The following is a 230,686-nucleotide window of genomic DNA, read 5'->3' as shown; positions in this document are numbered from 1 at the left end:
CAACACAGTGAGACATGTTGTGAATGAGACGGAAGAAATGCTCACTAAAGTGGATCAAATTGAACGAATCATTCAATATGGCAATCGTTTTAGAAGCCAAAATCATATTCTTTCAGAACAACTAAAAGAGGCAGAGCGAAGATTTTATGCGTACGATTATAATGGTTCATTTGATGTAGCAGCAGCAGCTGTTGAAAAAGCATCACCTGGAGCCGTTCAGAAGCTATTAGCTCAGCACGAAAAAGAATATCAGCATCAATAAAAAAGCTGAAGTCCATTGATAGGACTTCAGCTTTTTTTGTATTATGATGCCTGTTTCTGGCGTTCTTCTGAAGTAGAAGAAGTGAAAAGTGAGATCACGAACCCAATGGCGACCCCAAGTATCGCAGGGACAAGCCAGCCAATGCCAAGGTCATAAAAAGGCAGCACTGTTTGGAAAATGTCTTTTACTGGACCGATTGGAAGCTTTGCTGCTGCTAAGCCGTCAAATAAGCTGATGCACCCTGTTAAAATTAACGAGAGGACATATACTGGTCTTCTATGTCCAAGCCATTTATCAGCAAGTGATAGAACGATGATCACAATCGCCAGCGGATAAATCGCTGTTAAGACTGGAACAGAGAAAGCAACAATATGAGCAAGTCCAAAGTTAGAAATGATGAAACTAAATAATGTAACAAGTGTCACGACCATTTTATAAGAAAGTTTAGGAAGTAACTTTGAGAAATACTCTCCGCATGATGTGACAAGACCGATACTTGTTGTTAAACAAGCGACTGTGATGGCAGCACCTAACACAATATTTCCTAGACTGCCGAAAAGGAACTGAGAAGACTGAGCTAAGATTTTGCTTCCATCTCCAACGAATCCAATGGCATGTGTACTAGAAGCGCCTAGATACGCAAGCGACAGGTAAACGAAGGTTAATCCAGCAGCTGCAATCAAACCCGCTTTGATACAAGCAGAAGCCAGTGCCTTTTTGCTTGTCACACCGCGTCCTTTAATCGCGTTGATGACAACAATTCCAAATACAATAGAAGCAAGAGCATCCATCGTTTTATAGCCCTCTAAAAATCCTTTGAAAAACGATCCGTTGCTATAAGATACATCTGGTGTACCAATCACGCCCATCGGCGTCAAAATGGCTTTTACAATGATAATAAAAATAATCGTAAATTTAATCGGTGTTAAAATTTTACCTACACGATCCACGATTTTCGTTGGATTTAAAGCAAGGTAATACGTAATACCAAAAAAGACGAGTGTAAATAAAAGCAGAGACAGCCAAGCTGGTACGCTTGATAAAAATGGTAATGCGCCAATCTCATACGAAACCGTTCCTGTACGCGGAATAGCGAAAAGCGGTCCAATGGATAAATATAAAATGACGGTGAATGCTGTTCCAAACACTGGGTGAGCCTTATCTGCAAGTCCTTTTGCATCACGCCCTGTTAAAGCAATTGCAATAATCCCGAGTAGAGGTAAACCGACACCTGTTAATAAAAATCCGCCCATTGCTTTCCATACATTTGTTCCGGCATATTGCCCAAGCTCTGGTGGATAAATCATATTTCCGGCGCCGAAGAATAAAGCAAATAACATAAAACCTATAATAATCGTATCTTTCGTCGACAATGTTGCCTTCATTGAATATAAAGCCTCCAATATTATGTTGAAATATTCTGTTAATTAGCTGCTAAAACGGTTCTTCATTAACATTCACTAATTATAAAGGATGTACGCCTGATGTCAACATGTGTTTTCATACAAAAGTCATGAATTTTTCTATTTTAGTATATGAAGAACATAAAAAAACATCCCTTTCTCTTATGGAAAGGGATGTTTTTAGTTTTGATGCTTGATTAAGCAGGCTGTTTAGGTGGACTCGTAAACAAAGAAATAAGAAGACCAATAATGGCTCCAAGTACGGCAGGGATGGCCCAGCCGATCCCAAGTTTGTATAAAGGAACAGTAGCTTCTAAAATTTTATTTAATCCGCCAAGAGGAATCTTCGCTGCCACTAACCCGTCGATTACGGCAAAGATACCTGTAAAAATGAGTGAAGCGATATAAATAATCCGTCTTCCGTTGATCCAGCGATCAAGAAAAGATAAGAGAATGATCACGATGGCTAACGGATAAATCGCAACAAGAACCGGAACAGAGAGCGAAATAATTTGTGCCAGTCCAAGGTTTGCTACAACTGTACTGAATAAAGATACAACTAAAACAACTGTACGATAAGAAAAGCGTGGAAATAGTGAAGAGAAATATTCCCCGCAGGATGAAACCAGTCCAATACTTGTGGTCAAACATGCAAATAAAATCGCAGCCCCTAGCACAATATTACCAGCAGAACCAAATAAAAAGTTCGCCGCAAGCGAAAGGAGTTTTCCGCCTTCATTTGCCCCGACCATGCCTGTAGCCTCAGGACTTGACGCTCCGACATAAGCGAGTGATATGTACACAAGAGCTAGTCCAGCAGCTGCGACAAGCCCAGCTTTAATACAGGCTGCGGCAATCGATTTACGATCTGTCATACCGCGCTCTTTCACAGCCGTGACAACGACAATTCCGAAAACGATCGAAGCAAGAGCATCCATCGTTTTGTAGCCTTCTAAAAAGCCGGTAAACAGCGGGCTTCCTTCATAGGTTGGATGCGGACTGCCAATTCCACCCATTGGTGTCGCGATCGCTTTGATCACAATTAAAGCAATGACAGCGAGTAAAATTGGTGTTAAAATTTTACCGATTCGGTCAACGAGTTTCGATGGATTTAAAGCAAGAGCATAAGTAATGCCGAAAAAAGCAATCGAAAACAAGAATAATGGAATCCATGATTCAGACTGCGCTTCAGTCAGAAACGGCGCCAGCCCAATTTCATAAGAAACCGTTCCAGTACGTGGGATCGCAAAGAAAGGCCCAATGGATAAATATAAAATGACGGTGAAAATGGTACCGAATGTTGGATGAGCTTTGTCAGCAAGCCCTTTTGCACCAGTTCCTGTCAGGGCAACGGCGATGACACCTAAGAGCGGAAGTCCAACTCCTGTCAGTAAAAATCCACCGATCGCAAGCCATACGTTTTCACCTGCGTACTGTCCAAGTACAGGAGGGAATATCATATTGCCTGCGCCGAAAAAGAGTGCAAACAACATTAAGCCGATGGCTAATGTGTCTGTTTGACTTAACTTATTATTCATAAGGTTATCCCCCTATTATTTTATTTTTCCGCCATGTTTAAATATTCTGTCAATTTAGGAAAAAATATGACAATGGCACTATGCATGATATAGTGAATTGATGAGGTTGTCAATATACCGCTTTATATTGAAATAAAAGGAATTCGGATCATATTAGTTAAACGCAAGAGGATAAGGAGTTTCGCCATGATGTATCTTGATAATAGTGCAACCACAAAACCGTACCCTGAGGTTTTACAAGTATATCAGCAAGTGAGTGAACGTTATTTTGGAAATCCATCTTCGCTTCATCAGCTCGGAATTGATGCAAGCCGGCTGTTAAATGAAACGAGAAAACAAATGCTTCACTACACGGGCTTGAAACAATATAAGATTATTTTTACTTCTGGTGCAACAGAAGCGAATAACATTGCCATTAAAGGGGCAGCACTTGCCAAAATGAACCGGGGCAAGCATATTGTGACCACAGAAATAGAGCATCCTTCTGTTATTGAATCGTTTGAACAGCTGAAGGCGTTATTTGGCTTTGACATCTCCTATATTCAAGTAAATGAGCATGGCCATGCAGATATGACTCATTTAAAAGAAGTGCTTCGCCCTGATACAGTGCTTGTCAGCATGATGCACGTCAATAACGAAACCGGTGCCATCCAGCCAATTGAAGAAGCTGCTGGCATTATTCGCGAGCATGCCGAAAACGCACTTTTTCATGTCGACGGGGTGCAGGGAATGTGCAAGGTGGCACTCAATAAACAGCTGGATGTAGACATTTTGACAATGTCAGGCCATAAAATTCATGGTTTAAAAGGCACTGGAGCACTCTTTTTAAAGAAAGATGTCACTCTCGCCCCTTTCATTACTGGGGGAGAGCAGGAATTAGGGCTTCGTTCAGGTACTGAAAACCCTGCTGGAGCTGTCAGCTTAGCAAAAGCCATGAAACAATCATTTGAACAGCTTGACAAGTATCATGATGAGATGCTGAACTTAAAAACGCAGCTGCAAAAACAGCTTGGAGACATAGAAGGTATTGTGATGAACACACCGCAGGCGCTAAGTGCGCCGCACATTGTGAATTTTTCAGTGCCGGGTATTCAAATTGAGGTCCTCCTCCATATGCTTGAAAAAGAAGGCATATATGTTTCTACAACCTCTGCCTGCTCAGCTAAGAAAAAAGAGCCAAGCCGTGTCCTGCTGGCAATGGGAAAACCAGAGGAAGTAGCCAAAAGCAGTATGAGAATCAGCTTAACGTATGGACAAGGACCAGAGCTAACGCCGCAAATCATCACATCGATCGCACAAAGTGTGAAAAAATTAAAAGGAATGAGATAACAGCATGAAATATGATCATATTTTAGTCCGTTTTGGTGAGATCTCAACAAAAGGGAAGAATAGAAAGAAATTTATTGAAAAACTAAGACAGCACATTCGATTCGTCTTAAAGGATTTTGAAGCATTAAAGGTTGCATCTGATAGAGACCGCATCACGATTATGCTGAACGGAGAAGACCCTGAACCAATTTCAGAACAGCTCAAAAGTGTATTTGGCATTCAGAGTTTTAGTCTTGCGGTTAAATGTGAGACGAATCTAGATGCGATTAAAGAAGCGGCACTAACAGCGGTACAGGAAGTGTATGAACAAGGAAATACATTTAAAGTCTCAACGAAACGCTCTTATAAACAATTTGAACTTGATTCAAATGAAATGAACCGTGAAATTGGCGGACATGTTCTAAGGAATACGGAAAACTTAACGGTCAATGTGAAACAGCCGGATGTGCATTTACGCATAGAAATCAGAGAGAACGCAACGTACATTACATTTAAAGATGTTAAAGGTGCAGGCGGCCTGCCGGTCGGTTCTAGCGGAAGAGCGATGCTCATGCTTTCCGGCGGCTTTGACAGCCCGGTTGCCGGCTATCAAGCAATGAAACGCGGAATTGAAATTGAAGCTGTGCATTTCTTTAGTCCGCCGTATACAAGTGAACGTGCCAAACAAAAGGTCATTGATCTTGCAGAATGCCTGGCAGCATATGGAGGCGAAGTGAAGCTTCACATCGTACCTTTTACAAAAATTCAAGAGCTGATTCATAAACAAGTACCTGAAAACTATACGATGACATCAACAAGAAGAATGATGCTGAAAATAGCTGACAAAATAAGAGAAAAGCGCGATGCCCTTGCGATTATTACCGGAGAAAGCCTTGGTCAAGTGGCAAGTCAGACACTTGAAAGCATGTATGCCATTAACCATGTGACCAATACACCAATCATCCGCCCGCTCATTGCTGTCGATAAAAATGACATTATTGATGAAGCGAGAAGAATTGGCACATACGATACAAGCATTCAGCCTTTCGAGGATTGCTGTACGATCTTTACGCCGCCGTCCCCTAAAACAAAACCAAAGCTTGAGAAGGTAGAACGCTACGAAAGCTTTGCTGATTTCGAGCCGATGCTGGACGAGGCAGTAGAGCAAATTGAAACAATTATTGTGACAAATGAAAAGAAAGCGGCAGACGAATTCGCTGATTTATTCTAAAACGAAAATTTCATAATAATTACCATAAAATCAATGGCATGAAGTCATGTGTTTCTACACATTCTATATTCACAAGGAGGTGAGAACACATGGCTCAACAAAACAGACAAAGCAGTTCTAACCAATTACTAGTACCAGGCGCTGCACAAGCTATCGACCAAATGAAGTACGAAATCGCTTCTGAATTTGGTGTAAACCTTGGTGCAGAAACTACATCTCGCGCTAACGGATCAGTTGGTGGAGAAATCACTAAGCGTCTTGTATCTTACGCTCAACAACATATGGGTGGCGGATCTTTCTAAGACACACAATTTAAAAGCTATGGCTTATGAGCGGGATCCTTCCCGCTCTTTTCTTTTTGTACATATAAATAGTTAGAATATTTTTAAAAAAGAAGACGGATGAAAAAAATTATGGCATAATACTAGGAGTAGGTCCTAATTCAAGCATTTTTCAGTTATGAGTGTTAGAATAGGTAAATTGAAACATGTTTCGTTTCATAAGAAAGAGGCTAAAAGGAGCTGTACCATGAAAAGAGAAGACTTAATTGCACCAGAACAATATAACTTAGTCAGCGAGATTGAAGCGTTCAGTCATGACAAGGAGAAAATGGCCCTGCACTGGCAGGACGGCAATGGCCACGAAGCGCATGTGACGTATGCAGCATTAGTGGAAGAGGCAAATAAAATTGGACATGTTTTATTAAAAGCAGGCTTCAAAAAAGGCGATAAAATCATTGTGATGGTGCCGCGCATGCTCGAGGCATACAGCATTTATTTAGCGATTTTGAAAACAGGAATGGTCGTGATTCCTTGTTCAGAAATGCTGCGTGCAAAAGATATAGATTATCGAATTGAACATGCAGAAGCAAAGGGAGCGATCGTTTACTCTTCATTCATTCAATCGTTCGACGGAACCAAACAGCCAAACGATTTTAAAACATTCTCAATCGGTGAAAACGATCATGGCTGGAGAAACATTCTAGCGCAAAAAGAAGAGCAATCAAACGAACTTGAATTGGCAGATACAAAGCGCACAGACATGGCGTTTTTATCCTACACATCAGGTACAACAGGGAACCCAAAAGGGGTTGTTCATACACACGGATGGGCGTATGCACATTTACGCACAGCTGCAAAAGCATGGCTCTCCATTAGTGAAGGAGATAAAGTATGGGCAACAGCAGGACCAGGCTGGCAAAAATGGGTGTGGAGCCCCCTCTTATCTGTGTTAGGAAGTGGAGCAGAAGGCTTTGTGTATGGAGGGAAATTCAATCCAAATACATACTTAGAGCTGCTTCAAAAAAATGAAATCAATGTCCTATGCTGTACACCGACAGAATATCGCTTTATGGCAAAAGTAGATGATTTAAGTCAGTACGAGCTGCCAAAGCTGCATAGTGCTGTTTCTGCGGGAGAGCCGCTGAACCGTGAAGTCATTGATACATTCAAAAAGCATTTCGATATAGAAGTACGAGACGGCTATGGCCAAACTGAAAGCACACTGCTCGTAGGGGTGCTAAAAGGAATGGACATCAAGCCAGGCAGTATGGGAAAACCAACCCCTGGCAACGAAGTAGATATCATTGATGAGGATGGAAACGTCTGCGCACCTGGAGAAATTGGTGACATTGCGGTCCATCTTGAAACGCCGGCTTTATTTAAGGAATACTATAAAGACGAAGAGCGTACAAAGGCGCAGCGCCGCGGAAATTACTTTATTACGGGTGACCGCGCGAAAAAAGACGAAGATGGGTACTTCTGGTTTGAAAGCCGCAGAGATGACATCATTGTCAGCTCAGGCTATACAATTGGACCGTTTGAAGTAGAGGATGCGCTGATCAAGCATCCAGCAGTGAAGGAATGTGCAGTTGTGGCAAGCCCGGATGAAATCAGAGGATCAATCGTGAAGGCATACGTCGTCCTTCGTGATGGAACTGTGCAAAGTGATGAATTGATCAAAGAGCTGCAAACACATGTGAAAAACACAACAGCACCATACAAATACCCAAGAGAAATCGAATTCATTGACGAACTGCCAAAAACACCGTCAGCGAAAATTCGCCGTGTAGAGCTGAGAGAAAGAGAGCTTGCACGAAAAAATAAATAATGAATAAATGAGAAGCGTTTGGATGGAAGCATCCAGCGCTTTTTTTGTACGGAAAATGAAATTTATTGAAAGCAGGCAGGGTGCTTTATGTTAAAATATGTAGGAATTTCTGAAAAAGGAGAATGTTAGTAGATGTCCATTGCGATCATTCATGGAATTGTACTTGCCTTTGGTCTCATTTTACCTTTGGGCGCACAAAATGTATTTGTATTTCAACAAGGAGCGCTGCAGCCTCGATTATATCGAGCATTGCCTGTCGTCATCACGGCTGCTCTTTGTGACACACTTTTAATTGCTTTAGCTGTCATAGGTGTTTCTGTTGTGGTGTTTACCATTCCAGTGCTGCAAATCGGTCTTTATATCATTGGTTTCTGTTTTTTAGTTTATATGGGATGGTCTGTATGGAACACAAGCTCATCAGCAGGGGATCAAGAGAAGCAGAAATTAATGCCTGCAAGAAAACAAATTTTATTTGCTTGTTCAGTTTCTCTTTTAAATCCCCACGCGATTCTCGATACGATTGGTGTCATTGGTACGAATTCGCTGCAATATAGCGGAGCAGAAAAGCTGGCGTTTACACTTGCCTGTATCATCGTGTCCTGGTTATGGTTTATGGGGCTCGCCCTTTTAGGGAAGATGTTAGGAAAGTTAGATACAAACGGCAAATGGATGAACCGTATTAATAAGGCTTCAGCGGTCATGATCTGGCTGGTTGCGTTATACATTGCGTATCAATTGATTGTGTAAAGATACATAGAGAATTAAACAAAGAAGCGTTTGGACGTAATGATCCAGCGCTTTTTTGTGTATCGGACAGACTTTCCAGCCAGTGTCAGCATGATCTTAAGAGGTAAATCAGATGCAATTGCCTAGAGGAAATGATAAAGAGTAGGATTTATGCTACATTATCACCAGTGGGTTTTATTGGTAATTAAGTGCATTACATTATTTTCCTTTAATGGTTATAATCTTTATTAAATTTACTAAAGGAGGCTATATGATGAAGATAAGAAAAATGTTTTGTATGTTATTGTTCATATCACTTTTATTTGGACAATATCCTTTGGGAAACGCTGTTACCGTAAAGGAGGACGAGCCTTTTAAAAAGATACAAAATGATAAAGCAGCAGAAAAACTCATAAAAAAGGCAAAAAAAAGCTCTCAATTTTTAGAGGCAAAAGAATTAGCCCAAAAGAAAGGATATCTATTAAATGGAGAAAGTGCAGCAGTTCATTTGAAAGCTGCTAAAACGGATGTTGTCTATTTTTATCTGAAAAAACAGAAGTCAGATAATCAGCTGCTTAACAATGTTTCCTTCATTTCTGTTTCACTGAGTCAAATAAAAGCTCACTATATTCAACTTGCGGAATACGATGAGAAAGGGAATTTGCACTCATATTTCTTTCAAAATGGAAAATTGAAAAATAAGTTCCTTATCAACCAAAAAGGGGAGTTTTTAAAAGGATCTTTTACCTATGGTGAAAATGGTGCAAAGCAAGATATGATGGAATTAAATAAAAAAATTGTCCAAATAGATGATTCAGAAATCCAAACGAGTTTTAATTGGAACAAGTTTTGGAACTGCTTAAAAAAGCAAAGCGGCCCGAATGAATCTCTTCCGTTACGTTCAATGGTTCTAGGAGCGTGTTATTATATTTGTTTTACGGGACCTGCTAGCTGTATTGCATGCGCAGTGATTAATGGAGGTATATCTGCAGGATTGGCCGGTTATTGTGTGAAAAAAGTTTGGTGAATAGGGGGTTTTTAGAATGGCTCATAAAGAACAGCGTAAAGAAGTAGTTCTAGCTGTTTTAGATACGTTAACATTTGGTATACCAGTGTTGCTATGGAATTTATATAAGAATACAAATACAACATTGAAATTCATGATCCCGATCATTCCGATTGTTGGTTTCATAACATATTTTTTAGCATCCCTTCATTAATAAGATAAAAATCCTTAGCATGAGCGTAACGCTCATGCTTTTTTCATTAGGTCATTTTTTGAAAATCGTTTGATTTAATAGGCGGAAAGCTTGTACGATATCATCCATTTGTTCTATATCCGAGGGAGATAGGCTGTCTATTAGCATCTTTTCGATATGCTGGAAGGCTTCGTTCATACGGGTACGGCCTTTGTCAGAAAGCATAATGACATGCTTTCGTTTGTCATCACGGTCTTCTTCTCTATCAATGAATTGTTTTTCGTGCAGTTTTTTCAGTTCTCTGCTGACATTTGGAAGAGACATATGCTGGCAGTCTGCGATTTCACTAGGAGTAAGCGGTTCGCTGACCGCTAGCTGCTCTAGAATCAAATATTGTAAGGTTGTTAACTCTGGTGGTTTGACTTTTCTCATCAGGTCATGTTTTAACTCTGAAAAAGTAGAAGCAAATGTGACGAATTCCTTAAAGAAATGTGGATGTTGCATGTTGATCACCTCCTACGTAACATATCAAATTTATTATCAAAAAACAATTATCATTTGACAACTAAATAAGTAAGGTGTATTCCTTTGTTATCAAATGATAACTAAAGAAAAAAACATGAATGTACTCAATTATTTATACTCATCCTCATCACAATAGTTTAAATGGTGCTTTTTTAAAAGAAATTGTTAGAGGCAGTGAAGAAAATCCAATCGTTCAAGAAGTGAAAATCATCGATTTATATCAAGAAAAATTTAATCCTGTGCTTGTTTTTAATGAAGAGAAAAAAAGACGTGATATGCATAAAGACCCTGACATTCGGGTGTATCAGGATAAGATCAAGTGGGCGGACAAAATCGTGTTCGTTTATCCCATTTGGTGGGGGCGGCCGCCAGCTATGCTGCTTGGCTTTATTGATCGCATGTTTGCTGCGAATTTCGCCTATCGTCAAACAGGCGGGCTGCTTCCAGAAGGACTGTTAAAAGGGAAAAGCGCCGTTTGTGTATCGACGATGCAAGGACCAGCCAACTATCCTTTGTTCTTTTTACAAAATGCGCACAAGATGTTAATGAAACGTGCTCTCTTACAATATGTCGGAATCAAATCTGTGAAATTCTCTGAGTTTGGGATGATGGAAAGTGCAAAAGGGAGACATGACATCAAATTAAAACGCACATACAACTATTTCAGAAACATCAGCTGTTAACATATTGGGATAAGTCACTTTTCTTCTAATTTGATCCTGTTATGTTTTAAAATGACATTGAAGCGGGGTCACTCATCCTCGTCATTTGAAAAGGGGGATATGGATGAAGAAAACATTGTTTAAAGATGCAGCTCTTTTAACACTGGATCCATCTTTAGGTTTTCTTGAAAAGGGAGATTTATTAATTGAAGGGAAACATATTTTAGAAGTTGGACCTTCAATTGAAGTAAGCGATGCTGACATTGTTGATGCATCTGATATGGTCATCATGCCAGGTCTTGTAGATACACATCGGCATGTGTGGCAGTCTGTCATCCGGGGCATAGGAACAGATTGGTCTTTGCAGACATATTTGAGCAAAATCTATTATGGCAACTATGGAGCGATGAGACGCCCATCCGACGATCGAATCGCCAATTATTTAGGGGCATTAGAGGCTTTAGATGCAGGTGTGACCACGTTTTTAGACTGGACGATGATCAATTCAATGGATCATACAGAAGAGCTCATTGAAGGATTAAAAGATGCGGGCATACGAGCTGTTTTTGCTTTTGGGTCCTCTGGAGATGCTGAATATTGGGATAGAGAGAGTACGCTCACCAATATGGAGGACGCAGCACGTGTGAAAAAAGCGCATTTTCAATCATCAAATCAGCTTTTAACAATGGGACTTGCGATTCGTGGACCAGAGTTTTCTTCATGGGAGACGTCGGTATTTGAAATTGAAACAGCCCGGTCTCTAGATGCTCTATGCAGTATGCACATCGGCTTTGGGAATTGGGGAGCGGAGGATCGATCGATTGAGCGGCTTCATAAAGCAGGGTTACTCGGACCGGATTTGAACATGGTGCATATTAATGCAATTGATGCGGATCAAATGAAGATGCTGGCAGACAGCGGAAGCTCCATATCCATTACCCCTGAAATTGAAATGATGATGGGTCACGGTTATCCTGTCACAGGACTTGCGATTGCACAAGGTGTTCTTCCAACGCTCGGTGTAGACGTAGTGACAGCGACAGGAGGAGATTTGTTTGCCCAAATGAAATTCGGACTTCAAGCAGAGCGCGCGATCCAAAATCAATCGTTGTTAATGGATGGGATCATGCCGGGGCCTGAACTTGGGCTGTCTGCTCATCAAATGCTTGAGGCTGCGACGATCAATGGCGCTCGTGCATTACAGCTCGATCATAAAATTGGGTCGCTTACACCTGGGAAAGAAGCTGATTTCATCCTAATCGACCGGACAAGCATGAATCTTCTGCCGATGACAGATCCGGCTGGCGCGGTTGTCCAAACGGCACACCCTTCAAATGTTGATTCTGTTTATGTGGCTGGAAAAGCCGTGAAACAAAACGGAAAGCTTGTCGGTGTGAATCTAGAAGAGGTCAAACGAAAAGCTTATGCAGCAAGAGACCATATTTTATCACACAAGTTTGAATCAACACCTTCGTAAATAAAATAACCCCATAGGCGATGCCTATGGGGAATTGATTACAAGGATTCTTTAATGACCTTTTTATAATATTGGACAGACAGGAATCCGAAGACAGAATAGAGGGCAGTGTAAATCGACATGACGATAAGCATTGGAGTCCACAATTCTCCACCGAACAAAAACCAGCCTGATTGTACAGCAAAGTAGCTGTGCAGCAATCCGATGATGAGCGGAATCCCAAAGTTAAACAGCTGTTTAAGCCGGATGCCTTTTAATAGATCCTTCTCAGTAAAACCAAGCTTACGCAAGATTGTGTAGGAGCTTTGTTCCTCTTCACTTTCATTCATTTGTTTAAAGTATAAAATACAGCCTGATGTCACAAGGAAGCTGAGACCTAAAAATCCGACCACAAACATCATTAGTCCTATTGTCTGCTTTTGCTGCTGAGCTGAAGCTAATTGAGACATGCTTTTGTCACTTAGTTTTAAAGATGTAAACACGCTATTTGCTTGTTCAAGATTTTTATCATCTTTTATATTAACTGCGTTATATTGGCTATTCTCAAGCTGCAGCTTTGGATCTTTCTGCTTGTCGAGCTCCTCAAAAACATTTTGACTCACGACGGCAACAGGCAGACCGCCAAAAGTGAAGTTGTAAGAAATGAGATAATCTTTCTTCATATCCATGACTTTCAAATCAACAGGCTCCTTGATGAGAAGCTTCACATCGCCTGAGCTTTGAATCGGCATGAATTTCTTTAATAGATCACTGTAGCCGCTTAAAATCACTTCGCTTTTTTCCACATGAATATTTGGTGCGTTTTTCTCACTGATCACAGGCAGTGTCAATACGCCTGGATCATTATTCATATTTTTCAACTCTGAATCCATGATTTTTTTCGCATCAAATTTTGCTTGAATCACTTTGACCTGCTTTTGATCATAAGCAATATGTTTGTCAGAAAGTGCACGAGTGAAGGTTGCTGCTTCTTTTTCTGAGCCCATGACGAAATGAGCTGGAATTTGCTGCTCAGCGGTTTTTTCTGCTGAGTAATAGGAAATGTAGCTAAGGGCCAGCAAACCGATGGCAAGTGCAGATACGGTTGTAATGATCGTTAAAAGCAGTGCATTTGATTTTAGCCGGAACATAATGGATGACAAAGATAACACTTCGTGAATGGCGAGATAGCCATTTTTTCTTTTACGTACGATATTGGCTATGAAAGAAACAGAGCCTTTGTAAAAAAGAAAGGTACCGATGATGACAGAGGCTAGAATATAAATCATGGCTAAAAGTAACTCAAGCATCGACGTATATGACCCGGTAAAAAGCTTAGAAGAAATATAATAGCCTGAGCTGATCAAGACAATACCGAAAACCCCAATGATGATTTCAAACACAGAGATCTTTTTCACACGCTGTTCTGTCGAAGATGTTGTTCTAAACAAAGATAAAATGGTCTGTCTATTAATAAACCATCTATTTCTTAACATGATTAATCCATAGATGATGAAAAAGACGATAAGTGTCTGTAAAAGGGCCATGCCTGAAAAGTGCAGGTTGGCGATGGCGCTGACGCCGGTTACTTTAAATAGCACCATCAGCATGAGTTTTGAACCGATAAATCCAGCTATGATGCCAACACCCATGGAGAATACGTATAGAATAAAATTTTCTGCATTAAGCAGTTTGGCAATTTTTTGTTTCGTCATGCCAATGAGCTGAAGGAGGCCTATTTCTCTCCCTCTGCGTTTAATAAAAATGCTGTTCGCATATAACAGGAAGATCCCAACAATGGCAATGAGTAGTACAGAAGCGGCTTTGATCGCCGCACCGCCCTTAATGGAGCCTTTTACATCATCAAGTGCTGGTGAGTACTGCAAGGTGACAAAGGAAAAATAGAGCGCGACACTAAACACGAGAGCAAACACATATAAATAGTAATTCTTCAAATTTTTCTTCAGGTTACGGAAGATGAGCTGATTAATGTTCATGCTTCACACCGCCTAAGACACCTTGCGTTTTCATAATATCCTCGAAAAACATTTTTCTTTCTAAAGCGCCTTTATTCAACTGTGTATAAATCTGTCCATCCTTGATAAAAATGACGCGGCTTGAATAGCTGGCTGCGACAGGATCATGTGTCACCATCACAATGGTCGCTTTTCGTTTACGATTGAAATCTTGCAGCTTGTTGAGCAGGTCAGATGCAGATTTGGAATCAAGTGCCCCTGTAGGTTCATCAGCGAAAATAAGACTTGGTTCATGAATGAAGGCACGAACCGCCGATGTCCGCTGCTTTTGTCCACCAGAGAGTTCATTCGGGTATTTGTCTCTTAGTTCATAAATCCCCATGTCTTCTGCGAGCTGCTGAAAACGTTCAAAAGCTTCTTTTTTTGGTGTTTTGGAGATGGATAAAGGCAAAAGAATATTTTCTTTGACCGTGAGTGTATCAAGTAAATTATAATCTTGAAAAACAAAGCCAAGCTGCTTTTTTCTAAATTCCGCAAGCTGCTGATCCTTCATTTGCGTCATCTCAGCATCTGCAATACGAATGGATCCGCTGGACACATGATCGATAGAGGACAATACGTTCAGAAGGGTTGTTTTCCCCGAGCCTGATGGCCCCATAATACTGACAAATTCCCCGGCTTCAATGGTCAAATCAATGCCGCTCAGCACCTCTTGTTTGTTGAATTTATTTCCATAGCTTTTATAAATTTTGCGAGCTTCTAAAATGTTCATTTGCTGAACCCCTTTTTCTTTTAATTGATATCTCTAGTATAAAAAGAAGCCTGCTAGACGTCCTTCGATTTGGCGAACAAAATAGACGAGCATGTGACATTGTTGTCACATGCCTGTTTTTTAAACAAATTGTATGTATACCAGTTTCTTATCAGGATAAGTTTTCTTTCCCCATTTATTTTATCTGTTTTTTACTCTTATGTATCAATCTTCTCTGATTTTTCATGTCATGATGTTGTTTGGAAGCTTTACATGGTCATTTTATTCATGTATGATATGCATATTGAATATATGCATAGTAAATCTATGTATTGGAGGTAACTAAGAATGAAAGTGAGTAAAGAGCTTCTAAAGGGAAGTACAGCTACCCTTATATTAAGCTTATTAAATGAAAGACCAATGTATGGATATGAAATGATTAAAGAATTGGAGGCGAAGTCGGAAGGGGTTTTCAGTTTTAAAGAAGGGACAATCTATCCTATTTTGCACAATTTGGAGACGAAAGAATTCATTATCTCTTACTGGGGCGAAGGGAGTGGCAACCGGAAAAGAAAGTATTACAAAATCAATGAACAAGGGAAAGCATTGATGCAGGAAAAGAAAGAAGAATGGAACGTATTCAAACATGCAGTCGAAGGCGTTTTGAACGGAGAGAAAATCGCATGGGATTAGATAAAAAGTTCGAGAAGTATGTCAAAAGTGTATGTAAACGAATTAAAAATAAAGATGTTCATTCGAGTGTAAAGCTTGAACTGATGGATCATCTATACACACTAAAAGAGGAAGCGATGAATGCTGGGAAGTCTGAAGAAGAGGCGGTAGATCAAGCGTTGAACCAAATTGGTGATGCGGAAATCCTCGGAACGCAGCTTCATGAAACACATAAAACCCAAATCGATTTTAAAATGATTCTTCTAGTATTAGCCACTTGTTCTTGCGGGCTGCTTGTGATGTACTTTTTGCAGTTTCATTCAGAATTTACAAATTTTCAAAACATGAATATTTTTTATAAGAGTCTTGCCTTTTATCTAGTTGGTCTAGTACTTATGTTTGGTTTGTTTTCATTCGATTATCGGCGCTTATTGAAATACTCTTGGCATTTATACATTGGGACACTCGGAATGCTTATTTTTTCGATGATGTTCGGGGCAAGAATGAACGGTGTTCTTTTTTTAAGAATAAGTGATGCATCTATTAATTTGACTGAGATTATGCCTTTTCTTCTAGCTATTTCTTTAGCAGGTATCTTTCACAATTGGAGTTGGGAGAATGGGTTCAAAGCTTGGCTTGGGTTAGGGATGATGGCTTTACCAATTATTTTAATCAGTACGATTGGTTTTCTTCCTGCGACCGTTATCTGTCTGGTCATGTGCTTAACCGTGATGTATGTGTCTAGCGCAAGTTTATGGCAAATCATTATGCTGACAGCAGCAGGCATTTTATATCTGATGGTTGAATTATTTTCTCTTTTTCAAGCAGATGGGCACCTTTCCTTTTATAGAATTCATGAATTCAGCTCAAACGGGCTTCAGATCACCCCTTATGCCATGTCTGAAGTTCACACGGATTGGATGTTTACATATATCATTTATTCATTTGGCTGGTTGGCAGGACTGATTGCGCTCCTGTTGTTTGTCATCTTTATTTACAGAGTATTTCATACAGCAAAACGAGTGAAAATGGCTTATGGCAAAATGGTCATGACAGGTTTAGCCGCTGTGTTTGCAGCAAAATGTCTCTTAAGCATTTTCACAAACTTTGGTTTTCTGCCTTTACCTGGAGTGTCTATGCCTTTCATGAGTTATGGAGGTTCACATATTCTTCTAGAAATGATGGCTGTTGGGCTGATCTTAAGTATTTATAGACGGAGACAGATGGGAGATGTTTTTCGCCAAGAAGCGGGAAGTATTTCCTAAGTAAGCCACCTCAATCTCTTCGCGCAAGTTTTGACAGCCGCGAAGAGATTGTGATTGCTTTTCACATGCTCGCAATATGAACAAAATCATTCTTTTTCGGAAAGATGAAGGTGAAGGTTGTACCTTCATCTATCGTGGAGTTGACCTCGATCGTCATATGAAGAGCGTCTGCTCCTTTTTTCGTTAAATAGAGCCCCATTCCCGTTGAGGCGGTGTCATTGTGATGTCTTGTTGAGGTAAAGCCTTTTTCAAAAATACGAGAGATGTCTCTTGGATCAATTCCTCTGCCTTGATCTGTAATCGTCAGCATGACTTTTTCATCTATTTGCTTGCTTTCAATGACAATATCGGAAGAATGGCTGTATTTGACTGCATTTGTGAGTACCTGTCTGATCATAAAGGATAACCATTTTATATCACTTAATACGGTACGTTCCTCCAGCGTCAGCTCAAAGCCGATTCCTTTTTGCATACACCAGGATTGGAGCGCTTTGATTTCTTTCGCTATGATGCTTTGCAGGTCCAGCTTTTCAATGAATAAATCATTTTCGATATGACGTACTCTGCTTTGGTGCAGCTGGGCATCAAGTAATAAATGGATTCTGAGCCACTCATACGTCATATTTGATTTCAGCGGCTGATCTGTTAAGCGGTCAATCATTAAGCGCATCGCTGTAAGCGGTGTTTTGACCTCATGTATCCAAGAGAGCAATTCATCTTTTTCTTCTTCAAGAGCGATTTTCTGCTCTGCTGCCATCCGCCGGTAGCGTGCAATTTGCTCTGACGTCGCATCATGGATGAGCTGCTCAAATGGGGAAGAGGGGGTTAGCCGCATTTGATGTTCAATGTCATCATCCCATTCTTTGAGCCTCTCATAATAAGCCGTTTCTTTTCGATATCGAAAAAAGAGAAAGACAATCATGAGAAAGGTAGACAATAGAACAATATAAAAAAGAGAAGCGATTGGAATGGTCGTATCCAAATAAGCAACAAACAGAATGAGGAGCTGCAAACTAAGAAAGAAAAGAATCCAGCTTCTTCGTTCTTTTAAAAATGCTTGCAGCATCATTGATCATCCTTTTCCTTTGCAAGATAGCCTTGACCCACTTTTGTCTCAATGAAGGCGCCAAGGGAGATCTCGTCTAGTTTTTTTCTGAGGCGGTTGACGTTTACAGTCAGTGTATTATCACTGACAAACCGTTCATCCTCCCACAATGCTTGAATGAGTGATTCACGGCTGACGATATGATTTTTATGCTGAATCAATTCCTTGAGAATAAATAACTCATTTTTCGTTAATTCAACCTCACCGTGATCATTTGTTACGGTGTTTTTTTCTAGGTCAATCGTAGCGCCGCACCATACCTTTAGGCTGGCCGGTTCTGCATTATAATCATGCACACGGCGAAGAACAGCACTAATTTTGGCAATGAGTACGTCAAAGTGGAAGGGCTTTTGCACAAAATCATCGGCTCCGAGCTGCATCGACATGACCATATCAGCAGGGTGGTCTCTTGAGGAGAGGAAGATGATCGGAACATTTGAATGATGCCGAATCATCCGGCACCAGTGAAAGCCATCGTATTTTGGCAGCTGTATATCAATAATGACGAGATCAGGCTGGACAGACGTGAATTCCTGCAGCACCTGATGAAAATCTTGAATCCCATAGACATCATAGGACCAGTTGACTAGACGTTCTTTGATTTCTTGGAAGAGGGTTGTATCATCTTCAATCAGTAGAATCTTAAACAAAATCAGCACCACACTTTTTGTATTCACTTGTTGTCATTGTAGCGGAAAAAAGTCCCTGCCGCTAGAAGCAGACAAGAAAAAAGCAAGGGAAGAGGTCCCTTGCTTCAGCTTATTTACCTAAAAAGTGCTTTTTAAAGAATGATAGTTGGAATTCAAGTGTGAGTGGGTCATTAAAATAGAATTCCTCTGCATTGGCTTCATACACACGATGTTTTTTGACAGCCGGGATGGACTTGTAAATTTCACTGTTTTGATAGGAATTGTCCATTTCGCTGTTTTTACTAATGATCATATAGTCTCCTGCAAATTCAGGGATGACCTCCTGTGAAACTGCGTAGTAGCCGGCTTTTAATGCTTTTTCTTTCACTTTCTCAGGCATTTTCAGTTTCATGGCTTGATAAAGAATTTCTGTTCCGCGGCCCCATGCATCTCCAAAGACGTAAAGATCTTTTGTGCCACTTTCAAAGACAGAAACGGTTGCATCTTCGCCGATTTTTGCTTTGATTTCTTTTCCAGCTTCAGCTGCGCGTTTTTTGAAATCTTTAACCCAAGCTTTTGCTTCTTTTTCTTTGTTTAATACTTTTCCAATTTCAATGTGCTGCTGAAGGTAATCAACTTTGTTATACGTAAATAAAACGGTTGGTGCGATTTTTTTGAGCTTTTCTACATTTTTAGTATTGCTTAAGCCAATGATGACGTCAGGCTTTAGCTTCATGATTTTTTCTATATTGGCATCCGATACTTCTTCCACACCTTTTAATTCCTTTTGGAAGCGCGGATTCTTTTTTGACCAGGAGTCAACGCCGACAAGGTTCACACCAAGTGACATGACATTACCTGTGTAAGAGCCGAGAACAACGACACGTTTTGGATGCGCTGGCAGCTTCACAGGACCATTTTCTGATTGATATGTAATTTTGTCTGATGATGTGGATTGATTTCCTTTATTTGAGGAAGAGGTGCTGCTATTGCCACATGCGCTCAATACAAGTACAAAGATGAGCATCAGAGGGAACAATATTTTCTTCATGAATGTAGACTCCTTTGAAATCGGCACATAAGCCGGATATTGGTGGTATTAGTGATAATGATAATTATTATCACTTGGATATCATATCATAGAACTGTGGGCTGTTGTCAATGACATTTTGATAGCTGGTGATAAAAAATAAAGAGGGGATTTTCGATAAAAAAAAGATCAAGGCAGCATGTGTCCTGATCTTTTTTCTATTTAAACCAGCCTTTTTCTTTTGATCGTGTAATGGCTTCGATGCGGTTTTTCACTTCCAGCTTATCTAAAATAATGGAAATGTAGTTCCGGACAGTGCCGCTTTTAATGCTCAGTTCTTTTGCAATTTCTTTTGTGTTTTTACCATCTGCGACGAGTTCAAGAACCGATTTCTCCCGCTCCGTTAAAGGGTTTTCGTCACTATATAAGTCTTCCATCAATTCAGGTGCGTACACCTTTTTCCCTTTCATCACACTGCGAATGGCACTTGCCAGCTCCTCGCTTGGGCTGTCTTTCAGCATGTAGCCGCTGACGCCAGCTTTTAGCGCCCTTTGGAAATAACCGGAGCGGGCAAAGGTCGTTAAAATGATGATTTTCACATCTGATCCTTTAAGCTCTTCTGCTGCATCAAGTCCGGATTTTCCCGGCATTTCAATATCCATTAAGCAAATATCAACAGGGTGTGTTTTGGCAAAATCGATGGCATCTTGGCCGTTCGTACCTTTCCCAACAACCGTCATATCGTCTTCTAAATCGAGAAGTGAACCGAGTGCACCAAGCAGCATTTGCTGATCTTCTGCGATAAAGATGTTGATCATTTCATCCCCTCCTTTTCTTTTGCTGCTGAATCATTTGGAATGCTCATAATGAGCTTTGTCCCGTCTTTTGTTTCAATACGCAGGCGGCCATTTGCAAATTCCAATCTTTCTCTTATTCCTAAAAGGCCGTGACCCTTCGTTTGAGAGGGCGGATAGTCGCCTTTAAATGTTCCGTCGTCCTCAACGGTGATGATGGCTTCCTTTGATTTTTGGTGAATGGTGATTTTACAAACAGTCGCGTCACTATGTTTGACGACATTTGTCACCGCCTCTTTGATGCACATGCTCACAATGTTTTCGTTCAGAAGTGAGATGTGTTTCGGTGCTTCCTTTTCATCATAGATCAACTCAATGCCAGCTGCATCGAGAATTTGCTCGATGTTCGACATTTCCTCTTTGATTCGGATCCCCTTCATGGAGGAAACAATCTTCCGTACTTCATTGAGAGACGTTCTGGCGGTCTGCTGGACGCTTTTGAGTTCGGCACGGGCCTGTTCAGGGTCTTTATACACGAGTTTACGGGCAAGATCACTTTTTAACCCGATCAAAGAAAGCTTTTGTCCAAGGGTGTCATGCAGGTCGCGTGCAATGCGCTGCCTTTCTTCAAGCTTCACAAGATCAGCAATCCGTTCATTGGCATATTCTAATTTCTCCTCAAGCCGTTCACGTTCCTTCCTGCTCCGAATGCTGAGAGGAAGAAGAATGGCACTAATCAGGGTGATCACGACAAAAGGAATTTGTGTGAGAAACCAGCCCTTTTTTAAGATCAAACTAAAGTTCACCGCTATAGCAGCGCTCCCTAGATGAATATAGTATAAGATATAAAAAGGTACTTTTCTTTTAATATGCCCATTGAAATAGGCGATGCAAAAAGCGAAATAAATATAGCTGTAGAGCATCACATAACCAGTTGAAATACCGATCAATAAAAGACCGAAGACATATAAAGACCAGCCTTTTGCGACAAAGGCAAAACGATACACAGCGAAAAAGACGACGTTCAAAATAATGCCGATCACAATACCTAAAGTCGAAGGTGTTTTAAAGATAAAATAGAAGGGCAGGATGAAAAAAATGGCCCATATATAGGGAGAAATCCCATGCAATTTTTGAATTTTAAACTGTTTTTTCATCCGTGTGCCACCTTTTCCGTTTTCGTTCTTTTTCCTTACTTTATCAAATTCAACTTATGGTTGCATCCTGTAAATGACAACAAGCTCCTTCTAGTGTAAGAAAGAGCTTGCACCAATTATGCATTTTTCTTTAGAATGTCTCCTTTAATGACAGGTGCGGGCATCTTCTTAGATTGCCGTGCTTCTTTAAAGGTAACGAATGCTTTCGTTTCTTCATCCCAAAGTCTAAATTTCATTGATTCAATACTTGTTTTTAAAGTGATGGTTGGAACATTTTGAAGCGGCTCACTATGATCATGTGCATGCTCCAAGTGATAATTCGGTACCCTCGGACTTAAATGATGGACATGGTGATAACCGATATTGCCTGTTAACCACTGAAGAAGCTTTGGCAATTTGTAAAAAGAACTGCCTTCTACCGCTGCCTGCACATAATTCCAATGTTCATCTGCTTCAAAGTAAGAATCCTCAAACGTATGCTGAACATAAAACAGCCATACACCGATTGATCCTGAGATCAGGAAGATTGGACCTTGGACAAGCAGGAACTCCTGCCAGCCAAAAAGAAGACACGTTGCAGCTGCTAGCGCAATGATGCTCACGTTTGTGAAATACGTGTTCCAGCGCTCTTTTTTACGTGCATTTTTGACGTTGAAACGGTTTTTTAAGAGAAAGACAAAGATCGGACCTAAAATAAACATCACAAAAGGGTTACGGTAAAATCTGTAGCGAAATTTTGTCCATGCTGATGCTTCTTGATATTCTTTGACTGTCAGGAGCCAAATGTCGCCAGTACCTCGTTTGTCTAAATTACTACTTGTGGCATGGTGAATTGAATGATCTCTTTGCCATTGAAGATAAGGGAAAAGGGTGAGTACGCCCGTTAAAAAACCGAACAGGTGATTCAGCGGCTTCTGTTTGAAAAAGGATTGATGGCAGCAGTCGTGAAAAATAATAAAGACACGTACTAAAAAACCAGCTGCAATAACCGCAAAAAAGAGGGTTAAAAGGTAGGAGATGTTCAGGCTATAATAGGCAAGAAACCAAAGCCCCAAAAATGGAATGAATGTATTAAAGAGTTGAATGATACTTTTTTTTGAATCAGCACCAGAGAATTGGCCAACTTGTTTTCTTAAAGAGGCTTGCTGCTGTGTGTTTGTTGAAGTCGTCATGAACGTTCAAGTCCTTTCCGTTTCTTTCTTCTTCAAAGTATAGAAGGAAAGGTGTCATACTCATAGTAGCACCCATCATGTATTCAATATGACATTTGTCATGTTTGACCTCAAAAAGGCTGATGGGATCACGGTTTTGAGTTTATTTCTCATCAATAAAAAAAGTAAAGGCGCTGGGCCTTTACTTTTTATGAACGAGCTTCATGTACTTTTAACTGCTTGCCTTTAATGGTTGTGTGGCGCATAGCATTCAGCACAAGAGGGCCTTTGCCGTTTAAAATATCGACATATGTTTTTGTGTCTTGAATCGTAATAATCCCAATGTCATCGAATGCAACGCCTTCTATTTTGGCAATGGTCCCAACGAAATCAACAGCCCGCAGTTTCTTTTTCTTTCCGCCGTTAAAATAAAGCTTCATAATATCCTTCTCAACGCCTGCCTGTTTATTTTCCTTTTGAATAGGCGTTTCAATCTTTTCTTCAAAGCTTTCTACATGCTTTTCTGCTTCTTCCTTTGTCGGATAAGGCTGAGTTTGAAAATCTATGCCGGCATCCTGCTTTAATTCATCAATAAGCGGCTTTGCATTCTTTGTCATAAACGCAATCGTTTTCCCGCTTTTCCCCGCTCTGCCTGTTCTGCCAGTCCGGTGAATATAGCGCTCTTTTTCATAAGGAAGATCATAATGAATGACATGCGTCATATCACTGACATCAATTCCCCTGGCTGCTATATCTGTTGCGATCAGATAACGGAATTCACCTTTTTTAAATTCATCCATCACATCAAAGCGGTCTTCCTGTCTCATGCCGCCATGAATTTTGTCACAGGGCACATCCCATTCGTCCAGCTTCAGCGTGAGTTCATTCACCCGGTCTTGTGTATTACAGAAAATAATGCAGCTATCTGGATTTTCAATGACGATCGTACGCTGAAGAAGGGAGAATTTCGATTCTTCTTCTGTTTCAATCACGGTGTGAGTGATTTGCTGTACAGACGTTTCTTCACGTGCGATCTCAATGACTTTGGGTGATTGTAAAAACTGTTCGCTCAATTTCTTCATGTCATCAGACATTGTCGCTGAAAACAGCATCGACATGCGCTTTGGCGGCAGATACTGAATAATAGAAGAGACTTGATCGATAAATCCCATGTTCAGCATTTCATCCGCTTCATCTAACACGAAAAATTTGAGATTTTCTAAAGAAAGGGTGCCTTTCTCAAGGTGATCCAAAATGCGGCCTGGTGTCCCGCACACAATATGGTTTTTCTGTGAAAGCTCTACTTTCTGCGCTTGAAAAGGGGCTTTTCCATAAATGGCTGCGGCTTTGATTCGTTTGAATCGCCCGAGGCTTGTGAGGTCTTGTTTGACCTGCATGGCGAGCTCTCGTGTTGGAACGAGGATGAGGGCTTGAGGTTTATTTTCAGCCCAATCAACCATTTCACAAATCGGCAGACCATAGGCTGCAGTCTTGCCGCTCCCAGTCTGAGATTTGACGATTAAATCCTGCTTTGAAAAAGCAATTGATAATGTCTCGTGCTGAACAGGTGTTGGTGTATGGAAGTGAAGCGCTTCTAACGCTTGTTTCAATTCATCACTTAATGGATATTGATCAAAATGTTGTAATGTCATCGTGTTCTCCTTTTCGTACATTCATACTTGTGACATCATACCATAACCATGACCGTGAATGAAAAGACATAGAAAAAAGCCCCGTAAAGGAGCTTTCAGCGTGCGGACAAATTCTCAAAGGAATCTGCGTTTTACTTTTTCCCAGTAAGAGTTGTCTTTTAATTTCACCGTTTTAATGACTTTTCCTGAAAGGCCAATGTCAATTTGTTTGACGTGTTTTGTGCCGAGTGCTTCGTTATCAAGCCCGATAATTGGATGATCGTTTCCATCCTGCACTACCTTCAGCGTCAGCTTGCGGTCACTGCTCAAGATGAAAGGAGCGCCTAATGTACGGTAAGAGTTGTTATTCAGCGATGCAAGTTCTGTGACCTGCATACAAGGAAGCATCGGATCAACCACGGCGCCGCTCACGGATTTATTGTAGGCCGTTGAGCCAGTCGGAGTGGAAATAATCATGCCGTCGCCTCTAAAAGTTTCAAAGTGGAAATCATCTATATACACATCGATCACAAATGTTTTAATAATGCTGGAGCGGATTGACAGTTCATTTAAGCAATGGAACTGGTTTGTGCTGTCAACGCTTACATCGATGATCGGATATTTTCTCACTTCAAGCTGTTCAGTATTCATGGCATCAATCATTTTATCAAAATGCTCTAACGAGAAATCGCAGTATAGGTGCGTATTCTCTGATTTTGATACCCCTACATACAAGCAGTCATCCCGGAATTTTGTTTTACGTACTGCTTGAAGAAATGTGCCATCCCCGCCAATAGAAGCAATAATGTGGGCATCCTCTGCACGCTTGACGACGTGAAAGCCTTGATCAGTAGCGAGCTTCTCGAGAGAAGAAATGTGTCCATCCAATTCATGATCTTTTTTGTAAAAGAAAAATACATTGCGACGATTGTCTGTCATTGACGTTCTCCCCTTTGCTGTCAAAAATAATTTTCAATGATAAAGGGCTTACATGAAAACCCTTGCTCACATTTTACACTTTTTTCATATGAAAGTAAAAATTTTAGAAAGAACCATCTGAAGATCGGATTGCTTTATGAGAAATGAGTCGATGTGAGTGATTTGAAATGGCTGAATCCTGAGCATAATTGAATAGCCGTTTTCTCATGAAAGAATGGTTTAGGTGTTTCGTTGCGGTGAAGATCTAGCCTATTAGGTGCAGGGAGAGGATAAAAAAGCCAATTTTTCGTCATGCGCATGTCTAAGTAGACGATGTAAAGTTGATCGTTATTTAAGAGAGGTGCTATCATATGCCTACATGAAATGTAAAAAAACCACAATTCCTGTGAAACATTTCGTGTGGGCATTCGTATGAATGAAGTGAGATAAAAAGGAGGAGAAAAAGATGAATGCGAAAAGATGGGTAGCACTAATTATTGCACTTGGTGTTTTCGGATTTTCAATTGTAATTAGTGTCACGATGGCCTTGTTCGATAGCTTCAATGACAATAAAATGAGCTATCAATTCGGGGATGAAATAGAAGAGAAGGTACTAGAGAATGGCAGCGGTGCAGGCAAGATTGCTGTTCTTGAGATTAATGGAACCATTCAAGATAATGGCGGCGCATCGAGCCTATTAGGCGGAGAAGGTTATGATCATCGTGCATTCCTCAAAGAACTAGATAAAGCGAAAGAGGATGCTTCTGTAAAAGGTGTACTTCTGCGCGTAAACTCTCCTGGCGGCGGTGTCTATGAAAGTGCTGAAATACATAAAAAATTAGAAGAAGTGAAAAAAGCGAAGAAGCCGATTTACGTATCTATGGGATCCATGGCAGCTTCAGGCGGCTACTACGTGTCAACTCCAGCGAAGAAAATCTTTGCTTCACCTGAAACATTAACAGGATCGTTAGGTGTCATCATGCAAAGCTTGAATTATTCAAAGCTCGCAGATAATCTGGGTATTAAATATGAAACGATTAAGAGCGGGAAATTCAAAGATATCATGTCTCCAAACCGTGATATGACAAAAGATGAGCGCAACATCATGCAAAGCATGGTCGACAACTCTTATGAAGGATTTGTCAAAGTGATCTCTGAAGGACGCGGCATGTCAAAACAGGAAGTCAAGAAAATTGCTGACGGCCGGGTATATGACGGGACACAAGCAAAATCGAACGGATTAGTCGATGAGCTTGGGTATTATGAAGATGCATTAAAAGCGATGAAGAAAAATGAAAAAGGCTTAAAAGGAGCAACAGTGGTCAGCTATTCTCAAAGCTTTGGCTGGAACTCTCTTTTCAACATGAGTGCAAGCAAGCTCTTTAAAAGCGAAATTGATTTTCTGAATTTAAAAGAAACACTGGCTGGCTCAAATGGGTCTAAACCGATGTATCTCTATTCAAAATAAAGGAGGGATCATAGATGGATTCTACATTCGATGAAGTAAGCGAAAGCCGCAGCCAAGAGGAAGAATCGAAGCCGGCCTTTGTGAAGCGCGCTTCAATTGAAGCACAGGCGTTTGCAGGTTTTTGGATTAGATTTTGGGCATTTATTCTTGATTGGCTCGTCGTCTGGGGTGTAAACCATTTGACGGTTTCTCCAATCTTTAGTCTGTTTGGCTGGTCCAAAGGAGGGGGATGGTTTTCTCCATTTTCCGTCACAACGACGATTGTATTCCTCCTTTATTTCGCCATCATGACGAAAATCTTTCAACAAACACTTGGCAAGATGGTGTTTGGGATTAAAGTGGTCTCACTTCAGCCTGAGAAGAAGCTGGCATGGGATGTTATTTTCTTTAGAGAGATTGTGGGACGCTACATTAATACGATCTTTATTCTCTATGCTATCGTTGGGTTCTCACCGAAAAAGCAAGGGGTTCATGATTACTTTGCCGATACGGTGGTCGTCCATGAACATTTATATGAAAAAACAGAATCAAACGTATAATCAGAGGGAGTTTGGCCGTAACGGTCAAACTCTTTTTTGTTGATTGGGTATAAAATCCAGAATGAGAGCCATAATCGTAGGGGAAGCATCATTTGTTATGGAGGAAGTGAGCACAGTGCTTTACGTTTGGATCGCAGCGTTTTTGTTTCTTGTGATCTTGTTGATTTTCATGAAAGTAACCATTTCGCTGGACTATTCGCATACAAACGACAATGACCACATTGCACTGAAGGTCATCACCTTATATGGATTGGTCAGACTCAAAAAAGAGATTCCGATGGTGAGGGTCAATCCAGAAGACCAAACGATTGATATTCGTGAAAAGAAAATGAAGAGCGCCAAAACGCCTGATCACGAAAAAGAATCGATGCATAAAAAAGTAGGAAAACGTGATATGAAGCAGATCCTTCATCAAATGGAGCGCATCACAAAAGAGATTGTCGATTTAAACCGGATCATGCGCAAGTTCTTCATCCACGTAAAGATTGACTCGTTTCACTGGTCGACATGGATCGGCTTTCAAGACGCCGCTTTAACAGGTGTAGCAGCCGGCGGTGTATGGTCAGTTAAAGGAGCACTGCTTGCCTTTATGCAGGAGCATCTCACCTTTAAGCATAAACCGATATATGAAGTCATTCCGGCCTTTCAGCACAATGTGTCACAGACTCAGTTTACATGTATAGCTTATTTCCGTATTGGACATGCTATGCTTGCAGCCATTCGTTTACTTGTCCATTGGTTAAAAGGAAGAAAGGCGAGAAAAAGTGCCTCTCTTCAAGCAACGAAGAATGAATCATCTGTTTAAGGAGGAACCCGAAAATGGCAGATCATCCAATCCAAGGTCTCATGAAGACAGCGATGGAAAACTTAAAAGAAATGATAGATGTGAATACAATCATCGGCGATCCAGTCGAAACCCCTGACGGCAGTGTCATTCTCACTGTGTCAAAGGTTGGTTTTGGATTTGCAGCCGGCGGCAGTGAATTTAACGGGAACCAAAAGAAAGAAAAGCGTTCTGATGAACAGGAACGAAAAGAACCGAGACTCCCATTTGGCGGCGGAAGCGGCGGCGGGGTGTCGATTACACCAATCGCCTTCTTAATTGTAGGAACAAACGGAGTTCGAATGCTTCATTTGGATGAACACACACATCTGCTCGATAAAATATTGGATTCTGCTCCTCAAGCAATTGAACGTCTTCAGCACATGTTTAAGAAGGATGAGCGGGAGCACCGTCACAAAGAACGAAAACTAGATGACATAGACCTTTAAAAAGTTAGCTGCGCTGCAGTTAACTTTTTTTGCAAAATGGACGATTAGGCTTTGCAGTTTTTTGCTTTCTCTACTATGATAGAACCATACATTTGAAAAGGGAGGAATTGTTTTGGCATCGATCACATTTAAAGGAAGTCCTGTCACGCTTGTAGGAAATGAAGTAAAAGTAGGCGAGCAGGCTCCTGATTTTACGGTATTAACGAACTCACTTGGAGAAGTTTCACTTTCTGATTTAGCAGGAAAAGTGACGATCATCTCAGTGATTCCTTCTATTGATACAGGTGTGTGTGACGCACAAACAAGACGTTTCAATGAAGAGGCAGCGGGTTTAGGTCCTGTCAATATTTATACGATTAGTGCAGACCTTCCATTTGCACAAGCACGCTGGTGCGGAGCAAACGGAATTGAAAATGTCGAAACATTATCTGATCACAGAGATATGTCATTTGGTGAAGCATTCGGAGTGTATATGAAAGAATTGCGTTTATTGGCGCGCGCAGTCTTCGTATTAGACCCTAACGGAAAAGTGGTTTACACTGAATACGTAAGTGAAGCAACGAATCACCCAAATTATGAAAAAGCCATTGAAGCTGCAAAATCACTGTTATAAAAGCAGCATCGACAAGAGCTCCGGCTTCATCCTGGGGCTCTTTTCAATGAGAACATATAGCTTTTAACAAAGCGAGGAGAGAAAAGCATTGCAGAAAGATCAAGTAAGTACGATTTTTGAACTGCTCGATACAGCTTCTATTCGATTAAAAAAGGAACAGAGCATTTCTTATATTGAAGCATTGGCAGAAGCAGGAGAAGCCTTTTTCCAAGCAAATGATCGAAACGGTTTATTAAAGGATTTAATAGAGAAAGCAGATTTTGCTTCTTATGATCATGAGCAGATTCGTAAAGCGTTTCAGCTCGCCGTATTGAAAGGTCAAAAGGATATTTCTCATCCAAATCGCCAGATGACACCAGATACGATTGGACTGTTTGTCAGCTATTTGGTGAACAAATTTTTAGATGGTCAAAAAGAGCTTGTAGTCTTTGATCCAGCAGCGGGAACAGGAAACTTACTTCTTGCAGTTTTAAATAATCTCACTGCAGAAACAAAACGCGGCTTTGCGTCTGAAATTGATGATGTGCTCATTAAAATTGCTTGGGCGCAGGCGAATTTAGAGGAGAAAGAAGTTGAGCTTTTCCACCAGGACAGTCTTGAGCCGCTTCTGATCTCACCGGCAGATGTCACTGTATGCAGTCTCCCAGTCGGCTATTATCCAAATGATGAGCGTGCAGCAGACTTTGAATTAAAGGCAAAAGAAGGACATGCTTTTGCCCATTATTTATTCATTGAACAAAGCCTTCGCTACACAAAAGAAGGCGGCTTCCTATTCTTCATCATTCCAAACGATTTGTTTGAAGGAAAAGAGAGCGTACAATTAAAGGATTTCATCAAAGATCATGCGTATATGAATGCGTTAATTCAGCTGCCAGTGTCCATGTTTAAGGATAAAAAACACGCCAAAAGCTTATTTGTGATGCAAAAGAAAAAAGAAGGGCTGGAAGCACCAAAACGAATGCTGTTTGCCAATCTTCCATCTTTCTCACAGAAGGAAGCAATGGTCGGTGTGATGAGAAAACTAGACCAGTGGTTTATAGAAGAAAAAGAAACGAAAGAATAGCCAGAGTGATTTCTGGCTATTTTACTATTCAGAAAATAACGACTTATTGATGTAAGCGATAACAGTTTGAAGGTGCACTTGAAATGCAAAGTTTTCAATGTTTAAATGAAAAAGTCAGATATTTTTCGGACTTATCGTTAAACTATAAAAGACCCGTCAAACAGGTTGAATATAGCACCGGAAAAAACGTGAAACCTTATATAACAACTGAGTAAAAGGAGCGACAGTAATGTCCAAAATTATTGCAATCAACGCAGGAAGCTCATCTCTTAAATTCCAATTGTTCGACATGCCAGAAGAAACCGTTTTAACAAAAGGGCTTGTTGAAAGAATCGGAATGGACAACAGTATCTTCACGATTTCTGTAGATGGAGAAAAGAAAACAGAAGTGACAGATATTCCAGATCACGCAGTAGCGGTCAAAATGCTGCTTGAAAAACTAACTGAATTTCACATCATCAAAGACTTTAATGAAATTGATGGCGTAGGACACCGCGTTGTTCACGGCGGAGAGAAATTCAGCGATTCTGTTCTTTTAACTGATGAAGTGATCAATGACATTGATCAGCTTTCAGAGCTTGCACCACTTCACAACCCTGCAAACGTTGTAGGAATCAAAGCATTCAAACAAATTCTGCCTGACGTACCAGCGGTTGCTGTGTTCGATACAGCATTCCACCAAACTATGCCAGAGCAGTCTTACCTATACAGCCTTCCGTACGACTACTACAAAAACTTTGGTATTCGTAAATACGGATTCCACGGGACAAGCCACAAGTTCGTTACAGAGCGTGCAGCAGAGCTATTAGGCCGTCCACTAGAAGAGCTTCGTCTGATTTCTTGCCACCTTGGAAATGGTGCGAGTATCGCAGCAGTTGAAGGCGGAAAATCAATCGATACATCTATGGGCTTTACACCACTTGCTGGTGTTGCAATGGGTACACGTTCTGGTAACATTGACCCTGCCCTTATTCCATTTATTATGGAAAAAACAGGACATACTGCTGAAGAAGTGCTTTCTACTTTGAATAAGAAGAGTGGTCTTTTAGGTGTGTCTGGTCTGTCAAGTGACCTTCGTGATATCGAAGAAGCAACAGAAGAAGGAAACGACCGTGCAGAAGTTGCTCTTGATATTTTTGCGAGCCGTATTCATAAATACATCGGCTCTTATGCAGCTAGAATGAATGGCGTAGATGCGATCATCTTCACAGCTGGAATCGGTGAAAACAGTTCAGAAGTAAGAGCACGTGTACTTCGTGGTCTAGAATTCATGGGCGTTTACTGGGATCCATCCCTAAACAACATGAGAGGCGAAGAAGCATTCATCAGCTACCCGCACTCACCTGTAAAAGTAATCGTCATCCCAACAAACGAAGAAGTAATGATTGCAAGAGACGTTATGCGTTTAGCGTAATCAAGTTTGAGAAGCTCTTTTCCAATAAGGAAAAGAGCTTTTTTCTGTTAAAAGCAGCATGCTATAATGTTGTCCAATATGAAGCAAAAGGGAGCGGTGCGAAAGATGAGCGTGACAGAACATAAACGTGAGGCGAAAGAAAGGCTTTATGTGAAAGTCATTACGGTCAGTGATACAAGAACGAAAGATACAGATAAAAGCGGCCGTCTGATGATTGATTTGCTCAAAGAACAGGGACATCTTGTTCTTGCATACGATATTGTAAAAGATGATATAGGATCGATTCAAGACGCTGTGCTGGAGGGAACAAGCGAACCGAAAATAGATGCCGTCTTGTTAAATGGCGGCACAGGAATTGCTGCAAGGGATGTGACCATTGAAGCAATCACCCCTCTTTTTTCCAAGGAACTGCCTGGCTTTGGCGAAATCTTCCGCATGCTCAGTTATACAGAAGACATAGGTTCAGCTGCTATTTTATCCAGGGCAACGGCAGGGGTCGTCAATCAAAAGGCTGTCTTTGCCACGCCGGGATCTACCGGAGCCGTTCGTTTAGCCATGACCAAACTCGTGATTCCAGAGCTTCCTCATGTCTTACGAGAGCTTGAAAAGGATCAAAAATAGCCCAAAATGACTCTGCCAAGAAAATTTGGCAGAGTTTTTTTCATAAAGGGGTTGAAAAAACAATTTTTCCTTGTTACAGTGTATACATACTAAATGCATGTTTATAAATTAAAACTTATTTTTATGCAAAAACATTCACAGAATCAAAACAAGCGAGAGGAGCTTTTCAATCATGTCACAAAATAAAAAAGTCGTATTAGCATATTCCGGAGGTCTTGATACCTCTGTTGCAGTTAAATGGTTACAAGAGCAAGGATACGAAGTCGTTGCTTGCTGCTTGGACGTAGGTGAAGGAAAAGATTTAGCATTCGTTCAACAAAAAGCACTTCAAGTCGGAGCTGTTCAATCATACATGATTGACGCAAAAGAAGAATTTGCTGAAGAGTTTGCGCTCACTGCATTACAAGCACACACAATGTATGAAGGAAAATATCCACTAGTATCTGCACTATCCCGCCCGCTTATTGCAAAAAAATTAGTGGAAGTGGCAGAAAAAGAAAATGCAGTAGCAGTTGCTCATGGATGTACTGGAAAAGGGAACGACCAAGTTCGTTTCGAAGTATCCATTAAAGCATTGAATCCAGACCTAGAAGTTCTTGCACCAGTGCGTGAATGGAAATGGTCTCGTGATGAAGAAATCGATTATGCACAAAAACACGGTATTCCAATTCCGATTAACTTAGACAGCCCATATTCAATCGACCAAAACCTTTGGGGCAGAAGTAACGAATGTGGCATTTTAGAAGATCCTTGGGCTGCGCCGCCAGAGGGTGCATACGATCTGACAAATCCACTTGAAAAAACGCCTGACACACCTGAAATCATTGAGATCACGTTTGAAAAAGGAAAACCGACTGCGATTGATGGTATCCAATATTCATTATCTGATCTCATCCTTCATTTAAATGAAGTCGCTGGTCAGCATGGTGTAGGCAGAATCGATCACGTTGAAAACCGTCTTGTTGGCATCAAATCCCGTGAAGTGTACGAGTGCCCAGGTGCTGTCACACTTCTTAAAGCACATAAAGAGCTTGAAGACTTAACGCTTGTCAAGGAAGTGGCACACTTTAAACCAATCGTTGAACAAAAAATGGCTGAATTAATATACAACGGCTTATGGTTCTCACCGCTTAAAGAAGCACTAGATGCATTCTTACAAGAAACACAGCAGAACGTAACGGGTGTTGTACGTGTGAAACTATTTAAAGGTCATGCCATTGTAGAAGGACGTAAATCACCATATTCACTTTATGATGAAAATCTAGCAACTTATACAAAAGCAGACGAATTCGATCATGATGCAGCTGTAGGATTTATTAACCTTTGGGGCTTACCGACAAAAGTAAACAGCATCGTGAATAAAAAGGAGCAGGTTAAAGCATGAAAAAGCTTTGGGGAGGCCGATTTCAAAAAACACCAGAAAAATGGGTCGATGAGTTTGGCGCGTCCATTCATTTCGACAAACAATTAGTCAAAGAAGATTTGACCGGCTCCCTTGCTCATGCAAGTATGCTGAATAAATGCGGTATCCTCGGCGATGAGGAGGCCGCTGCCATCAAAGACGGACTAAATACGCTCATGAAAAAGGCAGAGGCGGATGAACTGGAATTCTCAGTCGATTATGAAGACATTCATTTAAACCTTGAAAAAATGCTCATTGATGAGATTGGTCCGCTTGGCGGCAAATTGCACACAGCGAGAAGCCGGAATGATCAGGTTGCAACCGATATGCACTTATATTTGAATAACCAAGTCGAGCATATTATTGAGCTGATCTCTTCCTTTCAAACGGTGCTTGTAGAAAAGGCAGAACAGCACGTTGAAACAATTTTTCCAGGATATACGCACCTGCAGCGTGCACAGCCTATTTCGTTTGCCCATCATATGCTCGCCTATTTTTGGATGCTTGAGCGTGACAAAGCGCGCTTTCAAGATTCATTGAAGCGAATTAACGTGTCTCCACTTGGATGCGGAGCGTTAGCAGGAACGACATTCCCGATTGATCGTGAATATACAGCAGAGCAGCTTGGCTTTGACCACATTTACGAAAACAGCCTCGATGGTGTGAGTGACCGGGACTTCATTTTAGAGTTTTTATCTAATAGCAGCCTTGTGATGATGCATCTCTCACGTTTTTGTGAGGAAATCATTTTATGGTGCTCGCAAGAATTCAAATTCATTGAACTCGATGACACGTATGCAACAGGCAGCAGCATGATGCCGCAGAAGAAAAACCCGGATATGGCTGAATTAATCCGCGGGAAAACAGGCCGCGTGTATGGCAATCTGATGGGGCTTCTCACGATTATGAAAGGCTTGCCGCTTACGTATAACAAAGACCTGCAAGAAGATAAAGAAGGCATGTTTGATACAGTGAAAACCATCGCTGGCAGCCTGCAAATTTTCACAGGCATGATTCAAACGATGACAGTGAACGAAGATGTCATGAAAAAGGCAACAAAAGAAGATTTCTCAAACGCAACAGAAGTGGCAGACTACCTTGCGAAAAAAGGCATGCCATTCCGTGAAGCACACGAAATCGTTGGCAAGCTTGTGTATACATGTATTCAAAAAGGCATCTATCTAAGTGATCTTCCTTTTGAAACATTTACAGAAGCAAGCGAACTTTTTGAACAAGACATTTACACAGTTCTTGACCCATATGTTGCTGTTGAAAAAAGAACAAGTGCAGGCGGAACTGGATTCAAACAAATTCAGCTCGCTTTAGAAAAAGCAAAAGCCTGCCTGGCATAACTTATCAAAACCATTCGTTTATACGGATGGTTTTTTTGTCATGGAAAAAGGAGATTGATGATCATTGGAGAAATGAAAGCATACCTGCGTCAAGCAGAAGAGGGAGTGACAGCAGATCATGAAGAAAACGCTTGAGGCTTTGTTTCATCAACCAATCGTATCAGTGAAAACGTTAGGAGAACAATATGACGGACGGGTTAATGATGTGTGGCTGATCTCCTTACAAGATAAAACGGAATATGTAGTCAAATCTCCTAAAACTGCAAGAGAAGAAAGTGAATTTGTGTTTGGGATCAAGATGATCTATGGAGTAGATGACCGTACTGTACAAGAGCATATCGATCAAATCAATCAAAAGTTGTCTCATATGAATTCTTCCTTTCATATTCCAGAAGTTGTTCGTAAAGTGAAGAAGGTAGGGAGACATTTTTATGTAATGGAAAAAGTAGAAGGAACAACTTGTACATCTTTTGAGGGACGTTCATCAGACTTTTATAAGGATTATGGGAGGAAACTAGCACAACTTCATTCATATCGTATTGACTTTTTTGGTGCAGTCTACGGAGCTGAAAAGAAGCATTTGAGAGAATTCCATGCTGTGTTAAAAAAGGCTGTATCCAAACTCATAGACCGCTATTACGCTGATCAGCCTGAATTTCACTGTTATGCAGAAATTGTGCTGCAAAAGATCGAAAAGCTAAGGACGCCTGATTCAGCCAGTCTTATTTTAATTGATTTAGATCCGTCTCAATATATTGAAAATGATGATCAAGTGACGAGTTTAGTTGATACAGAATATGTCGTATATGGACCAGCTGCGTTTGATTTTATTGCATTGGAATACCTTTTGACGAAAGAAGCTGCCCGCAATGTTCAATTGGGTTATGAAAAGATTTGCCCGCTTCCTCGCGATCTTCATGAGGTGAGAGAATGCTATCGTTTTGTTTCGCTGCTGCTCGATATCCATGGCTCTTGGGATTTGAAAAAGTGGATGAATCACCCTATACTGTTTGACTCATATCGATAAAGGGTTCATAAGTGCGCCAGATGCCGGTTTATAGTAAAGTAAAGATAACAAAAGAAACACGTGAACTTGCAACCTTTGCTTTAGGAGGAGATTGTGTGCGACACGCATTAATAACAGCGGGTTCTAAAGGACTTGGCCGGAAAGTCACCGAGTCTTTACTGAATATGGGGTATTCTGTGACAGTGAATTATCGAAGTGATGATGAAGCTGTCCGGCAGATGAAAGAAGAACTACAGCAGTACGAAGATAAGCTTCAATTTGTCCAAGGTGATGTGACAAAAAAAGAAGATTTAAAAAACATGGTAGAGCTGGCAGCAGAGCGATTTGGGCGGATTGATGCCCTGATTAACAATGCTGGCCCTTATATTTTTGAACGAAAAAAACTGGCGGATTATTCTGAGGATGAATGGTATCAAATGATGGAAGGCAACCTATCAGCAGTATTCCATTTGTTCCGAATGGTCATCCCAATGATGAGAAAACAAGGCTTTGGCCGCATTATCACTTATGGCTTCCAAGGTGCAGACCATGCGCCAGGCTGGATGCACAGATCAGCCTTTGGAGCGGCAAAAGTGGGCCTTGCGTCATTGACGAAAACCATTGCGATTGAAGAAGCCGAAAATGGTATCACGGCCAATATGGTGTGTCCAGGCAAAATCGTTGGAGACATGAAAGAATCGACAATAGAGGAAGCCCGTCAAATCAAAGACGATGAAACGCCGATAGGCAGGTCTGGCACTGGAGAGGATATAGGACGTATCATCTCATTTCTATGCGATGACCGTTCAGATCTTATTACAGGGACCGTCATTGAAGCAACAGGTGGTCTTAACGTGATTCACAGGCATTAAGTTTTTCAGCTTTTTATAGAGGGAATAAATGATATGAGATCAAAAATTGAAAGGTGGATATACTCACATGAAAGCTACATATCATGGACATTCAGTTGTACACATTGAAACAAACGGATACCATATTTGGATTGATCCATTTTTAAATGGAAATAAGCACACAGAGATCAAACCGCAAGATGTGAAAGCGAATGTCATTTTACTGACACATGGACATGGAGATCACATCGGCGACACCATTGAAATTGCTAAGAACAATGATGCACTTGTTGTCGCGCCTTTCGAACTTGCCACGTATTTAAGCTGGCAAGGGGTGAAAACGCACCCGCTTTCTATTGGAGGCGGCCGTGAGTTTGAATTTGGTAAAGTGAAGCTCACGCAAGCGTTCCATGGTTCAGCTGTCATTGATGAAGAGGCACAGACGATTACGTATACAGGGATGCCATCAGGTATTTTATTTACCGCAGAGGGCAAAACCATTTATCATGCTGGAGACACTGCACTCTTTTCAGATATGAAGCTGATTGGTGAACTGAATCATATTGAGCTCGCATTCCTTCCAATTGGTGATAACTTCACGATGGGACCGGAGGATGCAAGAATCGCAGCAGAATGGCTGCGGGCAAAACAGGTCGTTCCGATTCACTACAGCACATTCCCGCCAATTGAACAGGATCCGCATGCATTTGCAGACAGCCTGCATGGCGGCGTCGGTCATGTGTTAAACAGCGGGGAATCAATCGAGATTTAATCCTCATATGAATAAAGCTGGCACACAAATGCCGGCTTTTTTTATTTGCCTTCATCTGCTGAAAGAAAAGACAAATTGCTATTAAAAGCCTCCTGCCCTTATAATGAAACATAGATGAAAACGCTGAAAACAAAAAGGGTGAACGGGATTGGCGACAAAGCATGAGCAAATTTTATCGTATATTGATTCATTAGATGTCGGGGAGAAAATCTCTGTCCGGCGCATAGCGAAAGAAATGAAAGTGAGTGAAGGCACCGCTTACCGGGCCATCAAAGATGCTGAAAATAAAGGATTCGTCAGTACCATTGAACGAGTCGGCACCATTCGAATTGAACAAAAGAAAAAAGAAAATATTGAAAAACTGACATATGCAGAAGTGGTCAATGTCATTGATGGCCAGGTCCTTGGAGGACGCGCCGGATTACATAAAACGTTAAACAAATTTGTCATTGGAGCGATGGAGCTGGACGCAATGATGCGCTATACGGCTGCTGGCAACCTGCTCATCGTCGGAAACCGAATCAATGCCCACAGACAGGCATTAGAGGCAGGGGCGGCTGTGCTGGTCACAGGCGGATTCTCAACAGATGATGAAATCATTCAGCTCGCAGATGAGCTGGAGCTGCCGATTTTATCGACAAGCTACGATACATTTACCGTAGCGGCCCTCATTAACAGAGCCATTTATGACCAATTAATTAAAAAAGAAATTGTGCTTGTAGAAGATATTTTAACGCCGATTGAACGCACCGTGTATTTATCACCAGAGGATAAGCTTGAAAAATGGTATGAAAAGAATTATGAAACTGGCCACGGCCGTTTCCCGGTCGCAGATGATCAAATGAAGATTCACGGAATCCTCACCTCAAAGGATATTGCGGGGCATGACCGCTCCACACCGATTGAAAAAGTGATGACGAAAAATCCACTGACGGTCATTGGCAAAACATCTGTCGCCTCAGCTGCACAAATGATGGTGTGGGAAGGCATTGAGGTGCTGCCAGTTGTGGATGATCATGCGAAGCTGATCGGTATGATCAGCCGTCAGGATGTGCTCAAGGCGCTCCAAATGATTCAAAAGCAGCCGCAGGTCGGAGAAAAGCTGGATGATGTTGTCTCAAGAGGGTTTAAAGAAACCGATACAGAGAAACCAAAAGCGGATGCGGTTTATCAATACGAGGTTACCCCGCAAATGACGAATCAGCTTGGAAACATTTCATATGGGGTGTTCACACAAATTTTAATCGAATCTGCCAACCGCTTCTTAAAATCTCATAAAAAGGGCGAACTGATCGTCGAGAGTCTCTCTGTCTATTTCTTAAAACCGGTCCAAATGGAATCCACAATCCAGATTAAGCCGAATATTTTAGAAGTAGGGCGCAAGTTTGGAAAGCTGGAAGTGGAGGTTTATCACCAATCGAATATCGTAGGCAAAGCGATGCTGATGGTGCAGCTGATGGAGAGGGGATAATGATAAAAAGGGCGAACTTATGTCGCCCCTTTCCTTATTACGCGTGATCTTTTTCGCCTTCCTTTAAGAAGAGCGGAAGGTAATGCTTGTAGGCTTTATACCCAGCCCACGTACTGCCGATACCGACGGCAACAAAAATAAATCCGATGACAAATGCGAGTGACGAGCGGTTTAAAAATAATTGATTCACACCGAAGAGCAGGACAAAGCAGCCAAGTGCCATACTGGATTTCGCCGACCAGAATTTTTTCTCGACTGGCCGGTTCGTACGGACATTTTTTGCTTTGTAGTATAAATAAAACATGGCAGAACAAATAATAAACACAATCAAAACAAGCATGTGCCAAGCCTCCATTGTAAGTGGTTACAACCCTATTTTAAACGTAAATAGGCTTGCTTACTAGAATAAATTGTCTATTCCTCACTTTTCCGTCACGATAGATTATGATTTAATAATAAAAAGAGTATCGCATGAGAAGGAGTTTTTATGAAAAAAGAACTGATTAGAACCATATCATTATATGACACCATCATCATCCATAGACATGTAAGACCAGATCCTGATGCGTATGGATCGCAGTGCGGCCTTACGGAAATCTTGCGTGCCACCTATCCAGAAAAAAATATTTATGCGACAGGAACGCCTGAGCCATCCCTTTCATTTTTATATGAACTCGATGAGGTACCAGACGACGTGTATAAAGGGGCCCTTGTCATTGTCTGTGATACGGCCAATCAAGCAAGAATCGATGATCAGCGCTATTTAATGGGCGATAAGCTGATGAAAATCGACCATCATCCAAATGAAGATCCTTATGGTGATTTGCTTTGGGTGGATACAGAGGCAAGCTCTGTGAGCGAGATGATTTATGAATTGTACTTAGAGGGGAAAGAAGAAGGATATCAGCTGAATACAAAGGCGGCTGAATTGATCTATGCCGGCATTGTAGGAGACACAGGCCGCTTCCTTTTCCCAAACACAACGAAAAAGACACTCAAATATGCAGGTGAACTCATCGAATATCCATTTTCATCTTCAGATCTTTTCAATCAATTGTATGAGACAGATTTGAATGTCGTGAAATTAAATGGTTATATTTTTCAACATATTTCTTTGTCAGAGAACGGGGTTGCATCTGTTTTCATTAAGCGTGAAATTTTGGAATCGTTCCAAACAACAGCGCAGCAAGCCTCACAGCTTGTTGGGACACTAGGAAATATTGCAGGCATTAAGGCATGGGTCTTTTTTGTGGAAGAAAACGATCAGATTCGTGTTAGATTCCGCTCTAAAGGCGTCGTCATTAACACCATTGCGAAAAAATATCATGGCGGCGGCCACCCGCTTGCAGCCGGTGCGTCCATTTATGATTGGGCAGTAGCAGATGAGATTTTGCGTGATTTAGAGGAAGTATGTAAATCATCATCATAAGAGAGGAGGGATACTTAAGTCCCTTCTCTCTTTTTTGTCATGGAGAAAAGGGTTACTTGCATACAGGGATAAACCAGCAGCCGATGTCTGTTGAATCTTCATAGGCTTGGAGATTTTGATGCTTTAATTCTTTTTTAATTAAATGAGCCATCATTTCTGTCTCAGCATAGGCGCACATGCCGTCTTTGATCCGGCTTGCTTTGTCTCGTGCCATTTGACGATAGCTGTAAACCTCCATTGTCCTCACCTCTTTCTATTTAAGATTTCGTTCTACTTTTAGTGTATAAAAATGAAGCATGAAAAGCGATCTTTGAGGGCAGAAATTCATAAAAATTCCACAACCTCCTTATTCAGCAAATGAAATACGTACTTCAAGTGAAAGCTTCGTATAAATTGTCAGCTCTGTCACTTTCGCGCGATATGCCTTTTCCCGAATGGTATATTCTTTATTTTCCACTGTCCGTTTTAGTAATTCCTTTGTTTTATAGACACTTTCAATATCCTTTGTAATGACTTCTGAGATATCCTCCTTGACCTGATCTTCAAACTTTAGCGTATCTGGCTCTGGGATTTTATACTGCTCACGATTCACGAGATGAACATCTACGCTTTGAATCAGCAGCCGCTTCTTATTATCCTCATTTAACTTATGCAAATCTTCCCGATAGAGTGTGATTTGTTCTTTCAGACTGTCCATATGATGCTGCTGGCTTCTCAGCAGTGTCACTTGCTTTTCCTGAAAGGTTCCGTATGTAAAGAGAAAAATGAGCCAGCTTACAATCGCACCAAACATCATTCCTGCAAAAAAACGCTGCCAGCCTGGGCGTTTATACAGCTCCGGCACCCTCATGATGACACATGCTCCTGGGTGAGCCACGTAATAATGAGATACCCCGTTTGTGCACCGCCCATGGCAGAGATAATTAATAAAATCTGCTTGAAAATATCACGCGTGTTTCCTTCGAAAATGCCTCGTTCAAAGCTATAAACAGCATCAAATGTTCCACCGATAGCGGCGACAAGCGCCCAAATCTTTAAACGGTTGGCAAGACTAGTAATAATGGATAAAGGCGGCTGACCAGATAAATACGCACCAACACCGCCTATGATAGCACCACCCAAAATGACCCCAAGGGCGATAAAATAACAGCTGATAAAATTCGGAATAAAAGCTTCCTTCACATCCATTTTGTCCACCTCACTCTATTCAATATATGGCGTGTGCTGGACAAGTATGAACGGTCAGAAAAGAAAGAACATTTGTTTCTCATCGCATCGCGTTTTATAATGAAAGAATGACTTTAGACGAAAGGAGTGGATTAAGCATGTCTTATGTTCATCTTCAGGTCCACAGTGGATACAGCTTGTTAAGCAGTGCAGCTAAAGTAAAGGAGCTTGTGCTGAAAGCAAAAGAACTTGGCTGCAAGGCGCTTGCTCTTACCGATGACCATGTGATGTATGGCACGGTTGAATTTTATAAGGAATGTAAAAAACATGGCATCAAGCCGGTTATCGGTTTAACAGCTTCTGTCTTCATAGATGAACAAGAGACAGAGGCTTATCCCTTGGTACTCCTTGCAAAAAACAATGAAGGCTATCAAAACCTGATCAAAATCAGCAGTGTGCTGAAATCAAAATCAAAAGCCGGATTGAAAGAGAAATGGCTCAAAAGCTATCACCGCGGGCTCATTGCCATCACACCAGGCGCATCTGGGTATATTGAAACGCTTTTGCAGCATGATCAGTTAGAAGAAGCGCGTGAAGCCGCCAAACAATTGAAGCATATATTCGGCGAGGGACATGTGTATATCGCACTTCAGCCATTTCAGCAGGACGAATCGCTCGCCGGCAAACTGCGGGACGTCTCACAAAGTACGGACATTCCTCTTGTTGCGACGGGTGATGTTCACTATATCAATCGAGAAGACAAAATGGCTTATACGTGCTTAAAGGCGATTAAAGCAGGTAAGCAGCTTTCAGAGATAGAGGAAGACCGAGGAGAAAAGCATTTCAAATCCTTTGATGAAATGTTTGAATGGTATAGAGATGATCGAGAGCTGCTGACAAGAACGGTGGAGATTGCAGACCGCTGTGAAGTCGATTTAAATCTTGGGCAGACAAAACTTCCATCCTATCCAACTCCTGATCAATCAACAGCAGATCAGTTTTTACACAGAGTGTGCGCAGAAGGGATGAAGCAAAGAAAGATTGCTTCAAATGACATGTATGTTAAAAGGCTTGAATATGAGCTGAGCATTATCCAAAAAATGAATTTCAGTGATTATTTTCTCATTGTGTGGGATTTTATGAAGTATGCGCATGACAAAGGGATTGTCACAGGCCCTGGACGGGGATCAGCAGCGGGTTCACTTGTTGCTTATGTTCTGTTTATTACGGATGTCGATCCGATCCGTCACGGTCTTTTATTTGAGCGTTTCTTAAATCCAGAGCGGATCAGTATGCCAGATATAGATATTGATTTCCCCGATACGAGAAGAGATGAAATCATTTCTTATGTAAAAGACAAATACGGAGACATGCATGTGGCGCAAATTGTCACGTTTGGAACACTTGCAGCAAAAGCTGCTTTAAGGGATGTTGGACGTGTGATGGGAATTGATTCAAAAGCAGCGGACCGTCTTGCCAAGCTGATTCCATCAAAGCCAGGAACGACGCTGAAAGAAGCGGTGACTGCATCTTCTGAATTAAAAACGATGCTTCAGCAATCCGAAGAGCTTCGAAAGGTCTTCCAAACTGCTTTAAAAGTAGAAGGCTTGCCAAGACACACCTCTACACATGCAGCTGGCGTTGTGCTGAGCGAAGAGCCGCTGACAGAGGTCGTTCCGATTCAAGACGGCCATGAAGGTGTGTATTTAACGCAGTACGCCATGAATTATTTAGAAGACCTTGGACTTTTAAAGATGGATTTCTTAGGGCTCAGAAACTTAACATTAATTGAATCCATTAAAAACCAGATTGAAAGACAGGAAAACGTCCACATTAACTTTAGTGACATTTCATACGAGGATCAGAAAACGTTTGAATTGTTATCCGCCGGAGATACAACTGGAATATTCCAGCTTGAATCACAGGGAATGCGACAGGTGCTGAGACGCCTGAAGCCGTCTAGTTTAGAAGACATCGTGGCGGTCAATGCCCTCTATCGTCCAGGTCCAATGGAAAATATCCCGCTTTTTATCGACCGAAAGCATGGCAGAGTCAAGGTCTCCTATCCTCATCCTGATTTGTATGACATATTAAAGGATACATATGGGGTCATCGTCTATCAAGAGCAAATCATGCTGATTGCAGCGAAGATGGCTGGTTTTCAGCTGGGCGAGGCAGATCTATTAAGAAGAGCTGTTTCGAAGAAGGATAAAAAGGTCCTTGATGAAGAGCGAAGCCATTTTGTTGAAGGATGCCTAAAAAAGGAGTATCCTGTTAACATTGCAAATGACGTTTATGACTTAATCGTCAAATTTGCAAACTATGGTTTTAATAGAAGCCATGCTGTTGCATATAGCATGATTGGCTTTCAGCTTGCTTATTTAAAAGCGCATTATCCGTTATATTTTATGTGCGGTCTTTTAACGAGTGTAATTGGAAATGAAGACAAAGTTGCTCAATATTTCTATGAGGCGAAGGAAAAAGGGATATCTGTGTTGAAGCCTTCTATTAATAAGAGTGAGTTTCCATTTACGGTTGAAAAAGGGGAGATCCGCTACAGCTTAAGAGCGATCAAAAATGTCGGAGTGTCAGCTGTAAAGGATATATACAGAGCAAGACAGGAAAAGCCGTTTGAAGATTTATTTGATTTTTGCGCAAGAGTATCACCAAAGAGTGTCAACCGAAAAACGATTGAAGCGCTCATTTTTTCAGGGGCGATGGATGAATTTTATCCCAATCGTGCTTCGTTATTAGCATCGATAGATATTGCGTTAGACCACGTGTCATTTTTAAATCCAGAGGATCAGCTGGACTTTCTTGGGGATACAACCTTCTCCATTAAGCCAAAATATGCGGAGATAGAAGAAATGCCGCTTGTTGACCTCCTGCAATTTGAAAAAGAGGCACTCGGGTTATATTTATCAAATCATCCAGTACAAGCGTACCGAGACCGCTTAAGAGAGAATGGTGCAGTGGAAATCATAAGACTTTCTTCCTATATAAAGCGTAAAATCTCAATGGGTGGTCTTTTGACAAAAGTGAAATCGATTCGGACAAAAAATGGACAATCGATGGCATTTGTTACATTTGGGGATGAAACGGGAGAAATGGAAGGCGTTGTCTTTCCAGAGCAATTTAGAAAGCTGTCCCCCTTACTTGAGGAGGGCACCATGCTTTATGTTGAAGGCAGAGTAGAGGTCAGAAATGACAGCAGTCAAATCATCGTGCAAGAAGCTGCTTTGCTGGAAGAGATGGACGCAAAAAGAAAAGAGTCTGTCTACATTCGGGTCAAAGAAGAGAATCATACGCAGGAGCTGCTAGAGCAAGTAAAACGAGTCCTCTCGATGCACAGCGGAGAAGCAGATGTCTATTTGTATTATGAGAAGCAAAAAAAGACGATGAGACTTCCAGATGCATACAAAGTTCATGCAAATCATGCTGTGATTTTCCAGTTAAAAGAGCTGCTCGGTGAACAAAACGTTGTGATTAAATGATGACAAATCGCCTGAATATGTTTTACAAATTCACCTATTGTGTTATCATTTTAAAGATTCTGTGTATTTAAAACTGCCAGTATGTGCTTATCAACTTAGCAAATCATTAAATCATTTTCCACTTGAAGGAGTGTTCATCACATGTCATTAAGAGAAGAAGCATTACATATGCACAAAGAGAATCAAGGCAAACTCGAATCAAAATCAAAAGTACAAGTGAAAAATGCGAAAGACTTGAGCTTGGCTTATTCACCTGGTGTTGCAGAACCATGTAAAGATATTTATGACGACACAAGCAAAGTGTATGATTATACAATGAAAGGCAATATGGTCGCTGTTGTCACAGACGGAAGCGCTGTTTTAGGGCTTGGAAATATTGGTGCAGAAGCATCTCTTCCAGTAATGGAAGGGAAAGCTGTATTATTCAAAAGTTTTGCAGGCGTGGATGCTTTCCCAATCGCGCTTGCAACGAACGATGTTGACAAAATCGTTGAAACAGTGAAGCTTCTTGAGCCGACTTTTGGCGGTGTGAACCTTGAAGATATTGCAGCACCTAACTGCTTTATCATCGAAGAGCGCTTGAAAAAAGAGACAAACATTCCAGTTTTCCACGATGATCAGCACGGAACAGCCATTGTGACAGTAGCAGGACTTGTGAATGCACTGAAGCTATCTGGAAAATCCATGTCTTCAATCAAAGTAGTGGCAAACGGCGCCGGGGCAGCAGGAATTGCGATTATCAAACTTCTTTATCATTTCGGTGTACGTGATATCATTATGTGTGATACGAAAGGTGCTATTTACGAAGGCCGCCCGAACGGTATGAATGCAGTGAAAAACGAAGTAGCTAAATTCACGAACCAAGACCGCAAAGAAGGTTCATTAGAAGAAGTCATTGAAGGTGCAGACGTCTTTATCGGGGTTTCTGTAGCAGGCGCTTTAACAAAAGAAATGGTTGGAAAAATGGCAAAAGATCCTGTCATCTTTGCTATGGCTAATCCAAATCCAGAGATCATGCCAGAAGATGCACATGCAGCAGGTGCAAGTGTTGTAGGAACTGGCCGTTCTGACTTCCCGAACCAAGTGAACAACGTACTGGCATTCCCAGGAATTTTCCGCGGAGCATTAGATGTACGTGCGACTCACATTAACGAAGAAATGAAAATCGCAGCTGTTGAAGCGATTGCGTCTCTTGTTTCAGATGAAGAATTGTCAGCTGAATATGTCATCCCTGCACCATTTGATGCACGCGTAGCACCAGCGGTAGCAAAAGCGGTGGCAAAAGCAGCAATGGAAACTGGCGTTGCAAGAATCAAGGTCGACCCAGAAGCTGTCGCTGAAAAAACAAGAAAATTAACGATTATCGGCGAATAATCAACTGGAAAAGTGTGCACGTTCTTTCTGAAACTGGAGGAAAAACGTGCACCATTTCCTCTCTTATGCGAAAAATTTTTCATCCGGAATGAGATTTTTTTGTAGACGTTCACAATTCAAACATATCAACTGCTCAGCGCCCCAAACACATACTCATTTCTCATCAATTCCCCACTGAAAAAATTGAATGAAGGATGACAGCGTTTGACAAAAAAAGTACAATAGTTTCGGTACAGTTATGACATGTCCTATAATAGTGGATGTGCGTGTAAAGAAAAAACCCTTCAAAAAGGGAGGTAGTCATTTGTCAATCAAGAATATTTTCAGTAAAAAGAAAAAATATGCATCTGTACCCTCTGAACAGGCAAGTCAAGATGTGCCTGAAGGCATCATGACCAAATGTCCGCAATGTAAAAAAATAATGCTCACCAAAGAACTAGATAAAAATTTACGTGTTTGTATGAATTGCGGCAGACATTTGCAAATGAATGCAAAACAGCGTATTGAAAGCCTTGTAGATGAAGGCACATTTGAAGAATTTAACGGGCACCTCATTTCAGCAAACCCGCTCGGTTTCCCAGGCTACGAAGAAAAGCTTGAGAAAGACAGAGAAAAGACATCTTTGAATGAAGCCATTGTCACAGGTAAAGGTGAAATTGAAGGCCAAAGTGCTGTGATTGCTGTCATGGATGCCACGTTCCGTATGGGCAGCATGGGATCCGTTGTTGGTGAAAAGATCACGCTGGCTATCGAGAAAGCAAAAGCGGACAAGGTGCCTTTTATTATCTTTACTGCATCTGGCGGAGCGAGAATGCAAGAGGGAATTCTTAGTCTCATGCAGATGGCAAAAACAAGTTCAGCATTAAAACTGTTCAGCGAGGATCAAGGTTTGATTATCTCTGTGATGACGAACCCAACAACTGGCGGTGTATCAGCTAGTTTTGCGTCTCTCGGTGATTACAATTTTGCAGAACCTGGTGCTTTAATTGGTTTTGCAGGACGAAGAATCATTGAACAAACGATTCGTGAAGACCTGCCAGAGGACTTCCAGACGGCTGAATTTTTAATGAAGCATGGACAGCTTGATGCTGTCATCCATCGTGCAGAAATGAAAGAAACACTAGGCCGAATCTTAGCACTACACAGCACAGGAGGTGAACGAGAGTGGCTGGAGAACTAGAATTTGAAAAACCTGTCATTGAACTTCGAGCGAAAATTGATGAACTGAAAAAGTTCACACAAAACTCAGAAATGGATTTAAGTGCAGAAATTGAGCGCCTTGAAACACGTCTGAGCAAGCTTGAAGCAGACATTTATACAAATTTAAAGCCGTGGGACAGAGTGCAGATTGCTCGGCATGCGATGCGCCCAACAACTCTCGATTACATTCAAGAGCTGTTTGACAACTTTTTCGAATGTCACGGTGACCGTTTTTATGGTGATGATGAAGCGATCGTTGGAGGAATTGCCACGTTTAAAGGGCTTCCTGTCACTGTTATTGGCCATCAGCGCGGTAAAGATACAAAAGAAAACTTGCGCCGTAATTTCGGAATGCCTCATCCAGAAGGCTATCGTAAAGCGCTGCGCTTGATGAAACAAGCAGATAAATTTAATCGCCCGATCATTTGCTTTATTGATACAAAAGGAGCTTATCCTGGTAAAGCAGCTGAAGAGCGCGGACAAAGTGAAGCAATTGCGAAAAACCTATTCGAAATGGCAGGACTTCGTGTACCAGTTGTCTGTATTGTCATTGGAGAAGGCGGAAGCGGCGGCGCACTAGGCTTAGGCGTAGGAAACCACCTATTCATGCTAGAAAACTCAACGTATTCAGTGATTTCACCTGAAGGTGCAGCAGCGCTGCTCTGGAAGGACTCATCACTTGCGAAAAAAGCTGCAGAATCAATGAAAATTACCGCTCCAGACCTAAAAGAATTAGATATTATAGATGATGTTATTAAAGAAGTGCAAGGTGGAGCACATCGAGACGTGAAACTACAAGCAGCTTACATGGAAAAAACATTAAAACAGTCACTTACATCTTTGCTCAAACTAACACCTGAAGAACTAGTCGAACAAAGATATGAAAAATATAAAGCAATCGGGAAAGTATCGATTGAAAATCAATATATTGGGGTAAACTAAATAAACGTACAGCCATTTTGGCTGGCGTTTATTTTTTTTCATCTTTTTTCATGAAAACCGACTTCATGTAAGCGCTATTTGAAAATAATTTTCTTTTGTTTTCATAAAATTTGAAACGTCTGAAAACCTTGATATGATAAGGTTTATAGCACCTCCCTTCACAGATTTCAGAGAGATTTGCTTTCATGACGTTCTTAACTTTTGTTTAAAAACGGTTTATTTAATTGTATAATAAGTACGGTTTTAGAAATTCGTATTGAAAACATCCAAATTTGCTCATGATTGTTTTCAAGCAGTGGAAATGGTATGTTTAATTCATATATGGTCTCTGAGGTGAAAAAGATGAAGCGTATAGGAGTTTTAACAAGCGGTGGGGATTCCCCAGGAATGAATGCAGCTGTGCGCGCAGTTGTAAGGAAAGCAATTTACCATAATGTTGAAGTTTACGGTATTTATAATGGATACTCAGGTCTAATTAACGGTAAAATTGAGAAACTCGAAATAGGTTCAGTAGGCGATATCATTCATCGTGGAGGAACAAAACTTTACACGGCAAGATGTCCTGAATTCAAGACAGTTGAAGGTCGTGAAAAAGGAATTGAAAACTTAAAAAAATTCGGTATTGAAGGACTTGTAGTCATTGGTGGAGACGGGTCATTTATGGGAGCGAAGAAATTAACAGAGCTCGGTTTTCCATGTGTAGGTGTTCCAGGCACGATTGACAACGATATTCCAGGTACTGATTTCACTATTGGCTTTGATACAGCACTGAATACTGTCATTGATGCCATTGATAAAATTCGTGATACAGCCACATCTCATGAACGTACATACGTAGTGGAAGTAATGGGAAGACATGCTGGTGATATTGCCCTTTGGTCAGGTCTTGCGGGCGGAGCCGAATCTATTTTGATTCCTGAAGCAGACTATGACATGGACGAAATTATTGCTAGGTTAAGAAGAGGTCACGAACGCGGCAAGAAGCATAGTATCATCATCGTTGCAGAAGGCGTAGGCAGCGGTGTTGAATTTGGTAAGCGGATTGAAGAGGAGACAAGCCTTGAAACACGTGTATCTGTCTTAGGGCATATTCAGCGCGGAGGTTCTCCGAGTGCGTTTGACCGTGTACTGGCAAGCCGTTTAGGAGCATATGCAGTCGAGCTTCTTCTTGAAGGACAAGGCGGACGCTGTGTAGGCATTCAAAGCAATGAACTCGTTCATCACGATATTTTAGAAATCTTAGATAAAAAACATACAGTCGATAAAAATATGTACCGACTTTCACAAGAGCTCTCTATATAAAACGAGAAGACCTTAGGAGGAACAGTAATGAGAAAGACAAAAATCGTTTGTACAATCGGTCCAGCAAGTGAAAGCATTGAAAAGCTGACTGAATTGATTGAAGCAGGAATGAATGTAGCCAGACTCAACTTCTCCCATGGAGATTTTGAAGAGCATGGTGCACGCATTGAAAACATACGTAAAGCAGGTAAAACATTAGGCAAGGACATTGCGATCCTTCTAGATACAAAAGGTCCAGAGATCCGTACACGTACAGTTGAAAACGGCTCAATTGAGCTAGTCGCTGGTGCTGATCTTATCGTGAGTATGGAAGACATTGTTGGAAATACGGAAAAAATTAGTGTGACATACGAAGATTTAATTCATGATGTAGAAGTAGGCTCAACGATTCTATTAGATGATGGTCTGATTGGTTTAGAAGTAAAAGAAATTAACAAGGACCGCAAAGAAATCGTCACTAAAGTCATGAATACAGGCACGCTCAAAAACAAAAAAGGCGTCAACATACCTGGCGTCAGTGTGAACCTGCCAGGTATTACAGAAAAGGATGCCAATGATATCCTGTTTGGAATTGAACAAGGCGTCGATTTCATCGCAGCTTCTTTTGTGAGACGAGCTTCTGATGTTCTTGAAATTCGTGAGCTTCTTGAAAAGAACAATGCGACTGATATTCAAATCATCCCTAAGATTGAAAACCAAGAGGGTGTTGATAACATCGACGAGATCCTTGAGGTATCTGACGGTTTAATGGTTGCGCGTGGAGATCTTGGTGTAGAGATCCCGGCAGAAGAAGTACCGCTTGTTCAAAAAATGCTGATCAAAAAATGCAATCGTTTAGGCAAGCCTGTCATCACAGCGACTCAAATGCTGGACAGCATGCAGCGTAACCCACGTCCTACCCGTGCGGAAGCAAGTGACGTGGCAAATGCTATTTTTGACGGCACAGATGCGATTATGCTTTCTGGTGAAACAGCAGCAGGAACATATCCAGTAGAAGCCGTACAAACAATGCATAACATTGCATCACGTTCAGAAGAAGCACTAAACTATAAAGCCATTCTTTCTCGCAGAAGCGAAGAAGTAGAAGTCAGCATTACAGACGCGATTGGTCAATCTGTTGCACATACAGCAATGAAGCTTGATGTAGCAGCCATTGTGACACCGACAGAAAGCGGACACACAGCAAGAATGATTTCAAAATATAGACCAAAAGCACCAATCGTAGCAGTTACTGCAAACGAATCAGTGGCGAGAAAGCTTTCACTCGTATTCGGTGTATTTGCAAAGAGCGGATCAAAAACGACGTCTACTGATGAAATGCTTGAGAATGCAGTAGAAAAGTCAATTGAAACAGGCTATGTAAGACACGGCGATTTAATCGTGATTACAGCAGGTGTGCCAGTTGGTGAAACAGGTACGACGAACTTAATGAAAGTATATGTTGTCGGTGACATCATTGCGAAAGGTCAAGGTATTGGCCGTAAATCTGCATTTGGACCGGTTGTCATTGCACAAAGCGGAAAAGAAGCAGAAGAAAAAATGTACGATGGTGCGATCCTGGTTGCAAACTGCACAGATCGTGATATGATGGGAGCTTTAGAAAAAGCATCTGCCCTTATCACAGAAGAAGGCGGTTTAACAAGCCATGCAGCAGTTGTTGGACTAAGCCTCGGCATTCCAGTGATTGTTGGTCTTGACAGCGCAACGACACTATTAAAAGAAGGCGAAGAGATTACAGTAGATCCAGCACGCGGAGCGATCTACAAAGGCCGTGCAAGCGTCCTTTAAATCATACTAGAGGGGAGTTGTCTGACTCCTCTCTTTTTTTATGTTACACTAAAAAAAGTAAACAGCTTTCGATGAAAGATACCCCATGAGGTGATATGGTTGAAGAAATATTTTCTACTATTATTAATTCTGTTCCCTGCGGTGGAAATTAGTTTATTTTTAATCTCAAGTAAAATCATTGGCATTTTGCCAACCATGCTGCTCATCGTGCTGACAAGTGCCTTAGGTGCTTATTTTGCAAGAAAACAAGGTATAGAAGCCTTCCAAAAAGTGCAGCGAGATTTACAATATGGCAAGATGCCAGGGGGAGCGATTGTCGATGGTTTTTGTATTCTAATCGGCGGTCTGCTGCTGCTCATTCCAGGCTTCTTATCGGATCTCATTGGGGCTTTGCTGCTCATTCCGGTGACGAGAAAGGGAATCAAGCCGCTCTTTGAACGCTGGCTTAGAAACATGTCTAATCGCAACCGCTACACGATCATTCGTTAAAGAGACCTTCAGCTGAAGGTCTCTTTTATTTTTGCATTCCATACCGAATGTACTCATAAATATCTCTGAAAACTCCTGCATTACGGAATGCCTGCCACACGACAAGGGCAGCAGGGCCAATCACAAGTCCTAGAAAACCAAACCATTTTAACCCGACAAATAGCGCCACAAGCGTTGCTAAAGGATTAAGTCCGATGGATTTGCTTAAGACTTTTGGCTCTGATATTTGTCTTTGAATGAGGACGACAATATACAAAATGCCCAGTCCAATGGCGAGGGAAAGATTTCCTGTCATAGCAGAATAAATGATCCACGGTAGAAAAACAGTGCCGCTCCCGATATATGGAAGTAAATCGACGAGCCCGATACATAGAGCGATGACGAAGGCATGCTTGACCTTTAAAATGATGAGTCCAATCAATACAATACCAATCGTCATGGCAACAAGCAGAAGCTGAGCCTTCATAAAGCCGGTAATGGCTTTTTTGATTTCAGATAAAATAGCGCGTGTATGCTGCATCCATTTTGCGGGAAAGATACGTGAGCCATATGTTTTTAACGTAAACCAATCTTTCGTGATAAAAAAAGTCGCCAGAGCAGAAAATAACAGTGTGGCTGCTGCATCAGGCAAAAGACCTAAAAAAGCCGGAATAAGCTCGAATGTTTTTGAAAGAAAAGACCCGATTTTTGCGGCCGCTTCATCACCAAGTGCTTGAATTTGTCCCAAAATCGATTCCTTTTGACCTGCTTGAAGCGTATTAAATTGGGCCGTCACATCATGATATAAAGGCAGAATCTTGTCTGTGAAAAATTGCTCTACAATCCCAATCATTTGATCAAGATGACGGGGCAGCACCTTTGCCAAATAAGCACTTCCTGAAATGATTTCCGCAACTAGAAGCGTCATTAAGCCGGCGGCTGCGACTAAAAAGAGCAAGAGCACAATGACCACAACAAATCCTCTTGGCATCCCGGTGATCTCTTCGATTTTGCAGACGGCAGGATGAATTAAACAAGACACGATAAGGGCGATCCAAAAAGGATATAAAAACGGAAAAGACTGATATAAAAAGACAACCGCAAAAACAGCAATGCTGATCATCATCAAACTTCGAAGAAAAATGGCCACATAGGCGTGATTCACACAATCCCCTCCAAAAAACAAGCATGTCCGATACTTCATTTTATTCAAAAAGATTAGTAATATGAAAAGGTCGCAATAAAAAGAAAGAAAGGAGCGGCGTATGTTTACTCAAGCAAATTTGTTTTTGGTTCTTTTACTCGTTATTGCACTTATTGCAAAAAACAATTCGTTAATTGTAGCAGTCTCTGTGCTGATCGCGATTAAGCTGATTGGCCTGGATCAAAAAATTTTCCCGGTTCTCCAATCTAAAGGCATTAATTGGGGGGTCACCGTTATTACCATTGCAGTTCTGGTCCCGATTGCAACAGGTGACATTGGATTTAAGCAGCTTGGAGAAGCGATGAAATCTTCCTATGCTTGGATAGCTCTTGGAGCGGGTATATTAGTAGCATTAATTGCAAAAAACGGGATTGTGCTACTCGAAAATGATCCGCATATTACGGCAGCGCTTGTGTTCGGTACCATTTTGGCAGTCAGCTTATTTAAAGGTGTGGCAGTTGGACCGCTTATCGGGGCTGGAATTGCTTATTTGGCGATGCAGGCTGTGAAATTTTTCAGCGGGTGAAAAGAGAGTGGTTCCTGCCACTTTCTTTTTTAAATTTTTTCTTGCGTGAGCTTTTGCAAAAAAACATAATTAAATATATTAAAAGAAGCAAAATCCCTTTATTCCATGCCTGATATGGGAGACTGGAAAAAAAAATATCAAAAAAAATTATAGTTAAACATTTAACAAATGTCTGATTATTGTTTATAATGGGAATAGGCTTAATTTTGAACTCATTGATCACACAAGAGATATGAGGCTAAAAGCGCTCTAACCGTATAGGTAAATGTAAGCATTTTCTTTTCTGAGCCTGCTATCTTATCCGGATTGGATAGCGCTTTCAAAAAGTGAGAATTCTGCAACGAAGGGGAATCTTTTTAAAAAGGGGAGATTGAACATGACAGCAACAAGAGGTCTTGAAGGTATCGTGGCAACAACTTCATCCGTAAGCTCAATTATTGATGATACTCTTACTTATGTAGGGTACAATATCGATGATTTAACTGAAAAAGCTACATTCGAAGAAATTGTCTACCTGTTATGGCACTTAAAGCTGCCGAATGAGCAGGAGCTGAGTGATTTAAAACAGCAGCTCAATGAAAATGCTCAGATTCCGCAAGAAATCATTGAGCATTTTAAATCTTATTCGCTTGATGGGGTTCATCCAATGTCTGCGATTCGTACAGCAGTATCTTTACTAGGTTTACTTGATGACGAATCAGAGATTATGGACAAAGAAGCGAATTACAGAAAGGCGATTCGCTTACAGGCGAAAATTTCTGGACTAGTCGCTGCGTTTTCACGCATCCGCAAAGGGCTTGAGCCTGTACAGCCAAAAGAAGAATACAGCTATGCTGCAAACTTCTTGTATATGCTAAATGGCGAAGAGCCGTCACCAGTAGAAATTGAAGCCATTGATAAGGCACTTATTCTCCATGCGGATCATGAATTAAACGCATCGACATTTACAGCACGTGTATGTGTTGCTACACTATCAGATATCTACTCTGGTGTGACAGCGGCTATCGGTGCGCTGAAGGGACCGCTTCATGGCGGCGCTAATGAAGGCGTGATGAAGATGCTTTCAGAAATTGGCGAAGTTGAAAACGTAGATTCCTATATTCATGGTAAGCTAGAGAAGAAAGAAAAAATTATGGGCTTTGGCCACCGTGTATACCGTCAAGGTGACCCGCGTGCAAAGCATCTAAAAGAAATGAGCCAGCGTTTAACAAACCTCACTGGCGAGCCGAAATGGTATGAAATGTCTGTTCGCGCAGAGGAAATCGTGACATCAGAGAAAAATCTTCCACCAAATGTTGATTTTTATTCTGCATCTGTATATCACAGTCTTGGGATTGATCATGACTTGTTTACACCAATTTTCGTGATCAGCCGATTCTCTGGATGGATTGCTCACATTCTAGAGCAATATGACAACAACCGTCTTATCCGTCCAAGAGCTGACTACATTGGACCTGATCTTCAAACCTTTGTTCCGATCAGTGAAAGAGACTAATGTTTATAGAATAAGCGGGGGCTGATTTCAAAAGGCCAATCAGCCTCCATATCAACAAAAAAACGAATCACGTGAAAAACTTCTTTGTTTGCAGACATCAAGCCAAGAAGTTTCAAATATTCACTACATAACCTGGGAGGTAATATCATTGTCACAAGGCGAAAAAATTACAGTTACTGGCGGCGTATTGAATGTACCAAATAATCCAATTATCCCGTTTATTGAAGGGGACGGAATCGGTCCTGACATTTGGAAAGCAGCATCAAGAGTACTTGAAGCAGCTGTAGAAAAAGCATATAAAGGTGAAAAGCAAATCACTTGGAAAGAAGTATATGCAGGTGAGAAAGCTTACAATAAAACTGGAGAGTGGCTTCCTGAGCAAACGCTTGAAGACATTCGTGAATACTTAATTGCGATTAAAGGACCACTAACAACACCAATTGGCGGAGGAATCCGTTCATTAAACGTGGCACTTAGACAAGAGCTTGATTTATTTACATGCTTACGTCCTGTTCGCTGGTTCAAAGGGGTACCTTCTCCTGTGAAACGTCCAGAAGACACAGATATGGTGATCTTCCGTGAGAACACAGAAGATATCTATGCTGGTATCGAGTATGCAAAAGGTTCAGACGAAGTGAAGAAGTTAATTGACTTCTTGAAAAACGAATTAGGTGTGAATAAAATCCGTTTCCCAGAAACGTCAGGTATCGGAATCAAGCCAGTTTCTGAAGAGGGAACATCCCGTCTTGTCAGAGCGGCTATCCAATATGCAATTGACCAAGGCCGTAAATCTGTGACGCTTGTTCACAAAGGAAACATCATGAAATTTACAGAAGGTGCCTTCAAAAACTGGGGCTACGAAGTGGCTGAAAAAGAGTTTGGCGACAAAGTCTTTACATGGGCACAATATGATCGTATTGTAGAACAAGATGGAAAAGATGCGGCAAACAAAGCGCAAAGTGAAGCAGAAGCTGCTGGCAAAATCATTGTCAAAGACAGCATTGCAGATATTTTCCTTCAACAAATCCTAACTCGTCCAGCTGAGTTCGATGTTGTGGCTACAATGAACTTAAATGGAGATTACATCTCTGATGCACTTGCAGCACAAGTTGGTGGAATTGGTATCGCACCAGGTGCAAACATCAACTACGAAACAGGACACGCTATTTTTGAAGCGACTCACGGAACAGCACCAAAATATGCTGGTCTTGATAAAGTGAATCCATCTTCTGTTCTTCTATCAGGCGTGCTTTTACTTGAGCACCTTGGCTGGCAGGAAGCAGCTGATCTAGTGATTCAATCTGTTGAAAAAACAATTGCATCTAAAGTCGTCACATACGATTTTGCTAGATTAATGGATGGCGCAACAGAAGTGAAATGTTCTGAGTTTGCTGACGAGCTCATCAAAAACTTGTCTTGATTCTTAAACTTTAAAGTTAAAGGGGAAAAAGGAAATGGCAAACAAGCGTAAAAAAGTATCTGTCATCGGAGCAGGTTTTACAGGAGCAACTACAGCATTTCTAACGGCTCAAAAAGAATTAGCGGATGTCGTATTAGTTGATATCCCGCAGCTTGAGAACCCAACAAAAGGGAAAGCTCTTGATATGCTGGAAGCAAGCCCTGTTCAAGGCTTCGATGCGAACATTACAGGCACTTCTAACTACGAAGATACAGCCGGTTCTGATGTCGTGGTCATTACGGCAGGAATTGCAAGAAAGCCGGGAATGAGCCGTGACGATCTCGTGTCAACAAATGAAAAAATCATGCGCAGCGTGACACGCGAAATCGTTAAATATTCTCCAGAAGCCATTATTGTTGTGTTAACAAACCCTGTTGATGCAATGACATATGCCGTTTATAAAGAATCAGGATTACCAAAAGAAAAAGTCATTGGACAATCGGGCATTCTTGATACAGCACGCTTCCGTACGTTTGTTGCTCAAGAATTAAACCTATCTGTCAAAGATGTGACGGGCTTTGTGCTTGGTGGACATGGCGATGACATGGTTCCGCTTGTTCGTTACTCTTACGCAGGCGGTATCCCGCTAGAAACATTGATTCCAAAAGATCGTATTGATGCGATTGTTGAAAGAACAAGAAAAGGCGGCGGCGAAATCGTAAACCTATTAGGTAACGGTAGTGCCTATTATGCACCTGCTGCTTCACTAGTAGAAATGGTTGAGGCGATTCTAAAAGATCAGCGCCGCGTGATCCCAACGATTGCATACCTTGAAGGTGAATATGGCTACGAAGGCATTTACCTTGGTGTACCAACAATCGTAGGTGGAAACGGCCTTGAGCAGATCATTGAGCTTGAGCTGACAGAAGAAGAAAGAAGTCAGCTTGACCGTTCTGTTGAATCTGTTAAGAACGTCATGAAAGTATTGTCTTAATATGAAAAAAAGAAGGCTTCTCTTATGAGGGGCCTTCTTTTTGTTTACAAAACAAATCTTATCGAAATTTTAAATTGTCCTCTTGTTAAGCTTTCGTTAAAATGAAAGAGAAAGCATGACTTCTCGCTTTTCACATAAGATACAAAAAAACGGATGCAGGGGAAATCACTAATTGGAGGCACAACATGAATAAAAAAATATTAGTTGTGGATGATGAAGAATCAATTGTAACACTTCTAAGCTATAACCTTGAAAGGGCGGGCTATGATGTCGTCACAGCAAGAGATGGGGAAGAAGCGCTTGAAAAAGCAGCAAGTGAACAGCCTGATCTCATTGTATTAGATTTAATGCTTCCGAAAATGGACGGTATTGAAGTGTGCAAACAACTGAGAATTCAAAAAATGATGTTCCCTATTTTAATGTTGACAGCAAAGGACGATGAATTTGATAAGGTGCTCGGTCTTGAACTTGGAGCCGATGATTACATGACAAAGCCATTCAGTCCTAGAGAAGTGGGTGCTCGTGTAAAAGCCATCTTGAGAAGAGCGCAGCAATCTCAGCCTGTCCTCGCGCAAGAGGAGAAGGAAGAGGTCATTGCAGACCAAATCAAAATTGGTGAACTGCGCATTTTACCAGAACACTACGAAGTCTACTTCCAAGAAGAACGCCTAGAGCTTACGCCGAAGGAATTTGAACTGCTGCTTTATTTGGCCAAGCATAAAGGACGTGTCCTCACACGTGATCTGCTGCTAAGTGCCGTTTGGAATTATGACTTTGCAGGTGACACTCGTATTGTGGATGTACATATCAGCCACTTGCGGGACAAAATTGAAAAGAATACGAAAAAACCAACATACATTAAAACCATTCGCGGCTTAGGCTACAAATTGGAGGAGCCAAAGCCAAATGAGTAAAATTCGAACCCGCCTGTTTTCGGGACTTATTTTTCTCCTTTTTATTGTGTTTGTTGCACTTGGCCTTTTTTTGGATCACATGTTCCATGTTTTTTATGAAACTAAATTAACGGAACGAATGGAAAATGAATCGAGCTTTCTCCTTTCTTCCATGGATGGTGATGATCTGCAGGCGAAGCAGAACAAGGAGATCCTCAATCAGGCAAAGCAGCATCTCGATATGAATGCGTCAATTGTGGACCTGAAGGGGAATATCATACATACAACAGGTCAAGCGGAGCAAAGGGGCATCATTCAAAACACACTGAACAATGAACGCCTTCAAACAAAAGGAGTGGTCATTGAGGATGAAAAGGATGCGCTGTTTCATTATGCAGTCCCTATCCTGAAACAAAACGAATCGGCAGGCTATTTATTTCTCCATGCGTCATTCCAGCCTTTAAATGAAATTGACGGCCAGCTTTGGCTCGCATTAGCCGTTTGTCTTGGAACGGCGATTATTATTATCGTTTTCTTTGGATACCGCATGTCGATGAAATATGTAAAACCGATAGATTATGCCACAAAGGTAGCCAAACAGCTGGAACGAGGGAACTATGATACCAATCATTATGAAGAGCTCATCATTGAAACAAGTGAGCTTAATACATCAATGAAGCGCCTGGCAGAAAGCCTTCAAGAAATGACAAGCACTGGGGAGATGCAGCGAGACCGTCTGCAAACAGTCATTGAAAACATCGGAGCAGGGATTATTTTGATTGATAAGATGGGGTATATTAACCTAGTCAATCGAACTTTCCGCAAGCAGTTTAAGGTGCAAAAGCATATTTACATGCACAAGCTGTATCATGAAGCATTTACACATGAAGAAATTATTGAGCTGATTGACGAAATTTTCATGACAGAAACGAAGGTGCGGAAGTTTTTACGCCTGGCCGTTGACATTGAACGGCGCTACTTCCAGGTGGATGGTGTTCCCATTTTAAGTACAGACGATGAATGGAAAGGAATAGTCCTTGTGTTTCATGACGTGACAGAAACAAAGCAGCTGGAGCAGATGCGAAAAGATTTTGTCGCCAATGTGTCTCACGAATTAAAGACACCGATTACGTCGATTAAAGGATTCTCCGAAACTCTTCTTGATGGAGCGATTGATGACAAAGAAGCGCTGACACAATTCCTTTCCATCATTCTAAAAGAGAGTGTCCGTCTCGAAACACTCATTCAAGATTTACTCGATCTTTCCAAAATCGAGCAGCAGCATTTCAAACTGAATATTCAAGACGCCAATGCGACAGAAATCATTCAAGAGATTGAAGTCCTTTTAAAACAAAAGGCTGCAGAAAAAGGCATTCAACTACAAGTGCGTATCCCGAAAGAGCCTGTCTATGTGATGGCAGATCCGCTGAGGTTAAAACAAATCTTCCTCAATCTCGTGAACAATGCCCTTACCTATACACCAGAGGGAGGGAGTGTCACCATTTCGGCAAGACCGCGGAAAGGCGCCTATGAATTTGATGTAGCAGATACAGGAATCGGCATGAAGAAAAGCGAGATTCCAAGAATATTTGAGAGATTTTATCGAATTGATAAAGATAGAAGTAGAAATTCAGGCGGTACAGGACTTGGTCTTGCCATCGTCAAACACCTTGTGGAGGCGCATGAAGGGACGATTTCGGTCCATAGCAAACAAGGTAAAGGAACGACTTTTACAGTGAGCCTGAAATCAAAATAGGGAAAAAAGGAAAGTCGCGTTAAAATTTACATGATCTTTACAATGGATTCATGTTTAGTTAAACAATCATTGGTAGGATGAATAGGAACCCCTTCATCCAAGGAGCCAATTTTGTAAGGACGAAAACACTTGTTGTTTTCGTCCCTTTTTTTATGCAGGTTCGACTATTTTCTTTTCAAAATAAACTTTGATAAAATGATGATACAATGTGTGAAAGAGACGGCTGAAATGGCTCAGCCGATGGAGGATTAAAACATGACAGACAAAAAGAAATTAGTACTAGTGGATGGAAACAGTCTCGCATATCGAGCCTTTTTTGCTTTGCCGCTATTATCAAATGATAAAGGCGTCCATACAAATGCCATTTATGGCTTTGCGATGATCTTAATGAAGATGCTCGAGGACGAGAAGCCAACCCATATGCTTGTCGCATTTGATGCGGGAAAAACAACGTTCCGCCACGAGACATTTAAAGAATATAAAGGCGGAAGACAAAAAACGCCGCCAGAGCTATCAGAACAAATGCCGTTCATCCGTGAGTTATTAGATGCCTATCAGGTGAAAAGGTACGAGCTTCCTCAATACGAGGCAGACGATATTATCGGGACATTGGCTGTGGAGGCAGAAAAAGACGGCTTTGAAGTCAAAATTTTCTCAGGAGATAAGGACTTAACGCAGCTCTCAACAGACCATACGACGGTGGCAATTACGAAAAAAGGCATTACAGAAGTAGAATATTACACACCGGCTCATATTGAAGAGAAATATGGCCTGCGCCCAGATCAAATCATCGATATGAAAGGTTTGATGGGAGATTCCTCAGATAATATCCCAGGGGTGCCGGGTGTAGGCGAAAAAACAGCGATTAAATTGTTAAAGCAGTTTGAAACGGTTGAAAACCTGCTTGAACATATTGACGAAGTCAGCGGTAAAAAACTCAAAGAAAAGCTTGAAGAATATAAAGAGCAAGCGGTGATGAGTAAAAAACTCGCAACGATTCTTGTAGAAGCGCCAATTGATGTATCAAGCAAGGATCTCGCATATGAAGGTCCTCATATGGATCAAGTGATCTCTCTTTATAAAGAACTAGGCTTTCAAACGCTGCTAGAGCGTCTAGGAGAAGCACCAGAAACAGGTGAACAGGTCGAAGTAGAAGCATTAGAAGTGAAAAAAATGACCGAAGTAACGGATGAGATGCTGACAGATCAAGCTGCTCTTGTGGTAGAGCAGCTTGGAGATAATTATCATGAAGCAGATTTGATTGGTTTTGCGATCCATAATGAAAATGGTGCGTTTTTTATCACGAAAGAAGATGCGCTTCAATCAGACGCATTTAAACAATGGGTACAGGATGAAACGAAGAAGAAATGGGTCTTTGATTCAAAAAGAGCAGTTGTCGCCCTCAGATGGCATGATGTCGATCTAAAAGGTGTCGATAACGATGTCCTGCTCGCTTCCTATGTCGTCAACCCTCAGAAATCGTATGAGGACGTCGCAAGTGTGGCGAAGGAATATGGTCTTAACATCGCTCTTTCTGATGAAAAAGTGTACGGAAAAGGAGCAAAGCAGGCGATTCCACCTGAAGATGAACTGAAGGAACATCTTGGACGAAAAGCAGCGGCGATCTCTGCTCTGCATGATTTAACACTTGAAGCGTTAGAAAAAAATGATCAGCATGAACTATATGAAGACTTAGAGCTGCCGCTTGCCCTCATCCTAGGTGAAATGGAATCCCTTGGGGTAAAGGTAGATATTGAGCGCCTAGAGAAGATGGGTGAAGAGTTAACGAAAAAGCTGAAAGAATATGAAGAAACCATTCACCGCTTAGCAGGTGAAACATTTAACATCAATTCTCCTAAACAGCTTGGCGTGATTCTTTTTGAAAAATTAGGACTGCCGATTATTAAAAAGACAAAGACGGGCTACTCGACATCTGCGGATGTTCTTGAAAAGCTTGAAGATAAGCACGAGATCATTCGGTCCATTCTGCATTACCGCCAAATTGGAAAGCTCCAATCGACCTATGTGGAAGGCTTAATGAAAGTAACGCGCAAGGATACCCATAAAGTGCATACACGATTTAATCAAGCGCTCACGCAAACAGGAAGACTAAGCTCAACAGACCCAAACCTGCAAAACATCCCAATTCGTTTAGAAGAAGGACGAAAGATTCGACAAGCATTCGTTCCATCAAAAGAAGGCTGGCTCATGTTTGCTGCTGACTATTCACAAATTGAGCTGCGTGTACTCGCTCATATTTCTCAGGATGAGAATTTGATCGAAGCGTTTACGCAAGATATGGATATTCACACGAAGACAGCGATGGACGTGTTCCATGTCTCAGAAGAAGAAGTGACTTCCTCTATGAGAAGACAAGCCAAGGCTGTCAACTTCGGTATTGTATATGGGATCAGTGATTATGGGTTATCTCAAAACCTTGGGATCACAAGAAAAGAAGCAGCTGCCTTTATCGAACGCTATTTAACAAGCTTTAAAGGCGTGAAAACCTATATGGAAGAGATCGTGCAGGAAGCGAAACAAAAAGGATATGTCACGACGCTTCTCAAACGCAGACGGTATATCCCGGATATCACAAGCCGTAATTTTAATATCAAAAGCTTTGCCGAACGAACAGCCATGAACACACCGATCCAAGGAAGTGCAGCTGATATTATTAAAAAGGCCATGATTGATATGGCGCGTAAATTAAAAGAAGAAAACTTGCAGGCAAATCTTTTATTACAGGTGCACGATGAATTGATTTTCGAAGCGCCGAAAGAAGAAATTGCCATACTCGAAAAAATTGTTCCTGAAGTCATGGAAAATGCACTTCAGCTAGATGTGCCGCTAAAAGTTGATTTTGCTTCAGGGCCATCTTGGTACGACGCAAAATAATAGAGAGAGAAAAAGGAGCGAGGAGCATGCCGGAATTACCAGAAGTTGAAACCGTCCGGCGCACACTCAAGCGGTTAGTCGAAGGAAAGACGATTGAAACGGTCAATATCAAATGGCCAAATATCATCAAACGTCCTGGGGAGCCAGAAGAGTTCGCAAGAAGGATGGTAGGAGAAACGATACAAACCATTGAAAGAAGAGGAAAGTTCCTGCTCTTTCATTTAGACCACTACGTAATGGTCTCCCATTTAAGGATGGAAGGGAAATACCGTGTACATGAAGCGCATGAGCCATACGATAAACATGTACACGTCGTCTTTACGTTTACAGACGGTACTGAGCTTCGGTATCATGATGTGCGTAAATTTGGCACGATGCATTTATTTCATCCGGGTGAAGAAGAAAAGGAACTCCCGCTCTCGCAGTTGGGGTATGAGCCTTTTGATGATCAATTCACTCCGGAATATTTATGGGAGCAATTGAAAAAAACTTCCCGTGTGGTCAAAACAGCGCTGCTTGATCAAAAGATTGTCGTGGGACTAGGTAATATTTATGTAGATGAGGTTTTGTTTAAAGCAGGCATTCATCCAGAAACAAAAGCGAATCAGCTCAGCCTTGATTCGTGCAAAGTGCTTCACAGGCATATTATCGATACACTTCAAGTAGCGGTAGATGCAGGAGGAAGCACGATTCGCTCATATATCAATTCACAAGGTGATATTGGCACATTTCAGCTGCAGCTTCTTGTGTATGACCGGCGGGGAGAGCCTTGTCAAACATGCGGAAGCATCATTGAGAAAACAGTAGTCGGAGGGCGCGGCACTCATTTTTGTGTGACCTGCCAAAAGCGTCCTCAATAAAAATCAGCCATCAGCATGCTTCCTTTTTGCTGTGCATACGATAAAAAACATTCATTTTTCAGCAAGGTGTAGACTGACACACAGCCCACCTGCTCTTCATATAGTGAAGAAGAGTCTAAGGACGCCTAGAGACTCTTGATCATCGTTGCATGAACAGAAAGGAAGAGTTCAGGTATGATTTCGATTTCGCTCCTGTTTTTAGCTATTGCAGTCAGCATTGACAGCTTTTCTGTAGGATTTACGTATGGACTTCGTAAAATGAAGATTCCATTTAAAGCGATTGTCATTATTGCGTGCTGTTCAGGGATTGTGCTGCTCATTTCCATGCTGATTGGCAGCCTGCTGACGACATTCCTCCCTGTCTCAGTGACAGATAAACTTGGTGGAGGCATTTTAATCGCCATTGGACTTTGGGTCCTTTATCAATTTTACAAACCAGCGAAAGAGCGTGATTTGCTCCTTCATGAAAAGACATTGCTCAATGTGGAAGTGCAATCGCTTGGTCTTGTCATTCAAATTTTGCGAAAGCCGACAAGTGCAGATATTGACCGTTCTGGGACGATCAATGGAATAGAAGCGGTGCTTCTTGGGATTGCTTTATCCATTGATGCATTTGGCGCAGGGATTGGCGCTGCGATTCTAGGCTTTTCTCCAATTGTCATGAGTATCACTGTGGCCGTGATGAGCTCACTCTTTGTGTGTATCGGGCTCCGTGCCGGTCATTACTTGGCCAATTGGCGCTGGATCGATAAACTTGCATGCTTACCAGGGCTTCTGCTCATTTTAATTGGGGTGTGGAAGCTGTAAAGGAGGAAATCAATTGACGCTTGTCATTGGATTAACAGGCGGGATTGCTAGTGGAAAAAGCACCGTCTCGCAAATGATAAAAGAGCAGGGCATCCGGGTCGTGGACGCAGATGTCATTGCAAAAGAAGCAGTTGCCAAAGGAACACCAGCTCTTCAACAAATCGTTCAAACCTTTGGTGAGGATGTTCTCCTGCCAAATGGGGAGCTGAACCGGCAGCAGCTTGGAGCCGTCATTTTTTCTGATGAAGAGAAAAGAAAGCAGCTGAATGCCATTGTTCATCCTGAAGTGAGAAAAGAAATGCTCAAACAGAGAGATGAAGGGGTTAGTCAGAAGGAAACCTTCGTTGTCCTCGATATCCCGCTTTTATTTGAAAGTCAGCTTGAAAGTCTCGTCGACCGCATCATTGTGGTGTATACAACGCCCGAATTGCAGCTGTCGCGGCTCATGAATCGAAATGACCTCAGCGAGGAAGAAGCGCTGAATCGTATTCACTCTCAGCAGCCTCTTGAGGAGAAATGTAAAAAAGCAGACCGCGTGATAGAGAACACACAAGATCTCGCGTTTATTAGAAAGCAATTGCAGAACATATTAAATGAATGGGAACATACAGATAAGTAAGAGTACATACACGTACTCTTCTTTTTTTATGCTTTATTCTGATTTCCTTTGAAAAGAACAGCCCTTTTTAGAAAATATACGTTTATATACTGGCAATTACATTCTAATGTGATATACTAATTTCATAAATAAATTTATTGAGTATAACACATAATAGAGGAGTGACCTGTTCATGAAGGTAAAAGCAGCGATCAATGGGTTTGGCAGAATTGGACGCATGGTCTTCAGAAAAGCAATGCTTGATGATCAAATTCAAATTGTAGCGGTGAACGCAAGCTATCCTGCCGAAACGCTAGCACATTTAATTAAATATGACACAAATCATGGACGTTACGAATGTGATGTGACAGCAGAAGATGACGCCTTGATTGTGAATGGCAAAAGAGTTCTTTTGCTTAATAATAGAGACCCGAAGCAGCTTCCATGGGGAGAGCTTGGGATTGATATCGTCATTGAAGCAACAGGTAAATTTAATTCAAAAGAACAAGCGATGGGCCATATAGATGCCGGAGCGAAAAAAGTCGTTCTAACAGCTCCAGGTAAAAATGAAGACATTACGATTGTGATGGGTGTCAATGAGGATGATCTTGATCCTGAAAAGCACGTCATTATTTCAAACGCATCTTGTACAACAAACTGTTTAGCACCAGTTGTGAAACTGTTAGATGATGAATTTGGCATCGACAATGGTTTAATGACAACGGTTCATGCTTATACAAATGATCAAAAAAATATCGATAATCCGCATAAGGATCTGCGCCGGGCAAGAGCATGTGCTCAGTCCATTATTCCAACTACGACGGGTGCCGCTAAAGCGCTTTCTTTAGTGCTTCCGCACATGAAAGGGAAATTACACGGACTTGCACTCCGCGTACCAGTTTCCAATGTGTCGATGGTTGATCTTGTCGTTGACTTGAAAAAAGATGTCACAGCAGAAGAAGTCAATGCAGCCTTCTCGAATGCATCTAAAACATCTCTTGCCGGTATTTTAGATTACACAGATGAGCCGCTTGTCTCTACGGACTTTAACACAAATCCTTATTCAGCAGTCGTTGATGGACTGACAACGATGGTAATGGAAGGGAGAAAAGTGAAAGTTCTTGCATGGTATGACAATGAATGGGGTTATTCATGCCGAGTGGTTGACCTTGTAAAGTTTGTCGGCGCACAGATGAAAGAGCTGTCTGCTGTTTGAAATGAAGAAGACGATCGTCCCTTTTCAAGAAATGAGAGAAAATCCCACTAAAAACACAGCTTGCAAAATGGGTCTAAACAAAGTATACTATTTTTCGTGAACTTCTTGTTCGCAGACTCATTCGGGTATACTTAAAGGGTTAGGACCTCTTAGGACTAACTTTCCCCCGTGGTATATGTCCGGTCCGGCTGCTTAGAACTTCACTCTTTCATTCTTGTTTAAAGGGGGGTCCATGATGGAAACAATCGGACGTCACGTTATCTCCGAGCTATGGGGATGCGACTGTGATAAACTGAACGACATGGATTTTATTGAAAAAACGTTTGTAAATGCAGCTTTGAAATCAGGAGCTGAGGTAAGAGAGGTTGCTTTTCACAAATTTGCACCTCAAGGAGTAAGTGGAGTTGTCATTATTTCTGAATCTCATCTGACAATTCACAGCTTTCCTGAACATGGTTATGCGAGCATAGATGTTTATACTTGCGGTGACCTAGATCCGAATATTGCAGCAGATCATATCGGAGATGAATTAGGTGCTGAAACAAGAGAAAACATCGAAATTCCTCGAGGCATGGGACCTGTACAAGTAAAACAGGCACAAGCCAAAGCACTGTAAACATAAAAAAGATTGCAATGGGAGCTGGCCAAAAGCATTGAATGCCTTTGTGTTATGCTCCTTTTTATATTTTTTTTGATAAAAAATCCAACATTCCCCAGCTTGCCTATACTTTTGTTCTAGGAAAACAAAGGTTTTTTTTATAAAATAAAGAAAGAGGCATTATGGCAAAGGGGATACGTGTATGACTTTAAGACAAAAGTTTAAACGGTTCATGTCAAACCATACAGAAACATCTGACGAGCATCCAGTGTCAGAACTGAAAAGCCATTACTACAAATCGACGAATACACAAGTTTTTCAAGCGGTGGAAACCATTCTTTCCCGAAGCGATTCTTATCAAGTGACATCTGTTTCAGCAGAACGAGGTGAAATCAGCGCAAACATACGATTGCCGAAAAAAGCCTTTCTCGTGGCGACTGTCATTTCAATTCGTCCTTTTGAAACAGCTGTCGATTTTAATGTAACAACAGAAACGGCCCTGCCAACAGATTTCGGCTATAGTCAAAAGACCGTTCTGTCCCTTTATGATGAACTAGACAAACAACTTCCAAGAATAGATCGGAGCTGATGAAATGAAATGTCCCACATGTCAGCACCTTGGCACAAGGGTGCTTGATTCAAGACCAGTAGATGAAGGGAAATCCATCCGTCGTAGAAGAGAGTGCGAAAGCTGCCAATATCGCTTTACGACGTTTGAAAAATTAGAAGAATTACCGCTGATTGTGGTGAAAAAAGAAGGGATTCGAGAAGAATTCAGCCGCGAAAAAATGCTGAGAGGACTCATCAAAGCGTGTGAAAAGCGTCCTGTCGCTTTAAAGCAGCTGGAGGATGTCTGCTTTAATATTGAAAAAGAACTGCGCAATCAAGGCATGTCAGAGGTGAAAAGCGAGCTTGTAGGTGAAATGGTCATGGACGAGCTGGCGAAAATTGATGAAGTGTCTTACGTCAGGTTTGCCTCGGTTTACCGGCAGTTTAAAGACATTAATGTCTTTATTGATGAATTAAAAGACCTATTAAAGAAAGAACGCTAAAAAGAGCTGGAGATTCTTCATGCTCTTTTTCCTGCGTAAAGCGTAAAACGCAAAAAGAGTGTACAATGGAAACAATCGCAATTCATGGGGAGGATCAGCATATGACAGAGCATTGGAAGGAAGTGCTAGCCGTCGATCCGTATGTCGTCAAAAGCGCTTCATTGCTCGGTGACATCGATAGACAGCTCATCACTCTTTTATATCAGCCGCTTATTGGCATGTCCGCTTTCAGCTTATACATGACGCTGTGGGGAGAGCTGGAACAAAATCGTATGTGGGGGAAACCTGCACCTCATCGGCAGCTCATGGTCATGCTGCAAACGAATTTAAATGATATTTTTGAGGAACGTTTAAAGCTTGAAGCGATCGGCTTACTCCGCACATATGAACAGGAAACGGAAGAAGGCAGACTGTTTACATATGAGCTTGTACCGCCGCTAAGACCAGATGAATTTTTCCAAGATGGTATGCTGAATGTCCTGCTGTACCATCGTGTAGAGAAAGCAAAATATATGCAGCTTCGCGACTATTTCTCTTATCCGGGTGTTCCTGCAGAAGCAAAGAATATTTCACGGTCGTTTGAAGAAGTGTTTCACGTATTGCAGCCAGGCGAGCGCAAGATGACAGAAGAAATTCATCAGGCGTCATCGCTTGATCAAGGCTATGAATATGTGACCGTTGGATCGAGTCAGCCGGCACCGCTCTCGGACGAATCCTTTGATTTCGATCTATTATTAGCCGGTATGTCTGACATGATGATTCCAAGAAAGGCTTTGACAAAGCAGGTAAAAGAAACAATTAAGAAGTTAGCTGTTGTATACGGCATCACCCCGCTTCAAATGCAAAATATTGTAGCAGGTGCATGCGGTTCGGATCAAATGATCTCAACAGAAGAGCTGAGAAAAGCAGCAAGAGACTGGTACCAAATTGAATACAGAGGCGAACAGCCAAAGCTGATTGATCAAAAACAGCCAAGACACTTGCGCCAAGATGCTTCAAAGACGCAGGCGGCAGATACTCCAGATGCAAAATTGATTGAAAAGCTGGATCATATTTCGCCTAGGGAGCTGCTAAAAGACATGGCAGATGGCATTGAGCCAACATATGCCGACTTAAGAATTGTCGAAGATATCATGCTCGAGCAGCAGCTAGAGCCAGGTGTCATGAATGTTCTCATCTACTATACATTACTCAAAACAGATATGAAGCTGTCGAAAGCATATATGCAAAAAATCGCTTCTCATTGGGTGAGAAAGAAAATCAAAACCGTTGCTGCGGCCATGAAAATTGCAAAAGAAGAGAACAGACAAATGACAGAGTGGGCGCAGCAGAAAAAGCAGCGCAGCCCATATGGTTCAGGAAAAGTCGTCCGGGAAGAGAAACTGCCTGACTGGATGAAAGAAACCGAAACAAAAGAACAGCCGGCAAAAGAGCAAACGGACAATCTGTCTACAGAAGACCTTGAACGAGAAAAAGAAAAACTGTTAGATCAGTTTAAAAATATGAAAAAGTACAATGCACATTAAGGTGAGGTGAGTTGGGATGAAACCGATCGGTCGTTCATTTGAACAGCTAAAAGGACGAGTAGATTTTCGCGTGAGATACAATCAGATTAAAGAAAGTGTGTTGTCTGATGAAGATGTGAAGGCATTTTTACAGAAGCATCAAGAAGAGATACATGAAGACATGATCAATCGCAGCTTGAACCGGCTCTTTGAATATGTGCAGCAGTCTAAGGGCTGCTCTTACTGCTTAGATGACGAAAACGTCAATGCCATTTTAGATGGGTATCACCCGAAGCTTGTGATCAAAGGTCAGAGTATTGATATTGAATATTCCCCTTGCCTGGTCAAGCTGCGGCTCGATAGACAGAAAAAACAGCAAGAGCTGATGAAAAGCATGTATATTCCGCAAAATGTCCTTCAAGCGACGTTCGCTGATCTGAACGTTGTGGGAAGACAAGAGGTCATTCAAAAAGTAGGTCAATTCCTCCAAAGCTATGATGAGACTGGAAAAGGAAAAGGCTTGTATTTACACGGAAAGTTTGGAGTAGGAAAAACGTATATACTAGCAGCTATTGCGCAGCAGCTAGCGGAAAAAGAATACCCATCTCTCCTTGTTTACGTGCCTGAATTTGTGAGAGAGTTAAAAAATTCATTAGCCGATCATACGCTAGAAGAAAAGCTGAATATGGTCAAGTCCACCCCTATTTTAATGCTTGATGATATTGGGGCAGAATCGATGACAAGCTGGGTGCGGGATGAACTGCTCGGTACGATCTTACAATACCGTATGGCAGAGCAGCTGCCGACGTTTTTCTCTTCTAATTTCTCCCCAAATGAGCTGAAGCATCACTTTACGTACTCGCAGCGGGGGGAAAAAGAAGAGGTCAAAGCCGCTCGTTTAATGGAACGGATTCTCTATTTAGCAGAGCCTGTCTTGCTCGAAGGAGAAAACCGCCGTCATTTATAAAAGCGTATGTCACCTGAAGGAGGAGCAAATGAAATGAACAAAAGAAAATGGCTGCTTTTTCTTGTGATTGGCATTCTTGCTGCTGCGCTGTGGTGGCTGAATAAACAGCATCTTCAGCTGGCGCCGAAAGATGTGAAGAATTGGGTGCTTCAATTTGGAATGCTGGCTCCCTTTGTTTTTCTTTTCTTATCTCTTTTCCGCCCGTTTGTTCTCGTCCCTATTACGGTCTTTTCGCTTGCAGCAGGTTTGGCATTCGGCAGTGTCCTTGGGACGATTTATGCCCTTATTGGAGCTACAGCCGGGGCAACAGGTTCCTTCATGATTGCTTCAACCTTTCGAGCAAAAAAGAAGGAAACGGAATCAAACAGCCGGAAGCTGAAAGCGGTGACGTCCCGTATTCAGGAGCATGGATTTCTTTATATTTTGTTATTGCGTATTGCACCGATTCATTTTGATTTTGTCAGCTATGCGGCAGCCGCTTCACGTACAAATTATCGTGCATTTGTGGCAGCCACCTTTTTAGGCTTAATACCGGGTACAATTGCGTTAAATGTTCTCGGCTCAAGCTTTGTCAGCGGCAATTATGCCGCCTTAGCGGTTGTTTGTTTGATTTATTTGATCTTTATTTCCGTTCCACTCATTTTAAAAAGAAAGATGCCTGATTTATTTTAGGCGTCTATTTTTTATGTTCTCCCCATATATATGTAACAGATGTCGTTAGGGGGGACAAACATGCTTGAAATAATCTTTGAAGATGAATATGATACCGCCGCTTTTTTACATCTTGCTGAACACTTAGACAGTCGGCATCACATGTCAATTCAACAAGGGAAAGACCGGCTTCTCATAGAGGCGAAGGAATCAGAAGAAGCACTTGAGCACATTGTGCGGCCATTATTGGTTCACTTTTTTTTGGAATGCAAAGAAAATGAGCGCATGCGCAGCATTCTTGAAAACACGTATTTATTTAAAGATCCTGAAGAGCAGCACCAAATTCTTTCCATCGCTCACAGTATCATGAACGGGGACTTAGATGATATTCCCGGCATTCAGCAAGACCCGTCAAGAGAAGCCCTTTTAAAAAAGGAGCTTGAAGCGATTTCTTTACAGCAAGGTGTTTTTTCAATTGGTTCATTTATGACATTTAGGCTGTCAGAGTATGACCGAAGGCTGAAGAACTATGTTGAAGTGTCCATTGAAGAATACAAAATGGAGCAAGAGTATCAAAACTTCATTCAATCGCTTCGAGACTATGTGATGGCAAGAGAGCCTAGGCTCGAAAAAGTACATGTTGTGCATCAGGACCGCCTGGTGATTTGGGAATTTCGCTACGCTTCTGAGCGTGATCAAAAACAATACATAGACAGACAGTTTGTAAGAGAGCATCCAATGTATATTGATTCGCAGCTGATTGCACCGCTTGTCTCCATTGCACCGCAAAAAATTGACCTGTTTACAAATGATACAGGTCACTCGATGGTGCAAACCATTCAAAATATTTTTCAAGAAAGGGTCGAGGTGCTCCCGTCTCATTCATTCCAAGAGCAGAATGTTCAATTTGTACATGACCATTTCGAAAAGAAAAGTGAAAAGCTTTCTTGATTTTCACGAAAAAACGTTTTATAATACGGTGTAACTTCATACAGAGACCGTATTGATAAGGACATGAACAAATGAACACCCGCTTAAAGAGAGGGAAGCCGCGGCTGAAAGCTTCCTAGCAGAGGACCATTTGCTTTACCACCTTTGAACATCAGCTGTGAACATTTTAGTAATGGCTGACGGGAATTCCCGTTATCGAAACACAAGCCGTATTTGCTTATGAAAAAGCAAGCTGCAAGTACGGGAAAAAGGGTGGAACCACGATTCCGTTTATTCAACCTCGTCCCTTTCCAGGGGGCGGGGTTTTTATATTGCCAAAAAAAGGAGTGACCAGAGATGTCAGAACAAATTCAACTTACATTTCCAGATGGAGCAGTCAAGGAGTTTGACAAAACAGCTACAACAGAAGACATCGCGGCATCAATTAGCCCGGGCCTAAAGAAAAAAGCACTTGCCGGTAAATTGAACGGTAAAGAAATAGATCTGCGTACGCCGCTATTAGAAAGTGGAACAATCGAGATCATCACAGATAAAAGTGAAGAAGCACTCGATATTATGCGCCACAGCACAGCACATTTGCTAGCACAAGCGATCAAACGCCTTTATGGAAAAGAGCATCACGTTCAGTTTGGCGTAGGTCCTGTCATCGAAAATGGTTTCTACTACGATGTGGACATTGATGTTGCCATCACACCTGAAGACTTACCAAAGATTGAAAAAGAAATGAAGAAAATCATTAACAGCAATCTGCCAATTGAGCGAATTGAAGTATCAAGAGAAGAAGCGAAAAAACGCTTTGAAGCGATTGGTGATGAATTGAAGCTTGAACTGTTAGAGGCGATTCCAGAAGGTGAAGCTGTGACGATTTATGAGCAGGGGGAATTCTTTGACCTCTGCCGCGGGATTCACTTGCCGTCTACAGGGAAAATCAAAGAATTTAAACTGTTAAGCCTTGCCGGTGCATACTGGAGAGGCGACAGTAACAACCAAATGCTTCAACGTATTTACGGAACAGCTTTCTTCAGCAAAGAAGATTTAAATGAGCACTTACGTCTGCTGGAAGAAGCGAAAGAACGCGATCACCGTAAGCTTGGAAAAGAGCTGAAACTGTTTGCGAATTCCCAAAAGGTTGGTCAAGGACTTCCGCTTTGGCTGCCAAAAGGCGCTACAATCCGCCGCGTCATTGAGCGTTACATTGTCGATAAAGAAGTGCGTCTTGGCTATGAACATGTGTACACACCAGTTCTTGCAAGTGTTGAATTGTATAAAACATCAGGACACTGGGCGCATTATCAAGAAGACATGTTCCCAGTAATGGAAATGGACAACGAAGATCTTGTTCTTCGTCCGATGAACTGTCCGCACCATATGATGATTTACAAAAACGAGCCGCACAGCTATCGCGAATTGCCAATTCGTATTGCAGAGCTTGGTACAATGCACCGCTATGAAATGTCAGGTGCCTTATCCGGCCTTCAGCGTGTTCGCGGTATGACATTAAACGATGCACACATCTTTGTTCGTCCAGATCAAATCAAAGACGAGTTCATCCGTACAGTTCGCTTAATTGAAGAAGTGTATCAAGACTTTGGCTTGAATGACTACACATTCCGCTTATCTTACCGTGATCCGGAAGATACTGAGAAGTATTTCGATGACGATGCGATGTGGAATAAAGCACAATCGATGCTGAAGGATGCAATGGACGAGCTTGGTCACGACTACTATGAAGCAGAAGGCGAAGCGGCATTTTATGGGCCGAAGCTTGATGTACAAGTAAAGACAGCTCTTGGAAAAGAAGAGACATTATCCACTGTACAGCTTGATTTCTTACTTCCAGAACGCTTTGATCTCACATATATCGGAGAAGATGGAAAGCACCATCGTCCAGTCGTGATTCATAGAGGCGTTGTTTCTACAATGGAACGTTTCGTTGCCTTCTTAATTGAAGAATACAAAGGAGCCCTTCCAACATGGCTGGCACCTGTACAATTCCAAGTCATCCCAGTTTCACCGTCTGTTCATTTAGACTATGCGAAAAAAGTACAAGAACGTTTGCAGCTTGAAGGCCTTCGTGTAGAGCTTGACAGCCGCGATGAAAAAATTGGGTACAAAATTAGAGAAGCGCAAATGCAAAAGATTCCGTACATGCTTGTCGTCGGAGATCAAGAAGCAGAAAATGGCGCTGTCAATGTAAGAAAGTACGGGGAACAAGATTCAGAAACAATGGATCTTGAAGCCTTTGTGAAACATGCAGTAGCAGAAGCAAAGAAATAATAAGCACAGCCAGTGATTCTCTTTAGGTCACTGGCTTTTTTCTTTTTGGAAAACACCTCCACTAGTGATCCAATTCCTAAAAAGAGACGTTTAGATAGTACAAAAGTAAGGGTAAGTATGTACTATTGGTTCGAGACAAATTGGGGGAATGAAAGCGATGATGCAAACAACAAACAATTTATCGTCACATGTATTGGAGCAATCAGCTGTTCTTCGTGCATTAGAGCACTCGCTGGCAATGATTGAATTTAATGTGACAGGTGAAGTTCTATGGGTGAACGATATTTTTGCAAAAGCCATGGGATATTCTAAAGAAGAGATGATCGGTCTTCAACATAGACAGCTCTGTCCTCCGCATATTACAGAACACACGAGCTATCACATGTTTTGGAAGCGTTTGAGAGAAGGTCAAGTTTTTCAAGAAAAAGTGCAGCGGATCACGAAAAACGGCAGCAGCTTATGGCTTGAAGCGACATATTCACCTGTTCGAGATGAAGAAGGAACTGTAGCAGGTGTTGTGAAAGTGGCGACAGATATTACGGAGAGAGAACATACAATGAAGCAAGTCGTAGAAGACTTAAAGGAGATGTCTGCAAAATTAATGGAACGAGCAGAAGTTGGCATTCAGCATAGTCAAAGTGTCAATGCCTCCTTTGATCATATAGCAAACGAAACCGATCAAAATATGAGCTTGCTAAAAGGATTAACCGAGCAGGTAGAGTCCATCAGCTTCATTGCTGCAAGCATTAACAGCATTTCTTCACAAACCCAGCTGCTCGCCTTAAATGCGGCAATAGAAGCGGCACATGCGGGTTCCTATGGAAATGGCTTTAGTGTAGTGGCAGCAGAAATTCGAAAGCTAGCGACAAATTCAAAAGAAGCGATCGTCAAGGTAGATCAATACGTGAAGGCGATCCATGCAGAAGTAGAGAAAGTCAGCAGCGGAACAAGCCGGGCAAAGACAACCGTGTTTACTAACCGGGATCTTGTAAAGCAGGCAAGTGAGGAATTCATCATTGTAGGAGAAGCAGCACGCGGCTTAGACCGGCAAGCGCAAAGTCTAGCGGCAATCATATAGCTCTAAGACTACAAAAACACCCAATCTCGTCGTCAGGAGAAGGGTGTTTTTTGTTCTATTTTAATATATCAAACAATTCATGTAAGTCTTTGATTTCATAATCAGGCGTCACATCTGTTTCGTTTTTCTTGCCATGGCGATTGATCCAAACGGTTTGGATGCCAGCGCGAGATGCGCCGAGAATATCTGTTTTCGGATTATCTCCAACCATGATCACTTCGTCTTTTGTTAAGTTTAACAGCTGAAGGCAGTGCTCAAAGATACCCGGATCAGGTTTGCCTTTCCCGTAGTCTCCTGAAATCACAATTTCGTTAAAATAAGGGGCAAGCTCAGGAACACCTGCCAGTTTTTCCTTTTGAAGGCTAGGATCTCCGTTTGTTAAAAGGAGCAATTCGTAGCTGCCTTTCAGGCGGTTTAAAACAGGGTATGTTTCTTCATAGACATATGGGCGTTTTCTGCGCTCTGCTGCAAAGAAATCAGCCAAATATTGTCCAAATGCCTCATCTTCAATTCCCGCTGTCTTTAAGCCATTGGTCCAAGCGTTTTTGCGATACTCAGGTGCAAGGGCGTTCAGCTTTTGAAAGCCTTCGCTAATCGGTTCACTAAAATTCGACCACAGTCCTTCGAAAGGATTAATGCCGATCATGACAGTATAATCATATGTTTCATAGGAAGAGTACAGCTTTCTTGCTTCTTCACGTACAATCTGTTCAAACGATTCTGGATCAAGTCCATATTTTTTTTCCGCTTCCCGGCAAGTTTCCTGAAAAGTTGTGTGAATGCTTTTTTCATCCCAAAGCAAAGTATCATCTAAATCGAAAAATACGGCTTTCATGATCTTCTCCCTTGTTATGTATGTGTTACCTTCAATTGCAAGTGACAGGCTCATGTTCATTTTACAATAGAAGAAGAGGGCAATAAAGAAAAGATTTGAGAGATATTTGATCATTGACCGCACATGATAGAATAGAAAGACAGTAGATATGACATACATCATTTGAGGTGGCCGGTTTGCTTCATTTAATTATCATGATGATCGAGCGTGTGGGGATCATCGTTATTTTAGGATTTGTGCTTGCCCATGTGAAGGGCTTTCGCAATCTATTGCTACATAATCAAGGGTTTCGGAAAAAGGCAATTCTTGTCTTCATTTTTGCTTCTTTTAGTATTATCAGCAATTACACAGGAATTGAAATTCAGCAGCAAATTGTCATGAATCATGAGTTTTCTTATCACCTTGGCTCGTCAAGCTCTATCGCCAATACGAGAATTATGGGGATCGAAATGGGTGGTTTAATCGGGGGGCCGTTTGTAGGGATTGGCGCAGGGCTTTTAGCTGGAGTTCATCGCTATTCCTTAGGAGGAAGCACCGCGCTCAGCTGTGCGATTTCTTCCATTTTAGCGGGTGTCATTGCAGGCTATGTCGGCAGCAGGTTTAAGCGGAGGAATCGAATGGTGACACCTCGCCAAGCAGCTCTTTTTGGTGTGGCGATGGAATCATTGCAGATGATCATTATCCTTCTGTTTGCAAGGCCATTTGCGGATGCATGGGGGCTTGTCAGTATCATCGCCCTGCCGATGGTCTTTGTGAATGGAATCGGCAGCTTTATCTTTTTATCTATTTTACAGTCAGTCATTCGGCAAGAAGAGCAGGCAAAGGCGATGCAGACACATCGTGTATTTTCGATCGCCGATCAAACACTGCCTTTTTTCCGCCAAGGGTTAAATGAACAGTCATGTAAAAGTGTGGCGGAGATCATTCATCGGTTGACTGAAACAGATGCAGTCTCCTTAACAGACACAGAAAAGATTTTAGCGCATGTCGGAGATGGAACAGATCATCATATTCCATCTAAGAGCCTGATTACAGGGCTGTCCAAACAAGTCTTGATGAGCGGCAAAATTATGAAGGCACATTCGAAGGGCGAGATCAATTGTTCAGTTGCCCATTGCCCTCTTGAAGCGGCAATCGTGCTGCCGCTCACTTCTAACGGTCAAACGATTGGAACGTTAAAAATGTATTTCAATTCTCCGGTCGGATTAAGCAGGGTGGAAGAGGAGCTTGCAGAAGGTTTGGCGATGCTGTTTTCCACACAGCTTGAGCTGGGGGAGGCGGAAACTCAAAGCCGCCTCTTAAAAGATGCAGAGATCAAAGCACTTCAAGCACAAGTGAACCCGCACTTTTTATTTAACGCTATTAATACCATCTCTGTTTTATGCAGAACCAATGTGGAGATGGCAAGGAAGCTGCTGCTTCAGCTAAGTATTTATTTCCGTTCAAATATGCAAGGCGCCCGCCAGCTGCTGATTCCAATGCAGAAGGAGATTCAGCATGTGGAGGCATATTTATCACTCGAACAAGCAAGGTTTCCAAATAGATACCATGTGACCTTTCAAATCGAAAAGGAGCTGGAGCAGGTGATGATTCCGCCCTTTGTGCTTCAGGTGCTTGTTGAAAACGCAGTGAGACATGCTTTTCCTAAACATCAAAAGAATTGTGAAGTCATCGTATCTGCTTTGATGAAAGATGGGCATGTTTATATGAAAGTGACAGATAATGGACAAGGGATCGATGATGACAAGATGGCTCAGCTATTAAAAGCGCCTGTCGAATCACTAGAAGGAACAGGGACAGCCCTTTTTAATTTAGATCAGCGGTTAAGAGGGATTTTTGGCAGACAAGCCGCTTTATCCATTCATAGTGACAAAGGCACTGACATCTCATTTCGCATTCCGATGGACTATGTAAAAAAGGATGATTCTCGTTGATGAAAGTATTAATCGTAGATGATGAAGTGTTAGCAAGAGATGAATTAAAATACTTATTACGAAGAACGAAAGAGGATGTTCAAATAGAGGAAGCAGAAAATATAGAATCTGCTTTTGACCGGATGGTCGATCATAAGCCGGATCTGCTCTTTTTAGACATTGATTTATCTGGTGAGAACGGATTTGATATTGCCAAAAGGCTCAACCGGATGTCTGATCCGCCAGCGGTTGTATTTGCGACAGCCTTTGATCAATATGCGCTGAAGGCGTTTGAGGTAAGTGCCCTTGATTACTTAACAAAACCATTTGATGAAGAGCGGCTGCTCCAGACCATTCAAAAGTTTAAAAAGTGGAAATCTGTTGAGACGCAAGAGCACCAGCTGTCAGATGAGAAAGCGCCCCGCCAGCAAAAATTAGCCATCTCAGTCGATGACTCAATTGTGATCCTGCAAGTTGAAGAGATCATGTATGTTGGACTCAGCGAGGGGAAAAAGGTCGTGAAAACAAAGGATCACATGTATGAGGTCACAGAACCGCTTGTGGTCATTGAAAAGAAACTTCCTGAGGCTTACTTTATGAGGGTTCATCGCAGCTATATCGTGAATACCTCTCATATGAAAGAAGTACAGCCGTGGTTTAATTCGACGTATAATCTGCATATGACAGACGGGTCGATCATTCCTGTCAGCCGCACATATGCCAAAGAATTAAAGAAGTCACTCCTGCTAGAGTAGGAGGGCTTTTTTTGTTTGTATTTCAATACTCGTTTTTTGCATTTCAGTCATTGAATCCAGCGAGTTTTATTGTAAACGCTTCATTCGTTTATTTCATGCCTTATACTGAGGGCAGTCGAAGAAAGAGGTGAAGCGGCATGAGTGCCACGAAAGTATATGGATTTCTATCTCAAGCATTTATTTTTGCAACCGTAATGTTTGTTTCTAATCTCATTTCAATGTATTTACCGATTCCGATGCCCGCATCCGTCATTGGTTTGGTTCTATTATTTGTTTTGTTAACAACGAAAATCGTTAAACTGGAGCAGGTGGAGCAATTAGGTACATCATTGACAGGACTCATTAGCTTTCTATTTGTTCCCTCTGGAATCTCAGTCATTCAATCACTAGGTGTCATGCAAGAAGTAGGTGTGCAAGTAGTCGGCGTCATTATCATTGCAACCATTATGCTACTTGCAGCGACAGGGCTGTTTTCGCAGCTTCTCATGCAATTATCAGAAAGACCGCAGAAACGTAAAGAGACAAAGGAGAGTAAATCTGCTCCTTCTCATTCAAATAAACCAGCTTCAAGTACGCATTAAAGGAGAGATGCAAAATGGGTACAAGTACGATGAGCCCTTATTTTGGCATAGTCGTCTCATTGGTCGCTTTTGGAATAGGGACATTCTTATTTAAAAAATCAAAAGGTTTCTTCTTGTTCACCCCGCTGTTTGTGGCGATGGTACTGGGCATTTTATTTTTGAAAGTTGGCGGTTTTTCCTACGCAGATTATAATGAGGGCGGCAAGATTATCAAATTTTTCTTAGAGCCTGCCACGATTGCTTTCGCTATCCCGCTTTATAAGCAGAGAGCCTTGCTTAAAAAATATTGGTGGCAAATTTTATCCGCTATTTTTGTAGGTTCACTTTGTTCCATTACGATCGTATATCTCGTAGCGAAAGGGATTCATTTAGATGCGGCTGTGATGAAAAGCATGCTTCCACAAGCAGCGACAACAGCGATTGCTCTTCCGATTGCAAAGGATATTGGCGGAATCGCAGATATCACAGCCTTTGCGGTCATATTTAACGCAGTCATTGTCTATGCACTAGGTGCCTTCTTCTTAAAATTATTTCGCATTAAAAACCCAGTGGCAAAAGGTCTTGCACTTGGTACATCAGGACATGCGCTTGGGGTTTCTGTTGGAATTGAGATGGGAGAAGTAGAAGCAGCGATGGCAAGTATCGCCGTTGTGGTCGTAGGAGTTGTGACCGTTATCGTTATCCCAATCTTTATGCAGTTGATTCTTTGATGGCGTCATTGTGTGAAAAAGTCTTGCCCAATTCGTCTCATCATGTTAAACTGAAAAAGTTGTTTCAAGAGTTCGGTTACTTGACGGACGAATGAAAATTGTGTAGAATAATTAACGAATTGAATAGATATCACAAGCAGAAGCACCCGCTTCTCACCTGATTGACACATGTTTGTAGTTGACAGGTTGACCGTACATTTATTTTTTCATGCAAATGTTCGCAGTGTGGGTGTTTTATATGCCCACACTTTTTGTTTGCCTGTAAAACATACAACGAAATGGTCAAATGAATTGTGAACTCAATTCAAAATCTCATGGAGGTGGCTCACTATTAGCAAAGATCAATTAGTTAATGAAGGTATTCGTGCGCGTGAAGTTCGTTTGATCGGACAAAATGGCGATCAGCTTGGGATTAAAACCCGCCAGGAAGCTCTGGAAATTGCTACGAAAGCCAATCTTGACCTTGTGTTAGTTGCTGCAAATGCAAAACCACCTGTTTGCCGAATCATGGACTATGGTAAGTTCCGATTCGAACAGCAGAAGAAGGAAAAAGAGGCACGTAAGAATCAAAAAATCATTAGCTTAAAAGAAGTTCGGTTGAGCCCGACAATCGATGAACATGATTTTAACACGAAGCTCCGTAATGCTATCAAATTCCTTGAAAAGGGAGATAAAGTGAAAGCTTCTATCCGCTTTAAAGGCCGTGCGATTACGCATAAAGAAATCGGACAGCGCGTGTTAGACCGTTTCTCTGAAGCTTGCGCTGAAGTAGCAACAGTAGAAACAAAACCTAAGATGGACGGACGCAGCATGTTCCTCATGCTTGCACCAAAAGTCGAAAAGTAAAGTAACAGAGGGAGGAAACATCCAATGCCAAAAATGAAAACTCACCGCGGATCTGCTAAACGTTTCAAAAAAACAGGTTCTGGTAAACTTAAACGTTCTCATGCGTACACAAGTCACTTGTTCGCTAACAAATCTACAAAGCAAAAACGTAAATTGCGTAAGAGTGCAATCGTAAGTGCTGGAGATTTCAAACGTATCAAACAACAACTTGCAAACATTAAGTAATTTGGAATAGGAATCATAGGAGGGAATTACAATGCCAAGAGTAAAAGGCGGAACTGTGTCGCGTCAGCGTCGTAAAAAGGTTCTTAAATTAGCAAAAGGTTATTTCGGTTCAAAACATAGATTATACAAAGTAGCAAACCAACAGGTGATGAAATCTGGAAACTACGCTTTCCGTGACCGTCGTCAGAAAAAACGTGACTTCCGTAAACTATGGATCACTCGTATCAACGCTGCAGCTCGTATGAACGGTCTTTCTTACAGCCGTTTAATGCATGGCTTAAAGCTTTCTGGTATCGAAGTAAACCGCAAAATGCTTGCTGACCTTGCTGTGAATGACCTAAATGCATTCAATCAGCTTGCTGATGCTGCAAAAGCACAACTAGACAAGTAAGTTCTATAAAAGATCATTCCTTCGAGGGGTGATCTTTTTTTCTCTTCATGTGAGGTGAAATGAATGAATATGGCTTTGATCCTGCTGCTTATTTTGGTGAATGGCTATGGCTTTTTTCTCATGGGTGAAGACAAACGCCGGGCCAAAGCACATAAATGGAGAATTTCAGAGGCGCATTTATGGAGTGCTGCGGTTCTTTTTGGCGCTGCCGGGTCGTATCTAGGAATGCAGTATTTCCGGCATAAAACAAAGCATCCTGCCTTTCAAATCGGCATGCCTTTATTAATTATTTTGCAGTTGATCCTATTGGGATATATCCAAGTTATTTGAAAAAGGAGCAGACGCCATTAGGACGGCGTGTCTGCTCCTTTTTTTTGTTTGATTTTTTTTATGGGCTGATCCCAATCAATTTTTGTTTGAGGATAACGCTCGATAATGTTTTCCTCCAGTTTTTCAAAGTCTTCTAATGTAAATTCACTCAGCTTCTCAGGTGACTCCGTCCAAACGTAAATGGAGTGGACAAACAGAGGATGATCCTTAGAAGGAACATGCTTCTCCCCTTCAAACAAGACACCTTTATAGACGAAATTAAAATTTTTGCGCGCATTTTGCTGTTCGTCCATAAAATAAAAGCCTTCTTTTAATTGTGCTTGTTTCAGCTTTCTTCTCGGATTTGAGAAGAATTTTACCGCCATGTAGAAGATGTAGACAAGCAGTGCAACAAGAGCTAGTCTCATGAGGATTACAAACATGACAGGATGCACCTCCAATACCGTTATCTGATGTACTACGAATGAAAACGCCAAAAGGTTTCAACTTTTTTTTAAAAAATATTTCGTAAAACGAAAAAATATTCATAAAAAGATCGTATTGAACGAAAGAGGTTTTGTATAATAAGAATGCACCATGAAGATAAAGGAGGATAAATGGAATGACAAAGCTCGATCAAACATTAACTATGCTGAAAGACCTAACGGATGCAAAAGGGATTCCAGGAAATGAACGTGATGTCAAAAAAGTCATGCAGACATACATAGAATCATATGCAGATGAAGTCTCTACAGACCGCCTTGGCAGCTTGATCGCTAAAAAGGAAGGAAACGCTAACGGACCTAAAATTATGCTCGCTGGTCACTTAGATGAAGTAGGATTCATGGTGACAAAAATTGATGACAAAGGCTACATTCGTTTTCAAACAGTCGGCGGCTGGTGGTCACAGGTCATGCTCGCCCAGCGTGTCACCATTGTGACGAAAAAGGGAGAGATCACAGGGGTAATTGGTTCAAAGCCACCACACGTCTTGTCACCTGAAGCTCGTAAAAAGTCAATTGAGATTACGGATATGTTTATTGATATTGGGGCGTCAAGCAAAGAACAGGCAATGGAGTGGGGCGTGCTGCCTGGAGATCAAATCGTTCCTTACTTTGAGTTTACAGTCATGAATGATGAAAAAATGCTCCTTGCAAAAGCATGGGACAACCGCATTGGCTGTGCAGTCGCCATTGATGTCATGAAAAATTTGCACAATGCTCAGCATGAGAATATTGCTTACAGCGTCGCAACTGTCCAAGAGGAAGTAGGCCTGCGCGGAGCTAAAACAGCAGCGGCTACGATTCAGCCTGATATTGGATTTGCCATTGATGTAGGTGTAGCAGGAGATACACCGGGCATCACTGAGAAAGAAGCAACTAGCAAACTTGGCAAAGGCCCAACGATTGTTGTATTTGATGCTTCAATGGTCTCTCATAAAGGACTTCGTGATTTTGTTGTCCAAACAGCTGATGAACTGAACATTCCTTATCAATATGACTCAATGCCTGGCGGCGGGACAGATGCTGGCGGTATTCATTTAACAGGCCATGGTGTTCCATCACTATCTATCGGAATTCCGAGCAGATATATTCATACCCATGCCGCAATGATTCACCGAGATGATTATGAAAATGCAGTGAAGCTTTTAACAGAAGTGATCAAAAGACTTGATCAAAAAACCGTTGAACAGATTACGTACGGTTCTTAAGTAAGAAAGCCTTTCCTCAGTACAGGGGAAAGGCTTTTTTATTGAATTTCCCAGGAAATGAACGGTGTGTTCAAAGTGAGTCGAAAGAACTATTTTTGGTAAAAGAAGAGAATGTTTCCTAGTGAATAAGGCACGTGTGATCGAGCGTTTATTTTTGTAAGATGAAAGCAATAAAAAGGACAGAGCCATAGAATGCCCTGTCAAAAGAGAGTTTATGGAAGTAGGTGAAGCTATCTTAAGAATAAACATATTATTCTTATTTGTCAACTTGGTTTTAAAAGAAAGAAAAATCAATCAATTTATGTTATATTTGTAACAAATTGTTTATACAAAGGGGATGGTTAAATGAATGCGGTTACAATTGTAATAGGATCTATGTGCATTTTAGCGATTGCCTATCGTCTTTATGGCACATTTATGATGGTCAAGGTATTAAAGGTCACAGATGATCATCCTACACCGGCTCACACGCTAGAGGACGGGAAAGATTATGTGCCGACAAATAAATGGGTCACATTTGGGCATCACTTTGCTGCCATTGCAGCTGCTGGTCCGTTAGTGGGTCCGATTTTAGCCGCTCAATTTGGGTATTTACCTGGTCTCCTTTGGCTTTTAATTGGAGCAGTCATAGGCGGAGCTGTACATGATCTAGTCGTCTTATTTGCATCGATGCGAAAAAAGGGGAAATCATTATCAGAGGTAGCGAAGGAAGAGCTGGGACCTGTTGCCGGGTTTTGTACAGGGCTTGCGATGCTGTTTATTATTACAATCACAATGGCAGGTTTGTCTATGGTTGTGCTTCATGCTTTAGAACGTAACCCTTGGGGGACATTTGCAGTTGGAATCACGATTCCGATTGCGATGGGGGTTGGTCTGTATTATAAAAAAACAGGCAATTTAAAGCTGGCGACATCTGCGGGATTTATTTTGCTGATGTTTGGGGTATTCCTTGGTCCAAATATTCAAGGAACGGCACTAGGTGATTTTTTAACACTTGATACAAATACGCTTGCTCTTGCCCTGCCAATCTATGCCTTTTTTGCTGCGGCTCTGCCAGTTTGGCTGCTGCTTGCACCGAGGGACTATTTAAGTAGTTTTATGAAAATTGGTGTATTCATTGCGCTGATTGCTGGTATCTTTGTCGTGAATCCGTCCATTCAATTCCCCGCGTTTACAGAGTTTGTGAATGGAGGAGGACCTGTATTAGCTGGTCCTGTCTGGCCATTTATTTCGATTACCATTGCTTGCGGTGCCATTTCTGGTTTCCACGCATTTGTTGGTTCAGGGACAACACCTAAGATGCTGGACCGATGGAGTGATATGAAGCCTGTTGCGTTTGGCGCAATGCTTGTGGAATGCTTAGTTGGGATTATGGCTTTAATTGCGGCTACTGCTCTGCATCCAGGAGATTATTTTGCGATAAACAGTACACCAGAAGTGTTCCGCACACTCGGTATGAGTGTCGAAAACCTTCCGCAGCTGAGTAAGGAAATCGGCCTTGACTTAGAAGGAAGAACGGGTGGTGCCGTAACATTAGCGGTAGGGATGGCGTATATCTTTACGGGGATTCCGTTCTTTAGTCATTTGGCTTCTTACTTCTTCCAGTTCGTCATTATGTTTGAGGCTGTCTTTATTTTAACTGCTATTGATGCGGGGACACGTGTGGCACGCTATTTGATTCAAGACTTCTTAGGTGAAGCATATAAACCGCTTAAACGAACTGACTGGATACCTGGTTCGGTGTTTGCAAGTGCGCTTGCTTGTTTTATGTGGGGATACTTACTTTACTCAGGGGACATCGGGTCTATTTGGGCGCTGTTTGGGGTTTCAAATCAGTTAATGGCCTCGGTTGGGTTGATCATCGGGGCAACCGTTGTATTAAAAATTGCAGATAAAAGACGATATATGCTGACTTGTTTAATTCCGCTTGCTTACTTATATGTGACGGTGAATTATGCAGGCTATTGGATGGTAGCAAATGTATATCTCAATCCTGAAGCATCCGGTTACAGCGTGCTGAATGCGGTACTGTCGATCATCATGCTGATCTTAGGTTTTGTGATTATTGTGTTTGCGATAAAAAAATGGGTCGAAATCTGGCGTGATCCAGCGCTTCGAATGGAAACGCCTATCACTGGCTAAATGAAAAAGGCCGGTTTGCTTATATAAGCAAACCGGCTTCTTTTATTGCTGCTGCTGAGGCTTTAAGCCTTGCTCTAATGTTTCAAGGATCTCATTTTTCTCGTTTTCTGATGCTTCTTGCCATAGCACTTCGAACAACACGCCAAGGCCTGGCAGCATTTTTTCCTCGCCGCTTTGAATAGCATCTAAAATCGTATGTTCAAGCTGTTCTTGATTATGGCCAGTAATGTTTTGAATGACTGCGCCTCTTAAATTAAAATCCATTGCCCACACTCCTTTTTTGATGGTAATAGCCCTATTCTGTCTCAAAGACAGGTTTATTATGTAGGGTGCATGAGATATAATAAATTCATGATAATTAAAGGAGTTAACGTCGCTTGAAATATATAGAATCAGCTAAAAACACAAACATTAAACAGTGGAAGAAGCTCCATACGAAAAAAGAACGAACGAAAACGGGGCTGTTTCTCGTTGAGGGAATACATTTAGTCGAAGAAGCATTAAAGAGCGGGATCGTGAAGGAATTAATGGTCACCTCGCCCGATATGCTTCCTTCTCATATCCAGCCTGACATTGAGCTTTATGAACTGAGCGAAGAGGCCTTTTCTGCCATGACAGAAACGGAAACGCCTCAGCACATTGCCGCAGTCTGTACAGTTCCTGTTTTTGAAGAAAAGAAGGTTGAACGAATTCTTCTATTAGACGCAGTGCAGGACCCGGGGAATTTAGGCACACTCATTCGAACAGCAGATGCCGCTGGTCTTGATGCTGTGATCTTAGGAGAAGGAACAGTTGATGCGTTTAACGGAAAAACGCTCCGTTCGGCACAAGGGTCTCATTTTCACCTGCCTATCTTAAAGCAAACTCTTCAACAGGCGATCACCGAACTGAAAGAACGAGGCATACCTGTATACGGGAGTGCCTTAAAAGATGCGAAAGAGTATAGAAGCGTAACGGCAGAAGGTCCGTTTGCATTAATTGTTGGAAATGAGGGAGCAGGTATTGATCCAGCGATTCTGCAAATGACAGATCAAAATTTATATGTGCCAATGTATGGGCAGGCAGAATCATTAAATGTCGCTGTTGCAGCAGCTGTTCTTGTCTATCATTTGCGCGGATAGTGTTGCATCAAGTGCTCATTTTCACTATAATGAAACTAATATTTTAAAAACCATGATAGAGGAAGATTGTTTCAAGAAGCGGCCTTTTAGGGAGAATGCATCGTAGACTGAAAGTGCATTTAAGGAATGCTGAAACAGGAATTCACCTCTGGAGTTGTCACCGGGACCGCAGGCTTTGCGTAAAGGTGAACCGGATTCGTTTGATTCCGTTATGTCAATGAAGCTTATTCGCACATGCATTTGTGCTTAACAAGGGTGGTACCGCGACCACAACTCGTCCCTTCTTTTATGGAGGAACGGGTTTTTTTATTGTCTTCAAACGATCAAACAGCCGTTTATCCGAGCGGTTTTGTATATCAAAAGGAGGATTACACTCATGCAAGAAACGTTAAAACAGCTTGAAACAGAGGCGATAGCGAAGGTTGAAGCAGCTAGCTCGCTCAAAGAGGTCAATGACATTCGTGTTCAATACTTAGGGAAAAAAGGACCGATTACAGAAGTACTTCGCGGAATGGGCAAGCTCTCCGCAGAAGAAAGACCGAAAATGGGTGCACTTGCTAACGAAGTAAGAGAGCAGATTGCTGGTGCCATTGCTGAAAAAAATGAACAGCTGGAAAAAGAAGAAGTGAAGAAAAAACTTGCGTCTCAAACGATCGATGTTACTTTACCGGCAAGTCCAATCAAAATGGGAGCAAGACATCCATTAACGATTGTTGTCGAAGATATTGAAGATTTATTTATTGGCATGGGCTATACCGTTGAGGAAGGTCCTGAGGTAGAAACGGATTATTATAACTTTGAAGCGCTGAATCTTCCAAAGGAGCATCCGGCACGTGATATGCAGGACAGCTTCTATATTACCGAAGATACACTGATGAGAACACAAACATCACCAGTACAAGCACGTACACTTGAGAAATATAAAGGACAAGGTCCTGTGAAGATCATCTGTCCTGGGAAAGTATATAGACGTGACAGTGATGACGCGACTCATTCACATCAATTTATGCAAATTGAAGGGCTTGTCGTCGATCACAATATTAGCATGAGTGATTTAAAAGGAACACTGGAGACAGTCGCAAGAAAAATGTTTGGTGAAGATCGTGAAATTAGACTGCGTCCAAGCTTTTTCCCATTCACAGAACCATCTGTCGAAGTCGATGTGTCTTGCTTTAAATGCGGCGGGAAGGGCTGCTCTGTATGTAAAGGAACAGGCTGGATTGAGATTTTAGGTGCAGGAATGGTTCATCCGAATGTCCTGAAAATGAGCGGGTTTGATCCAGAAACTTACCAAGGCTTTGCTTTTGGAATGGGTGTGGAACGGATCGCGATGCTGAAATACGGCATTGATGATATTCGCCATTTCTACACAAATGACATTAGATTCACAAAGCAATTCAAGCAGGACTAAGAGGAGGAAATCAACATGTTTGTTTCATATAAATGGTTAGAAGACTATGTCGATTTAGAAGGCATCAAGCCGGCTGAATTAGCAGAAAAAATCACAAGAAGCGGAATTGAAGTGGAAGCCGTTGAATATAAAGGCGAAGGCATCAAAGGAGTTGTCGTTGGACACGTCATTGAACGTGAACAGCATCCGAATGCAGATAAATTAAACAAATGTCTTGTTGATATCGGCGAAGAAGCACCAGTGCAAATTATTTGCGGGGCTCCGAATGTGGAGAAAGGACAGTATGTGGCCGTCGCAACGGTGGGCGCAGTCCTTCCTGGCAACTTTAAAATTAAAAAAGCAAAACTGCGCGGTGAAGAGTCTCATGGCATGATTTGTTCTCTGCAAGAATTAGGCGTAGAGAGCAAGCTCGTACCAAAAGAATATGCAGAAGGCATCTTTGTTTTCCCGAACGACGTGAAACCAGGAGATGATGCCCTTCAAGCACTTCAATTAGATGATGCGGTGCTTGAGCTTGGCTTAACACCAAACCGTGCCGATGCCCTGAATATGCTAGGTGTCGCTTATGAGGTTGCGGCCATTTTAGGAAGAGACATCAAGCTTCCTGATACAGCACATGACACTTCTTCCGAAAAAGCAGCAGACTATATTTCTGTTAAAATTGAGGATCAAGAAGCGAATCCACTTTATGCAGCAAAGATCATTAAAAATGTAAAGGTTGGACCAGCACCGCTTTGGATGCAAACAAGATTGATGAATGCAGGCATTCGTCCAATTAACAACGTTGTGGATATTACAAACTTTGTACTGCTTGAATACGGCCAGCCGCTTCATGCCTTTGATTATGACCGCTTTGGTTCAAAGCAGGTGGTCGTTCGTAAAGCGTCTGACAGCGAAATCATTCAAACACTCGATGAGCAAGAGCGTACATTGTCATCAAAGCACCTTGTCATCACGAATGGAACGAAAGCACACGCGGTAGCAGGCGTCATGGGCGGCTTTGAATCAGAGGTACGGGATGAGACGACGACGATTCTTTTAGAAGCGGCATATTTCAACGGTCAAACAGTCCGTCAAGCATCTAGAGACTTAGGGCTTCGCAGTGAATCAAGCACACGATTTGAAAAAGGCCTCGATCCGCAGCGTACGAAACCGGCAGCAGAAAGAGCAGCTCAATTGATCAGCATGTATGCAGGCGGTGAAGTGCTAAGCGGTACAGTTGAGGAAAATCACCTTGAAGCAAGTATGAATGTCATCCACGTATCAACTGAGCGTGTGAACAAGGTGCTTGGAATGAGCATTTCAAAAGAAGATATGATTCAGATTTTCAACAAACTAGGATTCACAGTGGGCGAATCAAATGATGTTCTTGTCGTAACAGTTCCTTCCCGCAGAATGGATATTACGATTGAAGAAGACCTCATTGAAGAAGTGGCAAGATTATATGGATACGATAATATTCCATCTACACTGCCTAGGACAGCTGGCACCGTTGGCGGCCTCACGCCATACCAAGTGAAGCGCAGAAAGGTGAGACGTTTCTTAGAGGGGGCAGGACTTTCTCAAGCGATTACGTATTCATTGACGAATCAGCATAAGTCCACAGCTTTTGCACTGCATCCAGCCTATGAAACGAGACTTTCTCTGCCAATGAGTGAGGAACGCAGTGTGCTGAGACAAAGTCTTCTGCCAAACTTACTTGATTCTGTTGCATATAACTTGGCAAGACAAGCTGACTCATTTGGATTTTATGAAACGGGCTCTGTTTTTTTAGCAGAAGCTGAAGGGGCAAAACCAGTGGAAAAAGAACATGTCGCTGGTGCGCTGACAGGCTTATGGCATAAAAATCTTTGGCAGGGCGAGAAAAAAGCCGTCGATTTTTATGTAGCGAAAGGAATTGCTGAAGGATTGTTCGAAAAGCTTGGTGTGTCAGACCAAATCACTTATGTTCAAGCAGAGCGTGATGGTCTTCACCCAGGGCGAACTGCAGATGTTCACTTAAATGGTCAAGTCATTGGCTTTGTTGCCGCACTGCATCCAGTCGTTGAAAAGGAATTGGATTTAAAAGAAACGTATGTCTTCGAGTTTGATTTAACAGATGTAATGACATCTGAAACGAAGGATATGAAATATACAGCGATCCCGAGATTCCCTGCTGTGACAAGAGACATCGCACTTGTTGTCGATCAGCATATCTCAAGCGGACAGCTGGAGCGTGTCATCTATGAAGCAGGCGGTCATCTACTCACAGACCTATCTGTATTTGATGTGTACGAAGGGGAACATATGGAAGAAGGCAAAAAATCTGTTGCATTCTCTCTTCAATATTTAAATCCTGAACAAACGTTGACCGAGGAAGAAGTCACAGCTGTTCATACAAAAGTTTTGAAAGCACTAGAAGATACGTATCAAGCCGTCTTACGCGGTTAAAGGAAAAAAAGCTAGGACCTCATGGGCTCTAGCTTTTTTTATAGCATTTTTTTCGCTTTTTGTGTGTTGGCAAAATGCAGCTTTGTAAATTGACGTAAAGCATCTTCACCGTGCAGCTTGATGAGCTTGGCGGCGGCCTTGTCTACATGAGGACCGGCTCCTTTTGGGATGTCAAAGCCTGCAGCCTGTGATAATTTGTCCATTTCAATTAAAAAGGCGTACCTTGCGATAATGGAAGCTGCAGCGACTGACAAATGGATGCCTTCTGCTTTTGTACTAAAATACGTCCGCTCCCGGATGATTTTTTTCCCGGCAAGATGCTTGAAATAAATCCCTGGTTCTGCAAATTGGTCAATCAAAATGGCTTCAGGCTGCTGTCCGTCCAGTTTTTCTAGCACAGAGGTGATGACTTGGTTATGAAGCAGTGCCTTCATTTTTCCTTGACTCATGCCCTTTTCCTGCATCGTATTGTACTTTTCATTTCGGAGAACGAGAAGGCTGAACGGAATGGTTTTGATGAGATCCTTGGCAATGTTGATAATTTGCGGGTCCTTTAGCCCTTTTGAGTCTTTTACGCCAAGCTCTTTCATTAAAGCAAGCTGGCTGGCATCAACATAGGCCGCACAGACTGTGATCGGTCCGAAATAATCACCTGTACCTACTTCATCTGAACCGATGACCGACATGGAAGCAATGCCGGGCGGCGGACTGTATTTTGTAACAGCAGGTGATTTTTGACTTTTCGTATCAGCTGCTTGCAAGTGGCTGAATTGACTGGCTTCAGCTTCTGCCTTTTGTCCTTGAAACAATACTTTTCCAGATCGATAGGCTGTAATCGTACAGCCAGGGACTTTTGCTTGAAAGAGGGCGCCTGGTGGCAAATTGTCTGTTAAATGCTGCGCATACGCGCTCTTCATTTTTTTAAGGTCTTCTGATGTTGCTTTTAAAACGGATTGGGGCACAGTGGATAACTCCTTTTTACCTTGATATCATTGATTTCTAAAGTGTACCATAACAGGGAAGGGCTCGTCTTTCCATTCAATGTCTAAACATGTTATGATAGAGACTAGGATTCTCGTGGAATGGAGGAGAAACGTTGTCTGACGGCGGTAAAACGAAAACAACAGTTGAGATTTACGGACAGTCCTATACGATCATCGGACAAGAAACGAAGATGCATATGCGACATGTTGCGTCAATTGTTGATGATAAAATGAGAGAAATAAATGAAAAAAATCCATACCTTGATATAAACAAATTAGCTGTACTGACAGCAGTCAATGTCGTCCACGACTACTTGAAATTAAAAGAGCAATACGAAAAATTAGAGATTCAGCTAAAAGAAAAGGAATGAAATTACCGTGATCGATATCATCATTTTGTTTTTGCTTCTTATGGGAACGCTTGTCGGTCTAAAGCGCGGGTTTATTCTTCAATTTATTAAATTGATCAGCTTTGTTGTTTCTATCTTAGTGGCTTCTATGTTTTATCAGTCACTTGCACCACAGCTTACGTGGATTCCGGCACCTAATTTTAGCGGCGGTCAACCGCAGCTCGCTTTCTTTAGCGGGAATCTAGAAACAGCTTATTATAATACCATTGCGTTTATCATTCTGTTTATCTTGACTAAAATCCTGCTCGCCATCATTGGCGGATTGCTCACAACCATTGCAAGTATACCTGTGATTAAACAGGTGAACAAACTGCTTGGCGGTGTTTTAGGATTTTTTGAAACCTATTTATTTGTGTTTATTCTATTGTTTGTGGCTGCACTACTTCCAGTAGATGCGCTGCAAACAATGATGAGCAAATCAATGTTAGCAGATGTGATCGTAAACAACACCCCTTACCTGTCCGGTCTTGTCAAAGACCTATGGTCGACGTATGGAGTTTAAAAACTTCTCCTTTTCTGGAGAAGTTTTTTCTCATTACATGACAGAAAGTTGTAGGATGAAGGGAAAGTTTGTATATTTATATAGGAAGATGCCAAAGCGGCTGGAGGATGAGAGATGAATAAAAAAGATATTATCAAACTTCTTGAAACAATTGCAGTATATATGGAACTAAAAGGAGATAATCCTTTTAAAATTTCTGCCTTTCGTAAAGCAGCAGCGGCACTGGAACAAGACGACCGCAGCCTTTCTCAAATAGATGATTTATTAGCATTACCCGGCATTGGAAAAGGAACCTTTGCTGTGATCACAGAGTATATCGAAAAAGGACAATCAGAAACACTCGAACAATTAAAAAAGGAAGTGCCTGAAGGGCTTGTCCCGCTCTTAAAATTGCAAGGGCTTGGCGGGAAGAAGATTGCGAAGCTTTACCAAGAGCTTGGCGTCCATGATGCACAGTCATTAAAAGAAGCATGCGAAGCGGAAAAAGTACAAGCGCTTGCAGGCTTCGGTAAAAAAACCGAAGAAAAGATACTCGCCGCTCTTGAGGAGGCTGGAAAACAGCCAGAACGACTGCCAATTGGCTTTGCATTAGATGTGGCAGAGCGGATTGATCATGCGCTTGAACAGATGAAGGGGATTCTTCGTTTTTCTAGAGCTGGCAGTTTAAGACGTGCACGAGAAACTGTCAAAGATTTAGATTATATCATTGCGACCAGCGATCCTGAACAAGTCAGAGAGCAGCTCGTTGCACTTGATGATGTCAAAGACGTCATCGCAAGCGGTGATACGAAGGTATCTGTCATTCTTGCCCTTGATTTTGAGATCAGTGTAGACTTCCGGCTTGTGACAACAGACCAATTTGCAACAACGCTGCACCATTTCACTGGCTCAAAAGATCACAATATTCGCATGCGACAGCTGGCGAAGGAACGCGGAGAGCGTATTAGTGAATATGGTGTGGAAACAATTGAAACTGGAGAAGTCAAAACGTTTGAAGACGAGGCCGCTTTTTATGCGCATTTTCAACTTCCGCTCATTCCGCCAGAAATTCGTGAAACCGGAGCGGAGATTGATACGTATAAAGAAAGTATGCAATTTGTAGAGTTAAAAGATATCAAAGGCGACCTTCATATGCACTCAACATGGAGTGACGGCGCATTTTCTATTCGCGAAATGGCAGAGGCATGTATCGCAAAAGGCTATGAATACATGGCGATTACAGACCACTCGCATTATTTAAAAGTAGCAAACGGTTTAACAAAAGAACGTTTACGTCTGCAAGCAAAAGAAATTGACAAGCTGAATCAAGAATTCGAGCATTTTCACATTTTCAAAGGGGTCGAAATGGATATTCTCCCGGATGGATCATTAGATTATGATGATGACTTTTTAGCAGACATGGATTTTGTCATTGCGTCTATCCACTCGAGCTTTTCTCAGCCGGAAGAAGTCATTATGGAGCGCCTTGAAAATGCCCTGCGGAATCAGCATGTGGATTTAATTGCACATCCAACAGGCCGTTTGATCGGCAGACGGGACGGCTATGCCTTAAATATAGATCAGCTCATAGAGCTTGCGAAGAAAACGGGAACTGCACTAGAGCTCAACAGCAACCCGTCAAGACTGGATTTAAAAACAGAGCATTTAATGAAAGCAAACGAAGCAGGTGTGAACATCATGATCAATACAGATGCGCACAATATCGCCATGCTGGATCATATGGAAGTTGGTGTAACAGCTGCAAGAAAAGGCTGGACACCAAAAGCAAATGTCGTGAATACTTTTTCTCTAAACGAGATCAAAAAGTTTTTAACGCGTGACAGGTAGTCGTTAGGAGGCTGGACCATGCTGCAACAAAAAGTGTTAGCATCATTAGAATTTCATAAAGTAAAAGAAAAAGTCATGTCCTATACCGCATCCTCATTAGGAAAAGAAAGAGCGCAGGATTTAACGCCGCTGACGGATATAGAAACCATTCAGCATTTGCTGGAAGAGGTAGCAGAAGCACAGGATGTCATCCGCTTAAAGGGATCGGCGCCATTTGGCGGGCTGACGGATATTAGACGCGGGGTCAAACGGGCAGAAATCGGCAGTACATTAAGCCCATCTGAGCTCATGGAAATTGCAGCGCTGTTATACACTGCGAAAAATATGAAGCACTTTCTCACGTCCCTGTATGAAGATGGTGTAGACATACCTCGCCTTCATACATATGCAGAGACGCTGATATTACTGCCTGAAGTCAGAAAAGAAATCGAAAGCTGTATTGGTGATAATGGAGAAGTGCTTGATCACGCAACTCCGGCGCTACGAACAATACGTACGCAATTACGTTCATTAGAATCAAAAGTTCGAGATAAATTAGAATCCATGATTCGCTCACAATCTGCTTCAAAAATGCTGTCAGACACGATTGTCACCATTCGTAATGATCGGTTTGTGATTCCGGTAAAGCAGGAGTACCGCTCGAATTACGGCGGAATTGTTCACGATCAATCATCATCTGGGGCAACCCTTTTTATTGAGCCGCAAGTGGTCGTGGATTTAAATAACACCTTGCAGCAAACCCGTTTAAAAGAAAAACAAGAGGTCGAAAAGATCCTCCAAATGCTGACAGCGAGCGTGTCAGAACACATTGAAGAACTGCTTCACAATGTAAAGGAGCTTCAGACGTTAGATTTTATTTTTGCTAAAGCCAAATATGCAAAGGCTGAAAAAGCCACAAAGCCTGCTGTGAACGATCAAGGGGAGATTTATTTAAAGCGGGCAAGACATCCTCTATTGCCTAGGGATCAGGTTGTGGCAAATGACATTGAGCTCGGCAAAGATTTTTCAACCATCGTTATTACTGGCCCAAATACAGGGGGTAAGACAGTTACCTTGAAAACGCTTGGTCTTCTTACGCTGATGACGCAGGCAGGCCTTCATATTCCAGTTGAAGAAGGCTCGGAAGTGGCTGTATTCGACCAAGTCTTTGCTGATATTGGAGATGAACAATCTATTGAGCAAAGCTTGAGTACGTTCTCATCTCATATGGTCAATATTGTAGATATCTTAAAGAATTTGACATCTAACTCACTCGTGTTATTTGATGAATTAGGGGCAGGAACAGACCCTGCAGAAGGTGCCGCGCTGGCCATGAGTATCTTAGATGAAGTGCATCAAACAAATGCACGCGTCATCGCAACGACCCATTATCCTGAGCTGAAGGCTTACGGATATAACCGGGAAGGTGTCACAAATGCGAGCGTGGAGTTTGACATTGAAACCTTATCACCAACGTACCGCTTGCTCATCGGTGTGCCCGGACGAAGTAATGCATTTGAAATTTCTAAACGTCTTGGGTTGCCAGATCACCTCATTGACCGTGCAAAAGCGGATATGCATGCCGAGCATAATGAAGTAGACCAAATGATTGCTTCATTAGAAGACAGCAAGAAACAAGCAGAAGAAGAGCTGCATGAGACAGAAGTCTATAGAAAAGAAGCAGAAAAGCTTCATAAAGAATTGCAGAGACAAATTCTTGAATGGAATGAGCAAAAGGACAAACTGCTTGAAGAAGCTGAAAAAAAAGCGGCAGAAAAAATTGAACAAGCCTCAAAAGAAGCAGAAGACATCATTCAAGAGCTTCGTTCGATAAAAAATGAGCATCGATCATTTAAAGAACATGAACTCATCGATGCGAGAAAGCGTCTTGAAGAAGCAGTCCCTGAGTTTGACCGGAAGAAAAAGCCAGAGCCGGTGAAAAAAGCAGCAAGACAGCTAAAATCAGGCGACGAAGTGAAAGTGCTCACCTTCGGGCAAAAAGGAACGCTGCTTGAACAAACAGGTGACAAAGAATGGAGTGTCCAAATGGGCATTCTGAAAATGAAAGTAAAAGAAAAAGACATGGAATTTATCAAATCAGCACCTGAATTTAAGCAGGAGAAAGCCATTACGGCAGTCAAAGGAAAAGACTATCATGTATCGCTTGAGCTTGACTTAAGGGGAGAGCGTTATGAAAATGCTTTAAGCAGAGTCGAGAAATATTTAGATGATGCTGTCTTAGCTGGTTATCCGCGTGTGTCAATCATTCACGGAAAAGGAACTGGCGCCCTTAGAAAAGGGGTTCAGGAATTACTGAAACAGCACCGAAGTGTGAAAAATGCTCGTTTTGGGGAACAAGGCGAGGGAGGATCAGGCGTTACCATCGTCGAATTAAAGTAAAAAGGAGAAAACGCATGAAAGCCTTTTGGGAAAATGAACTTGTGGAAATTGCCGCCTATTACAGCGTGGCCGTCCTATGTCTTGTCTTATTTCTAACCATTTTTGAACTCGTTACCTCCTATAAAAACTGGGAAGAGATCCAGCGGGGGAACTTAGCTGTTGCCATGGCAACAGGCGGAAAGATTTTTGGGATTGCGAATGTGTTTCAGCATTCTATCGCACAGCACAATTCCCTTCTGCAAATGATTGGATGGGGCGTATACGGCTTTGTGATGCTGCTTGTCAGCTATTTCATTTTTGAATTTTTAACACCACGATTTAAAGTAGACAAAGAAATTGAGAATGATAATAGAGCGGTCGGGTTTATTTCACTCATTATTTCAGTTGGGCTGTCTTATGTAGTAGCAGCCGGCATTTAAGGAGACGACATGGAAAAGCTAGCAAAAGTATTAATCGTAGTTGCCTGCACTTTTGCGGTCATTGGTGCCGTTTACATGTTCCTGTGAAATGAAGAAGACAAAGTGAGAAAGCTGTCAGGGATTCCTTGGCAGCTTTTATCTCACCAGAAGGCGGTGAATCACATGAAGCAAATTCTGCAAAAAGACGAACTCATAAAGCGAATTGATACTTGTCTCCAAATGACTTCCCTGCCAAGAGACATATACGAACCGTATATTGCACGTCCATTTCAAACGACTGGATTTTTTGATGATTTGAGCCCTTATATTCAAATCGATCCGAGTGGCTATATTCTTATTCAATATGAACGAGGAATCCAAATGCTGCATAAAAGAACAAAAGCGGCGGATGAAGTCATTTACTGGATTTTAGAAGACACAATCTTTCTTACAGTCTACATAGATATGATGAGGCAGTATCAAGTCGACAACATCCAGACGCATTTACCTAATGACCCGAGTATCCATCAACAGATCGTGGAGAGAGTAAATGAGTCATTTCGTGCAATCGGTGGATTATATGAACAGTGGCATCATGAAGGAAAAAGAGCATCGATCGAAACACCGGCAAAGAAGTAAAGATGCCATGGAACCAAGCTCTATTTGAAAAAAGAAAACTGCCTTAAGGAAAAGTTTGCTATAATAAAATAGTACGAAAGTTCAGGAAGGAGGGTTTTTATGCAGTCAGATAAACGTTGGCTTCTGCATTACCCGAATCAAATTCCCCACGAACTCACCATTCCAAATGAGACGTTACAATCTTACTTATTCAGCTCCGCAGAGGCTGCACCTGAGCATACAGCCATTCATTTTCTAGGAAAAAACATCACCTATGAACAGCTCCAGGAAGAAGCATTGAAACTAGCTGGTTACCTGATGAAAATTGGCGTGAAAAAAGGCGACAGAGTAGCAATCATGCTGCCAAATTGTCCTCAATCTGTCATTTCTTATTATGCTGTTTTAATTGCAGGCGGCATCGTTGTTCAAACGAACCCGCTTTATACGGAGAAAGAACTGGCATATCAAATGGAGGACAGCGGCTCAAAAGTGCTGATTACACTGGATTTATTGTATCCAAAGGCCTATAAAATGAAAGCGCTGACAAGTATGGAGCACTTGATCATCACCAAACTGCAGGATTATTTACCATTTCCGAAAAACATTCTGTTTCCTATCGTCCAAAAAAGAAAAAATAAAATGGTCATCCAAGTAGAGAAAAGCGAGACCATTCATCACTTCTCACAAATTATGAAAGAATCGTCAGAAGAACAGATTCCGGCGCTTGCCTTTGAACCGAAAGAGGATGTCGCTGTTTTGCAATATACAGGCGGAACGACTGGTTTACCAAAAGGGGTCATGCTGACGCATGAAAATATTTTAGCGAATACTGAAATGTGCGCTTCTTGGATGTATAAAACGACAAGAGGAAAAGAACGAATCCTTGGCATCATTCCGTTTTTTCATGTATACGGAATGACGACCGTATTAAACCTTGCTGTGAAAGAAGGGCATTCAATGATTCTCCTTCCGCGATTTGACGCAGCTGATACCCTCAAAACGATTGAAAAACAGAAACCGACACTCTTTCCAGGTGCACCCACCATGTATATTGCCTTGCTGCATCATCCGAACATTGAAAAGTATGATCTGTCGTCCATCACTGCATGTTTAAGCGGCTCGGCGGCTCTTCCTGTTGAAGTCAAACAGAGCTTTGAGAAATTAACAGGAGGGCGTTTAGTTGAGGGGTATGGTCTTTCAGAAACTTCGCCAGTGACCCATTCTAACTTTTTATGGGGAGCGAACAAAACAGGCAGCATTGGCTGTCCGTGGCCTGGGACAGACGCAGGCATTTATTGCGAGGAAACGGGTGGCCTTAAAGAGCCGTATGAGCACGGAGAAATTATCGTCAAAGGGCCGCAAATTATGAAAGGCTATTGGAATCAGCCAGAGGAGACAGCAGCTGTATTAAGGGACGGATGGTTTTTCACTGGAGATATTGGGTATATGGATGAGGACGGTTTTTTCTATATCGTTGACCGGAAAAAAGATGTCATTATTGCGAGCGGTTATAATATTTACCCAAGAGAGGTCGAAGAAGCCCTTTATGAGCATGAGCTTGTACAAGAAGCCGTTGTCGCAGGCATACCAGATCCTTATAGAGGAGAAACAGTAAAAGCGTTTGTTGTGCCGAAAAAGGATGCTTATTTAACAGAGGATGAACTCGATCGCTTTGTCAGAACGAGAATTGCTTCATTTAAAGTACCGCGCGTGTATGAATTTAAAGAATCACTGCCTAAAACGGCTGTCGGAAAAATTTTGCGCAGAGTATTAATTGAAGAAGAAAAAAGAAAGCAAGCTTCATCATCTGAGACACCTGTCGATCAATTGAAGAAATAACGACCTTCATCATCCGGTCGAGCGGCCGGATGATTTGAATGATGACAGTCTGCTCTGGTATGATAAAGGTTGAAAAGAAAGAAGAAGATCTCTTGACAAATCACCCGTTTCTTTTTAACATAAAGTTATGAATGAATGCTCATTCAATTTAGAAAGGGACGAAGCACATTGAAGCAGAAAAGACCGAAGTACATGCAAATTATTGATGCAGCAGTTGTGGTGATTGCGGAGAACGGCTATCATCAATCACAAGTTTCAAAGATTGCGAAACAAGCAGGGGTGGCAGACGGAACCATTTATCTTTATTTCAAAAACAAAGAGGATATTCTCATCTCATTGTTCAAAGAAAAAATGGGACAATTCATCGAACGGATGGAAACAGATATCCAAAAGAAGCCATCTGCCAAAGAAAAGCTTCTACTGTTGATTGAGGAGCATTTTCGCATGCTGGCGCAAAATCATCATTTGGCTCTTGTGACACAGCTTGAACTCAGGCAGTCAAACCTTGAGCTGCGGCAAAAAATCAATGAGGTGCTAAAAGGGTATTTAAATATGCTCGAGTCGATTTTAACAGAAGGAAAGAAAACAGGAGAATTTAGACAAAATTTAGATGTCCGCTTAGCGAGACAAATGGTATTTGGGACGATTGATGAAACCGCAACAACATGGGTTATGAATGATCAAAAGTATGATCTGCCTGCACTCGCAGAAAATGTACATGATCTGCTGTTAAACGGAATACATCAATCCTAAAGACAATGTGAAAAAGGATGATTGACATGGAAAAAATACTCAGCTTACATCATGAAGGACAGACAGCGCTCATCACGATTCAGAACCCGCCTGCAAATGCCTTATCCTCTCAGCTGCTCACTGAGCTTAATGACATGTTCGATGAGCTCGAACAGAATGAAGAAGTAAGAGCGATTGTGATCCACGGGGAAGGCAGATTCTTCTCAGCAGGTGCTGATATTAAAGAATTTACGACTTTACAGGAAGAGTCTGATTATGCAAGCCTCGCTGATAGAGGACAGCAAGTCTTTGAACGGATTGAACAGTGTCCAAAGCCAGTCATTGCCTCGATTCACGGAGCAGCATTAGGCGGAGGCCTTGAGCTTGCCATGTCTTGTGATATCCGAATCGCAACAAAAGATGCGAAGCTTGGACTGCCAGAACTAAATCTTGGCATTATTCCAGGATTCGGCGGCACGCAGCGCCTCCCGCGCTACGTTGGTTCTGCTAAAGCACTTGAAATGATGGGAACAGCTGAACCGATTACAGGTGAAGAAGCATTTACGTGCGGCCTTGTTACAAAGCTGGCAGAAACAGAGGAAGAAGCGCTCGAAGCGGCCAAAACACTTGCGGGGAAATTTGCGGCAAAAAGCCCTAAATCACTTGAATATGTGCTTGATTTATTGAACGCAACAAAACTGTATTCATATGACGGCGGAATGAAACTGGAAGCCAAAAAATTTGGTGAGGTTTTCCAATCAAATGACGCCAAAGAAGGCATTCAGGCCTTTATCGAAAAGCGCAAACCGAACTTTAAAGGGGAATAAAGGATAAGTACGACACAAGGGGGAGAAATAAATGAATATATTTGTTTTGATGAAGCGTACGTTTGACACGGAAGAGAAAATTTCGATTCAGTCTGGTGCAATTCAAGAAGATGGAGCAGAGTTCATTATTAATCCTTATGACGAGTATGCCATTGAAGAAGCCATTCAGCTTCGCGATGAGCACGGGGGAGAAGTGACCGTTGTGACAGTTGGCGGTGAGGATGCAGAGAAACAGCTGAGAACAGCGCTTGCTATGGGCTGTGACAGGGCCGTCTTATTAAATGTGGAGGATGACTTAGAAGAGTGGGACCAATATTCTGCTTCTACCATTCTTTATCACTATTTAAAAGACAAAGAGGCTTCCTTGATCTTAGCAGGGAATGTAGCAATTGACGGCGGCTCTGGACAGGTAGCCCCGCGTCTTGCTGAATTACTCGGTTTTTCATATGTGACTACGATAACAAGTATCCAAATTGACGGCGGCTCTGTATCGATTGAACGAGATGCAGAGGGGGATGTGGAAGTCATTTCTGCCGAACTCCCGCTTGTCGTCACAGCTCAGCAAGGACTCAATGAGCCTCGCTATCCATCATTACCAGGCATTATGAAGGCAAAGAAAAAGCCTTTAGAAGAATTGGAACTTGATGATTTAGATTTAGATGAAGACGATGTACCATATAAAATCAAAACAATTGAACGTTTCTTACCGGAGAAAAAAGAGGGTGGCAAGGTGCTGAGCGGCGAGCTTCAGGATCAAGTCAAAGAACTGACAGATCTACTCAGAAATGAAGCAAAAGTCATCTAAACATCCACTTTACGATATCACGAGAACAAGGAGGAGCTTGAAGATGAGTAAAAAAGTTGTTGTACTTGGAGAAAGTCGTGACGGTAAATTAAGAAATGTGACATTTGAAGCCATTGCTGCCGCTCACAAAGTGGCAGAGGGCGGCGAGGTCATTGGCGTGTTAATAGGGGATGACGTCAAAGGCCTAGCAGATGAACTGCTTTACTATGGAGCGGATCATGTCATGATTGTGGAGCATCCGCACCTTTCATATTATACGTCAGATGGTTTTGCGCAGGCGCTTCAAGCCATATTAGATCAGGTTGATCCAGATGCTGTGCTCTTTGGCCATACATCTATCGGAAAAGACTTGTCGCCGAAAATAGCCGCACGTCTCCAGACTGGCTTGATTTCAGATGCGATTGATGTAAGCGTTACCGGTGAACATCTTGTTTTCACTAGACCGATTTACTCTGGAAAAGCCTTCGAAAAAGTCATTTCGACAGACCGTCTGCTTCTAGCAACCATCCGGCCAAATAACGTGGCACCACTTGAGCGGGATACGTCACGAGGCGGAGAAGTCACACCAGTTTCTGTCGACATTCAAAACCTTCGGACGATCGTGAAGGAAGTCATTAAAAAAACGTCAGAAGGTGTAGATTTATCCGAAGCAAAGGTCATTGTTGCTGGAGGGCGCGGGGTTAAGAGCAAGGAAGGCTTTGAACCGCTGAATGAACTCGCTGAGACGCTGGGGGCAGCAGTCGGAGCTTCGCGCGGAGCCTGTGACGCTGATTATTGTGATTATGCTTTGCAAATTGGTCAAACGGGAAAAGTCGTCACACCTGATCTTTATATTGCATGCGGGATATCAGGAGCGATTCAGCATTTAGCGGGAATGTCTAACAGTAAAGTCATTGTGGCAATCAACAAAGACCCAGAAGCGGAAATCTTCAAAATCGCCGATTATGGAATTGTTGGTGACTTGTTTGAAGTGGTCCCGCTTTTGAATGAAGAGTTAAAAAAGATGAATATCCACTCGTAACGCTCATACACTCAGAATGCCTAGGTATTCTGGGTTTTTTTGTATGTGATCAAGAAGAAAAGGAGCGGTTGACAAGTGAAGGGGACAGTAAAAGTCAATGACGTGATTGGACGCATTTCTAAACACATTTATGGGCATTTTCAGGAGCATTTAGGAAGAGGAATTTATGACGGGATTTGGGTAGGAAAAGACTCAGAGATTGATCATATTGAAGGGATTCGTACCGATGTACTGAAGGCCCTTCAAGCATTACATATTCCGGTGCTGAGATGGCCGGGGGGCTGCTTCGCAGACGAGTATCACTGGGCAAATGGTGTAGGTGAGCTGAGTGAACGAAAGCCAATGGTCAACACCCATTGGGGTGGTACGGTTGAATCCAATGCATTTGGTACGCATGAATTTATGGCATTGTGTGAGCTGCTTGAATGTGAACCTTACATTTGCGGCAATGTGGGAAGCGGGTCTGTTCAAGAATTAGCCGATTGGGTCGAATACATGACATTTCCAAAAGGGACACCTATGTCAGACTGGCGCATTCAAAATGGAAAACAAGAGCCTTGGAAGCTGACCTATGTTGGTGTAGGCAATGAAAGCTGGGGCTGCGGCGGGAATATGACGCCTGAATACTATGCAGATTTATATAAACGCTATCAGACGTACGTAAGAGAGTTTGCAGGACAGCGTATTTACAAAATCGCCTGCGGCGCGAACTCTAATGACGTGAATTGGACGAAGGTATTGATGGAGCGGGCCGCACCGTGGATGGATGGGCTCAGTTTACATTATTACACCGTACCGGGTACATGGGAGAAGAAAGGATCAGCGACTGAATTCGATGAGGATGAATGGTTTATCACGCTGAAAAAGGCCTATGAGATGGAACGGCTTGTCGAAGACCATGGAGAAATCATGGATCGTTATGACCCAGACAAGCGAATCGGGATGATTATTGATGAATGGGGGACATGGTATGACCCAGAGCCAGGGACAAATCCTGGGTTTTTATATCAGCAAAACACACTAAGAGACGCCCTTGTGGCCGCACTCCATTTTCATATTTTTCATCGCCATTGCGAGCGGATTCATATGGCAAATATTGCTCAGACGGTCAATGTGCTGCAAGCGATGGTATTAACAAAGGATGAAAAGATGCTTCTGACACCTACGTATCATGTATTTCACATGTTTCAAGTGCATCAAGAGGAAGAAGCGCTTGAAGTGGAGTTCGTTTCACAGCCGTATGAGCGAAGAGGTGAAAAAATTCCTCAGGTCAGTGTGTCCGCCTCGCGTTCATCAGGTAAGATGCATATTAGCTACTGTCACTTGAATCCGCATGAACAAACAGAGATATCCCTTGCCATTGCAGGGATTGAAGAACAAACGAAAGTCACTGGACGTGTACTGACGGCTGATCGCATGAATGCCCATAATACATTCGATGATCCTCATTCTGTTCAGCCAAAAGACTTTCAGCAAATGGCTGTAAAGTCCGGCGAATTAACGGTGGAGCTGCCGCCAATGTCAGTGGTCATGATAACTGTGGACCTCGCTTAATTGCATATTTCGATGTTTGATGAGAAGAATGTTGGGGCATCATACATTGTAAATGAAGCGGAAAGGGTGTCATGTCATATGCTTAGAACCATTCTTATGATCATCGGTGCGATTGTTGTTATTGGTGCGATTATACGGTTTGTTTTTTAATTCATTTCCTAAAAAATGATTCGTAAGCATTTCATTCGCAAGTCACATTGGTAGATGCTATACTAAAAAGCATAATTTACATTGGAGGAATGAATAATGGCAATCGTAAAAGCTACTGACGCAACATTTTCACAAGAAACTGCAGAAGGTGTTGTTCTTGCAGACTTTTGGGCACCATGGTGTGGACCTTGTAAAATGATTGCTCCAGTTCTTGAAGAACTTGATCAAGAAATGGGCGACAAAATGAAAATTGTAAAAATTGATGTAGACGATAACCAAGAAACTGCTGGTAAATACGGCGTTATGAGTATCCCAACACTTCTTGTTTTAAAAGACGGTGAAGTTGTAGAAACTTCTGTTGGTTTCAAACCAAAAGAAGCACTTGCTGAGCTTGTCAACAAACATCTATAAACCGATCTATGTCCAAGCGGCATAATCATTGAAGCGGTTCTCGTAAAGACGAGAGCCGCTTTTCTTTCAACATGGTATAAAACAAATGTTCGTGATACACTAGAAGGAGTGAAAGAGGAAAACAAGGACGGATGAAAATATGAACAAACTAATCAAAGAAAAGCTGTCAGTCCTGCCGGATCAACCAGGCTGTTACTTAATGAAAGATAGACAAAATACGATCATTTATGTGGGAAAGGCAAAGGTTTTAAAAAATAGGGTGCGCTCTTATTTCACTGGATCACATGACGCCAAAACGCAGCGGCTTGTCAGTGAAATTGAAGACTTTGAATACATTGTCACCTCTTCTAATATCGAGGCGCTCATTTTAGAGCTGAATTTAATCAAAAAATATGACCCGAAATACAATGTTATGCTCAAGGATGACAAGACGTATCCATTTATAAAAATTACGAATGAACGCCATCCTAAGCTGATCGTCACCCGCAATGTAAAAAAGGACAAAGGGAAATATTTCGGTCCATACCCAAACGTACAAGCAGCTCGAGAAACGAAAAAGCTGCTCGACCGCTTATATCCACTGAGAAAATGCGCCACCCTTCCTGACCGCGTCTGTCTTTATTATCACCTTGGACAATGTCTTGCGCCATGTGTGTATGACATTTCCGAAGAAACGAATAAGCAGCTCGTGGATGAAATCACAAGGTTTCTAAACGGAGGACATCAGCAAATCAAAAAAGAACTCACCGAAAAGATGCAGGAAGCTGCTGAAAATTTAGAGTTTGAACGGGCAAAGGAACTAAGAGACCAAATCGCATATATCGACTCAACGATGGAAAAACAGAAAATGACGATGAGTGATTTATCAGATCGAGATGTCTTCGCCTATGCCTATGATAAAGGCTGGATGTGTGTCCAAGTTTTCTTCATCAGACAGGGGAAATTGATTGAACGTGATGTCAGCCTGTTTCCAATGTATCAGGACCCTGAGGAAGAGTTCCTCACGTTTATGGGGCAATTTTATGAAAAGAACAACCATTTTCTGCCGAAGGAAATTTTGGTGCCTGACAGTGTCGATCAAGAGATGATTGAGCAATTGCTTGAGACGAACGTTCACCAGCCGAAAAAAGGAAAGAAAAAGGATTTACTTTTACTTGCCCATCAAAATGCCAAAATCGCCTTAAAAGAAAAATTTTCGCTCATTGAGCGTGATGAAGAGCGGACAATTGGTGCGGTGAAACAGCTCGGGGATGCGCTTAATATTTATATGCCATACAGAATCGAGGCATTTGATAACTCAAATATTCAAGGGGCAGATCCGGTTTCTGCCATGGTCGTCTTTCAGGACGGAAAACCCTATAAAAAGGAATACCGAAAATACAAAATTAAAACCGTCTCAGGGCCAGATGACTATGCATCCATGCGTGAAGTCATTAGAAGACGATATACCCGCGTGTTAAAGGATGAACTGCCGCTGCCAGATTTAATTTTAATTGACGGAGGAAAAGGACAGATCAACGCAGCCATCGATGTGCTTGAAAATGAATTGAATTTGTCTGTCCCAGTCGCAGGTCTTGTAAAAGATGAAAAACACCGGACATCGAATCTCATGATGGGAGATACACTTGAAATTGTTGCGCTGGAGCGGAATAGCCAGGCTTTTTACTTATTGCAGCGCATTCAAGATGAAGTGCACCGGTTCGCCATTAGCTTTCACCGGCAGCTGCGCGGAAAAAATGCATTCCAGTCTATTTTAGACGATGTACCAGGTATCGGAGAGAAGCGTAAAAAGCAGCTCCTCAAACATTTTGGCTCTGTGAAAAAGATGAAAGATGCCTCTATCCAAGACTTTCAGGAGGCTGGCATTCCGAAACAGACGGCTGAACTTTTAATGGAAGCATTAAAAAAATAGATTGTACTTTTACCAAAAGTCTGTTAAGATGTGACTAATTTAATAAATGAACGTGTTGTTTGTTGAAGATAGAGGTGCGAACTTCAAGAGTAAGCCTTCGGAGATCGATGGGATCTAAGAAGAGGGCTGAAAGGGGAGCGTCGCCGAAGTGAATAAAATCCACTCATTTTATTCGCTGGCTGTACATTGAAGAAATGTAGGGCTGTCAAGAATTCATTTCTTGGAGGGCTATCTCATTGTTTGCATCGTTTAATGATGATTTTAAAGCAATGGGAGATTTGTTCTCTCATTGCTTTTTTATTTGCAGTGAGCGGACAGTCTCCAAAGCTGCCTCTTCTCTCACACGTGAACTTTTGAAAAAGGGTGGTAGACATGGGACTAATTGTACAAAAATTTGGTGGAACTTCCGTTGGGTCGGCAGAAAAAATTCGCAATGCCGCAGAGAGAGTGATCGCTGAACGCGAGGCAGGACATGATGTGGTTGTGGTTGTATCAGCGATGGGCAAATCAACGGATGTTCTAGTAGACTTAGCGAAAGAACTCACAGACGATCCAAGCAAAAGAGAGATGGATATGCTGCTCGCAACTGGTGAGCAGGTGACCATTTCATTATTAGCGATGGCGCTCCAAAGAAGAGGTTATGATGCCATTTCCTTTACAGGCTGGCAGGCTGGTATGAAAACAGAGCATGTACACGGAAATGCAAGAATTGTGGACATTGATGAATTAAGAATAAAAAAGGAATTAAGTGCGGGGAAAGTTGTTGTTGTGGCAGGCTTCCAAGGAATTGCAGATGACTTACATATCACAACTCTTGGCCGCGGCGGATCAGATACAACAGCTGTGGCACTGGCTGCCGCACTAAAAGCTGATAAATGTGATATTTACACAGATGTACCAGGCGTGTTTACAACCGATCCGCGTTATGTACCATCTGCGCGGAAACTTGCAGGCATTTCATACGATGAGATGCTTGAGCTGGCTAATTTAGGAGCTGGCGTTCTGCATCCAAGAGCTGTTGAATTTGCGAAAAATTATCAAGTCCCGCTAGAAGTCCGTTCTAGTATTGAAAATGAATCGGGTACGTTAATTGAGGAGGAATCATCCATGGAACAAAATTTAGTCGTCAGAGGCATTGCATTTGAAGATCAGATTACACGTGTGACTGTGTGCGGGCTTTCAAGCGGTTTAACAACATTATCGACCATTTTTACGACGCTTGCGAAACAGAATATCAATGTTGATATCATCATTCAGTCTGTCACAAGCACCAATCAGACGTCGATCTCTTTTTCTGTCAAAACGGATGATTTGTCCAAAACAGTTGAAGTATTAGAAGAATATAAAGGGGCGCTTGGCTACGAGCAGATTGAGACAGAAAGCAAATTAGCGAAAGTATCCATCGTGGGATCCGGGATGGTCTCAAACCCAGGCGTAGCTGCTGAAATGTTTGCTGTGTTAGCGCAAAAAGACATTCAAGTGAAAATGGTCAGTACGTCTGAAATCAAAGTCTCAACAGTGGTCGGCCGTGATGATATGGTCAAAGCGGTTGAAGCGCTGCATGATGCGTTTGATTTATCAAAGGTGAGCGCCGCTGCTCATTCTTAAAAAGGTAAAGAGGTGCTCTCATGAAAGAGGGTCGCCTCTTTTTTCTATATGGAATCGGCTGAAACGGGCGTAAACCCATTCATTAAGTATGCTATGATAGATGTAGACATATAAAAAAGGCGTGACCTGAAGTCCGCGCCTTTTATCAAGAGTATTAGCTAGGGTCTCTTAAATCCCATTTAACGGTTAAAATGACTTTCTCAGCACGCTTTTTCACTTGTTCATAGGATTCAGCCACGTGCTCATTCAGAAGCTGAATTTGTTCAGCAATAAAACCCGCTTCCATCTGAAAGCATGGCTCCTTTTGATAGGTGAGTCGATTTGATACTAGTGGACCTTCGAGCTCAAACTCAATTTCCTGTTTTTTCGAATGGACCATTGTGAGAGTCCCCCATCCGGCATCATGGAAAAATTCGGGGATCTTCTCCCATGACTCTTGAGGAAATTTACGAGCAAGCAGTTTACCCGCAAAATACATCATAGATGAATGGTCCTGACCAAGAATATCAGGCAGCAGAACTTCGCGTATCAGCTCGTAGGCAAATCCATTGACTTCAATTTCTTTTAGCTGTTCTAAGTTAGATTCAAATTTATTCATTGTACGGCTCCCCTCTTTCAACAATTTATTATAGCTTATGTGGGCATATGATGACAGAGTTTTCCCTGAAGTCTAAGAAATTCTTATTGTAGTAAAACGAATTTTGATTTAAAACTTTTAAATTTCGGAAAATTTTAATTTATGTACGCGGTTTCTTGACGCTTTTTTGACATAGGAGTAAAATGAAATTGTCAATAAATTTGAATAAAGTGCTTACAATTGAAAGAAGCGGGGGTAAGACAATTTTCAAGCAATTGCACTTTTTTTACTAGGGGGTAAAGTAATGTCGGGGAACAAAGAATTTTTTTATCGGAGATTGCATTCTTTGCTTGGCGTCATTCCGGTCGGTCTATTTTTAATACAGCACTTAGTGGTTAACCACTTTGCGACGAATGGACCTGAGGCGTTTAACAAAGCTGCACACTTTATGGAACAGCTTCCTTTCAGATATGCACTTGAGCTGTTCGTGATTTTCTTACCACTGATCTATCATGCTGTTTATGGGGTGTACATAGCCTTTACGGCACAAAACAACACGTCTCGCTTCAGTTACTTAAGAAACTGGCTGTTCAGACTGCAAAGGATTTCAGGTATTATCACATTGATTTTTGTCTCTTGGCACGTATGGGAAACACGAATTCAAGCTCAGCTTGGAGCTGAAGTCAACTATGACATGATGGCGAATATTTTAAGCTCTCCATTTATGCTAGGCTTCTATATTGTCGGCGTTTTATCTACTATTTTCCACTTTGCTAATGGCTTGTGGTCATTTGCTGTCAGCTGGGGAATTACTGTTTCACCACGCTCACAACGAATCTCCACATATGTGACATTAGGTATATTTATAGCGCTTTCATATGTAGGGCTAAGAGCAATTTTCGCTTTTGTTTAAGAGGAAATAGATTAGTAGAAGAGGGAGAGGGGCTACAATGAGTAATTCTAGCATCATCGTTGTCGGAGGCGGCTTAGCTGGTCTCATGGCAACTATTAAAGCAGCAGAAGCGGGAACAGCTGTTCAACTATTTTCAATCGTACCTGTGAAACGTTCGCATTCTGTATGTGCACAGGGCGGAATCAACGGAGCGGTTAATACAAAAGGTGAAGGGGATTCACCTTATGAGCATTTTGATGACACGGTATACGGCGGAGATTTCTTAGCCAACCAGCCGCCAGTAAAGGCAATGTGTGAAGCAGCGCCGTCCATTATCCATTTACTTGATCGTATGGGTGTTATGTTTAATAGAACACCAGAGGGATTATTGGACTTCCGCCGTTTCGGGGGAACACAGCACCACCGTACAGCGTTTGCTGGAGCTACAACAGGCCAGCAGCTATTATACGCACTGGATGAGCAGGTTCGCCGCTATGAAGTAGCAGGACTTGTCACGAAATATGAAGGCTGGGAATTCCTTGGCGCTGTTTTAGATGACGAGGAAGTATGCCGCGGGATTGTCGCGCAGAACTTGACGACAATGGAAATTGAATCCTTCCGTTCAGATGCAGTCATCATGGCAACAGGCGGTCCTGGAATCGTGTTCGGTAAATCAACGAACTCCATGATTAACACTGGATCTGCTGCGTCCATCGTCTATCAGCAAGGTGCGCATTATGCAAATGGAGAATTCATTCAAATTCACCCGACAGCGATCCCAGGAGATGACAAGCTTCGTCTCATGAGTGAATCGGCTCGTGGTGAAGGCGGACGTGTTTGGACGTATAAAGACGGGAAGCCTTGGTACTTCCTTGAAGAAAAATACCCAGCATACGGGAACCTTGTACCGCGTGACATTGCAACGCGTGAAATCTTTGACGTATGTGTCGAGCAAAAGCTTGGCATCAACGGAGAGAACATGGTATATCTCGATCTTTCTCACAAAGATCCAAAAGAGCTTGATATTAAGCTTGGCGGAATCATTGAAATCTATGAAAAATTCATGGGTGACGACCCGCGTAAGCTGCCGATGAAAATCTTCCCAGCTGTTCATTACTCAATGGGCGGATTATGGGTCGATTATGATCAAATGACGAATATCAAAGGTCTATTCGCTGCCGGAGAATGTGATTACTCAATGCACGGCGGAAACAGACTTGGTGCAAACTCACTTCTTTCTGCGATTTACGGCGGAATGGTCGCTGGACCAAATGCGGTGAAGTACATTAGCGGTCTTGAAAAATCTGCGGAAGACCTTTCTTCTGCACTATTTGACAGTGCCGTGAAGAAAGAGCAGGAGAAATGGGACAACATCCTCAGCATGGACGGAACAGAAAATGCGTACGTGCTTCATAAAGAGCTTGGAGAATGGATGACGGATAACGTGACAGTGGTTCGTTACAATGACAAACTCTTAAAAACAGATCAGAAGATCGAAGAACTAATGGAGCGCTACAAGAAGATCAACATCAATGATACCGCATCATGGAGCAACCAAGGCGCTGCCTTCACGCGTCAGCTTGACAACATGCTTCAGCTAGCAAGAGTCATTACGATCGGGGCTTATAACCGGAATGAAAGCCGAGGCGCACACTATAAACCGGAATTCCCAGAAAGAAACGATGAAGAATTCCTTAAAACAACGATGGCTACGTTCAAAGGGAAAAATCAAAAGCCTGCATTCCACTATGAGGACGTCGATGTATCGTTAATTGCACCTCGTAAACGAGATTACTCGAAGAAAAAGGTGGAGAAATAAGATGAGTGAAAAAAACACAATTCAATTCATTATCACACGTCAGGATACAGCAGATGGAAAGCCTTATGATGAGGAATTCGAAATCCCTTACCGCCCAAATATGAACGTCATTTCCGCACTCATGGAAATTAGACGTAACCCGGTCAATAAACAAGGTGAAAAAACAACGGCGATCAACTGGGACATGAACTGTCTTGAAGAGGTGTGCGGAGCTTGTTCCATGGTCATTAATGGAAAACCGCGTCAGTCATGTACAGCCTTGATTGACCAGTTAGATCAGCCGATCCGTCTTCAGCCGATGAAGACATTCCCGGTCGTGAGAGACTTGCAGGTTGATAGAAGCCGCATGTTCAACTCCTTGAAAAAAGTGAAAGCATGGGTGCCGATCGATGGCACATATGATCTTGGACCTGGACCAAGAATGCCTGAGAAAAAACGTCAATGGGCGTACGAGCTTTCTAAATGTATGACATGTGGTGTCTGCCTTGAAGCTTGTCCAAACGTGAATGATAAGTCTTCCTTTATGGGCCCTGCACCGCTTTCGCAAGTTCGTCTATTTAACGCACATCCGACAGGTGCGATGAATAAGTCAGACCGTCTAGAAGAAATTATGGGAGACGGCGGTCTTGCGAACTGCGGGAACTCTCAAAACTGTGTGCAGGCTTGTCCGAAAGGAATCCCGCTGACAACGTCAATTGCAGCACTTAACCGAGATACAACATTACAAGCTTTCCGTAACTTCTTCGGAAGCGATCACGCAGAATAACATCACATTCAGTCCTCTTTGCCAATCATGATGAGTGTTTACAAGAGGCTGGATGGAACACAAAATAAACGCCTCTTCCAATATGGGAGAGGCGTTTATTGATGAATAAGGAGATGATGAAGTGAGACTTCCATCATATATTGAGGAACCATTTGAAGAATGGAGAGCATCCTTTCGATTTTATGTCGAAACGACTGTCCGTTTTTCAGAAACGGATATGTTTGGCCATATGAACAATGTCACCCCTTTTGTATATTTTGAAGAAGCACGGATTGCCTTTTTTCAAAAAACGGGAATTGTTGATAAACGAATGAAACGAGTGAAAGAGACGATTACAGTCGTGGCAAACCTGCAATGTGATTACATCAAACAGGTGGAGATAGGGGAGCGGCTTCGTGTGTATGTAAAGCCAGAAAAAGTCGGATCAAGCTCACTCATCCTTCATTATTTAGGAGAAAACGAGCAGCAGGAACCATGCTTTACCGGCTCAGTCACCATGGTGCAAATTAATAAAGAAACAGGCGCACCTGTCCCATTTACAGAGGAAGAAAAAGAGACATTTCAAGCTCAACGAAATAAATAACATAGAGCCCTCATCATCGTGTAAGCTTCATTTTGTTATAATAAAAGGATCATATCAAGAAGAAACAAAAGGAGAACACATGAAGATTTTTCAATATGACACCATTGATAGTACAAATAATGAAGCAAAAAGGCTTATGCAAAAAGGAGAAAAACCTTCATTTGCTGTCTATGCACATCAGCAGACAGAAGGAAGAGGCAGGCTAGGCAGACCGTGGGAAACGCCTGCAGGGAATGTCGCTGTGACCATGACAGTTTTGCCGCCAGAAGAACTCTCCACCCAGTCAACGATCGCTCCGCTGACGGCACTAGCGATCTACGATGTACTCAAACCTCTCATCAGGGCTGAGGATCAGCTGGCGATCAAATGGCCAAATGATATTCTCATCAATGAAGCAAAGGTATCAGGCACATTGATTGAAGCGGACCGTACCGCCATTTATATCGGGGTTGGCATCAATGTGAAGACAAAGCCAGAGCATGTTCCGTACAAAACCATTTGCCTATCAGAGCTTACAGAGGTAAAAGCCGATCAGCTTGTGAAGGAACTTGCCGCCGCTTTTGAAAAATATCATACACGCTGGAAGAATGAAGGGTTTGAAGCACTCACTTCCCTCTATAACAAACGGTTATATCGTCTTCATAAACCGCTGCGGATCTCGTTAGACCGTGAAAAACAAACATGGGAAGAGGGCATTTGCTGCGGAGTCAACCGCTACGGTCATCTCCAGCTCAAAGATGAGAAAGGGCAGATAAAAGCTCATTCTGCCGGAGATATCGATGCACCGCTTCAGCGCGTAGACAAACCCTCGCATTCGTTGTCAGGACTGTGTTCCAGTGCTCACGAATGTCATATTCGCTCCGCTCCGGTTAGGGCTGCAAAGGTTTTCTATCACGCTGAAAAGAAGACAAAGGGCTAAAATCAAGATCATTTTAGCCCTTTGTCAACAATCTGAGCAGACGATATTCTCGTCTGCTTTAAGCTTCTCTTTTAATATGAGGCTGAATCACATAGTCTTGTTTTGTGAAAACAACTCCGTCTAGAATTTCTCTTGCGGTTCGAATGACTTTGACTCTGTTTTGAGAGATGTCAATTTCCGTTTGCATAATCCCGGCAGGATGCCCAATACGAAGGGTGTCATCTTGACCTTGGAACAGCTGAGAAGGAAGCGTTTCATCCAGGAAACAGCTGGCTGTCACGCAGACAGAGCCGGTAATGGCAAGTGCTTGGTGCGGTCTTTGCATTGATAGCATACGAACGATGATGTCCATATCTTCTGCTCGTCTCAAGATTCCATTTGTATCTACATAATCAGCAGGCTTGCTGATGAGCGCAAGCTTTGGAACAGCTGGAGACTGTAATGTGGCCATTTCTTTTGGTGCAAAATGACACATTTCAGCAGCAAGGGAACGAATTTCTTCTAAATCATCCAGTAATTCGTCTGTAAACTCTTCAGGCAATTCAGTTCCTTTTAATTGAATATCTTTCGCGCGAATAAAGGCAATTGGGTTTGCAATGTCAACGATCGAGATTGGAATCTCGCCAAACTTTGTTTGAATCGTATCAATTTTGTTTCCAGTTGGAAAGGTTTTACCTGTGACAGCGCCTTCAGGTTTCTCAAAGGATAAATAAATGGGAGAACCAGTTCCTTTTACGCCTGGAATTTCTGCCTGTCCTTCAAATTTTACTTCTCCATTTTCGACCTCGACCTCTGCCGTAATGACTTTATTTGTATTGGTATTGAGGATACGTACAGTCGTAATGGGCTCAACAGCTTGAACAAGTCCTTTAATGATCGCATACGGCCCAACGGCTGATGAGATGTTCCCGCAGTTTCCTTTAAAGTCGACATATCTCTCATTAATGCTGACTTGTGCAAATGTATAGTTCACATCCACATCCGGGCGTGTGGCTTTATCGATGATCGCCACTTTGCTTGTTAAAGAATTACCGCCGCCGATTCCATCGACCTGCAGCCGGTCAGGGCTGCCCATAATGTCTAATAGAAATGCTTCGAGCTCATCGTGTTCATATGGTGCATTGTTCGCGTGAATGAATACCCCTTTGCTTGTACCGCCTCGCATGATTGTGATTGGAACTTTTCTCATTACTCTCACCCTCAATTTTTAATAAACTGTTTATCTAACCAAAATGGTAAAGTATAATAAGAAATAAGTTAAATACATTATTTTAAGAGAAATCAATAAAATTATTTTATAATTAGTAAAAAAGGAGGACAAACAATGGATGAAAAAGATTGGCGGTTTTTAAAGGTACTTTATGAAGAAAAGAACATCACAAAAGCGGCAGAAAAATTATTTGTCTCTCAGCCTGCCCTAAGCTATCGTTTGAAACAGCTTGAAGAGGAGTTTGATATGAAGCTTTTCTTTAAAAGAAAACGAGGAATTGAATTTACATCAGAGGGCGAATACTTGGCTAAATATGCAAATGACATGCTCAAACAGCTGCAGCAAACAAAAGATGGCATGCTCAATATGCAAAAAAAGGTCAAAGGGACGATCCGGTTAGGGGTCTCAAGTAACTTTGCCCAGTATAAACTGCCAGAAATATTAAAAGAATTTTCTAAGCAGTATCCACATGTTCAATTTATGGTCAACACAGGCTGGAGCACAAAGGTAATGGATTTATTAGGAACATCAAGTGTGCATTTAGGGATTTTAAGAGGCGATTATGACTGGAATGGAGAGCGTTTTTTGCTCGATAAAGAGCGTCTTTGCATCATTTCAAAATCAGAAATCCAGCTAAAGGATCTCCCGAATCTGCCGCTCATTGACTATCATACAGACAGTTCATTGAAACGGCTGATTAACAGATGGTGGCAGGAAACTTTCACAATGCCTCCGCTTGTCACGATGGAGACAGACCGTCAGGATACATCAAAAGAGATGGTGAAGCATGGTTTAGGCTATGCCATTGTCCCAGAAATTTGCCTCAGACCAAGTGATGAGTTATTTGTAAAAGGTCTTTCGTATAAAGATGGACAGCCTGTTTTAAGAGATACATGGCTCATGTACCAGCCAGACTCACTTCATTTGTCTGTTGTGAAAGCGTTCATTGAGTTTTTAAGAAATCAGCAAGGTTGATTATAAAAGGAATTTATTGAATATACGAAAAAATCGATATTTTCATTATAAAAAAAGCTATTATATCCTTGAAATAGAAAGCGCTAACATATAGATCGCAAGTGCAAGGGGGCGCTTGCAGATCATGTAAAGAAGAGGATGGAGGGATATAAAGTGCTAGCTATTTTAGGGATCTTGATGGTCTTGACATTTACATTTCTCATTATGACTAAACGTATGCATCCGGTGGTGGCTCTAACCGTTGTACCTATCATATTTGCATTGATCGGTGGCTTTAACAAAGGATTAGGGGACATGATGCTTGATGGACTGAAAACTGTTGCACCATCAGCTGCTTTATTGTTATTTGCGATTTTATTCTTCGGTGTCATGCTGGATGCTGGATTGTTTGATCCTCTGATTAAACTCATTCTACGTATTGTAAAAGGTGATCCTGTCAAAATTGCTTTTGGGGTAGCGATTTTGTCTATGCTTGTTGCATTAGATGGTGACGGAACAACAACGTATATGATTACCGTATCAGCTATGCTGCCACTTTTCTTAAGAATTGGGATGAACCCATTAATTTTAGGAACAATTTCATTATTATCATTAGGAATTATGAGCGGAATGACGCCATGGGGCGGTCCGGCTACTCGTGCTATCGCGGCGCTTGGATTAGATGCAGGCGAATTTTTCATTCCATTACTCCCAACGATGGTTGGAGGCGGTCTTTTTATACTTTTTACTGCTTACGTACTTGGAAAAAAAGAAAGAAAACGGATTGGGATTGCAGAGATTCAGTACAAAGAAGAGCCGTCCATTTCTCCTGAATTGGCTGCGTCAATTGAGGATGGAGTAGCCGATATCAAAAGGCCGAATCTGATTTGGATTAACTTCTTCCTTACAATTGCTGTCATGGTCACACTAGTCCTGGATATCATCCCAATTCCTGTACTCTTCTTAATTGGATTTGTCATCGCTCTCATGATTAACTATCCAAAGGTTGAAGATCAGCGCGAGCGAATTTTATCGCATGCAGGAAATGCATTAACGGTTATCACACTTGTATTTGCAGCAGGAATTTTCACAGGGATCTTCTCAGGAACAAAGATGGTTGAGGCCATTGCCAATTTGGTCATTTACATGATTCCTGATTCCTACAGCTCATTTTTCCCGCTGATTGTTGCTTTGACGAGTATGCCATTTACATTTATTCTTTCAAATGATGCTTACTATTTCGGGGTGCTGCCGATCTTGGCTGAAGCCGGCGCAGCTTACGGGATTGATCCGGTGGAGATTGCACGTGCTTCTATCATAGGACAGCCTGTCCACTTACTGAGCCCACTTGTCGCTTCAACACTGCTGCTTGTCAGTATGCTGAACAAAGATATTGGTGATTTGCAAAAATATGCACTGCTATGGACCGTGTTAACTGCCCTTTTTACAACACTTATTGCATTGTTAACAGGCGCCATTTCAATCTTTTAAATACCACGCAAAAAAAGGACGATGTCTCGGGGAGGAGACTCGTCCTTTTTTGCGTGGATGAAAGCGTAGAAATTGGACGCTGATATGCGGGATTTCTTGATTTTAACGTCACCTACCTCAGGCACCCGGCATATGATATCTCGACTATACAGAATCCCATTCTATAGAGACTAGAGCTCTCACCTTAGCAAGGAGGGTTACAATACTTGAAGGAGAAAGAGTTTCAATCCAAGCCGCTATTAACCAAAAGAGAAAGAGAAGTATTCGAATTGCTCGTCCAAGATAAAACAACAAAAGAAATTGCAAGCGAGCTTTTTATTAGCGAAAAGACTGTTCGAAATCATATTTCGAATGCCATGCAAAAGCTAGGAGTCAAAGGCCGTTCACAGGCTGTAGTCGAGCTTCTGCGTATGGGTGAGCTAGAGCTCTAAAGTCAGCCGGTTTTCCTTCCATATCGGGAAGGAACCGGTTATTTCTATATGGTTTCCATGAGTCTCTTCTTGCATTTTCTTTGAAAAACGAGGAAAATAGACATGTACGTTTTAATCAAAGTGAGATGCTATAGTGAGGTATCAATAAAATGGAAACGAATGAATCAGGCCATGTTGCAGAGATTGAAAAATCATTACGCCACATTGCCGCAATTATTAAGCAAAAAGGCAGAGAAATCCTGAATCAATATACGATTACACCTCCACAATTCATCGGGCTTCAGTGGCTTTATGAATTCGGAGATATGACAATAGGTGAGCTGTCACAAAAGATGTACTTGGCTTGCAGCACAACCACTGATTTAATTGATAGAATGGAAAAAAGTGAACTTGTCGAACGGGTGAAAGATCCATCTGACCGCCGCGTGGTTCGCATTCATTTATTGCCTGAAGGCGAGCGGATCATTCAAGAAGTGATTGCTAAACGCCAAGAATACGTCAGTGAACTTCTAGGGGCTTTCTCAGAAGAAGAAGCCATCGTTTTCAACCAATCCTTAACGAAACTACAGCAGCAAATGAAAAGAAAATGAGGCGATTTTGTTGGATCAACCAATCGGCGTCATTGATTCCGGCGTCGGCGGTTTAACCGTTGCAAAGGAAATCATGAGACAACTGCCAAAAGAAAAAATCATTTATGTAGGCGATACAAAACGATGTCCATATGGCCCGCGGAAAGAAGAAGAAGTTCTTCAATATACGTGGGAAATGGCACACTACTTACTAAAACACCACCATATTAAAATGCTCGTCATTGCATGCAACACAGCAACGGCGATCGCACTGGATGAAATTAAAGCAACGCTTGATATTCCGGTCATTGGCGTCATTCAGCCTGGTGCCCGTACAGCGATCAAGGTGACAAACAACCAGCATATTGGCGTTATTGGCACTATCAATACGATCAAAAGCGAGGCATACAAAGAAGCGCTGCTGTCACTAAAAGCAGGTCTAACGGTTCAAAGTCTGGCGTGTCCGCTCCTTGTCCCATTTGTGGAAAGCGGTACGTTTTTAGATCAGACAGCAGAGGCAGTGGTGAAAGATTCCCTTGAACCGATGAAAGAAACAGGAATTGACACTCTTATTCTTGGCTGCACACACTATCCGATTTTAAAAGAGCCGATTCAGCGCTTTATGGGCAGTGATGTCAGCATTATTTCATCAGGAGATGAGACAGCGAGAGAAGCAAGTACGATTCTTTCATATAAAGGGCTGTTAAATACCTCTAAAGAAACGCCTGTCCATACATTTTACACAACAGGGCAGCAGCAAAATTTTCAAAACATCGCTCGTGACTGGTTTGGCTACCTGCCAGGGAAGGTCGAAACCGTGTCACTTGAACACATCTACCAGCAATAACCCGCTTCTATTTGAAGTGGGTTATTTTTTTATGAAAAGGGTCTAATCCTCTGGGGGAGCTCGTATACATAGTAGTACAAACTACTAGAGGAGGGTGAAGTATGCTGAAAAAAGGATCTACAGCAGCTGTTACGTGTATCGCGTCAGCCATGCTTTTGTCAGGATGCGGATTGTTTCAAACAGACCAAGCGAAAACAGAGATTGATCCACCACAAAACGTCACATATGTGAAAGAAAATAAAGAAGATAAACAAACAGCCAAAGAAGGAAAAGAAGAGAAGCAGGCAGATACGGTCATGAGAGAATTATATTTAATTGATAAAAACGGGTATGTCGTATCTCAATCCATTCCACTGCCGAAAAATGAAGGAAGTGCCAAACAAACCCTTGAATATCTCGTGGACGGGGGACCTATTTCTAACTTAATGCCGAATGGCTTCAGAGCAGTGCTGCCAGCGGATACGCGCGTATCTGTCGATATTAAAGACGGAACGGCGGTTGTCGATTTTTCAAATGAATTTAAAAACTATAAAAAAGAAGACGAGCAGCGCATTTTGCAATCTGTCACTTGGACGTTAACTCAGTTTGATTCCATAGCCAAAGTCAAATTGAAGATGAATGGACATGAACTAAAAGAAATGCCAGTGAACGGTACACCTATCTCAGATGATTTAAGCAGAGAAGACGGTATTAATATCCAGCACGAGGCTGCTGCTGATATGACAGCGACAAAGCCAGTGACGGTTTACTATTTAGCTGAATCTGATGAACAGACGTACTACGTTCCGGTGACCAAAAGAGCGCCAAAAGACGAGGATGATCCGATTACAGCAGCAATTGATGAGCTCGTCTCTGGACCAAGCAAAAAAAGCCATCTGCTTACAGACTTTGATCAAGATGTGAAGCTGAATGATGTACCAAAAGTAAAAGATGGCCATGTGACACTTGATTTCAACGAATCTATTTTTGGCAGTGCGGATGAAAAGAAAAAGGTTATTTCACAAAAAGTTCTTGATAGCATTGTGCTCACATTAACCGAGCTGCCGGACGTCAAAAGCGTATCTGTCAAGGTGAACGGCAAGGCTGAGCTTGTGAACGAAAAAGGAGCAGAGCTCACAAAGCCGGTTTCACGACCAGAACAAGTGAATACAGGTAGTTTTTAACGTCACACATTGATATAATGGAGAAAAAGAGGCATGCATATTCGCTGCCTCTTTTTTATTCCAAGCGATTAGAACGAGCTGAGGTTGTCAAAGTTAGTAGGAGAACCCCGCTGGCACTCGCGAGGAATGTATATCGTAACGGAGGTAAAACATGAGATTAGATGAAAGACAATATGACGAATTGAGAAAAATTGAAATAGAGGCAGGCTACATCACGCATCCAGAAGGCTCTGTCTTAATCTCAGCGGGAAATACGAAGGTGATTTGTAACGCATCGATCGAAGACCGCGTACCTCCTTTTTTAAGAGGAGAAGGAAAAGGCTGGATTACAGCAGAATATAGCATGCTTCCAAGAGCAACTGCACAAAGAACGATAAGAGAATCATCTAAAGGAAAAGTCACAGGACGTACCATGGAGATTCAGCGTTTAATTGGACGAGCACTCCGCGCAGTCGTTGACTTAGAAAAGCTTGGCGAACGCACCATTTGGATTGATTGTGATGTTATTCAAGCAGACGGCGGCACACGCACAGCATCCATCACAGGTGCTTTTGTTGCCATGACACTTGCGATTCAAAAGCTGCGAGCTGAAGGAGTCATCAAAGAAAACCCGATTACTGATTATTTAGCGGCGATATCCGTCGGAATTGATTCTCAGCAAGGTCTTCTGTTAGATTTAAACTATGAAGAAGATTCTTCTGCTGAAGTAGATATGAATGTCATCATGACAGGCGCTGGTCGCTTTGTTGAACTTCAAGGAACAGGCGAAGAAGCGACATTCTCAAGAGAACAGCTAAACGGACTGCTTGATTTAGCCGAAAAGGGCATCAAAGAATTAATCGAAAAGCAAAAAGCAGTAACAGGAGAAGTCATCGAATAAAGAGAAGGGTTTGATCAGGATGAAAACAGCCATCATTGCAACGCACAATGCGGGCAAAGCGAAAGAATTCAAAGCCATTCTTGAGCCAAAAGGATTCACGGTCAAAACACTAGCAGACATTGGCTTTACTGAAGAAATTGAAGAAACAGGACAAACCTTCGAAGAAAATGCCATCATCAAAGCGGAGGCCATTCAAGCCAAAGCAGGTGAAATGGTCATTGCAGACGATTCCGGTCTGTCGATTGATTATCTGGGCGGAAAACCTGGCGTGTATTCAGCGAGATACGCAGGTGAGCATAAAGACGATGCGGAGAATGTGGAAAAAGTGCTGAGCGAACTTCAAGGCATTGAAAAAGAAGACCGCACAGCCAGATTCAGATGTGCCCTTGCTGTCAGCATACCGGGAAAAGAAACAAAGACGGTAGAAGGATCAGTAGAAGGCTTCATCGCAGAAAAACCAATCGGCGAAAATGGCTTCGGATACGACCCAATTTTCATCGTCAAAGACAAAGACCAGACGATGGCCGAATTATCACCAGAGGAGAAAAACAAGATCAGCCATCGAGCGGTCGCGCTTCAAAAGCTTTCATCACTGCTAGACGCAAATGAATAAGGGGGAATGAAGCCATGAAGATACTCATCATTAGTGACAGTCATGGACTCACAGACGAACTTCAAACCATTGCCAAACGGCATGCGGCTGAAGTTGACATGATGATTCACTGCGGAGATTCAGAACTCGAAACGAACCACCCAGCACTCGAAGGATACAAAGTCGTCAAAGGAAATTGTGACTTTATGGGCGATTTTGAAGAAGAGCTCCTGCTCCCACTTGATGGAGGCGGAAAACTATTTCTCACTCACGGACATCTGCATGGCATCAAACAATCCTTGCTTCAAGTCTACTACCGTGCAGAAGAGCTGGGCGCAGACATTATCTGCTTTGGCCACTCGCACATTCCAGGCAGTGAACTGCTAAGAGGAAAACTCCTCATTAACCCAGGCAGCGTGCACTTGCCAAGAGTGCGAAAAGAGCGCAGCTATGCTATACTGACACTAGATGGAAGCGAAGCAATCGTACAGTTTTTCACGGACGAAGGTCAGGCCATACAAGACCTAGAAAACACTGTCACATTGGAAGGTATTTCATAAGGGTGCAGCATTTGCCCCTTATGAAAAAACTTTCGAAAAACCGTTGACTTTAAAGAACAATAGTAATATAATAAATCTTGTCGCTGAGGTAATACACCGCAGCACACTACATAACAACATGTCCCAGTAGCTCAGCAGGATAGAGCAACGGCCTTCTAAGCCGTCGGTCGGGAGTTCGAATCTCTCCTGGGACGTATAATAAATCGGGTGCTAAAGCCCGTCAAATCAACCTCTTATATCGTTTAGTGAAACGGTCAGTATAACGGTCATGTAAGAAATTACACCGTATATCGACTTACTAACGGTATAGGAGGTTTTTTAGTATGACCAAAAGAAATAAGCGATTCAATATATAAACCAACAGTTGAAGAATAAAAGGCATAGTTTAGTGCGATAACGTGAAAAAATAATCAGACATATAATAATGTTACTCGATAAGAATAATCTATAGCGTGTTATATACTTAAGTGTTATCTAAGGAAAGATATCACTACACGGTTGCCTTCGATTAGTAAATGCGTTTCAAAAAGGACATATAACAATCATTCTTTTGAATCTAAAAAAATTAGGCTTTTACATATAGGTATTAGTCTAAACAAGCAGGAAAATTAACCATATATATATTTATACAAATGGTCTTTTTATCAATGAGGAGGAGATATAAGTGAATAATAATTACGACTCTTATAGGCAGCAAGGAATGCGTGTATTTCAACACTATCAACCAGCTGGAGCGGGAACTGAATGGATTAATAAGAATGTTGATATTCTGATGAACAATGGTACATGTTTTGGTAATGTACGCTTTATAAGTGTAGACATGATTGCTTCTCCAGCAGGTCTACCAGCTACACCTAATGACTTCCTTTGGACATTTGACCAATATCCTCCAGGTGGTGGTGCTCCAATTAGAAGAAGAGTTAGTCCTATAGATGTTGCTCAAATTAATCAACCCGGAACGTTATGTCAAACTAGTGGAGGACATGGTGGAGGACACGGTGGAGGACATGGTGGAGGACACGGTGGAGGACATGGTGGAGGACACGGTGGAGGACATGGTGGAGGACACGGTGGAGGACATGGTGGAGCACATGGCGGCTGGTATGGTGGCTGGTAAGCTAGATAACACGGTGAAGTTTAATTAAATTCAACAAAAAGACTATCAAATAGATAGTCTTTTTTATATCTTTAAGTATATTAATTGGGGGGAGTTAGATTAAGAGGAAAATTTCGTGAGCTTTATTTTGATAAAGATGACGAAAAAATATGGAAAGAATCAATTGTTGTTTTAGATAAAAATGTTGAAGATGAATCTGATTTAATTGTTGCTCATAAGATATTAGATTTTTAGGCAAATACCAAAAATAATTAAAGAGAAGGGACCAATATAACTAAGATAGAACCTATACCCAATGTAGACATAACTTTTATCATGTCTTTTCTCAAAATAAACACCCCCACTTCCACCTGTTTTTAATTATATATAATCTATAAAGATGATTGGCAAATTTCATTTAATTATTTTATGAATCATTAAGTTTGCTTAAATCCTTAAAGTTTGGAGCTTTCACAAACAGACAGGGAGCTGCATAAACGACAGCTCCCAAGATGAGAGTTAATTTTTCTTTTTTCTGTAGTCTTTTAATAAGCTTGAAACCACTATAGTGCCGGGTAAAGTAATTAATAACATTTTGGGTGGCGTGCTTTTCTGTGACAATTAATGACATCCTAATTGATCCATTAAATAGGTATTTTAGATAGGTATTTTAGCTGATTTTAACATATGGAAATTTCACGAACAACATAAGGGGGATAGCAATCTACTTTAAGAGTTGACAAACGAAACTTGCTGATTTAATGGGGATTATTTCAATTAAACCTTTTATGTAATAAAATGTATATGATTTATACAAAGGGGTGAGATGGCGGTGAATCATTTTTTAACGGCAATCGTAGTGGCTATCATTGTGGGGATCATTGTATATGTTGCAGATGATCGTTTAAGCATGTGTCCGTTAATGCTGATTTTAGCAGTTACGATCTATATCGTAAGCAGGATTAGCGAAGTATTAATTAAGAGATACTCAAAAGAAAATAGTTAATAACACAGCCCTTCATTGGAAGGGCGTTTTTTAATTAACATTCCCTTTATTTTTACTAATGAAAAAGACATTGCAAAGGGGGGAAATATTAAAAGACAGAAGATGCATTCTCCAATTAAAAAATTAAAGTGTATAGTAGAAAGAGAAGATGAATCTAGTATTAAGTAGGAACTTGCATGATCAAATGGACAGATAGAAAGTGATTTCAGGGGATCAGTTCTCTGGTTATGGAGTTGATACTGGAAATGGATGTTTTATACATGATCATACTTTGAAATTTATCCTTAGTAAATGGACAGATTAAATGGTGGAAAAGTACATAATCCCAAACGTCCCAGAAAAACAATGAAAGGAATGGTCACTTGTACAACATCAATCCAAAACACCTACTTTATGAAAATGGAGAGACAACAAGTAGCCAAGAAGGTGATTAATTATTTGCTAAACAGCTAGGCCATATCGAGATCACGAGCGGTCATATCGTTGCCTGTGATCCTTTTGTTTCTGAAGGAGACCAATCGTTTACGAGGAAGGTTGCTCTAGGGAAATATCCTATTTTACTTGTGGTTAAGCGGTTGAAAAGCAGAGACGAACGCGTAGCCTATGCAATGATCAAGTTTACGAACGTACAAGCATTAGAATGGGGGCTTGCCACAAGAGCAGGTCAGGAACTTAAACATATGAAAGAAGACGAATTCTTCGGTTACGGTGTAAATACGGGTATGGGCTGTTGTATGGATGCGAAGGCGGCTTTATATTTACAAGCTTATGAGGATAAGCTGTATAAAGAGGACAATGATTTTTATCTTTACGAGGAATTTGAAGAAGCGCTTGCGCAACGGGATGTACCCAAGCTTTTGGAGGCTAGATGAAAACGGAGAACCAGCTTGCCTTGTGACGGATTTTTTTATCATGCAATGACAAGAAACCCATGAAATCATGGGTTCTTTTATTTCTCTAGTCAACCTAAATCAAGGTGCCACCAATTCAACTTTCATTCTATCAGGATCTTCAAAATAAACAGCGTAATGTTTATCGCCGCCTGCGAAGGGGTGTGTATCGGTATAAAGAATTTTAACACCCATGCTTTTTAACTTTTCAGTCATATCATCTACTTGCTGCCGGGAACTGGCATGAAAAGCCAGGTGGTTTAGACCTGCCCTGCGTCTATGATAGGGTATGTCCATAAATCGTTCCTCCGTTTGTACGAAAACGATATAAGTTTCTCCCAATTTCCAACTTCGACCGCTTTCCCAGGTTTGATACGGCTCGTAGCCTAACTCCTCTAAAAACCACCCCCAAAAAATAATCGAATTCTTTAAATTCAAAACATTTAGTTCAATATGATGAATAAGTCCTTTTGACAATAGAAGAACCCCCATTTAGAAGATTAATTATTATATGACTTAATGTAACTTAATTCAGATGAATATGGAACTCTATTTAATGGTTTAACTGTTAATGAATACATCTAAAGAAGAATATGCTGCTTCTCGACAGGTTTCAGCAATTTTAAGGCAAATTTAAGATCGGATTTCATTTCAAATTTATTAAATCTTTGTTACAATAAGACAGCTTTGCTCAAAAGAGACGTTCCAAGGTTCGACATTTTTTTAGTATTTCTTAAAAATTTTATGGTTTGATATGAAACTCTTTGATTGAGTCATGCGTCTCTATAAGTGTCAAAAGAAAAGAGGTTATCAATATGCTATTCAAAAAGCTATCAGAAAATAAGTCTGTAAAATGGATAGGATATACAAGCTTTTACTTACTTATTTTGCTATTATTGTTCTTTATTTACGGATTCCACACAGCAAATACGGGATCATTCATTTACAACGATTTTTAATTGGAGATTAAATTATGAAACTATTACAAACGATTCATGAATACCAGCAAACGAAACCAACACAGCCAGCATTTGTTTCTCAACATGCGTCGATCACATATGATGAGCTTTGGCATTTATCAGACCAAATGGCTGGTGCGATCGATGCAGTCGCAGCTGGCAGTGAACCTGTCATTGTATACGGTCATATGGAGCCAGAGATGCTGATTTCTTTCTTAGGCAGTGTGAAATCAGGCAGACCATATATTCCGGTCGATATCTCAATACCTGTCGAGCGCATCGTCTCTATCATTGAAAGCTCAAAAGCCAGTCTATTGATATGTGCAAATGAGCAGAATGTATTAGATGTAGAAGAGCACATTGAAGTGAAGAGTGCGGCATCACTTTTAGCACTTGAAAAAGAAGCACCGCCATCCACGCAGTGGGTTCAACAAGATGATGTTTTTTACATTATTTATACGTCTGGCAGTACTGGAAAACCGAAGGGCGTTCAGGTAACAGCCAATAATTTAGAAAGCTTTACAGACTGGATGTGCCGTGACTTCCCAATTGGTGAGGGAAGCACATTCTTAAATCAAGCACCATTTTCTTTTGACTTATCAGTGATGGATCTCTATCCAGCGCTTCAATCAGGCGGCACGCTTTACTGTTTAGTAAAAGATCTCGTCAACAAGCCAAAGGATATGTTTGCAGCACTTGGTCAATCTGACGTTGAAGTGTGGACATCAACACCTTCTTTTGTGCAAATGTGCTTAATGGACCCTTCCTTTACAGGGGAGCTTTTACCTGAGCTGAAAGTTTTCTTGTTCTGCGGTGAGGCGCTTCCTGTAGCTGTAGCAAGTGCACTTCTGGAGCGTTTTCCAAAGGCGCAGGTCTTTAATACGTATGGTCCAACTGAAGCAACTGTTGCAATCACATCGATTGAAGTCACGCAGGAGATTCTTGATCAGCACGATTCTTTACCAGTAGGCTATGCCAAACCTGATACAGACATCGTCATTTTAGATGAAGAAGGCAAGACACTTCCTGATGGTGAAAAAGGAGAAATTGTCATCGTGGGGCCAAGCGTCACGAGTGGCTATTTAGGTGAACAAGCCTTGACAGATAAAGTGTTCCTTGAATACGAAGGACGTCCTGCTTACCGTACAGGTGACGCAGGTGTGGCGCAAGATGGTTTAATTACGTGCCATGGCCGTCTCGACTATCAAATTAAGCTTCATGGATACCGGATGGAGCTTGAAGAAATTGAATATCATGTAAGCGAGACAACCTATGTCAATGCTTGTGTGATTGTGCCATTCCAGCCAAACGGTCATGTTGAGTACTTGATAGCAGCGATTGTTCCAGCAGCTCATTCATTTGAAAAAGAGTATCAGCTGACAAGCGCGATTAAGAAAGAAATGGCGGATTCACTGCCAGCGTACATGATCCCAAGAAAGTTTGTCTATCTTGAGCAGCTGTACATGACGCCAAACGGGAAGGTTGACCGTAAGAGAATCGCGAAAGAGGTTCTTCTATGATTCCGTTTAGTTCCTTCTTTTTCTTCATTCTAATTGGTATTCTTCTTTTGCCGACGATCATTCTTGGTCTTCGCGGCAAAAGAATGCAGGGCTACAACATGTTTGCAACGGTTGTGGCGCTGGCACTTATTTTCTCAAAGGATGCCCATGGCGCGCTGCTGCTCTTCTTGTTCACGGTGTGGCAAGTCTTCATCATCCGCCTGTACCTTGCATACAGGTTAAAGGCGAATCAGGCATCTGTTTTCTATGCAGCAGTGGTGGCATCTATTTTGCCGCTTGTACTGTCAAAGATTTTACCGTTCTTTTTAACTCATCAGCCGCACCAGCCGCCGCCAATGAACTGGCTGAGCTTTTTGGGGATCTCGTACTTAACATTTAAAGGTGTTCAGTTAATTATTGAGACAAGAGACGGCTTGATTAAGAAGAAAATTCCGATTCACCGTTTGGTCTATTTCATTGTCTTTTTCCCGACGATTTCATCAGGTCCGATTGACCGTTACCGCCGGTTTGAAAAGGATATGGATACGCCGCCTGAAAAGGAAGCATACAGTGATCTTCTATATGCCGGTATTCATAAAATTTTCATTGGCTTCTTATATAAGTTCATTATTGGTTATCTGATTCACACATATATTCTGATGAATATTCATCATATTAGCAGCAGTCACTTTGTTCAGCAGTTAACGTATATGTATGCTTACAGCATGTATTTGTTCTTTGACTTTGCTGGATATACAATGTTTGCTGTAGGTGTGAGTTATATTATGGGCATTAAGTCGCCAGAGAACTTTAATAAACCGTTTATCAGCCGAAACATTAAAGACTTCTGGAATCGCTGGCATATGTCCCTGTCCTTCTGGTTCAGAGACTACGTGTTTATGAGATTTGTGTTCTTTATGACTAAAAAGAAGTGGATCAAGAACCGAATGGCTGTATCAAATATTGGGTACTTTGTCCTCTTTCTATTGATGGGTGCTTGGCATGGCCTTGCCCTTCAATATATTATTTACGGACTATATCATGCAGTTGTCATGTCCGGTTACAATTTATTTGAGAAATGGAATAAAAAGCACAAGTGGTGGCCGGATAATAAGGTCACAATGATTGTGTCAATCATTATTACATTCCATGTGATTTGTTTCGGATTTTATATTTTTTCAGGAAAACCATTTCATCATTAATGATTAAGGGAGTAGAAAATTATGGAATTTAAAAATCAAGTATACGGTATTATTGCAGAGGTTTGTCAGGACGACGTTGTGAAAGAAAATCCAGAGATTGCGATTTTTGAAGAAGGTCTTCTTGATTCATTTGGTACAGTAGAACTGCTTATGGCAATTGAAAGTCAACTCGGAATCACTGTTCCGATTACAGAATTCGATCGTGATGTGTGGGATACGCCGAATCATATTGCTGAGCAGCTGGCAGAGATGAAGTAATGAAAAAGCGTTTTTTTGGGCCGCTTATTTTAGCGGCTGTTCTATTCATTGGTGTTCTTCTTGTACCAAATGCATGGCTCTCACACCTGATCCCAAAAGACAAATTACAAAAGTCAGCCACAGAATTAGATCCAGGGATGTTCCAAGGGCTCTATTTACAAGATGAAATGCTAAAAGATCCAACTTATTTGCCGATCTATGGATCTTCTGAACTATCACGTTTTGATCCATATCACCCTTCGAATTTCTTTCATGAGAATCCTCAAGGGTTTACACCTTATCTTATTGGAAAAGGTGGATCGCAATCATTAATTCATGCGATGAACTTCGCAGCGCATATGGATGAATTAAAAGGGAAGAAGCTTGTATTTATCGTGTCCCCGCAGTGGTTTGTGAAATGGGGATCTGACGAGAATCACTTTGCACCTAACTATTCAGCGCTTCAAGCACTTAATCTCGCCTATAATAAAGAAATTGACCCAACTGTGAAAAAAGAACTGATTAAAAGAATCATGAAGTTTAAAGCAGTCAAAAACGACATGGTGATTACAGAGCTTTTTAAAGCAGAGCTATCTGGGAACAAGTTCGCTTATGGCGCGATTTCTCCTATTGCGAAAATGTACTATGGCATGCTTCAAAAGAAAGACATGTACTATACGATTGGATCGGGGCATGAGCGCAAGCTTCAACCGTCTCCTTCAGTCAAAGGAAAAACATGGGCTGAGCTTGAAAAAGAAGCGAGCATTTTTGGTGCGAAAAGAGCAGGGGACAACCCGTTTTATATTAATCAAAAACTGTTTGACCACAAGCTGAAACCGATCATGAAAAAGATGAAGGATTCCCGTGAAGGTCATTCTTATGCGGAATCACCAGAATACAAAGATTTTCAAATCATGCTTGATATTTTAAAACAGGCAGGGGCAAAGCCTTTGTTTGTAACGATTCCTGTCAACGGAAAGTGGTATGACTACACCGGTTTTCCGAAAGAAGGCCGTACAGGTTATTATGAAAAAATCAATCGTCAAATTCGAGATAATGGGTATGAAGTCGCTGATTTGACTAAGCATGAGTACGATCCTTATTTCTTTAAAGATACGATTCATGTGTCTTATAAAGGATGGGTGTACATCGATAAGGCAATTGAAAAGTTTTACAAAGAGCAGTAGAATGCAGCAGCTTTCTGCTGCTTTTTGTTTGTCGAATCGGCGGATATCTTGTATAACTAAGGGTAAAGGGCTATGCTGTAGATGGAGGCGATATGATGAATCGTTCTGAGAAAAAAGAACTATTAAAGCGTTCGAAGAAGCATTTTAATGATCATGCCTTTTGGGAAAAGTTAAAAAAGACGGCACAAAAAGCTGGTGTCTCTCTTGTCTATGCTTTGCTATTGCTTTACTATACATTGCAAAAACCCGAAGTGCCGGTCAAAGCAAAGACCTTGATTATTGGAGCACTCGGCTACTTTATCCTTCCACTTGATCTCATTCCGGATACATTGGTTGGTGTCGGCTATACAGATGATTTAGGAGCCATTACATTTGCTTTGCTTCAAGTAGCAATGTACATTGATGATGATGTGAAAGGGAAAGCAAAAGACAGGCTGTCAAAATGGTTCGGCGAAAAAACCGATACGTCTTTGATTGATCAAAAGCTTGAGGATGGCGGTATGCCGTCTGTATAAAGAAAAGCCTCCGTTATTGGAGGCTTTTTTCTTTACCCTAAAAATTTCACGCAAACTGGATGAGGGACGGTAATGTCTGATTGTAAGACAGTGAGTCGTCCTGTTTCTTTGTCGCGTTTGTATAACACAAGATTGCTAGATTCTTGGTTTGAACCGACGAGGAATTCTTCTGTTGGATCAAGCACAAAATCTCTAGGCCAGTTTCCTTCAGAAGAAGCAATCTCGACAAGGCTTAATTGGCCGTCAGCGTCTGTTTTAAAAATCGCAATGCTGTCATGACCGCGATTTCCTGCATAAACAAATTGTCCGTCTGAAGAGACATGAATGGCACTTCCTTGATTGTTCTCCGTAAAATCGCTTGGAATGGTCGCGATTGTTTGGATCTCTTCAAAATGACCATCTTCAAAGTAACGAAGCACAATGACCTCTGAGCTTAGCTCTGTCATGACATATGCCACAGGTTTCGTTGGGTGGAATGTGATATGACGAGGTCCGCTGCCTGGCTTTGTTTCAAATGTATGAGCAAGCTCAAGTTTGCCGTCTTCTTTCTTATACGTATAAATTCCATCTGTTCCAAGGTCAACAGCCACTGCAAATTGTTCATCTGGCGTGAGACCCATAAAGTGAGTGTGCGGTTTTTCCTGACGATCTTCGTTAGGGCCAGTTCCTTCATGCTGCGCCTGTGAGAGCGTGCGGATCACTGAGCCGTTTTCAGCATCGATTTCATACATCTCTGCTGTCCCTTTATGATAGTTCGCTGTATACGCCGTTTTCGTTTGACTGTCCACGCTGACGTGGCAAGGAGAAGCTCCATCGGCAAGCTCTTGGTTGATGAAGTGAAGTCTGCCTGTTGTTGAATCAATTTGATACGCAGCAAGGCCGCCCTGTGATCCTTTTTTCACAACAGCATAAACAAACTTTTGATCCTCTGACACGGTTAAATATGTAGGATTTTCAAGCTCAGCAGCGACTTCTACTTGCTCAATCTGCTGCTTGTCCGTATTTAATGTAAACGTATAAACACCTTTACTGTCTCCCTTTGTATACGTACCGATATAACCTCTGATGTTAGCCATGTATTGCCCTCCTTCTATTAGATGCTCTCATTCTATCATAAATTCATAGGAAAACGCTTTAGAAAGGCATGCCAAAAGAAAAACAAAGCCAAAGAAATCTCACAATATTCATCAAAAATGTTGTGAAAAAATATCACAAAAGTTTTCTCAAAAGAAAACCGTTCATGTAAAGTAAATAAATTGAAGAAAAAATACAAAAAATTTTAAGTTTTTTCATTCCTTGTCTAGCAAAGGTGTAAGCGTATACATTTAATTTTGATTAGTCTAAATTGTCTAATAATTTTAAAAATGCTGTTGACACTGTATGGAAAGCGGCGTAAGATGGGTTCAACAAAAGCTAAACAAACACGCAGTGCAAGCGAGAGACACTTCAATATAAAGTGTCTGAAAATTCAACTACTTTTTGTTTGAAAGAGAGGGTGCTCACTGAAAATGGAAGACCAAAAGGAACAGTGGATCTTTTTAAACGATGAACTCGTGAAAAAAGAGGATGCGAAAATTTCAGTTTACGATCATGGCTTCTTATATGGCGACGGTGTTTTCGAAGGGATTCGCGTGTATAACGGAAATATCTTTCGAATGAAAGAACATTTAGACCGCCTGTATGATTCCGCTAGATCTATTATGCTGAACATTCCATATTCACTTGAGGAACTCACGGAAAAAATGATTCATACAGTTGAAAGGAACGGCTTAAAGGATGCCTATATCCGCCTTGTCGTCTCAAGAGGAGCAGGTGATCTTGGATTAGATCCTAACAACTGCGGGAGAGCCAATACAGTGATCATTGTAGAGCCGCTGGCCATTTTTCCAAAGCACCTATATGAAACGGGTATTGATATTGTGACGGTTCCAACAAGACGAAATCGTCCAGATGTCCTTAGCCCAAAAGTGAAATCATTAAATTATTTAAATAACATTCTTGTCCGAATCGAAGCCCATATGGCCGGTGTGAGTGAAGCGCTGATGCTCAACGATCAAGGGTACGTGGCGGAAGGTTCTGCAGACAACGTGTTTATTTATAAAAAAGGCAAGCTTTATACACCGCCAGGTTATATCGGCGCACTTGAAGGCATCACAAGAAATGCCATCATGGAGATTGCAGAAGACTTAGGCTACGAAGTGAAAGAAGAACCATTCACAAGACATGATGTGTATACAGCTGAAGAAGTATTTCTAACAGGAACCGCAGCCGAAGTCATCGCCGTTGTAAAAGTTGACGGCCGTACAATCGGTGAAGGAAAACCTGGGTTCCACACAAACAAACTTCTTGAACAATTCCGTAAGCGAGTAGTTGAAGAGGGAGAAAAAGTCGTTTTTGCAGATGAAAACATTCATGCAAGTTAAATAGATATCGATAAACGTTGAAGAGGACTAGTAGCTTTAGAGTCAGTATCTACAGAGAGCCGGTGCTAGCTGGAAACCGGTGTTACTTTCTAAAGTGAACTCACCTCTGAGTGTCTGCTTGAAATGATAGTAGGGCAGACCGAGTGACATTGCTCACTCGTTACCAAAATGGACGAAAGATGTCCATGAGACGGCAGCAGGATTGCCGTGAACAAGGGTGGTACCGCGAAAAACAAAGCTTTTTCGCCCCTTTGACCTAGTGAAAAGTAGTGTCATTGTGGGGTGAGAAGGCTTTTTTATATGGTCTCATATCTCTATCTTGAATGGAAAAGGGTGAAAGGACTTGACTGAAGCAAGACAAAGAGGAGGAAATCAAATGGGGACAAATGTACAAATGGAGACGGAAAAATCAAAAGCACCACAAACGATGAACGGTGCACTCATGTTAATTGAAGCACTCAAAAGAGAAAAAGTAGAAGTCATTTTCGGCTATCCGGGCGGAGCAGTTTTGCCAATCTACGATAAAATTTACGATTCTGGTTTATTTCATGTCCTGCCAAGACATGAGCAGGGAGCGATTCACGCAGCAGAAGGCTACGCAAGAGTATCTGGTAAACCGGGTGTGGTCATTGCCACATCAGGGCCGGGAGCGACAAACCTTGTGACAGGAATTGCAGATGCGATGATTGATTCACTTCCCCTTGTTGTATTCACAGGGCAGGTGGCAACGTCAGTCATTGGATCGGATGCATTCCAAGAAGCAGATGTACTCGGCATCACAATGCCAATTACAAAGCACAGCTACCAGGTAAGGAATCCAGAGGAATTACCGGGTGTCATTAAAGAGGCATTCCATATCGCAACAACAGGCAGACCTGGTCCAGTCTTAATTGATATTCCAAAAGATGTCGCAGGCATTGAAGGAACCTTTGAATATGATCAGCCAATTGATTTACCTGGTTATCAGCCAAAAGTAGAGCCGAACTATTTGCAAATTCGCAAATTAGTAGAAGCTGTCAGCAGAGCGAAAAAACCAGTCATTCTAGCAGGAGCCGGCGTACTTCATGGCAAAGCATCTGAAGAATTAAGACAGTATGTAGAGCAGCAGCAAATCCCAGTCGCTCATACACTGCTTGGACTTGGCGGATTCCCGGCAAAGCACCCTCTTTTCCTAGGGATGGCTGGTATGCATGGCACATATGCAGCGAACATGGCTCTTCATCAATGTGATTTGCTCATTTCAATCGGAGCAAGATTTGATGACAGGGTAACAGGCAACCTCAATCATTTTGCGAAACATGCGAAGGTCGCTCATATTGACATCGACCCAGCGGAAATCGGCAAGAACATTCATACCCATATCCCGGTTGTTGGAGACAGTAAGCTCGTTCTTGAAGAACTGATCAAGCAAGACGGGAAGCAAGGGGAATCAGACGAATGGAAAAATCAATTAGATCAGTGGAAGGAAGAATATCCACTCTGGTACGTTGAAAATGAAGCAGAAGGCTTTAAGCCTCAAAAGCTGATTGAATACATTCATCAATTCACAAAAGGTGAAGCCATTGTCGCAACTGATGTCGGACAGCATCAAATGTGGGCGGCACAGTTCTATCCATTTGAAAATGCAGATAAGTGGGTCACATCTGGAGGTCTTGGCACAATGGGCTTCGGATTACCAGCAGCCATCGGCGCTCAGCTGGCTGATCAAGAGGCAACTGTTGTGGCAATTTTAGGAGACGGAGGTTTCCAAATGACCCTGCAAGAACTTGCCGTTATCCGTGAGCTGAACCTTCCAGTCAAAGTGATTGTACTCAATAATCACAGCCTTGGAATGGTAAGACAATGGCAAGAAATTTTCTACGAAGAACGCTACTCACATTCTAAATTTTCAGAGCAGCCAGACTTCGTCAAATTATCTGAAGCTTATGGCATTAAAGGAATCAGAATCTCATCAGACGAAGAGGCGAAAGAAAAGCTTGAAGAAGCCTTAACCTCTAGAGAGCCTGTTTTCATCGATGTCAATGTAGCGCGAGATGAAAAAGTATTCCCGATGGTAGCACCGGGGAAAGGACTTCATGAGATGGTGGGGGTGAAACCTTGAAAAGAATTATTGTGTTGACTGTATTAAATCGATCAGGCGTACTGAACAGAATCACAGGCCTCTTTACTAAAAGACACTACAACATTGAAAGCATTACGGTCGGCCATTCTGAGATTCAAGATGTATCACGCATCACGTTCGTCGTCCATGTAGACCAGGAGAAAGACATCGAGCAGCTGACAAAACAGCTGAACAAGCAAATCGATGTGCTGAAAGTAACAGACATTACAAACCAATCAATCGTTCAGCGAGAGCTGGCTTTGATAAAAGTCGTATCTGCACCAGCATCTAGAATGGAGATCACAGGGGTCATTGAACCGTTTAGAGCTTCTATTGTAGATGTGAGCAGAGAGAGTGTCGTCATTCAGGTGACAGGTGAGTCTTCAAAAATTGAAGCACTCATTGAATTACTTAAGCCATACGGCATTAAAGAAGTCGCCAGAACTGGCACTACGGCCTTTGCGAGAGATAATCAGCAAAAGCCGCAAACAAATAAAACAATTTCAATTGTCTAAACAAAAGGAGAGAGTCAAATGGTAAAAGTATATTATAACGGTGATATTCAAGAAAACGTATTAAATGGTCAAAAGGTAGCAATCATTGGTTACGGTTCACAAGGTCATGCACATGCATTGAACTTAAAAGAAAGTGGCGTAGATGTGATCGTCGGCGTAAGAAAAGGCGGATCTTATACAAAAGCACAAGAAGACGGTCATCAAGTATTCACAGTAAAAGAAGCAGCGGCACAAGCAGACGTCGTGATGGTACTACTTCCAGATGAGCAGCAAAAGAAAGTATATGATGAAGAAATCAAAGATCAATTAGAAGCTGGCAACTCACTTGTATTCGCACACGGATTCAACGTTCACTTCCATCAAATTGTTCCTCCAAGTGACGTAGACGTGTATCTTGTAGCTCCAAAAGGACCAGGACATCTTGTGAGAAGAACATATGAGCAAGGCGCTGGTGTACCTGCCCTATTTGCTATCTATCAAGATGTATCTGGCCAAGCGAAAGACAAAGCACTTGCTTATGCGAAAGCGATCGGCGGAGCAAGAGCGGGCGTTCTTGAAACAACATTTAAAGAAGAAACAGAAACGGATCTATTCGGTGAGCAGGCAGTTCTTTGTGGAGGCCTTACTTCACTAGTAAAGGCAGGATTCGAAACGTTAACAGAAGCTGGTTATCAGCCAGAGCTTGCATACTTCGAGTGTCTGCATGAACTAAAATTGATCGTTGACCTTATGTATGAAGAAGGATTAGAAGGCATGAGATATTCAATCTCTGATACAGCACAATGGGGTGACTTCGTATCAGGACCACGCGTTGTAGACGCAAAGGTAAAAGAATCAATGAAAGCTGTTTTGACTGATATCCAAAACGGAACATTTGCAAAAGAATGGATTGTTGAAAACCAAGTGAATCGTCCACGTTTCAATGCGATCAATGCAAATGAAAATGAGCACCAAATTGAAATCGTTGGTAGAAAGCTTCGTGAAATGATGCCTTTCGTTAAACAAGGAAAGAAAAAGGAAGCGGTGAGCGTCGGTGCGGAAAATTAATTTTTTTGACACAACACTTCGGGATGGAGAGCAATCACCAGGAGTGAATTTAAATGCACAAGAAAAGCTAATCATTGCAAAGCAGCTTGAGCGCCTTGGGGTTAATATCATTGAAGCGGGATTTCCCGCTTCATCCCGAGGGGATTTCTTAGGCGTACAAGAAATTGCAAGAACGATTAAAAACTGTTCTGTTGCTGGTCTTGCACGATGTGTGAAAGGTGACATTGATGCTGCATGGGAAGCATTAAAAGATGGAGTGGAGCCAAGGCTTCATGTCTTTATTGCCACTTCTGACATTCACCTGAAGCATAAACTCAAGAAAACACGTGAAGAAGTCGTAGAACAGGCTGTCGCAATGGTGAAATATGCGAAAGAACGTTTTCCAGTTGTCCAATGGTCAGCAGAAGATGCGTGCCGTACAGATCTTGCTTTCTTGGCAGAAATTGTAGAAAAGGTCATTGACGCTGGGGCGAGTGTCATTAACTTGCCAGATACAGTTGGATACCTAGCGCCAAAAGAGTACGGGAATATCTTTAAATATATGAAGGAACACGTTCCAAATATCGACCGCGTCAACTTGTCCGCTCACTGTCACGATGATTTAGGAATGGCTGTAGCAAACTCACTTGCTGCCATTGAAAATGGAGCAGATCAAATTGAAACAGCTGTCAACGGAATTGGCGAGCGCGCTGGAAATGCCGCGTTAGAAGAAATTGCAGTAGCTCTTCATATTCGAAAAGACTTTTACCAGGTCGAATCAACGATTCAATTGAATGAAATTAAGCGTACAAGTGATGTAGTGAGCAAATACTCAGGAATGATTGTGCCGCGTAATAAAGCAGTCGTTGGAAACAACGCATTTGCACATGAATCAGGTATTCACCAAGATGGTTTCCTCAAAGAAAAAACAACCTATGAAATTATTTCTCCAGAGCTTGTCGGCGTGACAACAGATGTGCTTGTCCTTGGAAAACACTCCGGAAGACACGCGTTTAAAGACCGCATGAAAACACTAGGCTTTAAACTAACGGAAGACGAAATCAATAAATTCTTTGAGACTTTTAAGAACTTGACAGAGAAGAAGAAAGAAATTACAGATGATGACTTGATCTCTATTATATTAGAAGAAAAAGTAGCAGACCGAAAAATCGGCTACGAGTTTGAAAGTCTGCAAGTGCACTATGGAACAGAACAAATGCCAACAGCAACAGTTTCTCTGAAAAACCAAGAAACGCAGGAAGTCATTCAAGAAGCAGCTACAGGTGCAGGCAGTGTAGAAGCTGTGTACAACACGCTTGAGCGCTGTATGGAAGAAAGAATTCATTTGCTGGACTACCGCATTCAATCAAATGGAAAAGGCAGAGATGCACTAGCTGAAGTATATGTCACTGTTTCAATAGAAGGAAAAGAAACAGCAGGACGCGGTGTAGCGCAAGATGTACTTGAAGCATCAGCAAAAGCTTACGTCAATGCAGTGAACAGACATTTAATCTTCAAATCAAATCTGATTGAAATTGAGAAACATCACGCGATCTCATAGGAAAGGAGGAAGGTTCTCATGAAAAAGAAAATTGCACTTTTGCCCGGCGATGGAATCGGACCGGAAGTCGTGACATCTGCGGTCGCTGTCCTTCAAGAGACGGCGGCGCAATTTAAGCACGAATTTGAATTCGAAACTGCGCTCATTGGCGGTATCGCAATAGATGAAAAAAACAACCCGCTTCCAAAGGAAACAGTAGATGTATGCAAAAACGCTGATGCGATTTTATTAGGAGCAGTCGGCGGACCAAAGTGGGATCAAAACCCGCCAGAGCTCCGTCCAGAAAAAGGCCTGCTCGCCATTCGTAAACAGCTGGACTTATTTGCCAACATCCGCCCTGTAAAGGTGTTCGATAGCTTAAGCGAGGCATCTCCGTTAAAACAAGATCATATTAACGGAGTTGATTTCGTCATCGTTCGTGAATTAACAGGCGGTCTCTATTTTGGTGAACCAAGCGAACGCTATACGGATAATGAAGGAAAAGAAGCTGCCGTTGATACGCTCATTTATACAAAGGAAGAAATTGTCCGCGTATTAAAAGAAGCATTCGACATGGCCTTAACAAGACGGAAAAAAGTGACGTCTGTGGATAAAGCGAATGTCCTTGCTTCTAGTAAACTATGGCGGGATGCAGTAGAAGAAGTTGCTGCTCAATATCCAGACGTTGAATTTGAGCATATGCTCGTCGATAATGCTGCCATGCAGCTGATTTACAAGCCCGCTCAATTTGATGTTATTGTGACAGAGAATATGTTCGGTGACATTTTAAGCGATGAAGCTTCGATGATTACTGGATCACTCGGCATGCTGCCATCTGCTAGTTTATCAAGCACAGGCCTTCATTTATATGAGCCAATTCATGGTTCAGCACCCGATATTGCGGGGCAAAACGTTGCAAACCCTCTGGCAACTATTTTATCAGCAGCAAGCTTGCTTAGAACATCCTTTTCATTAGAAGAAGAAGCGGCTGCAATAGAAGAAGCTGTCGAAGCTGTTCTTGCCTCTGGCAAACGAACAAAAGATTTAGCAGCAAAAGAGGGAACTTATCAAACGACTGAAGAAATCACTAATGCGGTTGTAGACGCACTCAAGCAGCGCGTGCAAACCATTGTGTAAATAGAATCTTGTGGAATTAGGTAGAGGGAGGAAAAGGGTTATGCCTCGAACAATCATCGAAAAAATATGGGATCAGCATGTAGTCAAAAGCGGCGAGGGAAAACCAGACCTTTTATATATTGATCTGCACTTGGTGCATGAAGTGACATCACCTCAAGCATTTGAAGGATTAAGACAAAAAGGGCGCAAGGTGAGAAGACCTCAAAACACGTTTGCGACGATGGATCATAACATCCCAACTGTGAATCGATTTGTGATCAAAGATGAGATTGCTAAAAAGCAAGTGAGTGCCTTAGAGCGCAACTGTGCGGAATTTGGCGTTCGTCTTGCTGACCTTCACAGTGTTGACCAAGGAATCGTCCATGTCGTTGGACCTGAGCTTGGATTGACACTTCCGGGGAAAACAATCGTTTGTGGAGATAGTCATACATCAACTCACGGCGCGTTTGGTGCACTTGCCTTTGGGATCGGTACTAGTGAGGTTGAACATGTACTTTCTACACAAACACTTTGGCAGCAGCGTCCGAAAACGCTAGAAATTAGAGTAGACGGAAAGCTTCAAAAAGGGGTAACCGCCAAAGATGTCATTTTAGCCGTCATTGGTGCGCACGGCGTGAAGTTCGGCTCAGGTTATGTCATTGAATACACTGGGGAAGTATTCAGAAACATGACGATGGATGAGCGGATGACCGTTTGTAATATGTCAATTGAAGCAGGCGCAAGAGCAGGATTGATTGCACCTGATGAAGTCACCTTCGAATACTGCCGCGGCCGCAAATATGCACCGCAGGGTGAAGACTTCGAAGCAGCTATTAAAGAATGGGAAGAACTTAGAACAGATCCAGGTGCAACCTACGATAAAACCATTGTGTTAGATGGAAATGAGATTTCACCAATGGTTACGTGGGGAATTAACCCAGGAATGGTACTGCCTGTGGATGCATCAATCCCAGGACCTGAGGACTTTGCACAAGAAGATGATCAAAAAGAAGCAATTCGTGCTTACGAATACATGGGTGTCCACCCGCATCAGCGTATAGAAGATATTACGATTGAGCATGTCTTTATCGGCTCATGTACGAACTCAAGAATGACTGATTTACGTCAAGCTGCTTCTATGATTGAAGGACAAAAAGTAGCAGATCATGTCAGAGCGATTGTGGTGCCTGGCTCACAAAGTGTCAAATTGCAAGCAGAAAAAGAAGGTCTTCATGAAATCTTCCTTGAAGCAGGATTTGAATGGAGAGAATCAGGCTGCAGTATGTGCCTTAGTATGAATAACGATGTGGTACCGGAGGGCGAACGCTGCGCGTCCACATCAAACCGTAACTTTGAAGGGCGTCAAGGGAAGGGTGCGAGAACGCATCTTGTCAGCCCTGCAATGGCTGCAATGGCTGCGATACATGGCCGCTTTGTCGATGTCAGGAAGTTTAATCAAGAGAAAACAGTCGTGTAAGGAGTTGTCATAGATGGAGCCTTTAGTCACTCATAAAGGAAAAGCCGCTGTGCTTAACAGAATCAATGTAGATACAGATCAAATTATACCGAAGCAATTTTTAAAAAGAATCGAACGAACAGGATATGGCCGCTTTGCCTTTTTCGACTGGCGTTATTTAGCCGATGGCAGCCCAAATCCCGAATTCGAACTAAATCAGCCGATCTATGAAGGAGCATCCATTTTGATCGCAGGGGAGAACTTTGGCTGCGGATCATCTAGGGAACATGCTCCTTGGGCGCTTGATGATTATGGCTTTAAAATTGTCATCGCACCATCATTTGCAGATATATTTCATCAAAACTGCTTCAAAAATGGGATGCTTCCGATTCGCCTTGATTATGATGTGTGGAAAACCTTCGCTGCGTCATATGAGAACAAAGGGTATGAGATGACGGTTGATCTTGAAAAACAGCAGATAGAAGATCACGAAGGGAATATCACCCCTTTTCAAGTCGACCCTCACTGGAGAGAAATGCTCCTAAATGGTTATGATGAGATTTCATTAACATTACTTCTAGAAGATGACATTCAAGCATTTGAAGAAAAGCGCAGCAGCTGGCTGCGCGCTTAAGCAACGAGAAGCTGTCCGCCCGAGGTGTGACGGCTTCTTTTTTGCATGAAAACCTCTCGTTACTTGTGTTTACTAATCTTCGTTGGTAAACTGATAAAAAAATATGCGCCCGAAAGGAACGTAAGCATGAAGCATGACAAGAAGAAAGATAATGTCATTTTGTTTCCTGGTCTGAAAGAAAGACTGATTGAAAAAGGAATGGCAGCATTAAAAGATAAACAGTATCAAGAGGCGCTTCACTTGTTTTCAGAAGCTAAATCGTACGATGACGATGAAGAATCCGATATTCACCTTGGAATGGCCATTTGTTTTCTGGAGCTGGGTGAGCTACAGGATGCAAAGCGTGTTTGTGAAAAAATGCTGCATGAAGGATATGGCCACTATTTCACTGTGCTCCAAGTGTATATGACGATCCTCATTCAGCTGAAAGAATATGAAGAAGTCAAACAGACAATTGAGGCTGTGCTCGAAGAAAACCATCTTCCGGCAGAAAGTGCGGAGCATTTTTACAAGCTGCTCGAATTTAGCAGAAAAATGATCGAATCACCTGAAGAGATTTTAGATGAAGATGAGGACGCCGGAAGTGAGGTCAACATAGATGATATGCTGAAGCGTCCGGAAGAACAGGTCCAGTTCATTCATTCATTGAAAGACCGGAATATTACACCGCATATGGGTCTATTAAATACCATCTTACAAAATCCTGATGGGAACCCTTTGGTCAAATCAATGATCCTGCAGCTTCTGGCAGAGCATGATGTGGCAAAACCGGTTCATGTGACAAAATTCGGTGATTCTTTAACCCTTATTCCTTCTGAGGCTGTAAAGCCAGAGCAGATGCCGCTTCTTCAGCAAGTCCTTCGTATGCTTGATGACACGCTTGGCAATGAGAATCCGACCCTTTACCAAGCCGTGGAAGAGTTATGGCGCCGGCACTTATTTGTGCTGTATCCATTTCTTCCTAAATACACAGATCCGAGTCTTTGGGCAGCGGCACTTCATAAAGTCGGCTATGAAATGCATGGGATTGAGATTGAACTCGAAGAATTGCATCTATTGTATGAATTTAACGAACGAGAGCTGAGAGAAGCTTGCACAATGCTGAAAGATATTGAAGAAATTTCTTATTTGTAATTTGTCGATTTAGTTGAAAGACGGACTTGTTATGTTATAATATAATGGTTGTATTTGTGCATATATAGTGCAGTTGTCAGATTCCAACGGTTGAAAGACGATATGTATAATCAAGTCAAATGTTGTATACATAATGCAAGCTTCTTAGCGGGGTGCGTGGTTTTTTGATTGGACGAAGTCTTTATGATGCTTTAGAATGGAGCAACGCACAATCTGAATAGATTTTTGGAGGGAAACACACATGTCAGTAAAATGGGAAAAACAAGAAGGTAACGAAGGCGTACTAACTGTAGAAGTTGACGCTGAAACATTTAACAAAGCACTTGATGATGCATTTAAGAAAGTGGTTAAGCAAGTATCGATCCCTGGATTCCGTAAAGGGAAAGTACCACGTGGTCTTTTCGAGCAGCGTTTTGGTGTAGAATCTCTTTATCAAGATGCATTAGATATTCTTCTTCCGGTTGAATATCCAAAAGCAATCGACGAAGCTGGTATCGAGCCAGTTGACCGCCCTGAAATCGATGTTGAGAAAATCGAAAAAGGCGAAAACTTAATCTTCACTGCAAAAGTAACAGTGAAGCCTGAAGTAAAACTTGGTGACTACAAAGGTCTTAACGTAGAAAAAGACGACACAGCTGTTACTGATGAAGATGTACAAGAAGAGCTTAAAGGCATGCAAAACCGTCAAGCTGAGCTTGTTGTCAAAGAAGAAGGCGCAATCGAAAACGGCGATACAGTTGTTCTTGATTTCGAAGGATTCGTTGATGGAGAAGCATTCGAAGGCGGAAAAGCTGAGAACTACTCTCTTGAAGTAGGTTCTGGTTCATTCATCCCTGGTTTCGAAGAGCAATTAGTTGGACTTGAAGCTGGCGCTGAAAAAGACGTAGAAGTTACATTCCCAGAAGAATACCATGCTGAAGACCTTGCAGGTAAACCAGCTGTATTTAAAGTGAAAATTCATGAAATCAAAGCAAAAGAACTTCCAGCACTTGACGATGAGTTCGCTAAAGATGTTGATGAAGAAGTAGAAACGCTTGCTGAGTTAACTGAAAAAACGAAGAAACGTCTTGAAGAAGCAAAAGAAAACGAAGCAGAAGGAAAACTTCGTGAAGAGCTAGTTGCGAAAGCTTCTGAAAATGCGGAAGTTGACATCCCACAAGCGATGGTTGACACTGAGCTAGACCGCATGATGAAAGAATTCGAACAACGTCTTCAAATGCAAGGAATGAACCTTGAGCTTTACTTCCAATTCTCTGGACAAGATGAAGATGCGCTGAAAGAGCAAATGAAAGAAGATGCTGCTAAACGCGTAAAATCTAACCTAACACTTGAAGCAATTGCTGCTGCAGAAAACTTACAAGTGTCTGACGAAGAAGTGGAAGAAGAACTTTCAAAAATGGCTGAAGCATACAACATGCCAATTGAAAATATCAAACAAGCGATCGGATCTACTGAAGCAATGAAAGAAGATCTAAAAGTTCGTAAAGCAATTGATTTTCTTGTAGAAAACCGTTAATATGGTGCATAATAATAAAACAGGGCGCGAGTGACTCGTGCCTTGTTTTGTACAATTTTTGACTTATCATCGCTTCTTTTGGAAACGATAGTGTAAGTCGCATCTTTCTGTCATACATATCTCAATGTGCAGTGTTAGAAACACATCGTTACCGTCTTTTAGGAAAGTATGGTAAAATGCATACATACTGGACCCAGAAAGGTAGCTGACTGTTAGCTACAGGCAAGTGAAGAAGAATAAGGGGTGAAAGAATGTTTAAATTCAACGAGGAAAAAGGTCAATTAAAATGCTCGTTTTGCGGAAAAACGCAAGATCAAGTGCGTAAACTGGTCGCAGGACCTGGCGTATATATATGTGATGAATGTATCGAGCTTTGCACGGAAATAGTTGAAGAAGAGCTCGGCACAGAGGAAGAAGTTGAATTCAAGGATGTTCCGAAGCCTCATGAAATTCGGGAGATTCTTGATGAATATGTCATCGGACAAGACAATGCGAAAAAATCCTTAGCTGTAGCGGTGTATAACCACTACAAACGGATCAATTCCAACAGCAAGATTGATGATGTTGAGCTTTCGAAAAGTAATATTTCTATGATTGGACCAACAGGAAGCGGTAAAACATTACTTGCTCAAACACTTGCACGTATTTTAAATGTTCCATTTGCGATCGCAGATGCAACATCATTAACTGAAGCAGGGTATGTTGGTGAAGATGTAGAGAATATTTTACTAAAGCTGATCCAGGCAGCGGATTATGATGTAGAAAAAGCGGAAAAAGGCATTATCTACATCGATGAGATCGATAAAGTAGCAAGAAAATCAGAAAACCCTTCTATCACTCGTGATGTATCTGGGGAAGGTGTACAGCAAGCCCTTTTAAAAATTCTTGAAGGAACAGTCGCTAGTGTACCGCCTCAAGGTGGTCGTAAGCACCCACATCAAGAATTCATTCAAATTGATACGACGAACATCCTCTTCATTTGTGGAGGAGCCTTTGACGGGATTGAGCAAATCATCAAACGCCGCTTAGGTCAAAAAGTGATTGGATTCGGTGCGGAAAATAAAGTCGAAGATCTTGAAAAAGAAGTCCTTCTATCTAAAGTACTGCCAGAAGACTTGCTTCGCTTCGGTTTAATTCCAGAATTCATCGGTCGTCTACCGGTTATTGCAAGCCTAGAGCCGTTAGATGAAAAAGCACTTGTAGAAATCTTGACGAAGCCTAAAAATGCGCTTGTTAAGCAATATACAAAAATGCTTGAGCTTGACGATGTAGAGCTTGAATTTGAAGAAGATGCTCTTAGCGAAATTGCGAAAAAGGCAATTGAGCGTAAAACAGGAGCTCGTGGTCTTCGCTCAATCATTGAAGGCATCATGCTTGATGTCATGTTTGACCTTCCATCTCGTGATGATATTGAAAAATGTGTCATCACTGGTGCAACGGTTGCTGATGGTGAGCCGCCGCGTCTTGTGTTAAAGGATGGCACAGTCGTTAATAAAGATACAAAAACATCTGCATAAGAGAAGTTATCACTCCTGAATCATTTTGATTCAGGAGTTTTTTATTTATCGTGGAAGACGTGTTTATTCCGTCCAGCTCTAGGAAATACTAGCAGACAGAAACCAATACATAAGATAGATGAAGGAGGGAGCACCGATTGAGCTGGACAGGAATCGTATTATTCATACAGCTGTTCTTTGGTATCGTCATCGGGCTGTACTTTTGGAACTTACTGCGAAATCAGCGCACACAAAAGGTGACAATAGACAAAGAATCAAAGAAAGAAATGGAAGCACTCAGAAAGATGCGGTCAATCAAGCTGAGTGAGCCTTTATCAGAGAGAGTCCGGCCAAAAGGATTTCAAGATATTGTAGGGCAGGAAGACGGCATTCGTGCTCTAAAAGCAGCGCTGTGCGGACCGAATCCTCAGCATGTCATTGTTTACGGACCCCCGGGGGTTGGAAAAACAGCCGCTGCCCGTCTTGTTATGGAAGAAGCGAAACGTCATGCTGATTCACCGTTTAAGAAAGATGCGGTATTTGTGGAGCTCGATGCCACAACCGCAAGATTCGATGAACGTGGCATTGCAGACCCACTCATTGGCTCCGTGCATGACCCGATTTACCAAGGGGCGGGAGCGATGGGACAGGCAGGTATTCCGCAGCCAAAACAAGGAGCCGTTACGCATGCTCATGGCGGGGTTCTGTTTATCGATGAAATTGGCGAACTGCATCCGATCCAAATGAACAAAATGCTGAAAGTTCTTGAAGATCGGAAAGTATTTTTAGACAGTGCTTACTATAGTGAGGAAAACACCCAAATTCCGAATCACATTCATGATATTTTTCAAAATGGGCTTCCGGCTGATTTTCGATTGATTGGTGCTACGACAAGAACACCTGAAGAAATTCCACCAGCGATTCGATCAAGGTGCTTAGAAATTTTCTTTAAGGACCTTGACCAGCATGAATTGAAAATAGTCGCTGCTAAAGCTGTCCAAAAAATACAAAAGGAATTAAGTGATGAAGGGCTGAACCTGTTAACCTCATATGTGAAAAACGGCCGTGAAGCAGTCAATATGGTGCAGATCGCCGCTGGAATGGCCGTCACGGAAAACCGAAAAGATATCACGATTGCCGATGTCGAGTGGGTCATTCATTCAAGCCAGCTGACACCAAGATATGAACAAAAAGTACCGGAAAAGCCAAAAGTGGGGGTAGTGAATGGTCTCGCTGTCTATGGACCAAACAGCGGAGCCTTGCTCGAGATTGAAGTGAATATATGTAGGGCGCTTGAAAAAGGCAGTATCAATATTACAGGCATTGCAGAAGAAGAAAGCATTGGCAGCCAGTCTAAATCCATTAGACGAAAAAGTATGGCCAAAGGGTCTGTTGAAAATGTATTAACAGTGCTGAGAAACTTAGGGATACGGACAAATGAATATGACATCCATATTAATTTCCCAGGCGGTGCCCCTATTGATGGACCGTCTGCTGGGATTGCCATGGCGGCGGCGATTTTCTCTGCCATTCATCAAATCCCGATTGATCATCTGACAGCAATGACAGGTGAAATCGGATTGCAGGGTCAGGTGAAGCCGATCGGCGGTGTGATACCGAAGATTAAGGCGGCGAAACAAGCTGGTGCCACAACCGTGATTATTCCTTATGACAACCAGCAGTCGATCTTAAAAGAGATTGAAGGCGTCACCATTGTGCCTGTGAAGCACTTCCAAGAGGTGCTGGATCACTGTTTGGTCAACCCGCCAGACGAGAAGAAAGATGGACTAGAAGAGGAAATGAAAAGAAAATCTGTTTAATCCCCATCACATATGGGGATTTTTTAGTGAAATAGATCTTTTTTTCTTTTTCAAGATAAAAAGAAAGGGTATACTACGGTAAGATCATCATTTCTTAAGTCTTTTACATTGTACAAGACTGAAACAGGTATATTATAATGATTCATACTAGTGACGGAGGTGTCAATCAACATGGCAGATGAAATCAAAAAGAATGTTCCGCTCCTCCCATTGCGAGGCTTGCTTGTTTATCCAACAATGGTCTTGCATTTGGACGTTGGACGCGAGAAGTCTGTTCAAGCATTAGAACAGGCGATGATGAACGATCATATGATTTTTCTAGCAACACAGCGGGAAATTTCAATAGATGAACCAGGTGAAGAGGAAATTTTCAAAGTCGGCACCTACACAAAAATCAAACAAATGCTGAAGCTGCCGAATGGAACGATTCGTGTACTCGTTGAAGGCTTAAATCGAGCGCAGATTGAGTCATATGTGGAGCTTGAGGACTATACGTCCGTCGATATTAAAGAATTGGCAGAAGAAGAGTTAAAGGACGCAGAAGCAGAAGCACTCATGCGCACTTTGTTAGATCATTTTGATCAGTACATAAAAATTTCAAAAAAAATCTCAGCTGAAACATATGCAACGGTGACGGATATTGAGGAACCGGGGAGAATGGCAGATATCGTTGCTTCTCACCTGCCGCTCAAATTAAAGGACAAACAAGAAGTACTGGAAACAGTGGATGTCAAAAAACGTCTGAATCGTGTCATCAGCTTAATCCACAATGAAAAAGAAGTGCTGGAAATTGAAAAGAAAATTGGCCAGCGTGTCAAACGTTCAATGGAACGAACGCAAAAAGAATATTATTTGCGTGAACAAATGAAAGCCATTCAAAAGGAGCTTGGAGACAAGGAAGGAAAAACAGGCGAAGTCAGTTCATTAATGTCTAAAATCGAAGAGTCCAGCATGCCTGAGTCTGTTCGTGAAACGGCGTTAAAAGAATTGAACCGTTATGAAAAAATTCCTTCAAGCTCTGCGGAGAGCTCTGTCATTCGAAATTATATTGATTGGCTGATCAATCTTCCATGGGGCATCTATACAGAAGATCGTCTAGATTTAAAGCTTGCAAGTGAAATTTTAGATGATGAGCATCATGGGCTGGAAAAAGTCAAGGAACGTGTGCTTGAATACCTTGCTGTACAGAAGCTGACCAATTCATTAAAAGGACCGATTCTTTGCTTAGCAGGACCTCCTGGGGTAGGGAAAACGTCACTTGCCAAATCGATTGCTAAATCACTTGATCGAAAGTTTATCCGTATCTCTCTTGGCGGGGTGCGTGATGAATCTGAAATTCGCGGACATAGAAGAACATATGTAGGGGCGATGCCAGGCCGTATCATTCGCGGGATGAGTAAGGCAGGCACAATGAATCCAGTGTTTCTTTTAGATGAAATCGATAAGATGTCCTCTGATTTTAGAGGTGATCCGTCTTCTGCGATGCTTGAAGTGCTGGATCCAGAGCAAAATCACAACTTTAGCGATCACTATATTGAAGAGACATTTGATTTATCGCAGGTGTTATTTATTGCCACTGCCAACAATTTAGCAACCATTCCAGGTCCACTTCGTGATAGAATGGAGATTATCACGATTGCAGGGTATACAGAGGTTGAAAAAGCAGAGATTGTGAAAGATCATCTTCTGCCGAAGCAGCTAAAGGAGCACGGATTAAAGAAAGGGAACTTGCAGCTTCGTGAAGCAGCGATTTATGATATGATTCGCTATTACACAAGAGAAGCAGGAGTTCGTGGATTAGAGCGTCAGCTTGCGGCCATTTGCCGAAAAGCGGCAAGAGTGATTGTGGCTGAAGACCGCAAGCGCATCACAGTGACGGAAAAGAACTTATCTGAATTTCTCGGAAAAAGACTTTACCGTTATGGTCAGGCTGAAACGACAGACCAAGTCGGGGTTGTCACAGGACTTGCGTATACGACAGTTGGCGGAGACACCTTATCAATTGAGGTATCGCTTTCTCCTGGTAAAGGCAAGCTCTTGTTAACAGGTAAGCTTGGTGATGTCATGAGAGAATCTGCACAGGCGGCATTCAGTTATATTCGATCCAAAGCAGATGAACTGAACATTGATCCTAATTTTAATGAAAAGCACGATATTCATATCCATGTTCCAGAGGGTGCGGTTCCAAAGGACGGGCCATCAGCTGGTATCACCATTGCGACGGCTCTTGTATCAGCACTCACAGGACGTCCTGTGTCAAAAGAGGTTGGTATGACAGGAGAGATAACGTTAAGAGGAAGAGTGCTTCCGATTGGCGGACTAAAAGAAAAAGCATTAGGCGCACATCGTGCAGGATTGAAAACCATTATTCTTCCAAAGGACAATGAGAAGGATATTGATGATATTCCTGAAAGTGTGAGAGAAGGACTAACCTTTATTCCGGTCTCACATTTAGATGAGGTGCTTGAGAAAGCGTTGGTAGGAGAGGGAAGATGAAAGTAACAAAATCAGATATCGTCATTAGTGCGGTGAAACCAGAGCAGTACCCGAGCGGCGGACTGCCTGAAATTGCGCTTGCTGGACGATCAAATGTTGGAAAGTCCTCGTTCATCAACTCATTGATTAATCGTAAAAATTTAGCGCGTACGTCTTCTAAACCAGGTAAGACCCAGACGCTTAATTTCTACATTATTAATGATATGCTCCATTTTGTGGACGTTCCGGGCTACGGCTTTGCCAAAGTTTCAAAAACAGAGCGCGAAGCCTGGGGTAGAATGATCGAAACGTATATTACAATGCGTGAAGAATTAAAAGCAGTCGTCCAAATTGTGGATCTGCGCCATAAGCCATCAGTAGATGATGTGAACATGTATGAGTTCCTTAAATATTACGGAGTTCCCGTGATCGTCATCGCAACAAAAGCGGATAAAATTCCAAAAGGCAAATGGGAAAAACATGCGAAAGTCGTCAAACAGACGCTCGACATTGACCCATCAGATGAACTCATCTTATTCTCTTCTGAAACAAAAAAAGGAAAAGATGAAGCCTGGAATGCGATCCTTGCGAAGGTAAACGGCTAAAAAAAAGCATCTGCGATGAGCAGATGCTTTTTTTATTCTTTGTCTTCTTTTCGGCGTGATAAGAAAACCCTTGAAATCTAGAAAGGACGAGTACTGGCGCGGAGCGAATTTGCTATTCGTGAGCACCAGCACGCAGGACTGACACCGAATGCGAGGGTTTGTCTCTTTACGCTGAAGGCATCTGCCATGAGCAGATGCCTTTTTTATTGTATAAGTTATTTCCTTTTTAAAAATAATAAGAGGAGACTGACAGCAATCAGTACATAAGGCCAGTACAATTCAAAGCCGGAAACAGGGATCGAAAGGGAACTTAGCTGTTTTGTAATTTGCTGAAAGAAATAAAGGAACAAACCGAGTGCGATCAGCACAACACTTTCAATTCGATATTCTTTTTTCTGAGATGATTTCACAAAGAGTGCAAGTCCTACGATGAACACAATCATTGTAAATGTGTCAGGCCAGTGGTCCAATTTAGGCTGTAGAATAAAGTGTAGCGAAAGGCCTGTCATGAGCATACCGATAAACACATGAGCGCTTTCTTGCTCCTTTTTTCCTTGATATAAGAACGCGAGGCCAAAAAGCAGTACAAGTGTATACCATTTCTCTTGATCCTTCCAAATGTCAAATTGACCTCCTGAGAGAATGGCATAGAGCGCTACAGCCAATAAAGTGAGCGGCAGCAAAATGGATTTCTTCTTCAAAGATGTCACCTTCTTTTAAGCAGATCATTTGTCCGCACGCGCCAAATCTGGTAAATTGCTTGAAGTGATGATATGGCATAGTTGGTGTCGAACATTTTTCTACTATATCACAACATTTTTGAAATCTGTTCACAATTTTTATCCAGTTAAAAATGAATATATGTTATAATCATTATAAATAATAAATTCTATATTGTAATTATTATAAATTAGACAGGGCGTTGGGGGTGCAAGCTGAAGTTATGCATATTCTTGTTGTGGGTTTAGATTATAAAACAGCCCCTGTTGAGATACGGGAACAGCTGAGCTTTGAACCGAGTGAGCTCGGAACAGCGATGTCCAAGCTTAAAGAAGAAAAAAGCATTCTAGAGAATATCGTCATCTCAACATGTAATCGAACAGAGATCTACGCAGTAGTAGATCAGCTTCATACTGGACGGTTTTATATAAAAAGATTTTTAGCCGATTGGTTCGGTTTAGAAAAGGAAGATGTCTCTCCATATTTGAAGTTTTATGAAAACGATGGAGCGGTTGAGCATTTATTCCGTGTGGCTTGTGGACTTGATTCCATGGTCATTGGTGAAACGCAAATACTCGGTCAAGTACGTTCCAGCTTTAAAGTAGCTCAAGAGGAGAAGACCATTGGTACCGTTTTCAATTATTTATTTAAACAGGCGGTAACCGTTGCAAAGCGCTCTCATGCGGAAACGGATATTGCGTCTAATGCCGTATCTGTCAGCTATGCAGCTGTTGAGCTTGCCAAAAAAATCTTTGGACGTCTTTCTGATAAGCATGTCCTGATTCTTGGTGCGGGCAAAATGGGCGAACTGGCGGCTCAAAACCTTCAAGGTCAAGGAATTGGCCAAGTAACGGTCATCAACCGAACGTTTGAGAAGGCAAAGGAATTGGCGGGTCGTTTTTCAGGAGAGCCTAAGAGCTTAAACCAATTAGAAAAAACATTATCCGAAGCGGACATTTTAATCAGCTCAACGGGAGCGAAACAATTTGTCATTACAAAAGAAATGGTCGAAAGTGCGAATAAAAAGCGGAAGGGCAGACCTCTATTTATGGTGGATATTGCTGTACCCCGTGATTTAGATCCAGCTATTTCTGAAGTAGAAGGTGCTTTTTTGTATGACATTGATGACCTTGAAGGCATCGTGGCTGCCAACTTAAAAGAACGCCGTGCAGTGGCTGAGCAGGTTGAGCTTCTGATTGAAGCAGAAATTGTGGAATTTAAGCAATGGCTGAATACGTTAGGTGTTGTTCCGGTCATTTCTGCACTTAGAGAAAAGGCACTCACAATTCAAGCCGATACGATGCAGAGTATTGAGCGGAAGCTTCCAAACCTCACAAACCGTGAAATGAAGCTGTTAAATAAACATACGAAAAGCATCATCAACCAAATGCTGAAAGATCCTATCTTAAAGGCAAAAGAAATTGCCGCGGAGCCGAATGCAGAGGAAAAGCTTTTACTCTTTAAAGAAATCTTTGATTTACAGGTTGAAGATGAAGAGCAAAAGGTCGAATCTGCACAGGTGGAGCAAGGATCATTTCAGCTGTTCAAACCAAATATGGCACAAGGCTTTGCTACAGTTGCCAGTGAGTGATTAAGCGATGATGGAATCCATTGTAGCGAGACTCAATGAAGCGACGATCTTAATCTATGCACTAAGTGTCTTGTTCTATTTCATAGATTTTCTTCAACACAACCGGAAGGCTGGAAAAATGGCTTTCTGGTTGCTTTCTATTGTCTGGCTGCTGCAAACAGTCTACATGTTCTATATTATGATGGAAACAGACCGATTCCCTGTGTTGAATGTAGCAGAGGGGTTATATTTTTATACGTGGGTGCTTGTGACACTTTCTCTTGTCCTAACAAAGGTATTGCGCGTTGAATTTATTGTCTTTTTTACAAATGTGATCGGTTTTTCCATGATGGCGATTCACACCTTTACACCATCTGACCTCCATTCAGCAGAACTAACGGGGAAGCTCACGAGTGAACTGCTCGTGATTCATATTACGATGGCGATTTTATCCTACGGTGCCTTTTCACTTTCATTTGCGTTTTCACTGCTTTATCTCTTTCAATATCGTTTACTGAAAAAGAAAAAATGGGGAAAATGGCTTCTGAGAATTGAAGACTTATCAAAGCTCGATCATATGGCGTACGTATTAAACATTATTGGTGTGCCAATGCTCTTGCTTAGTTTAATTCTTGGCATCATTTGGGCATATATTTCGTATGATACGTTGTACTGGACAGATGCAAAGGTGCTTGGTTCGTTTATTATGCTGTTTTTATACGGCTTTTACTTATATATCAGATTGGTGAGAAATATGCAGGGCAAAATCGTGGCACTATGGAATGTCGCTTCATTTCTTGTGCTGATGATCAATTATTTTCTGCTTGGTAGCTTATCAACCTTTCATTGGTTTCAATAATGATGAGTCTTAAAGGCATTGTCGGGAGGAAGACGTATTGCGTACAATTAAAGTAGGTTCTAGACGAAGTAAGCTGGCAATTACACAAACAAAATGGGTCATTCAAAAGCTGTCTGAACTAAACCCTTCTTATTCTTTTGAAATAAAAGAAATTGTGACAAAGGGTGATCAAATTTTAGATGTGACCTTATCTAAGGTTGGCGGAAAAGGACTGTTTGTTAAAGAGATCGAGCAGGCGATGCTGAATCATGACATCGATATGGCGGTGCACAGCATGAAAGATATGCCGGCTGCTCTTCCGGAAGGTTTAGTGATTGGCTGTATTCCTGAGCGTGAAGATGTGCGGGATGCACTTATTTCGAAGGATCATCTGAGTCTCAGCGAACTGCCTAAGGGCGCAATTGTGGGAACGAGCAGCTTACGGCGCAGCGCCCAGCTTCTTCAGGAGAGACCAGATCTTGAGATTAAATGGATTCGAGGAAACATTGATACAAGATTGGAAAAGCTGAAAAATGAAGAGTATGATGCCATTATTTTAGCGGCCGCCGGTCTGTCTAGAATGGGATGGAGCAAAGAGGTCGTGTCGGAATTCTTATCTCCTGAGACGTGCCTTCCTGCCGTTGGACAAGGCGCGCTGTCGATTGAGTGCCGCGGGGATGATGAAGAGCTGCTTAAGCTTCTCGCCCAATTTACGAATGAATATACGAAGAAAACGGTCCTCGCAGAAAGAGCCTTCCTCAAACAAATGGATGGAAGCTGTCAGGTGCCGATCGCCGGCTATGCAACGATGAATGAGCATAATGAAATTGAACTAACAGGTCTTGTTGCATCTGCTGATGGGCACACGATTATTCGAGAAACCGTCACAGGCACTGACCCTGAAGCCATAGGAACAGCGTGTGCGAAGCAGATGGCCGATAAGGGAGCAAAGGATTTGATCGACAAGGTGAAAAAGGATCTGTCTCAATGAGCATAGGCAAATCGCTTCACGGACAGACGGTGCTTGTCACTCGAAATGAACGTCAAGCGGGCGTGTTTCAGCAAAAGATCGAAGCGCTGAACGGCCATGCGGTTTTAACCTCTCTTATTCGGTTTGAGCCTACGCTCACAAAAGAAAAAGCGCAGGCCTTTTTAAAGGACTTACAAAATAGCCATTGGCTTGTTTTCACGAGTGTGAATGGTGCGTCTTTTTTTCTCAACTACATAAAAGACCATCATTTACATAAGAGCTTAACCCATTTGAAAGTCGCTGCTGTAGGCGAGAAAACCTCTGCCTATCTTGAGCAGCACGGCCTGAAGGTGGATGTGGTGCCAGAACGATTTATAGCGGAAGAGCTGGCAGATGCATTACTTGATCATGTACGCCCAGGAGAGCGTGTGTTTGTAGCAAAAGGGCATCTGTCACGAGATGTGGTGAAAGAGACCCTCATTCCGCTCGGCATAGAGGTAAAAGAATGGATTTTATATGAAACAGTCAAGGATGAGGAAGGAATTGCTGCTCTCAAATCAGCAATGACAAAGCAATCATTTGATTTTATTACATTTACGAGCTCATCCACTGTTCATTCTTTTATGCATGTGATGGAAGCAGATGCTGCGATGCTGGCTGCATCTGACACCTGTTTTGTGACGATCGGTCCTCTGACAAAAGAGGCACTGCTTCAATACGGGATTTCTTCTGAAACCCCAGATACTTATACGATAGACGGAATGCTAGATTTAATGTGCCGTTTATCTGAAAGGAAGTTGAACCATTGATGAAATTTAACAGACACCGCAGATTGCGGACAAGCGCAGGAATGAGAGAATTAGTCAGAGAAACCTTTTTAAGACCATCTGATTTCATTTACCCGATCTTTTTTGTAGAGGGAGAAAATGTACGAAAAGAAGTCTCTTCAATGCCGGGTGTATATCACATTTCTGTAGACCTTGTGAAAGAAGAAGTTCAAGAGCTTGTTGATCTTGGCATCAAATCGATCATTGTATTTGGTGTGCCGGATCATAAAGATCATGTAGGCAGTGAGGCGTATCACGATCATGGCATTGTTCAAAGGGCAACGCTTGAGATCAAAAAGCATTTCCCAGAGCTCGTGGTCATTGCAGACACTTGCTTATGCCAATATACAGATCACGGACATTGCGGAATCGTTGAAGATGGAGAAATTTTAAATGATGAATCTCTTCAGCTATTAGCGAAAACTGCTGTCAGCCAAGCGCGTGCAGGTGCAGATATCATCGCGCCTTCAAATATGATGGACGGATTTGTTGTTGCCATTCGTGAGGCACTTGATGAAGCAGGCTTTATTCATGTACCTGTCATGTCATATGCGGTGAAATATGCAAGTGCTTTTTACGGTCCGTTCCGTGATGCGGCACATAGTACACCGCAGTTTGGAGATCGTAAAACATATCAAATGGACCCTGCAAACCGTTTAGAGGCTCTAAGAGAAGCGCAATCTGATGTAGAAGAGGGAGCTGACTTCTTGATTGTTAAACCATCTCTTTCTTACTTAGACATTATGCGTGATGTGAAAAATGAATTTACACTCCCTGTTGTTGCTTACAATGTGAGCGGAGAGTATGCGATGGTGAAAGCCGCTGCTCAAAATGGCTGGATTTCTGAAAAAGAGCTTGTTCTTGAAATGCTGACAAGCATGAAACGTGCAGGAGCAGAACTCATCATTACGTATCATGCAAAAGATGCAGCAAAATGGCTCTCAGAATAAAGAACGGATAGACAGGAGGACGTTGAAATGGGACGTAGCTATGAAAAATCAAAGCAAGCATTTGAAGAAGCACAGCATTTAATGCCTGGTGGTGTCAACAGCCCTGTACGTGCATTTAAATCAGTCAACACAGACCCGATTTTTATGGAACGAGGCAAAGATGCCAAGATCTATGATATTGATGGGAATGAATACATCGATTATGTCTTATCATGGGGACCGCTTATTTTAGGACATACGAATGACCGTGTTGTTGAAAGCATTCAGCGAGTAGCGGAAAATGGGACAAGCTTCGGTGCTTCTACGTTAGTTGAAAATGAATTAGCTAAACTTGTAACAGAACGGGTTCCTTCCATCGAAGTTATTCGTATGGTCAGCTCTGGTACAGAGGCGACGATGAGTGCACTTCGTCTAGCTCGCGGTTTTACAGGCAGAAATAAAATTGTGAAATTTGAAGGCTGCTATCATGGCCACGGTGATTCTTTGCTCATCAAAGCGGGTTCTGGAGTGGCGACGCTTGGACTGCCGGATAGTCCTGGTGTTCCTGAAGGGACTGCAAGCAACACAATCACAGTACCGTACAATGATTTAGAAAGCATTCAAGTTGCTTTTCAAGAATTTGGAGACGATATCGCGGGTGTCATTGTAGAACCGGTTGCAGGAAATATGGGGGTTGTCCCTCCGCAAGAAGGTTTCTTGCAAGGGCTGAGAGACATCACGGAGCAATATGGATCATTACTTATTTTTGATGAGGTCATGACAGGCTTCCGTGTGGATTATCACTGCGCGCAAGGCTATTTTGGCATCACACCTGATCTGACGTGCCTTGGTAAAGTGATTGGAGGCGGTCTTCCGGTCGGTGCTTATGGCGGAAGAGCGGATATTATGAGACAAATTGCGCCAAGTGGTCCAATTTATCAAGCAGGAACGTTATCTGGTAACCCTCTTGCGATGACAGCAGGCTTAGAAACTCTAAAACAGTTGACACCTGAGTCTTATGAAGAATTTAAACGAAAAGGTGACCGTTTAGAAGAAGGCATTTCGAAAGCGGCAAAAGCATACGGAATTCCATTAACGTTTAACCGTGCGGGTTCCATGATCGGATTCTTCTTTACAAATGAAGAAGTGATCAATTATGACAAAGCGAAAACAGCTGATCTTGCTTTATTCGCTGAATTTTACAAGGAAATGGCCGATCACGGCATTTTCCTCCCGCCTTCTCAATTTGAAGGACTATTCCTGTCAACAGCTCATACAGATGAAGACATCGAATATACAATTGAGACAGTGGAAAAGGTTTTTCAAAAACTACGTCGATAAAACAAAAGGCCGATATGGAGACATATCGGCTTTTTTGCATTGGAGAAAACCAATCATATTTTCACTCCCTCCCTCATACAACTGTATTGACATCTAATTTTATTTTTTAAGGATTAGATGAAAGGAGGACACCGACTTGTCTCAAAACAATCGATTACAGTTTTCGGTAGAAGAATCCATTTATTTCAAAAGCGGACAGGAAGTCAGTGAGCTGCTGTCAATTTCTCTCGACCCTGACATTCTCGTTCAAGAAGTGAATGATTATGTTTCCATTAGAGGTTCACTCGAGCTAACAGGAGAATACAACATAAATCAAGAGGAGCTATTGGGTGAATTGAGTTCCTTTCCAACATACAGGGAAGCAGATGAGGTAAAGGTCAGAGAAGACGGAACGGCGGAGCTTCTGCATCAATTTCCAGTCGATATCACCATTCCGAAGAACAAAATTAGTCATTTAAATGATGTGTTTGTGTTTATTGATGCGTTTGATTACCAGCTGACAGAGAATCGTTTGCTCACCATTCAGGCTGATTTAGCCATTGAGGGCTTGTTAGACGAGGAAACGCCTGAAGCGCCTGTAGAGGAGCCATATGAATTTGTCCATCGTCCTGAAGAGGATTATGGCGATATGGCCTACGATTATCAGTTGCAGCCGGAACAAGAAGAACAAGAAGAGCTGCAAAGCGAAGAACGTGAGCATGATGAGATTCAGCCTGTATTCCAACATGCCACGCGCGCGGAGCAAGAGGAACAGGCAGTACAGGAAGAACAAGAAGAACAAGAAGAACAAGAAGAACAAGAAGAACAAGAAGAGGAAGAAGAAATTAAGATAGAGCTGGTGAGGGAAGTAGCGGAAACGCCCGAAGAAACGCCCGAAGAAACGGAAGAATTAGAAGAACAAGAAGAGCCGGAACAGCCGGAACAGCCTAATAACCAAGAAGAAGCGGTGGCGTCTGGCTATCGATCTATTCCTGAAGCTCAGGTGCAGGAACCGCCATTTTTTGAACCGCCAAAGCTTTTAGAAGAAGAGGACCGAGAAGATCCGTTCTTTGAAGTGGAAGTGAGAAAGGATCCGGAAGCTGCTGAAGAGCAGGAAGAAACGGTACAGTCGTATCCGGCTTTTGAAACACCTGCTGATCAAGTGGAACCTGAGCATGAGGCGCACGATGATGAATATCAGCTCGGGCGTTTATATGAACGGGAAGCACCTAAAATATATGAGTCAGCTCAAGAAGAAGAGGAGCTTGAAGAAGACGTGAGAGAAACGTCTGGCAGTGAGAACTCTCTTTATTTAACAAAGCTGTTCGCTAAGCAGGAGGAGGAAGATTTTTCCCGCATGAAAATATGTATAGTTCAGCAAGAAGATACGGTCGATCGTATTTGTGAGAGATATCAGTTGAATGTGCAGCAGCTTCTTCGCACAAACTCATTATCGATGGATGCGGAGCTTGAGGAAGGGCAGATTCTTTATATTCCTGAATATCAAAAAAGCAATGCATAGCAAGCGATGACTGACCGAGAAAATGTGGTGAGTGAACGTGGATGAAATCCAATCTGTCTTATACGAATACGGGCTTGAGGCTGAATATATTGAACCTGTCAGTCCTGCTGTCATCAAGGTCTATACAAAGCAGGGTGTATTTGCTCTGAAACGAGTAAAAGCCAGCCGGCATATGCAATTTACAGAACAAATGCTTGAACTGGAATCAAAGGGCTATCGCTCCTTTGTGCCGATTTATCGGACGAAGAGCGGTTCCTTTTTCTCAAGTCATCGGGAAAGCCGGTATGCATACTATTTGATGCCGTGGCTGACGAATGAAAAGAGAGAAGAGCAGGACGATAAGCATGAATATTTATTTCAAGAGATTGCAAGACTTCATAAGCGGACTGAAGTCATGATGGATATCACAGCGCAAGAGATAGAAGCACATTACACACAAATCAAGACCAAATGGGAAACAGAGAAAGACATGTATGAACGATTCATAGAGCGGGCAGAACAAACGTGGTATATGTCGCCATTTGAGCTGGCCGCTGCTATGTATTTTTCAGAGGCGATGTCTGCCAGTGAATTTGCGCTTGAACGTTTAGAAGATTGGCATGAAGAAATGACAGACAAAGAGACAACGCGTGTTGTGCTAAATCATGGACAGCTATCGATCCATCACTTTTTGTATAATGATGTAGGGACAGGACATTTCACCAATTTTGAGCGGTCTAAAAAAGCCGCCCCCATTTATGATCTTCTGACCTTTTACTTTCGGACATTCAAAACCTATCCCACGTCTTGTCCTGAATGCACTTCCTTGTTTTATACGTATCAAAAAGGAAACCCTCTTAGGGAGGAAGAACTGCATTTATTCCTAAGCTACCTCGCTTATCCGCAAGGTCTGTTTGATACGGTAAAAGCCTATGAAGCAGGCGGGCAGGATGAAATGGAAAGCTGCCAGCAGCTGTTAAGAGCGTATTGGCAGATGAAAAATTCAGAGCCGACTGTCATGAAGATTCACGAGATTGAGCAGGCTAGACGGCTTGAAGAAGAACAAAGTGCCTCGTCATCGGCGGAATGACGAGGTTATGCTGCGTTGGCTTTATATGGGCAGGTACATAATGATAAGTTTTTAAAACCAATCAAGGTGAAAGGCACAGACGAGAAAAATAAGAATACCTAGAATGAGGACGTCAAATGTCGTAGGGAAAATGATCGTACGAAATCCTTGAAATATAGCAATCGGGAGAACGACTTGGGAAGCAACTGCCCGAATTTGTCTCAGCCAGGGGGGAAGTGTGTAAGGATTGATCTTCTTCAAATCAAACGCCCTCCTTCTTCATTTTGTTATTATCATATGGGCAAAAGGGCGAAGGGTGCCTGCCCAATTTGTATAAAGAAGAAGAAAAGCGGAAAAGATGATTGACGAAAACAAAAGGCATTTAGTAATATTAATAAAAGATGAGTATGTGCTGATGAACGTGATATATCGTAAGCGTGGATCAGGAAGAGTACGAGCAAGACCCTAAAGAGAGGGAAGCCAAGAGCTGAAAGGTTTCCTAGGATGTACTTGTTTGGAAGGTCGCCTGTGAGCTTAATTTCTTGAATGAACAAGTAGAGAAATTCGGGAGAACCCCGTTATCCTTTAGAGTGTATGGGACACGTGTATGTGTCTCATGAAAAAAGGTGGTACCGCGAAAAAGCTTTTTCGTCCTTTTATAAGGATGGAAAGGCTTTTTTTTATGTTTCATCAGCCGAAAAAATGTGGAGGTTACACAAATGGGAACAAATAATCAAGAAATGCCAACAAAGTACGATCCAAATGCGATTGAAAAAGACCGCTATACGTACTGGCTTGAAGGGAAATTCTTCGAAGCACAAAATGACAAAACGAAAGATCCATATACAGTCGTCATTCCTCCACCAAACGTGACAGGAAAACTGCATCTTGGGCATGCATGGGATTCTACACTACAAGACATCGTAACACGTATGAAACGAATGCAGGGCTATGACGTTCTTTGGCTTCCAGGTATGGACCATGCCGGTATTGCGACTCAAGCAAAAGTCGAGGCAAAGCTTCGCGAAGAAGGCGTAAGCCGGTATGACCTTGGCCGGGAGAAATTTGTAGAAGAAACGTGGAAGTGGAAAGAAGAATATGCAGATTTTATTCGCAGCCAGTGGGCGAAAATGGGCCTTGGCCTCGATTACTCCCGTGAACGTTTTACTTTAGATGAAGGTCTGAATAAAGCCGTTCACCAAGTGTTTGTTCAATTGTATGAAAAAGGGCTTATTTATCGCGGAGAGTACATCATTAACTGGGATCCAGCAACGAAAACGGCACTTTCTGATATTGAAGTGATTTATAAGGATGTTCAAGGTGCGTTTTATCACTTGAGATATCCGCTTTCAGATGGAACAGGTTCAATTGAAATTGCGACAACAAGACCTGAAACTATGCTGGGGGATACAGCCGTAGCCGTACACCCTGATGACGAACGCTATCAGCATTTGATTGGAAAAACAGTGGTTTTACCAATTACAGGCCGTGAAATCCCAATCGTCGGTGATGACTATGTCGATATGGAGTTTGGTTCAGGTGCTGTGAAAATTACACCTGCTCATGACCCGAATGACTTTGAGCTTGGAAACCGCCATGGGTTAGAGCGTATTCTTGTCATGAATGAAGATGGCACAATGAATGCGAATGCACTGAAATATAAAGGGATGGACCGCTTCGAATGCCGCAAACAGCTTGTGAAGGATTTACAAGAGGAAGGCATTTTGTTCAAAATCGAGGACCACATGCATTCAGTTGGGCATAGTGAGCGAAGTGGAGCTGTCGTTGAACCGTATTTATCGACACAATGGTTTGTGAAAATGCAGCCGCTGGCAGACGAAGCCATTCATCTGCAAAAAGGGGACGACCAAGTTCAATTTGTTCCAGACCGATTTGAAAAGACATATTTACATTGGATGGAAAATATCCGTGACTGGTGTATTTCTCGTCAGCTATGGTGGGGACACCGAATTCCGGCTTGGTATCATAAAGAAACGAAAGAAGTATACGTTGGACTTGAAGCACCAGAAGATATTGAGAACTGGGAACAGGATAACGATGTGCTTGATACATGGTTTAGTTCAGCACTTTGGCCGTTTTCTACAATGGGCTGGCCAGATGCAGACAGTGAAGACTTCAAGCGCTACTACCCAACCAATCTGCTTGTAACAGGCTATGACATCATTTTCTTCTGGGTATCCCGCATGATCTTCCAAGGACTTGAATTCACAGGAGAAAAACCGTTTAAAGATGTCCTCATTCATGGGCTCATCCGCGACGAACAAGGACGTAAAATGAGTAAGTCGCTTGGCAACGGAATTGATCCAATGGAGGTCATCGACAAATACGGTGCGGATTCATTAAGATATTTCTTAGCGACTGGAAGCTCACCAGGTCAGGATCTTCGTTTTAGCTTTGAAAAGGTTGAATCCACTTGGAACTTTGCGAACAAAATTTGGAACGCATCCCGTTTTGCTTTAATGAATATGGATGGTTTAACGTATGATGAGCTTGATTTATCAGGGGGAAAATCAGTTGCTGATCAATGGATTTTAACACGCTTAAATGAAACGATTGAAAGTGTCACACAGCTTGCTGACAAGTATGAATTCGGTGAAGTGGGCAGACATTTATACAACTTCATTTGGGATGATTTCTGTGATTGGTACATTGAAATGGCGAAACTTCCGCTTTATGGTGAAGACGAAGCGGCGAAGAAAACGACTCGTTCGATCCTTGCGTATGTATTAGATCAAACGATGAGGCTTCTACATCCGTTTATGCCGTTCTTAACAGAAGAAATCTGGCAGCATCTACCGCATGAAGGTGAGTCCATTACTGTAGCGGCATGGCCTGAAGTGAAGCCGGAGCTTTCCAACGAACAAGCTTCTGCTGATATGAAGCTGCTTGTTGAACTCATTCGTTCTGTTCGTAACATTCGCAGTGAAGTGAACACGCCAATGAGCAAACAAGTTGAGCTTTACATTAAAGCATCTACGTCTGATGTTCAGGAACGTTTAGAGAAAAATCGTTCATATATTGAGCGCTTCACGAACCCAAGTGTTCTTGAAATTGGCACAGATGTTCCAGCTAGTGATAAAGCGATGACGGCTGTTATTTCTGGAGCAGAACTCATTCTGCCGCTTGAAGGCTTAATCAACTTGGATGAAGAAATTGCACGTCTGCAAAAAGAGCTTGATAAGCTGACAAAAGAAGTGGAACGAGTACAGAAAAAGCTTGGCAACGAAGGCTTTATGAAAAAAGCGCCTGAAAGTGTCGTAGAAGAAGAGCGTGCGAAAGAACGTGATTATGTCGCAAAACGCGAAGCTGTTCAAAAGCGTATTGAAGAGCTGAAAGCATAAGGTTGAAAAGACGGCTCCTAATGAAATGGAGTCGTCTTTTTTGAAAATTTCGTATGAAATGAGAGATGACATTGTTTACAACCTATCATGAAGCGATTGAGTGGATTCACAGCAGACTGGCCTTTGGTGTAAAACCGGGTCTTGAACGAATGAAATGGCTGATGAACAGACTAGGCAATCCGGAACAAAGCATAAAAGCAATACATGTTGCAGGTACAAATGGTAAAGGATCAACCATTGCGTTTACGCGTTCTGTTTTACAGGCAGCCGGCTATTCGGTCGGAACCTTCACCTCTCCGTTTATACTAACGTTCAATGAAAGAATCAGCGTGAACGGAGCGCCTATAGAGGATGAAGAATGGCTGAGTTTGGTGAATGAAATCAAGCCTCTTGTTGATGAATTAGATCAAACAGAGCTTGGTGCAGCAACAGAATTTGAAATCATTACAGCGTGTGCATTTGCTTATTTTGATCATGTGCACCAAGTAGACTTTGTCCTCTTGGAAACAGGGCTTGGCGGAAGGCTTGATTCTACAAATATTGCTGTGCCAATCTTAACAGCGATTACGTCGATTGGTCATGATCATATGGCCATTTTAGGTGACACACTTGAACAAATTGCAGCTGAAAAAGCAGGCATTATCAAAGAGGGTATTCCGATGATCACGGCAGTTCACCAGCTTGAAGCTCTTGCTGTCATTCAAAACACAGCCAAAGAAAAAAATGCCGAATGTATTTCTTTACATGATACTTGTAGTTTTGATGAGCAGCAGCCGACAGAAACAGGTGAACGATTCACGTTACGCACATCAAAAAGGCGGTATCCTCAGCTTGAAACAGGATTAATTGGAACGCATCAAAGGCAAAATGCTTCCCTTGCTGTTTTACTCATTGAATGGCTGGAGCAAGAAGGCTATATTAGCGTGACAGAAGAGCAAATATATGAAGGCGTTCGGCAGGCAGTTTGGGCTGGAAGGTTTGAAAAAGTCAAAGATCATCCTCCAGTGTATTTAGACGGTGCTCATAATGAAGAAGGGATCGATCGTTTAATTGAAACTGTGCAAGCTCATTTTTCTAGTAAACAGGTGCATATATGTTTTAGTGCTTTAAAAGATAAGCCGTACAAGCAAATGATTCAAAAGCTTGAAGCCGTTAGTTCTTCTATCCATTTTGTTTCATTTGATTTTCCAAGAGCCGAATCAGCTGAAAAGCTTTATGTATGCAGTCAGTTAGACGCAAAGTCTTATGATGATGACCCTCGTACAGTGCTTGAGTTCATTCAGAAAAAAAGTGATGATCCTTCAGCGGTGATTCTTGTGACAGGCTCTCTTTATTTTATTTCAGATATACGTAATCGTATGATCGGGTAACAAAAAAACGCAAATGGCTTCAATGCCTCTTGCGTTTTTTTCTTTTGATACGCAGAAGGGAAGTAAAATCATATTTTCGCTATGTGCTCAATGAATAGGGTCGTGGTAAAATCCGGTCTATCTTATTCTCGGAAGGGGTCACAATATATGATAGGCATTTTTGTGTTTCTTGCAGGCATCACCATGGGGTCGTTCTTTCATCTAGTTGGTGAAAGGCTGCCACTGAAGCGGTCTATTCTTTTTCCTCGTTCTCACTGTACAGCCTGTAAACAGCCGCTTTCCTTGCGCGAGATGATTCCGCTAGTTTCGTATGCATTATTGAGGGGGACTTGTAAATATTGCGGCACTCGGCTGTCTTTGCTATATCCACTGATTGAGCTGCTGTCAGGCAGTCTTTTTTTGCTCATGTATAGAATCGCTGGTATTTCGTTTGAAGGTCTTTTTCTTGTGATTCTTTGTAGTTTATTTGTGATTGCTGTCGTGAGCGATCTCCTTTATATGAGGGTGCCAAACGAGCTGTTTCTCTTCTTTTTTCCTCTTTTCGTCATATACCGCACGCTTGAACCTCTACTTATTTGGTGGGAAGGAGCGGCTTCGCTTCTTTTTTGCTTTCTCTTGTTTTATATTTTAGATCGTTTCAAGCCAAATAGCATGGGCGGAGCTGATATCAAGCTGTTCGGAGTGCTTGCATTTTGCTTAGGATTCAAGCCATTCCTTCTCATTCTTTTCCTCTCGTGTATCACTGGAATCGTCTATGCGAAGGTTTTTTCTTTTCGATTAGATGAGCCATTTCCCTTTGTTCCTGCGATCTCTTTTTCTTTTTGGCTGTATCTCTATGGAGTTCATGTCATGCTCCCATTCACCGGGTCGACCGGTTGAAAAAATTGGCGAACACTTTTTTTTCCTGCCGACAAAAGTCTTGTTCTTTTTTTTATCCGCTATGTTAAAGTGTGAAACAGAAAGAAGGACGGGTTACATTCGCGCTGATTCATTGGACAAAAAGGTCTTTCTTACAAACAATGTCAGAAAGCGGGGAATGACAGTGAAAAAAAGGCAGGCAAAAAAACAAGGGTTAAAAGTCAATATTAATGGCAAAGAAGAAATACTTCATGAAGATGACCATCAGCCGCCAAAACAACAAGAGGATGATCAAGTGACGTTTTCGAATTGGGAGGAAAAAAGGCAGTCAGAACTGGAGACAGCTGCTTCCGAGGAAGAACCGGCTAAACCGAAAGAAGAAGATTTCCAGTGGGATGATGCAGCTGATCATATTTATCATTCTGATCCAAAGGTCGTCACACCTTATCAAAAGAAAAAAGGCTCCTTTGATCAGAAGTTCGGTAAAAACCGCGGCCCGTTTAAGAGAGTGATGACAACGATTGTGTTTGCAGTGGTTCTTGGGACAGGCCTAGGTGTGTTTGCACTTAGCCTAAGTCAAGATGGTACTCAGAATCCATCAGAGGGAGATATCAGCGTTTCAGCATCCGGAAATCAATCATCGATGAAAGCGGGCGGGGATGCGCCGCCAGCAGATACTGCTGATGAATCAAAAGAGAATAAAGATGAAAAAAGCGCCTCTGACAGCTTTTCAACATATGTTGTACAGGCTGGAAAGTTTTCCTCTGAAAAAGGAGCAGATGAATTAGTTGGCAGTTTAAAAGAAGCAGGATACGCGGGGAAAAAGGTTTCAATGGATGATGGCTATTATGTTATTGCCGGGCTTGCGACAGAACAGGGCATGACAAGCGCTGTTGGGAAGAAGCTGATTGATCAGCACTTTGAGGCGTGGGGAGGCAAGGAGCTCTCATTTCAAGTACCGGAGGAGCTGACTAGTTTAATAGAAAAGGCATCTGTTTTATCCTCTAAGGTCATTGCAGGGGATGATGTGGATCAAAAGGACGTTGCGCAGCTGATCTCTGAGCTTGAAAGTGCCAAAACAACGGACGCACCAGCTAAAAGCAGTTTGCTGAAAGCGGTGCAGCTGTTAAATGAACCTACTGCTGAAAACGGGTGGAAATCTCAGCAGGTACTGCTTGATCAATTAAATACGTAAAATCATATTTTAAGAAACCAAACTAGTCAAAAAATGACTAGTTTTTTTCTTTTGCATCCAACATAATGATGAAGGAACATGAAAAATGAATTTTCGTAAATTGTCGGTAAGATGTACATTTGATAGGATGAATGGGTATCTTACTTCTTAGGCTAAACCCTGAAAGGATGAACAAACATGAACCAATTGATTCTCGCATCTCAATCCCCTAGAAGAAAAGAATTGCTTGATCTAGCAGGGTTTTCTTATGACATTCAAGCAAGTCAATTAAAAGAAGAAATAAATCGAAACTTTTCTCCTGCAGAGAACGTCCAATGGTTGGCAGAACAAAAAGCAAGTGATATTCAAAGATTATATCCCGAAGCTGTGATTATTGGTGCAGATACGATTGTTGCAATTGACGGCAAATGTCTTGGGAAACCAAAAGACAAGGAAGAAGCGGCCTCAATGCTTCAATTATTGTCAGGAAAGACACATCAAGTCTTGACGGGTGTCACGATTCAGTCAGAGAATAGAAAAGAAACATTTTATGAACAAACAGAAGTGACGTTTTGGACACTTGCGCAAAATGAAATAGACCGTTATATCGAAACGGGAGAACCGCTTGATAAAGCGGGAAGCTATGGCATTCAAGGAAAAGGCGCACTGTTTGTTCAAAAAATAGATGGTGATTATTTTTCCGTTGTCGGTCTCCCTATTGCCAAAACAGTTAGAGTGCTCGAAACATTTGGAATCACCCCTTTTTGATGACAGGAAGGAATCTAAAAGGAGTGGGCATCATGAACGATTTCCCTATGTTGCTAAAGCATTTTCCTCAAGATGAAAAGCCGAGAGAACGATTTATGAAATATGGTCCCGGCAGTCTGTCAAACCATGAACTTGTTGCGATTCTTTTAAGGACAGGCACAAAAAAGGAATCAGTTCTCCAAATTTCTGCAAGACTTCTGCAAACATTTGGCGGTCTTCGCTCTGTAAGAGAAGCCTCAATTGAAGAAATGTCGAAGATTCGAGGAGTTGGAAAGGCGAAGGCGGTCTCTCTATTAGCTGCTTTAGAACTCGGCACTAGATTACACCATCAAACGACGGACAACCGCTATGTGATCCGCACACCAGAGGATGGGGCAAAATATGTGATGGAAGATATGAGGTTTTTACAACAGGAGAATTTCGTTTGTCTTTATCTCAATTCAAAAAATCAAGTTCTTCATAAACATACTGTGTTTATTGGAAGTTTGAACTCATCCATCGTTCACCCGCGTGAAATTTTCAAAGAGGCGTTTAAACGTTCGGCTGCTTCATTTATATGTGTGCACAACCATCCATCTGGAGACCCGACGCCGAGCAGGGAAGATATTGAAGTCACACAGCGACTTTTTGAATGTGGAAAGCTGATTGGAATACAGCTGCTTGATCATCTTGTCATAGGTGATCAAAAATTTGTGAGTTTAAAGGAAAAAGGGTATTTGTAACACTTTTTTTTTCAATGTTTTACGATATAATAGAGTTTATGAGTTTTTCCCTAAGGGAATTTTGGTTTAAGAAAGGAAGATACATACATATGTTTGGAATTGGTACAAAAGACCTTGGAATAGATCTTGGAACAGCGAATACGCTTGTTTTTATTAAAGGAAAAGGCATTGTTGTGAGAGAACCTTCGGTCGTAGCCTTGGAAACTGATACGAAGTCTATAGTGGCAGTCGGAAATGATGCTAGAAACATGATTGGCCGTACACCTGGTAATGTTGTGGCATTACGCCCAATGAAAGACGGAGTCATTGCAGATTACGAGACGACAGCAACAATGATGAAATATTACATTAATCAAGCATTAAAAGGCAAAGGGCTTTTTGCTCGTAAACCTTACGTCATGGTATGTGTACCATCTGGTATTACAGCTGTAGAAGAGCGTGCAGTCATTGATGCAACAAGACAAGCTGGGGCACGTGACGCATACCCGATTGAAGAGCCATTTGCTGCGGCAATTGGTGCTAACCTGCCTGTATGGGAGCCAACAGGAAGTATGGTTGTGGACATTGGCGGCGGTACAACAGAGGTAGCGATTATTTCTCTTGGCGGCATTGTGACATCACAATCAATCCGCGTGGCAGGAGATGAAATGGATGATGCAATCAGCAGCTACATCCGTAAAACGTATAACCTAATGATCGGTGATCGTACGTCAGAAGCGATTAAAATGGAAATCGGTTCTGCGCAGCCTGATGTACATGATGAGATGGACATTCGCGGCCGTGACCTTTTAACAGGTCTGCCAAAAACAATCTCTATTACGGCAGAAGAGATTGCAAAAGCGCTTCGCGATACGGTGGAAACAATTGTCGATGCAGTGAAAATGACTCTTGAAAAAACCCCGCCTGAGCTGGCAGCAGATATTATGGACCGCGGAATTGTTTTAACAGGAGGCGGTGCATTGCTTCGTAATCTTGACAAAGTCATTAGTGATGAAACGAAAATGCCAGTCATTATTGCAGAAGACCCGCTTGACTGTGTGGCAATCGGAACAGGGAAAGCACTAGAACATATTCATTTGTTCAAAGGAAAATCAAAAGATAATCGATAATCGGTCGTAATTAAAGAGGTGTAAGACATGCCGCAGTTTTTTATGAATAAAAGATTAATGTTGCTCCTTGTCTGTGTCATCGTACTGGTGGCCATGATTGGTTTTTCAGTGAAAAGCGGCAGAGGTGCTTCATGGCCGGAAAAATTAGTGGGGGATACGACAGGCTTTTTTCAAGGTGTCTTTCATAAACCATCACAATTTATTGCCGGTATTTATGGGAACGTACAAGATTTAAAGAACACATATGATGAAAACGAGCGTCTTCGAAAAAAACTTGATGGACAAACCCAATATGAGGCGAAACTTCAAGAACTAGAAGATGAGAACAAAAAGCTTCGCAAACAGCTTGGCTATGTGAACTCTATTCGTGACTACACGCCAATTCTCTCAACTGTTATCGCAAGAAACCCATCTCTTTGGGATAGCTTTGTGATGATTGATAAAGGGAAAAAACAAGGCGTGGACAAAGATATGGCGGTCACAAATGAGAGTGGTGCGTTAATTGGGAAAATTGAAAGTGATAAGCTCAACAATTTTACTTCGACTGTAAGGTTGCTAAGCTCTACTGACCAAAATAATAGAATTTCAACGAAAATTTTTGCGAAAAAGGGCAAAGAAGAACTCAATGGAATCATTAACGGTTATGACAGCAAGAAAAAAATGCTGACTATGAATATTCTGAAATCCGATGCAGATGGGGATGTCAAAAAAGGAGATCTTGTTGAAACATCTGGAGCAGGGGGCGTATTCCCGCAAGGCTTAACGATTGGTAAGGTGAGTGAAATTGAGCCAGACCATTACGGCCTGACAAAGATCATTTACGTAGAACCAGCGGCTGAACTCAACAATTTAGACCGCGTGATTGTGGTGAATCGCAGCACAAGTACAGCAGATGCATCTGAATTGACGAAGGAGGAAGGCTCGTGAAACGTGTCCTTCTTGCTTTCGTCATGTTGTTTATCTTCGTATTTGACAGCATTTTTGTTGATTTAGTGAAGCTCCCATTTGTTTCAGAGAATCAAATTTTAGCTCCTCATTTCATTTTACTCGCACTTGTATTTATGACTGCTTTTGTGAATCAAAAATATGGTGTGATTTACGGGTTTATCTTTGGACTTTTATATGATATTTCATATACAGGTATACTTGGTGTTCATATGTTTGGCTTTGGGGCGCTTTGCTATTTGTTAGCAAAAGCCTTTAAAGTTCTGCAAACGAATATGTTAGTTGTCGTCTTTCTGTCGATTATTGCTGTTTCCGTGATGGAGTTTTATGTATACGGCGTTCAAGCGACAATTCAACCAGGGATTATGCCGTTTAATACGTATGTCATCGAACGTTTTATTCCAACGATTCTTTTAAATACTGCTGCGTCTCTCATACTTGTTGTGCCGCTAAGGCTCTTTTTCACCCATGTGAAACAAGAACTGATCGACGAATAAAAGCAGGAGTTTGTCCAATTACGGCGAAATGAGTATGTTGTTGAGGTGAGCATCTTGAAAACTCAAAAACAGCAATATGTGACGATAAAAGGCACAAAAAACGGATTAACATTACAGTTAAATGATGACTGTTCGTTTGATGACCTTCTTTCTGGCTTGCGAGAGGTTCTGTTACTTGAGCAATATACAGATGGAAGAGAAGGACATAAAGTCAATGTGCATATTAAGCTTGGTTTTCGTTATTTAACAGAGGATCAGGAGACACGTTTGACCGAAGCGGTGTCTGAAAATGAACATCTCGTTATCCACTCCATTGAAAGTGACGTCATGTCAACTGAAGAGGCGAGACGATTAAAAGCAGAGGCTGAAATTACTTCTGTAGCAAAAATTGTACGCTCTGGACAGGTGCTGTATGTCGAAGGAGATCTTTTATTAATAGGAGATGTCAATCCTGGCGGAACGATTCGCGCAGGGGGAAATATTTTTGTGCTTGGCGCATTAAAAGGTGTGGCGCATGCTGGATGTAATGGCAACAAACAGGCTGTTATTGCGGCATCACATATGATTCCAACACAGCTTCGCATCGCACAAGTTATTAACCGTGCACCAGATCAAAAAGAAGATGGAAATGAAATGGAATGTGCTTATTTAGATATAGATGGCAATATGATCATTGAACGCCTGCAGCAATTGGCTCATATAAGACCTAATCTGACAAGGCTTGAGGGAGGAATGTGAAATTGGGCGAGGCTATTGTGATTACCTCAGGAAAAGGCGGCGTTGGCAAAACAACAACATCTGCAAACTTAGGCACAGCACTAGCAATTCAAGGGAAAAAAGTGTGTCTAGTTGATACCGATATCGGCCTTCGGAATCTGGATGTCGTGATGGGGCTAGAAAACCGCATTATTTATGATCTAGTCGATGTAGTAGAAGGAAGATGCAAAATTCACCAAGCGCTTGTAAAAGATAAGCGTTTCGAGGATCTTTTGTATCTTTTACCTGCTGCTCAAACAAGCGATAAAACGGCTGTAGAGCCGGAACAGATCAAAGAATTAATTCAATCATTGAAACAAGACTTTGATTATGTTGTCATTGACTGCCCTGCTGGAATTGAGCAAGGCTTTAAAAATGCTGTATCCGGTGCAGACAAGGCTATTGTCGTGACGACGCCTGAAATCTCAGCTGTGAGAGATGCGGACCGAATCATCGGTTTGTTAGAACAAGAAGATATCGAACCGCCTCGTTTGATTGTCAACCGTATTCGTACACACATGGCGAAAAATGGCGATTCAATGGATGTAGATGAAGTGGTACATCACTTATCGATTGATCTACTTGGCATCGTAGCAGATGATGATGATGTGATTAAGGCTTCAAACAATGGTGAACCGATTGTCATGGATGCTAAAAACAAAGTATCGATTGCCTATCGCAATATTGCCCGCCGCGTACTAGGCGAATCAGTACCGCTTCAATCTTTTGAAGAAGAAAACAAGGGAATGTTTGCAAAGCTGAAAGCATTCTTTGGTGTAAGAGCATAATCACTGAACCGTGATAGAAAACCTTTGCAGTCAGGAAAGGCGGCTGCCTTTGCGAAGCGAATTTGACATTCGTGAGCACCGGAGCGCAGACCGACACTGAATGCGAGGGTTTCTCTGCACGCTGAGACCGATTCGATGTGAATCGGTCTTTTTGTTGCATATCAGATGGGGTTGTCACATAAAATGTACAAACTGTTTGTATGTAAAGGGTGATCTCATGAAAAGAGTGGACGAGTACCGAAAGAAAATCGCGCAGCGCCGCAAAACGATGCAGCCAGCTGCTCTCCCTAAGAAGACGGCTTTCAAGAAAAAAGAAGATATCCCGCCATGGGTTATGCTGACAGAGGAAGAAAAGCATTCTGGCTCGACCTCCTATGAACCGGCGTCCCATCAGTCAAAGAAATATCGTCATCCCTTATTTAACCCGAATACCTTTGTGCTTAAATGCTTATTATCAGCGTCCCTTGTGTTGATTGCAGCCATTTCATTTAAAGGTCAGACAGGTCCGTTTCAGCAGCTGAAGCCGATGATTACTCAGACCTTTGAGCAAGATTTTCAATTTGCTGCTGTTAACCGCTGGTTTGAAAAAACAGTTGGACATCCGCTGGCCTTTTTAACAGAGAAAAAAGATGGCCAAAAGGACGTACAAGCGAATCAAGAACTGGCTGTTCCTGCCTCTGGTAAAGTGCAGGAATCCTTTACGCAAAATGGAGCAGGTGTCAAAGTGGAGACATCCGCTGAAGCCATAGATAGTATGAAGGAAGGCTATGTGGTTGAGGTGAAAAAGAAAAGCGATACAGGGCTTACCGTGGTGGTGCAGCATGCAGATAACAGCTATAGCTGGTACGGTCAATTAAAGAAAGCGGATGTGGCCTTATACGATTTTGTCGATAAGGGTGAAAAAATTGGCCAGATTTCGCTTGATGATCAAGGGAAGGGCACGTATTACTTTGCCATTAAGCAAAATGAACAATTTATCGATCCTATTCAGGTGATGACCTTTGAATAGATGGCTGCTCATGCTGACGAAAATTCATATCCATCCGCTGCTGTGGATTGTGATGGCGTTTGCGGTTCTGTCAGGCCAAATTAAGCCGCTGCTTTGTCTGCTTATCATCGTCTGTGTCCATGAACTTGGACATGCAGCGGCTGCCTGCTATTATCATTGGCGCATTCGGCGGATTTTTTTACTGCCATTTGGCGGAACGGTGGAAGTAGAGGAACATGGGAACCGTCCGTTAAAAGAAGAGCTGGCGGTCATTTTGTGCGGGCCGCTTCAGCATGTACCGCTCCAGCTCATGGCATGGCTTTTCATGGAGGCTTCTCTTATTTCGCATGACGTCTTTACGATGTTTACCTTTTATAATATGGCGATTTTTCTTGTGAATCTTTTGCCCGTTTGGCCGCTTGATGGCGGAAAATTATTCTTTTTGCTCTTATCCGTTTTTTACCCTTTCCAACGTGCACATGCCCTAGCAATAAAAGGCTCACTTGTCTTTTTCGGTCTATTGACAGGAGGGTTACTTTTGTTTGCACCGCTGCAATTCAATGGCTGGGTGCTGCTCACTTTTTTAGCTTATTCACTCGTGATGGAGCACAGGCAGCGGCATTACGTCAGGGTTCGCTTTTTACTAGAACGGTATTACGGTAAAAAAGAGCAAAAGGTAGAAAAGCTAATTCCGCTGAGAGCAAGTGCAGAGGAAAAAGTATACGAAGTGATGGCACGATTTCAAAGGGGCTGCAAACATCCGATTATTATTGAAAGAGATGGCGTGAAGATGAGCCAGCTTGATGAAAATGAACTGCTCCATGCGTATTTTTCAGATCGCAGAACCACCTCCTCAATGGAAGAGCTTCTTTTACCGTACTAATAGTGAAAATACATTGACATTCTGCGTCTAGTTTGATATATTTTTTAATGTTATGGATATGTAGCACCCGTGCTACAACCGCGCGGAGCAGGTGTAAAGTGCCTATGGCCCCCTGTATTCGGCGAGTCTGAGTTTATTAGGAGGTGCAGAGATGTACGCAATTATCGAAACTGGTGGTAAACAAGTAAAAGTTGAAGAAGGTCAAACTGTTTATGTTGAAAAACTAGCTGCTGAAGCAGGTGAAACAGTAACTTTCGAAAACGTATTGTTTGTCGGCGGAGACACTGTCAAAGTGGGTAACCCTTCAGTTGCTGGAGCAACAGTAACGGCTAAAGTTGAAAAACAAGGTCGCGGTAAGAAAATTACTGTGTTCAAGTACAAACCGAAGAAAAACAACCACAAGAAACAAGGTCATCGTCAACCTTACACTAAAGTTGTTATCGAAAAAATCAACGCTTAAGGCGTGTGAGTGATATGATCAAAGCAACCATTACTCGGTCTTCAGCAGATGAAAGCATTACGTCTTTTCAGATGACTGGACATGCCGAGTTTGCTGAAAAAGGTCAGGATCTCGTTTGTGCAGGTGTATCTGCTGTTGTTTTCGGCTCAGTCAATTCAATTATTGCACTGACAGGATTGGACCCACTGCTTGATATTGGTGAAGAAGGCGGCTACTTCTCTTTTGAACTGCCAGCTGATACAGATCCAGTATCCTTTGAAAAAGCCCAGCTGCTTTTAGAAGGCATGGTCGTTTCCTTAGAGACAATTGAACGAGATTATCACGATTATGTGAGAATATCAACAAAAAAATAGGAGGTGAACTTCATGCTTAGATTAGATCTTCAATTTTTCGCATCTAAAAAAGGGGTAGGTTCTACAAAGAACGGACGTGACTCTGAGTCTAAACGTTTAGGCGCTAAACGTGCTGATGGTCAATTCGTAACTGGTGGTTCTATCCTTTATCGTCAACGTGGAACGAAAATCTATCCAGGTGAAAACGTTGGACGCGGAGGCGACGACACTCTTTTCGCTAAAATCGACGGAACAGTTAAATTCGAACGTTTCGGTCGTGACCGTAAAAAAGTGAGCGTATATCCTGCGGCACAATAATTGCTAAAAACTCCGGTCATTGACTGGAGTTTTTTTCACTTTTTACAAGCAGTACCGAAGATGATAAAAGAAGATGCACTCCATAAATATCAAAGAACGTTTGCTGACTTTGCCTCATTTTCTCCTATACGATCAGAAAAAACAACCTTTCCTCACATAACTAGTGTTTTTCTATGCTGTCTTCTCTGTTATAATTCAGGGAGACATATTGATGATAAGACTCCTAAAAGAGAGACCAAACGATTGGGAGTGCGATAATGGAAGAGATACCAAGTAAAGAAAATGAAAAATTAACTCACGTTGCATTAACAAATGAATTGATCTATCTGCTCAGTCGTTCAAGACACGACTGGATGAATAAATTACAGCTGATCAAAGGCAACTTGACATTAGAAAAATATGACCGCGTGTTTGAAATTATAGAAGAAATGGTCATTGAAGCACAGCATGAATCCAAACTCTCAAATTTAAAAATTCCCCAATTGGCCTATTACTTTCTAACATTTAATTGGGAGTCGCATTTTATCACCTTAGAATATGAAGTGCTTGGTGAAACCCGAGACTTATCAGCATATGAATCGCAGCTGCTAACGGTATCACAGGAGTTGTTTTCGATATTCGATCAATCAGTTTGCCAAAAAACTGAAAATCATTTAACGGTCACGTTCCAAACAGATCATGAAGAAAATGATGTGATCTTATATTTTGATTTCAAAGGAAAATTAACAAGTTTGGATGCGTTAAATGCGTTTCATGACGCAAACTATCCATGTATGAGTATAACGCAATTTCATGTGACGCCTCATGAGTCCATGATTGAGCTTTGTTTGAGGCAAGAACGAGATATGTGATGCAGAGAAACGGAGGAAGTTATGTTTGTAGATCAGGTTAAAGTGTATGTTAAAGGCGGTGACGGCGGAAACGGTATGGTGGCGTTCCGTCGTGAAAAATATGTACCAAAGGGCGGCCCAGCAGGCGGCGACGGCGGAAATGGTGCAGATGTTGTATTTGAAGTAGACGAAGGACTCAGAACGTTAATGGACTTTCGTTATAAGCGCCATTTCAAGGCTGACCGCGGCGAGCACGGAATGAGTAAAAACCAGCATGGCCGAAATGCGGAAGAAATGATTGTCAAAGTTCCGCCGGGTACGGTTGTGACAGATGCAGAGACGGAACAAGTACTAGCTGACTTGACAGAGCATGGGCAGCGGGCTGTAATTGCCAAAGGCGGACGTGGCGGACGTGGGAATTCACGCTTCGCAACACCAGCAAACCCTGCACCACAGCTGTCTGAAAACGGTGAGCCAGGTAAAGAACGTGACGTCATTTTAGAATTAAAAGTACTTGCAGATGTTGGACTTGTTGGTTTCCCAAGTGTCGGGAAGTCAACGCTGCTTTCGATTGTCTCTTCTGCGAAACCAAAAATTGCGGATTACCATTTTACAACGCTTGTACCGAACCTCGGGGTTGTTGAAACAGACGATAACCGAAGCTTTGTTATGGCGGATCTGCCAGGACTGATCGAAGGAGCGCACGAAGGCGTTGGCTTAGGTCATCAATTTTTACGTCATATTGAGCGTACACGTGTCATTGTCCATGTCATTGATATGTCTGGACTTGAAGGACGTGACCCATACGAAGACTACGTGACGATTAATGAAGAGCTTGAGCAGTACAATATGAGATTGACAGAGCGTCCGCAAATCATTGTTGCGAACAAAATGGACATGCCAGATGCAGCTGACAATCTAGAGGCATTTAAGGAAAAATTAACGGATGACTATAAAGTGTTCCCGATTAGTGCGATCACAAGAGAAGGGCTTCGTGAGCTCTTATTTGAAATCGCCAATCAGCTTGAAACAACACCGGAATTCCCGCTCTATAATGAAGAGGAGCTGTCGGATAACCGCGTGATGTACAGGTTTGATGAAGGCGATGCACCATTTGAGATCTCTAGAGATCCTGATGGCACATTTGTCTTAACGGGTAAAGCACTTGAGCGGCTCTTTAAGATGACAGACTTCTCAAGAGATGAATCTGTTAAACGATTCTCTAGACAGCTGCGCGGAATGGGTGTCGATGATGCCTTGCGTGAGCGCGGAGCAAAAGATGGCGACATCATTCGTCTGCTTGAATTTGAATTCGAATTTATTGATTGATCAAAAGGAGGGTCCAGACCATGGGCTCTCCCGTTTTTAAAAGGGGAGAAAACAGGTGAAAGAAGAAACGTTCTATTTAGTAAGAGAGGATGTACTTCCAGATGCGATGCGAAAAACGCTTGAAGTCAAAAAGCTTCTCGATCGCAAAAAAGCGGATTCAGTTGCCGATGCTGTTCAAAAAGCGGATTTAAGCCGCAGTGCTTTTTATAAATATCGAGATGCTGTTTTTCCATTTTATACAATGGTGAAAGAGCAGATCATCACATTGTTTTTCCACCTTGAGGATCGGTCTGGAGCTTTATCAAGACTGCTTCAAATTGTGGCTGACTCTGGCTGTAATGTGTTATCCATTCACCAAACGATTCCGCTGCAAGGAAGAGCGAATGTCACCTTATCAATTAGTACAGCTGGTATGGCAGATGATATCAACACTGTCATGAATCAATTAAGAAAGCTTGAATTTGTCGAAAAAGTCGAAATTCTAGGTTCTGGGGCGTAAAAGGAGAGATCATAGCAGATGAAGCAATTAACTGTAGGTTATTTTGGACCAGAGGCAACATTTACTCATTTGGCCGTATGCTCTTGTTTTCCAAAAGATGCGGTGCAGCGTGCCTATGCAACAATTCCGCAATGTATGGATGCTGTGTCAAAAGGCGAAGTCGATTTGGCGGTCGTTCCACTTGAAAATGCACTCGAAGGCTCTGTGAACTTAACGATTGATTATTTAATTCATGAAGAAGCGCTGTCCATTGTGGGGGAGATGACAGCACCAATTCGGCAGCATTTGCTTGTCCACCCATCAAGAGCGGAGAGCTGGGAGACGTTAGATGTCATTCAATCGCATCCTCACGCGATTGCCCAGTGTCATCAATTTCTGAAAAAGCAGTACCCTCATATTCCTCATCGGCCAGTGGAATCAACAGGCTATGCAGCAAAATACATCAGTGAGCATCCAGATGAAGCTGTCGGGGCTATTGCCAATGAAATTGCCGCAAAAACGTATGGTTTGACGATTGCAAAAAAAGACATTCATGATTATCCGCACAACCATACACGCTTTGTGATTTTACATAAAGATCCTAACGCATCGTTCCCAATGAATTCTGGTTTCTCATCAAAGCCAAAAACGACCATTGTGGTCAGTCTGCCTAAGGATGACCAATCAGGCGCATTGCACCGCGTGCTGTCTGCTTTTTCTTGGCGGAATCTTAACTTGTCAAAAATTGAATCTCGTCCGACAAAAACAGGTCTTGGACATTATTTATTTATTATTGACATTGAAAAAGAGATGGATGATGTCCTCGTCCCTGGTGCGATTCAAGAATTAGAAGCGATTGGCTGTGAGGTCAAGCTGCTTGGCAGCTATCAAACATATGAATTAACGAATGAAAAATAGTGTCCCGTGCAGGACACTATTTTTTTAGTCTTTTATTAAAAACCCAGCATCATCCAGCGCTTGAATGGCTTGGTCAAGCTGTTTTTGGCTGTAAGCAGTGAGAGTATGCAGGTGCACGCCGTCTGTTAGTTCTGACAAGTAGGACGCGCCGGTGTTAGAAATATGATGGACAAAATCAGCGACTTGTTTCCGTGTGCTGACGCGAATAGAGGCCGTTAGTTCACCATAAACAGGGTGCTCAATGATCACATCTTTCACCGTCACTCCAAAGTCTACAATCAAGGTCAGTTCCTCTTCTGTACGGGCAGGATCATGTTTGCAGGCGATGATTTGTTCAATTTCTCTTTCTGGCGCATGCTGCGCTGCCATATACACATAGCCTTGGCTTGTGGCAATAATGGGTTCGTTTTTTGCTTTTAATAATGAAATATCTTGTACAATGACTTGCCGAGAGACAGCCGCCTTTTTAGCTAAAAAGCTTCCAGTAAGCGGTGTGTCTGTTTCTTTCAGCCACTCTAAAATGGCGTTTCTTCTTTCTTCGCCAATGAGTTTCCTCTCTTGCTCCACGTCCTAAGCTCCCTTCTTCTCCTTTTGCAAATGCTCAAATGTATGCAAAAGCTGATCGATGTCATCTTTTGATGACTGATATCCAAATGATAGTCGAATAAATTGTAGGGCATCACGATCTGATACACGCAATGCCTTCACAGCAGGGGAAGGATGGTGATAACCGGAAGCACATGCGCTTCCAGTAGATAGACAAATCCCATGCCGGTTACATGCTAACATTACATATTGTCCTTCAAACCCTTCAAAAAAACAACCAATAATATGAGGAAGCGTGCGGCGATTGTCAATGTCCTGAAGTGTACGAACTGGCAGCTGTCTTATTTTTAACTGCTGAAGAAAATAATCACGCAGCTGCTTATCTAATTTTTGCTGTTCATCCAGCCTAAGCATCGCTTGTTCACTTGCAGCAGCAAAAGCACCGATACATGGAACGTTTACTGTCCCTGGACGTAAGCCATTTTCCTGAACTGCTCCTGTATATAAAGGTTTCCAAGGAACATGAGCGCCCATATAAACGGCACCAGCGCCTTTAGGAGCATACACTTTATGACTTGAGATGGACACAGCATCGACTCCAAGTTCTTTGATGGACACACGAATCTTTCCAAATGTTTGCACAGCATCTGTATGAAAAAGAATGTTCCTTTCTTTTAAAAGAGGCGCTAATTCAGCAAGCGGCTGGATAATTCCTGTTTCTGAATTAGCATGCTGAATAGATACTAGTCCTGTTTCAGGCAATAATGCTTTTTTGAGAATGTCCTGTGTTATGATTCCATCCTGATTTGGTTCAATGATCGTGACTTTTACGCCAAAACGCTCTAAGCTGCTAACTGCATAATGAACAGAAGGATGCTCAACTGAAGTTGTGATGACATGCTGTTGATGTGCTGGCAGTCCATTGATGATCGATTGAATTGCAAGGAGATTGGATTCAGTTCCACCACTTGTAAAATAGATCCCATCCGGTTCACCCTCGATCATGGCAGCGAGTGATTGTCTGCTGTAAGTCAATATGTCATTTGCTTTTCCCCCAGCATCATGAAGGCTGCTTGCGTTTCCGTAAAAATTTTTGCTTAGCTGTTCAAAAACATGCAGCGCTTCCTCTGAAACAGGTGTAGAAGCTGCGTAATCTAAATAAACCAACCCATCCATCTCCCGTGTGAAAATTTTTTCTTGTATTTATTTTAGTGTTGTGTAATGATATGTGTCAAGACAGGTGTAAATGACAGGAGGGGCGATGGTGTCATCAATCAAAAAAGTCATTGTGGTGGGATCAGGTATTGCAGCGCTTTCCTTTGCAAAAACCATTTCGAAAAGCTGCCAGGTCATCATGATGACAAAAAAACAATGTTCATCTAGTAATTCCATGCTGGCTCAAGGAGGAATCGCTGCTGCCTTTTCAGCAAATGATTCAGCTGAGCAGCATGTGCAAGATACACTAGCTGCCGGCTGTGATCACAATGATGAAAGAACGGTACAAGAAATCGTGAGACTTGGAAAACACCTTGTGGAGCAGCTCGTAGCAGAAGGCTGTCCATTTGATCAAGATGAGGCAGGAGAGCCGCAATTAGGCAAAGAGGGAGCACATACCACACATCGCATCTTGCATGCAGGAGGAGATCAATCAGGTAAAACCCTTGTACAGTTTCTGAAAAGTCAGCTCGGCTCACATATTCACTTATACGAATATCATCATGTCATTGATCTATTGATTCATGAAGGGACATGTACGGGTGTTGTATGGAAAGACGAGACAGGACACGTACATACGATGACCGCAGATGCCGTTGTTTTATCAACTGGCGGCTGCGGCTCCCTATATGAGACAAACACAAATGATCCTTCTATCACAGGAGACGGACTGATGATGGCCTATCGAGCCGGGGCACAATTAGTGGATCTCGAATTTGTTCAATTCCATCCAACTCTTTTAACAATCGCTGGAAAAGCAGTTGGCCTCATTTCAGAGGCAGTACGGGGAGAGGGAGCTTATTTAGAAGATGAAACAGGCAGGCGGATCATGAAAGGTATTCACCCACAAGCTGATTTAGCACCTAGAGATGTGGTCGCTAGAGCTATTTTTCATGAGCAGCAATTAGGTCATCAATTGTATCTTAACATCCATGATATCCCGCATTTTTCAGCTCGTTTTCCAGCCATAGCTCAGATGTGCCAGCGTGCAGGCGTCGATATGGAAAGCGGCAGGCTGCCAATTTCCCCCGGTATGCACTTTTTAATGGGCGGCATCAGCGTCAATGAATATGGAGAAACGACTGTTCCAGCGCTATTTGCCATTGGAGAAGCGGCCTGTACTGGCTTACACGGTGCGAATCGATTGGCGAGTAATTCTCTTCTGGAAGGTCTCGTGTTAGGCAGCAAAGCGGCACAGAGAATTGAACAACTGCCTAAACAGAAAGAAACAAGTCCACCTTTTTCCATTCAAGAAATATGGATGGTTCCAATGATTTCAACAACTCAGCTGAGACAATGGATGACTACATTTGCGGCCATTGTGAGAGATGAAAAAGGCTTGCAGACTTTGCTTCATTCGTTGCAGCATGTCACTTTTCAGCAAATTAATGTGAAGGATATCACAAATGAACAGATCGAATTAAGCAATCAATGGGCATTAGCGGTTTGCCTTGCCAAATCTGCATTACTCCGTACAGAAAGCAGAGGCGGCCATTATCGAATGGATTATCCAGAGCGGAGCGATGCATTGTGGCAGGGCAGGCAGATTGTTCATGAAAAAGGTCACATTCATATTATGGAAAATGAAAGGATCGGTGCCAAATGGAACGTTTACAGTTAAAACAAATGCTCACTCATTTTTTCACAGAAGATATTGGCTTTGGAGATGTATCAGCAGATGCCATCTTTGGGGACAAGAAGGGAACAGCTTTTATCATTGCGAAACAATCTGGTGTATTGGCAGGATCACAAGTGATTGATCTAGGGTACCGCCTGTTGAATGAACAGATTCAAACGGAGCTGTATTTTCAAGAAGGTGATTGGATTCATTCAGGCGCTGTACTGGCGAAAATAAAGGGCCCAGTCAACGACTTATTAAAGGGAGAGAGAGTCATTTTAAATCTTTTGCAGCGAATGACAGGTATCGCCACCTTAACACATGAGGCGGTCCGCAGATTAGCTGACCCGTCTATTACGATTTGTGATACGAGAAAAACGACACCCGGCCTGCGTATGTTAGAGAAATACGCAGTGAAGACAGGCGGTGGAAAGAATCATCGCTTTGGCTTATCGGATGGGGTGATGATTAAAGATAATCATATTGCGGCATGCGGTTCTATCCGTGAAGCTGTAGAGAAAGCAAGAGCATATGCCGGTCATATGGTGAAAATTGAAGTGGAAATTGAATCAGAAACGCAGCTTATAGAAGCCATTGATGCAAAAGCGGATGTCATTATGTTTGATAACTGCTCTCCAGACGAAGTAAAACGTTTTAAACAAATGACACCAGAGTCCATTCTGACAGAGGCTTCAGGAGGCATCACGCTAGAGACATTGCCAAGCTACAGGGGCACAGGAGTCGACCTTATTTCACTTGGCTTTCTGACACATTCTGCTCCAGCATTTGATTTTAGTATGAATATGGAATTCAGTCATAAAGGGGGAACAACTCATGTCCATGCTTAATGTATTAGCCAATCAACATGCAGTCATGATGCCAGATGAATATAAACACCGCTCTGATGATGAGATGAAGCAGCGAGTGTTAGACATTAAGCGGGCTTTTGGCTCAAAGCTTTTTATACCAGGCCACCATTATCAAAAGGATGAGGTCATTGAATTTGCAGATGCAACAGGAGATTCATTGCAGCTGGCACAAATAGCGGCTGACAATCATGAGGCTGAATACATTGTATTCTGCGGTGTTCATTTTATGGCAGAAACGGCAGATATGCTGTCAAACAAGAATCAGAGCGTCGTATTGCCAGATATGAGGGCAGGCTGTTCCATGGCAGATATGGCAAATATGAAACAAACAGACAGAGCATGGGAGCAGCTCACTGATTTGTTTGGGGAGACAATACTTCCGCTTACGTATGTCAATTCAACAGCAGACATTAAAGCATTTGTCGGCAAACATGGCGGGGCAACAGTGACTTCATCAAATGCTAAAAAAGTACTCGAGTGGGCGCTGACACAAAAAGAGCGGATTCTGTTTCTCCCTGATCAGCACCTAGGACGTAATACGGCTTTTGATTTAGGTATTCCGCTAGAAGAAATGGCTGTGTGGGATCAGATAGAAGAAAAGCTCATCACCGATCAGCCGCTTTCCCGGATCAAGATGATTTTATGGAAAGGCCATTGCTCCGTACATGAGAAGTTTACCGTTCGGAATATAGAAGACATGAGAAAAAAAGACCGTGACATTCAAATTCTTGTCCATCCTGAATGCACGCATGAGGTCGTAAGGGCTTCTGACCTAGCAGGTTCAACGAAATTTATTATTGATACGATCAAACAGGCGCCAGCAGGAAGCAAATGGGCGATTGGAACAGAGATGAATTTAGTCAAACGGATCATAGCGCAGCACCCAGATAAACAAATTGAATCTCTTAACCCAGATATGTGTCCATGTTTGACTATGAACCGGATTGATTTGCCTCATTTGTTATGGTCACTGGAAAGCATTGAGAAGGGTCAGCCGGCCGGGTTGATACAGGTCAATGAAGACATCACGAAAGACGCTTTGCTTGCACTCGAGAAAATGCTCGCCATTAAATAATGAATCAGCCCCTCCTATCAGAAAACAAGTTTTTATCATATCGGCTTGTAAATAGGCATAAATTTATGTTGAAACATATTGTACTTCTGACATAACCGTTACGTTCACGTTTTGCATAGGAGGGGAAAACGTTGAAAATTCATATTGTGCAAAAAGGAGACTCCCTTTGGAAAATTTCAAAGAAATACGGAGTCGACTTTCAAGAATTGAAAAAACTAAATTCACAGCTCAGTAATCCTGATTTAATCATGCCGGGTATGAAGATTAAAATTCCATCTAGTGGTGTTCCTGTAAAAACAGATCATCACAAAGCAAAAGAAATGCCAAAAACGAAAGAACATCCGTATGTGAAAGAAAAGCCAAAAGATGTCGTGCAAGTGCAAGATACGAAACCGAAGGAAAAGCCAAATGAACCGGTACCATATGTACCGCCAGTGCCAAAAATCGAGCAGCCAGTTTTTCCGCAAGTGGATGTGAACTATTATCAGACCAATCTCTACCAGCCATTCACACCTCCTCCCAAAAAAGATCATCATGAAAAAAAAGATCACGTTCATGAGAAGAAAGATCATGTTCATGACAAAAAGGATCACAAGGATCATTTTCATCATGAAAATAAAGACCACAAAGATAACAAGGGTCATGTCCATCATGAAAATAAGGAACATAAAGATCACAAGGACCATTTTCATCATGAAAATAAAGGTCATCTAAAAGATGAAGTGGCAAAGGGGTATGATCCGTTTATTCATATTCCGCATCAAAAAGAGGAGGGAAAAGACATGGAGCATGGCAATTATCCGAACCTTCCTAACTTCCCGCAAATGCCAAATGTGGGAGGGGCAGCGGTAGGGGGAATGGCTGAAAATAACGAGCATCATCACCAACATCATCATCATGAACCATATGATCCTTATTTTGGTTATGGTCATGGTCATTACATGCCGGCGATGTATCCATATCCGCAGCAAATGGTGCCGGCATCGCCAATTTTACCGGGATCAGGCTTATGTTATCCTATCCATCCATATTATCACCATCATATGATGCCATATCCATACCCGGCTCATCCTTATTATCCTGCGTATCAAGCGCCTGCTTACTACGGAGAAAATCATGAGCACCATGCAAACGACGGACATCACTGGCATCACCATACGCATCCAAACGCCAATGCAAATGCCAACGCAAATCAAGGCTTTTTTCCAAACGTTTCAAATGCAGCATATGGCAAGGAAGATTGCGGATGCGATGATGGCATGAAGCATCATCAGCCTTGGCCGGGACATTATCCGAATCCTGTTCCTTATGGCCAAATGGGGGCTTATCCAGCTCAGCCTTACATGCAGCCATATCCAGGTCAATCCGTTTTTGCAAGGCCGGAGGAAGAAGAAGAAGATTAATGACAGAAGGAACGATCTCATTCGTTCCTTTCAGCGTGTAGACAAACCCTCGCATTCGGTGTCAGGTCTGCGCGCCGGTACTCACGAATGTCAAATTCGCTCCGTTCCGGTGCTCGCCCTTCCTAGACTGCAAAGGTTTTCTATTACGCTGAAAAGAAGACAAATGGCTAAAATCAAAAACATTTTAGCCATTTGTCACCAATCAGAAGGAACGATCTCAATCGTTCCTTTTTTTGTTTATAACTGACAGCTTGATTTTTTTCCTAACTGTACATGCTAAAACAGAGCCTGTTTCGCGCTCATGAGATTGAATTTGTACAGGGGGTTTTTCGTTTGAGACAAAAATGGCAAAAAACAATCGCATTAGTGCTTCTTCCTATTGGTTTAACGGCATGTGGTGCAAATAATAACGCAGGTGTCGATACACGTCATAATCAATCAGGCCAGCCGGTTGGTTATCATTCGAATCAACGAGCGGAAGACAACAACCAAGATCATCAAGGACCAGTTTCTGAACTCATGGAGGGAATGAACGGTAGAAATACAACGAATGTTGATTACCGTACACGTCCTCAAGCTGATGATCGAATGCCTCTCACAGGTGGAGATGGACGCTACAGTCATGGAGATATGAACTATCATAACCAAATGTCGTTCTCTGGCTACGATAAACAAGAGAACATCCAGCGTTCAAGAAAAATTGCCAACCGCGTCAATAAAATGAATCACGTAACAGACTCTCAAGTCATGGTGACGGATGAGAATGTGTATATAGCCATTAAATCAGATGGCCGCCTGACGTCAGAAGGCGTATCACAAGTAGAAGAAGCAGCAACTCGTTATGCGGATGGAAGAGCAGTCCAAGTCATAAAAGATGAAGGTGCATTCACACGCTTTAGAGATATGAGAAGAACGCAATTTGAAACAGGTCAAACAGGCATGACCCGGTAGTTTGACATCAAAAAGGCTAAAGTTCATCACGAACTTTAGCCTTTTCTTAAAAATAAACCTTGATGCCTATATAAAATTCGTAAAAGAAATAACAGCCAAACCCTAGTAATAAAATACCAGCAATAATGGATGTCCACTTAATCATCGTTCGATTCATCACTTTTCTTGTTAAGGATACAAGTGTGAGAAGACCGATGTCATGAAGGAGAATCCCAGCCAAAATACCGCCGGCAGCCAGCATAAATTCAGATGAATCTGTTTTTGTATAAGCATCCGCAAGTACAGCACCAAAAACAGAAACCCAGAACACAAGATTTCCAGGAGATACCGCCACGAGCAAGCCGTTCCTATATGTTTTTGCGAATGATTTATTGACCTTTTCTCCTGCTAAATGGATATCTTGATCCGCATTTTTAATGGAATCGTATGCGAGAATCATTAAAAATACAGCTCCGATCAGCCAGAGCGGGATTTGAACAAACGGCAAAGATAAAAACTGAGCAAATCCAGCATATAAAGCCATAATAAGTAATAAGTCTATGGTCATACCGCCTGCTCCGACAGTTAAACCATGAAAGAATCCGTTTTTCAGTCCCTGTTTTGTCATTTCAACCGTAATTGCTCCAACAGGCAGAGCAATTGAGAATCCTACGACGATAAATGTGAGAAATGTTTGCAATCGACTAGAACTTCCTTTGAATAAATTGTATAAAAATTCTCCGTTTAGATTTATTATACATAATAGGAGAAAAGGATCAATGTTTATTTCAGATTTGATTGAAATGATAGAGATAGATGATGTATAGAAGACTGTATATCAACATGATCCATAACGCTTGTAGGGGAAAGGAACTATTTTCCTGAATCTTCTTTTCTTCATGATGTCTCTATGCTACACTGATGTGGAAATCAATAAAAGTGACTAGGGGTGCCCGTAAATGGGCTGAGAGAGAAGCATAAACTTCTTAACCCTTTGGACCTGATCTGGCTCGTACCAGCGTGGGGAAGTTGAAGATGATGCATGTATCCTATCAATGATATGCATGTTTATTTCTGACGACGAAACCAGGTTCTTTAAATAGAGCCTGGTTTTTTGCTGGTGCTGATTCCATCCTGTCCGTGACAAGAAGAAAAGGAGAGAACAGCAAATGAAGGAAAAGAAAAGTGTCCCATCCAATCAATCATTATTATCCAGCTTTGACGGAAGCCGAAAGGTGTATGAGAAAGGATCAAGGCCCGATATCTTAGTGCCGAAAAGAGAGATTGTGCTCTCACATACTGTGACAGAGGCGGGCGACATAAAAAATGAACCAGTCCGAGTATACGATACGAGTGGACCATACACTGATGAGAACGTTCATATTGACGTCACAAAAGGATTAAAGCGTCTTAGGGCAGCATGGATTGAAGAAAGAGGAGATACAGAAAGCTATGAAGGGCGTCATGTAAAACCGGAAGATAACGGATATCGGTCAAGGGAGAAGGAGTCCTTCCATTCTGTCCAAACTGATTTTCATCATAAGCCGCTCCGCGCGAAACAAGGAGCGCGCGTAACGCAAATGCATTATGCCAAAAAAGGCATCATTACGCCTGAAATGGAGTTTATCGCAATAAGAGAAGAGCTAAGCCCTGAGTTTGTTAGAGAGGAAGTAGCGAGCGGAAGAGCCGTTATTCCTTCGAATATTAACCATCCAGAAAGTGAACCAATGATTATCGGAAGGAATTTTCATGTCAAAATCAATGCGAATATTGGCAATTCAGCTGTAACATCATCCATTAATGAAGAGGTTGAAAAAATGACATGGGCGATCAGATGGGGGGCAGATACAATGATGGATCTGTCTACTGGAAAGGATATTCATACAACGAGAGAATGGATCATTCGGAATTGCCCAGTTCCAGTAGGAACCGTTCCTATCTATCAGGCCCTTGAAAAAGTGAATGGAGTCGCAGAAGATTTGACGTGGGACGTGTACAGGGACACATTAATTGAACAAGCAGAACAAGGTGTAGATTATTTTACAATTCATGCGGGCGTGCTGTTAAGATATATTCCGCTTACAGTTGATCGGGTGACCGGAATTGTTTCAAGAGGCGGTGCGATTATGGCAAGATGGTGTCTTGCTCATCATCAAGAGAATTTCCTCTACACGCACTTTGAAGATATTTGTGAAATTATGAAAACGTATGATATCGCCTTTTCACTTGGAGATGGACTTAGACCAGGCTCGATTGCTGATGCCAATGATGAGGCGCAGTTTGCAGAGCTGGAAACGTTAGGTGAGTTAACAGAGATCGCTTGGAAACATGATGTGCAGGTGATGATTGAAGGGCCCGGCCATGTGCCAATGGATAAAATTAAAGAGAATGTGGACAAGCAAATGGACATTTGCAAGGAAGCCCCATTTTATACGTTAGGGCCTCTTACAACAGATATTGCGCCGGGGTATGATCACATTACATCCGCCATCGGTGCGGCCATGATCGGCTGGTACGGCACAGCCATGCTATGCTATGTAACGCCAAAAGAGCATTTAGGTCTGCCGAATAAAGAAGATGTGAGAGAAGGCGTGATCGCCTATAAAATTGCCGCACATGCGGCTGATCTAGCAAAAGGACATCCTGCGGCTCAAAAGCGCGATGATGCTTTATCGAAAGCGAGATTTGAATTTAGGTGGCGGGACCAATTTAACCTGTCACTTGATCCAGAAAGAGCCTTGGCTTTCCATGATGAAACATTGCCTGCCGAAGGCGCTAAGACCGCTCATTTTTGCTCGATGTGCGGCCCGAAGTTTTGCAGTATGAAAATTTCTCATGATATCCGCAATCAATCTGAAGAAGTGAAAAGAGAGATGGAAAAGAAGGCGAAGGAGTTTGTCAGCCAGGGAAGTCAAATTTATCAGCCCTAAAAAAGAACCTCGCACGATGCTGTGCGGGGTTTTATCAAACGGCTGAAAAGGCTTTTCTTAAAAGGTGAAAAAATGCCTTTACTGCATATGCCATCATGTCCACACTTGGAATGAGGGCATCTGTTAAATGAAAAAAGACTGTTTTTCTTTCTGGAGATGTTCGTTTCTTTTTCTGCTTCATCAAGGGCAGCCTCCTTTTTAACTAATATACTTCTTTGCAGATTTGAGAGATAGATGTTTGTTTGAATTTAAACAAAATTTAAACTTCTTGGGTTTGAATGGAAACAAGGAGGGGAAACGAGTTCAATAGAGAATGAATGAAAAGAGCTGATCTATTTGACCAGCGAACAAGAAGAGTGGAAGGTGATCTTATGATGAAAGTATTTAAGGTAACATTTCATATGAACAATGGGGAAGTGCTTGATTTCGAGCTCAAACGTCCAGCTACCTATGATGTGTATAAAAAAATTGAAGAAGCCAATCATTGGTTTAAGCTGAATAATGAAATCATTAACCTATTAAACGTCAATAGTATCCATGTAGAAACAGAATAACGCAGAAAGCCGCTCAAAGAGAGCGGCTCAGCGTGTAGACAAACCCTCGCATTCGTTGTCAGTTCTGCGTGCCGGTGCTCACGAATGTCCAATTCGCTCCGCTCCGGTACTCGTCCTTCCTAGACTGCAAAGGTTTTCTATCACGCTGAAAAGAAAGGGCTAAAATCAAGATCATTTTAGCCCTTTGTCAACAATCTGAGCCGCTCAAAAGAGAGCGGCTTTCATTATGCAGAAAAATCATTTCGATTATTAAGCTGCCCGCGGGACAGCCAGTTCTTTTTATACAAATATGCAATGACTTCAAGCCACAGACGCGGTGCTTTTTTAGGGAAAAAAGGTTTTTGGTAATAGGCATAAGCGGCTTTTAAATCATCCCATTGATGACATGCTTTCGTTTGCGTGAACCTGGCAACGTCAATGACCCTGATCCGCCCTTCTTTTGTTAAGATCAAATTGCGCAGATGAATATCAGAAGGATTCAATCCTTTCTCGCGCGCTTCCTCCAGCGCATCATCGACTTGTTCAATCATTTGTTTTTTAATAGGAATTCCTTTTGTAAGGCATTCATAGAATGTGTAGCCTTTAATATATTCCATTAAAATATACTGATCCCCAGACTCATAAATCTCAGGGTAGTAAGACGAACCAGAAAGTTTTTCGTAAATGGCAGCCTCTTTGCGGGCAATATGCTGATAAGAAGGGAAAAAGACTTTTAGTGCCATTTTCTTGCCGTCTTTTTTGTATAAAAAGACATAGGCACTTCTTCCTTTGCCGCACAGTTCAAGCTCTGCCGGTTTATAGGCAAGCTTATGAAAACGTTTCTCTTCATGATACTGAATCGATTCGGCTAATCTTTTGACATCTGACATTGACTTCACCTTCTTTGGTTTCAGTTTATGCGGCTGAAAAACGAATGATGAAAAAACCGTGTCATTCGATAAAGCAATGGATTGTATAAAACATAACATTTACGAATGAAGGATACAACGAAAGACTCTTAACATACATTTGACTCATCGATTTGGTTAATGTTTAGAAAAATGGGTCAAACTACATATGTCATGCATCGATCTCATGTTCTAAAGAGGTGTAAATAGTGAAAGTGAAGATGAAATGTTTCGTTACAGGACTTATCATGACAAGTGTGCTTTTTTTCGCTGCGGATATGGAAGGAAAAGAACACTTGCAAAAGCAGTCAAACTCTATTACCGTCCAGCTTGAAAAAGTCTATCTAGACGGCGATGTGAGTATTGAAAGACACCGGGCATCATTAGAAGACAAAGACACATTCTGGGCGCAGTATAAAGGCTGGACGCTGGTAGAACAAAAAGAGGATTTTGCCCTTTTTAGAAAGCAAATTGATGATATCTCTCCATTAAGTAAAGCAAATGGATATATCGGATTATCAGAGGACGGTGTGATTTCTACGTTTCATGGAAGGCCTGACGGCTGGGCGGAGCCTATTCATCTCTTTTTTCAAATTGATACGTCCCGTTTAGAAAGCCATGTGGAAAAGCAGCTTGAGCAAGGCATTCCTTTTCGAACAAAGGATGAATTTGAGCATGTGCTTGAAGTCATGAAGCCTTATCGAAATGAAATATCGTTTTAAAGTGTGTAACAGCTTGCTGGTGTGAAGACCGCAAGCTGTTTTTCGTGGTTTCATCATAAAAATGTACTGAGCGAACGTATGTTAACTTTTATTGCGGTTTTCTCTTCGATTTATGTTACAATGAAGAACAGTCAAAGAGGTGAAAACGGTGATAGAGTTTGTAAAAGGGACCATTGATTATGTGTGCCCGCAATATGTTGTCATTGAAAACGGCGGAGTGGGATATCAAGTCTATACCCCAAACCCGTTTATCTATCGAGTAAATAAACAAGAAACGATTTATACGTATCATTACATAAAGGAAGACGCATTTTCGTTATACGGTTTTCAAACACGAGAAGAAAAAGCGCTGTTCACAAAACTGTTAAATGTCACAGGAATTGGGCCAAAGGGTGCACTCGCGATTCTTGCTTCCGGTGATCCTGGCGCTGTCATTTCAGCGATAGAACGTGAAGATGAAGCCTTCCTGATTAAATTCCCTGGTGTGGGCAAAAAAACAGCACGTCAAATCATTTTGGATCTAAAAGGAAAACTGGCAGATGTGGTGCCAGAAATGATTGGCAACTTATTTAATCACGAGGACCACATTCAGGTCGAAACGCAGCAAACTGCATTAGATGAAGCGCTTGAAGCCTTAAGTGTCCTTGGATACGGTGATCGTGAAATCAAAAAGGTTCTTCCATTATTAAAAGAAGAAAAGAATCTCACAACCGATCAATATGTGAAAAAAGCTTTACAAAAAATGTTGAAATAGGGTGATGTCTCATGGATGAACGGCTCGTCTCAACTGAAGCAGACAACCATGAATCAGCCATTGAGCAAAGTCTGCGGCCACAGACACTTAGCCAATATATCGGTCAGCAAAAAGTAAAGGATAACCTCAGCGTATTTATTGAAGCTGCCCGCATGCGGCAGGAAACGCTTGATCACGTCCTTTTATATGGACCTCCTGGACTTGGGAAAACAACGCTTGCATCGATCATTGCCAATGAAATGAATGTTCAGCTGCGTACAACGTCAGGACCAGCGATTGAGCGTCCTGGTGATTTGGCGGCCATCTTAACATCTCTAGAGCCAGGTGATGTATTGTTTATTGATGAAATTCACCGCTTGCAGCGCTCAATTGAAGAAGTGCTGTACCCGGCAATGGAGGATTTTTGTTTAGATATTGTTATTGGAAAAGGAGATACAGCACGCTCTGTACGGCTTGATTTACCGCCATTTACGCTTGTAGGTGCAACGACTCGTGTCGGGCTGTTAACAGCGCCGCTTCGTGATAGGTTTGGGGTACATGCAAGATTGGAATACTATGAGCAAAGAGATTTGGCTCACATTGTGGCAAGAACAGCCGAGCTGTTTGAGATTGGGATCGATATTCGCTCTGCCGAAGAGATTGCGAGACGTTCCCGGGGAACACCGAGGGTTGCCAATCGTTTGCTCAGAAGAGTAAGAGATTTTGCGCAGGTGCTTGGGAATCATGCCATTACGCAGGACATTGCGGAAGATGCCCTAGAGCGTCTTCAAGTCGACAGGCTTGGCCTTGATCATATAGACCATAAGCTGCTTTTAAGTATGATCGAAAAATTTAGAGGCGGTCCTGTTGGGCTTGATACGATCTCAGCGACAATTGGAGAAGAATCACATACGATTGAAGATGTGTACGAACCGTACTTACTGCAAATTGGTTTCCTGCAAAGAACACCAAGAGGACGGGTCGTCACAAGAGAAGCGTATGAACATTTTCAAATGGAGGTTCCGATTCGTGACTGAATTCCCTAAAATATTAATGATTTTAGGTGGTGTCCTTTTTGCCGCAGGATTAGTATTTCAATTGGTTGGTAAGCTTCCAGGTGATATTTTTGTGAAAAAAGGAAATGTAACGTTCTTTTTTCCTGTCATTACATGCATTGTCATTAGCATCGTACTAACCATATTACTTAATATCTTTGGACGGATGAAATAACGTTAACTAGTTAACTACAGAATAGGTGAAGGAAATGAAGCTAGAACTATTTGATTTTGATTTACCAGAAAGATTGATTGCACAAGTGCCGCTTGAAAAAAGAGATGCATCAAGACTGATGGTCTTAAACAAACAAACGGGTGCGATTACACATGATACATTCTCACAAATCATCAATTATTTTCAAAAGGGTGATTGTCTCGTTCTAAACAATACGCGCGTTCTGCCTGCACGTCTGTTTGGTATGAAAGAGGATACAGGTGCCAAAGTAGAGCTGCTTCTATTGAAACAAGAAGAGGGAGACAACTGGGAAACACTTGTCAAACCAGCCAAACGGGTGAAAAAAGGGACGGTTATCACGTTTGGTGATGGACGGCTCAAAGCAGTATGCACAGAGGAAATGGAACATGGCGGAAGAAAAGTCGAGTTTCAATATACAGGCATTTTTTATGAAGTGCTTGAATCCCTTGGTGAAATGCCGCTGCCTCCATATATTAAAGAGCAGCTTGACGACCGTGAACGCTATCAAACCGTTTATTCAAAAGAGGTTGGCTCCGCTGCTGCGCCAACTGCCGGTCTCCACTTTACAACCGAGCTGCTGGATGCGCTGAAAGCGAAAGGTGTACACATTGCTTTCATTACGCTGCACGTAGGGCTTGGCACATTTCGTCCGGTAAGTGCAGAACGTATTGAAGAACACGAAATGCACGCAGAGTTTTATGAAATGAATGAAGAAACAGCTGATGAGCTTAACCGCATTCGCAAGGAAGGCGGGCGGATTATTTCAGTCGGCACAACGTCAACAAGAACGCTTGAAACCATTGCAAGTGCACATGATGGTGAGTTCAAAGCCTCAAGCGGCTGGACGTCGATCTTTATTTACCCTGGCTACACATTCAAGGCAATTGACGGCATGATCACGAATTTCCATCTGCCAAAATCCTCGTTAATTATGCTTGTCAGCGCATTAGCTGGACGAGAGCACGTACTTAAAGCGTACAATGAGGCTGTTAAAGAGGAATACCGATTCTTCAGCTTTGGCGATGCCATGCTGATTCAATAACATCATACAACAAAGACAGGAGGGCTCATTTTTGTCGCAATTACCGATACGTTATGAGTTCATTAAATCATGCAAACAGACAGGTGCACGTCTTGGCCGCGTTCATACACCGCACGGCTCCTTTGAAACACCTGTATTTATGCCAGTAGGTACACTGGCTACAGTCAAAACAATGGCGCCTGAAGAATTAAAGGCTATGGATGCAGGCATCATCTTAAGCAATACGTACCACCTATGGCTCCGTCCAGGTCACGATATCGTAAAGGAAGCAGGCGGTCTGCACAAATTTATGAACTGGGATCGAGCAATCCTAACAGATTCAGGCGGATTCCAAGTTTTTTCATTGAGTGAATTTAGAAAAATTGAAGAAGAAGGCGTTCACTTCCGTAATCATTTAAACGGAGACAAGCTGTTCCTATCTCCTGAAAAAGCCATGGACATCCAAAATGCACTTGGCTCTGATATTATGATGGCATTTGATGAATGCCCGCCGTATCCTGCAGAGTACGATTATATGAAACGTTCTGTGGAGCGGACAAGCAGATGGGCAGAGCGATGTCTAACAGCACACCAGCGTCCTGAAGATCAAGGGCTGTTTGGGATTGTCCAAGGCGGAGAATACGAAGAGCTTCGAAAACAAAGTGCAAAAGACCTTGTTTCACTTGATTTCCCAGGTTACGCCATCGGAGGCTTATCTGTAGGGGAACCAAAAGATGTGATGAATCGTGTACTAGAGTTCACAACACCATTTTTACCGGCAGACAAGCCGAGGTACCTAATGGGTGTCGGCTCACCAGACTCCTTAATTGACGGCGCCATTCGCGGTGTAGATATGTTTGACTGCGTACTGCCGACGCGAATTGCAAGAAACGGCACCTTGATGACAAGTGAAGGCCGTCTTGTTGTGAAAAATGCAAAATATGAGCGTGACTTTAGACCAATCGATGAAAACTGTGACTGCTATACATGTAAAAACTATACACGCGCCTATATTAGACATCTCATCAGAACAAATGAAACGTTCGGAATTCGATTAACAACTTATCATAATCTTCATTTTCTGTTAAAATTAATGGAGCAAGTGAGAGAAGCTATCCGTGAGGATCGTTTAGGTGATTTTAAAGAAGAGTTTTTTGAGCGTTACGGCTTTAACAAACCGAATGCGAAAAACTTTTAACGCATAAACGAAAGGCTTTACAATGCTTTAGAAAGGGGTGAAATAGAATGGATGGTGGTATGGGTTCAATCATTATGATTGTTGTCATGTTTGCTGTGCTTTACTTCTTGTTAATCCGTCCACAGCAAAAGCAACAGAAAGCTGTGCGTCAGATGCAGCAATCTTTATCAAAAGGCGATAAAATCGTCACAATCGGTGGTTTACACGGTGAAATCGACTCAATTGATGAATCAAAAGTGGTCATCAAAACAAGCGAAAACAACCGTTTAACTTTCGATCGTCGTGCTATTAGAGAATTAGCTGACAAAGGCTAATCCTCTGATACATAGCCATAAAAAAAAGAGCGATATAACCGCTCTTTTTTTATTTGCCTCGAAGATTGACGCCAATCATTCCCCCCAGCATACAAATGCCTAAAAATGCTCCATGATAGATAAACTGCTCTGGTGAAAACGTTTTTCCAAATCCCAAATATTGAAATAGAAATACAGTGAGGGAAAAAATGATAGACGTGACCGCACCAATCAGCCAGCCACGCTCCTTTGCTTTCCCTCCAGAAATGATGCCTCCTAATAAAAGGGCAGCAAAGGACAAAATCATAATCATCCATTTAAATGATGTTTCCTGCATACTTGTGAATGTAAGCATGAGCGACACAAGTAAACTTGTGACAACCATCACGACAAAAATGGCAATTAAGCCGGATAAAATGCCTTTTCCAATATGTTTCGTTTCCTGCATGTAGATTCGTCTCCTCTCCAATTGAACGAAGCTTGTCTTTTACTAAAATGTATTCACAGTGAAGAAAAAATAGACATGTTTCAGACGTTTCTTTTCTACATAAATAAAGTGTTTTGACACAAGCTATGTTGGAGAAGGAGGGTTTACATCACATGCAGGATATCTTGATCATTTCCATGAGAACCATCATTTTATATTTTCTTATTTGGTTTATATTTCGCTTAATGGGCAAAAGGGAAATTGGCGAGCTGAGCATTTTAGATCTAGTCATTTTTATGATGATCGCAGAAATTGCGGTTCTCGCCATAGAAGAAGTAGAGGATCACATGTTACATACGGTATGGCCAATCCTGCTGTTAACCTTCATTCAAATCACACTTGCTTACCTCTCACTGAAATTCCAAGGCGTCCGGCGCTTTCTTGACGGCAAACCGGCCCTGCTCATCATCAATGGGAAAATAGACGAGGGTGCAATGAGAAAACAGCGATACAATTTTGATGACCTTCTCATTCAATTAAGAGAAAATAACATCGACAGCATTCAGGATGTCTCTTACGCCATTTTAGAGCCGTCTGGAAAGCTCGCCGTTGTCGAAAAAGAAAACAAGCGCAAACATGCAGCGCTTGAGCTTCCACTTGTTGCGGACGGTGTCGTGCAGCATGACCACCTTAAGCAAATCAATCAAAATGAACAGTGGCTGAAAGATGAGCTTGCTAAAAGAGGCTATCATGATATCGATCAAATCTCTTACTGCAGCTTTAATCAAAAAACATTTTATATTGATTTGAAAGATGAAGTGATCAAAAAGAGATGAGCTAAAACAGCTTCCCAATGAACGGGATGCGGCGCAGCTCTTCTCGTTTCACTAGCCCTAGGCAGATTAATAGAATGACATAGAGCGTGCACGTAACAAAAATGAGCGTCACAAGTTCAATAGGAGCAGAAAAGAGTCCGTCTACTTGAGATTTCAGCCAGAGGCTGACAGCCCCTGTACCGATAATCACAAGGACGCATAGTCCATATTCCTTTAATGGTAAATGAATAGGCAGCACCTTTCCGACAGTTGCCGCATGGAGCAGCGTGACAAGGATGATGCCGATTAAGATCGCAAGTGCTGCGCCCATAATGCCAAAGCCAGGCTGGGAAGCAAGGACAAAAATCATCCCTGTTTTCACAATTGCACCTATCAGGCTGTTGGTCATCGCCGCACCAGCTAAATTGAGTGCTTGAAGCACGGCTTGAAGGGGCCCTTGAAAATAATAAAGAAGGAAAAATGGCGCCATGAATTTCACATAAATGGCCGCGTGCGATGAACCATACATAAAGAGCGTTAAATCTTCTGCGTAAACGAAAAGAATAATACATGAAATGCCTCCGCTGAGTAAACAAAGGCGCATCGCCTGCTTCAGCCGGTATTCGACCGTTTTACGTTTGTTCTGCTCCATTCCTTCACTGATCGCCGGAACTAATGCAGTGGAGAGTGAATACGTAATAAAACTAGGCAGTGTCAAAAGGGTCAGGGCAAGACCAGTCAACTCCCCGTACTGCCTTGTCGCCTCTACAGCCGCATAACCAGCAATGGCAAGACTTTGCGCGACAACAATCGGCTCTAAAAACCACGAAATATTCCCGATAAAACGGCTGCCTGTTGTTGGCAGGGCAATGCTCATCAGCTGTTTAAACGTGTCCTTCCCGTCATGAATCGCCTTAAAAAATCGTTTTCGAATACGAATCGTCTTTTTATAGCGGAAGGCGATCAGTAAGTAAGCAAGTGAAATCATCTCTCCAATCACAGATGAAATCATCGCACCTGCTGCCGCAAATTCAATCCCGTAAGGAAGGAAAGCCGTTGTACATACTGCCACTAGTGAAATTCTTGCGACCTGCTCCAGAACTTGAGACATCGCAAGCGGGCTCATCTGCTGTCTGCCCTGGAAATAGCCTCTTAACACACTGGAAATGGCGATGACTGGTACGACGGGTGTAATGGCAAGCAGTGGATAGACCGTTCTAGGATCAGTCAGCATATTTTCTGCCATGATGGGCGCAAACCATAAAAAGAGCGGAGTGAATATCAGGCTGAGTGTTCCTGTTATCGCAAGGGACATGACCAGAATACGTTTTGTTTTCTGTTTGTCACCCCGGGCTTCTGCTTCTGCGACAAGCTTACTAATGGCGACAGGCAGTCCGAATTGTGTGAGTGTCACGGCGAGAAAAAAGGTAGGTGCAGCCATCATATAAAGCCCGACCCCTTCTTCGCCAATGAACCTCGCAATGACAATTCGATTGACAAAACCCAATATTCTCGTGATAAAACCTGCTAAAATTAAAATAATGGTCCCCTTTAAAAACGTTTGCTTCGTCAAATCACAGATCACCTGCCTTCTCAAACGACATAGAATCATATACAATAAGATATGCGTGTATATCGTCCAAGCATGACAAGTCTCTCGATAAAAAACTGAAAAGGGGGAGCTACGCAATGACACAACACCCAGCTGCTATATACAAAGACCATTTAAAGCCTTTTCTGTTCAGTAAGCTTGAAGAATTCATCGTTTTGGGCTATAAAGATGTAGATTTAGAGGAATTATGGTCATACTTAGAGAATAAGAAGTGGAAGAAAAAACAAGAGTATCCGATTCATGAAATGGTTGCAGATATTTTATCTGTGAAAATAGGCGAATTTATGAACTATGCAACCGTTCAGTCGTTTAAAACGTCTGCTTTTTTGGACAGTGAAGATGGCAAGAATATGCTTGATGAACTGTTGAAATAAGCCATCTTAATGGATTCAGGTGTTTAAGGAGGAAATACATAATGAAAAAAGGGCGCATTCTTGCGTTTTTCTTAGTGGTTCTGTTAATCGGAACTGGCGTGGGCTTACTGACAAAGCCTGTTGCGAAAGATATGACGCTAGGGCTGGATTTACAGGGTGGATTTGAAGTCCTGTATGATGTACATCCAGTGAAAAAAGAGGACAAGATCACAAATAGTGTTCTCGTTAGTACAGTGGAGGCTTTAAACCGAAGAGCCAATGTGCTAGGTGTAAGTGAGCCGAACATCTCGATTGAAGGCAATAATCGTATCCGTGTGCAGCTTGCAGGGGTAAAAGATCAAAACAGAGCTAGGGAGATTCTTTCCACTGAAGCACAGCTATCCTTCAGAGATACGAATGATAAAGAACTTCTTAACGGGGCTGACCTAGTCGAAAACAGTGCAAAACAAACATTCAGTCAAACGAATGAGCCAATTGTGACGGTTAAACTAAAGGATGCGAAAAAATTTGGTGACGTCACAAGAAAAGTAGCGGCGATGGCGCCGAATAACCAGCTTGTCATTTGGCTTGATTATCACAAAGGAGATTCCTTCAAAAAAGAAGTCTCAAAATCAAACCACAAGTATGTATCTGCACCAAATGTGAATCAAGAGATTAACAGCAGTGACGTACAAATTGAAGGGAAATTTACTGTCCAAGAGGCAAAAGACCTCGCAAGTATTTTAAATGCCGGGGCATTGCCAGTAAAATTAACAGAAAAATATTCCACATCTGTGAGTGCACAGTTTGGTGAACAAGCACTGAACGAAACAGTGTTCGCAGGAATTGTAGGAATCGCATTTATCTTCTTATTCATGCTGCTTTATTACCGATTACCTGGTCTTATAGCTGTCATCACACTCTCAGCCTATATCTACATTACGCTGCAAGTGTTTGACTGGATGGGCGCGGTCATGACACTGCCTGGAATTGCCGCACTTATTCTAGGGGTAGGGATGGCTGTTGATGCCAACATTATTACTTATGAGCGGATCAAAGAAGAGCTGAAGCTCGGCAAATCTGTCCGTTCTGCTTTCAGGTCAGGGAACCGCAGATCATTTGCGACCATCTTTGATGCAAACTTAACAAGTATTATTGCCGGCGGAGTGCTGTTCTTCTTCGGGACAAGCTCTGTAAAAGGATTTGCAACAATGCTCATCCTCTCGATTTTAACAAGCTTTATCACGGCTGTATTCCTATCAAGATTCCTTCTTGGACTGCTTGTAGAAAGCCGTGCGCTCGACCGCAAAAAAGGCTGGTTTGGTGTCCGCAAAAAAGACATCATGAGTATCCACGAAACAACAGAAAATACCGAACCGAAAACGCCATTTGATAAATGGGATTTCGTCAGCAAACGTAAAGGCTTTATGATTTTCTCCATAGCTGTTACTATTGCGGGAATCATCGTCCTTTCGATCTTCAAGCTCAATGCTGGTATTGACTTTGCTAGTGGAACGAGAATCGATGTTCAAAGCGATCACAAGCTGACAACTGCACAAGTAGAGCAAGACTTTAAAAAGCTTGGTCTTGAAGCAGACAGTGTTGTGCTGTCGGGGCAAAAAGAAAATCAAGCAGCTGCTCGATTTGTCGGGGTGCCGAACAAAGAAAAAATCGCTGAAGTGAAGGATTACTTCAAAGATAAATACGGCACTGAGCCGAACGTAAGTACAGTATCACCGACTGTCGGAAAAGAACTTGCCCGTAATGCGCTGTATGCCGTCATCATTGCTTCCATTGGGATCATTTTATATGTATCCGTCCGTTTTGAGTATAAGATGGCGATTGCGGCGATTATCTCACTGCTGTACGATGCATTCTTTATTGTCGCCTTCTTTAGTATTACGCGCTTAGAGGTGGATGTCACCTTCATTGCCGCGATCCTCACGGTCATTGGGTACTCGATCAACGACACGATCGTTACCTTCGACAGGGTTCGTGAGCAAATGAAGAAACGTAAACCGAAAACCATTGAAGATCTATCGTACATTGTGAACTTAAGCTTACAGCAAACCTTTACGCGATCTGTCAACACGGTGCTGACTGTACTTGTCGTTGTTGTCGCACTGCTTATCTTCGGATCAGCGTCGATTACAAACTTCTCCATCGCCTTACTTGTCGGCTTATTAACAGGGGTGTACTCATCCCTTTATATCGCGGCACAAATTTGGCTGATGTGGAAAGGCCGTGAGCTGAAAAAACCAGCTAAGATTGATACAGAACAAGATATTTAATCTAGAAAGACTGCCTTTTTCGGCAGTCTTTTTCTATCGATTTTTCTGAAAATAAGATGATTTGAAAAAACATTTCGGGTTTCATTGATCTTGAAATGGTCTTTTGCTATAATGACTTACGTTTAGACCAGTATAGAAAGCAAGTGTCTGTTTAGGCATTTGGCTTTATTCATTGGAGGGGCTGTTATGAAGGTTCGGGAAACTGAACTGCCAGGTATCGGTCATAAAGCCGAAATGATCACAAGAAATAATGAGAAGCTTGCCATCATTACACATGATGACGGCAGAAGAGAAATGTATCATTTTCAGGAGGACGACCATGAAGAAACGATTTCTGGCATCCTGCTAAACGATGAAGAAGCAAGACAAATTGCGGCTATTTTAGGCGGCATGGTCTATAAGCCGAAAGCGCTTGAAACCGTAGAGGTAGCCATTGATGAACTGGTGATTGAATGGTTTAAAATTGAAAAGAATGCACCAGCTGTTCAAAGAAGCATCGGTGACCTCAATGTTCGCCAAAACTATCAAGTAACAGTCATCGCCATTGTGAGAAAATCACATGAGAAGATTTTAAATCCAGGACCAGATACCATCATCGAAGAAGGGGATACCCTTGTCATTTCTGGAGAAAGAAAAGAATTAAAGAATCTGATTAAAGAAAAACTCAGCAGCTGATGATGCCCATGCTGATAGGTTTTCTTCCACTGCTTTCTTTCGGTGTTTAAAAAAGGCAGCGAAAAGGGAAGAATAAAAGAAAAAGCTTGGGGGATATGTAGATGAACAAACAACAATGGACCATCATACTCGCATTTATTTTCGTATTAATTGTCTCAGTATTTGCCGTGATTAATGTACGGCCTGTCGAGGTACACTACTTATTTGGAACGGCTGAATGGCCGCTGATCCTTGTCATTATCGGTTCAGTTTTAATGGGCGGGCTGATTGTGGCATTTGCAGGGATCTTCCAAATTGTGAAACTGAAACGTGAACTAAAAGCATTAAAAGCTGAGCGTGCAGCCGCTGCACCTGCTGCGGCGACGAAAAAGGCAGACAGAGATCTTCAAAAGAAATCTCATGTCACGCCTTTAAAAGAACAGCCAGCATCATTTGACCGGAAGGAAAAATAATCTTCCAGCACAATTTCATAAAATAAAAATTGAAACCCCTCAGGCCACTCTAGTATAATAGTGTGGTTGAGGGGTGAATTTATGTTATTATCCAAAATGCGCTGGGAATATGAACATCCAAGCGAAGAAAAAGTGAAATCACTCTCTGAAAATCTGAATATTTCAGCGCTGACTGCATCGCTTCTCGTAAAAAGAGGAATTGAAGAAGTAGAAGAGGCGAGGTCTTTTTTATTTGATCAAAAAGCCGAATTTCATGATCCATTTCTATTAAAAGGAATGAAAGAAGCAGTAGAGCGCATCAACAAAGCGATCGAAGAGCAGGAATCGATTGTGATCTTCGGAGACTATGATGCAGATGGTGTGACAAGTACGTCTGTACTTTTACATACATTAAAAGAGCGGTCTGCGATAGTAGACTTTTATATTCCAGATCGATTTAAAGAAGGCTATGGGCCTAATGAACAGGCATTTCGATATATCAAGGAGCAAGGAGCATCGCTTGTCATCACGGTCGATACAGGCATTGCTGCTGTAAATGAAGCACGTATTGCAAAAGAAATAGGGTTAGACCTAATCATTACAGATCACCATGAACCAAGTGAGGAGCTGCCTGAGGCACTTGCTATTGTCCATCCTAAGCAGCCTGGCTGTGAGTATCCCTTTAAAGAACTTGCTGGTGTAGGCGTAGCGTTTAAAGTGGCGCATGCACTGCTTGGGAAGCTGCCAGTTCAGCTGTTAGATCTTGCAGCAATCGGGACAATTGCGGACCTTGTACCGCTTCATGATGAGAATAGGTGGCTCGCCAAAAAAGGCCTTGTGCAGCTTCGGCAGTCGAATAGACCGGGGCTGAAAGCGTTATTGAAAGAAGCGGGAGCCACTCTAGAAGAAGCCAATGAGGAAACGGTCGGCTTTCAAATTGCGCCAAGGCTGAATGCTGTAGGACGAATTGAACAGGCAGATCCTGCCGTTCATCTTCTGATGACTGAGGATAAGGATGAAGCAGAAGAGCTCGCTCGTTTTGTACAGGAACTGAATAAAGAACGACAAAAGATTGTCAGTACGATCACAGAAGAAGCCATTCAAATGGTGGAAGAGGCAGGTGATGACCAGTCTGCGATCGTTGTAGCGAAAGCTGGCTGGAATCCGGGCGTTGTCGGAATTGTTGCCTCTAAATTGACGGATACTTTTTCTCGTCCGGCGATTGTGCTTGGAATAGATGAAGAGACGCAAATGGCAAAAGGATCAGCCCGGAGTATTCCTGGCTTCGATCTATTTTTCCATCTAAGCAAATGCCGCGACATCCTGCCGCATTTCGGGGGGCACCCGATGGCAGCAGGGATGACACTTCGAGCGGATGATGTCGCTTTACTAAGGGAAAGATTAAATCAATATGCAAATGAAACATTGACGGAAGAAGATTTTATTCCAATACAGCGGGTCGATGCAGTATGCAAGGTAGACGAATTGACGGTTGAAGCGATTGAAGAAGCGGGGATGCTGTCACCATTCGGTATGTCAAACCCAAAACCGTTCATTATGATTGAAGATGCGAAGCTTGAAGATATTCGAACGATTGGGGCAAATCACAACCATATTAAAATGTCTCTGAAAGACGAAGACAAGCTGCTTGACTGTGTCGGTTTTCACCAAGGGAAATTAAAAGAAGAAATTGTTCCAGGAAGCCGCATTTCCGTGATTGGAGAAATGTCCGTCAATGAATGGAATAACCGGAAGAAGCCCCAGCTGATGCTAAAAGATGCACGAGTTGATGAATGGCAGCTGTTTGATCTGCGCGGGAAAAAGGATTGGGAGAAGAAAGTCTCGACGCTTGATTCAGAAAAATCTTTGGTTGTCTGTTTTGATGAAGCAACAAAACAGGACGTCGATATCCCCATTCATCATGTTCATGCAGAAAATGTATCAACGTTTGATGTACAGGGCAAATATGTGGTCTTTGCGGATGTTCCCGCAGATGAGCAATTGCTGAAGCAGCTTTTAGAAAATCAAAAGCCTGCCAGAATTTATACCGTTTTTCAAAGAAAAGAAGATCATTTTATGTCCTCTTTCCCAAGCCGTGACCAATTCAAATGGTTTTATGGGTTCTTGTTTAAACGGGGAAGTTTTCCTATCAAAGAACAAGGAATGGACCTTGCCAAACATAGAGGCTGGACAAAAGATACAATCATTTTTATGACAAAGGTGTTTTTTGAACTCGGTTTTGTTAAAATAGAGAATGGTGTGCTGTCAATAGTACTTGATGCCCCTAAAAAAGATTTAACGGCATCAGCATCCTATACAGCAAAACAACGATTGATGGAACTCGATCAAACACTAACATATTCCTCAGCTAAAGAGCTGAAGGAATGGCTGAATAGCATGATGAGCGAAGTCTCACCTGTGCTTTGACGTACGAGGAGGAAAAGGAAAAGATGGATTTAAAACAATATGTGACAGTTGTACCTGACTACCCAAAGGAAGGTGTACAATTTAAAGATATTACAACGTTAATGGATAAAGGCGAAGTGTACCGTTATGCAACGGATCAAATCGTTGATTACGCGAAGGAAAGAGACATTGATCTCATTGTTGGACCTGAAGCGCGTGGATTCATTATTGGCTGCCCTGTAGCATACGCACTTGGTGTAGGTTTTGCACCGGTTCGTAAAGAAGGAAAGCTTCCTCGTGAAGTCGTTAAAGTCGATTACGGCTTGGAATATGGTAAAGATGTATTAACGATTCATAAAGATGCGATTCGTCCTGGTCAGCGTGTCCTGATTACTGATGACTTACTTGCGACTGGTGGAACAATTGAAGCATCCATTAAGCTTGTAGAGGAATTAGGCGGCGTTGTGGCAGGGATTGCATTTTTGATTGAACTGACGTATCTGGACGGCAGAAAGAAGCTTGACGGCTACGACATCATGACGTTAATGCAATACTAATGGAGTTTTCGTAAAAAGCACTCAGTAAGAAGGGTGCTTTTTTCCTATCAAAAATCTTTTAGCGGACTTCTTCTCTTTACATCTATCGAATTTTTCTTGATAATAAACTACAATACAGTTTTCATTTAAAAAGGTGATTCCATGGCGAACGAACAAGTTTTAACGGCGCAGCAGGTCATTGACAAGGCAAGAGAATACCTGTCCGCTGAACATATTCAATTTATAGAGCGAGCATATGAATATGCTGAAAATGCACACAAGGAGCAATACCGGAAATCTGGTGAGCCCTATATTATCCATCCAATTCAAGTGGCGGGCATTCTTGTTGATCTTGAAATGGACCCATCAACCATTGCAGGCGGTTTCCTGCACGATGTAGTTGAGGATACAGATGTGACATTACAGGATTTAAAAGAGCATTTTAACGAGGAAGTAGCAATGCTTGTTGATGGTGTCACAAAGCTCGGGAAGATTAAATATAAATCACAAGAAGAACAGCAGGCCGAAAACCATCGAAAAATGTTTGTTGCAATGGCGCAGGATATCCGCGTAATCTTGATTAAGCTGGCAGACCGTCTTCATAATATGAGAACGCTCAAGCATCTTCCGCAGGAAAAGCAGCGGAGAATTTCAAATGAAACACTTGAAATCTTTGCACCGCTTGCGCACAGATTAGGGATTTCAAAGATTAAGTGGGAGCTTGAAGATACAGCACTCCGCTATTTAAATCCGCAGCAATATTACCGGATTGTGAATCTGATGAAGCGCAAACGAGCGGAACGTGAGGAATACTTGGACGAGGTCGTCAATGAAGTGAAAGACCGCGTGTCTGAGGTAAACATCAAGGCCGAATTTTCCGGCAGACCAAAACATATTTATAGTATTTATCGCAAAATGGTCTTGCAAAATAAGCAATTTAATGAAATTTATGATCTGCTTGCCGTTCGTATTTTGGTTGACAGCATTAAAGACTGTTATGCTGTGCTCGGGATTATCCATACGTGCTGGAAGCCGATGCCAGGCAGGTTTAAGGATTATATTGCGATGCCAAAGCCGAACATGTACCAGTCTCTTCATACAACGGTGATTGGGCCAAAAGGCGATCCGCTTGAAGTTCAGATCCGTACAGTGGAAATGCATGAAATTGCAGAATACGGAATTGCGGCACACTGGGCATACAAAGAAGGCAAAGAGTCAGCAGAATCAACAGAAGAAGCAGTCTTCCAGAAGAAGCTCTCTTGGTTTAGAGAAATTCTTGAGTTCCAAAATGAATCCACAGATGCAGAAGAATTTATGGAGTCGTTAAAGATTGATCTTTTCTCTGATATGGTGTTTGTGTTTACGCCAAAAGGAGACGTCATTGAACTGCCGTCGGGCTCAGTTCCGATTGATTTCTCTTACCGGATTCACTCGGAAATTGGGAATAAAACGATCGGTGCCAAGGTCAATGGCAAGATGGTCACACTCGATCACAAACTAAAAACAGGTGACATTATTGAAATTCTGACATCAAAGCACAGCTACGGGCCAAGTCAGGATTGGGTCAAGCTTGCCCAAACCTCCCAAGCGAAGCACAAGATCAGACAGTTTTTCAAAAAACAGCGCCGTGAAGAAAATGTCGAAAAAGGCCGAGAGCTCGTGGAGAAAGAGATCAAAAACCTTGAGTTTGATGTCAAAGACATTCTGACCGCTGAAAACCTGCAAAAAGTGGCTGACAAATTTAATTTTTCAAATGAAGAGGACATGTATGCAGCTGTTGGATATAACGGCATTACTGCACTACAGGTCGCCAATCGTTTAACGGAAAAAGAAAGAAAACAAAGAGATCAAGAAGAGCAAGAGAAAACCGTTCAAGAAGTGACGGTGGAACCAAAGACGTATCACGGGAAAAAACGGGAAGCTGGCGTAAGGGTCAAAGGAATTGATAACCTGCTTGTCCGCTTATCTAAGTGCTGTAATCCTGTTCCTGGTGATAGCATTGTCGGTTTTATTACGAAGGGCCGAGGCGTATCTGTTCACCGCGACGACTGTCCGAACGTGAAGACAGGAGAAGCGCAGGAGCGGTTAATTCCCGTCGAGTGGGAGCATGAGCAGCCTGCTCAAAACCGTAAAGAATACAATGTGGAAATTGAAATATTAGGATATGATAGACGCGGCTTACTCAATGAGGTGCTTCAAGCAGTCAACGAAACCAAAACGAACATCTCCTCTGTTTCTGGGAAGTCTGATCGTAACAAAGTGGCGACGATCCATATGGCGATCTTTATCCAAAATATTAATCACTTGCACAAAGTGGTCGAACGCATTAAACAAATCAAAGACATTTACTCTGTTCGCCGATTCATGAATTAGAAAGGAAGTATATCGTCTATGAGGCTTGTTGTGCAGCGTGTGACAAATGCATCTGTGAAGGTAGAAGAAGAGATCACAGGTGCCATCAACGAAGGATATATGGTGCTTGTTGGTGTCACACACGAAGATACAGAAGAAGATGTGCTTTACTTAGCTGAAAAGCTTGCACATTTACGTATTTTTGAAGATGAAAATGGGAAAATGAATCGTTCATTATTGGACATAAAAGGAAGCGTTCTGTCTGTATCACAATTTACCCTATATGGTGATACGAGAAAGGGCAGACGGCCGAATTTTATGAAAGCCGCCAAGCCGGATGCAGCCAACTCGCTTTATGAATGTTTCAATAAAACCCTTAGAGAAAAAGGCATCCATGTCGAAACTGGCCGTTTTGGTGCGATGATGGACGTGTCATTGACCAATTCAGGACCAGTCACGATCTTGATGGACAGCAAAGAATAGATTCTCTTTAGACTGTAGATGAACTCATGCGGGAGTTTGTTTAGAGTCTTTTTCTTTTGTGGATAAACAAAAAAGAGGCGCAGCGGCCTCTTTCTTTTTAACGGAAATATTGTTTTAATCCTTCAGTCATTCCTTCTGTGACTCGTTCTTGGTAAGAGGCGCTATAAATGATCGCTTCCTCCTGAGGATTGCTTAAATACCCGAGTTCATATAAAAGGGAAGGGCGTTTGTTTTCTCTTAAAACAAAGTAATCTCCGAATTTGACACCCTTATCAGGGATTTGAGAGCGTTTTGCAACTTCTGAATGAACGCTTGACGCTAATTGCTGATCTTTTGCTGCTTGATAATAATACGCTGTACTTCCTCTAACACTTTGATCCATAAAACTATCGTAATGAAGACTAATAAATGCATCTGCATTTCGGTAATGAGATGTTGCCACCCTTGATTGAAGGCTGATAAAGGTATCATCACTTCTTGTTAAATATACATTTGCACCAGAAGCCCTTAATTTGCCTGCCAGTAAATTGGCGGTTTTGATGGTGATGTTCTTTTCAAAAGCACCGTCTGCGCCGATTGTGCCGCTGTCTTTTCCGCCATGACCAGGATCAAGAACAATCGTTTTCCCTTTTAAAGAACCAGTTCCAGACGATGAATCCTGCTGAGGTCTTGGCGCGTCGCTGCTATTTTTCTTCGTTTGAACGACCCAGCTCGCCACATAGCCGGTTCCGCCGTTTGATAGTGTCACCTCGTACCAGTCACCTTGCGTCCGAACGATATGATAGGCAGCTCCTTTTGTTGCTCTTTCTGCAATCCCAGCAGAGGTAGAAGCGCTTTTTCGAATATTGGTGCCATCATAGACAATGTACGCTTTTTGTTCAGAAGCCGAAGAGGATGAACTCTTTTCAGGTGCAGAGCCTGCTCCTTTGCCTGTGACAATGTAATAGCTTGCAACCCAGCCTTTTACGCCTTTCCCCTCAATTTCATACCAGCCGTTCTGCTCTCGCAAAATGGTGATCTGTGTGTTGCGGGCAAGTGAAGCGACGACTTGTGCATTTGGTGCGGCCGATTGCCTTACATTCAAGCTCGATACGCCAACTGTGCCTGTCTGGTTAGAGCGAGAGGACTCGCCGGAGCTTGATTGAGAAGTTTTCTGCCCCCCTGAAACATAATCAGAGTGAACCCAGCCTTCTGCTTGTTTATACGAAATTTTCGTCCATTCGCCGCTTGTCTCGAGCTTTTTAGCGGTAGCACCTTGCGGGAAAGTACCAATCACTTGATAGGAAGTCCCAGGGCCTGTCCGGATGCGAAGATCGGAAGCTGTCGATGTAATTGTACTGCCTCCAGCCGTGCTTTGACCTTGCGCCTTTGGCTTCGCGGATTTTTGAGCGCCGGATGATGTGGTAATCAGCCATGAGACGACCCAGCCTTTTTGTCCGTTTGATAATTGGATCTGCACCCATTCTCCTTGTTCAGTGAGAATGGGATAACTTTCGCCGCGTTTTACAACAGCTGCAATTCCATAGCTTAAACCAGGGCCCGTTCTCACATTGATTTTATCTGTTGCGACAACAGCTTGATCTGTTTGTGCTGTAGCATGTGTCATAGGCAAAGAACTCGCGATGAGAACAAAACAAGTAAGCAGCATCATCATTTGATTGTGTTTTTTCAGATTCAAAACGGTGTTTTCCCCTCCCTTGTAAAACCGATGAATGTTAATTCGTTATGTAGTGGATGAATTCCTTGCAGTTTCCCTAATAAAAATGAATCAATCTGTTTATACTAAATAAAAATGTGATAAAAGGATGTACAAACATGAGATTAAGCAGAAAATTAGGACGAGTGCAATATAATGGACATCGTGATATCGACCGCTGGCAGCACGACGAAATGGATCAGCCAGGCTTCCTTGAAGAGACCGCATCTGAATACGGATGTACGTCAAAAGAAGAGCTGGAAAAGAAAAAGAGGCACGGCAAGGGTTGACAGAGTGGCAGCACCGACCTTATTATAATATAAATCAACACACTTGAAAATTTAAAATGTGGAACTGATGATAGAGAATAGTAGGGTAAATTGCGTGAGCAGAGAGGAATCGCCTTAGGCTGAAAGCGAATCCGCATGGCATTTATCACGAAAGAACACTCTGTAGGTTTCCTGCTGAACGCTCTAAAAATGAGTCAATAGGCGGAGAACGTGAATCTGCGTTAAGGATTTGAGCGGGAACATGGCTGGATCATGTTCCAACTAGGGTGGCACCACGGGTATAACTCTCGTCCCTACTATACACATAGTAGAGGCGGGGGTTTTTTATATGTCCACATAAAAAATGAATGATGGTCGTAGGAGGACGAAAAATGAGTTTTAATATTCCAAGAGGCACACAGGATATTTTACCTGGAGAGTCAGAACGCTGGCAGTATGTTGAACAAATTGCGAGAGATACATGTGCAGCCTTTCAATACAAAGAAATCCGCACACCGATTTTTGAGCATACTGAGCTGTTTGCACGGGGAGTAGGCGAATCAACTGATATCGTTCAAAAAGAGATGTACACATTTGAAGATAAAAAAGGACGCAGCATCACACTTCGTCCAGAGGGAACAGCTTCAACCGTCCGTTCTTATGTTGAAAATAAATTGTTTGCACAGCCTGCTCAGCCAACAAAGCTGTATTACATCGGACCAATGTTCCGCTATGAACGTCCGCAAACAGGAAGATATCGTCAATTTTATCAATTTGGGATAGAAGCGATTGGTTCCAAAGATCCTGCCATTGATGCTGAGGTCATTTCGCTTGCGATGAGTGTGTATGAGAAAGCAGGTCTTTCCAACTTAAAGCTCGTCATTAACAGCCTTGGTGACAAAGAGAGCCGTGCAGACTACCGCAAAGCACTGGTCAAGCACTTTGAGCCAAGAATTGAGGAATTCTGTCACGACTGTCAAACGCGTTTACATCAAAATCCGCTTCGTATTCTTGATTGTAAAAAGGATCGTGATCATGAATTGATGGCAACAGCTCCATCCATTCAAGATTTCTTAAATGAAGAATCGCGGACTTATTTTGAAAAGGTTAAACAATACTTATCGGATATAGGCATTGAGTATGTCGTTGATCCAAATTTAGTACGCGGTCTTGATTACTACAATCACACAGCATTTGAGATCATGAGTAATGCAGAAGGCTTTGGTGCGATTACAACATTAGCCGGCGGCGGCCGTTATGATGGGCTCGTTGAAGGAATTGGCGGTCCTGAATCACCAGGGATCGGATTTGCGATGAGTATTGAGCGTTTCTTATCTGCGATCGATGCTGAAGGAATTGAGCTTCCTCTGCAAGATGGTATTGATCTATACATTGCTGCTCTCGGAGATGAAGCGAAGGATTATTCTGTTTCATTATTAAACCGTCTGAGAAAAGAAGGTATCTCAAGTGAAATGGACTATACAGGGAAGAAACTAAAAGGACAATTTAAAGCGGCTGATCGATTAAAAGCCAAATTTATTGCAGTTCTTGGTGAAGATGAGCTTGCGCAGCAAATTGTGAATGTGAAAGATACGACAACGGGTGAACAAATTGAAGTGAAGCTTGATGAGCTGATTCAAATGTTGAAGGCCCACCAGAAAGCGTAAAGAAGGAGTGGAATGTTTGTGTTTGGTAGAACTTTTTATTGTGGAGAAGTAACAGAAGACCAAATCGGTCAGTCAGTTGTATTAAAAGGATGGGTTCAAAAAAGGCGTGACCTAGGCGGATTAATCTTTATTGATTTGCGCGACCGTACAGGGATTGTACAAGTTGTCTTCAATCCAGACCTATCAAAAGAGGCGCTTGAGACAGCAGAATCAATTCGTAATGAATATGTCCTTGATATTAAAGGAACGGTTGTTGCAAGAGAAGAAGCAACGATCAACCCAAATTTAAAAACGGGCAAAATTGAAATTCAAGTCGAAACGGTCAGCGTTTTAAATGAAGCGAAGACTCCTCCTTTTGTGATTTCAGATCAAGCAGATGAGGTATCAGAAGATGTTCGTTTAAAATATCGTTACCTGGATCTTCGCCGCCCTGCAATGTTTGAAACAATGAAAATGCGACATGAAGTCACAAAAGCATTCCGCCATTTCTTAGACGACAACGGCTTTCTAGACATTGAAACACCAATTTTAACGAAAAGTACCCCAGAAGGTGCGCGTGACTATCTTGTTCCAAGCCGTGTACACGAGGGAGAATTTTATGCATTGCCTCAGTCTCCGCAATTATTTAAACAATTGCTGATGGTTTCTGGAATGGACCGTTATTATCAAATTGCCCGCTGTTTTAGAGATGAAGACTTGCGTGCTGACCGTCAGCCGGAATTTACACAAGTCGATATTGAAATGTCCTTTATGAGTCAAGAGGATATCATGACGCTTGCTGAAGAGATGATGGCGAAGGTGATGAAAGATGTCAAAGGAGTAGACCTTACATTGCCATTACCTCGTATGACATACGATGAAGCGATGAATTCTTATGGATCTGATAAGCCGGATACACGCTTTGAGATGAAGCTAGTGAACATTTCAGACACGGTAAAAGACTCCGATTTCAAAGTGTTTAGCGGAGCTGTGAAAAATGGTGGGTCTGTGAAAGCCATCAATGTAAAAGGGGCTGCAGCGAACTACTCAAGAAAAGACATTGATGCACTTGGTGCATTTGCAGCGAACTACGGTGCAAAAGGTCTAGCTTGGCTAAAAGCAGAAGGGACTGAATTAAAAGGTCCGATCGCTAAATTCTTTGATGAAGCAAAGCAAGCTGAATTAAAAGAACAGCTGCAAGTTGAAGAAGGCGACCTTTTACTTTTTGTTGCAGATAAGACGTCTGTTGTCCATGATGCGCTTGGTGCACTTCGCTTAAAACTTGGTAAAGAGCTTGGACTGATCGATGAGTCTGTATTCAATTTCTTATGGGTTGTCGATTGGCCGCTGCTTGAAAAAGATGAAGAAGAAGGCCGCTTCTATGCTGCCCATCATCCATTCACAATGCCAGTTCGCGAGGATCTTGAATTAATTGAAACAAGCCCGGAAGACATGAAGGCACAGGCTTACGATCTTGTGCTGAATGGCTACGAGCTTGGCGGAGGTTCTATTCGTATTTTCGAAAAGGACATTCAAGAAAAAATGTTTGGCTTACTTGGTTTTTCAAAAGAAGAAGCTTACGAACAATTTGGCTTCCTGCTGGATGCGTTTGAGCATGGTGTTCCTCCGCATGGCGGAATCGCGCTGGGTCTTGACCGTTTAGTGATGCTGCTTGCAGGCCGCTCTAACTTAAGAGATACGATTGCATTCCCAAAAACGGCAAGTGCGAGCTGCGTTCTTACAGATGCCCCTGGCCATGTAAGCGAGGCGCAGCTTGATGAGCTGAGTTTAGCGATTAAAACAAAAGTAAAACAGTAAAATAGGCGCATGTTTATAGGTATGTAAACGCTTGAAAAAGAAATATGCCTATGATATGCTTTCATCAATAATAAATAAAGTCCTGATACGTACGGTGGTTACCTAGTTTTGACCGAACATTTTTTTATACGGGAGCTTGCCTTTCCTTTCTGCATAAATGCCTCTTTAGAGGACTTATAAAGTCAGGAAGAAAGCACCCACCTGCATGGTGCGGGGTTCAAAACGAAGGAAATGCTGGCGGCGTCATCGGGACTTTTTTGTGTTTTTTTCTTTTAGAGAAGGATGACGGAGAAGTCTGAATATGATATGATTCTTTCGATTCATTTTAAATAAAGGTGGAGTGAGGCACTTGTTACATCAGTTTTCAAGAAACGAGCTTGCCATTGGCAAGGAAGGCTTAAATATACTAAAAAACAGTACAGTTGCAGTGCTTGGTGTGGGCGGCGTTGGTTCATTCGCAGTAGAGGCACTCGCTCGTTCAGGCGTTGGCCGTATTGTTCTTGTTGATAAAGATGATATTGATATTACAAATGTAAATCGTCAGCTTCCAGCATTGCTATCAACAGTTGGCCAGCCAAAGGTTGACTTAATGCAGGCGAGAATCGCTGATATTAATCCAGAATGTGAAGTTGTTGCGCTGAAGATGTTTTATACAGAGGAAACATACGAGCAATTTTTTGAGCATCCGCTTGATTACGTCATTGATGCCTCAGATACCATTCACTATAAAATTCATTTAATGAAAGAGTGTCTGAAACGAGGTGTGAACATCATTTCAAGTATGGGAGCTGCGAACAAAACAGATCCGACACGCTTCAAAATTGATGATATTTCAAAAACGCATACCGATCCTATAGCAAAAGTTGTGAGAACACGTCTGCGTAAGGAAGGGATTCGTAAAGGAATTGAAGTCATTTTCTCTGATGAAAGTCCGATTGTTATTCGTGAAGATGTCAGAAAAGAAGTTGGAAATGATGAAGCGAAGATTCGCAAGGCACAAATGCCGCCATCATCCAATGCATTCGTTCCGTCTGTTGCCGGGCTGATCATGGGTGGTCATGTCATTATGAAGCTTTTAAAAGATATTCCAATTACACGTGTGAAGGATAAATAAACAGCCCGCCTGCTAATATGCAGGGGGCTTTTTTTATTTCTGGCGTTTTAAATTTTCATAGACCTGTTTCAATGCACCTTCAAATTTTCCGGTTTGCTTCGGTACATAGTATTGCTTGTTTTTCAGCGGATCAGGTAAATATTGCTGCTTCACCCAGCCGTTTTCGTAATCATGCGGGTATAAGTAATCGACGCCTCTTCCGAGTGCTGTGGCGCCTTTGTAGTGAGCATCCTTTAAATGAACTGGAACTTCTCCAATTTTCCCTGTACGAATGTCACCAAGTGCCGCATCAATCGCCTTATATGCCGAATTAGACTTAGGAGAAAGACACAGCTCAATCACTGCGTTCGCCAGTGGAATCCGTGCTTCTGGGAAGCCGACTCTTTCTGCTGTTTGTACTGCGCTTAACACGCGGGGGCCAGCCTGCGGACTGGCTAAGCCAATGTCCTCGTAAGCCATCACGAGTAATCTCCTTGTAATGCTTTCAAGGTCTCCTGCTTCGATCAGTCTGGCAAGGTAATGCAGCGCCGCATCTGTATCAGATCCCCTAATGGATTTTTGAAAAGCCGAGAGGACATCATAATGAGCATCACCATTCTTGTCATGTGAGAAGCTCTTTTTTTGTAAACATTCTTCTGCTGCGGCAAGAGTGATTGTGATATGCCCTGTCTCATCAGCTTTTGTCGATAAGACAGCGAGCTCGAGTGCATTTAAAGCAGAACGCACGTCTCCTCCGCATCCATTGGCAAAATGATTCATCGCTTCATCGTCCACTGTCACCTCATAGCCGCCAAGCCCTCGATGCTCATCCTGTAAGGCTCTTGTTAACGCAGCTTTGATCTGCTCTGTTTCAAGCGGCTTCAGCTCGAATATTTGTGTCCGGCTTCGAATGGCAGGATTGATCGCATGGTAGGGATTAGCCGTCGTTGCCCCAATTAAAATGATCATGCCATTTTCTAAATAAGGAAGAAGAAAATCCTGCTTTCCTTTATCAAGCCGGTGGACTTCGTCTAAAATAAGGATCACCTGGCCGCTCATTTTCGCTTCAGCGGCAACAGCTTCCATATCCTTTTTGTTATGAATGACCGCATTCAGCGTTCGAAAAGCAATGCTTGTACTGCCAGCAATCGCGGTTGCAATCGATGTTTTGCCGATGCCCGGCGGTCCGTATAAAATCATCGAGGATAAATGTTTTGCCTCGACCATTCGCCTAATAATTTGACCTTCTCCAACAAGATGCTCCTGCCCAATAATGTCTTCAATATGACTTGGGCGCATCCGGTACGCTAAAGGTTTCATAATTATCTCTCCTATAGCAATGTCTTGTTTGTATAGAGTACCGAAATTTCTTCAAATAGAAAAGGGATTCGTCCTTCTATCATGCTCAGAACCCGTAAATGAAAGTTGGCTGAAAGTATGATATAATTGCTTCTGGTCTATATATCGGCGTATATGAAATCAGAAAAATAATTGATGACATAGAATAGAAAACGCAGAGGTGTTTAACTTGAAAATATCAACTAAAGGCAGATATGGTCTGACGATCATGATCGAATTAGCCAAAAAACATGGCGAAGGCCCTACATCATTAAAATCAATCGCTCAAAACAATGATTTGTCTGAGCATTATTTAGAGCAGCTTGTATCACCACTCCGCAATGCCCGTCTTGTAAAAAGTATCCGCGGAGCGTATGGCGGCTATGTTCTTGCACATGAACCAAATGAGATCACAGCAGGTGATATTATTCGTGTATTAGAAGGACCCATTAGTCCTGTTGAAGTCATCGAAAACGAAGAACCAGCAAAGCGTGAACTATGGATTCGTATTCGTGATGCAGTAAAAGACGTACTAGACAATACAACTCTTGAAGACTTGGCAAGCTACACAGATGACGGGGATCAAGACTCGTATATGTTCTATATTTAGATCAGAGGTGTACCGGAAATGGAACGAATCTATTTAGATCATGCGGCCACAACGCCGATGGATCAGCGTATTGTGGACAAGATGATGCCGTACTTTACAGAGATATTTGGCAATCCCTCTAGTATTCATTCATATGGGCGCGAGGCAAGAAAGTGGCTCGATGAAGCAAGAGAAGTCATTGCAGGAGAATTACACTGTAAACCGCAGGAGATCATCCTCACAAGCGGTGGAACCGAGGCGGACAACCTGGCAATTACAGGTGTTGCCATGGCAAGACAGCATGAAGGAAAACATATCATCACAGTGAAAACAGAGCATCATGCGGTGCTGCATACATGTGAACGCCTAGAAAAACTAGGATTTGAAGTGACATATTTAGATGTGGACGAAACAGGATTGATTCATCTTGATCAATTAAAACAAGCATTGAGAGATGATACGATTCTTGTGACCGTCATGTACGGCAATAATGAAACAGGTGTGATTCAGCCAATCAAAGCCATTGGCGAACTTCTGCGTGATCACACTGCTCATTTTCATACAGACGCAGTGCAGGCGTTTGGCACAGTGCCCATTGATGCAGCAGATCTCCATATTGATCTTTTATCTGCTTCTGGCCATAAGCTGAATGGTCCGATGGGAACAGGTTTTTTATATGTAAACGAAGGCGTGAAACTTTCTCCGCAAATATTCGGAGGCGAACAAGAAAGAAAGCGCCGTGCCGGCACTGAAAATGTGGCAGGAATTGTTGGGCTTGCAGAAGCTGTTCAATTAACGAAGCAAAATAGAAGAGAAAAAGCGATGCATTATGGTAAGCTCAAAGAAACCATGCTGCAAGTATTCGAAGAGGAATCTCTCAATTTCTCTATCAATGGACATCCGAAAGAGACATTGCCGCACATTTTAAATGTTCATTTCCCGGGCGTCTCCATTGAATCGCTGCTTGTGAATTTAGATATGGAAGGAATTGCTGTTTCAAGCGGATCGGCATGTACGGCTGGATCTGTCCTTCCTTCGCACGTGTTAAGCGCCATGTATGGCGCAGAAGCAAAAGAGCTGACATCCTCAGTCAGAATAAGCTTCGGTCTTGGGAATGAAGAGGATCATGTGAAGCAGGCGGCACATAAGATAGCGGCTGTTGTCAAACGCCTAGCCAAATAAATGCTTCCTTTTGTTCGTGTGTGAAAAATGAAACAGCGAAGCACCTGAAGAACGAAACGCGCATGTTGTTTCATTGAAATTGGAGTTGATGAAGATGACAAAAAGACCAGAAGATACAAGAGTTGTGGTCGGTATGTCCGGAGGAGTCGATTCATCAGTTGCCGCTCTTATGTTAAAGGAGCAAGGCTATGATGTCATCGGCATATTTATGAAAAACTGGGATGACACCGATGAAAATGGTGTTTGTACAGCAACGGAAGACTATGAGGATGTCATCCGCGTATGTAACCAAATTGGAATCCCTTATTATGCAGTGAATTTCGAGAAGCAATATTGGGACAAAGTGTTCCAATATTTCCTTGATGAATATAAAGCGGGCAGAACGCCAAACCCAGATGTCATGTGTAACAAAGAAATTAAGTTCAAGGCATTCCTTGAGCATGCACTTTCACTTGGTGCGGATTATTTGGCAACAGGACACTATGCTCGTGTTGATCGAACTGGTGATGAAGTCAAAATGCTGCGAGGTCTTGATGCAAACAAAGACCAAACGTATTTCTTAAATCAGCTGACTCAGGAACAACTTGATAAAGTCATGTTCCCAATCGGTGATTTAGAGAAAAAAAGGGTTCGTGAATTGGCAAAAGAAGCAGAGCTCGCAACAGCAGCGAAAAAAGATTCAACAGGTATCTGCTTTATTGGAGAAAGAAACTTTAAAACGTTCCTCAGTCAATATTTGCCTGCACAGCCTGGTGTGATGCAGACAATGGACGGAGAAGTAAAAGGGGAGCACGATGGACTGATGTATTACACGATCGGTCAGCGCCAAGGACTTGGCATTGGCGGCAGCGGTGATCCTTGGTTTGTCGTTGGAAAAGACTTGGAGAAAAACATCTTGTTTGTTGAACAAGGCTTCCACAATCCACTTTTATACTCTGAAAGCATTTCAGCCGTTAATATCAGCTGGACTCGTCCTCATATTGTCGGAGAAAACGGTGAATTAACCTGCACAGCAAAATTCAGATACCGTCAAGAAGATCACCATGTGAAGGTCAAAATGACAGGTGAGCAAGAAGCGATGGTGATCTTTGATGAACCTGTTCGTGCTGTTACCCCGGGACAAGCGGTTGTTTTTTATGATGGCGACGAATGTCTTGGCGGCGGTACAATTGACGATGTCTTCAAAGATGGTCAAAAGCTGTCGTATGTGTAGCATGTTTCAAAACCTCAACGTCGCTGTTGAGGTTTTTTAATGAAAGGATGAGAGAGCGAATGAATTATAACGAAATCGGCATAGAAGCCTTGAATCAAGGGAATATCGAAAAAGCAGCTGAAGCTTTTACAAAAGCGATCGAAGAAAGCCCGAAGGACCCGGTTCCATATATTAACTTTGCGAACTTACTTTCAAGTATCAATGAATTTGAACGCGCTTTAAACTTTTTTCAGAAAGCAATTGAACTTGATCATACTGCAGCTGCAGCCTATTATGGAGCAGGAAATGTATATACATTAAAAGAAGACTTTATGAAAGCGAAAGACTACTTTGAACAAGCACTAAAAGCGGGCATGGAAAATAGTGATTTGTTTTATATGCTCGGGCAGACGCTCATCAAATTAGAGCAGCCAAAGCTTGCGATGCCGTATCTTCAGCGTGCCGTTGAACTAAATGAAGAAGATAATGAAGCAAGATTCCAATTTGGCATGTGCTTAGCCAATGAACACATGCTGGAAGAAGCGGTGACAAATTTTACCGAAGTCATCACGCGTGATCCGCAGCATGCAGATGCCTTTTATAATTTAGGTGTTGCGTATGCGTACTTAGAGAAAAAAGACGAAGCACTTGAGATGCTGGGTAAAGCCATTGACGTGCAGCCTAACCATATGCTGGCACTACATGCGCAAAAGCTGATTCAAGAGGCAGAATAGATGGAAGGAGGGAAGACCTGTGCAGGAACATCCAGATCAAATGAAGCTTGAGGACGAACCGTTTTTAAAGGGGACCATTCAAGCCGTTATTTTCCATAATGAAAGTAATTTATACTCGGTGTTAAAGGTAAAAGTCATTGAAACATCGGAAAACTTAGAGGAAAAAACAGCATCTGTCACAGGCTACTTCCCAGCACTTCATGAGGAGGAAACCTACACCTTTTATGGCAAAGTGACAAGCCATCCGAAATTTGGTGAACAGTTTCAGGCCACTCATTTTCAAAAGGAAGTACCAACAACGAAGCAAGGAATCATACATTATCTCTCAAGTGATTTATTTGAAGGGATAGGGAAAAAGACGGCTGAAGAAATCGTTGGGAAGCTTGGCAATCAGACGCTTCATAAGATTATGCGTGACCCAGCTGTTTTGTATGATGTACCGCGCTTATCAAAAAAGAAGGCGGATAAGCTGGCCGCAGCGCTTCAGGAGCATCAAGGGCTGGAACAAATCATGATCAGCCTGAATCAGTATGGTTTTGGTCCGCAGCTCAGCATGAAAATTTACCAAGTATACGAGAGTGAAACGCTGCAGAAAATCGAGGAAAATCCCTATCAGCTTGTCAAGGATGTCGAGGGAATCGGATTTATTAAGGCGGATGAGCTTGGTGCTAGAACAGGCATCTCAGGTAATGACCCAGAGCGGATTCGCGCCGCCTTGCTATATACAGTGGAGACAGCTAGTCTTCAGGACGGTCATACGTACATACAAACGAAAGATTTGATCGTCGAAACCCGCAAACTGCTCAACCAAACAGGCAATGATTACAAAGTGACTGAAATGGATGTTGCCAATCAGATCATTGCACTTGGCGAAGGAAAAGAAATGATCATTGAAGATGACCGCTGCTATCATCCATCCTTATTTTATGCAGAGCAAAGTGTCGCCAAACGCATTCAAAAAATCGTCTCCCAAACAGAATATGCAGATCAATTTCCTGAATCAGAATTCCTGCTAGCACTTGGCGAGCTGGAGGAGCGGTTAGGCGTCCAGTATGCACCGACACAAAAGGAAGCGATTCAAAAGGCACTCATGTCCCCGATGCTGCTTTTAACAGGCGGGCCTGGAACAGGGAAGACGACGGTCATTAAAGGAATTGTCGAGCTTTACAGTGATCTTCACGGTGTTTCTCTTGATCCGAGTGATTATAAAAAAGATGAATCCTTCCCCTTTGTGCTTGCGGCACCAACTGGACGGGCGGCTAAGCGGATGACAGAATCAACAGGGCTTCCAGCTGTCACCATTCACCGGCTGCTAGGCTGGAACGGTTCGGAGGGCTTCTCGCATGATGAGGAACAGCCGATTGAAGGAAAGCTTGTCATCATTGATGAATCAAGTATGCTGGATATTTGGCTGGCGAATCATTTGTTTAAAGCGATTCCTGATCATATCCAAGTGATCATGGTAGGGGATGAACATCAGCTGCCATCTGTCGGACCAGGCCAAGTTTTACGGGATTTGCTTGCCTCAAAAGCCGTGCCGGCTGTTACCCTGACAGATATTTACCGGCAGGCAGACGGCTCAACCATTGTTGAACTGGCACATGATATGAAAAATGGTGTGCTGCCAAAGGATATTACTGCACGCTCAAAGGATCGGTCCTTCATTCGGTGTTCAGCTGATCAAATGAAAGAAGTCATTGAGAAAGTTGTCAGCAATGCTGCTCAAAAAGGATTTTCGGCAAAGGACATTCAAGTGCTCGCACCAATGTATAAAGGAAAAGCAGGCATCAATGAGCTCAACAAAATGCTGCAGCACATTTTGAATCCTAAAAAACCAAAATCCAGAGAAATCCCGTTTGGTGATGTGGTGTACCGGACAGGTGATAAGGTGCTTCAGCTTGTGAATCAGCCGGAGAACAACATTTTTAACGGCGATATCGGCGAAATTGTCTCGATTTTTTATGCAAAAGAGAATACAGAAAAAGAAGACATGGCCGTGATCTCCTTTGATGGGAATGAAATCACCTTTACAAAAAAGGATTTTCATCAATTTACACATGCTTATTGCTGCTCCATTCACAAATCACAAGGAAGTGAATTCCCGATTGTTGTGCTGCCAGTCGTGAGAAGCTATTACCGAATGCTTCGGCGGAATCTGCTGTACACAGCTATTACACGCAGTAAAAAGTTTTTAATACTGTGCGGCGAGGAATCAGCGCTGGAGTGGGGCGTGAAAAACAATGAGGATTCCCTCAGACAAACGTCTTTAACAATGCGGCTGGTGCAAACCGAACAAATCATGGATGCAGAACTTGAAGCGCTCCAAAAAGAGCTTCCGTTTAGCGTACATGACGCAAATATTGGCATGGAGGGAATCACTCCATTTGATTTTATGCATGAGTAGAAGGCTTCCATATGGAAGCCTTTTAGTATGAAAAGAACTTCTCCCATTCTGTTCATGGAAGCCATTTCTTCGTATGAGTCATGAAGCAAACGCACACGATAAGACTGTTCCGCAAAAGGTGGTTGAGCACATTTTGAGAACATGCCGAGAACTTGAAGGAATGACGATCTATACAGATGAGCTGTCCCAATCACTTGGTTCCATAAAAGATATTTGCTTTTTAGCCGGAGGCAGCTGCGGAGGATATGTGTTAGAGGGGAAAAAGAAAGACTGTGCACTCGTTCCATTCTCTGCTTTTGATCAGCTGACAGATAAAGGTTTGTATGTGAACTGTCAGGAGGGAGTGGGCATGGATTCCTCTGCTCCATTCTTGTTATTTTCAAAATTAAAAAAGAAAATGATGCAGTCGCCTGATGGTGAAAATTTAGGCATTTTGGAAGATGTATACTTTTGCTCAAATTCGGGCACAATCGTAGCATATGAACTCTCGGACGGCTTCTTTACAGAGCTATCAGGGATTCGGAAACAGCTGCAGGCTGCCGGAACCTTGATGAACGTTCAAAAGGAAGCACTGGTTCTAAACCGAACGTAAAGAGGTGCTGATTATGCTCATTTGCCCAAATTGCAAATGTAAAGACATCGGAAAAATTGGGGTCAATCAATATTATTGCTGGGGCTGTTTTATTGAATTGACACTGTCGAAAGGCAAAATATCTACACACCAAGTGGAGGAAGACGGGACACTAAGCAGCTTAGATGATCTGTTTAGTGACGATGAACGTTCAATTCAATTATAAGTGTTAAGGGGGAATTTCGAATGGGCAAAATGACTTCTTCACTATTAACGCTTGGTGCAGGTGCACTCGCATATCACTTTGCAAGCCGATATGATATGCCATCAAAGCGGGATATGAAAAAGCTAAGAAAACGTGTTATGAGAATGATGTAAACAAAAAGGGCTAAAATGATCTTCATTTTAGCCCTTTGTTTTTTTCAGCGTGATCGAAAAACCGGTCTATACGCTGAGGCATCTGTCAAGAGCGGATGTTCTTTTTATGCCTGCCTGTATTCTAATCGTCTTGCAAGAATAGATAAGCTGAAATTGACGACAAAATACATCATAGCTGCCAATAGGAATATCGGCAGTAAATAGGATTGGCTTTGCCCGTTTAATATTTGTGCGTGATGTAATAATTCTGGAAGCGCAATGACAACAGCAAGCGACGTATCTTTTAAAAGGGATATGAATTGACTGACAATTGGCGGCACCATTCGGCGCAGGGCCTGCGGCATAATAATCATTTTCAATGTTTGAATATAGGTTAAACCAGAAGACCTGGCTGCTTCGATCTGGCCCTTATCAATTGATTTAAGGCCGCTCCGAATAATTTCTGACAGCATCGCAGATTCAAACACGGTTAAAGCTGCAATAGCAGAGGCTGTGATGCTCAGCTTGATGCCGATTTCAGGCAATGCAAAATATGTAAAAAAGATGATCAGTAAAAGCGGCAGGTTCCGAATGGTTTCTACAACAACCGCAAGCACTTTTGATAAAACCGGAATTTGAGCGAACCGCAATGTGCCAACGACAAATCCAATGATAAAGCTCAAAATGATGGAAATAAAAGCCACTTTTAAGGTGACAGCAAATCCTTCAAGTAAAAAGGCGAGATGATCAGGCTGGTAGGCACCTATAAAATCCATGATGTTTCCTCCTTTCTAGTGGCTTCTTGCTAATCTTCTTTCTAAATAACCAACACCTAGACTGAGCGGAATGGTTAATAGCAGATAGAACATGGCGACAAAGATGTAGACATCAAACGTCACAAATGTTCTAGACGCAATGAGGTCTCCCTGATACATAAGATCAAACCCTGCAATGACACCTAAAATAGAGGAGTTTTTGACAAGGTTAATAAATTGATTCCCAAGAGGGGGAATGACGATTTTAATCGCCTGCGGCAAAATGATATACCGCATCGTCCCGCCATATGACAGACCTGAAGCACGGGCTGCTTCCATTTGTCCAAGCGGCACAGCTTGTATCCCTGCACGAATGGCTTCAGCAATAAAGGCAGAGGTATAAATGGCAAGAGCGATCGTTCCAGCAGTAAAACCATCTGCTACTATACCCAGCACTGGTAAACCAAAGAAGAAAACAAAGGTGATCAATAATAACGGAATATTCCGAATAAATTCCACGTAAGCCGTCCCTAACCAGTTGAGCGGTCTGAGTGGCGCAATTCTCATAATGGCAATGAGTGTACCGATCAAAAAGCTTCCAATCAGAGCAATGACACTTGCACCAATGGTATATTTAAAGCCTTCTAAATAAAGATGAACATTTTCAGTGAGAATGGAAAACCGCAGCAATCAGTTCACTTCCTTCCTGATCAACAGGGGAGCCAAGGAGCGGCTCACCTGAGGCATTGATCTTGACGAATCAAATGCTATTCTTTGATCCATTTTTTAAGAATCTTGTCATACTCTCCATTGTCTTTTAACGTTTTTAAGGCTTTATTGATCGCATCTGTTAATTCTTGATCTCCTTTTTTCACAGCAATGCCATAAGGCTCATCTGTAAAGGTGCCGCCGACCACTTCATAATTTGAATCCTCATCTGCCATACCAAATAAGATCGCATTATCAGTTGTCAGCACTTGCCCTTGGTTTGATTTTAATGCTGTAAAAGCCTCCTGATAGTTCTCGAATTCTAATACGGATGCTTCAGGTGCTTTCTCGCGGATATTTTGAGAAGAAGTAGAGCCTTTTACGGCCAGCACCTTCGTTCCTTTTTTAAGATCATCAATGGATTGAATGTCGCTTCCTTTTTTCACAAGCAGTGATTGTCCTGCTTCAAAGTATACATCTGAGAAATTGACTTCTTTTTTACGTTCTTCTGTAATTGTCATGGTCGCAACAATCGCATGAATATCTCCTTTTTGAAGTAAAGGAATTCTCGTTTTAGATGTGACTTCTTTGAATTCTGCTTTTCCTTCATCGCCGAGTATTTCCTTTGTGATGGCTTTTGCAATGTCAATATCAAATCCTTCAATATCACCGCTGCTCGGATTTTTTAGACCGAATAAACGTGTGTCATTTTTTACACCGAAAATGATTTTTTTGTCTTTCTTAATGGTTTCTAAAGAACTTCCTTGTTTTGCATCAGTTGACCCTTTTTCAGTCGATCCACAAGCAGCCAAAGCGGCAATGCAGCAAGTCATAAAGAGCATCAGGCCAAAGCGTTTCATTTTTTTCATCAAACCATTCCCCCTAGTGATTTAATATACGGCTTAAAAACAATTGAGCGCGTTTCTCTTGCGGTTTTTCATAAAATGCAGCCGGTGTTGATTCTTCAAGAATTCTGCCTTCATCAATAAAGACAATGCGGTCGGCCACTTCGCGGGCAAAGCCCATCTCATGTGTGACGACAACCATGGTCATGCCTTCACGGGCCAGCTGCTTCATCACATCTAATACCTCGCCGATCATCTCTGGATCAAGTGCAGATGTCGGTTCGTCGAAAAGCATCACCTCCGGCTTCATCGCAAGCCCTCTTGCAATGGCAACGCGCTGCTGCTGTCCGCCAGAGAGTCGTGAAGGGTAGGTGTCTGCCTTTTCAGGAATGCCGACTTTATTTAAATAAAATTCAGCTGTTTCCTTTGCTTCTTCCTTGCTTACTTTTTTGACCTTCATCGGCGCAAGCATAATGTTTTCAAGCACCGTCTTATGCGGATAGAGGTGAAAATGCTGAAAGACCATTCCGATATTTTGCCTGACAAGATTGATGTTGGTCTTCGGATGCTGAACAGACACTTGGTTGACGAGAACTTTTCCCGCATCAATGCTTTCAAGACGATTGATACACCTGAGCATCGTGCTTTTACCAGACCCTGAAGGACCGATGATCACAACAACCTCCCCTTTTTGAATATGTAGGTTAATGTCCTTAAGTACATGGAAATGGCCATAATGCTTGTTGACTTCTTCGAATGTGATCATGAAGAACCTCCTCTTGTGTTTCATTGACTAAAGCTAAAGTGGATTCTAGCACAACTTGTGTAAAAAGAAGTAAATAATGGAATATTTTCTGACGAGATTTTACTGCAAACAGTGACTTTGGATGGAGCTGTATGTTTCATGTGTATTCATTTTTAACAAAGTTAGGACAAATTTTATTTACGTGGATAATTGCAGAAAATGGTTAAACAATAAGGAAAGAGGTGAAAAAGGTGAAGAAACGTCCGATCCAATTTCTGATATATGCTGCAGGGGTCCTGCTTGTCCTTGCATCCTTGCTCATTTTACTGCAGCTCGACGAGTTATGGATGCCTGTTTTTGTATTGCTGAAGGCGGTTCTCATTCCGCTTCTCATCGCCATTTTTATTTCTTACCTGCTTTATCCTATTGTCGAAAGACTGCATGCACGAGGGCTGCCGAGAACAATCAGTCTCTTACTCATCTATGTCCTGTTTTTTGGCGGGATTGGTTTTGCGGTTTATAAAGGAGCGCCTGTTATGATCGCACAGTTAAATGAGCTGTCAGAACAAATTCCTGTCATCGCGGAAACGTATAATGGCGCTTTATCACATATTCATCATCATACGAGCCACTGGCCTGACGGACTTCACGACCGCTTGGACCGCTTCATTGTTCAATCGGAGACATATGCAGCCAATAGCGCTGAGCGGATGATTCTTAGCTGTAAAGTTTTATTTGATTACGTTTTAGTTGCAGCACTCATCCCTTTTCTTGTTTTTTATATGGTAAAAGACATGAACACGATGAAGCGGGCGGCATGGTATTTAACGCCGCCATCATTTAGGAAGAGGGGGCATGCCTTTGTCAAAGCAGTGGATGAATCGCTTGGTGATTATATTCGAGGGCAGCTGCTTGTCTGTTCTTTAATCGGGGGTGCAGCAGCCATTGTGCTCTGGCTTTTCCATATCCCGTATCCGCTCGTTCTTGGCATGCTGATAGGAGCAACGAACGTGATTCCGTATTTTGGACCGATAATTGGCGCAGTTCCTGCCATCTTTATTGCGTTTACCATCTCAGTGAAATCGGTCATCATTGTATTGATCACAGTAGCGGTGCTGCAATTTTTAGAGAGCAATGTCCTCAGCCCGATCATTGTAGGGCGAAGCCTTCATATGCATCCTGTCGTCATTATGCTTGTCTTGCTTGCAGGAGGGGAGCTGTTTGGCTTAATTGGGATGATTTTAGCCGTACCAGCAGCTGCGATTATTAGGGTGATCATTGTGCAATATATCCTGATGAGGCGAAGCGTTCATTGACAAGACGAGCCGAGTTGTCTATAATAATTTCGATTCATACATATTGAAATTCAATGACGGACCCGAGTACGTTAAAAAGCTGTTGCAGAGAGAGGCTTTATTTGCTGTGAAAAGCCTTATCAGACCTTTAACGGAAGCTAGTCCCGAGTGCAGATAAACACTGCCGCTCTCTTCCGGCGTTATCGGATGTGAAGGTGATAGACGAATTTGTCTATAATCAGGGTGGTACCGCGAGAACATCTCGTCCCTGTGTAAGTCGTTTTGTGCTTGCATAGGGCGGGGTGTTTTTTCGTTTGTGTGGAGATTGATGAATGAAAAGGGAGGATTTTTGAATGAAAACTTTAACTTCAGCTCAAGTACGTCAAATGTTTTTAGACTTTTTTAAAGAAAAAGGACATGCTGTAGAACCGAGTGCGTCACTTGTACCGCATGACGATCCGACACTTTTATGGATCAACAGTGGGGTGGCAACATTAAAAAAATATTTTGATGGCCGCGTCGTACCTGACAATCCGCGTATTTGCAACGCGCAAAAATCGATTCGTACGAATGATATTGAAAATGTAGGGAAGACAGCACGCCATCACACGTTCTTTGAAATGCTTGGCAACTTCTCTATTGGTGACTATTTTAAAGAAGAGGCCATTGAATGGGCGTGGGAATTCCTCACAAGTGAAGAGTGGATTGGTTTTGATCCGAATTTGTTATCTGTGACAGTCCACCCAGAGGACGAAGAAGCATATATTCTTTGGAGAGATAAAATTGGTGTGCCTGAAGAACGTATTATTCGCCTTGAAGGAAACTTCTGGGATATTGGCGAGGGCCCAAGCGGACCGAATACAGAAATTTTCTATGACCGCGGTGAATCATACGGTGACGACATGAACG

224 protein-coding genes, 1 tRNA gene, 1 other RNA gene, 1 pseudogene, 2 riboswitches and 7 other annotated features (2 of these 236 only partly in view) are annotated in these 230,686 nt (G+C 42.2%); of the genes and pseudogenes, 186 read left to right on the top strand and 41 right to left on the bottom strand.

Translation table 11 applies throughout. The annotated features are described in order from the left end of the window. Positions 1–262 carry the final stretch of a septation ring formation regulator EzrA gene (gene ezrA, locus NSQ34_RS13205; RefSeq protein WP_176966872.1) on the top strand. 1,442 nt of this gene lie to the left of the window's left edge, so 262 of the gene's 1,704 nt are visible here — the last part of the coding sequence; its start codon lies beyond the left edge, outside the window; the stop codon is at positions 260–262. Positions 263–303: 41 nt separating this feature from the next. On the opposite strand, the gene brnQ (NSQ34_RS13200) is transcribed toward ezrA, so the two are convergent. Next, the gene (gene brnQ, locus NSQ34_RS13200) at positions 304–1,647 is read right to left on the bottom strand and encodes a branched-chain amino acid transport system II carrier protein (RefSeq protein ID WP_176966873.1); all 1,344 of its coding nucleotides are present in this window, start codon (positions 1,645–1,647) and stop codon (positions 304–306) included. A gap of 215 nt (positions 1,648–1,862) precedes the next feature. Then, the gene (brnQ, locus tag NSQ34_RS13195; RefSeq protein WP_111926311.1) at positions 1,863–3,203 is read right to left on the bottom strand and encodes a branched-chain amino acid transport system II carrier protein; all 1,341 of its coding nucleotides are present in this window, start codon (positions 3,201–3,203) and stop codon (positions 1,863–1,865) included. A gap of 186 nt (positions 3,204–3,389) precedes the next feature. On the opposite strand from brnQ (NSQ34_RS13195), the gene NSQ34_RS13190 reads away from it, so the two are divergent. The 7 genes from NSQ34_RS13190 to NSQ34_RS13160 all read left to right on the top strand — a co-directional run bounded on the left by NSQ34_RS13190 (position 3,390) and on the right by NSQ34_RS13160 (position 9,797). Continuing rightward, the gene (locus NSQ34_RS13190) at positions 3,390–4,532 is read left to right on the top strand and encodes a cysteine desulfurase family protein (RefSeq protein WP_144496311.1); all 1,143 of its coding nucleotides are present in this window, start codon (positions 3,390–3,392) and stop codon (positions 4,530–4,532) included. Positions 4,533–4,536: 4 nt separating this feature from the next. After that, positions 4,537–5,742 carry a tRNA uracil 4-sulfurtransferase ThiI gene (gene thiI / locus NSQ34_RS13185; RefSeq protein ID WP_034279564.1) on the top strand — a complete coding sequence of 402 codons (1,206 nt, stop codon included), beginning with the start codon at positions 4,537–4,539 and terminating at the stop codon, positions 5,740–5,742. A gap of 89 nt (positions 5,743–5,831) precedes the next feature. Next, positions 5,832–6,044: an alpha/beta-type small acid-soluble spore protein gene (locus NSQ34_RS13180; protein ID WP_024424829.1), complete on the top strand. Its 213-nt coding sequence runs from the start codon at positions 5,832–5,834 to the stop codon at positions 6,042–6,044. A 226-nt stretch (positions 6,045–6,270) separates the two neighbouring features. After that, positions 6,271–7,851 carry an acyl--CoA ligase gene (locus NSQ34_RS13175; protein WP_065214526.1) on the top strand — a complete coding sequence of 527 codons (1,581 nt, stop codon included), beginning with the start codon at positions 6,271–6,273 and terminating at the stop codon, positions 7,849–7,851. Positions 7,852–7,983: 132 nt separating this feature from the next. After that, positions 7,984–8,598, top strand: a complete 615-nt coding sequence (locus NSQ34_RS13170; protein WP_268456600.1) for a LysE/ArgO family amino acid transporter — start codon at positions 7,984–7,986, stop codon at positions 8,596–8,598. Positions 8,599–8,851: 253 nt separating this feature from the next. Then, a complete protein-coding gene (locus NSQ34_RS13165) occupies positions 8,852–9,604 on the top strand; it encodes a hypothetical protein (protein WP_111926315.1) in 753 nt (250 codons plus the stop codon). A gap of 16 nt (positions 9,605–9,620) precedes the next feature. After that, on the top strand, positions 9,621–9,797 hold the full coding sequence (locus tag NSQ34_RS13160; RefSeq protein WP_176966874.1) for a hypothetical protein: 177 nt from the start codon (positions 9,621–9,623) through the stop codon (positions 9,795–9,797). 51 nt (positions 9,798–9,848) lie between these two features. On the opposite strand, the gene NSQ34_RS13155 is transcribed toward NSQ34_RS13160, so the two are convergent. Beyond that, on the bottom strand, positions 9,849–10,280 hold the full coding sequence (locus tag NSQ34_RS13155; RefSeq protein ID WP_111926317.1) for a MarR family transcriptional regulator: 432 nt from the start codon (positions 10,278–10,280) through the stop codon (positions 9,849–9,851). A 119-nt stretch (positions 10,281–10,399) separates the two neighbouring features. On the opposite strand from NSQ34_RS13155, the gene NSQ34_RS13150 reads away from it, so the two are divergent. After that, on the top strand, positions 10,400–10,984 hold the full coding sequence (locus NSQ34_RS13150) for an NAD(P)H-dependent oxidoreductase (RefSeq protein WP_111926319.1): 585 nt from the start codon (positions 10,400–10,402) through the stop codon (positions 10,982–10,984). Positions 10,985–11,087: 103 nt separating this feature from the next. Then, positions 11,088–12,440 carry an amidohydrolase family protein gene (locus NSQ34_RS13145; RefSeq protein WP_111926321.1) on the top strand — a complete coding sequence of 451 codons (1,353 nt, stop codon included), beginning with the start codon at positions 11,088–11,090 and terminating at the stop codon, positions 12,438–12,440. A gap of 38 nt (positions 12,441–12,478) precedes the next feature. Here NSQ34_RS13145 and NSQ34_RS13140 read toward each other — a convergent pair whose 3' ends face one another. Both NSQ34_RS13140 and NSQ34_RS13135 read right to left on the bottom strand, forming a co-directional pair. Beyond that, positions 12,479–14,416 (bottom strand): ABC transporter permease, encoded by a 1,938-nt coding sequence (locus tag NSQ34_RS13140; RefSeq protein WP_111926323.1) that lies wholly within the window; start codon positions 14,414–14,416, stop codon positions 12,479–12,481. Then, on the bottom strand, positions 14,406–15,167 hold the full coding sequence (locus tag NSQ34_RS13135) for an ABC transporter ATP-binding protein (RefSeq protein ID WP_024426158.1): 762 nt from the start codon (positions 15,165–15,167) through the stop codon (positions 14,406–14,408). Before NSQ34_RS13135 ends, NSQ34_RS13140 begins: the two co-directional genes overlap by 11 nt. Positions 15,168–15,494: 327 nt before the next feature. On the opposite strand from NSQ34_RS13135, the gene NSQ34_RS13130 reads away from it, so the two are divergent. Both NSQ34_RS13130 and NSQ34_RS13125 read left to right on the top strand, forming a co-directional pair. Further along, positions 15,495–15,839: a PadR family transcriptional regulator gene (locus tag NSQ34_RS13130; RefSeq protein WP_176966875.1), complete on the top strand. Its 345-nt coding sequence runs from the start codon at positions 15,495–15,497 to the stop codon at positions 15,837–15,839. Next, positions 15,830–17,083: an FtsW/RodA/SpoVE family cell cycle protein gene (locus tag NSQ34_RS13125; protein ID WP_176966876.1), complete on the top strand. Its 1,254-nt coding sequence runs from the start codon at positions 15,830–15,832 to the stop codon at positions 17,081–17,083. Before NSQ34_RS13130 ends, NSQ34_RS13125 begins: the two co-directional genes overlap by 10 nt. Positions 17,084–17,144: 61 nt before the next feature. Here the strand turns inward: NSQ34_RS13125 and NSQ34_RS13120 are convergent, their stop codons facing one another. From NSQ34_RS13120 to NSQ34_RS13085, 8 genes are all read right to left on the bottom strand, one after another. Next, positions 17,145–18,149, bottom strand: a complete 1,005-nt coding sequence (locus NSQ34_RS13120; protein WP_070326336.1) for a sensor histidine kinase — start codon at positions 18,147–18,149, stop codon at positions 17,145–17,147. Beyond that, positions 18,149–18,838 (bottom strand): response regulator transcription factor, encoded by a 690-nt coding sequence (locus NSQ34_RS13115; protein ID WP_065214755.1) that lies wholly within the window; start codon positions 18,836–18,838, stop codon positions 18,149–18,151. Before NSQ34_RS13115 ends, NSQ34_RS13120 begins: the two co-directional genes overlap by 1 nt. Positions 18,839–18,947: 109 nt before the next feature. Then, complete coding sequence (locus NSQ34_RS13110) at positions 18,948–19,868, bottom strand: iron-hydroxamate ABC transporter substrate-binding protein (RefSeq protein ID WP_176966877.1); 921 nt, start codon at positions 19,866–19,868, stop codon at positions 18,948–18,950. Between the two features lie 197 nt (positions 19,869–20,065). Then, a complete protein-coding gene (locus tag NSQ34_RS13105; RefSeq protein ID WP_024424818.1) occupies positions 20,066–20,665 on the bottom strand; it encodes a response regulator transcription factor in 600 nt (199 codons plus the stop codon). Beyond that, entirely contained in the window at positions 20,662–21,798 is a 1,137-nt protein-coding gene (locus NSQ34_RS13100) for a sensor histidine kinase (protein ID WP_034279595.1), read from the bottom strand. Before NSQ34_RS13100 ends, NSQ34_RS13105 begins: the two co-directional genes overlap by 4 nt. A 116-nt stretch (positions 21,799–21,914) precedes the next feature. Beyond that, positions 21,915–22,970 carry a fatty acid desaturase gene (locus NSQ34_RS13095; RefSeq protein ID WP_034279598.1) on the bottom strand — a complete coding sequence of 352 codons (1,056 nt, stop codon included), beginning with the start codon at positions 22,968–22,970 and terminating at the stop codon, positions 21,915–21,917. Between the two features lie 188 nt (positions 22,971–23,158). Continuing rightward, on the bottom strand, positions 23,159–24,601 hold the full coding sequence (locus NSQ34_RS13090) for a DEAD/DEAH box helicase (RefSeq protein WP_041115008.1): 1,443 nt from the start codon (positions 24,599–24,601) through the stop codon (positions 23,159–23,161). Positions 24,602–24,715: 114 nt separating this feature from the next. Next, positions 24,716–25,519: an NAD kinase gene (locus NSQ34_RS13085; RefSeq protein WP_034279604.1), complete on the bottom strand. Its 804-nt coding sequence runs from the start codon at positions 25,517–25,519 to the stop codon at positions 24,716–24,718. 445 nt (positions 25,520–25,964) lie between these two features. On the opposite strand from NSQ34_RS13085, the gene sppA reads away from it, so the two are divergent. From sppA to NSQ34_RS13015, 14 genes are all read left to right on the top strand, one after another. Then, on the top strand, positions 25,965–26,966 hold the full coding sequence (sppA, locus tag NSQ34_RS13080) for a signal peptide peptidase SppA (protein ID WP_024424813.1): 1,002 nt from the start codon (positions 25,965–25,967) through the stop codon (positions 26,964–26,966). A 14-nt stretch (positions 26,967–26,980) separates the two neighbouring features. After that, positions 26,981–27,505, top strand: a complete 525-nt coding sequence (locus NSQ34_RS13075; protein ID WP_024424812.1) for an RDD family protein — start codon at positions 26,981–26,983, stop codon at positions 27,503–27,505. A gap of 97 nt (positions 27,506–27,602) precedes the next feature. Continuing rightward, positions 27,603–28,310 carry a DUF2953 domain-containing protein gene (locus NSQ34_RS13070; RefSeq protein ID WP_176966878.1) on the top strand — a complete coding sequence of 236 codons (708 nt, stop codon included), beginning with the start codon at positions 27,603–27,605 and terminating at the stop codon, positions 28,308–28,310. Between the two features lie 14 nt (positions 28,311–28,324). After that, entirely contained in the window at positions 28,325–28,777 is a 453-nt protein-coding gene (gene ytfJ / locus NSQ34_RS13065) for a GerW family sporulation protein (protein ID WP_007501733.1), read from the top strand. 112 nt (positions 28,778–28,889) lie between these two features. Beyond that, on the top strand, positions 28,890–29,390 hold the full coding sequence (gene tpx, locus NSQ34_RS13060; protein ID WP_024424810.1) for a thiol peroxidase: 501 nt from the start codon (positions 28,890–28,892) through the stop codon (positions 29,388–29,390). 88 nt (positions 29,391–29,478) lie between these two features. After that, complete coding sequence (locus tag NSQ34_RS13055; protein ID WP_034279615.1) at positions 29,479–30,453, top strand: class I SAM-dependent methyltransferase; 975 nt, start codon at positions 29,479–29,481, stop codon at positions 30,451–30,453. A 229-nt stretch (positions 30,454–30,682) separates the two neighbouring features. Next, positions 30,683–31,867 carry an acetate kinase gene (locus tag NSQ34_RS13050; protein WP_024424808.1) on the top strand — a complete coding sequence of 395 codons (1,185 nt, stop codon included), beginning with the start codon at positions 30,683–30,685 and terminating at the stop codon, positions 31,865–31,867. Positions 31,868–31,972: 105 nt separating this feature from the next. Beyond that, positions 31,973–32,488 (top strand): MogA/MoaB family molybdenum cofactor biosynthesis protein, encoded by a 516-nt coding sequence (locus NSQ34_RS13045; RefSeq protein WP_024426150.1) that lies wholly within the window; start codon positions 31,973–31,975, stop codon positions 32,486–32,488. Between the two features lie 172 nt (positions 32,489–32,660). Further along, positions 32,661–33,872 (top strand): argininosuccinate synthase, encoded by a 1,212-nt coding sequence (locus NSQ34_RS13040; protein WP_024424806.1) that lies wholly within the window; start codon positions 32,661–32,663, stop codon positions 33,870–33,872. Next, the gene (gene argH, locus NSQ34_RS13035) at positions 33,869–35,242 is read left to right on the top strand and encodes an argininosuccinate lyase (protein ID WP_024424805.1); all 1,374 of its coding nucleotides are present in this window, start codon (positions 33,869–33,871) and stop codon (positions 35,240–35,242) included. Before NSQ34_RS13040 ends, argH begins: the two co-directional genes overlap by 4 nt. Positions 35,243–35,360: 118 nt before the next feature. Next, on the top strand, positions 35,361–36,269 hold the full coding sequence (locus NSQ34_RS13030) for a phosphotransferase (RefSeq protein ID WP_268456590.1): 909 nt from the start codon (positions 35,361–35,363) through the stop codon (positions 36,267–36,269). Positions 36,270–36,364: 95 nt separating this feature from the next. Further along, positions 36,365–37,120, top strand: coding sequence for an SDR family oxidoreductase (locus NSQ34_RS13025; RefSeq protein ID WP_034279624.1), 756 nt, complete (start codon positions 36,365–36,367; stop codon positions 37,118–37,120). 67 nt (positions 37,121–37,187) lie between these two features. After that, positions 37,188–37,871, top strand: a complete 684-nt coding sequence (locus NSQ34_RS13020) for a metal-dependent hydrolase (RefSeq protein WP_176966880.1) — start codon at positions 37,188–37,190, stop codon at positions 37,869–37,871. A gap of 148 nt (positions 37,872–38,019) precedes the next feature. Then, positions 38,020–39,342, top strand: coding sequence for a CBS domain-containing protein (locus NSQ34_RS13015; RefSeq protein WP_034279630.1), 1,323 nt, complete (start codon positions 38,020–38,022; stop codon positions 39,340–39,342). Between the two features lie 37 nt (positions 39,343–39,379). Here the strand turns inward: NSQ34_RS13015 and NSQ34_RS13010 are convergent, their stop codons facing one another. After that, entirely contained in the window at positions 39,380–39,682 is a 303-nt protein-coding gene (locus NSQ34_RS13010; protein ID WP_003216665.1) for a YtpI family protein, read from the bottom strand. 147 nt (positions 39,683–39,829) lie between these two features. On the opposite strand from NSQ34_RS13010, the gene NSQ34_RS13005 reads away from it, so the two are divergent. Further along, positions 39,830–40,771 (top strand): bifunctional oligoribonuclease/PAP phosphatase NrnA, encoded by a 942-nt coding sequence (locus NSQ34_RS13005; RefSeq protein ID WP_024424800.1) that lies wholly within the window; start codon positions 39,830–39,832, stop codon positions 40,769–40,771. A gap of 52 nt (positions 40,772–40,823) precedes the next feature. On the opposite strand, the gene NSQ34_RS13000 is transcribed toward NSQ34_RS13005, so the two are convergent. The 3 genes from NSQ34_RS13000 to NSQ34_RS12990 form a co-directional block, all read right to left on the bottom strand. Then, entirely contained in the window at positions 40,824–41,009 is a 186-nt protein-coding gene (locus tag NSQ34_RS13000; RefSeq protein ID WP_003216400.1) for a hypothetical protein, read from the bottom strand. 108 nt (positions 41,010–41,117) lie between these two features. Then, positions 41,118–41,621, bottom strand: coding sequence for a sporulation membrane protein YtrI (gene ytrI / locus NSQ34_RS12995; RefSeq protein ID WP_003216226.1), 504 nt, complete (start codon positions 41,619–41,621; stop codon positions 41,118–41,120). Further along, positions 41,618–41,959: a YtrH family sporulation protein gene (locus tag NSQ34_RS12990; RefSeq protein WP_024424798.1), complete on the bottom strand. Its 342-nt coding sequence runs from the start codon at positions 41,957–41,959 to the stop codon at positions 41,618–41,620. Before NSQ34_RS12990 ends, ytrI begins: the two co-directional genes overlap by 4 nt. Before the next feature lie 137 nt (positions 41,960–42,096). Between NSQ34_RS12990 and dnaE the strand changes: the two genes are divergently transcribed. From dnaE to NSQ34_RS12955, 7 genes are all read left to right on the top strand, one after another. Beyond that, positions 42,097–45,432, top strand: a complete 3,336-nt coding sequence (gene dnaE / locus NSQ34_RS12985; RefSeq protein ID WP_176966881.1) for a DNA polymerase III subunit alpha — start codon at positions 42,097–42,099, stop codon at positions 45,430–45,432. A gap of 141 nt (positions 45,433–45,573) precedes the next feature. After that, positions 45,574–46,806, top strand: a complete 1,233-nt coding sequence (locus NSQ34_RS12980) for a malic enzyme-like NAD(P)-binding protein (protein ID WP_025092260.1) — start codon at positions 45,574–45,576, stop codon at positions 46,804–46,806. A 304-nt stretch (positions 46,807–47,110) separates the two neighbouring features. Next, positions 47,111–47,986, top strand: coding sequence for an acetyl-CoA carboxylase, carboxyltransferase subunit beta (gene accD, locus NSQ34_RS12975; RefSeq protein ID WP_034279640.1), 876 nt, complete (start codon positions 47,111–47,113; stop codon positions 47,984–47,986). After that, a complete protein-coding gene (gene accA / locus NSQ34_RS12970; protein ID WP_065214538.1) occupies positions 47,971–48,948 on the top strand; it encodes an acetyl-CoA carboxylase carboxyl transferase subunit alpha in 978 nt (325 codons plus the stop codon). The genes accD and accA overlap by 16 nt, the downstream gene beginning before the upstream one ends. Positions 48,949–49,290: 342 nt before the next feature. After that, positions 49,291–50,250 carry a 6-phosphofructokinase gene (gene pfkA, locus NSQ34_RS12965; RefSeq protein WP_024424794.1) on the top strand — a complete coding sequence of 320 codons (960 nt, stop codon included), beginning with the start codon at positions 49,291–49,293 and terminating at the stop codon, positions 50,248–50,250. Between the two features lie 27 nt (positions 50,251–50,277). Continuing rightward, positions 50,278–52,038: a pyruvate kinase gene (gene pyk, locus NSQ34_RS12960; protein WP_024426143.1), complete on the top strand. Its 1,761-nt coding sequence runs from the start codon at positions 50,278–50,280 to the stop codon at positions 52,036–52,038. Positions 52,039–52,137: 99 nt separating this feature from the next. Then, the gene (locus NSQ34_RS12955; RefSeq protein WP_024424793.1) at positions 52,138–52,527 is read left to right on the top strand and encodes an FxsA family protein; all 390 of its coding nucleotides are present in this window, start codon (positions 52,138–52,140) and stop codon (positions 52,525–52,527) included. A 25-nt stretch (positions 52,528–52,552) separates the two neighbouring features. On the opposite strand, the gene ytvI is transcribed toward NSQ34_RS12955, so the two are convergent. Next, entirely contained in the window at positions 52,553–53,671 is a 1,119-nt protein-coding gene (gene ytvI / locus NSQ34_RS12950) for a sporulation integral membrane protein YtvI (RefSeq protein ID WP_340900051.1), read from the bottom strand. Positions 53,672–53,771: 100 nt separating this feature from the next. Between ytvI and NSQ34_RS12945 the strand changes: the two genes are divergently transcribed. The 20 genes from NSQ34_RS12945 (at position 53,772) to NSQ34_RS12850 (ending at position 76,228) form a co-directional block, all read left to right on the top strand. Next, positions 53,772–54,236 carry a DUF441 domain-containing protein gene (locus tag NSQ34_RS12945; protein ID WP_024424791.1) on the top strand — a complete coding sequence of 155 codons (465 nt, stop codon included), beginning with the start codon at positions 53,772–53,774 and terminating at the stop codon, positions 54,234–54,236. A gap of 376 nt (positions 54,237–54,612) precedes the next feature. Continuing rightward, on the top strand, positions 54,613–55,731 hold the full coding sequence (citZ, locus tag NSQ34_RS12940; RefSeq protein WP_065214539.1) for a citrate synthase: 1,119 nt from the start codon (positions 54,613–54,615) through the stop codon (positions 55,729–55,731). 148 nt (positions 55,732–55,879) lie between these two features. Next, entirely contained in the window at positions 55,880–57,151 is a 1,272-nt protein-coding gene (icd, locus tag NSQ34_RS12935) for an NADP-dependent isocitrate dehydrogenase (protein WP_024424789.1), read from the top strand. A 34-nt stretch (positions 57,152–57,185) separates the two neighbouring features. Next, positions 57,186–58,124 (top strand): malate dehydrogenase, encoded by a 939-nt coding sequence (gene mdh, locus NSQ34_RS12930; RefSeq protein ID WP_008356047.1) that lies wholly within the window; start codon positions 57,186–57,188, stop codon positions 58,122–58,124. A 185-nt stretch (positions 58,125–58,309) separates the two neighbouring features. After that, positions 58,310–59,038, top strand: coding sequence for a response regulator transcription factor (locus NSQ34_RS12925; protein WP_176966882.1), 729 nt, complete (start codon positions 58,310–58,312; stop codon positions 59,036–59,038). Continuing rightward, entirely contained in the window at positions 59,031–60,773 is a 1,743-nt protein-coding gene (locus NSQ34_RS12920) for an ATP-binding protein (protein WP_176966883.1), read from the top strand. The genes NSQ34_RS12925 and NSQ34_RS12920 overlap by 8 nt, the downstream gene beginning before the upstream one ends. A gap of 255 nt (positions 60,774–61,028) precedes the next feature. Next, a complete protein-coding gene (gene polA, locus NSQ34_RS12915; protein WP_046312038.1) occupies positions 61,029–63,668 on the top strand; it encodes a DNA polymerase I in 2,640 nt (879 codons plus the stop codon). A 26-nt stretch (positions 63,669–63,694) separates the two neighbouring features. After that, the gene (gene mutM / locus NSQ34_RS12910) at positions 63,695–64,528 is read left to right on the top strand and encodes a DNA-formamidopyrimidine glycosylase (RefSeq protein WP_065214542.1); all 834 of its coding nucleotides are present in this window, start codon (positions 63,695–63,697) and stop codon (positions 64,526–64,528) included. A 174-nt stretch (positions 64,529–64,702) separates the two neighbouring features. Beyond that, complete coding sequence (gene ytaF / locus NSQ34_RS12905) at positions 64,703–65,335, top strand: sporulation membrane protein YtaF (RefSeq protein WP_024425705.1); 633 nt, start codon at positions 64,703–64,705, stop codon at positions 65,333–65,335. A gap of 13 nt (positions 65,336–65,348) precedes the next feature. Beyond that, complete coding sequence (coaE, locus tag NSQ34_RS12900; RefSeq protein ID WP_034279663.1) at positions 65,349–65,954, top strand: dephospho-CoA kinase; 606 nt, start codon at positions 65,349–65,351, stop codon at positions 65,952–65,954. A 172-nt stretch (positions 65,955–66,126) separates the two neighbouring features. Then, complete coding sequence (locus tag NSQ34_RS12895; RefSeq protein ID WP_046312033.1) at positions 66,127–67,149, top strand: glyceraldehyde-3-phosphate dehydrogenase; 1,023 nt, start codon at positions 66,127–66,129, stop codon at positions 67,147–67,149. Positions 67,150–67,384: 235 nt separating this feature from the next. Next, positions 67,385–67,765, top strand: coding sequence for an adenosylmethionine decarboxylase (gene speD, locus NSQ34_RS12890; protein WP_003216492.1), 381 nt, complete (start codon positions 67,385–67,387; stop codon positions 67,763–67,765). 184 nt (positions 67,766–67,949) lie between these two features. After that, positions 67,950–68,336, top strand: a complete 387-nt coding sequence (locus NSQ34_RS12885; protein ID WP_034279668.1) for a hypothetical protein — start codon at positions 67,950–67,952, stop codon at positions 68,334–68,336. A 4-nt stretch (positions 68,337–68,340) separates the two neighbouring features. Continuing rightward, positions 68,341–68,799 (top strand): transcriptional regulator NrdR, encoded by a 459-nt coding sequence (nrdR, locus tag NSQ34_RS12880; protein ID WP_003216720.1) that lies wholly within the window; start codon positions 68,341–68,343, stop codon positions 68,797–68,799. A gap of 101 nt (positions 68,800–68,900) precedes the next feature. Beyond that, positions 68,901–70,325: a replication initiation and membrane attachment family protein gene (locus NSQ34_RS12875; RefSeq protein WP_176967071.1), complete on the top strand. Its 1,425-nt coding sequence runs from the start codon at positions 68,901–68,903 to the stop codon at positions 70,323–70,325. A 16-nt stretch (positions 70,326–70,341) separates the two neighbouring features. Further along, complete coding sequence (gene dnaI, locus NSQ34_RS12870; protein WP_034279671.1) at positions 70,342–71,271, top strand: primosomal protein DnaI; 930 nt, start codon at positions 70,342–70,344, stop codon at positions 71,269–71,271. Between the two features lie 33 nt (positions 71,272–71,304). Continuing rightward, positions 71,305–71,943 carry a TVP38/TMEM64 family protein gene (locus tag NSQ34_RS12865; RefSeq protein ID WP_098677050.1) on the top strand — a complete coding sequence of 213 codons (639 nt, stop codon included), beginning with the start codon at positions 71,305–71,307 and terminating at the stop codon, positions 71,941–71,943. A gap of 60 nt (positions 71,944–72,003) precedes the next feature. Then, entirely contained in the window at positions 72,004–72,873 is an 870-nt protein-coding gene (gene ytxC / locus NSQ34_RS12860) for a putative sporulation protein YtxC (protein WP_098677032.1), read from the top strand. 43 nt (positions 72,874–72,916) lie between these two features. Continuing rightward, positions 72,917–73,164, top strand: a binding site (T-box leader). A 45-nt stretch (positions 73,165–73,209) separates the two neighbouring features. Next, positions 73,210–75,150, top strand: a complete 1,941-nt coding sequence (gene thrS / locus NSQ34_RS12855; protein ID WP_024426134.1) for a threonine--tRNA ligase — start codon at positions 73,210–73,212, stop codon at positions 75,148–75,150. Positions 75,151–75,307: 157 nt separating this feature from the next. Continuing rightward, the gene (locus tag NSQ34_RS12850; protein ID WP_098677031.1) at positions 75,308–76,228 is read left to right on the top strand and encodes a methyl-accepting chemotaxis protein; all 921 of its coding nucleotides are present in this window, start codon (positions 75,308–75,310) and stop codon (positions 76,226–76,228) included. A 55-nt stretch (positions 76,229–76,283) separates the two neighbouring features. Here NSQ34_RS12850 and NSQ34_RS12845 read toward each other — a convergent pair whose 3' ends face one another. After that, positions 76,284–77,063, bottom strand: a complete 780-nt coding sequence (locus NSQ34_RS12845) for an HAD family hydrolase (protein ID WP_098677030.1) — start codon at positions 77,061–77,063, stop codon at positions 76,284–76,286. Positions 77,064–77,239: 176 nt separating this feature from the next. Here NSQ34_RS12845 and NSQ34_RS12840 point away from each other — a divergent pair, with 176 nt between their 5' ends. From NSQ34_RS12840 to NSQ34_RS12805, 8 genes are all read left to right on the top strand, one after another. Continuing rightward, the gene (locus NSQ34_RS12840; protein WP_098677029.1) at positions 77,240–78,997 is read left to right on the top strand and encodes a sensor histidine kinase; all 1,758 of its coding nucleotides are present in this window, start codon (positions 77,240–77,242) and stop codon (positions 78,995–78,997) included. Next, positions 78,994–79,731: a LytTR family transcriptional regulator DNA-binding domain-containing protein gene (locus tag NSQ34_RS12835; protein WP_176966884.1), complete on the top strand. Its 738-nt coding sequence runs from the start codon at positions 78,994–78,996 to the stop codon at positions 79,729–79,731. The genes NSQ34_RS12840 and NSQ34_RS12835 overlap by 4 nt, the downstream gene beginning before the upstream one ends. 137 nt (positions 79,732–79,868) lie before the next feature. Next, complete coding sequence (lrgA, locus tag NSQ34_RS12830; protein ID WP_024425718.1) at positions 79,869–80,312, top strand: antiholin-like murein hydrolase modulator LrgA; 444 nt, start codon at positions 79,869–79,871, stop codon at positions 80,310–80,312. Positions 80,313–80,326: 14 nt separating this feature from the next. After that, the gene (gene lrgB / locus NSQ34_RS12825) at positions 80,327–81,022 is read left to right on the top strand and encodes an antiholin-like protein LrgB (protein ID WP_024425719.1); all 696 of its coding nucleotides are present in this window, start codon (positions 80,327–80,329) and stop codon (positions 81,020–81,022) included. Between the two features lie 128 nt (positions 81,023–81,150). Next, positions 81,151–81,282 (top strand) — a sequence feature (ribosomal protein L20 leader region). A 70-nt stretch (positions 81,283–81,352) separates the two neighbouring features. Further along, on the top strand, positions 81,353–81,868 hold the full coding sequence (gene infC, locus NSQ34_RS12820; protein ID WP_024718649.1) for a translation initiation factor IF-3: 516 nt from the start codon (positions 81,353–81,355) through the stop codon (positions 81,866–81,868). A 24-nt stretch (positions 81,869–81,892) separates the two neighbouring features. Continuing rightward, complete coding sequence (rpmI, locus tag NSQ34_RS12815) at positions 81,893–82,093, top strand: 50S ribosomal protein L35 (RefSeq protein WP_003216324.1); 201 nt, start codon at positions 81,893–81,895, stop codon at positions 82,091–82,093. 31 nt (positions 82,094–82,124) lie between these two features. Continuing rightward, positions 82,125–82,484 (top strand): 50S ribosomal protein L20, encoded by a 360-nt coding sequence (gene rplT, locus NSQ34_RS12810; protein WP_007501659.1) that lies wholly within the window; start codon positions 82,125–82,127, stop codon positions 82,482–82,484. Between the two features lie 63 nt (positions 82,485–82,547). Further along, positions 82,548–82,814, top strand: a complete 267-nt coding sequence (locus NSQ34_RS12805) for a DUF1294 domain-containing protein (protein WP_034279690.1) — start codon at positions 82,548–82,550, stop codon at positions 82,812–82,814. Positions 82,815–82,831: 17 nt separating this feature from the next. On the opposite strand, the gene NSQ34_RS12800 is transcribed toward NSQ34_RS12805, so the two are convergent. Further along, entirely contained in the window at positions 82,832–83,236 is a 405-nt protein-coding gene (locus NSQ34_RS12800; RefSeq protein ID WP_024426127.1) for a hypothetical protein, read from the bottom strand. Positions 83,237–83,415: 179 nt separating this feature from the next. Here NSQ34_RS12800 and NSQ34_RS12795 point away from each other — a divergent pair, with 179 nt between their 5' ends. Both NSQ34_RS12795 and cstA read left to right on the top strand, forming a co-directional pair. After that, positions 83,416–84,504, top strand: coding sequence for a M42 family metallopeptidase (locus tag NSQ34_RS12795; RefSeq protein WP_024425723.1), 1,089 nt, complete (start codon positions 83,416–83,418; stop codon positions 84,502–84,504). 345 nt (positions 84,505–84,849) lie between these two features. Then, the gene (cstA, locus tag NSQ34_RS12790; RefSeq protein WP_098677028.1) at positions 84,850–86,646 is read left to right on the top strand and encodes a carbon starvation protein CstA; all 1,797 of its coding nucleotides are present in this window, start codon (positions 84,850–84,852) and stop codon (positions 86,644–86,646) included. Positions 86,647–86,688: 42 nt separating this feature from the next. On the opposite strand, the gene sspI is transcribed toward cstA, so the two are convergent. Then, entirely contained in the window at positions 86,689–86,910 is a 222-nt protein-coding gene (sspI, locus tag NSQ34_RS12785; RefSeq protein WP_024425725.1) for a small acid-soluble spore protein SspI, read from the bottom strand. Positions 86,911–87,023: 113 nt separating this feature from the next. Between sspI and NSQ34_RS12780 the strand changes: the two genes are divergently transcribed. The 3 genes from NSQ34_RS12780 to pheT all read left to right on the top strand — a co-directional run bounded on the left by NSQ34_RS12780 (position 87,024) and on the right by pheT (position 91,608). After that, on the top strand, positions 87,024–87,767 hold the full coding sequence (locus NSQ34_RS12780) for an RNA methyltransferase (RefSeq protein ID WP_046312017.1): 744 nt from the start codon (positions 87,024–87,026) through the stop codon (positions 87,765–87,767). 376 nt (positions 87,768–88,143) lie between these two features. Further along, positions 88,144–89,178 (top strand): phenylalanine--tRNA ligase subunit alpha, encoded by a 1,035-nt coding sequence (gene pheS, locus NSQ34_RS12775; protein ID WP_034279699.1) that lies wholly within the window; start codon positions 88,144–88,146, stop codon positions 89,176–89,178. Positions 89,179–89,193: 15 nt separating this feature from the next. Beyond that, entirely contained in the window at positions 89,194–91,608 is a 2,415-nt protein-coding gene (gene pheT, locus NSQ34_RS12770; protein WP_342500945.1) for a phenylalanine--tRNA ligase subunit beta, read from the top strand. Positions 91,609–91,646: 38 nt separating this feature from the next. Here pheT and rnhC read toward each other — a convergent pair whose 3' ends face one another. Beyond that, positions 91,647–92,570, bottom strand: coding sequence for a ribonuclease HIII (rnhC, locus tag NSQ34_RS12765; protein WP_081279468.1), 924 nt, complete (start codon positions 92,568–92,570; stop codon positions 91,647–91,649). Between the two features lie 134 nt (positions 92,571–92,704). On the opposite strand from rnhC, the gene zapA reads away from it, so the two are divergent. The 15 genes from zapA (at position 92,705) to NSQ34_RS12690 (ending at position 109,584) form a co-directional block, all read left to right on the top strand. Continuing rightward, the gene (zapA, locus tag NSQ34_RS12760; protein ID WP_012010831.1) at positions 92,705–92,962 is read left to right on the top strand and encodes a cell division protein ZapA; all 258 of its coding nucleotides are present in this window, start codon (positions 92,705–92,707) and stop codon (positions 92,960–92,962) included. Between the two features lie 7 nt (positions 92,963–92,969). Next, the gene (locus NSQ34_RS12755) at positions 92,970–93,503 is read left to right on the top strand and encodes a CvpA family protein (protein WP_342500944.1); all 534 of its coding nucleotides are present in this window, start codon (positions 92,970–92,972) and stop codon (positions 93,501–93,503) included. Positions 93,504–93,617: 114 nt separating this feature from the next. After that, positions 93,618–95,330 carry a DNA polymerase/3'-5' exonuclease PolX gene (gene polX, locus NSQ34_RS12750; RefSeq protein ID WP_342500943.1) on the top strand — a complete coding sequence of 571 codons (1,713 nt, stop codon included), beginning with the start codon at positions 93,618–93,620 and terminating at the stop codon, positions 95,328–95,330. Positions 95,331–95,351: 21 nt separating this feature from the next. Then, on the top strand, positions 95,352–97,709 hold the full coding sequence (locus NSQ34_RS12745) for an endonuclease MutS2 (protein WP_034280729.1): 2,358 nt from the start codon (positions 95,352–95,354) through the stop codon (positions 97,707–97,709). A 14-nt stretch (positions 97,710–97,723) separates the two neighbouring features. Continuing rightward, on the top strand, positions 97,724–98,128 hold the full coding sequence (locus NSQ34_RS12740; RefSeq protein ID WP_008345990.1) for a DUF350 domain-containing protein: 405 nt from the start codon (positions 97,724–97,726) through the stop codon (positions 98,126–98,128). Positions 98,129–98,290: 162 nt separating this feature from the next. Beyond that, positions 98,291–98,746: an immunity 63 family protein gene (locus NSQ34_RS12735; RefSeq protein ID WP_034280732.1), complete on the top strand. Its 456-nt coding sequence runs from the start codon at positions 98,291–98,293 to the stop codon at positions 98,744–98,746. Positions 98,747–98,845: 99 nt separating this feature from the next. After that, positions 98,846–100,564, top strand: a complete 1,719-nt coding sequence (locus NSQ34_RS12730) for an AMP-binding protein (protein ID WP_098677027.1) — start codon at positions 98,846–98,848, stop codon at positions 100,562–100,564. A 168-nt stretch (positions 100,565–100,732) separates the two neighbouring features. Beyond that, the gene (locus NSQ34_RS12725) at positions 100,733–101,317 is read left to right on the top strand and encodes a TetR/AcrR family transcriptional regulator (protein ID WP_024423221.1); all 585 of its coding nucleotides are present in this window, start codon (positions 100,733–100,735) and stop codon (positions 101,315–101,317) included. A 26-nt stretch (positions 101,318–101,343) separates the two neighbouring features. Next, positions 101,344–102,123, top strand: coding sequence for an enoyl-CoA hydratase (locus tag NSQ34_RS12720; RefSeq protein ID WP_061109447.1), 780 nt, complete (start codon positions 101,344–101,346; stop codon positions 102,121–102,123). 31 nt (positions 102,124–102,154) lie between these two features. Next, positions 102,155–102,928 (top strand): electron transfer flavoprotein subunit beta/FixA family protein, encoded by a 774-nt coding sequence (locus tag NSQ34_RS12715; RefSeq protein WP_024427173.1) that lies wholly within the window; start codon positions 102,155–102,157, stop codon positions 102,926–102,928. Between the two features lie 43 nt (positions 102,929–102,971). Then, entirely contained in the window at positions 102,972–103,949 is a 978-nt protein-coding gene (locus NSQ34_RS12710; protein ID WP_041115051.1) for an electron transfer flavoprotein subunit alpha/FixB family protein, read from the top strand. Positions 103,950–104,024: 75 nt separating this feature from the next. Then, the gene (locus NSQ34_RS12705; RefSeq protein ID WP_144496290.1) at positions 104,025–105,503 is read left to right on the top strand and encodes an alpha-N-arabinofuranosidase; all 1,479 of its coding nucleotides are present in this window, start codon (positions 104,025–104,027) and stop codon (positions 105,501–105,503) included. A 246-nt stretch (positions 105,504–105,749) separates the two neighbouring features. Then, positions 105,750–106,064: a thioredoxin gene (trxA, locus tag NSQ34_RS12700; RefSeq protein ID WP_007501629.1), complete on the top strand. Its 315-nt coding sequence runs from the start codon at positions 105,750–105,752 to the stop codon at positions 106,062–106,064. 139 nt (positions 106,065–106,203) lie between these two features. After that, positions 106,204–107,976, top strand: coding sequence for an excinuclease ABC subunit UvrC (uvrC, locus tag NSQ34_RS12695; protein WP_327825953.1), 1,773 nt, complete (start codon positions 106,204–106,206; stop codon positions 107,974–107,976). Positions 107,977–108,037: 61 nt separating this feature from the next. Beyond that, positions 108,038–108,215: riboswitch (Lysine riboswitch) on the top strand. 133 nt (positions 108,216–108,348) lie between these two features. Beyond that, positions 108,349–109,584 carry an aspartate kinase gene (locus NSQ34_RS12690; RefSeq protein WP_342500942.1) on the top strand — a complete coding sequence of 412 codons (1,236 nt, stop codon included), beginning with the start codon at positions 108,349–108,351 and terminating at the stop codon, positions 109,582–109,584. 154 nt (positions 109,585–109,738) lie between these two features. Here the strand turns inward: NSQ34_RS12690 and NSQ34_RS12685 are convergent, their stop codons facing one another. Next, positions 109,739–110,182 (bottom strand): YslB family protein, encoded by a 444-nt coding sequence (locus NSQ34_RS12685; protein WP_024423214.1) that lies wholly within the window; start codon positions 110,180–110,182, stop codon positions 109,739–109,741. Positions 110,183–110,465: 283 nt separating this feature from the next. On the opposite strand from NSQ34_RS12685, the gene NSQ34_RS12680 reads away from it, so the two are divergent. The 5 genes and pseudogenes from NSQ34_RS12680 to NSQ34_RS12660 form a co-directional block, all read left to right on the top strand. Then, the gene (locus NSQ34_RS12680; protein ID WP_024423213.1) at positions 110,466–111,074 is read left to right on the top strand and encodes a succinate dehydrogenase cytochrome b558 subunit; all 609 of its coding nucleotides are present in this window, start codon (positions 110,466–110,468) and stop codon (positions 111,072–111,074) included. A gap of 37 nt (positions 111,075–111,111) precedes the next feature. Then, a complete protein-coding gene (gene sdhA / locus NSQ34_RS12675) occupies positions 111,112–112,872 on the top strand; it encodes a succinate dehydrogenase flavoprotein subunit (protein WP_034279746.1) in 1,761 nt (586 codons plus the stop codon). A 1-nt stretch (position 112,873) separates the two neighbouring features. Further along, positions 112,874–113,638 (top strand): succinate dehydrogenase iron-sulfur subunit, encoded by a 765-nt coding sequence (gene sdhB / locus NSQ34_RS12670; RefSeq protein ID WP_046311996.1) that lies wholly within the window; start codon positions 112,874–112,876, stop codon positions 113,636–113,638. A gap of 121 nt (positions 113,639–113,759) precedes the next feature. Then, a complete protein-coding gene (locus NSQ34_RS12665; protein WP_065214556.1) occupies positions 113,760–114,221 on the top strand; it encodes a thioesterase family protein in 462 nt (153 codons plus the stop codon). A gap of 79 nt (positions 114,222–114,300) precedes the next feature. Then, positions 114,301–115,014 (top strand): annotated as a pseudogene (locus NSQ34_RS12660) (biotin--[acetyl-CoA-carboxylase] ligase); the annotation flags it as partial. A gap of 184 nt (positions 115,015–115,198) precedes the next feature. Here the strand turns inward: NSQ34_RS12660 and NSQ34_RS12655 are convergent. Beyond that, complete coding sequence (locus NSQ34_RS12655) at positions 115,199–116,329, bottom strand: PrpF domain-containing protein (protein WP_342500941.1); 1,131 nt, start codon at positions 116,327–116,329, stop codon at positions 115,199–115,201. 135 nt (positions 116,330–116,464) lie between these two features. Here NSQ34_RS12655 and NSQ34_RS12650 point away from each other — a divergent pair, with 135 nt between their 5' ends. The 13 genes from NSQ34_RS12650 (at position 116,465) to NSQ34_RS12590 (ending at position 126,811) form a co-directional block, all read left to right on the top strand. Continuing rightward, positions 116,465–117,325, top strand: coding sequence for a LysR family transcriptional regulator (locus NSQ34_RS12650; protein ID WP_024423208.1), 861 nt, complete (start codon positions 116,465–116,467; stop codon positions 117,323–117,325). Between the two features lie 153 nt (positions 117,326–117,478). Continuing rightward, positions 117,479–118,795, top strand: a complete 1,317-nt coding sequence (locus NSQ34_RS12645) for a citrate:proton symporter (protein ID WP_342500940.1) — start codon at positions 117,479–117,481, stop codon at positions 118,793–118,795. Between the two features lie 206 nt (positions 118,796–119,001). Next, positions 119,002–119,226 (top strand): spore germination transcription factor GerE, encoded by a 225-nt coding sequence (gene gerE / locus NSQ34_RS12640; protein WP_003184172.1) that lies wholly within the window; start codon positions 119,002–119,004, stop codon positions 119,224–119,226. Between the two features lie 149 nt (positions 119,227–119,375). Then, a complete protein-coding gene (locus tag NSQ34_RS12635) occupies positions 119,376–119,816 on the top strand; it encodes a MarR family transcriptional regulator (RefSeq protein ID WP_024423206.1) in 441 nt (146 codons plus the stop codon). A 10-nt stretch (positions 119,817–119,826) separates the two neighbouring features. Continuing rightward, complete coding sequence (gene racE / locus NSQ34_RS12630) at positions 119,827–120,642, top strand: glutamate racemase (RefSeq protein ID WP_024423205.1); 816 nt, start codon at positions 119,827–119,829, stop codon at positions 120,640–120,642. Positions 120,643–120,743: 101 nt separating this feature from the next. Then, the gene (locus NSQ34_RS12625; RefSeq protein WP_024423204.1) at positions 120,744–121,805 is read left to right on the top strand and encodes a GerMN domain-containing protein; all 1,062 of its coding nucleotides are present in this window, start codon (positions 120,744–120,746) and stop codon (positions 121,803–121,805) included. Positions 121,806–121,956: 151 nt separating this feature from the next. Beyond that, positions 121,957–122,685 (top strand): ribonuclease PH, encoded by a 729-nt coding sequence (rph, locus tag NSQ34_RS12620; RefSeq protein WP_024427165.1) that lies wholly within the window; start codon positions 121,957–121,959, stop codon positions 122,683–122,685. Positions 122,686–122,695: 10 nt separating this feature from the next. Next, entirely contained in the window at positions 122,696–123,298 is a 603-nt protein-coding gene (locus NSQ34_RS12615; RefSeq protein ID WP_162860205.1) for an XTP/dITP diphosphatase, read from the top strand. A gap of 14 nt (positions 123,299–123,312) precedes the next feature. Beyond that, entirely contained in the window at positions 123,313–123,837 is a 525-nt protein-coding gene (locus tag NSQ34_RS12610) for a metallophosphoesterase (protein WP_268456575.1), read from the top strand. Positions 123,838–123,957: 120 nt separating this feature from the next. After that, positions 123,958–124,031: transfer RNA gene (locus tag NSQ34_RS12605), tRNA-Arg, on the top strand. A 470-nt stretch (positions 124,032–124,501) separates the two neighbouring features. Then, positions 124,502–124,954, top strand: coding sequence for a hypothetical protein (locus tag NSQ34_RS12600; RefSeq protein WP_342500939.1), 453 nt, complete (start codon positions 124,502–124,504; stop codon positions 124,952–124,954). A gap of 805 nt (positions 124,955–125,759) precedes the next feature. Beyond that, positions 125,760–125,939, top strand: a complete 180-nt coding sequence (locus NSQ34_RS12595) for a hypothetical protein (protein WP_268423531.1) — start codon at positions 125,760–125,762, stop codon at positions 125,937–125,939. A gap of 458 nt (positions 125,940–126,397) precedes the next feature. Continuing rightward, complete coding sequence (locus NSQ34_RS12590) at positions 126,398–126,811, top strand: DUF4241 domain-containing protein (protein WP_326134122.1); 414 nt, start codon at positions 126,398–126,400, stop codon at positions 126,809–126,811. 99 nt (positions 126,812–126,910) lie between these two features. Here NSQ34_RS12590 and NSQ34_RS12585 read toward each other — a convergent pair whose 3' ends face one another. Further along, complete coding sequence (locus tag NSQ34_RS12585) at positions 126,911–127,306, bottom strand: VOC family protein (protein ID WP_125586712.1); 396 nt, start codon at positions 127,304–127,306, stop codon at positions 126,911–126,913. Between the two features lie 332 nt (positions 127,307–127,638). On the opposite strand from NSQ34_RS12585, the gene NSQ34_RS12580 reads away from it, so the two are divergent. The 6 genes from NSQ34_RS12580 (at position 127,639) to NSQ34_RS12555 (ending at position 132,428) form a co-directional block, all read left to right on the top strand. Continuing rightward, positions 127,639–127,788, top strand: coding sequence for a teichoic acid D-Ala incorporation-associated protein DltX (locus tag NSQ34_RS12580; RefSeq protein WP_024427820.1), 150 nt, complete (start codon positions 127,639–127,641; stop codon positions 127,786–127,788). 14 nt (positions 127,789–127,802) lie between these two features. Then, the gene (dltA, locus tag NSQ34_RS12575; protein ID WP_268456574.1) at positions 127,803–129,308 is read left to right on the top strand and encodes a D-alanine--poly(phosphoribitol) ligase subunit DltA; all 1,506 of its coding nucleotides are present in this window, start codon (positions 127,803–127,805) and stop codon (positions 129,306–129,308) included. Continuing rightward, positions 129,305–130,489 (top strand): D-alanyl-lipoteichoic acid biosynthesis protein DltB, encoded by a 1,185-nt coding sequence (gene dltB / locus NSQ34_RS12570; protein ID WP_342500938.1) that lies wholly within the window; start codon positions 129,305–129,307, stop codon positions 130,487–130,489. Before dltA ends, dltB begins: the two co-directional genes overlap by 4 nt. A gap of 21 nt (positions 130,490–130,510) precedes the next feature. Then, positions 130,511–130,747, top strand: a complete 237-nt coding sequence (gene dltC, locus NSQ34_RS12565; protein WP_024423191.1) for a D-alanine--poly(phosphoribitol) ligase subunit 2 — start codon at positions 130,511–130,513, stop codon at positions 130,745–130,747. Further along, the gene (dltD, locus tag NSQ34_RS12560) at positions 130,747–131,913 is read left to right on the top strand and encodes a D-alanyl-lipoteichoic acid biosynthesis protein DltD (RefSeq protein WP_025092477.1); all 1,167 of its coding nucleotides are present in this window, start codon (positions 130,747–130,749) and stop codon (positions 131,911–131,913) included. Before dltC ends, dltD begins: the two co-directional genes overlap by 1 nt. Before the next feature lie 95 nt (positions 131,914–132,008). Continuing rightward, a complete protein-coding gene (locus NSQ34_RS12555; protein ID WP_041115074.1) occupies positions 132,009–132,428 on the top strand; it encodes a DUF1232 domain-containing protein in 420 nt (139 codons plus the stop codon). A 32-nt stretch (positions 132,429–132,460) separates the two neighbouring features. Here NSQ34_RS12555 and NSQ34_RS12550 read toward each other — a convergent pair whose 3' ends face one another. Beyond that, entirely contained in the window at positions 132,461–133,504 is a 1,044-nt protein-coding gene (locus NSQ34_RS12550; protein ID WP_034621158.1) for a lactonase family protein, read from the bottom strand. 432 nt (positions 133,505–133,936) lie between these two features. On the opposite strand from NSQ34_RS12550, the gene ilvE reads away from it, so the two are divergent. The 14 genes from ilvE (at position 133,937) to yihA (ending at position 152,285) form a co-directional block, all read left to right on the top strand. Continuing rightward, a complete protein-coding gene (ilvE, locus tag NSQ34_RS12545; protein ID WP_024427825.1) occupies positions 133,937–134,851 on the top strand; it encodes a branched-chain-amino-acid transaminase in 915 nt (304 codons plus the stop codon). An 8-nt stretch (positions 134,852–134,859) separates the two neighbouring features. Beyond that, positions 134,860–135,105, top strand: a binding site (T-box leader). 122 nt (positions 135,106–135,227) lie between these two features. Then, positions 135,228–136,952 carry an acetolactate synthase large subunit gene (gene ilvB, locus NSQ34_RS12540; RefSeq protein ID WP_025092480.1) on the top strand — a complete coding sequence of 575 codons (1,725 nt, stop codon included), beginning with the start codon at positions 135,228–135,230 and terminating at the stop codon, positions 136,950–136,952. Beyond that, entirely contained in the window at positions 136,949–137,467 is a 519-nt protein-coding gene (ilvN, locus tag NSQ34_RS12535) for an acetolactate synthase small subunit (RefSeq protein ID WP_007501584.1), read from the top strand. Before ilvB ends, ilvN begins: the two co-directional genes overlap by 4 nt. An 18-nt stretch (positions 137,468–137,485) precedes the next feature. Beyond that, the gene (ilvC, locus tag NSQ34_RS12530; protein WP_024423187.1) at positions 137,486–138,514 is read left to right on the top strand and encodes a ketol-acid reductoisomerase; all 1,029 of its coding nucleotides are present in this window, start codon (positions 137,486–137,488) and stop codon (positions 138,512–138,514) included. Further along, positions 138,501–140,054 carry a 2-isopropylmalate synthase gene (locus tag NSQ34_RS12525; protein WP_024423186.1) on the top strand — a complete coding sequence of 518 codons (1,554 nt, stop codon included), beginning with the start codon at positions 138,501–138,503 and terminating at the stop codon, positions 140,052–140,054. The genes ilvC and NSQ34_RS12525 overlap by 14 nt, the downstream gene beginning before the upstream one ends. 18 nt (positions 140,055–140,072) lie before the next feature. Beyond that, entirely contained in the window at positions 140,073–141,170 is a 1,098-nt protein-coding gene (gene leuB, locus NSQ34_RS12520; protein ID WP_268456573.1) for a 3-isopropylmalate dehydrogenase, read from the top strand. A 40-nt stretch (positions 141,171–141,210) separates the two neighbouring features. Next, positions 141,211–142,626, top strand: coding sequence for a 3-isopropylmalate dehydratase large subunit (leuC, locus tag NSQ34_RS12515; protein ID WP_024423184.1), 1,416 nt, complete (start codon positions 141,211–141,213; stop codon positions 142,624–142,626). Between the two features lie 13 nt (positions 142,627–142,639). After that, on the top strand, positions 142,640–143,239 hold the full coding sequence (gene leuD, locus NSQ34_RS12510; RefSeq protein WP_048239028.1) for a 3-isopropylmalate dehydratase small subunit: 600 nt from the start codon (positions 142,640–142,642) through the stop codon (positions 143,237–143,239). Positions 143,240–143,365: 126 nt separating this feature from the next. Further along, the gene (gene ddcA / locus NSQ34_RS12505; protein WP_024423182.1) at positions 143,366–144,373 is read left to right on the top strand and encodes a DNA damage checkpoint antagonist DdcA; all 1,008 of its coding nucleotides are present in this window, start codon (positions 143,366–143,368) and stop codon (positions 144,371–144,373) included. A 241-nt stretch (positions 144,374–144,614) separates the two neighbouring features. Next, entirely contained in the window at positions 144,615–145,889 is a 1,275-nt protein-coding gene (tig, locus tag NSQ34_RS12500) for a trigger factor (RefSeq protein WP_024423181.1), read from the top strand. 251 nt (positions 145,890–146,140) lie between these two features. Further along, positions 146,141–147,406 carry an ATP-dependent protease ATP-binding subunit ClpX gene (clpX, locus tag NSQ34_RS12495; RefSeq protein ID WP_024423180.1) on the top strand — a complete coding sequence of 422 codons (1,266 nt, stop codon included), beginning with the start codon at positions 146,141–146,143 and terminating at the stop codon, positions 147,404–147,406. A 137-nt stretch (positions 147,407–147,543) separates the two neighbouring features. Next, positions 147,544–149,205, top strand: a complete 1,662-nt coding sequence (gene lonB, locus NSQ34_RS12490) for an ATP-dependent protease LonB (protein ID WP_268456571.1) — start codon at positions 147,544–147,546, stop codon at positions 149,203–149,205. A gap of 171 nt (positions 149,206–149,376) precedes the next feature. Then, complete coding sequence (gene lon, locus NSQ34_RS12485; protein WP_268456570.1) at positions 149,377–151,701, top strand: endopeptidase La; 2,325 nt, start codon at positions 149,377–149,379, stop codon at positions 151,699–151,701. Next, positions 151,698–152,285, top strand: coding sequence for a ribosome biogenesis GTP-binding protein YihA/YsxC (yihA, locus tag NSQ34_RS12480; protein WP_024423177.1), 588 nt, complete (start codon positions 151,698–151,700; stop codon positions 152,283–152,285). The genes lon and yihA overlap by 4 nt, the downstream gene beginning before the upstream one ends. Positions 152,286–152,500: 215 nt before the next feature. Here the strand turns inward: yihA and NSQ34_RS12475 are convergent, their stop codons facing one another. After that, the gene (locus NSQ34_RS12475) at positions 152,501–152,986 is read right to left on the bottom strand and encodes a hypothetical protein (RefSeq protein WP_024423176.1); all 486 of its coding nucleotides are present in this window, start codon (positions 152,984–152,986) and stop codon (positions 152,501–152,503) included. 242 nt (positions 152,987–153,228) lie between these two features. Here NSQ34_RS12475 and hemA point away from each other — a divergent pair, with 242 nt between their 5' ends. From hemA to ysxE, 8 genes are all read left to right on the top strand, one after another. After that, complete coding sequence (hemA, locus tag NSQ34_RS12470; protein WP_034279810.1) at positions 153,229–154,596, top strand: glutamyl-tRNA reductase; 1,368 nt, start codon at positions 153,229–153,231, stop codon at positions 154,594–154,596. Between the two features lie 7 nt (positions 154,597–154,603). Further along, positions 154,604–155,434: a cytochrome c biogenesis protein gene (locus tag NSQ34_RS12465; RefSeq protein WP_024423174.1), complete on the top strand. Its 831-nt coding sequence runs from the start codon at positions 154,604–154,606 to the stop codon at positions 155,432–155,434. 37 nt (positions 155,435–155,471) lie between these two features. Beyond that, positions 155,472–156,404 carry a hydroxymethylbilane synthase gene (hemC, locus tag NSQ34_RS12460; RefSeq protein WP_024423173.1) on the top strand — a complete coding sequence of 311 codons (933 nt, stop codon included), beginning with the start codon at positions 155,472–155,474 and terminating at the stop codon, positions 156,402–156,404. Beyond that, positions 156,401–157,192, top strand: a complete 792-nt coding sequence (locus tag NSQ34_RS12455; RefSeq protein ID WP_061109429.1) for a uroporphyrinogen-III synthase — start codon at positions 156,401–156,403, stop codon at positions 157,190–157,192. Before hemC ends, NSQ34_RS12455 begins: the two co-directional genes overlap by 4 nt. Beyond that, positions 157,192–158,160, top strand: a complete 969-nt coding sequence (gene hemB / locus NSQ34_RS12450; protein ID WP_029706177.1) for a porphobilinogen synthase — start codon at positions 157,192–157,194, stop codon at positions 158,158–158,160. Before NSQ34_RS12455 ends, hemB begins: the two co-directional genes overlap by 1 nt. Positions 158,161–158,187: 27 nt before the next feature. After that, positions 158,188–159,480 carry a glutamate-1-semialdehyde 2,1-aminomutase gene (gene hemL / locus NSQ34_RS12445; protein ID WP_176966894.1) on the top strand — a complete coding sequence of 431 codons (1,293 nt, stop codon included), beginning with the start codon at positions 158,188–158,190 and terminating at the stop codon, positions 159,478–159,480. Positions 159,481–159,616: 136 nt separating this feature from the next. Continuing rightward, positions 159,617–160,981, top strand: a complete 1,365-nt coding sequence (locus NSQ34_RS12440; protein WP_061109427.1) for a LysM peptidoglycan-binding domain-containing protein — start codon at positions 159,617–159,619, stop codon at positions 160,979–160,981. A gap of 37 nt (positions 160,982–161,018) precedes the next feature. Next, positions 161,019–162,050, top strand: a complete 1,032-nt coding sequence (gene ysxE / locus NSQ34_RS12435; protein WP_034279820.1) for a spore coat protein YsxE — start codon at positions 161,019–161,021, stop codon at positions 162,048–162,050. Positions 162,051–162,101: 51 nt separating this feature from the next. Here the strand turns inward: ysxE and NSQ34_RS12430 are convergent, their stop codons facing one another. Then, positions 162,102–162,290, bottom strand: coding sequence for a hypothetical protein (locus NSQ34_RS12430; RefSeq protein WP_034279822.1), 189 nt, complete (start codon positions 162,288–162,290; stop codon positions 162,102–162,104). A gap of 168 nt (positions 162,291–162,458) precedes the next feature. Then, positions 162,459–162,688, top strand: a binding site (T-box leader). Positions 162,689–162,748: 60 nt separating this feature from the next. Here NSQ34_RS12430 and NSQ34_RS12425 point away from each other — a divergent pair. The 20 genes from NSQ34_RS12425 to pheA all read left to right on the top strand — a co-directional run bounded on the left by NSQ34_RS12425 (position 162,749) and on the right by pheA (position 180,914). Next, entirely contained in the window at positions 162,749–165,391 is a 2,643-nt protein-coding gene (locus NSQ34_RS12425; RefSeq protein ID WP_342500937.1) for a valine--tRNA ligase, read from the top strand. 65 nt (positions 165,392–165,456) lie between these two features. After that, positions 165,457–166,761 (top strand): folylpolyglutamate synthase/dihydrofolate synthase family protein, encoded by a 1,305-nt coding sequence (locus NSQ34_RS12420; RefSeq protein WP_268456565.1) that lies wholly within the window; start codon positions 165,457–165,459, stop codon positions 166,759–166,761. 147 nt (positions 166,762–166,908) lie between these two features. Then, a complete protein-coding gene (locus NSQ34_RS12415; protein ID WP_268456563.1) occupies positions 166,909–167,640 on the top strand; it encodes an A24 family peptidase in 732 nt (243 codons plus the stop codon). A 157-nt stretch (positions 167,641–167,797) separates the two neighbouring features. Then, positions 167,798–168,814, top strand: coding sequence for an SPOR domain-containing protein (locus NSQ34_RS12410; RefSeq protein WP_254001387.1), 1,017 nt, complete (start codon positions 167,798–167,800; stop codon positions 168,812–168,814). A gap of 177 nt (positions 168,815–168,991) precedes the next feature. Continuing rightward, entirely contained in the window at positions 168,992–169,561 is a 570-nt protein-coding gene (locus NSQ34_RS12405) for a Maf family protein (protein ID WP_046311944.1), read from the top strand. A gap of 47 nt (positions 169,562–169,608) precedes the next feature. Further along, positions 169,609–170,283, top strand: coding sequence for a DNA repair protein RadC (radC, locus tag NSQ34_RS12400; RefSeq protein ID WP_034280738.1), 675 nt, complete (start codon positions 169,609–169,611; stop codon positions 170,281–170,283). An 89-nt stretch (positions 170,284–170,372) separates the two neighbouring features. Continuing rightward, positions 170,373–171,392: a rod shape-determining protein gene (locus tag NSQ34_RS12395; RefSeq protein ID WP_007501538.1), complete on the top strand. Its 1,020-nt coding sequence runs from the start codon at positions 170,373–170,375 to the stop codon at positions 171,390–171,392. 27 nt (positions 171,393–171,419) lie between these two features. Then, the gene (gene mreC, locus NSQ34_RS12390; RefSeq protein ID WP_048239013.1) at positions 171,420–172,319 is read left to right on the top strand and encodes a rod shape-determining protein MreC; all 900 of its coding nucleotides are present in this window, start codon (positions 171,420–171,422) and stop codon (positions 172,317–172,319) included. Then, complete coding sequence (mreD, locus tag NSQ34_RS12385; protein ID WP_061109422.1) at positions 172,316–172,834, top strand: rod shape-determining protein MreD; 519 nt, start codon at positions 172,316–172,318, stop codon at positions 172,832–172,834. The genes mreC and mreD overlap by 4 nt, the downstream gene beginning before the upstream one ends. 54 nt (positions 172,835–172,888) lie before the next feature. Next, the gene (minC, locus tag NSQ34_RS12380; protein ID WP_046311942.1) at positions 172,889–173,572 is read left to right on the top strand and encodes a septum site-determining protein MinC; all 684 of its coding nucleotides are present in this window, start codon (positions 172,889–172,891) and stop codon (positions 173,570–173,572) included. Positions 173,573–173,574: 2 nt separating this feature from the next. Then, entirely contained in the window at positions 173,575–174,378 is an 804-nt protein-coding gene (gene minD, locus NSQ34_RS12375; protein ID WP_017358134.1) for a septum site-determining protein MinD, read from the top strand. A 217-nt stretch (positions 174,379–174,595) separates the two neighbouring features. Further along, entirely contained in the window at positions 174,596–175,387 is a 792-nt protein-coding gene (locus NSQ34_RS12370; RefSeq protein WP_326254164.1) for a M23 family metallopeptidase, read from the top strand. Then, positions 175,380–176,249, top strand: a complete 870-nt coding sequence (locus NSQ34_RS12365; RefSeq protein ID WP_034279844.1) for a M50 family metallopeptidase — start codon at positions 175,380–175,382, stop codon at positions 176,247–176,249. The genes NSQ34_RS12370 and NSQ34_RS12365 overlap by 8 nt, the downstream gene beginning before the upstream one ends. 66 nt (positions 176,250–176,315) lie before the next feature. Then, positions 176,316–176,388, top strand: a sequence feature (ribosomal protein L21 leader region). A gap of 12 nt (positions 176,389–176,400) precedes the next feature. Further along, a complete protein-coding gene (gene rplU, locus NSQ34_RS12360; RefSeq protein WP_003216781.1) occupies positions 176,401–176,709 on the top strand; it encodes a 50S ribosomal protein L21 in 309 nt (102 codons plus the stop codon). Between the two features lie 14 nt (positions 176,710–176,723). Continuing rightward, entirely contained in the window at positions 176,724–177,062 is a 339-nt protein-coding gene (locus tag NSQ34_RS12355) for a ribosomal-processing cysteine protease Prp (RefSeq protein ID WP_034279847.1), read from the top strand. A gap of 12 nt (positions 177,063–177,074) precedes the next feature. Next, positions 177,075–177,359: a 50S ribosomal protein L27 gene (gene rpmA, locus NSQ34_RS12350; RefSeq protein WP_003216586.1), complete on the top strand. Its 285-nt coding sequence runs from the start codon at positions 177,075–177,077 to the stop codon at positions 177,357–177,359. Between the two features lie 257 nt (positions 177,360–177,616). Beyond that, complete coding sequence (locus tag NSQ34_RS12345) at positions 177,617–178,210, top strand: sporulation initiation phosphotransferase B (RefSeq protein ID WP_024423157.1); 594 nt, start codon at positions 177,617–177,619, stop codon at positions 178,208–178,210. A 21-nt stretch (positions 178,211–178,231) separates the two neighbouring features. After that, positions 178,232–179,518 carry a GTPase ObgE gene (obgE, locus tag NSQ34_RS12340; protein WP_024423156.1) on the top strand — a complete coding sequence of 429 codons (1,287 nt, stop codon included), beginning with the start codon at positions 178,232–178,234 and terminating at the stop codon, positions 179,516–179,518. Positions 179,519–179,573: 55 nt separating this feature from the next. Continuing rightward, positions 179,574–180,017, top strand: coding sequence for an ACT domain-containing protein (locus NSQ34_RS12335; protein ID WP_008342790.1), 444 nt, complete (start codon positions 179,574–179,576; stop codon positions 180,015–180,017). Positions 180,018–180,035: 18 nt separating this feature from the next. Further along, entirely contained in the window at positions 180,036–180,914 is an 879-nt protein-coding gene (gene pheA / locus NSQ34_RS12330; protein ID WP_024423155.1) for a prephenate dehydratase, read from the top strand. A 24-nt stretch (positions 180,915–180,938) separates the two neighbouring features. Here pheA and NSQ34_RS12325 read toward each other — a convergent pair whose 3' ends face one another. Both NSQ34_RS12325 and NSQ34_RS12320 read right to left on the bottom strand, forming a co-directional pair. Next, positions 180,939–181,481, bottom strand: coding sequence for a transcription repressor NadR (locus tag NSQ34_RS12325; RefSeq protein ID WP_247721574.1), 543 nt, complete (start codon positions 181,479–181,481; stop codon positions 180,939–180,941). A 3-nt stretch (positions 181,482–181,484) separates the two neighbouring features. Next, positions 181,485–182,636, bottom strand: coding sequence for an IscS subfamily cysteine desulfurase (locus NSQ34_RS12320; RefSeq protein ID WP_282102149.1), 1,152 nt, complete (start codon positions 182,634–182,636; stop codon positions 181,485–181,487). Positions 182,637–182,721: 85 nt separating this feature from the next. Here NSQ34_RS12320 and nadB point away from each other — a divergent pair, with 85 nt between their 5' ends. The 5 genes from nadB to NSQ34_RS12295 all read left to right on the top strand — a co-directional run bounded on the left by nadB (position 182,722) and on the right by NSQ34_RS12295 (position 188,591). Further along, positions 182,722–184,296, top strand: a complete 1,575-nt coding sequence (gene nadB, locus NSQ34_RS12315) for an L-aspartate oxidase (protein WP_268456560.1) — start codon at positions 182,722–182,724, stop codon at positions 184,294–184,296. Then, complete coding sequence (nadC, locus tag NSQ34_RS12310) at positions 184,278–185,141, top strand: carboxylating nicotinate-nucleotide diphosphorylase (protein WP_034621107.1); 864 nt, start codon at positions 184,278–184,280, stop codon at positions 185,139–185,141. Before nadB ends, nadC begins: the two co-directional genes overlap by 19 nt. Further along, positions 185,128–186,237, top strand: coding sequence for a quinolinate synthase NadA (gene nadA, locus NSQ34_RS12305; RefSeq protein ID WP_268456558.1), 1,110 nt, complete (start codon positions 185,128–185,130; stop codon positions 186,235–186,237). The genes nadC and nadA overlap by 14 nt, the downstream gene beginning before the upstream one ends. A gap of 131 nt (positions 186,238–186,368) precedes the next feature. Then, positions 186,369–187,640 (top strand): SafA/ExsA family spore coat assembly protein, encoded by a 1,272-nt coding sequence (gene safA / locus NSQ34_RS12300; RefSeq protein WP_185853728.1) that lies wholly within the window; start codon positions 186,369–186,371, stop codon positions 187,638–187,640. A 333-nt stretch (positions 187,641–187,973) separates the two neighbouring features. Further along, positions 187,974–188,591: a YhcN/YlaJ family sporulation lipoprotein gene (locus NSQ34_RS12295; RefSeq protein ID WP_185853727.1), complete on the top strand. Its 618-nt coding sequence runs from the start codon at positions 187,974–187,976 to the stop codon at positions 188,589–188,591. A 46-nt stretch (positions 188,592–188,637) separates the two neighbouring features. Here NSQ34_RS12295 and NSQ34_RS12290 read toward each other — a convergent pair whose 3' ends face one another. Next, entirely contained in the window at positions 188,638–189,270 is a 633-nt protein-coding gene (locus NSQ34_RS12290; protein ID WP_056767994.1) for a LysE family transporter, read from the bottom strand. A 235-nt stretch (positions 189,271–189,505) separates the two neighbouring features. Then, positions 189,506–189,614: riboswitch (TPP riboswitch) on the top strand. A gap of 125 nt (positions 189,615–189,739) precedes the next feature. Here NSQ34_RS12290 and thiC point away from each other — a divergent pair. Then, positions 189,740–191,500 (top strand): phosphomethylpyrimidine synthase ThiC, encoded by a 1,761-nt coding sequence (gene thiC / locus NSQ34_RS12285; RefSeq protein WP_056767991.1) that lies wholly within the window; start codon positions 189,740–189,742, stop codon positions 191,498–191,500. 34 nt (positions 191,501–191,534) lie between these two features. Here thiC and NSQ34_RS12280 read toward each other — a convergent pair whose 3' ends face one another. Continuing rightward, a complete protein-coding gene (locus tag NSQ34_RS12280) occupies positions 191,535–191,681 on the bottom strand; it encodes a hypothetical protein (RefSeq protein ID WP_164512168.1) in 147 nt (48 codons plus the stop codon). A 190-nt stretch (positions 191,682–191,871) separates the two neighbouring features. On the opposite strand from NSQ34_RS12280, the gene NSQ34_RS12275 reads away from it, so the two are divergent. Next, a complete protein-coding gene (locus NSQ34_RS12275; protein WP_008342761.1) occupies positions 191,872–192,054 on the top strand; it encodes a hypothetical protein in 183 nt (60 codons plus the stop codon). 224 nt (positions 192,055–192,278) lie between these two features. On the opposite strand, the gene NSQ34_RS12270 is transcribed toward NSQ34_RS12275, so the two are convergent. Next, the gene (locus NSQ34_RS12270; RefSeq protein ID WP_034279877.1) at positions 192,279–192,923 is read right to left on the bottom strand and encodes a serine/threonine protein kinase; all 645 of its coding nucleotides are present in this window, start codon (positions 192,921–192,923) and stop codon (positions 192,279–192,281) included. A 239-nt stretch (positions 192,924–193,162) separates the two neighbouring features. Between NSQ34_RS12270 and NSQ34_RS12265 the strand changes: the two genes are divergently transcribed. The 7 genes from NSQ34_RS12265 (at position 193,163) to yajC (ending at position 198,180) form a co-directional block, all read left to right on the top strand. Beyond that, positions 193,163–193,663 (top strand): intercompartmental signaling factor BofC, encoded by a 501-nt coding sequence (locus NSQ34_RS12265; protein ID WP_073979823.1) that lies wholly within the window; start codon positions 193,163–193,165, stop codon positions 193,661–193,663. Positions 193,664–193,811: 148 nt separating this feature from the next. Further along, on the top strand, positions 193,812–194,417 hold the full coding sequence (ruvA, locus tag NSQ34_RS12260; protein ID WP_024423144.1) for a Holliday junction branch migration protein RuvA: 606 nt from the start codon (positions 193,812–193,814) through the stop codon (positions 194,415–194,417). A gap of 11 nt (positions 194,418–194,428) precedes the next feature. Further along, the gene (ruvB, locus tag NSQ34_RS12255; protein WP_024423143.1) at positions 194,429–195,433 is read left to right on the top strand and encodes a Holliday junction branch migration DNA helicase RuvB; all 1,005 of its coding nucleotides are present in this window, start codon (positions 194,429–194,431) and stop codon (positions 195,431–195,433) included. Then, positions 195,426–195,626 carry a DUF2905 domain-containing protein gene (locus tag NSQ34_RS12250; RefSeq protein ID WP_012010741.1) on the top strand — a complete coding sequence of 67 codons (201 nt, stop codon included), beginning with the start codon at positions 195,426–195,428 and terminating at the stop codon, positions 195,624–195,626. The genes ruvB and NSQ34_RS12250 overlap by 8 nt, the downstream gene beginning before the upstream one ends. 34 nt (positions 195,627–195,660) lie before the next feature. Beyond that, positions 195,661–196,689, top strand: coding sequence for a tRNA preQ1(34) S-adenosylmethionine ribosyltransferase-isomerase QueA (queA, locus tag NSQ34_RS12245; RefSeq protein ID WP_034279883.1), 1,029 nt, complete (start codon positions 195,661–195,663; stop codon positions 196,687–196,689). Positions 196,690–196,720: 31 nt separating this feature from the next. Next, on the top strand, positions 196,721–197,866 hold the full coding sequence (gene tgt / locus NSQ34_RS12240; RefSeq protein ID WP_024423141.1) for a tRNA guanosine(34) transglycosylase Tgt: 1,146 nt from the start codon (positions 196,721–196,723) through the stop codon (positions 197,864–197,866). Between the two features lie 47 nt (positions 197,867–197,913). Further along, on the top strand, positions 197,914–198,180 hold the full coding sequence (yajC, locus tag NSQ34_RS12235; RefSeq protein WP_008360993.1) for a preprotein translocase subunit YajC: 267 nt from the start codon (positions 197,914–197,916) through the stop codon (positions 198,178–198,180). A 49-nt stretch (positions 198,181–198,229) separates the two neighbouring features. Here yajC and NSQ34_RS12230 read toward each other — a convergent pair whose 3' ends face one another. Next, on the bottom strand, positions 198,230–198,607 hold the full coding sequence (locus tag NSQ34_RS12230) for a TIGR04086 family membrane protein (RefSeq protein WP_034279887.1): 378 nt from the start codon (positions 198,605–198,607) through the stop codon (positions 198,230–198,232). Positions 198,608–198,759: 152 nt separating this feature from the next. Here NSQ34_RS12230 and NSQ34_RS12225 point away from each other — a divergent pair, with 152 nt between their 5' ends. Then, on the top strand, positions 198,760–199,422 hold the full coding sequence (locus NSQ34_RS12225; RefSeq protein WP_034279889.1) for a DUF421 domain-containing protein: 663 nt from the start codon (positions 198,760–198,762) through the stop codon (positions 199,420–199,422). A 1-nt stretch (position 199,423) separates the two neighbouring features. Here the strand turns inward: NSQ34_RS12225 and spoVB are convergent, their stop codons facing one another. Then, a complete protein-coding gene (gene spoVB / locus NSQ34_RS12220; RefSeq protein ID WP_034279890.1) occupies positions 199,424–200,974 on the bottom strand; it encodes a stage V sporulation protein B in 1,551 nt (516 codons plus the stop codon). A 116-nt stretch (positions 200,975–201,090) separates the two neighbouring features. Between spoVB and NSQ34_RS12215 the strand changes: the two genes are divergently transcribed. From NSQ34_RS12215 to dtd, 8 genes are all read left to right on the top strand, one after another. After that, on the top strand, positions 201,091–201,387 hold the full coding sequence (locus NSQ34_RS12215) for a post-transcriptional regulator (protein ID WP_003216788.1): 297 nt from the start codon (positions 201,091–201,093) through the stop codon (positions 201,385–201,387). A gap of 41 nt (positions 201,388–201,428) precedes the next feature. Continuing rightward, positions 201,429–203,657 (top strand): protein translocase subunit SecDF, encoded by a 2,229-nt coding sequence (secDF, locus tag NSQ34_RS12210; RefSeq protein WP_061109412.1) that lies wholly within the window; start codon positions 201,429–201,431, stop codon positions 203,655–203,657. Positions 203,658–203,843: 186 nt separating this feature from the next. After that, a complete protein-coding gene (locus tag NSQ34_RS12205; protein WP_041115109.1) occupies positions 203,844–204,332 on the top strand; it encodes a cation:proton antiporter regulatory subunit in 489 nt (162 codons plus the stop codon). 101 nt (positions 204,333–204,433) lie between these two features. Next, on the top strand, positions 204,434–204,784 hold the full coding sequence (locus NSQ34_RS12200; protein WP_034279896.1) for a lipopolysaccharide assembly protein LapA domain-containing protein: 351 nt from the start codon (positions 204,434–204,436) through the stop codon (positions 204,782–204,784). An 81-nt stretch (positions 204,785–204,865) separates the two neighbouring features. After that, positions 204,866–207,190, top strand: a complete 2,325-nt coding sequence (gene recJ, locus NSQ34_RS12195) for a single-stranded-DNA-specific exonuclease RecJ (RefSeq protein WP_034279898.1) — start codon at positions 204,866–204,868, stop codon at positions 207,188–207,190. A 23-nt stretch (positions 207,191–207,213) separates the two neighbouring features. Continuing rightward, positions 207,214–207,726, top strand: a complete 513-nt coding sequence (locus NSQ34_RS12190) for an adenine phosphoribosyltransferase (protein WP_034279900.1) — start codon at positions 207,214–207,216, stop codon at positions 207,724–207,726. A 141-nt stretch (positions 207,727–207,867) separates the two neighbouring features. Beyond that, positions 207,868–210,078 (top strand): bifunctional (p)ppGpp synthetase/guanosine-3',5'-bis(diphosphate) 3'-pyrophosphohydrolase, encoded by a 2,211-nt coding sequence (locus tag NSQ34_RS12185; RefSeq protein WP_034279902.1) that lies wholly within the window; start codon positions 207,868–207,870, stop codon positions 210,076–210,078. A gap of 18 nt (positions 210,079–210,096) precedes the next feature. Continuing rightward, positions 210,097–210,540 carry a D-aminoacyl-tRNA deacylase gene (gene dtd / locus NSQ34_RS12180; RefSeq protein WP_024427859.1) on the top strand — a complete coding sequence of 148 codons (444 nt, stop codon included), beginning with the start codon at positions 210,097–210,099 and terminating at the stop codon, positions 210,538–210,540. A 97-nt stretch (positions 210,541–210,637) separates the two neighbouring features. Here dtd and NSQ34_RS12175 read toward each other — a convergent pair whose 3' ends face one another. Continuing rightward, entirely contained in the window at positions 210,638–212,218 is a 1,581-nt protein-coding gene (locus NSQ34_RS12175; RefSeq protein WP_061109410.1) for an SH3 domain-containing protein, read from the bottom strand. A 137-nt stretch (positions 212,219–212,355) separates the two neighbouring features. Between NSQ34_RS12175 and NSQ34_RS12170 the strand changes: the two genes are divergently transcribed. The 5 genes from NSQ34_RS12170 to NSQ34_RS12150 all read left to right on the top strand — a co-directional run bounded on the left by NSQ34_RS12170 (position 212,356) and on the right by NSQ34_RS12150 (position 217,083). Continuing rightward, positions 212,356–212,526 (top strand): YrzK family protein, encoded by a 171-nt coding sequence (locus NSQ34_RS12170; protein ID WP_003216250.1) that lies wholly within the window; start codon positions 212,356–212,358, stop codon positions 212,524–212,526. A gap of 58 nt (positions 212,527–212,584) precedes the next feature. Next, positions 212,585–212,824 (top strand) — a binding site (T-box leader). A gap of 73 nt (positions 212,825–212,897) precedes the next feature. Next, positions 212,898–214,172, top strand: a complete 1,275-nt coding sequence (gene hisS / locus NSQ34_RS12165; protein WP_061109409.1) for a histidine--tRNA ligase — start codon at positions 212,898–212,900, stop codon at positions 214,170–214,172. Positions 214,173–214,190: 18 nt separating this feature from the next. Beyond that, positions 214,191–215,969 carry an aspartate--tRNA ligase gene (gene aspS / locus NSQ34_RS12160; protein ID WP_108909033.1) on the top strand — a complete coding sequence of 593 codons (1,779 nt, stop codon included), beginning with the start codon at positions 214,191–214,193 and terminating at the stop codon, positions 215,967–215,969. A 76-nt stretch (positions 215,970–216,045) separates the two neighbouring features. Continuing rightward, a non-coding RNA gene (ssrS, locus tag NSQ34_RS12155) (6S RNA) lies at positions 216,046–216,226 on the top strand. 92 nt (positions 216,227–216,318) lie between these two features. Then, the gene (locus tag NSQ34_RS12150; protein WP_046311906.1) at positions 216,319–217,083 is read left to right on the top strand and encodes a tRNA threonylcarbamoyladenosine dehydratase; all 765 of its coding nucleotides are present in this window, start codon (positions 216,319–216,321) and stop codon (positions 217,081–217,083) included. Positions 217,084–217,116: 33 nt separating this feature from the next. Here the strand turns inward: NSQ34_RS12150 and NSQ34_RS12145 are convergent, their stop codons facing one another. Further along, complete coding sequence (locus tag NSQ34_RS12145) at positions 217,117–218,382, bottom strand: replication-associated recombination protein A (RefSeq protein WP_024427862.1); 1,266 nt, start codon at positions 218,380–218,382, stop codon at positions 217,117–217,119. A 208-nt stretch (positions 218,383–218,590) separates the two neighbouring features. On the opposite strand from NSQ34_RS12145, the gene NSQ34_RS12140 reads away from it, so the two are divergent. The 8 genes from NSQ34_RS12140 (at position 218,591) to NSQ34_RS12105 (ending at position 225,450) form a co-directional block, all read left to right on the top strand. Beyond that, entirely contained in the window at positions 218,591–219,010 is a 420-nt protein-coding gene (locus NSQ34_RS12140; protein WP_024423125.1) for an Rrf2 family transcriptional regulator, read from the top strand. Between the two features lie 18 nt (positions 219,011–219,028). Beyond that, positions 219,029–220,171 carry a cysteine desulfurase family protein gene (locus tag NSQ34_RS12135; RefSeq protein WP_024427863.1) on the top strand — a complete coding sequence of 381 codons (1,143 nt, stop codon included), beginning with the start codon at positions 219,029–219,031 and terminating at the stop codon, positions 220,169–220,171. Positions 220,172–220,265: 94 nt separating this feature from the next. After that, positions 220,266–221,384, top strand: a complete 1,119-nt coding sequence (gene mnmA / locus NSQ34_RS12130) for a tRNA 2-thiouridine(34) synthase MnmA (protein ID WP_024423123.1) — start codon at positions 220,266–220,268, stop codon at positions 221,382–221,384. 59 nt (positions 221,385–221,443) lie between these two features. After that, complete coding sequence (locus NSQ34_RS12125) at positions 221,444–222,097, top strand: tetratricopeptide repeat protein (RefSeq protein WP_024427864.1); 654 nt, start codon at positions 221,444–221,446, stop codon at positions 222,095–222,097. 19 nt (positions 222,098–222,116) lie between these two features. Further along, positions 222,117–224,501, top strand: a complete 2,385-nt coding sequence (locus tag NSQ34_RS12120) for an ATP-dependent RecD-like DNA helicase (RefSeq protein ID WP_176966906.1) — start codon at positions 222,117–222,119, stop codon at positions 224,499–224,501. Between the two features lie 73 nt (positions 224,502–224,574). Next, positions 224,575–225,093, top strand: coding sequence for a PRC-barrel domain-containing protein (locus NSQ34_RS12115; RefSeq protein ID WP_176966907.1), 519 nt, complete (start codon positions 224,575–224,577; stop codon positions 225,091–225,093). A 13-nt stretch (positions 225,094–225,106) separates the two neighbouring features. Continuing rightward, positions 225,107–225,298 carry a hypothetical protein gene (locus NSQ34_RS12110; protein ID WP_003216308.1) on the top strand — a complete coding sequence of 64 codons (192 nt, stop codon included), beginning with the start codon at positions 225,107–225,109 and terminating at the stop codon, positions 225,296–225,298. Between the two features lie 20 nt (positions 225,299–225,318). Next, complete coding sequence (locus tag NSQ34_RS12105; RefSeq protein ID WP_003216198.1) at positions 225,319–225,450, top strand: YrzQ family protein; 132 nt, start codon at positions 225,319–225,321, stop codon at positions 225,448–225,450. A 104-nt stretch (positions 225,451–225,554) separates the two neighbouring features. On the opposite strand, the gene NSQ34_RS12100 is transcribed toward NSQ34_RS12105, so the two are convergent. The 4 genes from NSQ34_RS12100 to NSQ34_RS12085 all read right to left on the bottom strand — a co-directional run bounded on the left by NSQ34_RS12100 (position 225,555) and on the right by NSQ34_RS12085 (position 228,503). Continuing rightward, positions 225,555–226,205 (bottom strand): amino acid ABC transporter permease, encoded by a 651-nt coding sequence (locus NSQ34_RS12100; protein ID WP_268456551.1) that lies wholly within the window; start codon positions 226,203–226,205, stop codon positions 225,555–225,557. Between the two features lie 15 nt (positions 226,206–226,220). Beyond that, on the bottom strand, positions 226,221–226,874 hold the full coding sequence (locus NSQ34_RS12095; RefSeq protein WP_024427868.1) for an amino acid ABC transporter permease: 654 nt from the start codon (positions 226,872–226,874) through the stop codon (positions 226,221–226,223). Between the two features lie 77 nt (positions 226,875–226,951). Next, a complete protein-coding gene (locus tag NSQ34_RS12090) occupies positions 226,952–227,761 on the bottom strand; it encodes a transporter substrate-binding domain-containing protein (RefSeq protein WP_034279926.1) in 810 nt (269 codons plus the stop codon). A gap of 13 nt (positions 227,762–227,774) precedes the next feature. Next, on the bottom strand, positions 227,775–228,503 hold the full coding sequence (locus tag NSQ34_RS12085) for an amino acid ABC transporter ATP-binding protein (protein ID WP_041086396.1): 729 nt from the start codon (positions 228,501–228,503) through the stop codon (positions 227,775–227,777). 230 nt (positions 228,504–228,733) lie between these two features. Between NSQ34_RS12085 and NSQ34_RS12080 the strand changes: the two genes are divergently transcribed. Together NSQ34_RS12080 and alaS are read left to right on the top strand one after the other, a co-directional pair. Next, positions 228,734–229,798, top strand: coding sequence for an AI-2E family transporter (locus tag NSQ34_RS12080; RefSeq protein ID WP_041118105.1), 1,065 nt, complete (start codon positions 228,734–228,736; stop codon positions 229,796–229,798). A gap of 44 nt (positions 229,799–229,842) precedes the next feature. Next, positions 229,843–230,050 (top strand) — a binding site (T-box leader). 80 nt (positions 230,051–230,130) lie between these two features. Continuing rightward, a protein-coding gene (gene alaS, locus NSQ34_RS12075) for an alanine--tRNA ligase (protein ID WP_176966909.1) crosses the window boundary here: on the top strand, positions 230,131–230,686 show its beginning. 2,081 nt of this gene lie beyond the right edge of the window; only the first 556 of its 2,637 coding nucleotides appear in the window; its start codon is at positions 230,131–230,133; its stop codon lies beyond the right edge, outside the window.

Source organism: Bacillus sp. FSL P2-0069 (assembly GCF_038593315.1).
Classification (GTDB): domain Bacteria; phylum Bacillota; class Bacilli; order Bacillales; family Bacillaceae; genus Bacillus; species Bacillus safensis.
The sequence above is the reverse complement of the archived record's forward strand: the minus strand, read 5'-3'. Positions and strand labels throughout refer to the sequence as shown.

Excerpts from the sequence above, each read along its gene's own strand:
- brnQ (WP_176966873.1), bottom strand. The coding sequence starts at position 1,647 with ATGAAGGCAACATTGTCGACGAAAGATACGATTATTATAGGTTTTATG.
- brnQ (WP_111926311.1), bottom strand. The coding sequence starts at position 3,203 with ATGAATAATAAGTTAAGTCAAACAGACACATTAGCCATCGGCTTAATG.
- NSQ34_RS13190 (WP_144496311.1), top strand. The coding sequence starts at position 3,390 with ATGATGTATCTTGATAATAGTGCAACCACAAAACCGTACCCTGAGGTT.
- thiI (WP_034279564.1), top strand. The coding sequence starts at position 4,537 with ATGAAATATGATCATATTTTAGTCCGTTTTGGTGAGATCTCAACAAAA.
- NSQ34_RS13180 (WP_024424829.1), top strand. The coding sequence starts at position 5,832 with ATGGCTCAACAAAACAGACAAAGCAGTTCTAACCAATTACTAGTACCA.
- NSQ34_RS13175 (WP_065214526.1), top strand. The coding sequence starts at position 6,271 with ATGAAAAGAGAAGACTTAATTGCACCAGAACAATATAACTTAGTCAGC.
- NSQ34_RS13170 (WP_268456600.1), top strand. The coding sequence starts at position 7,984 with ATGTCCATTGCGATCATTCATGGAATTGTACTTGCCTTTGGTCTCATT.
- NSQ34_RS13165 (WP_111926315.1), top strand. The coding sequence starts at position 8,852 with ATGAAGATAAGAAAAATGTTTTGTATGTTATTGTTCATATCACTTTTA.
- NSQ34_RS13160 (WP_176966874.1), top strand. The coding sequence starts at position 9,621 with ATGGCTCATAAAGAACAGCGTAAAGAAGTAGTTCTAGCTGTTTTAGAT.
- NSQ34_RS13155 (WP_111926317.1), bottom strand. The coding sequence starts at position 10,280 with ATGCAACATCCACATTTCTTTAAGGAATTCGTCACATTTGCTTCTACT.
- NSQ34_RS13150 (WP_111926319.1), top strand. The coding sequence starts at position 10,400 with ATGTACTCAATTATTTATACTCATCCTCATCACAATAGTTTAAATGGT.
- NSQ34_RS13145 (WP_111926321.1), top strand. The coding sequence starts at position 11,088 with ATGAAGAAAACATTGTTTAAAGATGCAGCTCTTTTAACACTGGATCCA.
- NSQ34_RS13140 (WP_111926323.1), bottom strand. The coding sequence starts at position 14,416 with ATGAACATTAATCAGCTCATCTTCCGTAACCTGAAGAAAAATTTGAAG.
- NSQ34_RS13135 (WP_024426158.1), bottom strand. The coding sequence starts at position 15,167 with ATGAACATTTTAGAAGCTCGCAAAATTTATAAAAGCTATGGAAATAAA.
- NSQ34_RS13130 (WP_176966875.1), top strand. The coding sequence starts at position 15,495 with ATGAAAGTGAGTAAAGAGCTTCTAAAGGGAAGTACAGCTACCCTTATA.
- NSQ34_RS13125 (WP_176966876.1), top strand. The coding sequence starts at position 15,830 with ATGGGATTAGATAAAAAGTTCGAGAAGTATGTCAAAAGTGTATGTAAA.
- NSQ34_RS13120 (WP_070326336.1), bottom strand. The coding sequence starts at position 18,149 with ATGCTGCAAGCATTTTTAAAAGAACGAAGAAGCTGGATTCTTTTCTTT.
- NSQ34_RS13110 (WP_176966877.1), bottom strand. The coding sequence starts at position 19,868 with ATGAAGAAAATATTGTTCCCTCTGATGCTCATCTTTGTACTTGTATTG.
- NSQ34_RS13105 (WP_024424818.1), bottom strand. The coding sequence starts at position 20,665 with ATGATCAACATCTTTATCGCAGAAGATCAGCAAATGCTGCTTGGTGCA.
- NSQ34_RS13100 (WP_034279595.1), bottom strand. The coding sequence starts at position 21,798 with ATGAAAAAACAGTTTAAAATTCAAAAATTGCATGGGATTTCTCCCTAT.
- NSQ34_RS13095 (WP_034279598.1), bottom strand. The coding sequence starts at position 22,970 with ATGACGACTTCAACAAACACACAGCAGCAAGCCTCTTTAAGAAAACAA.
- NSQ34_RS13090 (WP_041115008.1), bottom strand. The coding sequence starts at position 24,601 with ATGACATTACAACATTTTGATCAATATCCATTAAGTGATGAATTGAAA.
- NSQ34_RS13085 (WP_034279604.1), bottom strand. The coding sequence starts at position 25,519 with ATGACAGACAATCGTCGCAATGTATTTTTCTTTTACAAAAAAGATCAT.
- sppA (WP_024424813.1), top strand. The coding sequence starts at position 25,965 with ATGAATGCGAAAAGATGGGTAGCACTAATTATTGCACTTGGTGTTTTC.
- NSQ34_RS13075 (WP_024424812.1), top strand. The coding sequence starts at position 26,981 with ATGGATTCTACATTCGATGAAGTAAGCGAAAGCCGCAGCCAAGAGGAA.
- NSQ34_RS13070 (WP_176966878.1), top strand. The coding sequence starts at position 27,603 with ATGGAGGAAGTGAGCACAGTGCTTTACGTTTGGATCGCAGCGTTTTTG.
- ytfJ (WP_007501733.1), top strand. The coding sequence starts at position 28,325 with ATGGCAGATCATCCAATCCAAGGTCTCATGAAGACAGCGATGGAAAAC.
- NSQ34_RS13050 (WP_024424808.1), top strand. The coding sequence starts at position 30,683 with ATGTCCAAAATTATTGCAATCAACGCAGGAAGCTCATCTCTTAAATTC.
- NSQ34_RS13045 (WP_024426150.1), top strand. The coding sequence starts at position 31,973 with ATGAGCGTGACAGAACATAAACGTGAGGCGAAAGAAAGGCTTTATGTG.
- NSQ34_RS13040 (WP_024424806.1), top strand. The coding sequence starts at position 32,661 with ATGTCACAAAATAAAAAAGTCGTATTAGCATATTCCGGAGGTCTTGAT.
- argH (WP_024424805.1), top strand. The coding sequence starts at position 33,869 with ATGAAAAAGCTTTGGGGAGGCCGATTTCAAAAAACACCAGAAAAATGG.
- NSQ34_RS13030 (WP_268456590.1), top strand. The coding sequence starts at position 35,361 with ATGAAGAAAACGCTTGAGGCTTTGTTTCATCAACCAATCGTATCAGTG.
- NSQ34_RS13020 (WP_176966880.1), top strand. The coding sequence starts at position 37,188 with ATGAAAGCTACATATCATGGACATTCAGTTGTACACATTGAAACAAAC.
- NSQ34_RS13010 (WP_003216665.1), bottom strand. The coding sequence starts at position 39,682 with ATGCTTGTTTTGATTGTGTTTATTATTTGTTCTGCCATGTTTTATTTA.
- NSQ34_RS13005 (WP_024424800.1), top strand. The coding sequence starts at position 39,830 with ATGAAAAAAGAACTGATTAGAACCATATCATTATATGACACCATCATC.
- NSQ34_RS13000 (WP_003216400.1), bottom strand. The coding sequence starts at position 41,009 with ATGGAGGTTTACAGCTATCGTCAAATGGCACGAGACAAAGCAAGCCGG.
- ytrI (WP_003216226.1), bottom strand. The coding sequence starts at position 41,621 with ATGAGGGTGCCGGAGCTGTATAAACGCCCAGGCTGGCAGCGTTTTTTT.
- NSQ34_RS12990 (WP_024424798.1), bottom strand. The coding sequence starts at position 41,959 with ATGGATGTGAAGGAAGCTTTTATTCCGAATTTTATCAGCTGTTATTTT.
- dnaE (WP_176966881.1), top strand. The coding sequence starts at position 42,097 with ATGTCTTATGTTCATCTTCAGGTCCACAGTGGATACAGCTTGTTAAGC.
- NSQ34_RS12980 (WP_025092260.1), top strand. The coding sequence starts at position 45,574 with ATGTCATTAAGAGAAGAAGCATTACATATGCACAAAGAGAATCAAGGC.
- pfkA (WP_024424794.1), top strand. The coding sequence starts at position 49,291 with ATGAAGCGTATAGGAGTTTTAACAAGCGGTGGGGATTCCCCAGGAATG.
- pyk (WP_024426143.1), top strand. The coding sequence starts at position 50,278 with ATGAGAAAGACAAAAATCGTTTGTACAATCGGTCCAGCAAGTGAAAGC.
- NSQ34_RS12945 (WP_024424791.1), top strand. The coding sequence starts at position 53,772 with ATGTTTACTCAAGCAAATTTGTTTTTGGTTCTTTTACTCGTTATTGCA.
- citZ (WP_065214539.1), top strand. The coding sequence starts at position 54,613 with ATGACAGCAACAAGAGGTCTTGAAGGTATCGTGGCAACAACTTCATCC.
- mdh (WP_008356047.1), top strand. The coding sequence starts at position 57,186 with ATGGCAAACAAGCGTAAAAAAGTATCTGTCATCGGAGCAGGTTTTACA.
- NSQ34_RS12925 (WP_176966882.1), top strand. The coding sequence starts at position 58,310 with ATGAATAAAAAAATATTAGTTGTGGATGATGAAGAATCAATTGTAACA.
- NSQ34_RS12920 (WP_176966883.1), top strand. The coding sequence starts at position 59,031 with ATGAGTAAAATTCGAACCCGCCTGTTTTCGGGACTTATTTTTCTCCTT.
- polA (WP_046312038.1), top strand. The coding sequence starts at position 61,029 with ATGACAGACAAAAAGAAATTAGTACTAGTGGATGGAAACAGTCTCGCA.
- mutM (WP_065214542.1), top strand. The coding sequence starts at position 63,695 with ATGCCGGAATTACCAGAAGTTGAAACCGTCCGGCGCACACTCAAGCGG.
- ytaF (WP_024425705.1), top strand. The coding sequence starts at position 64,703 with ATGATTTCGATTTCGCTCCTGTTTTTAGCTATTGCAGTCAGCATTGAC.
- NSQ34_RS12895 (WP_046312033.1), top strand. The coding sequence starts at position 66,127 with ATGAAGGTAAAAGCAGCGATCAATGGGTTTGGCAGAATTGGACGCATG.
- speD (WP_003216492.1), top strand. The coding sequence starts at position 67,385 with ATGGAAACAATCGGACGTCACGTTATCTCCGAGCTATGGGGATGCGAC.
- NSQ34_RS12885 (WP_034279668.1), top strand. The coding sequence starts at position 67,950 with ATGACTTTAAGACAAAAGTTTAAACGGTTCATGTCAAACCATACAGAA.
- nrdR (WP_003216720.1), top strand. The coding sequence starts at position 68,341 with ATGAAATGTCCCACATGTCAGCACCTTGGCACAAGGGTGCTTGATTCA.
- NSQ34_RS12875 (WP_176967071.1), top strand. The coding sequence starts at position 68,901 with ATGACAGAGCATTGGAAGGAAGTGCTAGCCGTCGATCCGTATGTCGTC.
- dnaI (WP_034279671.1), top strand. The coding sequence starts at position 70,342 with ATGAAACCGATCGGTCGTTCATTTGAACAGCTAAAAGGACGAGTAGAT.
- NSQ34_RS12865 (WP_098677050.1), top strand. The coding sequence starts at position 71,305 with ATGAACAAAAGAAAATGGCTGCTTTTTCTTGTGATTGGCATTCTTGCT.
- ytxC (WP_098677032.1), top strand. The coding sequence starts at position 72,004 with ATGCTTGAAATAATCTTTGAAGATGAATATGATACCGCCGCTTTTTTA.
- thrS (WP_024426134.1), top strand. The coding sequence starts at position 73,210 with ATGTCAGAACAAATTCAACTTACATTTCCAGATGGAGCAGTCAAGGAG.
- NSQ34_RS12850 (WP_098677031.1), top strand. The coding sequence starts at position 75,308 with ATGATGCAAACAACAAACAATTTATCGTCACATGTATTGGAGCAATCA.
- NSQ34_RS12845 (WP_098677030.1), bottom strand. The coding sequence starts at position 77,063 with ATGAAAGCCGTATTTTTCGATTTAGATGATACTTTGCTTTGGGATGAA.
- lrgA (WP_024425718.1), top strand. The coding sequence starts at position 79,869 with ATGAGTGCCACGAAAGTATATGGATTTCTATCTCAAGCATTTATTTTT.
- lrgB (WP_024425719.1), top strand. The coding sequence starts at position 80,327 with ATGGGTACAAGTACGATGAGCCCTTATTTTGGCATAGTCGTCTCATTG.
- rpmI (WP_003216324.1), top strand. The coding sequence starts at position 81,893 with ATGCCAAAAATGAAAACTCACCGCGGATCTGCTAAACGTTTCAAAAAA.
- rplT (WP_007501659.1), top strand. The coding sequence starts at position 82,125 with ATGCCAAGAGTAAAAGGCGGAACTGTGTCGCGTCAGCGTCGTAAAAAG.
- NSQ34_RS12805 (WP_034279690.1), top strand. The coding sequence starts at position 82,548 with ATGAATATGGCTTTGATCCTGCTGCTTATTTTGGTGAATGGCTATGGC.
- NSQ34_RS12800 (WP_024426127.1), bottom strand. The coding sequence starts at position 83,236 with ATGTTTGTAATCCTCATGAGACTAGCTCTTGTTGCACTGCTTGTCTAC.
- NSQ34_RS12795 (WP_024425723.1), top strand. The coding sequence starts at position 83,416 with ATGACAAAGCTCGATCAAACATTAACTATGCTGAAAGACCTAACGGAT.
- cstA (WP_098677028.1), top strand. The coding sequence starts at position 84,850 with ATGAATGCGGTTACAATTGTAATAGGATCTATGTGCATTTTAGCGATT.
- sspI (WP_024425725.1), bottom strand. The coding sequence starts at position 86,910 with ATGGATTTTAATTTAAGAGGCGCAGTCATTCAAAACATTACTGGCCAT.
- pheS (WP_034279699.1), top strand. The coding sequence starts at position 88,144 with ATGCAAGAAACGTTAAAACAGCTTGAAACAGAGGCGATAGCGAAGGTT.
- pheT (WP_342500945.1), top strand. The coding sequence starts at position 89,194 with ATGTTTGTTTCATATAAATGGTTAGAAGACTATGTCGATTTAGAAGGC.
- polX (WP_342500943.1), top strand. The coding sequence starts at position 93,618 with ATGAATAAAAAAGATATTATCAAACTTCTTGAAACAATTGCAGTATAT.
- NSQ34_RS12740 (WP_008345990.1), top strand. The coding sequence starts at position 97,724 with ATGAAAGCCTTTTGGGAAAATGAACTTGTGGAAATTGCCGCCTATTAC.
- NSQ34_RS12735 (WP_034280732.1), top strand. The coding sequence starts at position 98,291 with ATGAAGCAAATTCTGCAAAAAGACGAACTCATAAAGCGAATTGATACT.
- NSQ34_RS12730 (WP_098677027.1), top strand. The coding sequence starts at position 98,846 with ATGCAGTCAGATAAACGTTGGCTTCTGCATTACCCGAATCAAATTCCC.
- NSQ34_RS12720 (WP_061109447.1), top strand. The coding sequence starts at position 101,344 with ATGGAAAAAATACTCAGCTTACATCATGAAGGACAGACAGCGCTCATC.
- NSQ34_RS12715 (WP_024427173.1), top strand. The coding sequence starts at position 102,155 with ATGAATATATTTGTTTTGATGAAGCGTACGTTTGACACGGAAGAGAAA.
- NSQ34_RS12710 (WP_041115051.1), top strand. The coding sequence starts at position 102,972 with ATGAGTAAAAAAGTTGTTGTACTTGGAGAAAGTCGTGACGGTAAATTA.
- trxA (WP_007501629.1), top strand. The coding sequence starts at position 105,750 with ATGGCAATCGTAAAAGCTACTGACGCAACATTTTCACAAGAAACTGCA.
- uvrC (WP_327825953.1), top strand. The coding sequence starts at position 106,204 with ATGAACAAACTAATCAAAGAAAAGCTGTCAGTCCTGCCGGATCAACCA.
- NSQ34_RS12690 (WP_342500942.1), top strand. The coding sequence starts at position 108,349 with ATGGGACTAATTGTACAAAAATTTGGTGGAACTTCCGTTGGGTCGGCA.
- NSQ34_RS12685 (WP_024423214.1), bottom strand. The coding sequence starts at position 110,182 with ATGAATAAATTTGAATCTAACTTAGAACAGCTAAAAGAAATTGAAGTC.
- NSQ34_RS12680 (WP_024423213.1), top strand. The coding sequence starts at position 110,466 with ATGTCGGGGAACAAAGAATTTTTTTATCGGAGATTGCATTCTTTGCTT.
- sdhA (WP_034279746.1), top strand. The coding sequence starts at position 111,112 with ATGAGTAATTCTAGCATCATCGTTGTCGGAGGCGGCTTAGCTGGTCTC.
- sdhB (WP_046311996.1), top strand. The coding sequence starts at position 112,874 with ATGAGTGAAAAAAACACAATTCAATTCATTATCACACGTCAGGATACA.
- NSQ34_RS12655 (WP_342500941.1), bottom strand. The coding sequence starts at position 116,329 with ATGAGAAAAGTTCCAATCACAATCATGCGAGGCGGTACAAGCAAAGGG.
- NSQ34_RS12650 (WP_024423208.1), top strand. The coding sequence starts at position 116,465 with ATGGATGAAAAAGATTGGCGGTTTTTAAAGGTACTTTATGAAGAAAAG.
- NSQ34_RS12635 (WP_024423206.1), top strand. The coding sequence starts at position 119,376 with ATGGAAACGAATGAATCAGGCCATGTTGCAGAGATTGAAAAATCATTA.
- NSQ34_RS12625 (WP_024423204.1), top strand. The coding sequence starts at position 120,744 with ATGCTGAAAAAAGGATCTACAGCAGCTGTTACGTGTATCGCGTCAGCC.
- rph (WP_024427165.1), top strand. The coding sequence starts at position 121,957 with ATGAGATTAGATGAAAGACAATATGACGAATTGAGAAAAATTGAAATA.
- NSQ34_RS12610 (WP_268456575.1), top strand. The coding sequence starts at position 123,313 with ATGAAGATACTCATCATTAGTGACAGTCATGGACTCACAGACGAACTT.
- NSQ34_RS12595 (WP_268423531.1), top strand. The coding sequence starts at position 125,760 with ATGGCGGTGAATCATTTTTTAACGGCAATCGTAGTGGCTATCATTGTG.
- dltA (WP_268456574.1), top strand. The coding sequence starts at position 127,803 with ATGAAACTATTACAAACGATTCATGAATACCAGCAAACGAAACCAACA.
- dltB (WP_342500938.1), top strand. The coding sequence starts at position 129,305 with ATGATTCCGTTTAGTTCCTTCTTTTTCTTCATTCTAATTGGTATTCTT.
- dltC (WP_024423191.1), top strand. The coding sequence starts at position 130,511 with ATGGAATTTAAAAATCAAGTATACGGTATTATTGCAGAGGTTTGTCAG.
- dltD (WP_025092477.1), top strand. The coding sequence starts at position 130,747 with ATGAAAAAGCGTTTTTTTGGGCCGCTTATTTTAGCGGCTGTTCTATTC.
- NSQ34_RS12555 (WP_041115074.1), top strand. The coding sequence starts at position 132,009 with ATGAATCGTTCTGAGAAAAAAGAACTATTAAAGCGTTCGAAGAAGCAT.
- NSQ34_RS12550 (WP_034621158.1), bottom strand. The coding sequence starts at position 133,504 with ATGGCTAACATCAGAGGTTATATCGGTACGTATACAAAGGGAGACAGT.
- ilvE (WP_024427825.1), top strand. The coding sequence starts at position 133,937 with ATGGAAGACCAAAAGGAACAGTGGATCTTTTTAAACGATGAACTCGTG.
- ilvB (WP_025092480.1), top strand. The coding sequence starts at position 135,228 with ATGGGGACAAATGTACAAATGGAGACGGAAAAATCAAAAGCACCACAA.
- ilvC (WP_024423187.1), top strand. The coding sequence starts at position 137,486 with ATGGTAAAAGTATATTATAACGGTGATATTCAAGAAAACGTATTAAAT.
- leuB (WP_268456573.1), top strand. The coding sequence starts at position 140,073 with ATGAAAAAGAAAATTGCACTTTTGCCCGGCGATGGAATCGGACCGGAA.
- leuC (WP_024423184.1), top strand. The coding sequence starts at position 141,211 with ATGCCTCGAACAATCATCGAAAAAATATGGGATCAGCATGTAGTCAAA.
- leuD (WP_048239028.1), top strand. The coding sequence starts at position 142,640 with ATGGAGCCTTTAGTCACTCATAAAGGAAAAGCCGCTGTGCTTAACAGA.
- ddcA (WP_024423182.1), top strand. The coding sequence starts at position 143,366 with ATGAAGCATGACAAGAAGAAAGATAATGTCATTTTGTTTCCTGGTCTG.
- tig (WP_024423181.1), top strand. The coding sequence starts at position 144,615 with ATGTCAGTAAAATGGGAAAAACAAGAAGGTAACGAAGGCGTACTAACT.
- clpX (WP_024423180.1), top strand. The coding sequence starts at position 146,141 with ATGTTTAAATTCAACGAGGAAAAAGGTCAATTAAAATGCTCGTTTTGC.
- lon (WP_268456570.1), top strand. The coding sequence starts at position 149,377 with ATGGCAGATGAAATCAAAAAGAATGTTCCGCTCCTCCCATTGCGAGGC.
- yihA (WP_024423177.1), top strand. The coding sequence starts at position 151,698 with ATGAAAGTAACAAAATCAGATATCGTCATTAGTGCGGTGAAACCAGAG.
- hemA (WP_034279810.1), top strand. The coding sequence starts at position 153,229 with ATGCATATTCTTGTTGTGGGTTTAGATTATAAAACAGCCCCTGTTGAG.
- NSQ34_RS12465 (WP_024423174.1), top strand. The coding sequence starts at position 154,604 with ATGATGGAATCCATTGTAGCGAGACTCAATGAAGCGACGATCTTAATC.
- NSQ34_RS12455 (WP_061109429.1), top strand. The coding sequence starts at position 156,401 with ATGAGCATAGGCAAATCGCTTCACGGACAGACGGTGCTTGTCACTCGA.
- hemB (WP_029706177.1), top strand. The coding sequence starts at position 157,192 with ATGAAATTTAACAGACACCGCAGATTGCGGACAAGCGCAGGAATGAGA.
- hemL (WP_176966894.1), top strand. The coding sequence starts at position 158,188 with ATGGGACGTAGCTATGAAAAATCAAAGCAAGCATTTGAAGAAGCACAG.
- NSQ34_RS12425 (WP_342500937.1), top strand. The coding sequence starts at position 162,749 with ATGGGAACAAATAATCAAGAAATGCCAACAAAGTACGATCCAAATGCG.
- NSQ34_RS12420 (WP_268456565.1), top strand. The coding sequence starts at position 165,457 with ATGACATTGTTTACAACCTATCATGAAGCGATTGAGTGGATTCACAGC.
- NSQ34_RS12415 (WP_268456563.1), top strand. The coding sequence starts at position 166,909 with ATGATAGGCATTTTTGTGTTTCTTGCAGGCATCACCATGGGGTCGTTC.
- NSQ34_RS12410 (WP_254001387.1), top strand. The coding sequence starts at position 167,798 with ATGACAGTGAAAAAAAGGCAGGCAAAAAAACAAGGGTTAAAAGTCAAT.
- NSQ34_RS12405 (WP_046311944.1), top strand. The coding sequence starts at position 168,992 with ATGAACCAATTGATTCTCGCATCTCAATCCCCTAGAAGAAAAGAATTG.
- radC (WP_034280738.1), top strand. The coding sequence starts at position 169,609 with ATGTTGCTAAAGCATTTTCCTCAAGATGAAAAGCCGAGAGAACGATTT.
- NSQ34_RS12395 (WP_007501538.1), top strand. The coding sequence starts at position 170,373 with ATGTTTGGAATTGGTACAAAAGACCTTGGAATAGATCTTGGAACAGCG.
- mreC (WP_048239013.1), top strand. The coding sequence starts at position 171,420 with ATGCCGCAGTTTTTTATGAATAAAAGATTAATGTTGCTCCTTGTCTGT.
- NSQ34_RS12370 (WP_326254164.1), top strand. The coding sequence starts at position 174,596 with ATGAAAAGAGTGGACGAGTACCGAAAGAAAATCGCGCAGCGCCGCAAA.
- rplU (WP_003216781.1), top strand. The coding sequence starts at position 176,401 with ATGTACGCAATTATCGAAACTGGTGGTAAACAAGTAAAAGTTGAAGAA.
- NSQ34_RS12355 (WP_034279847.1), top strand. The coding sequence starts at position 176,724 with ATGATCAAAGCAACCATTACTCGGTCTTCAGCAGATGAAAGCATTACG.
- rpmA (WP_003216586.1), top strand. The coding sequence starts at position 177,075 with ATGCTTAGATTAGATCTTCAATTTTTCGCATCTAAAAAAGGGGTAGGT.
- NSQ34_RS12345 (WP_024423157.1), top strand. The coding sequence starts at position 177,617 with ATGGAAGAGATACCAAGTAAAGAAAATGAAAAATTAACTCACGTTGCA.
- obgE (WP_024423156.1), top strand. The coding sequence starts at position 178,232 with ATGTTTGTAGATCAGGTTAAAGTGTATGTTAAAGGCGGTGACGGCGGA.
- pheA (WP_024423155.1), top strand. The coding sequence starts at position 180,036 with ATGAAGCAATTAACTGTAGGTTATTTTGGACCAGAGGCAACATTTACT.
- NSQ34_RS12320 (WP_282102149.1), bottom strand. The coding sequence starts at position 182,636 with ATGGATGGGTTGGTTTATTTAGATTACGCAGCTTCTACACCTGTTTCA.
- nadB (WP_268456560.1), top strand. The coding sequence starts at position 182,722 with ATGGTGTCATCAATCAAAAAAGTCATTGTGGTGGGATCAGGTATTGCA.
- nadC (WP_034621107.1), top strand. The coding sequence starts at position 184,278 with ATGGAACGTTTACAGTTAAAACAAATGCTCACTCATTTTTTCACAGAA.
- nadA (WP_268456558.1), top strand. The coding sequence starts at position 185,128 with ATGTCCATGCTTAATGTATTAGCCAATCAACATGCAGTCATGATGCCA.
- thiC (WP_056767991.1), top strand. The coding sequence starts at position 189,740 with ATGAAGGAAAAGAAAAGTGTCCCATCCAATCAATCATTATTATCCAGC.
- NSQ34_RS12280 (WP_164512168.1), bottom strand. The coding sequence starts at position 191,681 with ATGAAGCAGAAAAAGAAACGAACATCTCCAGAAAGAAAAACAGTCTTT.
- NSQ34_RS12275 (WP_008342761.1), top strand. The coding sequence starts at position 191,872 with ATGATGAAAGTATTTAAGGTAACATTTCATATGAACAATGGGGAAGTG.
- NSQ34_RS12270 (WP_034279877.1), bottom strand. The coding sequence starts at position 192,923 with ATGTCAGATGTCAAAAGATTAGCCGAATCGATTCAGTATCATGAAGAG.
- NSQ34_RS12265 (WP_073979823.1), top strand. The coding sequence starts at position 193,163 with ATGAAATGTTTCGTTACAGGACTTATCATGACAAGTGTGCTTTTTTTC.
- ruvB (WP_024423143.1), top strand. The coding sequence starts at position 194,429 with ATGGATGAACGGCTCGTCTCAACTGAAGCAGACAACCATGAATCAGCC.
- queA (WP_034279883.1), top strand. The coding sequence starts at position 195,661 with ATGAAGCTAGAACTATTTGATTTTGATTTACCAGAAAGATTGATTGCA.
- yajC (WP_008360993.1), top strand. The coding sequence starts at position 197,914 with ATGGATGGTGGTATGGGTTCAATCATTATGATTGTTGTCATGTTTGCT.
- NSQ34_RS12230 (WP_034279887.1), bottom strand. The coding sequence starts at position 198,607 with ATGCAGGAAACGAAACATATTGGAAAAGGCATTTTATCCGGCTTAATT.
- NSQ34_RS12225 (WP_034279889.1), top strand. The coding sequence starts at position 198,760 with ATGCAGGATATCTTGATCATTTCCATGAGAACCATCATTTTATATTTT.
- NSQ34_RS12215 (WP_003216788.1), top strand. The coding sequence starts at position 201,091 with ATGACACAACACCCAGCTGCTATATACAAAGACCATTTAAAGCCTTTT.
- secDF (WP_061109412.1), top strand. The coding sequence starts at position 201,429 with ATGAAAAAAGGGCGCATTCTTGCGTTTTTCTTAGTGGTTCTGTTAATC.
- NSQ34_RS12205 (WP_041115109.1), top strand. The coding sequence starts at position 203,844 with ATGAAGGTTCGGGAAACTGAACTGCCAGGTATCGGTCATAAAGCCGAA.
- NSQ34_RS12200 (WP_034279896.1), top strand. The coding sequence starts at position 204,434 with ATGAACAAACAACAATGGACCATCATACTCGCATTTATTTTCGTATTA.
- recJ (WP_034279898.1), top strand. The coding sequence starts at position 204,866 with ATGTTATTATCCAAAATGCGCTGGGAATATGAACATCCAAGCGAAGAA.
- NSQ34_RS12190 (WP_034279900.1), top strand. The coding sequence starts at position 207,214 with ATGGATTTAAAACAATATGTGACAGTTGTACCTGACTACCCAAAGGAA.
- NSQ34_RS12185 (WP_034279902.1), top strand. The coding sequence starts at position 207,868 with ATGGCGAACGAACAAGTTTTAACGGCGCAGCAGGTCATTGACAAGGCA.
- dtd (WP_024427859.1), top strand. The coding sequence starts at position 210,097 with ATGAGGCTTGTTGTGCAGCGTGTGACAAATGCATCTGTGAAGGTAGAA.
- NSQ34_RS12170 (WP_003216250.1), top strand. The coding sequence starts at position 212,356 with ATGAGATTAAGCAGAAAATTAGGACGAGTGCAATATAATGGACATCGT.
- hisS (WP_061109409.1), top strand. The coding sequence starts at position 212,898 with ATGAGTTTTAATATTCCAAGAGGCACACAGGATATTTTACCTGGAGAG.
- NSQ34_RS12145 (WP_024427862.1), bottom strand. The coding sequence starts at position 218,382 with ATGAAACCTTTAGCGTACCGGATGCGCCCAAGTCATATTGAAGACATT.
- NSQ34_RS12135 (WP_024427863.1), top strand. The coding sequence starts at position 219,029 with ATGGAACGAATCTATTTAGATCATGCGGCCACAACGCCGATGGATCAG.
- mnmA (WP_024423123.1), top strand. The coding sequence starts at position 220,266 with ATGACAAAAAGACCAGAAGATACAAGAGTTGTGGTCGGTATGTCCGGA.
- NSQ34_RS12125 (WP_024427864.1), top strand. The coding sequence starts at position 221,444 with ATGAATTATAACGAAATCGGCATAGAAGCCTTGAATCAAGGGAATATC.
- NSQ34_RS12115 (WP_176966907.1), top strand. The coding sequence starts at position 224,575 with ATGAGTCATGAAGCAAACGCACACGATAAGACTGTTCCGCAAAAGGTG.
- NSQ34_RS12110 (WP_003216308.1), top strand. The coding sequence starts at position 225,107 with ATGCTCATTTGCCCAAATTGCAAATGTAAAGACATCGGAAAAATTGGG.
- NSQ34_RS12105 (WP_003216198.1), top strand. The coding sequence starts at position 225,319 with ATGGGCAAAATGACTTCTTCACTATTAACGCTTGGTGCAGGTGCACTC.
- NSQ34_RS12100 (WP_268456551.1), bottom strand. The coding sequence starts at position 226,205 with ATGGATTTTATAGGTGCCTACCAGCCTGATCATCTCGCCTTTTTACTT.
- NSQ34_RS12090 (WP_034279926.1), bottom strand. The coding sequence starts at position 227,761 with ATGAAAAAAATGAAACGCTTTGGCCTGATGCTCTTTATGACTTGCTGC.
- NSQ34_RS12085 (WP_041086396.1), bottom strand. The coding sequence starts at position 228,503 with ATGATCACATTCGAAGAAGTCAACAAGCATTATGGCCATTTCCATGTA.